196 protein-coding genes, 3 tRNA genes, 1 pseudogene and 1 other annotated feature (1 of these 201 cut by a window edge) are annotated in these 230,686 nt (G+C 51.1%); of the genes and pseudogenes, 44 read left to right on the plus strand and 156 right to left on the minus strand.

Going from position 1 to position 230,686, the window contains the following annotated elements; all coding sequences use genetic code 11:
- Nucleotides 1-111: 111 nt before the first annotated feature.
- Genes R70331_RS21680 through R70331_RS21690 form a run of 3 tightly spaced genes read left to right on the plus strand, consistent with a single transcriptional unit; the run spans nt 112 to nt 3,962 of the window.
- A complete protein-coding gene (locus R70331_RS21680) occupies nt 112-1,620 on the plus strand; it encodes a spore germination protein (protein ID WP_042178997.1) in 1,509 nt (502 codons plus the stop codon).
- Nucleotides 1,621-1,652: 32 nt separating this feature from the next.
- Complete coding sequence (locus R70331_RS21685; RefSeq protein WP_269322356.1) at nt 1,653-2,807, plus strand: Ger(x)C family spore germination protein; 1,155 nt, start codon at nt 1,653-1,655, stop codon at nt 2,805-2,807.
- Nucleotides 2,808-2,837: 30 nt separating this feature from the next.
- Nucleotides 2,838-3,962: a GerAB/ArcD/ProY family transporter gene (locus tag R70331_RS21690; protein ID WP_042179001.1), complete on the plus strand. Its 1,125-nt coding sequence runs from the start codon at nt 2,838-2,840 to the stop codon at nt 3,960-3,962.
- Between the two features lie 21 nt (nt 3,963-3,983).
- Here the strand turns inward: R70331_RS21690 and R70331_RS21695 are convergent, their stop codons facing one another.
- Genes R70331_RS21695 through R70331_RS21710 form a run of 4 tightly spaced genes read right to left on the minus strand, consistent with a single transcriptional unit; the run spans nt 3,984 to nt 8,610 of the window.
- Nucleotides 3,984-4,652 carry a metallophosphoesterase gene (locus R70331_RS21695; RefSeq protein ID WP_052419155.1) on the minus strand — a complete coding sequence of 223 codons (669 nt, stop codon included), beginning with the start codon at nt 4,650-4,652 and terminating at the stop codon, nt 3,984-3,986.
- A 47-nt stretch (nt 4,653-4,699) separates the two neighbouring features.
- Nucleotides 4,700-5,824, minus strand: coding sequence for an ABC transporter ATP-binding protein (locus tag R70331_RS21700; RefSeq protein WP_042179004.1), 1,125 nt, complete (start codon nt 5,822-5,824; stop codon nt 4,700-4,702).
- The gene (locus R70331_RS21705; protein WP_042179006.1) at nt 5,821-7,506 is read right to left on the minus strand and encodes an ABC transporter permease; all 1,686 of its coding nucleotides are present in this window, start codon (nt 7,504-7,506) and stop codon (nt 5,821-5,823) included. Before R70331_RS21705 ends, R70331_RS21700 begins: the two co-directional genes overlap by 4 nt.
- A gap of 9 nt (nt 7,507-7,515) precedes the next feature.
- A complete protein-coding gene (locus R70331_RS21710) occupies nt 7,516-8,610 on the minus strand; it encodes an extracellular solute-binding protein (protein WP_042179009.1) in 1,095 nt (364 codons plus the stop codon).
- Between the two features lie 174 nt (nt 8,611-8,784).
- Here R70331_RS21710 and R70331_RS21715 point away from each other — a divergent pair, with 174 nt between their 5' ends.
- A complete protein-coding gene (locus tag R70331_RS21715; RefSeq protein ID WP_042179012.1) occupies nt 8,785-9,687 on the plus strand; it encodes a LysR family transcriptional regulator in 903 nt (300 codons plus the stop codon).
- A gap of 407 nt (nt 9,688-10,094) precedes the next feature.
- Here the strand turns inward: R70331_RS21715 and R70331_RS21720 are convergent, their stop codons facing one another.
- From R70331_RS21720 to isdC, 9 genes are all read right to left on the minus strand, one after another.
- Nucleotides 10,095-10,973, minus strand: a complete 879-nt coding sequence (locus R70331_RS21720; RefSeq protein WP_042179015.1) for a cysteine ABC transporter substrate-binding protein — start codon at nt 10,971-10,973, stop codon at nt 10,095-10,097.
- Nucleotides 10,974-10,991: 18 nt separating this feature from the next.
- Nucleotides 10,992-11,780 (minus strand): amino acid ABC transporter ATP-binding protein, encoded by a 789-nt coding sequence (locus tag R70331_RS21725; RefSeq protein WP_442950557.1) that lies wholly within the window; start codon nt 11,778-11,780, stop codon nt 10,992-10,994.
- Nucleotides 11,768-12,445 carry an amino acid ABC transporter permease gene (locus R70331_RS21730; RefSeq protein WP_039875592.1) on the minus strand — a complete coding sequence of 226 codons (678 nt, stop codon included), beginning with the start codon at nt 12,443-12,445 and terminating at the stop codon, nt 11,768-11,770. The genes R70331_RS21725 and R70331_RS21730 overlap by 13 nt, the downstream gene beginning before the upstream one ends.
- Nucleotides 12,426-13,091: an amino acid ABC transporter permease gene (locus tag R70331_RS21735; protein ID WP_042179018.1), complete on the minus strand. Its 666-nt coding sequence runs from the start codon at nt 13,089-13,091 to the stop codon at nt 12,426-12,428. The genes R70331_RS21730 and R70331_RS21735 overlap by 20 nt, the downstream gene beginning before the upstream one ends.
- Before the next feature lie 656 nt (nt 13,092-13,747).
- Complete coding sequence (locus R70331_RS21740) at nt 13,748-14,536, minus strand: ABC transporter ATP-binding protein (RefSeq protein ID WP_042179020.1); 789 nt, start codon at nt 14,534-14,536, stop codon at nt 13,748-13,750.
- Entirely contained in the window at nt 14,526-15,509 is a 984-nt protein-coding gene (locus R70331_RS21745) for a FecCD family ABC transporter permease (protein ID WP_042179022.1), read from the minus strand. Before R70331_RS21745 ends, R70331_RS21740 begins: the two co-directional genes overlap by 11 nt.
- A 39-nt stretch (nt 15,510-15,548) precedes the next feature.
- On the minus strand, nt 15,549-16,490 hold the full coding sequence (gene isdE, locus R70331_RS21750; RefSeq protein WP_042179025.1) for a heme ABC transporter substrate-binding protein IsdE: 942 nt from the start codon (nt 16,488-16,490) through the stop codon (nt 15,549-15,551).
- 104 nt (nt 16,491-16,594) lie between these two features.
- Nucleotides 16,595-19,003 carry an NEAT domain-containing protein gene (locus tag R70331_RS21755; RefSeq protein ID WP_042179027.1) on the minus strand — a complete coding sequence of 803 codons (2,409 nt, stop codon included), beginning with the start codon at nt 19,001-19,003 and terminating at the stop codon, nt 16,595-16,597.
- Nucleotides 19,004-19,008: 5 nt separating this feature from the next.
- Nucleotides 19,009-20,034 carry a heme uptake protein IsdC gene (gene isdC / locus R70331_RS30645; RefSeq protein WP_052419156.1) on the minus strand — a complete coding sequence of 342 codons (1,026 nt, stop codon included), beginning with the start codon at nt 20,032-20,034 and terminating at the stop codon, nt 19,009-19,011.
- Nucleotides 20,035-20,451: 417 nt separating this feature from the next.
- On the opposite strand from isdC, the gene R70331_RS21765 reads away from it, so the two are divergent.
- Genes R70331_RS21765 through isdG form a run of 4 tightly spaced genes read left to right on the plus strand, consistent with a single transcriptional unit; the run spans nt 20,452 to nt 23,544 of the window.
- A complete protein-coding gene (locus tag R70331_RS21765; protein ID WP_052419157.1) occupies nt 20,452-21,414 on the plus strand; it encodes an ABC transporter substrate-binding protein in 963 nt (320 codons plus the stop codon).
- Nucleotides 21,411-22,409: a FecCD family ABC transporter permease gene (locus R70331_RS21770; protein ID WP_042179030.1), complete on the plus strand. Its 999-nt coding sequence runs from the start codon at nt 21,411-21,413 to the stop codon at nt 22,407-22,409. The genes R70331_RS21765 and R70331_RS21770 overlap by 4 nt, the downstream gene beginning before the upstream one ends.
- On the plus strand, nt 22,406-23,233 hold the full coding sequence (locus tag R70331_RS21775) for an ABC transporter ATP-binding protein (protein ID WP_042179032.1): 828 nt from the start codon (nt 22,406-22,408) through the stop codon (nt 23,231-23,233). Before R70331_RS21770 ends, R70331_RS21775 begins: the two co-directional genes overlap by 4 nt.
- Nucleotides 23,230-23,544 carry a heme oxygenase gene (gene isdG, locus R70331_RS21780; protein WP_042179034.1) on the plus strand — a complete coding sequence of 105 codons (315 nt, stop codon included), beginning with the start codon at nt 23,230-23,232 and terminating at the stop codon, nt 23,542-23,544. Before R70331_RS21775 ends, isdG begins: the two co-directional genes overlap by 4 nt.
- Nucleotides 23,545-23,610: 66 nt before the next feature.
- Here the strand turns inward: isdG and R70331_RS21785 are convergent, their stop codons facing one another.
- The 11 genes from R70331_RS21785 to R70331_RS21835 form a co-directional block, all read right to left on the minus strand.
- Nucleotides 23,611-24,033, minus strand: coding sequence for an HIT family protein (locus R70331_RS21785; RefSeq protein WP_042179037.1), 423 nt, complete (start codon nt 24,031-24,033; stop codon nt 23,611-23,613).
- 558 nt (nt 24,034-24,591) lie between these two features.
- Nucleotides 24,592-25,530 (minus strand): glycoside hydrolase family protein, encoded by a 939-nt coding sequence (locus tag R70331_RS21790; RefSeq protein WP_042183042.1) that lies wholly within the window; start codon nt 25,528-25,530, stop codon nt 24,592-24,594.
- Between the two features lie 37 nt (nt 25,531-25,567).
- Nucleotides 25,568-26,995, minus strand: coding sequence for a family 43 glycosylhydrolase (locus tag R70331_RS21795; protein ID WP_042179040.1), 1,428 nt, complete (start codon nt 26,993-26,995; stop codon nt 25,568-25,570).
- 108 nt (nt 26,996-27,103) lie between these two features.
- Nucleotides 27,104-32,491, minus strand: a complete 5,388-nt coding sequence (locus R70331_RS21800; RefSeq protein WP_042179043.1) for a LamG-like jellyroll fold domain-containing protein — start codon at nt 32,489-32,491, stop codon at nt 27,104-27,106.
- A gap of 89 nt (nt 32,492-32,580) precedes the next feature.
- Nucleotides 32,581-33,516, minus strand: a complete 936-nt coding sequence (locus tag R70331_RS21805) for a glycoside hydrolase family 43 protein (RefSeq protein WP_042179046.1) — start codon at nt 33,514-33,516, stop codon at nt 32,581-32,583.
- 21 nt (nt 33,517-33,537) lie between these two features.
- Nucleotides 33,538-34,977 carry a glycosyl hydrolase family 28 protein gene (locus R70331_RS21810; RefSeq protein ID WP_042179049.1) on the minus strand — a complete coding sequence of 480 codons (1,440 nt, stop codon included), beginning with the start codon at nt 34,975-34,977 and terminating at the stop codon, nt 33,538-33,540.
- Between the two features lie 59 nt (nt 34,978-35,036).
- The gene (locus tag R70331_RS21815) at nt 35,037-36,611 is read right to left on the minus strand and encodes a DUF3502 domain-containing protein (RefSeq protein ID WP_052419158.1); all 1,575 of its coding nucleotides are present in this window, start codon (nt 36,609-36,611) and stop codon (nt 35,037-35,039) included.
- Nucleotides 36,612-36,718: 107 nt separating this feature from the next.
- Nucleotides 36,719-37,636 (minus strand): carbohydrate ABC transporter permease, encoded by a 918-nt coding sequence (locus R70331_RS21820; protein WP_231576330.1) that lies wholly within the window; start codon nt 37,634-37,636, stop codon nt 36,719-36,721.
- Nucleotides 37,637-37,654: 18 nt separating this feature from the next.
- Nucleotides 37,655-38,632: an ABC transporter permease gene (locus tag R70331_RS21825; protein WP_081947703.1), complete on the minus strand. Its 978-nt coding sequence runs from the start codon at nt 38,630-38,632 to the stop codon at nt 37,655-37,657.
- A 311-nt stretch (nt 38,633-38,943) separates the two neighbouring features.
- A complete protein-coding gene (locus R70331_RS21830; protein ID WP_231576331.1) occupies nt 38,944-39,918 on the minus strand; it encodes an NADP-dependent oxidoreductase in 975 nt (324 codons plus the stop codon).
- A 10-nt stretch (nt 39,919-39,928) separates the two neighbouring features.
- On the minus strand, nt 39,929-40,405 hold the full coding sequence (locus R70331_RS21835) for a MarR family winged helix-turn-helix transcriptional regulator (RefSeq protein WP_231576332.1): 477 nt from the start codon (nt 40,403-40,405) through the stop codon (nt 39,929-39,931).
- A gap of 433 nt (nt 40,406-40,838) precedes the next feature.
- On the opposite strand from R70331_RS21835, the gene R70331_RS21840 reads away from it, so the two are divergent.
- Both R70331_RS21840 and R70331_RS21845 read left to right on the plus strand, forming a co-directional pair.
- Entirely contained in the window at nt 40,839-41,807 is a 969-nt protein-coding gene (locus R70331_RS21840) for a helix-turn-helix transcriptional regulator (protein ID WP_042179054.1), read from the plus strand.
- Between the two features lie 199 nt (nt 41,808-42,006).
- Complete coding sequence (locus R70331_RS21845; protein ID WP_052419160.1) at nt 42,007-43,572, plus strand: stalk domain-containing protein; 1,566 nt, start codon at nt 42,007-42,009, stop codon at nt 43,570-43,572.
- 98 nt (nt 43,573-43,670) lie between these two features.
- Here R70331_RS21845 and R70331_RS21850 read toward each other — a convergent pair whose 3' ends face one another.
- Nucleotides 43,671-44,315, minus strand: coding sequence for a sensor histidine kinase (locus R70331_RS21850; RefSeq protein ID WP_052419161.1), 645 nt, complete (start codon nt 44,313-44,315; stop codon nt 43,671-43,673).
- Between the two features lie 225 nt (nt 44,316-44,540).
- Between R70331_RS21850 and R70331_RS21855 the strand changes: the two genes are divergently transcribed.
- The 3 genes from R70331_RS21855 to R70331_RS21865 are packed head-to-tail and all read left to right on the plus strand — an operon-like array spanning nt 44,541 to nt 46,347.
- Entirely contained in the window at nt 44,541-45,101 is a 561-nt protein-coding gene (locus R70331_RS21855; protein WP_042179057.1) for a zinc-dependent metalloprotease family protein, read from the plus strand.
- Nucleotides 45,102-45,103: 2 nt separating this feature from the next.
- Nucleotides 45,104-45,829, plus strand: coding sequence for a hypothetical protein (locus tag R70331_RS21860; protein ID WP_042179059.1), 726 nt, complete (start codon nt 45,104-45,106; stop codon nt 45,827-45,829).
- A gap of 50 nt (nt 45,830-45,879) precedes the next feature.
- Nucleotides 45,880-46,347, plus strand: a complete 468-nt coding sequence (locus R70331_RS21865) for a YhfM domain-containing protein (protein WP_042179062.1) — start codon at nt 45,880-45,882, stop codon at nt 46,345-46,347.
- Nucleotides 46,348-46,459: 112 nt separating this feature from the next.
- On the opposite strand, the gene R70331_RS21870 is transcribed toward R70331_RS21865, so the two are convergent.
- The 6 genes from R70331_RS21870 to R70331_RS21895 all read right to left on the minus strand — a co-directional run bounded on the left by R70331_RS21870 (nt 46,460) and on the right by R70331_RS21895 (nt 55,275).
- Entirely contained in the window at nt 46,460-48,205 is a 1,746-nt protein-coding gene (locus R70331_RS21870) for a sensor histidine kinase (RefSeq protein WP_042179065.1), read from the minus strand.
- Nucleotides 48,202-49,716 (minus strand): response regulator, encoded by a 1,515-nt coding sequence (locus R70331_RS21875; protein WP_042179067.1) that lies wholly within the window; start codon nt 49,714-49,716, stop codon nt 48,202-48,204. Before R70331_RS21875 ends, R70331_RS21870 begins: the two co-directional genes overlap by 4 nt.
- A 236-nt stretch (nt 49,717-49,952) precedes the next feature.
- Nucleotides 49,953-51,815, minus strand: a complete 1,863-nt coding sequence (locus R70331_RS21880) for an ABC transporter ATP-binding protein (protein WP_081947705.1) — start codon at nt 51,813-51,815, stop codon at nt 49,953-49,955.
- On the minus strand, nt 51,784-53,550 hold the full coding sequence (locus R70331_RS21885) for an ABC transporter ATP-binding protein (RefSeq protein WP_042179069.1): 1,767 nt from the start codon (nt 53,548-53,550) through the stop codon (nt 51,784-51,786). Before R70331_RS21885 ends, R70331_RS21880 begins: the two co-directional genes overlap by 32 nt.
- Nucleotides 53,551-53,552: 2 nt before the next feature.
- On the minus strand, nt 53,553-53,852 hold the full coding sequence (locus R70331_RS21890; RefSeq protein WP_042179071.1) for a hypothetical protein: 300 nt from the start codon (nt 53,850-53,852) through the stop codon (nt 53,553-53,555).
- Between the two features lie 442 nt (nt 53,853-54,294).
- Nucleotides 54,295-55,275, minus strand: a complete 981-nt coding sequence (locus tag R70331_RS21895) for a zinc-binding dehydrogenase (RefSeq protein WP_042179073.1) — start codon at nt 55,273-55,275, stop codon at nt 54,295-54,297.
- Between the two features lie 156 nt (nt 55,276-55,431).
- On the opposite strand from R70331_RS21895, the gene R70331_RS21900 reads away from it, so the two are divergent.
- The 3 genes from R70331_RS21900 (at nt 55,432) to R70331_RS21910 (ending at nt 58,861) form a co-directional block, all read left to right on the plus strand.
- Entirely contained in the window at nt 55,432-55,677 is a 246-nt protein-coding gene (locus R70331_RS21900) for a hypothetical protein (protein ID WP_042179075.1), read from the plus strand.
- A 168-nt stretch (nt 55,678-55,845) separates the two neighbouring features.
- Nucleotides 55,846-56,466 carry a TetR/AcrR family transcriptional regulator gene (locus R70331_RS21905; protein WP_231576333.1) on the plus strand — a complete coding sequence of 207 codons (621 nt, stop codon included), beginning with the start codon at nt 55,846-55,848 and terminating at the stop codon, nt 56,464-56,466.
- Nucleotides 56,467-56,494: 28 nt separating this feature from the next.
- Nucleotides 56,495-58,861, plus strand: a complete 2,367-nt coding sequence (locus R70331_RS21910; RefSeq protein WP_042179080.1) for an MMPL family transporter — start codon at nt 56,495-56,497, stop codon at nt 58,859-58,861.
- 111 nt (nt 58,862-58,972) lie between these two features.
- On the opposite strand, the gene R70331_RS21915 is transcribed toward R70331_RS21910, so the two are convergent.
- From R70331_RS21915 to R70331_RS21960, 10 genes are all read right to left on the minus strand, one after another.
- Nucleotides 58,973-61,072: a serine hydrolase domain-containing protein gene (locus R70331_RS21915; protein WP_081947706.1), complete on the minus strand. Its 2,100-nt coding sequence runs from the start codon at nt 61,070-61,072 to the stop codon at nt 58,973-58,975.
- Between the two features lie 26 nt (nt 61,073-61,098).
- On the minus strand, nt 61,099-62,175 hold the full coding sequence (locus R70331_RS21920) for a DUF5808 domain-containing protein (RefSeq protein WP_042179083.1): 1,077 nt from the start codon (nt 62,173-62,175) through the stop codon (nt 61,099-61,101).
- Nucleotide 62,176: 1 nt separating this feature from the next.
- Nucleotides 62,177-62,572, minus strand: a complete 396-nt coding sequence (locus R70331_RS21925; RefSeq protein ID WP_042179085.1) for a GntR family transcriptional regulator — start codon at nt 62,570-62,572, stop codon at nt 62,177-62,179.
- A 167-nt stretch (nt 62,573-62,739) separates the two neighbouring features.
- Nucleotides 62,740-63,210 carry an NUDIX hydrolase gene (locus tag R70331_RS21930; RefSeq protein WP_042179087.1) on the minus strand — a complete coding sequence of 157 codons (471 nt, stop codon included), beginning with the start codon at nt 63,208-63,210 and terminating at the stop codon, nt 62,740-62,742.
- Between the two features lie 41 nt (nt 63,211-63,251).
- Nucleotides 63,252-67,757: an S-layer homology domain-containing protein gene (locus R70331_RS30650; protein ID WP_052419162.1), complete on the minus strand. Its 4,506-nt coding sequence runs from the start codon at nt 67,755-67,757 to the stop codon at nt 63,252-63,254.
- A 218-nt stretch (nt 67,758-67,975) separates the two neighbouring features.
- Nucleotides 67,976-68,695, minus strand: a complete 720-nt coding sequence (gene treR / locus R70331_RS21940) for a trehalose operon repressor (RefSeq protein ID WP_042179091.1) — start codon at nt 68,693-68,695, stop codon at nt 67,976-67,978.
- Between the two features lie 129 nt (nt 68,696-68,824).
- Nucleotides 68,825-70,801 carry a PTS system trehalose-specific EIIBC component gene (gene treP / locus R70331_RS21945; RefSeq protein WP_042179093.1) on the minus strand — a complete coding sequence of 659 codons (1,977 nt, stop codon included), beginning with the start codon at nt 70,799-70,801 and terminating at the stop codon, nt 68,825-68,827.
- A gap of 39 nt (nt 70,802-70,840) precedes the next feature.
- Nucleotides 70,841-72,547, minus strand: coding sequence for an alpha,alpha-phosphotrehalase (gene treC, locus R70331_RS21950; RefSeq protein WP_042179095.1), 1,707 nt, complete (start codon nt 72,545-72,547; stop codon nt 70,841-70,843).
- 857 nt (nt 72,548-73,404) lie between these two features.
- A complete protein-coding gene (locus R70331_RS21955) occupies nt 73,405-74,310 on the minus strand; it encodes a dihydrodipicolinate synthase family protein (protein WP_042179097.1) in 906 nt (301 codons plus the stop codon).
- A gap of 233 nt (nt 74,311-74,543) precedes the next feature.
- Entirely contained in the window at nt 74,544-75,491 is a 948-nt protein-coding gene (locus R70331_RS21960; RefSeq protein ID WP_042179099.1) for an aldo/keto reductase, read from the minus strand.
- Nucleotides 75,492-75,648: 157 nt separating this feature from the next.
- Here R70331_RS21960 and R70331_RS21965 point away from each other — a divergent pair, with 157 nt between their 5' ends.
- A complete protein-coding gene (locus R70331_RS21965; RefSeq protein WP_042179102.1) occupies nt 75,649-76,323 on the plus strand; it encodes a TetR/AcrR family transcriptional regulator in 675 nt (224 codons plus the stop codon).
- Nucleotides 76,324-76,386: 63 nt separating this feature from the next.
- Here R70331_RS21965 and R70331_RS21970 read toward each other — a convergent pair whose 3' ends face one another.
- Nucleotides 76,387-78,438 carry an alpha-L-rhamnosidase-related protein gene (locus R70331_RS21970; protein WP_081947707.1) on the minus strand — a complete coding sequence of 684 codons (2,052 nt, stop codon included), beginning with the start codon at nt 78,436-78,438 and terminating at the stop codon, nt 76,387-76,389.
- A 55-nt stretch (nt 78,439-78,493) separates the two neighbouring features.
- Between R70331_RS21970 and R70331_RS21975 the strand changes: the two genes are divergently transcribed.
- Nucleotides 78,494-79,480, plus strand: a complete 987-nt coding sequence (locus R70331_RS21975; protein ID WP_231576334.1) for an AraC family transcriptional regulator — start codon at nt 78,494-78,496, stop codon at nt 79,478-79,480.
- Nucleotides 79,481-79,542: 62 nt separating this feature from the next.
- On the opposite strand, the gene R70331_RS21980 is transcribed toward R70331_RS21975, so the two are convergent.
- From R70331_RS21980 to R70331_RS22025, 11 genes are all read right to left on the minus strand, one after another.
- A complete protein-coding gene (locus R70331_RS21980; RefSeq protein ID WP_042179107.1) occupies nt 79,543-79,923 on the minus strand; it encodes a YbaN family protein in 381 nt (126 codons plus the stop codon).
- A gap of 351 nt (nt 79,924-80,274) precedes the next feature.
- Nucleotides 80,275-80,490 carry a hypothetical protein gene (locus tag R70331_RS21985; RefSeq protein WP_042179110.1) on the minus strand — a complete coding sequence of 72 codons (216 nt, stop codon included), beginning with the start codon at nt 80,488-80,490 and terminating at the stop codon, nt 80,275-80,277.
- 107 nt (nt 80,491-80,597) lie between these two features.
- The gene (locus R70331_RS32170; RefSeq protein ID WP_231576335.1) at nt 80,598-80,768 is read right to left on the minus strand and encodes a VOC family protein; all 171 of its coding nucleotides are present in this window, start codon (nt 80,766-80,768) and stop codon (nt 80,598-80,600) included.
- Between the two features lie 124 nt (nt 80,769-80,892).
- On the minus strand, nt 80,893-84,348 hold the full coding sequence (locus R70331_RS21990; RefSeq protein WP_231576336.1) for a 3-keto-alpha-glucoside-1,2-lyase-like domain-containing protein: 3,456 nt from the start codon (nt 84,346-84,348) through the stop codon (nt 80,893-80,895).
- A 144-nt stretch (nt 84,349-84,492) separates the two neighbouring features.
- Entirely contained in the window at nt 84,493-85,491 is a 999-nt protein-coding gene (locus tag R70331_RS21995) for an SGNH/GDSL hydrolase family protein (protein ID WP_042179112.1), read from the minus strand.
- Nucleotides 85,488-86,867 carry an FAD-dependent oxidoreductase gene (locus R70331_RS22000; RefSeq protein WP_042179115.1) on the minus strand — a complete coding sequence of 460 codons (1,380 nt, stop codon included), beginning with the start codon at nt 86,865-86,867 and terminating at the stop codon, nt 85,488-85,490. The genes R70331_RS21995 and R70331_RS22000 overlap by 4 nt, the downstream gene beginning before the upstream one ends.
- A 47-nt stretch (nt 86,868-86,914) precedes the next feature.
- The gene (locus R70331_RS22005) at nt 86,915-87,925 is read right to left on the minus strand and encodes a glycoside hydrolase family 130 protein (protein WP_156131170.1); all 1,011 of its coding nucleotides are present in this window, start codon (nt 87,923-87,925) and stop codon (nt 86,915-86,917) included.
- A gap of 31 nt (nt 87,926-87,956) precedes the next feature.
- Complete coding sequence (locus R70331_RS22010) at nt 87,957-88,859, minus strand: carbohydrate ABC transporter permease (RefSeq protein ID WP_039875702.1); 903 nt, start codon at nt 88,857-88,859, stop codon at nt 87,957-87,959.
- Nucleotides 88,860-88,878: 19 nt separating this feature from the next.
- Complete coding sequence (locus R70331_RS22015; protein WP_039875704.1) at nt 88,879-89,778, minus strand: carbohydrate ABC transporter permease; 900 nt, start codon at nt 89,776-89,778, stop codon at nt 88,879-88,881.
- 71 nt (nt 89,779-89,849) lie between these two features.
- Nucleotides 89,850-91,262 carry an ABC transporter substrate-binding protein gene (locus tag R70331_RS22020; RefSeq protein ID WP_042179120.1) on the minus strand — a complete coding sequence of 471 codons (1,413 nt, stop codon included), beginning with the start codon at nt 91,260-91,262 and terminating at the stop codon, nt 89,850-89,852.
- Nucleotides 91,263-91,367: 105 nt separating this feature from the next.
- Nucleotides 91,368-92,600 carry a glycoside hydrolase family 130 protein gene (locus R70331_RS22025; RefSeq protein WP_042179122.1) on the minus strand — a complete coding sequence of 411 codons (1,233 nt, stop codon included), beginning with the start codon at nt 92,598-92,600 and terminating at the stop codon, nt 91,368-91,370.
- A 230-nt stretch (nt 92,601-92,830) separates the two neighbouring features.
- Between R70331_RS22025 and R70331_RS22030 the strand changes: the two genes are divergently transcribed.
- Complete coding sequence (locus R70331_RS22030) at nt 92,831-94,327, plus strand: FAD-dependent oxidoreductase (RefSeq protein ID WP_052419163.1); 1,497 nt, start codon at nt 92,831-92,833, stop codon at nt 94,325-94,327.
- A 9-nt stretch (nt 94,328-94,336) separates the two neighbouring features.
- Here R70331_RS22030 and R70331_RS22035 read toward each other — a convergent pair whose 3' ends face one another.
- The 3 genes from R70331_RS22035 to R70331_RS22045 all read right to left on the minus strand — a co-directional run bounded on the left by R70331_RS22035 (nt 94,337) and on the right by R70331_RS22045 (nt 98,709).
- A complete protein-coding gene (locus tag R70331_RS22035) occupies nt 94,337-95,167 on the minus strand; it encodes a helix-turn-helix domain-containing protein (RefSeq protein ID WP_042179124.1) in 831 nt (276 codons plus the stop codon).
- Between the two features lie 169 nt (nt 95,168-95,336).
- Complete coding sequence (locus tag R70331_RS22040; protein WP_042179126.1) at nt 95,337-96,968, minus strand: response regulator; 1,632 nt, start codon at nt 96,966-96,968, stop codon at nt 95,337-95,339.
- On the minus strand, nt 96,955-98,709 hold the full coding sequence (locus tag R70331_RS22045; RefSeq protein ID WP_042179128.1) for a sensor histidine kinase: 1,755 nt from the start codon (nt 98,707-98,709) through the stop codon (nt 96,955-96,957). The genes R70331_RS22040 and R70331_RS22045 overlap by 14 nt, the downstream gene beginning before the upstream one ends.
- Nucleotides 98,710-98,932: 223 nt before the next feature.
- Between R70331_RS22045 and R70331_RS22050 the strand changes: the two genes are divergently transcribed.
- Entirely contained in the window at nt 98,933-99,418 is a 486-nt protein-coding gene (locus tag R70331_RS22050) for an NUDIX hydrolase (protein ID WP_042179129.1), read from the plus strand.
- A gap of 1,603 nt (nt 99,419-101,021) precedes the next feature.
- Nucleotides 101,022-101,375 (plus strand): hypothetical protein, encoded by a 354-nt coding sequence (locus R70331_RS22065; RefSeq protein ID WP_042179135.1) that lies wholly within the window; start codon nt 101,022-101,024, stop codon nt 101,373-101,375.
- A 149-nt stretch (nt 101,376-101,524) separates the two neighbouring features.
- Here R70331_RS22065 and R70331_RS22070 read toward each other — a convergent pair whose 3' ends face one another.
- Both R70331_RS22070 and R70331_RS22075 read right to left on the minus strand, forming a co-directional pair.
- Nucleotides 101,525-102,337: an inositol monophosphatase family protein gene (locus R70331_RS22070; RefSeq protein ID WP_042179137.1), complete on the minus strand. Its 813-nt coding sequence runs from the start codon at nt 102,335-102,337 to the stop codon at nt 101,525-101,527.
- On the minus strand, nt 102,334-102,804 hold the full coding sequence (locus tag R70331_RS22075) for an NUDIX hydrolase (RefSeq protein WP_081947708.1): 471 nt from the start codon (nt 102,802-102,804) through the stop codon (nt 102,334-102,336). Before R70331_RS22075 ends, R70331_RS22070 begins: the two co-directional genes overlap by 4 nt.
- A 52-nt stretch (nt 102,805-102,856) precedes the next feature.
- Between R70331_RS22075 and R70331_RS31210 the strand changes: the two are divergent.
- Nucleotides 102,857-102,946: pseudogene (locus tag R70331_RS31210) on the plus strand (CatA-like O-acetyltransferase); the annotation flags it as partial.
- A gap of 445 nt (nt 102,947-103,391) precedes the next feature.
- On the opposite strand, the gene R70331_RS22080 reads toward R70331_RS31210, so the two are convergent.
- The 4 genes from R70331_RS22080 to R70331_RS32175 all read right to left on the minus strand — a co-directional run bounded on the left by R70331_RS22080 (nt 103,392) and on the right by R70331_RS32175 (nt 107,523).
- Entirely contained in the window at nt 103,392-105,218 is a 1,827-nt protein-coding gene (locus tag R70331_RS22080) for an APC family permease (RefSeq protein ID WP_042179139.1), read from the minus strand.
- A gap of 148 nt (nt 105,219-105,366) precedes the next feature.
- Nucleotides 105,367-106,242, minus strand: a complete 876-nt coding sequence (locus R70331_RS22085) for a cation diffusion facilitator family transporter (RefSeq protein ID WP_042179142.1) — start codon at nt 106,240-106,242, stop codon at nt 105,367-105,369.
- 185 nt (nt 106,243-106,427) lie between these two features.
- A complete protein-coding gene (locus R70331_RS22090) occupies nt 106,428-107,249 on the minus strand; it encodes an MFS transporter (protein WP_231576337.1) in 822 nt (273 codons plus the stop codon).
- Complete coding sequence (locus R70331_RS32175; RefSeq protein ID WP_231576338.1) at nt 107,194-107,523, minus strand: MFS transporter; 330 nt, start codon at nt 107,521-107,523, stop codon at nt 107,194-107,196. The genes R70331_RS22090 and R70331_RS32175 overlap by 56 nt, the downstream gene beginning before the upstream one ends.
- Nucleotides 107,524-107,630: 107 nt before the next feature.
- On the opposite strand from R70331_RS32175, the gene R70331_RS30655 reads away from it, so the two are divergent.
- Together R70331_RS30655 and R70331_RS22100 are read left to right on the plus strand one after the other, a co-directional pair.
- Entirely contained in the window at nt 107,631-108,245 is a 615-nt protein-coding gene (locus R70331_RS30655) for a MerR family transcriptional regulator (RefSeq protein WP_052419164.1), read from the plus strand.
- On the plus strand, nt 108,245-108,451 hold the full coding sequence (locus tag R70331_RS22100) for a GyrI-like domain-containing protein (RefSeq protein ID WP_052419165.1): 207 nt from the start codon (nt 108,245-108,247) through the stop codon (nt 108,449-108,451). The genes R70331_RS30655 and R70331_RS22100 overlap by 1 nt, the downstream gene beginning before the upstream one ends.
- Before the next feature lie 73 nt (nt 108,452-108,524).
- On the opposite strand, the gene R70331_RS22105 is transcribed toward R70331_RS22100, so the two are convergent.
- The 4 genes from R70331_RS22105 to R70331_RS22120 all read right to left on the minus strand — a co-directional run bounded on the left by R70331_RS22105 (nt 108,525) and on the right by R70331_RS22120 (nt 112,664).
- Nucleotides 108,525-109,232 carry a Crp/Fnr family transcriptional regulator gene (locus R70331_RS22105; protein ID WP_081947709.1) on the minus strand — a complete coding sequence of 236 codons (708 nt, stop codon included), beginning with the start codon at nt 109,230-109,232 and terminating at the stop codon, nt 108,525-108,527.
- 98 nt (nt 109,233-109,330) lie between these two features.
- Nucleotides 109,331-109,510, minus strand: coding sequence for a rubredoxin (gene rd, locus R70331_RS22110; protein ID WP_042179145.1), 180 nt, complete (start codon nt 109,508-109,510; stop codon nt 109,331-109,333).
- A 683-nt stretch (nt 109,511-110,193) separates the two neighbouring features.
- A complete protein-coding gene (locus R70331_RS22115; protein WP_042179148.1) occupies nt 110,194-111,411 on the minus strand; it encodes an NAD(P)/FAD-dependent oxidoreductase in 1,218 nt (405 codons plus the stop codon).
- 14 nt (nt 111,412-111,425) lie between these two features.
- Nucleotides 111,426-112,664 (minus strand): FprA family A-type flavoprotein, encoded by a 1,239-nt coding sequence (locus R70331_RS22120; protein WP_042179151.1) that lies wholly within the window; start codon nt 112,662-112,664, stop codon nt 111,426-111,428.
- 257 nt (nt 112,665-112,921) lie between these two features.
- On the opposite strand from R70331_RS22120, the gene R70331_RS22125 reads away from it, so the two are divergent.
- Nucleotides 112,922-113,812, plus strand: a complete 891-nt coding sequence (locus R70331_RS22125) for a DMT family transporter (protein WP_042179154.1) — start codon at nt 112,922-112,924, stop codon at nt 113,810-113,812.
- A 54-nt stretch (nt 113,813-113,866) separates the two neighbouring features.
- On the opposite strand, the gene R70331_RS22130 is transcribed toward R70331_RS22125, so the two are convergent.
- Entirely contained in the window at nt 113,867-115,375 is a 1,509-nt protein-coding gene (locus R70331_RS22130) for a glycoside hydrolase family 30 protein (RefSeq protein ID WP_042179157.1), read from the minus strand.
- A gap of 143 nt (nt 115,376-115,518) precedes the next feature.
- Here R70331_RS22130 and R70331_RS22135 point away from each other — a divergent pair, with 143 nt between their 5' ends.
- Both R70331_RS22135 and R70331_RS22140 read left to right on the plus strand, forming a co-directional pair.
- The gene (locus tag R70331_RS22135) at nt 115,519-116,394 is read left to right on the plus strand and encodes a M12 family metallo-peptidase (RefSeq protein ID WP_052419166.1); all 876 of its coding nucleotides are present in this window, start codon (nt 115,519-115,521) and stop codon (nt 116,392-116,394) included.
- 63 nt (nt 116,395-116,457) lie between these two features.
- Nucleotides 116,458-116,793, plus strand: a complete 336-nt coding sequence (locus tag R70331_RS22140; protein ID WP_042179159.1) for a hypothetical protein — start codon at nt 116,458-116,460, stop codon at nt 116,791-116,793.
- Between the two features lie 258 nt (nt 116,794-117,051).
- Here R70331_RS22140 and R70331_RS22145 read toward each other — a convergent pair whose 3' ends face one another.
- The 10 genes from R70331_RS22145 to R70331_RS22190 all read right to left on the minus strand — a co-directional run bounded on the left by R70331_RS22145 (nt 117,052) and on the right by R70331_RS22190 (nt 128,709).
- Nucleotides 117,052-119,694, minus strand: a complete 2,643-nt coding sequence (locus R70331_RS22145) for a beta-glucosidase (RefSeq protein ID WP_042179161.1) — start codon at nt 119,692-119,694, stop codon at nt 117,052-117,054.
- 652 nt (nt 119,695-120,346) lie between these two features.
- On the minus strand, nt 120,347-120,814 hold the full coding sequence (locus R70331_RS22150) for a nucleoside deaminase (protein ID WP_042179163.1): 468 nt from the start codon (nt 120,812-120,814) through the stop codon (nt 120,347-120,349).
- Nucleotides 120,815-120,868: 54 nt separating this feature from the next.
- Nucleotides 120,869-121,606 (minus strand): SDR family oxidoreductase, encoded by a 738-nt coding sequence (locus R70331_RS22155; RefSeq protein ID WP_042179165.1) that lies wholly within the window; start codon nt 121,604-121,606, stop codon nt 120,869-120,871.
- 28 nt (nt 121,607-121,634) lie between these two features.
- The gene (locus R70331_RS22160; RefSeq protein ID WP_042179167.1) at nt 121,635-122,645 is read right to left on the minus strand and encodes a hypothetical protein; all 1,011 of its coding nucleotides are present in this window, start codon (nt 122,643-122,645) and stop codon (nt 121,635-121,637) included.
- A 201-nt stretch (nt 122,646-122,846) separates the two neighbouring features.
- A complete protein-coding gene (locus R70331_RS22165) occupies nt 122,847-123,029 on the minus strand; it encodes a FeoB-associated Cys-rich membrane protein (RefSeq protein ID WP_042179170.1) in 183 nt (60 codons plus the stop codon).
- The gene (gene feoB / locus R70331_RS22170) at nt 123,026-125,038 is read right to left on the minus strand and encodes a ferrous iron transporter B (protein ID WP_042179172.1); all 2,013 of its coding nucleotides are present in this window, start codon (nt 125,036-125,038) and stop codon (nt 123,026-123,028) included. Before feoB ends, R70331_RS22165 begins: the two co-directional genes overlap by 4 nt.
- Nucleotides 125,039-125,062: 24 nt before the next feature.
- Entirely contained in the window at nt 125,063-125,320 is a 258-nt protein-coding gene (locus R70331_RS22175; protein ID WP_042179175.1) for a FeoA family protein, read from the minus strand.
- Nucleotides 125,321-125,536: 216 nt separating this feature from the next.
- Complete coding sequence (locus R70331_RS22180) at nt 125,537-126,604, minus strand: hypothetical protein (RefSeq protein ID WP_231576339.1); 1,068 nt, start codon at nt 126,602-126,604, stop codon at nt 125,537-125,539.
- Nucleotides 126,605-126,664: 60 nt separating this feature from the next.
- Nucleotides 126,665-128,047 (minus strand): HAMP domain-containing sensor histidine kinase, encoded by a 1,383-nt coding sequence (locus tag R70331_RS22185; protein ID WP_042179180.1) that lies wholly within the window; start codon nt 128,045-128,047, stop codon nt 126,665-126,667.
- A 2-nt stretch (nt 128,048-128,049) separates the two neighbouring features.
- A complete protein-coding gene (locus tag R70331_RS22190; protein ID WP_042179183.1) occupies nt 128,050-128,709 on the minus strand; it encodes a response regulator transcription factor in 660 nt (219 codons plus the stop codon).
- A 175-nt stretch (nt 128,710-128,884) separates the two neighbouring features.
- Between R70331_RS22190 and R70331_RS22195 the strand changes: the two genes are divergently transcribed.
- The 3 genes from R70331_RS22195 (at nt 128,885) to R70331_RS22205 (ending at nt 132,079) form a co-directional block, all read left to right on the plus strand.
- Entirely contained in the window at nt 128,885-129,724 is an 840-nt protein-coding gene (locus tag R70331_RS22195; RefSeq protein WP_052419167.1) for a hypothetical protein, read from the plus strand.
- 306 nt (nt 129,725-130,030) lie between these two features.
- Nucleotides 130,031-130,516 (plus strand): MarR family transcriptional regulator, encoded by a 486-nt coding sequence (locus R70331_RS22200; protein ID WP_042183075.1) that lies wholly within the window; start codon nt 130,031-130,033, stop codon nt 130,514-130,516.
- 153 nt (nt 130,517-130,669) lie between these two features.
- Nucleotides 130,670-132,079: an MDR family MFS transporter gene (locus tag R70331_RS22205; RefSeq protein WP_042179186.1), complete on the plus strand. Its 1,410-nt coding sequence runs from the start codon at nt 130,670-130,672 to the stop codon at nt 132,077-132,079.
- Between the two features lie 319 nt (nt 132,080-132,398).
- On the opposite strand, the gene R70331_RS31915 is transcribed toward R70331_RS22205, so the two are convergent.
- The 7 genes from R70331_RS31915 to R70331_RS22240 all read right to left on the minus strand — a co-directional run bounded on the left by R70331_RS31915 (nt 132,399) and on the right by R70331_RS22240 (nt 147,753).
- A complete protein-coding gene (locus tag R70331_RS31915) occupies nt 132,399-138,128 on the minus strand; it encodes an S-layer homology domain-containing protein (protein ID WP_081947711.1) in 5,730 nt (1,909 codons plus the stop codon).
- Nucleotides 138,129-138,247: 119 nt separating this feature from the next.
- The gene (locus R70331_RS22215) at nt 138,248-140,524 is read right to left on the minus strand and encodes a GH32 C-terminal domain-containing protein (RefSeq protein WP_042179188.1); all 2,277 of its coding nucleotides are present in this window, start codon (nt 140,522-140,524) and stop codon (nt 138,248-138,250) included.
- Nucleotides 140,521-142,992: a PfkB family carbohydrate kinase gene (locus R70331_RS31220; RefSeq protein ID WP_081947712.1), complete on the minus strand. Its 2,472-nt coding sequence runs from the start codon at nt 142,990-142,992 to the stop codon at nt 140,521-140,523. Before R70331_RS31220 ends, R70331_RS22215 begins: the two co-directional genes overlap by 4 nt.
- Before the next feature lie 33 nt (nt 142,993-143,025).
- A complete protein-coding gene (locus tag R70331_RS22225; RefSeq protein WP_042179191.1) occupies nt 143,026-144,651 on the minus strand; it encodes an ABC transporter substrate-binding protein in 1,626 nt (541 codons plus the stop codon).
- Between the two features lie 111 nt (nt 144,652-144,762).
- Nucleotides 144,763-145,659, minus strand: coding sequence for a carbohydrate ABC transporter permease (locus R70331_RS22230; protein ID WP_042179193.1), 897 nt, complete (start codon nt 145,657-145,659; stop codon nt 144,763-144,765).
- Nucleotides 145,660-145,672: 13 nt separating this feature from the next.
- Nucleotides 145,673-146,590, minus strand: coding sequence for an ABC transporter permease (locus R70331_RS22235; RefSeq protein WP_197071357.1), 918 nt, complete (start codon nt 146,588-146,590; stop codon nt 145,673-145,675).
- A gap of 194 nt (nt 146,591-146,784) precedes the next feature.
- Complete coding sequence (locus tag R70331_RS22240; protein ID WP_042179197.1) at nt 146,785-147,753, minus strand: LacI family DNA-binding transcriptional regulator; 969 nt, start codon at nt 147,751-147,753, stop codon at nt 146,785-146,787.
- A gap of 184 nt (nt 147,754-147,937) precedes the next feature.
- On the opposite strand from R70331_RS22240, the gene R70331_RS31650 reads away from it, so the two are divergent.
- The 3 genes from R70331_RS31650 to R70331_RS22250 all read left to right on the plus strand — a co-directional run bounded on the left by R70331_RS31650 (nt 147,938) and on the right by R70331_RS22250 (nt 150,055).
- Nucleotides 147,938-148,090 (plus strand): hypothetical protein, encoded by a 153-nt coding sequence (locus R70331_RS31650; protein WP_156131171.1) that lies wholly within the window; start codon nt 147,938-147,940, stop codon nt 148,088-148,090.
- Between the two features lie 33 nt (nt 148,091-148,123).
- Nucleotides 148,124-148,579 carry a hypothetical protein gene (locus R70331_RS31655; RefSeq protein WP_156131172.1) on the plus strand — a complete coding sequence of 152 codons (456 nt, stop codon included), beginning with the start codon at nt 148,124-148,126 and terminating at the stop codon, nt 148,577-148,579.
- A 171-nt stretch (nt 148,580-148,750) separates the two neighbouring features.
- Nucleotides 148,751-150,055, plus strand: coding sequence for a class III lanthionine synthetase LanKC N-terminal domain-containing protein (locus R70331_RS22250; protein ID WP_442950592.1), 1,305 nt, complete (start codon nt 148,751-148,753; stop codon nt 150,053-150,055).
- A gap of 266 nt (nt 150,056-150,321) precedes the next feature.
- Here R70331_RS22250 and R70331_RS22255 read toward each other — a convergent pair.
- The 3 genes from R70331_RS22255 to R70331_RS22265 form a co-directional block, all read right to left on the minus strand.
- Nucleotides 150,322-150,407 (minus strand) — tRNA-Leu (locus R70331_RS22255).
- Between the two features lie 459 nt (nt 150,408-150,866).
- Nucleotides 150,867-151,400: a WGxxGxxG family protein gene (locus R70331_RS32180; RefSeq protein ID WP_052419169.1), complete on the minus strand. Its 534-nt coding sequence runs from the start codon at nt 151,398-151,400 to the stop codon at nt 150,867-150,869.
- 77 nt (nt 151,401-151,477) lie between these two features.
- Nucleotides 151,478-152,158, minus strand: a complete 681-nt coding sequence (locus tag R70331_RS22265) for a M15 family metallopeptidase (protein WP_042179204.1) — start codon at nt 152,156-152,158, stop codon at nt 151,478-151,480.
- Nucleotides 152,159-152,523: 365 nt separating this feature from the next.
- On the opposite strand from R70331_RS22265, the gene R70331_RS31925 reads away from it, so the two are divergent.
- Nucleotides 152,524-152,685 (plus strand): hypothetical protein, encoded by a 162-nt coding sequence (locus tag R70331_RS31925; RefSeq protein ID WP_197071358.1) that lies wholly within the window; start codon nt 152,524-152,526, stop codon nt 152,683-152,685.
- Between the two features lie 39 nt (nt 152,686-152,724).
- On the opposite strand, the gene R70331_RS22270 is transcribed toward R70331_RS31925, so the two are convergent.
- The 4 genes from R70331_RS22270 to R70331_RS22285 form a co-directional block, all read right to left on the minus strand.
- Nucleotides 152,725-153,054 carry a YolD-like family protein gene (locus tag R70331_RS22270; protein WP_042179207.1) on the minus strand — a complete coding sequence of 110 codons (330 nt, stop codon included), beginning with the start codon at nt 153,052-153,054 and terminating at the stop codon, nt 152,725-152,727.
- Between the two features lie 227 nt (nt 153,055-153,281).
- On the minus strand, nt 153,282-153,923 hold the full coding sequence (locus R70331_RS22275; protein WP_042179210.1) for a hypothetical protein: 642 nt from the start codon (nt 153,921-153,923) through the stop codon (nt 153,282-153,284).
- 160 nt (nt 153,924-154,083) lie between these two features.
- On the minus strand, nt 154,084-155,547 hold the full coding sequence (locus R70331_RS22280) for a glycosyl hydrolase (protein ID WP_042179212.1): 1,464 nt from the start codon (nt 155,545-155,547) through the stop codon (nt 154,084-154,086).
- A gap of 168 nt (nt 155,548-155,715) precedes the next feature.
- Nucleotides 155,716-156,132: a cytidine deaminase gene (locus R70331_RS22285; protein WP_042179215.1), complete on the minus strand. Its 417-nt coding sequence runs from the start codon at nt 156,130-156,132 to the stop codon at nt 155,716-155,718.
- A 119-nt stretch (nt 156,133-156,251) separates the two neighbouring features.
- On the opposite strand from R70331_RS22285, the gene R70331_RS22290 reads away from it, so the two are divergent.
- Nucleotides 156,252-156,689 carry a NucA/NucB deoxyribonuclease domain-containing protein gene (locus R70331_RS22290; protein WP_081947714.1) on the plus strand — a complete coding sequence of 146 codons (438 nt, stop codon included), beginning with the start codon at nt 156,252-156,254 and terminating at the stop codon, nt 156,687-156,689.
- A gap of 63 nt (nt 156,690-156,752) precedes the next feature.
- Here R70331_RS22290 and R70331_RS31660 read toward each other — a convergent pair whose 3' ends face one another.
- Nucleotides 156,753-156,911: a hypothetical protein gene (locus R70331_RS31660; protein WP_156131174.1), complete on the minus strand. Its 159-nt coding sequence runs from the start codon at nt 156,909-156,911 to the stop codon at nt 156,753-156,755.
- 219 nt (nt 156,912-157,130) lie between these two features.
- Between R70331_RS31660 and R70331_RS31225 the strand changes: the two genes are divergently transcribed.
- The 3 genes from R70331_RS31225 to R70331_RS31665 all read left to right on the plus strand — a co-directional run bounded on the left by R70331_RS31225 (nt 157,131) and on the right by R70331_RS31665 (nt 158,175).
- Entirely contained in the window at nt 157,131-157,307 is a 177-nt protein-coding gene (locus tag R70331_RS31225; protein ID WP_081947715.1) for a YjfB family protein, read from the plus strand.
- Nucleotides 157,308-157,427: 120 nt separating this feature from the next.
- Nucleotides 157,428-157,970, plus strand: coding sequence for an ImmA/IrrE family metallo-endopeptidase (locus R70331_RS22295; RefSeq protein WP_042179221.1), 543 nt, complete (start codon nt 157,428-157,430; stop codon nt 157,968-157,970).
- Nucleotides 157,971-158,016: 46 nt separating this feature from the next.
- Nucleotides 158,017-158,175, plus strand: a complete 159-nt coding sequence (locus R70331_RS31665; RefSeq protein ID WP_156131175.1) for a hypothetical protein — start codon at nt 158,017-158,019, stop codon at nt 158,173-158,175.
- Between the two features lie 133 nt (nt 158,176-158,308).
- On the opposite strand, the gene R70331_RS22300 is transcribed toward R70331_RS31665, so the two are convergent.
- From R70331_RS22300 to R70331_RS22340, 10 genes are all read right to left on the minus strand, one after another.
- Nucleotides 158,309-159,118 (minus strand): 2-phosphosulfolactate phosphatase, encoded by an 810-nt coding sequence (locus R70331_RS22300; RefSeq protein WP_042179223.1) that lies wholly within the window; start codon nt 159,116-159,118, stop codon nt 158,309-158,311.
- A gap of 185 nt (nt 159,119-159,303) precedes the next feature.
- Nucleotides 159,304-159,438 (minus strand): hypothetical protein, encoded by a 135-nt coding sequence (locus tag R70331_RS32355; protein WP_139172006.1) that lies wholly within the window; start codon nt 159,436-159,438, stop codon nt 159,304-159,306.
- Between the two features lie 95 nt (nt 159,439-159,533).
- Nucleotides 159,534-160,370, minus strand: a complete 837-nt coding sequence (locus R70331_RS22305; RefSeq protein WP_042179225.1) for a YitT family protein — start codon at nt 160,368-160,370, stop codon at nt 159,534-159,536.
- A 149-nt stretch (nt 160,371-160,519) separates the two neighbouring features.
- Nucleotides 160,520-160,927: a hypothetical protein gene (locus R70331_RS22310; protein WP_042179227.1), complete on the minus strand. Its 408-nt coding sequence runs from the start codon at nt 160,925-160,927 to the stop codon at nt 160,520-160,522.
- Between the two features lie 122 nt (nt 160,928-161,049).
- Nucleotides 161,050-162,063 carry an alpha/beta hydrolase family protein gene (locus R70331_RS22315; protein WP_042179230.1) on the minus strand — a complete coding sequence of 338 codons (1,014 nt, stop codon included), beginning with the start codon at nt 162,061-162,063 and terminating at the stop codon, nt 161,050-161,052.
- Nucleotides 162,060-162,722 (minus strand): GNAT family N-acetyltransferase, encoded by a 663-nt coding sequence (locus tag R70331_RS22320; protein ID WP_042179233.1) that lies wholly within the window; start codon nt 162,720-162,722, stop codon nt 162,060-162,062. Before R70331_RS22320 ends, R70331_RS22315 begins: the two co-directional genes overlap by 4 nt.
- A complete protein-coding gene (locus R70331_RS22325; RefSeq protein ID WP_042179235.1) occupies nt 162,719-163,516 on the minus strand; it encodes a MerR family transcriptional regulator in 798 nt (265 codons plus the stop codon). The genes R70331_RS22320 and R70331_RS22325 overlap by 4 nt, the downstream gene beginning before the upstream one ends.
- 160 nt (nt 163,517-163,676) lie before the next feature.
- A complete protein-coding gene (locus tag R70331_RS22330) occupies nt 163,677-163,883 on the minus strand; it encodes a hypothetical protein (RefSeq protein WP_042179238.1) in 207 nt (68 codons plus the stop codon).
- Between the two features lie 66 nt (nt 163,884-163,949).
- Entirely contained in the window at nt 163,950-164,738 is a 789-nt protein-coding gene (locus R70331_RS22335) for a class I SAM-dependent methyltransferase (protein WP_042179240.1), read from the minus strand.
- A gap of 186 nt (nt 164,739-164,924) precedes the next feature.
- Nucleotides 164,925-165,470, minus strand: a complete 546-nt coding sequence (locus tag R70331_RS22340; protein WP_042179241.1) for a hypothetical protein — start codon at nt 165,468-165,470, stop codon at nt 164,925-164,927.
- Nucleotides 165,471-165,671: 201 nt separating this feature from the next.
- Between R70331_RS22340 and R70331_RS22345 the strand changes: the two genes are divergently transcribed.
- Complete coding sequence (locus tag R70331_RS22345) at nt 165,672-166,166, plus strand: RNA polymerase sigma factor (protein WP_042179243.1); 495 nt, start codon at nt 165,672-165,674, stop codon at nt 166,164-166,166.
- 44 nt (nt 166,167-166,210) lie between these two features.
- The gene (locus tag R70331_RS22350) at nt 166,211-167,119 is read left to right on the plus strand and encodes a hypothetical protein (RefSeq protein WP_231576340.1); all 909 of its coding nucleotides are present in this window, start codon (nt 166,211-166,213) and stop codon (nt 167,117-167,119) included.
- Nucleotides 167,120-167,338: 219 nt separating this feature from the next.
- On the opposite strand, the gene R70331_RS22355 is transcribed toward R70331_RS22350, so the two are convergent.
- Nucleotides 167,339-168,397 carry a leucine-rich repeat domain-containing protein gene (locus tag R70331_RS22355; protein WP_042179245.1) on the minus strand — a complete coding sequence of 353 codons (1,059 nt, stop codon included), beginning with the start codon at nt 168,395-168,397 and terminating at the stop codon, nt 167,339-167,341.
- Nucleotides 168,398-168,771: 374 nt separating this feature from the next.
- Here R70331_RS22355 and R70331_RS30665 point away from each other — a divergent pair, with 374 nt between their 5' ends.
- The gene (locus tag R70331_RS30665; RefSeq protein WP_052419170.1) at nt 168,772-169,350 is read left to right on the plus strand and encodes a YdgH/BhsA/McbA family protein; all 579 of its coding nucleotides are present in this window, start codon (nt 168,772-168,774) and stop codon (nt 169,348-169,350) included.
- Nucleotides 169,351-169,360: 10 nt separating this feature from the next.
- On the opposite strand, the gene R70331_RS22370 is transcribed toward R70331_RS30665, so the two are convergent.
- A complete protein-coding gene (locus R70331_RS22370; protein ID WP_042179248.1) occupies nt 169,361-169,555 on the minus strand; it encodes a hypothetical protein in 195 nt (64 codons plus the stop codon).
- Between the two features lie 452 nt (nt 169,556-170,007).
- Between R70331_RS22370 and R70331_RS22375 the strand changes: the two genes are divergently transcribed.
- Complete coding sequence (locus R70331_RS22375; protein WP_052419171.1) at nt 170,008-171,279, plus strand: Kelch repeat-containing protein; 1,272 nt, start codon at nt 170,008-170,010, stop codon at nt 171,277-171,279.
- Between the two features lie 44 nt (nt 171,280-171,323).
- On the opposite strand, the gene R70331_RS32185 is transcribed toward R70331_RS22375, so the two are convergent.
- The 15 genes from R70331_RS32185 to R70331_RS22445 form a co-directional block, all read right to left on the minus strand.
- Complete coding sequence (locus R70331_RS32185) at nt 171,324-172,211, minus strand: hypothetical protein (RefSeq protein WP_231576341.1); 888 nt, start codon at nt 172,209-172,211, stop codon at nt 171,324-171,326.
- A 504-nt stretch (nt 172,212-172,715) separates the two neighbouring features.
- Nucleotides 172,716-172,789, minus strand: a tRNA-Ile gene (locus R70331_RS22385).
- Between the two features lie 43 nt (nt 172,790-172,832).
- Nucleotides 172,833-172,909 (minus strand) — tRNA-Met (locus R70331_RS22390).
- Nucleotides 172,910-172,990: 81 nt separating this feature from the next.
- Entirely contained in the window at nt 172,991-173,155 is a 165-nt protein-coding gene (locus tag R70331_RS31930; RefSeq protein WP_167336667.1) for a hypothetical protein, read from the minus strand.
- A gap of 138 nt (nt 173,156-173,293) precedes the next feature.
- Nucleotides 173,294-173,935 (minus strand): orotate phosphoribosyltransferase, encoded by a 642-nt coding sequence (pyrE, locus tag R70331_RS22395; RefSeq protein WP_042179249.1) that lies wholly within the window; start codon nt 173,933-173,935, stop codon nt 173,294-173,296.
- On the minus strand, nt 173,932-174,648 hold the full coding sequence (gene pyrF, locus R70331_RS22400) for an orotidine-5'-phosphate decarboxylase (protein WP_042183090.1): 717 nt from the start codon (nt 174,646-174,648) through the stop codon (nt 173,932-173,934). The genes pyrE and pyrF overlap by 4 nt, the downstream gene beginning before the upstream one ends.
- Before the next feature lie 186 nt (nt 174,649-174,834).
- Nucleotides 174,835-178,056, minus strand: coding sequence for a carbamoyl-phosphate synthase large subunit (gene carB, locus R70331_RS22405; protein WP_042179253.1), 3,222 nt, complete (start codon nt 178,054-178,056; stop codon nt 174,835-174,837).
- A 2-nt stretch (nt 178,057-178,058) separates the two neighbouring features.
- The gene (gene carA, locus R70331_RS22410; RefSeq protein WP_042179255.1) at nt 178,059-179,237 is read right to left on the minus strand and encodes a glutamine-hydrolyzing carbamoyl-phosphate synthase small subunit; all 1,179 of its coding nucleotides are present in this window, start codon (nt 179,235-179,237) and stop codon (nt 178,059-178,061) included.
- 67 nt (nt 179,238-179,304) lie between these two features.
- Nucleotides 179,305-180,585, minus strand: coding sequence for a dihydroorotase (locus R70331_RS22415; RefSeq protein WP_042183092.1), 1,281 nt, complete (start codon nt 180,583-180,585; stop codon nt 179,305-179,307).
- 118 nt (nt 180,586-180,703) lie between these two features.
- Nucleotides 180,704-181,612 carry an aspartate carbamoyltransferase catalytic subunit gene (locus R70331_RS22420; protein ID WP_042179258.1) on the minus strand — a complete coding sequence of 303 codons (909 nt, stop codon included), beginning with the start codon at nt 181,610-181,612 and terminating at the stop codon, nt 180,704-180,706.
- Between the two features lie 2 nt (nt 181,613-181,614).
- Nucleotides 181,615-182,193, minus strand: a complete 579-nt coding sequence (gene pyrR / locus R70331_RS22425; RefSeq protein ID WP_042179260.1) for a bifunctional pyr operon transcriptional regulator/uracil phosphoribosyltransferase PyrR — start codon at nt 182,191-182,193, stop codon at nt 181,615-181,617.
- 544 nt (nt 182,194-182,737) lie between these two features.
- Nucleotides 182,738-183,781: an IS630 family transposase gene (locus R70331_RS22430; protein WP_156131059.1), complete on the minus strand. Its 1,044-nt coding sequence runs from the start codon at nt 183,779-183,781 to the stop codon at nt 182,738-182,740.
- Between the two features lie 592 nt (nt 183,782-184,373).
- A complete protein-coding gene (locus tag R70331_RS22435) occupies nt 184,374-184,577 on the minus strand; it encodes a hypothetical protein (RefSeq protein WP_042179262.1) in 204 nt (67 codons plus the stop codon).
- Nucleotides 184,578-184,605: 28 nt separating this feature from the next.
- Nucleotides 184,606-184,866: a hypothetical protein gene (locus R70331_RS22440; protein ID WP_042179264.1), complete on the minus strand. Its 261-nt coding sequence runs from the start codon at nt 184,864-184,866 to the stop codon at nt 184,606-184,608.
- Between the two features lie 97 nt (nt 184,867-184,963).
- Nucleotides 184,964-185,605, minus strand: coding sequence for a GyrI-like domain-containing protein (locus R70331_RS22445; RefSeq protein ID WP_042179266.1), 642 nt, complete (start codon nt 185,603-185,605; stop codon nt 184,964-184,966).
- 184 nt (nt 185,606-185,789) lie between these two features.
- Here R70331_RS22445 and R70331_RS22450 point away from each other — a divergent pair, with 184 nt between their 5' ends.
- Complete coding sequence (locus R70331_RS22450; protein ID WP_052419172.1) at nt 185,790-186,356, plus strand: GNAT family N-acetyltransferase; 567 nt, start codon at nt 185,790-185,792, stop codon at nt 186,354-186,356.
- Between the two features lie 90 nt (nt 186,357-186,446).
- Here R70331_RS22450 and R70331_RS22455 read toward each other — a convergent pair whose 3' ends face one another.
- The 3 genes from R70331_RS22455 to lspA form a co-directional block, all read right to left on the minus strand.
- Nucleotides 186,447-187,700, minus strand: coding sequence for an LL-diaminopimelate aminotransferase (locus R70331_RS22455; RefSeq protein ID WP_042179269.1), 1,254 nt, complete (start codon nt 187,698-187,700; stop codon nt 186,447-186,449).
- 129 nt (nt 187,701-187,829) lie between these two features.
- Nucleotides 187,830-188,804 (minus strand): RluA family pseudouridine synthase, encoded by a 975-nt coding sequence (locus tag R70331_RS22460; RefSeq protein WP_042179271.1) that lies wholly within the window; start codon nt 188,802-188,804, stop codon nt 187,830-187,832.
- Nucleotides 188,797-189,300 (minus strand): signal peptidase II, encoded by a 504-nt coding sequence (lspA, locus tag R70331_RS22465; protein WP_042179274.1) that lies wholly within the window; start codon nt 189,298-189,300, stop codon nt 188,797-188,799. The genes R70331_RS22460 and lspA overlap by 8 nt, the downstream gene beginning before the upstream one ends.
- Nucleotides 189,301-189,519: 219 nt before the next feature.
- Here lspA and R70331_RS22470 point away from each other — a divergent pair, with 219 nt between their 5' ends.
- Nucleotides 189,520-190,251: a TraR/DksA C4-type zinc finger protein gene (locus R70331_RS22470; RefSeq protein ID WP_042179277.1), complete on the plus strand. Its 732-nt coding sequence runs from the start codon at nt 189,520-189,522 to the stop codon at nt 190,249-190,251.
- 33 nt (nt 190,252-190,284) lie between these two features.
- On the opposite strand, the gene R70331_RS22475 is transcribed toward R70331_RS22470, so the two are convergent.
- The 34 genes from R70331_RS22475 to R70331_RS22640 all read right to left on the minus strand — a co-directional run.
- Entirely contained in the window at nt 190,285-190,626 is a 342-nt protein-coding gene (locus R70331_RS22475; protein ID WP_042183095.1) for a DUF5665 domain-containing protein, read from the minus strand.
- A 317-nt stretch (nt 190,627-190,943) separates the two neighbouring features.
- Complete coding sequence (ileS, locus tag R70331_RS22480) at nt 190,944-194,036, minus strand: isoleucine--tRNA ligase (protein ID WP_042179279.1); 3,093 nt, start codon at nt 194,034-194,036, stop codon at nt 190,944-190,946.
- Nucleotides 194,037-194,922: 886 nt separating this feature from the next.
- Nucleotides 194,923-195,200: a binding site (T-box leader), on the minus strand.
- Nucleotides 195,201-195,322: 122 nt separating this feature from the next.
- Nucleotides 195,323-195,808 (minus strand): DivIVA domain-containing protein, encoded by a 486-nt coding sequence (locus R70331_RS22485; protein WP_039875924.1) that lies wholly within the window; start codon nt 195,806-195,808, stop codon nt 195,323-195,325.
- Between the two features lie 151 nt (nt 195,809-195,959).
- Nucleotides 195,960-196,742, minus strand: coding sequence for a YlmH family RNA-binding protein (locus tag R70331_RS22490; protein ID WP_042179281.1), 783 nt, complete (start codon nt 196,740-196,742; stop codon nt 195,960-195,962).
- Between the two features lie 4 nt (nt 196,743-196,746).
- Nucleotides 196,747-197,016, minus strand: coding sequence for a YggT family protein (locus R70331_RS22495; protein ID WP_081947718.1), 270 nt, complete (start codon nt 197,014-197,016; stop codon nt 196,747-196,749).
- Nucleotides 197,017-197,023: 7 nt separating this feature from the next.
- The gene (locus R70331_RS22500) at nt 197,024-197,467 is read right to left on the minus strand and encodes a cell division protein SepF (RefSeq protein ID WP_042179283.1); all 444 of its coding nucleotides are present in this window, start codon (nt 197,465-197,467) and stop codon (nt 197,024-197,026) included.
- A complete protein-coding gene (locus R70331_RS22505; RefSeq protein WP_042183099.1) occupies nt 197,467-198,159 on the minus strand; it encodes a YggS family pyridoxal phosphate-dependent enzyme in 693 nt (230 codons plus the stop codon). Before R70331_RS22505 ends, R70331_RS22500 begins: the two co-directional genes overlap by 1 nt.
- 8 nt (nt 198,160-198,167) lie before the next feature.
- Complete coding sequence (gene pgeF / locus R70331_RS22510) at nt 198,168-199,022, minus strand: peptidoglycan editing factor PgeF (RefSeq protein ID WP_042179285.1); 855 nt, start codon at nt 199,020-199,022, stop codon at nt 198,168-198,170.
- Nucleotides 199,023-199,146: 124 nt separating this feature from the next.
- Nucleotides 199,147-199,491 (minus strand): YlmC/YmxH family sporulation protein, encoded by a 345-nt coding sequence (locus tag R70331_RS22515; protein WP_042179287.1) that lies wholly within the window; start codon nt 199,489-199,491, stop codon nt 199,147-199,149.
- Nucleotides 199,492-199,653: 162 nt separating this feature from the next.
- Nucleotides 199,654-200,436: an RNA polymerase sporulation sigma factor SigG gene (gene sigG, locus R70331_RS22520; RefSeq protein WP_039875939.1), complete on the minus strand. Its 783-nt coding sequence runs from the start codon at nt 200,434-200,436 to the stop codon at nt 199,654-199,656.
- A 76-nt stretch (nt 200,437-200,512) separates the two neighbouring features.
- Entirely contained in the window at nt 200,513-201,235 is a 723-nt protein-coding gene (sigE, locus tag R70331_RS22525) for an RNA polymerase sporulation sigma factor SigE (protein WP_042183101.1), read from the minus strand.
- Nucleotides 201,236-201,299: 64 nt separating this feature from the next.
- Complete coding sequence (gene spoIIGA, locus R70331_RS22530) at nt 201,300-202,247, minus strand: sigma-E processing peptidase SpoIIGA (RefSeq protein ID WP_042183103.1); 948 nt, start codon at nt 202,245-202,247, stop codon at nt 201,300-201,302.
- 216 nt (nt 202,248-202,463) lie between these two features.
- Nucleotides 202,464-203,372, minus strand: coding sequence for an Rpn family recombination-promoting nuclease/putative transposase (locus tag R70331_RS22535; RefSeq protein WP_042179289.1), 909 nt, complete (start codon nt 203,370-203,372; stop codon nt 202,464-202,466).
- Nucleotides 203,373-203,487: 115 nt separating this feature from the next.
- Nucleotides 203,488-204,609 (minus strand): cell division protein FtsZ, encoded by a 1,122-nt coding sequence (gene ftsZ / locus R70331_RS22540; protein ID WP_042179291.1) that lies wholly within the window; start codon nt 204,607-204,609, stop codon nt 203,488-203,490.
- A gap of 64 nt (nt 204,610-204,673) precedes the next feature.
- Nucleotides 204,674-205,939, minus strand: coding sequence for a cell division protein FtsA (gene ftsA, locus R70331_RS22545; protein ID WP_042179293.1), 1,266 nt, complete (start codon nt 205,937-205,939; stop codon nt 204,674-204,676).
- Nucleotides 205,940-206,241: 302 nt separating this feature from the next.
- A complete protein-coding gene (locus tag R70331_RS22550) occupies nt 206,242-206,997 on the minus strand; it encodes a cell division protein FtsQ/DivIB (RefSeq protein ID WP_042179296.1) in 756 nt (251 codons plus the stop codon).
- Between the two features lie 65 nt (nt 206,998-207,062).
- On the minus strand, nt 207,063-208,346 hold the full coding sequence (murA, locus tag R70331_RS22555) for a UDP-N-acetylglucosamine 1-carboxyvinyltransferase (protein WP_042179299.1): 1,284 nt from the start codon (nt 208,344-208,346) through the stop codon (nt 207,063-207,065).
- 238 nt (nt 208,347-208,584) lie between these two features.
- Nucleotides 208,585-209,700, minus strand: a complete 1,116-nt coding sequence (gene murG, locus R70331_RS22560; protein ID WP_042179301.1) for an undecaprenyldiphospho-muramoylpentapeptide beta-N-acetylglucosaminyltransferase — start codon at nt 209,698-209,700, stop codon at nt 208,585-208,587.
- Nucleotides 209,701-209,705: 5 nt separating this feature from the next.
- A complete protein-coding gene (gene spoVE / locus R70331_RS22565; protein WP_042179303.1) occupies nt 209,706-210,803 on the minus strand; it encodes a stage V sporulation protein E in 1,098 nt (365 codons plus the stop codon).
- Between the two features lie 49 nt (nt 210,804-210,852).
- Nucleotides 210,853-212,271: a UDP-N-acetylmuramoyl-L-alanine--D-glutamate ligase gene (murD, locus tag R70331_RS22570; protein WP_042179305.1), complete on the minus strand. Its 1,419-nt coding sequence runs from the start codon at nt 212,269-212,271 to the stop codon at nt 210,853-210,855.
- Between the two features lie 3 nt (nt 212,272-212,274).
- Nucleotides 212,275-213,240 carry a phospho-N-acetylmuramoyl-pentapeptide-transferase gene (gene mraY, locus R70331_RS22575; protein ID WP_042179308.1) on the minus strand — a complete coding sequence of 322 codons (966 nt, stop codon included), beginning with the start codon at nt 213,238-213,240 and terminating at the stop codon, nt 212,275-212,277.
- Between the two features lie 21 nt (nt 213,241-213,261).
- On the minus strand, nt 213,262-214,668 hold the full coding sequence (locus R70331_RS22580; protein WP_042179311.1) for a UDP-N-acetylmuramoyl-tripeptide--D-alanyl-D-alanine ligase: 1,407 nt from the start codon (nt 214,666-214,668) through the stop codon (nt 213,262-213,264).
- Nucleotides 214,665-216,152 (minus strand): UDP-N-acetylmuramoyl-L-alanyl-D-glutamate--2,6-diaminopimelate ligase, encoded by a 1,488-nt coding sequence (locus R70331_RS22585; RefSeq protein ID WP_042179314.1) that lies wholly within the window; start codon nt 216,150-216,152, stop codon nt 214,665-214,667. Before R70331_RS22585 ends, R70331_RS22580 begins: the two co-directional genes overlap by 4 nt.
- Nucleotides 216,153-216,203: 51 nt before the next feature.
- A complete protein-coding gene (locus tag R70331_RS22590) occupies nt 216,204-218,129 on the minus strand; it encodes a stage V sporulation protein D (protein ID WP_042179316.1) in 1,926 nt (641 codons plus the stop codon).
- A gap of 142 nt (nt 218,130-218,271) precedes the next feature.
- Nucleotides 218,272-220,509, minus strand: a complete 2,238-nt coding sequence (locus tag R70331_RS22595) for a penicillin-binding transpeptidase domain-containing protein (RefSeq protein WP_042179319.1) — start codon at nt 220,507-220,509, stop codon at nt 218,272-218,274.
- Nucleotides 220,510-220,550: 41 nt separating this feature from the next.
- Complete coding sequence (locus tag R70331_RS22600; RefSeq protein WP_042179321.1) at nt 220,551-220,946, minus strand: hypothetical protein; 396 nt, start codon at nt 220,944-220,946, stop codon at nt 220,551-220,553.
- A gap of 28 nt (nt 220,947-220,974) precedes the next feature.
- Nucleotides 220,975-221,928, minus strand: a complete 954-nt coding sequence (gene rsmH, locus R70331_RS22605; protein ID WP_042179324.1) for a 16S rRNA (cytosine(1402)-N(4))-methyltransferase RsmH — start codon at nt 221,926-221,928, stop codon at nt 220,975-220,977.
- Between the two features lie 40 nt (nt 221,929-221,968).
- A complete protein-coding gene (gene mraZ / locus R70331_RS22610; protein WP_038595376.1) occupies nt 221,969-222,406 on the minus strand; it encodes a division/cell wall cluster transcriptional repressor MraZ in 438 nt (145 codons plus the stop codon).
- Between the two features lie 421 nt (nt 222,407-222,827).
- Complete coding sequence (locus R70331_RS22615; RefSeq protein ID WP_042179327.1) at nt 222,828-224,099, minus strand: adenosylhomocysteinase; 1,272 nt, start codon at nt 224,097-224,099, stop codon at nt 222,828-222,830.
- Between the two features lie 37 nt (nt 224,100-224,136).
- The gene (bshC, locus tag R70331_RS22620) at nt 224,137-225,768 is read right to left on the minus strand and encodes a bacillithiol biosynthesis cysteine-adding enzyme BshC (protein WP_042179330.1); all 1,632 of its coding nucleotides are present in this window, start codon (nt 225,766-225,768) and stop codon (nt 224,137-224,139) included.
- 161 nt (nt 225,769-225,929) lie between these two features.
- Nucleotides 225,930-226,850: an ABC transporter ATP-binding protein gene (locus R70331_RS22625; protein ID WP_042179332.1), complete on the minus strand. Its 921-nt coding sequence runs from the start codon at nt 226,848-226,850 to the stop codon at nt 225,930-225,932.
- 517 nt (nt 226,851-227,367) lie between these two features.
- On the minus strand, nt 227,368-228,312 hold the full coding sequence (locus tag R70331_RS22630) for an ABC transporter permease (protein WP_042179334.1): 945 nt from the start codon (nt 228,310-228,312) through the stop codon (nt 227,368-227,370).
- Entirely contained in the window at nt 228,313-229,245 is a 933-nt protein-coding gene (locus R70331_RS22635) for an ABC transporter permease (protein ID WP_042179336.1), read from the minus strand.
- A gap of 219 nt (nt 229,246-229,464) precedes the next feature.
- Nucleotides 229,465-230,686 carry the 3' portion of a peptide ABC transporter substrate-binding protein gene (locus R70331_RS22640; protein ID WP_042179338.1) on the minus strand. The gene runs 494 nt beyond the window's last position, so only the last 1,222 of its 1,716 coding nucleotides appear in the window; its start codon lies beyond the right edge, outside the window; it ends in the stop codon at nt 229,465-229,467.

Consider the following 230,686-nt stretch of genomic DNA (forward strand, 5'->3'; position numbering starts at 1 on the left):
ACAAGGCTATTCCTGGAGGCTGATACAGCTCTGCGAATGGCTTTTTTCCAATTTTAATGGATAACGAGGTAATTGATGGTGAATATTAAAGGCTCTGGAGGTGGCAGGCTGATGAGAGTAAACAAACGGGCAACCGATCCTTTTGCAACAAAAATAAAGGCGCTTGATGCTGAAATTGATATACCTATTTCTGAAAAACTGGATGATAACAAAGAGTGTATGAATCAGGTATTTGCAAATTGCTCTGATCTGATCGTGCGGAAGGTGCTGATCTTCGGCTCTATGCCAGCCTTGCTGGTTTATCTGGATGTTCTGACCGACAAGCAGACATGGGATGATGGCTTTCTGGAGCCTTTAATGCAGGAGGCAGCCACCCCGATCACCAGTATTCCCCAGCTCCATGAGCAGCTTAGATTTGGATTCTCTTCCATTGTGCAGCCTGCAGTCATCTTAACCATGACAGAAATCGCTAAATGTATTGTTACCGGGGACACTATTTTATTTATTGAAGGCTCTGCTCAAGCCTTTGCCTTCTCACTCAAAGATAAGCTGCACCGTGCGCTGGATGAGCCTTCAACAGAAGCCGTTATCCGTGGACCGCGCTATGGATTTATTGAGAAAATGGACATTAATCTTGCTCTTATCCGGCACCGGCTTCGTACCCCCCGGCTCAAAACCGAAAAACTCAGTGCCGGCAGCCTCTCCCGTACTGACATTACGATTGTCTACATTGAGGGTATTGCCGAGAAAAGTGTGGTTGAGGAAGTTAAAAGACGTATATCAGGCATCGACATGGATAGCATCCTCGAATCCGGTTATATTGAAGAGCTGATCTGCGATCATCCCTATTCCCCCTTCCCCGTTATTCAGGCAACCCAGCGTCCGGATATGACTACTGGATCATTAATTGAAGGGAAGGTAGCCGTTATCACTGACGGATCACCAATGGTGCTCATCTTACCGGTTACCTTCTGGTTCGGCTTTCAATCGGCAGAGGACTATTATATGAAATTCATGTTTGCTACCATGCTGCGCTGGCTGAGGTATCTGTTTGCCTTCCTTGCTATGGCGCTGCCTTCGATCTTTATTGCCATTACAACATTTCATCAGGAAATGATCCCGACGAGCTTAACGCTAAGTCTTGCGGCCGCCCGTGAGGTTGTACCCTTCCCGGCCATTGTGGAGGCGCTGATCATGGAAATTACTTTTGAAGCCCTGCGCGAGGCAGGAGTCCGCCTTCCCCGTCCCGTTGGCCAGACGATCAGCATAGTAGGTGCTCTTGTAATAGGACAAGCAGCCGTTCAAGCCGGCATTATTTCGGCTACGATCATCATTGTTGTATCCATAACCGGAATTTCTTCCTTTCTGATTCCGAATCCGGGGATGAGCCAGGCGATCAGCATTATCCGTTTTCCGCTCATGCTGCTTGCGGCAACATTCGGCCTATACGGGCTTGGTATCGGTTTACTCGTTATACTGGTGCATCTGGTAAATTTAAATTCCTTCGGTGTAGCTTATATGTCTCCGCTTGCACCTATATCCTTCACCGGACTGGCTGACACATTATTGAGGGCCCCGTGGCAAACCTTGAAGAAACGCCATAAACATACGAGGCATTAATTGGAGTGGGATTGAATATGAACCGAATGGTAATGGCATGCAGATATTTGCTTCTCCTGATCATCCTCTGTATGACGACCAGCTGCTGGGATCGCAGGGAAATGGATGATCTCGCCTTAATCATGGGCAGCGGGATCGATCTTACGGATACTGGACTGGTTGAGGTGTCTTATCAAATTGCGCTGCCTACAGGGATACCCAGTGCGGTGTCATCAGGTGGAGGCAAGAAGCAAGTAGTCATCATCTCAGCTAAAGGAAACGATATACAAGAAGCGCTGGGGCGGGTACAGCAGCAAATGTCGAGGTCTATTTATTTTGGGCACAGGGAAGTATTCCTGATTGGTGAAAATTATGCACGCCAAGGACTCAATCAGCTTCAAGACCTATTTACACGTTTTCCCGAGACCCGTTACAACAGTTTCGTATTAACAGCCTATGGGACAACAGCCAAAGAAATTCTCAGCGCCTCCTATCCAATGGAGCTTATTCCGGCGCTCGCCATTAGCAAAATTCAAAGCAGCAGACAGAGCTTCTCCGTAAAGTTCGATAAATTTCTGGAGGCCTTCTCCTCGCCTGGAACATCTCCGGTAACAGCAGCAATACGGATTATCCATAAAGGCACAGATAGAGAATCGGTTGCTATCGACAGGGCGGCAGTCTACCTCGACAATCATTTGAGCGGGTTTATTCCGCCCGAAGAGCTCGAACTGCTGCGCTGGTGGATCGGTGACCCCTACCGACTGGGATTCACTATTCAAGCGGAGCCTGAAGACAAAGAATACAAAGGAACCATCAGCGTAAAGTCTTCAGAGAGCAGTGTACATGTTCGTACGAAGATAATAGATGACCAGCCCGAGGCTGAAGTCACATTCCATGCAGTGGTTAAAGTGGTCTCTAACAACACAAGGCTGAATTTAATCGATGACAAAATCAGAAAAACCGTCGAGCAACAATTCTCCAATAAATTGAAGCTACGGATCGAGGGCCTGTTGAAACTTGTTCAGAAAGAAATGAAGTCGGACATCTTTGGCCTTGGAGAAGAAATCCATATCGAACATCCTGCTTTTTGGAAAAGAACAAAGAACTCATGGAGCGAAAATTTCCCTGAAATGACAGTAAATATAAAAGTCGATTTCCAAATCGAACAATTAGGAAAAACACAAGGCCGTACGTATCTGAAACAATAGCAATCCCAAAAAATGAAGAGGAAGCTCACAATGAATCTGAAACTCTCGGGCAAGCAGGTATTCTGGCTCATCTTCAGCATGAATCTTGGCATGACACTGGTCATGACACTTACCCCAAGCCTGCAGGCTGCTAAGCAGGATGCGTGGATTTCGATTATTGCTGCAGGCTGCATAGCACTGCTCGTTGCCTTACTGGTAACGCAAGCCGCCAAGCAATTTCCCGGCCAGAGTCTAATCCAATATGCTCCAGTCGTTCTTGGACAGTGGCCAGGCAAGCTGGTAATTGTCATCTATCTTGTTCAATGGTACACCATCCTTCCGATCGTACTGCGCCAATTTTCCGACCTTGTTAATGTTATGCTGCTTCCGGAGACGCCCAAGGAATCCATTATTCTGCTGATGGTCTTGTTGATAGCCTATGCTGCCTATGCCGGAGGCATCGAAGGCATTGGCCGCTGCAGCGAGCTTCTAGGCCCCATTATTATGGTCATGGTTCTGCTTGTCCTGCTTGCCAACATCAACAACATTAACTTGAAGCATATATTCCCGATTTATGTGGATACCGGTGTAAAGGATATTCTCCGCGGCTCACTGGCTCCTGCTTCCTATCTTGGGCATTCTGTTGAGTACCTGATGTTTGCTTCATTTATATCCCAGTCACGCAAGGGAGGAACGTCTGCAATCCGGGCGGTTTTGGCTGCGAACCTGCTCGTTCTGCTGACGATCATCATGACCATCGCTGTACTTGGAGTCAATCTCAGCCCGAATATGTGGTATCCGTTTTTTGAAATGACTCAAAAAATATCACTGTTTGGCTTCATCGATAACTTCGATGCCGTTCCGGTTGTGATCTGGATTTCCAGTGTATTCGTTAAGCTCGCCGTTTATTTCTTCTTAATCAGCTATGGAACTGCACAATTTCTGAAGATTAAACGCTGGAGAATGTTGATCTGGGTCAATGCACCGGTTATGTTTGTCTTTGCCCTGATTCCGCAAAATGTGATTGAAGCTACAACCAATTATCTGCAGCGCTACTGGGTGCCCTTCGCTCTGCCGGTGAATATGCTGGGGCTGCCTTTACTGCTGTTAGTAATAGGAACCTTGAAGAAAGGAACCGGGACTGCCGCTGCGGCAGGCGGTAATAGCAAACAGTAGCGGAGCCTTCGGTGATAAGCATCACCTGTCCTCCAGTACCTCCATTTTAAAGTCCTTATAATGCTGTCTGGTGGCCTCGGTTGAGCAGGAATAGGCAAGAGCGTTGTGAACATCCAGCAGCGTCAGCCGGCAGTTGTGCTTCGCTCCTGTATCTATGCCGGTTAACCCGGGCTTTCTCCAGACCTCACCTGCCTTGGCTCCCATTTTGAAGGTTGGCGTATGTCCGAAAATGATACCTTTACCGGCGTACGACGGCGGCTGCACTCTCCAGAATTCCTCACGGATTTCCGTCATGTCCTGCAGCGTCTGCTCTACAAGCGTCACACCCGGACGGAAGCCGGCGTGGACGAACAGGTAACCGTCCGCTTCGATGTACGGGGGCAGTCCCCGCAGCCATTCGCGGAGGGATGTGCCGCCGGAAGCTCCGGAAGCAATGTCTGCAAGTTGCCCCGGCAGCCGCAGTTCCATATTTCCCGGAACAGCCAGCGCACCTTCCTCTGTCAGCCTCCGGATCAGATGCAGCGTCTCCCAGCTTGGCGGATCTTCGTCTATGTAATCCCCCACCAGAATCAGGCGGTCTGAAGCAGGATTATATTCAGCGGTATCAAGCAGCTGCAGCAGCCCTCCGGCATGTCCGTGGATGTCTGAAACCGCCAGCAGTCTGCCTGTATTCAGTGATGTGTGCAGCACAATATCAGCGGCCTTTCCAAAGTGATCTTTAGGTTCTTCTCTTGCTCTCAGGTTGCATAAATATAGGCGGATTCGCGGGGAAGCTCGGCATGGATAATACTCCCGCCATCCCGCTGTTCTTCGCTGAACAGGTATAAGCGTTCTCCTGCTGCCGACTCTGCCATCGTCCGCCACTTGGTCCCTTCAAAGGTCGAGTGAATGACGGTCGCTTCAATCCGGTTAAAGTCTCCACTTTCATTAGAAGCTTCTGCTCCGGCGGGCAGTACCTTGACTGCTTCCGGCCGGAAACGCAGCTCCGCACGGCCTTCCGCCCGCAGGCTTCCGTCCGGCCCGCAGACGATCCCGCACAGCAGGCCTGCCGAACCTTGCAGGGCAGCATCTCCCGGCGTGCCGGCAAAGGTGCCGCTCAGCACATTGATTGCCCCCAGCAGCGAGGCTGCCTGCCTGCTGGCAGGCTTATTGTAGCAGGCCATCGGCGTGTCGAGCTGGTCAATAGCCCCGCTGCGCATCAGCAGCAGCTTGTCGGCCATCGCGAAGGCTTCCTCCGGATCGTGGGTCACATGGAACACGCTCATTTTCAGCCTGCGGAATAAGACAGACATTTCGGTCCGCATCTCCACGCGCAGCCGCATGTCCAGATTGGAGAGCGGCTCATCCAGCAGCATCAGCCGCGGCTCTGTCACCAGGGCGCGGGCAATCGCCACCCGCTGCTGCTGGCCGCCCGACAGCTGCGGCGGCAGCCGCCGCTCGAAGCCTTCGAGCTGGAGCAGGGTCAGAGCCTCCTCCACCTTTTGTTTAATGGCTTGCGCGGACAGGCGCTTTTGTCTGAGCCCGTAAGCGACATTGTCATACACATTCATGTGGGGCCACAGCGCATAGTCTTGAAACACCATATTGATGCCGCGTTTTTCGGGCGGTGTCATCCGGGAAGCAGTGGCAATCGCCTTGCCGTGCAGCAAGATTTCTCCCCCGTCCGGCTGGCTTAATCCGGCAACAAGCTGGAGCAGCGTCGACTTACCGCAGCCCGAGGGACCCAGCACACTGATAATTTCACCCTCCTGCAGCTCCAGGTTGATACCGCCCAGCGCCTGGAAACCGCCGTAGCTTTTCTGCAGATTTCTGATTTCAAGCAGCGGGACACCCGGAGCGTGTACGGTCTGTGGTTGGCTCATGCTCTAGCCCCTCTCTTCTTAAAGATAGTTTCAATTACAATCAGGATTAATACGATAATGCCGCCTCCGGTCACCGTGGCCGCTGAAGCGTAGCCGAACCGCATATCTTCAAAGGCATCATCAATGACAATCGGCAGGGTTACAAAATTCGGCGGGAACAGAATGGAATTGACCGCCAGATCAAAGATACAGGATCCAAAGGCCGCAAGTGCACCCGAAACCAGTGCGCCGCGGATCAGCGGGATCAGGATCGTACGTACCCGGGTAACCAGAGAAGCCCCCTGAATCTGAGCGGCATCCAGCAGATGCCCCGGAACCTTGGCCATCGAGCCGGTAATCACCCGGGTAATGACCGGGATGGCTCCGGCGATGGCAGCAAGCACCAGAATCGGCGGCTTGCTGTACAATCTAAGCCCAAGCGGCTCAAGCCATTTCTGGTTCCAGACAAAAATATACCCGATGCCGAGCACAACGCCCGGAACTGCGAAGGAGATCAGCGTAGCGGTCTCAATGAGCTTTTTAAATTTGAACCGGGAATATGACAGCACAAACGCCGCTCCAAGGCCGATGATCAGCCCGAATACAGAGGCTGCGGCCGCAATCGCCAGTGATCTGCCGATGCCGGGGAATAGATCCGCCCCGTGACGGAACAGCTCGCTGTAATGCTCAAGCGTCAGATTGCCTCTCACCAGTCCTCCTGACTGTACCTGTAGAATGGACATGACCAGGCTGGAGCCGATCGGGATGCCGATGACAATGATGAGCAGCAGACCCACCGCGCAGCTGATCAGCCAGCTGTATTTGCCGGCAGAGCCGGGGGCCGAGCGGACCGCTCTCCCTGACAGAATGTCATACCTGGCTCTGCGCAGCACATAGAACTGGACGGCAATTGCCATCGCGATCAGCAGCACCAGATACAGGGACAGCACACCAGCCATGTCGAAGCGGATCGGCGAGGTGTAAATTGCCGAGTAGATAGAATATGGCAGTGTCGGGAAGCGGTAGACTACCGCTATTGCCGAAGGAAGACCAAAGTCTCCGATTGTATCCATAAAGACCAGCAATGCCCCTGAAAAAATAGACGGCAGCAGCAGCGGAACCTCTACCGTCCGCCATACACGCCATGAGCTGGCGCCGCACAGCCGTGCAGCCTGTGACAGCATATCCATTTTCCACTCCATGGCCGCACGTACGGTCAGATATGCCAGCGGGAACTTACTAAAGGTCATCACTGCAACCAGACCGGCCGGTGAGAATACAGCAGAGCTTACCCATTTCCAGCCGAACAGGGACGCTGCCAGCCCGTTGCCGGCAGAGAACATAATCCAGCCCTGGGCCAGGATAAAGGAAGGCATGATGAACAGGATCCAGGCGGCAGCATCCAGCAGCGCAGCCCCCCGGAAAGACCAGCGGGAACGGGCCATAGCCAGCACCGTCCCCAGAATGGTTCCAAACAGCGTAGTGCCGATGCCCAGCAGCAGCGAGTTTTCGAGCGATTTTCTCCAGAGCGGGCGGTTGAATACATCAAGCAGGAGCGACAGATCACCAAAATTCAGCTCTCCGAAAAAAACACCCGGCAGCAGCACCTGAACGATGACAGCTGCCAGAGGAAACAGGACAAGAATGGCGAGCAGGATGCTGACGATCCAGCCCAGCCGGTTTACATTAAGCGCTTTTAGCATATTACCGGCTTACTGCACAGCCTGATCGGCAAACCATTGCTTGATCTCAGCTTCATGCCCGCTCGCCCATGCGGCCTCTGTAAAGTTCAGCTTGGCATCAGCGGCACGGTCAGCTTTCGGTTCTGCGCCCTCTGCCGACGGTTCAAAGTAAGCCTCGTCCCCGGTATCAACCAGCTCCCGCTGCACTTCCGGCTTCAGCAGGAAGCTCACGAACTGCTTCGCTGCGTCAGCTTTTGCCGTATCCTTCTGGATTGCAGCCACACGTACGGATGCCGGTGCTCCCTCTTCAGGCCATACCAGCTCCACCGGTTCTCCGGCAGCCACCATGGAATACGCATTCGATTCCTGCAGCGCAGCAATATCAATCTCCCCGGCGGTCAGAGCCTGTACCACCTGCGGATTCTTCGGATACACGCGCAGCCCCTGCTCCATCAGTGTGTTGAAGTAGGCCTTCCCCCCGTCCATTCCCTTATCCTCGAAAAAGCTGGAGACAAACGGATATGCCGGTGCCGCAATGGCCGGATCAGCCATACCCAGTCTGCCCTTGTAGGCTGCGCGGCTCAAATCTTCCCAGGAGGCAGGAATATCTGCACCGGTGATGTTGTTTTTATTGTAGACGATGATTCCAGCTGCATGGGCCCCGGTCGGATAATACGAGCCGTCTTCGGGAATCAGCGATTCATAGTTATCTTTCAGTCCGGCCACATTATCCGGCGTCCAGCCGGTGAGCAGTTGGCCTTTGGCATCCAGCCCGTTAATGGAAGGCATTGCGTCGATCCACACGACATCCCACTGCGGATTGCCCTGCTCGGCTTCAATACGGGACATAATTTCGGCACCGTTACCGGAGACGATGTTCAGCTTAATGCCGGTCTCTTTTTCAAACATTTCACCGATGACCGCATCAAAATCGTTCAGGTAAACTGTCAGCGTCTGGTCACCGGCAGGTGCTGCTGTTGCCGCTGCTTCAGCTGTAGCCGCCGCATTTCCGTCAGCTGCTGCAGCAGTTGTATTACCCTGATTTTGTCCTCCGCAAGCTGTTACCGCGAGTAGTGAGAGCGCACCTGCTGCAATACCTGCTGTTTTGAGCCAATTCCGTTTCACGATTGATTAATCCCCCTTGAGCTACTTGTTTCGCCTTAGCGTTACTTCAAACTTTAACAACCTTGTGTAAGAGCAACGTTAAGCCTGAATGTTAGTTTTATTAAATATATCTATGTATATTGAATGTTTAATAGATAACGTCTATATTTCAAATATAGAGGGAGCGTGAAGGCATTGAATGTACAGCAATTAAAAGTATTCGTAGAGGTTATGCGCAGGGAGACATTGCAGGAGGCAGCAGAGACGCTGGAGCTGACCCAGCCGACCGTCAGCTTTCATCTGCGTAAGCTGGAGGAGAGCCTCGGCACCCCGCTGTTCCGCAAGCAATCGCGGAAGCTGATCCGCACGGAGGCGGCGGAGGAACTGCTGCCGTATGCACGGCGCGTTGTTTCGCTGATGGAGGAAGCTGCTGAACGCATGCGGATAAGGGCTCTGCATACACACAGCAGACTGAAGCTTGGTGCGAGCTATACACCGGCCACTTATTATCTGCCTCCTTTCTTAGCGGATTACAAGCACCGGCATCCTGATACAGACCTGCTCTTGACGGTAAAAAAAGCCGAAACCGTACTTTCACTGTTAAGGCATCACGAGATTGATGCAGCGGTCATCTCCCTGCCGGACGAACCGCTGAAGGGCCTGCAGGTTCTGCCGCTTATTGAGGATGAGCTGCAGCTGGTAATGAAGCCCGGCCATCTGCTTAGTAAAGCTGAGCCGCTAACTGCGGAGCAGCTGCAGGGCGAGACCTTTCTGCTCCATGAGCAGGGCTCTACCTCCCGGCAGCTGGCTGAGGAGTGGGCAGCTTATGCAGGCGTCCAGTTCCAGTCCGTCATGGAGCTGGGAGCGATCGAGACGATCAAGGAGACGCTGAAATTCAACTCCGGTATCGGAGTGCTGCCGCTGCGCAGCATCCTTAAGGAAACTGCAGCCGGCGAGCTGATCCGGCGCCCCCTGCCGGGAGACGGCTACGTCAACCGCCGGCACATTTGCCTCGTCTACCGGGACGAGCCGATCTATGCGCGGCATATCCGGGATTTTATCGAGTATATCCGGGGGATCGCCGGCGCCGGCTCATAGGCGATTTTAAGAACAAACTAACTCTGAGGGGGCAACACGCAGGCCCCCTCAGACCTGTTCTCGCGCCCCCGCCTACTTTCCGGCCCAATAACGGGACTTTTACCGTTATTTCCGCGTTCACGCCTACTTTCCGGCCCAATAACGGGACTTTTACCGTTATTTCCGCGTCCACGCCTACTTTCCGGCCCAATAACGGGACTTTTACCGTTATTTTCGCGTCCCCGCCTACTTTCCGGCCCAACAACGGGACTTTTACCGTTATTTCCGCGTCCACGCCTACTTTCCGGCCCAACAACGGGACTTTTACCGTTATTTCCGCGCCCCCGCCTATTACAAAAAGCTGCCCCATGCGGATTATCCGCACGGCGCAGCTTCATTTGGCTCCTGTATTCTTTTACAACTTATAACTACTCGATCTTACCGCCCTCAACCACCAGCTCATCGGTATAGCCTTCTCCGTAAACCTCATTCAGGGTTGCATTATAAGCCTCATGGATGAACTTTTCCTTGCCCAGCGTCTCCAGCTCGGTGTTGATCCAGTTCAGCAGCTCGGTGTTGCCTTTGGCTACTGCCGGGGCAATGGTGTCCTGGCCGCCGAAGGCCGGGATGCTTACGGTGAAGCCGGGGTTGGACTTGGCCCAGGCGATCAGCTCAGTGTTGTCATTGGCAATCGCGGCACCGCGGCCGTCCTTAAGTGCGGAGAAAATCTCGGTATACTGGTCGAATTTCAGCAGCTCAATGTCCGGATATTCTTTGGTGAAGTAGGTTTCAGCCGTAGTCCCCTTGGCAACGATCAGCCTCTGGCCTTTCTCCTTCAGCTGGTCGATGGAGGTAACCGGCGCACTGTCCGGGGAGACAATCCCGAAGGACAGCTTCATGTACGGGCTGGCAAAATCGACCTTTTCCTTCCGCTCATCCGTAACCGTAAAGTTAGCCATAATGATGTCCACTTTATTGGATTCAAGGTAGGCTACACGGCTGGCCGCATCCACCAGGATAAATTCAGCCTTCGATTCATCGCCGAGCAGATCCTTGGCAAATCTTTTGGCAATATAGACGTCAAAGCCCTGATTCTTCCCTTCGGAGTCCACATAGCCAAACGGCGGCTTGTCGGCAAATACCCCGATCCGGATCTTATCGTTCTTCTTCAGCTGTTCAATCGAATCAAATTTAGAAGAAGACGAATTTGATCCGGCGTTGTTATCCGAATTACCGCAAGCAGTCAGTCCTACCAGCAGCATACTTGCCGCAATAATACCCGTTATTAACTTTTTGCCTTTACCCATCTCTCTCATCCCCTGTTTCTATAGTTTGTTGTACTCAAAAATATTAAGAAAGTGCTGTGCACGTTCTGTCGCAGGACTGGTGAAGAACTGCTCCGGCGGAGCAACCTCACATACGGTGCCTTGATCCATAAAGACGATACGGTCGCCAACCGATTTGGCGAATCCCATTTCATGCGTCACAATAATCATCGTCATACCCTGCTTAGCCAGGCCCTGGATGACGTCAAGCACCTCGCGCACCATCTCGGGATCAAGCGAAGCCGTCACCTCATCGAATAAAATAATATCCGGATTCATGCACAACGCCCGCACAATCGCGATCCGCTGCTTCTGCCCCCCCGACAGCTGCCGGGGATAATCGCCCGCCCGGTCGGCCAGGCCGACCCGCTCCAGCAGCTCCTGCGCCTGCTGCTGCGCTTCCGTACGCTCTCTCCGCTGCACCTTCAGCGGGCCGAGCAGAATATTCTCCATCACCGTCATATGGGGAAACAGCTCATAATTCTGAAATACCATCCCGATATGCTGGCGCAGCTCGCGCCAATTGACATCCCCTCCGGCCAGATCCTGGCCGCGGTACACAATATGTCCGCCCTGCACCGGCTCAAGTCCGTTCAGACAGCGCAGTAAGGTGCTTTTGCCGCAGCCGGAAGGCCCGAGAATGACAATGACCTCCCCGCGCTCCACCTGCAGATCAATTCCTTTCAGCACCTGACGGTCACCGAATGTCTTATGGACACCCTGTACCTCCAGCAGCAGCTCACCTGTCTTCGTCATATCTGAGTTTCCTTCCTCCGCTAATTTTGCCATTTATGCTCGAATCTCCTGGATAGTCTGGACAGCGGGTAACAGACAAGGAAATACAGGATAAAGATGAACCCGTACACCCAGAACGAGGCATTCGGCGCTTTGATCACACCCAGCTCAATAATCTGCTGTCCGATCTTCACCACCTCAATCACTCCGATCAACACAACCAGAGACGTTGTCTTCACCATCCGGGTAGCCAGATTGATCGAGCCCGGCAGCATCCGCCGCACCGCCTGCGGGATCAGAATGTGCCGGTACAGCTGACCTCTGCTTAAGCCCAGCGCCTGCCCCGACTCCACCTGATGCTTCGGCATCGATTCCAGCGCGCCGCGCACGATATCACCGATCTCCGCCGCCCCCCAGAGACTGAAGACCAGAATAGCTGTCGCCTCTCCGCTGATGTCAATATGCAGCATAGGCGAGAAGCTGAAATGCACCACGTACAGCCAGACCAGAATCGGAATAATCCGGAAGGCTTCCAGATACAGCCGCAGAACAAGCCGCAAAGGCCGGGAATTCACCGTCCGCAGCAGGCCCATCAGTACCCCCAGCACAGTCCCTATAACAATAGAAACAAAAGAAATTTCAATCGTAACCAGCAGTCCCCCGAGCAGCCGCTCGAAGTTCGAGCCCTCGAACAGCACCTCAATTCCCGAATTCGGCATGCCGCACCTTCCTTTCCACCCAGCTGAGCAGGAGCGACAATGGCAGCACCAGAATCAGATAGGCCAGCACCAGCAGCAGCAGGGACTCCGCGGTTTTGTAATGCATGCCGATCAGATCCTTGGCGACATTCATCAGATCCATCAGGGCGATCGCCCCGACAATGGACGTCTCCTTCAGCAGAAAAATCGCGTTCGCGCCCAAAGAAGGAATGCTGATGGACAGCGCCTGCGGAAGAATGACGTACCTTGCCAGCTGCACCTTGCTTAGTCCGATGCTGAGACCCGATTCCAGCTGAGTCCGGCCGACCGCCTCAATTCCGCTTCTAAACGCTTCTGTCATGTAGCTGCCTCCGAGAAAAGTCATCCCGACCACCGCACACTGGAACTCGCTCATGTGAATACCCACCTTCGGCAAGCCGTAATACAGGAAGAACAGCTGCACCAGCAGCGGGGTGTTTCTCGACAATTCGATGTAAGCCAGAATAATGCTTCTAAGCCCTTTAACCTTATAAAATAGCACCAGACTAAACACAAGCCCGAGCACGAGCGACAGCGCAATCGCGATTAACGCCAGCTTCACCGTCAGCCACATGGCATCCCCGTACAAGGGCAGACTTTCCATGATAAACTCCCAGTCTAAATTCATCTGCACAACCTTCCGTCCGCCAAAATAAAGCCCTCAATCTGACAACTAATTAACAACCAATGTGATCGGTTTACTAGGGTGATTTTATCCCGAAGCTGACATAAGGTGATATGATTAATTTCACACTATTCCAAGTCATTAACTAAGAATAAATACTATGCCTGTCTAGATAGCAGCTCCTTCTGGTACTCTCCGCAAAAGAACCAATTCAGCCGGTCTGGTGAACATTCAGACTTTCAATTTCAATTGATATAGTTGGATTTTCTCCACCACATTCCATCTTTTTGTACACTTCTTCTATCATTAATTGGAAAATCTCCACCTAAACCAGCCCTGAAGTCCCTCTATAGAGTATTTCAGCAAAATTAAGTGGAGTTTTTCCTAATAATCTTTAATTACCGTTGTTTAAAGAATAATTAGGTGGAGAAATTCCATTTAGTCTGATTAAGGTAAGCGCCATAAAGCGGTTTTCTATAAAACAAGCTGATAAAAAAGCCGCCAATGCCCTGCGTACGCAGGCAATGACAGCTTTCCTCCAGTATGAATGATAAGACGCTCCTGCTTGGAAGCACTTCAGGCGGCTTGACACAGATAATTGTGCCGGCGGAAGAATCCGAAGACGTTAATCTGATCGTTATGATCTGCTCTGCCCCGGTTTAACGGGGTCCTTTATAGCCTCTTCTGACCGGTACGATGTACATCCCTGTATCAGGGTCGTTTTTCACAACGACATCCACCCCGTACACCGCTTTAACTGATTCTGCGGTTATCACTTCCTCCGGGGCTCCCTGCAGCACTGCCTGTCCGGCCTTCATTGCGATCAGATGATCGCTGTAATGGACTGCCTGGTTCATGTCATGCAGTACCATGACCACAGTCAGCCCGTGCTCCTTGCCCAGCCGGCGGATCAGCTCGAGCATTTCATACTGGTAGTAGATGTCCAGGTAGGTTGTCGGCTCATCCAGAAAAAGCACCGGCGTCCGCTGGGCCAGCGCCAGCGCCAGCCATACCCGCTGGCGTTCGCCGCCGGACAGCTCGGCCAGCGGCTTCTTCCGCTTATCCTGCATGTCCGTGCAGGACAAGGCCCATTCTACTGCTTCCCGGTCCGCTTCGCGCTCCGGCGACAGCAGCGAACGGTGCGGAAGACGGCCGAAGGCGGCCAGCTTCTCCACCGTCAGATCATCCGGCGCCGTATTCTGCTGATGCACCACCGCAAGCTTGCGGGCAATCTCGCGCGGCCGGTATTCAGCCAGCGTCCTGCCGCCCAAAATAACCGAGCCGGCATCCGGCTTGTAATTGGCCGCGAGCACGCCGAGCAGCGTTGACTTTCCGCTGCCGTTGGGTCCGATAATTGCAGTAGTCCGGCCCATTGGAATGTCCAGATTCAGCCCGGTAAGCAGGCTTTTGCCCCGCCGGTAGGAGAAGGAAAGGCCTTTAATCTCCATGGTTCATCTCTCCTTTGCGCAGCAGGAATATCAGGAACGGTCCGCCGATTACCGTCATTATGATGGAGGCCGGGATTTCGACCGGGGCCAGCACCGTCCGCCCGAGTGTGTCGGCCAGCAGGATGAGCAGGGCACCGGCCAGCGCCGTGAACGGAATCAGCACCTTATGATCGGAGCCGACCAGCTGCCGGGCAATGTGCGGAACCAGCAGGCCGACAAAAGCAATCAGGCCGCCGATCGCCGTCGCCGTCGCCGCAAGCAGAACCGCTACTGCCGACACGAGTATCCGCACACGGCTGACATTCATCCCGAGGTTGCGGGCGGTTTTATCCTGCAGCACCAGCACGTTGCACCAGGGGCTGATCAGCAGCGCCAGAACCAGGCCGATCGTGCCGTACAGCACAATAATTTGTACATCCTGCCAGGTTTTCAGGTTAAAAATCGACGTTGTCGCCATATTGACCATCGTTACTGCATAGCTGCCCCGGTAGTTAAAGGATTGTCCAAGCCCGGTAAAAGTAGCATTAACCGCAATACCAACCAGAATCAGCCGCAGCGGCTGCAGCCCGGATTTCCATGACAGCGAAAAGACCAGCAGGCAGGCAACTGCTCCGCCCAGAAAAGCGAACAGCGGCATCCAGAAGAACATCGCCGGAAAGATCGTCACCATCGTCAGCGAAATAAAGCCCGCCCCTGAGGAGATCCCGATTACCCCGGCATCGGCCAGCGGACTGCGCATAACTGATTGCAGGAGCACACCCGAGACAGCCAGCGCCGCTCCGCAAAATAAGGCAATAATGACCCGCGGCAGACGCAGATCGCGGATAATCGCTACATTTTCATTCGTGCCTGTCCATAAGCCCTTCACCAGCTCGGGCAGAGTAACCTGAAGGCTGCCGCTAAGGACAGACCAGATCATAGTAGCCAGCAGCAGGATCAGGACAGCAGCAAAGCTCCAAATTATTTTTTTCATTTCCTCATCCCCTGTTGTTGAAAAAGTTCTGCTCCCGCTCTACGGTGTAAGCTCCGGATACAGCATCGGCAGCAGATCATCCAGCGCCTGGTCAGCAGCAAGGTTCGCCGTGGTACCGAACAGTTCTTCAGGCAAATCGTAGACGCGGCTGTTTTTGACTGCATTGAAATGCTTCCAGATATCATTTTTCACGAAATCCTCGTTAAACATCTTGATCACTTCCTCCGGCATCCCGTGCGCCGCACGCAGAATCACATCCGGATTGCCCTGCTGCAGATACTCCGTATTAGAAGCCAGGTATTCCACCTCTTCCCCTTGCACAATGTTCACACCTCCGGCTATACGCACCAGGTCACCGATATACGAATGCTCTGTAGCAACCAGATAGCTGCCGGGAACCCCGAGCAGAATCAGCACCTTGGGTGCAGGTTTACCGGCAGTCGCCGCCTCTACTTCGGCAATTTTATCTGTGTAACGGGCAACTCCCCGGTCCGCCTGTTCCTTGCGGTCATATTTCTCCCCCAGCAGTGCTATAGACTCCTCAAGCTTATTAAGGCTGGTCAAGTCAAGGAATAAGGCATTGATTCCGGCATTTTTGAACAGGGGCTCCAATTCATACTTCAGGGTGGTTACCGACAGTACCTCGCTCGGCTGCAGTGACTTTACCTTCTCCAGATCCGGGCTCATCGGACTGCCTACCTTCTCCACATCCGCATAGCGCTCCGGCAGTACCTTGGCACTGGCCGGAATGCCTGTCAGGTCAAGGTCCAGCAGATTCATGATTTCAGTCGCAGCAACCGTGGTCGCTACGATGCGCGGAGCAGCGGTGGCCGCCGGTTCCGCCTCCTCTGCACCTTCCTGCCGTGCTTCTGCTGTAGCCGCAGGGGCCGTCTGCTGCGCAGCACTGTCTGTATTTACACTGTTCCCGGCACAGCCTGCCAGCAGCATTACCCAGCAGGCAGCCGCAAGGCAGCTTAACATTTTTCTTCTCACTGAAATATTAACTCCCCTCTCACAGCAAAACTGCGAAGGACACCGGATATCCGGCATCCTTCGCTGGTCATGTGGTTATATGCCGGAATGTATTATTGCTCCAGCAGCTTCACAAGCAGGGATACAGCTTCTGCCCGTGTGGCATAATCGCCTGCTGCATAACGGTTGCCGCCTTTACCGCTGACCAATCCGGCCTGCTCGGCTGCCGCCACATACGGGCGGGCCCAGGCCGGAATGTCAGCCAGATCACTGAAGGTTGGCACTGCGGCCGGATCAATCGTCAAGCCCTTGGCACGGGCTACGATCACGGCCAGCTCTGCGCGGTTGATCTGGCGGCTTGGGCGGAAGCTGCCATCCTCATACCCGCCGATAATCTGCATAGCGGCGATCTGGGCGACACCTTCACTTGCCCAGGCCGGAATGCTGCTCTGGTCGCTGAATACAGTTCCTTCCCCTGCTCCGCTAAGCTTCAATGCACGGCTGATCAGTACTGCGAACTCCGCACGGCTGACCGGGTTATTCGGACGGAAGCTGTTATCGTCATACCCGTTAACCAGTCCGGCATGGACAGCTTTTTCAATCGCTGCCTGTGCCCAGTGGCCGTTCAAATCTGTAAGGGTAACAGCAGTAGTATTCCCGCCGTTAGCTGTTCCGGTATTACCGGCTGCAGGAGCCTGTGTTGGTGCAGGCGTAGCTGAAGCAGAAGGTGCTGGTGTTGCCGATGCTGCTGGCGTTCCTGCGTCAATGGTACCGGCAGGATCGCTGACTTGTCCGCCAACGGTGCTGCCAACCAGGATATCAACATCATAGCTGCTGTCGTAGTTGAATTCAGGCCACACGATTTTGACCCAGGCATTCAGCTTGGCTCCTGTACCGCTGACCGGGAAACGGACGGTACGGGTATTTGCAGCTGCATTGGAAGCTATAACCGAAACTGCTCCCTGATCTACGGTGAAGCCTGTGATTTCTTTGCTTTGCTTCAGCGTAATCGCCAGATATTTCTGGCCGCCGGACACAATCAGTGTCCCCGGATGCAGAGTGTACGTGTCCATCATGGAAGGCTCACTTGACCCGTCTTTCAGGATCGTATAATCAATGCTGTAGAAGCCGTCTGCCAGAGTAGCAGGCGTTGGTGCTGTACCGCCTCCGGTATCTGTACCCGTTCCCGGCGTCGGAGTAGGCGTTGGTGTCGGATCAGGTGTAACTACCGGCGGTGTTTCATCTTTTACTGCAGTAATGGAATCCGCATTAAATTTGTAGCGTACGGAATGCGTCATGTCATAGGTCGTAGGCGTACCTCCCATGTTCACTACGGTCACGATGTGCACGGTTCCGTTCAGCACAGGCTGCAGCTTTTCTACAGGGAATGAAATAACACGCGTGTTGGCCTCTGTATTCTCGCTTACTGTCGAAGCCGTCTGTCCGTCAACGGTTACTTCCTTGATGGTGGAGCTGTCTTTAATGACATTGAGCGAGACGCTCTTCTGTCCGTCCTTCACCGTAAGGGTAGCAGGCGTTCCAAAATAGCTTTTCATCGAAGAATCCTTATCCTGCGTTGCATGCAATACGGAATACTCAATCGTATATTTGCCGTCGCTCAGCACCGGCTCTGCAGGTAACTCCGGCTGAACCGCCTGGATTGAATCAGCATTGAATTTATAACGTACAGAGTGCGTCATATCATAGGTCGTCGGTGTCCCGCCCATGTTCACCTCAGTAACAATATGTACTGTTCCGGTCAGCACAGGCTGCAGCTTTTCTACAGGGAAGGAGATAACACGCGTGTTATCTTCTGCATTCTCGCTTACAGTCGAAGCAGTCTGTCCGTCAATTGTAACCTCCTTGATGGTCGAGCTGTCTTTGATGACATTGAGCGATACGCTCTTCTGTCCGTCCTTTACCGTAAGGGTAGCCGGTGTTCCAAAATAGCTTTTCATCGAGGAATCCTTATCCTGCGTTGCATGCAGTACGGAATACTCAATCGTATAGTTACCGTCGCTCAGTACAGGCTCTGCAGGCAGTACAGGAGCTGCCGGAATCAGGCTGGTGTCGAACTTGAAATCAACATTATATTCATTGTTATAAAAGAGCTCCGGCCATTCGATTTTGACCCAGCCGTCACTCACAGCAGTCAAATCCCCCAGCTCAAACTGTACAGTTCTTTCGTTGTTATCCGTATTATTGCTGGAAATATTGCCTTCTGAAAGAACGCCGTCTGCTGTTGTCAGCTTCAGCCCGGTGATCTCTTTGCTCTGTTTAACCGTGAACGACACATAGTTTTTGCCGTCCTTAACTTCCAGCTTGGCCGGTTTAACTACATACGTTTCCATTACGGAATTATCGCTTGTGCCATCCTTCAGAATGGAATACGGGAGCTCGTATACCCCGTCCTTATACTTCACGCTTTCAGCTGATGCTGAACCCAGCGGCTGAAGCACTGAGCTTATGAACAATACAACCGCCAACATTCTGAACAGTAAACCGAATTTCGTTTTATTCAACTGGATCATTCCCCTTTTGGTTTATTTTTTCTGGCTCTGAAAATGGTGTAACCGGCTGCTGCTGCAAGTAATACTACTCCGCCGCCCAGCAGTATTGTATTGGAGGCCGGAGGTGCCTCCTGCTGCTGAAGCTCGTCAGCCGCTGTTTCACCGGCATCTGCCGGTCCGGCTGACGGCACGACGGTTGGCTCTGCTGCTGTAACTGCTGCTGCAGCTGGCTCATCCGTTGCCGCTGCTTGTGTAGCTGCAGGCTCGGCCGCTGCTGAGGCTGCCGGAGCAGCCGCCGCTCCCGCTGTTGCTGCAGGTACAGCCGTTGCCTCCGCTGCTGCAGCCGTTGCTGCGGCTTGCGGGGCATCTTGCTCCCCAGCAGTGACCTTCGGGTCATTCGTGGCCGCAGGCTTGCCCGTCTCTGCTGCGGCTGAAGCCGCTGGCTTGCTTGTCGCTGCAGCTGTGACAGCTGGCTTGTTTGCCGCCGCCGAAGCCGCGGGCTTACTTGTCGCCGTCACCGCCGGCTTGCTTGTTGCGGCAGGTTGACTCGTTGCTGCGGGCTTGCTTGCTGCAGGTTTGCTTGTTGCGGCAGGCACAGCCTGCTGTGCAACTTGCCCGGCTTCAAACACAAAACGGATCGTGTAATCATGATCGTATTCAATGGACGGTACCGTGACATGGATTTTGGCAATCACCGGTTCGTCCACATTGTTCACTTCAAATTCCACGATTCGTGTATCGGCTGCCTTGTCGCTGCTGATGACCTTTGCACCGCCGCCCGGCACCTGAAATTCAGTAATCCACTCGCTGTGGTTTAACTGCAGCCGGATAACGGCTGTTCCTCCCGATATGGTTACCTTCGCCGGCTTCTCAAAGTAATCATTGGCCATGGAAACGGATTCATCCTCGGCCTTCTTAACTACATACTCAACACTGTAGGTTCCGTCAGCCGGAGCAGCGGAAGCAATTAGGTCAGGCTGGAGTATACCTGCAAATGTAAGCAGAAGGATAACTGCCAGCCCTAATCTTCTGGAAATAGACACGGTAACCCCTTTGCCTCCTTTCTAAATTCTGCTGATTATCAGAATTTTATCATTGATAATCATTATTAATATCTCCGCAAAAAAAAAAGCAACTCTGCTTCTTTTTTGGCTCCAACATTAGCTTACTCTACTTGTGCCCTGCCGGTAACAAATAGATAGTGGCTGCTGAACTGATAATAAAGTGCTATTTTATAGTTTGTCAATCCTTTTTAGCTTATTTATTTTCTACCTCCTCCATATTCCTTGCCTGATCAAACCTAATATTTCAGCGATATTCTTTACATGCAGCCCCGTTTATCAACGGATTTTGTCCGCAATCCTGGCATAATTGTGAATTTTGTTTGACAATGATAATGAGAGTCATTATCATTCAAATTGCGAAGTCTTCCGCACATTCATTCACACAGGAGGTTAACCATGATTCATAAATGGTACAGGTCTCTCCTCCTTCTGGCGTTGTGTCCCCTTCTGCTTACTGCCTGCGGATCAGCTGCAGGGACAGAGGCTGCTAGTGCGGATGCAGCAGAGCCTGCAGTGAGCTTAACTGATTTTGCCGGAAGGCAGGTCAGCTTTCCTGCTGTTCCGCAGCATATTGTAGCACTCGGGAACGGGGAGGCCGACATTATTACCGCTCTGGGCGGAACCTTGGCAGGCAAGCCCGCATCTGTCGGAGCAGAGCCGGTCCAGGGGACCGGAGAGGTAATGCAGGTCGGATCTGCCCACGAAGTAGATCTCGAGAAGATTGCATACCTTAAAGCTGATGCCGTGCTTGGCAATGCTCAGATCAATGCCAAGGATGTCCCGGCTATTGAGAGCATCGGCGCCAAAATGGTACTGACCGAGGCCAACTCGGTAGAGGACATAACGAAGCAGATTCTGCTCTTCGGCGAGATGCTGGATAAAGTGCCTGAAGCACAGAAGCTGAGTGCGGAGATTGAAGCGGGGATACAGGCAGCTGCTGTCATCCCCAATGTGGAGAAGCCGAGGGTACTGCTGGTTTACGGCGCTCCCGGAACCTATATGGCGGCGCTGCCGAATTCGCTTGGCGGGAACATCCTGGAGCTTGCAGGCGGTGCTAATATTGCCGCCGGTTTCCCTGTTTTGCAGAGCTACCCGCAATATGCCACGCTCAGTACGGAACGGATTATGGAGGCTAATCCGCAGATCATTCTGATTATGACCCACGGCAGCGGCGAGGCGGTCCAAAAGGGCTTCGAGCAGGAAATGCAGCAGAATGCAGCCTGGAATTCCATCGATGCAGTTGTACATAACCACGTTCATGTATTGCCTTCCGATCTGTTCGGCACAAATCCCGGAACACGGGTGACCGAAGCGCTGCAGCTGATGGTCTCGCTGTTTGCAGAAACGGTGCAGCAATGAACAAGCAGCAGCGCAATACCCGTAGAACACTGGCTTTGATCCTTGCCCCGGTACTGCTTCTTCTGGCCTGTCTCTACGGATTGACTTATGGTTCTGTCTCCATCTCTCCCGGTGAGGTCTGGTCGATCCTGCTCGGCAGCCGTCCGGAAACGTCCGGACTGATCATTATGGATCTCCGGCTGCCCAGAGTGCTGCTCGGTCTGCTGGTCGGCGCCTGTCTTGCCGTCTCCGGCGCCCTGCTGCAGGGAGTCATGTCCAATCCCCTGGCCGATCCGGGCATCATCGGCGTCTCTGCCGGCGGAGGGCTGGCCGCTGTCATTACGATGGTGGTGCTGCCGCAGTACAGCTATCTGCTGCCTGCCTCGGCTTTTGCCGGCTCCTTCATCGCCGCAGCACTGATCTACCTGCTGGCCTGGGATAACGGAGCCTCCCCCGTCAAGATCGTGCTGGCGGGCGTGGCGATAAATGCCCTGATCGGCGCAGTCATGAACGGCTTCATGGTCGTCTTTAGCGACCGTGTCCAGGCCGTGCTCCCATGGCTGTCCGGCGGACTCAGCGGACGCAGCTGGCATCATCTCGGCTTTGCTGCCCCGTATGCGCTGGTTGGTCTCGCCCTGTCCCTGCTGGCCATCAAGCCGGCGAACCTGCTGCTGCTTGGCGATGATCCCGCGCGGCTGCTCGGGCTGCGGGCCGAAGTGTCCCGCTTCCTGATCATTCTGCTGGCCGCGCTGCTCGCAGGAACAGCTGTCAGTGTCGCCGGCTTAGTCGGCTTCGTCGGCCTTGTTGTCCCTCATGCTGTCCGGCTCCTGATCGGCGGGGATTACCGGTTCCTGCTCCCGGTATCCATGCTCGGCGGCGGAGCGCTGGTCGTCTTCACAGACACAGCTGCCCGTACGTGGTTCGATCCGGTGGAGCTGCCTGCAGGGATTCTGCTGGCCGGTGTCGGCGCCCCCTTCTTCCTCTACCTGCTGCGCAGAAGGAGGCTGACCGGATGACCTACGGTAATGATCCTGAGGTTCCGGCTCTTGAATGCCGCGGGCTCCATTATCAGCATGGTGGATTCAGGCTGAACAACATAGAGCTTAAGGTTCCGCGGGGACAGATAACAACGATAGTAGGTCCTAACGGCTCCGGCAAATCCACGCTGCTCCGGCTTCTTTCCGGGCTTAGCGTCCCCGAATCGGGCAAGGTTCTGATTGACGGCGGAGAGCTGCGCAGTATTCCGCGCCGCAAGCTCGCGAAGCTTCTTGCCATGCTGCCGCAGTCGAAGCAGGTGCCGGAGAATCTGACCGTACGGGAGCTGGCGGCTTACGGCCGCTCTCCCTACCAGAGTCCCTGGAAGCACAGGGCCAGTACTGAGGATGACACGTGGATTGACCGGGCGCTGGAGCTTACCGGCACTGCCGTTTATGCGGACCGCATGTTTCATACTTTATCCGGAGGTGAACAGCAAAGAGCCAGAATCGCGATGACGCTGGCCCAAAATACCGATATTCTGCTGCTCGACGAACCGACAACCTTTCTGGATATCACCCACCAGTTTGATCTGCTCGGCATGCTGGCGTCAATTAACCGCGAAACCGGTATGACCATTGTAATGGTGCTGCATGATCTCCCGCAGGCCGCCGCTTTCAGCCATCATATGATTGCCCTAAGACAAGGTACGCTTGCGGCGGCCGGAAATCCGCGGCAGCTGCTGGACACCGCTTTTTTACAGAAGGTATATGCCCTTGATGCTTCAGTAACTTATGTTGAGAACTACCCCGTCATTATTCCGCTTCAGACCAATCTATTAACCACTTGGAGGAATGAACTATGATTATCGTTAATAACACTTCACAAATTGCCAAAGGCCAATCTTCGCTGCTGATTAACCGTTTCGACAAAGTAGGCAAGGTTGAGGAAATGGAAGGCTTCCTGGGCCTTGAGGTGCTGCTGAATGAAAAGCCGGCTGAGTATGATGAGGTGACCATCAGTACACGCTGGGAGTCTAAAGAAGCCTTTCAGGGGTGGACCCGCAGCGATGCTTTCCGTGAGTCCCATTCCCACCGCCAGACACCGGAATATATCCTGTCCAACGCCATTTCTTATCACGAGGTCAAAATCGTCCGCAATCCCATCAGCGCCTGATAAGTCACAAAAAACAGCGTATACCGGAGCTTAACCGGTAGACGCTGTTTTTGTTATGCAGGCATTCTACAGAAACTTTTGCAGCAGCGCGATCCGTTCCGCATACTCCTCATCTGGTAAATATGTCTGCCCCGGATTCATCTCAAAGGTTGAACCCCAGTCCTTCCCGCCTTCATACTTAGGTACAATATGCATATGCAGGTGGTGCAGCTTATCCCCGTAAGCCCCGTAGTTGAGCTTGTCCGGCCCAAAGGCCTGGTCGATCGCGGCAGCCGCCTTTTGCACATCACCCATAAAGGCCGCCAATTCCTCCGGAGACAGCTGGAACAGCTCTTTTACATGATCCTTGTATACGACATTGCATCTGCCCTTATGCGTCTGCTCCTTGAACAGGAATACCGTCGATACCGCAAGCTGTGCCACCTCAAGCATCAGATTATCGCGGCGTTCATCCTCCATACAATACATGCACTCGTTATTCTTTTCCATGTTGAAGACATCCCTTCAGGTACGATTATGTACAGCTCTATCCCTTCTATCCTGCACTTATAATCTGCTGCCAGCAGTTACAATAGTTACAGGCTCCGTCAGAAAAAAACGGCTCCCTCCTTCCTAAAAAGAGGGGAGCCGTTCATAAAGTCAGTTTGTTGTCAGGGGCCTGCCTTCTCCTTTACCGCTCTTCTCCGCCGGATGTGATTAAGTGCCGGTGCCAGTCCTATGACTCTTTTTTGCTGCGCTGCAGGGTTCCGTTGCCGTAATTATCCTGATCTACGCAGGTTAACGCGTACCGGTTGCTCATTTCCTGTATGTAACGGACCGGGCAGCCCTTATTTCTGCTTTCAGTCCGTTTTTGCAGGCTAACGGACCCCAGAGCCCCTATGGCAGCACATACATCCCCATATTCGCAGCTGGGCAGGTGATAAAGTCATCGTGGTCCGTTAGCCGGCTGAAAGAGTTACTTTCCGGTAAATAAGGGCTCTGCAGTCCGTTAGCACTGCAAGATCCGGATGGATTCTAGAGCAGGAACAAAACAAACAAATCCGCCCATTAATTCTGCTCCGGCAGCAGCTTGAGCTCAAACACCTCATTACGGTCGCAGACTAGCACACCGTCAACCACATCCAGCCGGGCAGCCTGAACCGAGGAACGGCGGCTCTGGTATCTGCCTTCAGGGCTGTCTTCACGCTCGCTGCCGTCTCTTCCGGGATGCGTGAAGTAGAAAATATAAGCCTCGTCTCCCTGCACGACGACATCTGCATGCAGCCCGATAGTACCGTCATCCTCGCGGGTTCCCGGCTGGTCCAGGATCAGCCCGCTGCGTTCCCATGTGTCCAGGTCACCGGAACGGAAGACACCCTGCCCGCGCCATTCGTCTACAATCATCCAGTAATGGTCTTTGAACCGGAAGACGTTGGCCCCTTCATGCGGCCGTCCGGTAATGACAGGTCCGGTAACCTCCCAGCGGTACAGGTCCATGCTGTCCGCCGCATAGGTATGCGATCCGTTCGCTTCGTCCTTGTACCACATGCGGAATCCGCCGCCGGGCAGCTCATGGATGCAGGCGTCGATTACCCGGTCCGAGCTCAGCTCAAGCCGGGAACGGAAGGTCCAGTCCAGCAGGTTAGGACTGGTATAGTGGAGCATATCGCGCCGGTGGCCGGCCCAGCCGGACGGAATACCCTGAATGTAGCTGACGTACATATGGTAAAGCCCTTCATGCCAGATAATCTCAGGTGCCCAGAACGTGTTGCGGCCCCATTCAATATCGAGCCCCTGCAGGGTGCCGCGGTACAGCCAGCTTGTCCCGCCGTCGCGCGAGGAAGCAACACCGAGGTCTGTGCCGTGCACCCAGGCCACACCTTCCCCCTCTGCCGTCACTCTGCGGTTCGTATAAATCATCCACCATTCCTGGGCTTCCCGGTTCCAAGTGATGACCGGATCAGCCGCCCCGTCGTATACCGGGTCCCTGAATAAAGGTGCCTTCATTGTGTTATCCTCTCCCGCTGCAATTTGGTTGCTGTTCTTATAATCCCGCCCGGTACTTAAAGCCGCTGAACCGTACCTCACCAGCACCTGAAGCATTCAGCGCAATACGCAGGCTCAGGAAGCCTCCGAGCACATTATGGTGGAAGCCGGACATTTCAAACCCGTGATCCAGCTTGCTCCACTCCCCTTCGGCATCCATGAAATACAGGCTTACTTCGTGCTCGTCATTAATAAGCCTTAAGGTTACTGAGCCTCCGGACGCTGCCGAGCGTTCGCTCGTATTGCCGTTGCGGTATGCAAACGCCTCTCTCCCGTCAAAGCCGATGCCGTAGTGGAAGCCCGGCTTGTAGAACAGGCCGAGCGTCCCGTACGCTCCGTCTTCAACAGCTACAGTAACCTCGGCGGTATACGTATGATGTACCGGAATGCACAGCAGCGGCCCGGGCTGCTCCCCGGGAACAGCTATTAATACTACACTATTCTCATCTATCAGATAATTTCCCGGACGTACTCCTCCCCAAAAATGCCAGTGCAGCCCCAGACCGCCGGATTCCTCAGACACCAGCGCCCGGTCCGGCGGCCCTTCGGCTGCTGAAGTCGCGGAAGCCGGAGCAGCCTCCGTCCCCGCCTCCTGAACACCTGCGATGAACCAGCCGTCCGCCGTCCAGGTTACCGGTTCAAGCAGCGTCTGCCTGCCGAGCGGATAGTAGTCTTTTTCATAAGCATGATAGACAAGGTACCAGTCTCCCTCCGGCGTATCCACCAGCGTGCCGTGCCCTTTCGACCACCACTGCTCACTGCGGTGCTGTGTGCGTATAACCGGATTATGCGGGGAGTTAGCCCACGGTCCGTCTAGTGATGCCGCGCGTGCGGAGACGATCATATGACTGGTAGCCGGTCCGGCCGTCCCGCCTTGTGCACTGGTCATATAATAGTTACCGTCCTTGTAAGTCAGCTTGGGGGATTCCAGATAGAACCCCTCCGTCAGCCATTCCTTCGGATAGCGCCAGCCCGCATATACCTGCTCCAATTCGCCTGCTGTAGACAAGCCGTCTTTGGACAAACGTATTCTGTAGCCTTCCGACAGAAACAGATAGCGGTTGCCCTGCTGATCTGCTGCATGACCTGGATCAATATACCCGACCTTCAGATCCGCCGGCCTGCTCCACTGACCTGCCGGATTCTCTGCTGTCACAACCCAATTCGTTCCCCCTGCAGGAAAATAGATATAGAAAAGTCCCTCATGATAAATGAAATCCGGCGCCATAATTGAACCGCCTACATGCTCTAGTACGGCATGGCAGACCGGCTCCCAGTCCGTCAGATTCAGGGAATGCCATATAAGCAGCCCCGGTGTGTAGTGGAAAGAAGAATGCGTCATATAATAGTGATCCCCGGCTCTTACTATAGACGGATCGGGATAATCTCCTGCAAGAATGGCGTTAATGCCTTGAATACGTGTCATGATTAGCCTCCACTAATAGAATTGATAACAGCTTGCCAGGAACTGCTGAACAGAAAAGATGCAGTCTGCCCCCAGGGCAGCTGCACCTTTTTTCCGCCATCCTGTACCTTACTTTACAACTACAGTTAGCGTCACGCTCTCTGATTCACCTGCCGGATTAACCAGAACAGCACGATACTCATACACTCCTGCAGTTTTTCCTGATAGCACCGTTGCTGCTGTCTGGGCAGCCGGTGTAGCTTCGCTCAGCTTTTGTGAATCTATCATTCTGCCGTTCTCATACAGGCGGTATTCAGAAGCATTTGTACCCCACCAGAGGTTCATGGTAATGCTGTAACTGCCATCGCCATCCCAGTTGTCATGGGATAACACCGGTTTGCCGGGAGCTGCATCCGTCACGGTGACAGTCAACGGATCACTTTTCACCGTTCCGTAGCTGTTGATCAGCTCACCGACATACGTATAGGTTCCGTTCGTTCTGCCGGATATTTCTGCCTTGGCGGTCTGGGCCTGCGGTGAGCTGTTCTTCAGCTCCTGAGTAGAGATCAGCCTGCCGTTTTCATACAGCTTGAACACAGTCCCGTTCTCTCCCCACCATAGGTTCATAGTGACGGTGTAGCTGCCGTCTTTGAGCCCCGTATCATGCCCGTTGTTGTCGGACAGAACCGGCTTGCCGGGTGCAGCTGTTGCGTCTGAGGGTCCGGTTCCTCCGGTCTTGCGGAACACAGCCTGCAGATTCCAGTCGCGCGTCACATTGTAGGATTTAACCCCGCCAAGGTAGCCGCCGGCATACGTTGTCAGATTAAACAGCGGGTATTCTGTCCACAGATAACCCGCAGACAATCCATAAAAGCTTACCGGCTCAACCCATTTCACAAATTCATAGCCGGGCGCGGGAACCGCAAGAACGGTAACGGCTGTAAGGTCGCCATGCACCGTCAACACGCTTCCTTCATTGCCTGAAGGCTGCGGGGCAGGCGGCAGGCCGTTCGGATTCACATACACTATCGTTGTCCCGGCCGCAGGATCATTGGCTGTTGTGGTGATTGTGTAGACAGGATCGTAGCTTGCGAGACCCGTGCCTGTCTGCCCGAAGAGCCGCAGCTCCGAGATATTGCCGTACCAGTTGCCGCCGTTAATCCGCAAATAACGGAACCCGGCGTCCTTGTACCGGTCCAGCACTCTGACCGGCTGCCATGTGTCATAGCTGTAATTTTTGGAGCCCTCGGAGACCGTTATCCAGGTCACTCCGTCTGCCGACGCGCTTACGTTCACGCCTGAAGCTCTGGCCGGGAATCCGTTGCGGTTCAGTATTTCAATACGTTCAAGCTGAACCCTTTTGCTGCTGTCCTCTGCGCCAAAATCTAGAGTGTAATGTCCGTATCCGCCGCCCCCGGCTCTTACATCCGGGAAGGTAGACATTTTACCGTCAAACAATAAGGGGATCTCTCCCGCATCGAGAGTATTGTCCGAACCGGTAATATGCGCCTCGGCTGCCGCATTAATCTCGTTAGCTGTATCCGAAACAAGAATTTTGCGGGACACCAGTGTATTGTTTGCACCTGTGGTATAGCTGTCAGGGTAGCTGTATACGGTATCTGCCGGAGTACCGTCTGCCAAAGTGTAATCGAGCGAAATAGCGGCATAGCCCGGCTTCGTTCCGGCACGGACGGTGTACTCGGCCGTATAGCTGCCGTTCTGGTGATCTGTAACCTGTACAGCCTCCTCTTGAATTGCAGCCCGGATATTGGTGATCGGCTCATCTGCTGTAAAGGAAAGAATCACTTTATCCCCGATAACCGCTCTTGGCGGAACTGGCAACGTATCCTGCACCGGCACGGCGTTCAGCACCTTGAGGCTGATGTCCCTGACCACACCGGCCGTCTCGTAGCGTTCCCCGAATATATGCAGATCCGCAACAGTAAACGGCTGATCCTCGGTGTAGTCGTCCTTGTTTAATACACCGGCCGTGATATCCTTCATGCGGAAGTAGCGGAAGCCGGTATCCTTGAATTCATTCTTCACCGTATAGCTGAACCAGCTGGTGGTATATTCTGAGATATCATCAGAGATCCGCACCCAGTTCGCATAATCATTGGAGGCCAGTATGACAGCCCCCTCGGAGCGGGCAGGGAACCCGGCGTCCGGCAGCAGCCTGAACGAATCCGGCTTCACCTTGAAGCCTGCGCCGAAATCAATCGTGAACTGCTTATCATCCGCAATCCAGCGGATTGGAATGCCGGAAGCATACAGGTCTACCAGCGAAGCCATATTGATGCTTGCGCTGTCCGGGGCCCCGACGGCTATGCCGTTCAGATCAAGCGCTCCGTCATCAAGCAGCGGATTTAACAGCCGCAGCCCTCTTTCAGCATCCTTAAGCTCCAGCAGCGCCGTATTCCGCGCCACTTCATCACCGGAGCTGATGAGCGCAAGCGCAGCATCATATTTGCTGCGGAATAGGCTATAGCCGGCTGTCTCATACGTTTTGGCCGGATCATAGGCGCTAACCGCATTCGCAATTGCATCACTATAATGGCCGGCCACCGTCACGGTGACTTCCAGCAGCTTGATGGCGGTTCCGTTGGATACCGTCACATAGAAGGAATAATCGCCGGGCGGCTGCGATGCCGGTAGCTTCCCGGTCAGTACGCCCGCACTGCTGACGGATATTTCTGCATCCGCCAGGAAGCCGGTATCATCGCCGGAGATGCCATACGTCAAGCTCTGTCCGGCATTGGCCGCTGCGTTGGAGACATCATACAGCAGCTGTGCTGACGGATAGGCATCCAGTCCGAGCGTACTGGCATTTCCTTTGAAGCTCGGCGATTTCACTGTAGAGCTGTTGACGAGCACATGATCGAGTTCGATAGAATCGCCAGGCTCCCCGGATATTCTGAAATAAAGGATTGAATCTGCCTGAAATGCTGTAGCAGGCAGAGCAGAGAGGTTGATAACCGCATATTTCCATTCCCCTCCGGTATCAGGCAGCCTGAACGAAGTAAACGGCTCCTTGTCTGTATCGCCTTGCAGAGCCAGCGTTGTAATGGCGTTGCTCCTGATCCTGACAGCCAGGTCGCCGCTACGCCAGATGCCCATCCCGTAGACGGCGAATAAAGAGTCTTCTGTTGATAACTCTACGCGTACTGCATCTGCTGTCCTGACCGTACCGCTGTCAAACGGGGTGAACCGGGTCTCCAGCTGGTAAGGTACTGTCCCCCCATTCTCCTGGGCAAGTACAGAAGGGACGGGTGTTCCTGCAGCCGCCTCCGGAATATAGAGCCAGGAGTCGTTGACGGTCAGCCCATACACTTCCCACGTCCGGTACATAGCTTCGGCCACATACTGAAAGTCAGGATTATTGTCCGTATAGCCTTTTCCGTATTTATAGATATAATAGTAATCCTCACGGCCGCCGAGCCGTCCCCGTCTGTCCGGACTTACCGGGGCATTCAAGCCGTCATTAAAGGACACATCATATCCCAGATTATATTTGTAGAAAAAATTCACACCTTTGATCAGCCTGTCGTTCATAAAAGAATATACGTCTACTCCCTGATCCGCTGCTGTTCCTGTGACCGGATCAAGCAATGTACCTTGAGCGGAAATAATTGCGGCCAGAACGGCCAGACCTTCAATATTATCAAAGGAATGCGGCTGGTCGCGGACCATCTCTTTAACGGCTATAACCGGCTCAGGAAGCTCGTTACCGCTGCTGTCTACCGTAAATTCATACATGGCATTGGCGATAGCGCCGTTCTGATACGGCATTGTCGTGCCGGCATTCACAGTCGCCCACTCCAGGATGCGTTCATAGTCGGCCTTACTGTCCATGAACACGTAAGAGGATAACGTAGCCATGACTGAGGTCTGGTGCTGGTTCAGCCAGTTGGTATTGCGTTCCATCCACAGCCTGAGCGCCGGCTTCTGGAAATTATCACTGTACTGCTGCGAATATTCTTCCTTCCACTCCAGCTCCTCACGCCCTGTGCTTGTATAACGCAGCAGCTCCGCTGCGGCATTCATCATGTACATGGGCGGTCCCTGCTGAATATGCGCATCTGTCACATATTTTGCCAGCGACGGGTCGAGGCTCCCCCATAACAGAACGATACGCATGGCTTTTTCCCGGTAATCGGCATCCCCGGTCATGAAGTACATAACAGCCTGATAATAAGCCGCTGTCGCATCCTGGGTCATCTGATTGTTGAACAGACTGGTGCTATAGTTGTTATAGGAATAATTCGGTACAAGCTGGCCGAAATCTGCCGCCGGATCTTTATCATTTTTAATGGCATACGATTTGGAGGCAAAGCTGCTGGCGGCAAAAGCTGTATAATACCCGTACCACGGCTGCTCTTTGTTCAGAATGTGCTCCCTCACCCGCAGCAGCTCCTGCGGGGCAACACTGACAGCCGGATGAACCAGCTCTGTCCCCGTATTGTTGATGAATACCGGCAGCGGCTCAGCAAGATTCTGCATCGCAGTTACCAGCTCTGCCGCAGCCGCCAGAAGAGCGGCTTGCTCCGCAGCCGGATCGGCCCTAAGTACCTCAGCCTGCTCCAGAACCTCAAGCAGCCTGCCCCAGGTTTCCGCTGAATAGTACCGCTGTCCTTCTGTGATGATTTTCCGGGCCTGTGCTATGGCTGAGTCCACGCTTGAGGACAGATAAAGAGCCTGAAGCTCAGCTGCATTCAAGGCATAATGATAGATCCGGAATTCATCCAGCGAGCCATTGAACAGCGGATCAGCAAACTGGCTCTTCCCGAGGTAATTAAGCGATGGTTTTATCTGGCTTGGTTTAATCGACACATTGGCTTCGGCCTGCTGCTCCCCGTTCACATACAGGCGCGCCTTGCCGCCGCCCAGCGTCACAGCCACATGCGTCCACTGGCCTGCGGCAAGCTGGGCGGTCTGGACGGATTGCTCGCTCCCGCCGTTCTTGACGGCAAACCGCATATAATTGCCTGTCTTGGGCGTCAGGAACATATATTGGGTTGTGCCGTTCCCGAAGTCGAAGATTCGCTGCCAGTCCTTTCCTCCCTTCCAGTTCACCCAGGCGGATACCGTGATTTCGTCGGCGGCCGCTGAGGGTAGATTGGCCGGCAGGGTCACATAGCTGTCGCTGCCGTTCAGGCTGATCGCCTGGCCCACCCGGCCCTCTGCATAGACCGGGGTTCCGGATACCGCTGCGTCAGCTAGGCCATCCTCACTGCCGGCGTTGCCGTCAAACGGGTAGCGCACTACATTCCCGTAAGCAGACGCTGTAACGGTAACTGCAGCTTCAGCCGGCACTTCTGTTACCGGGGCTTCAATATAAGTGGAGTCCGTAACCCCGGCACGTATTCCATCGTCTGACACAGAAGAGGTTAGGACGGTTCCGGCAGACAGCCGAGTTGTACCGCCTGCAGCCTCTGCGGGAAATACCGGCGTAGCTGCCAAGATAACCGAAACTGCCGCAATTGCACATTTGTACATCCAGCTTTTTAGCGTTTTCATTTTTTCCTCCCGGGTTCATTTTGTTGAACAATCCCAGTACTTTTAATGAAGGCCCTCTCCTTATCCCGGTAAAGCTCTTTTTCTGGTTGCTAGCTAAAATGACGCCGGATACGCTCGTATTCGTCAACCGTAATGGCCAGCACCGTCCCGTGCTTGAAGCGGTAAGGAAAGCTGAACTGCTCATCGGAGCGGACAAACCGCCCGTCCTGCAGCGTGTCGGCGATGAACGGAACATAGCCCTGACCCTCGCCGCGTATGCCGTAAAAATCAAGCATCAGGCACCATTTTCCGCCCGGAAGCTTGAATGCGGTAGGACCTTCGTACGCGCCAGGCGTAATTTTAGCCATTTCTGCGGCAAAACTCATATTCTCTGTATAAGCTCCGGTAAGCGTCTCTCCATGCTGCAGCATAATGCCGGCCGGATCAGCCTCGCTTTTCAGGAACCGGTAATACCGGCCTCCCTCCTCATACAGCGCGGAATCAATGATGCCGCTCCCGTCCTTCCTGCACAGCAGCTTCGGCTTGTCAAAGCTTATGAAATCCCTGGTCCGTGTGTAAAAGATCGCCTTGTCACCAAACTGATTGGAGGCATGGGCTGCGCTAAAATGAATGACGTACTCATCCCGCCCCGCATCATGGAATACTTCCGGTGCCCACAGGCAGCCGAAGTATTCATCGCCCAGTTCTACCATCCGCTGCTCCGACCAGTTCACAAATTCCTCTGATTCCCAGAGCGCCAGATGCTTACTCCCGCTGCGGGCGATATTCGCCCATTTTCCTTCATACTTGCTATTAAAGCTGTTAGCCAGGCTAAGATCGGTGGAGAGAATATAAAAGGTTCCGGATGCTGTACGGACGATAGTGTGATCCCGCACGCCCTTCTCTCCTTTATTGCTCCACAGCACCGGTTCACCGCCGTTCACCTGCTCCCAGTTGAATCCGTCCCTGCTGAGACCGAAGTAGACCTGCTCCCCGTCCGGTGTCTCCTTCTCCCGGAAATGTACAAATAAATAAGCGCTGTTCATGTGCTGTTCCTCCTAATACCCCTATGTCTCAAACGAAATCCCCTTCGCATACTCATTCACCTCAAGCACGCCCTGCTCCGGCTGCAGAATCGTCTGCCCGTTTACCTTGAGGCTCTTGAAGGTCACATGACGGATAGTCCGTTCGCCATCATAACCGAAGATCTGGATCGGCCGCGCATTATCTCCGTTATACGAAATATCCTCAAAGCGGATCTGCTCGATCCGGTGTCCGGGGACAGGGTTATAGTCCTTGTTCCATACCACTCTAAGGTCGATTAGACGTCCAAGCTCGAAGGGCTCGACCCGGATATTCCGGTAGAGCACATTCCTGATTGTATTTTTATCACCGGCATTGATGGCCATGGCTCCCATATAATTTGCCTGCGGCTCATGATGCTCCAGAATATCGATGTTCTCGAACACGATGTCTTCAATAATGTCGCCGTTCCCGTGATGGTCACCGTGGATACCGATCATCAGCGGATGGGCGACGTCGGCCCAGAGGATGGAATTACGCACCCGGATGCCGCTGCTGTTCCCGTAATAGTCCCAGCGTGAGCCGTAGATCGCGATGCAGTCATCCGAGGTGCGCAGAAAAACATCATCAATCTCAATATCAGTGCAGGCCATCATATCAATGCCGTCCGACCACCCCCGGGTGCTGAAGGATTTGAAATTACGGATGGACACCTGCCGCGACTTGCCCAGATAAATGCTGTAATGAGGCGGGTCCAGCGTAATAATGCCTTCAACCGAGATATGCTCCGAGAACATAATCCGGATGCCGCGGAAGGCCGAGAAGCGGTGAAAGTCAGACAAGCGGATAATCCCTCTGCCGCGTATGGACACATCGTGAACGTGATCGCAGACCATAGAGCCTGCCACAACGGCGCCGCCGGCAATATAGACGGTTATCCCGGATGGAATTCTTAGCAGTGTCTCCTCGATATAATGCATTCCCGGTGCAAAATAAAGCGTATCCCGCACCCGCCCGTCTGTTCCCTCAGCTGCTGCCAGCAGACGGAAGATATCCTCTGTCCGGTGAATGGCCGGCTCCAGCAGGAGAACGTTCTCCTGCCGCGGGTCCGGTGCATCACTCTCACAGGGGTTCGCGAACAGGTGCAGATTACTGAACCGTTCCCCGTTAATTTCGATGGACAGCTTCTGCGGACGGTCCAGCATAAAGGTCAATTCCCGGTCTGTCTGCTCAAACGGGAGGCCCGCTGACAGCGGACGGATTACGGCGTCATGAATCGGCCTGCCCAGACTTTCTACCCTTACCTCCACTTTCCCGCTCATATCAAAATAGGCCATAGAAGCACTACGCACATTGTGCATATCCACCTTGACCTCATACACAAACAGCTGCTGCCAGGCTTCCCCGGGAATCCGCACATATACTGCAAAATCCTCCTTGCCGGGTACGTCCGGCGGAGCTGTGTAAACCACAAGTTTATCCATAGGTCCTCCATAGAAAAGCCGCCCGAGAAAATAAATCATGCTCTAGGCGGCTCTTATCTTTATTTTCCTGCTTTGTAGGCATCCACTTGCTTCTGCAGTTCAGCCAGATAAGTATCGAAGCCGGCATCCTTCAGCTGCTTTTGTACCTTTGCCAAATCGCCGTCGATGTCATTGGTCATTCCTACACTGAGCGGCTGGATATATTGGGTTTTTACCGTCTCCAGATTGGACAGCTCGGTAGGCAGCGAGCTGGTATCGAAGCTGAAGCCTTCATAAGGGTCGGTACCGCCGGCTTCTGCACGCTTAGCGCCCTCTATCTGGATGCTATCGAATATAGCCTTCCACTCTCCAGGATAATTGACCTGAAGCGCCTGATAACCGTCATACAGCCCTGTCCATGCAGGCTTGATATTATCGGTTGGAATGCCCTCATACAGAATATATCCGTCCGAATCAACCTTGTAATTTTCGCCTTCTACACCATAAGCCAGTAAATTGTAGTAGGTCTGGTCGGTATGGCCTTTTTCAATAAATTTGAGTGCTTCCAGCGCATGCTGAGTATTAGCGCCTACAGAAATCATGGTAATCGTGCTTGGCGACATTTTAGGCAGGAAGGCCGGGGCATTGTTATCCATAAAGAAGTCATACCAGCCATAGGTTGAATCCGGCAGCGCCTCTTTTAGCTGATTGATATAGTTGTTGCTGATTGCACCAAGGTGGTTATTGAATTCAAGCGGCTTCTGGTCCACCTTCATCAGCTCCAGCGTTTCGGCAGTCGCATTGCCCTGTGCAGCGAGCACGTCATGATCAACAATGCCGTCGTCATACCATTGCTTGGCCTTGGCTACGGCCTCTTCATACTCAGGCGTATCGTAGATGCTGATGATCTTGTAAGGATCATCAAAGGAAGCAACGGCATAATCAGCTGCAACCGTATAGTATTTGCTGGCAATCAGCTGGGAGTAAATATTAGTGCCAAACCGCTTGTCATTCAGCATCGGGGTAGACGGATATTCCTCTTTGGCTTTGTAGAGATATTGCTCGGCTGTTTCCAGACTGCTGATCTCCGGAAGCCCCCACTTCTGGCGCAGGTCCTCACGGTACAGCATGCCTTCCCCGCCGCCGCCCGGCTTGTTGTATTGCGGAATGCCGAATACCTTGCCGTCGATTTTTACGCGGTCGAGCGAGCCTTTGTAGTGCTCTACCAGATCGGGCGTTTCTTCCAGAAGCGGCGTCAGATCGGCAAAAGCGTTCTTGGTGGCAAAGTTGGCAAAATCAGACCAGGCACCGCCGACATAAAGATCATATTCCTTGGCGGCGATAGCGCGGCTAATCTGGTTTTTCTCATCGCCCCATGGGATATAGTCGAACCGGACCCGGATACCGAGATCCTTTTCAGTCAAAGCGTCCAGCTCTTTATAAAATTTATCCAGCCCGCTTTTCGGTTCGTTCCCCATCGTAATCGCTTTCAATTCAATGATTTCTTTCGGTGCATCCGTTGCTGCCGAATTACCGGTCTTAGCAGGCTCACTTCCGCTGTTGCCGCTGCCCGAATTCGAGCAGGCTGTAGACAGGCCCAGCAATAAGGCCATGGATGTGACGAACATTGTCTTTGTGATTTGCTTTCTTTTCAAGCTTAACCCCTCCATTATTAGAACAAGTATATGTTCAGCGGAGAAAACAGTAAATATGTCTTCTCCGCTTCAAACCAGATGCTTCAGCCGCTTTGGACTGCCGCCCCTTAACCCTTCACACTGCCGACAACCAGCCCGCTGACAAAATAGCGCTGCACAAACGGATAGAACAGCAGGACCGGACCGGTGACCAGCATCGCCGTAGCCAGCTTCATTGTTTCGCTGGGCAGCTGCTGGGTAATCAGGACATCTGAGCCCTTGACAGCATCTGTTACTCTGGACAGCATCCGGTAGAGCAGGTACTGCAGCCCCCATTTATCCTTATCCGTGATCAGATAGAGGCTGTAGGTAAACCAGTTGTTCCAGTAGCCCAGTGCGGTGAACAGGCCGATAGTCGCCATGGCCGGCTTGGTAAGCGGAATGATAATCTGCCAGTAGATCCGGAAATCTCCGGCCCCGTCGATTCTCGCTGATTCCATCAGCGCATCGGGAATCCCCTTGATGAAGTTCCGGAACAGGAATACGTTGAACGCAGACATCAGACCGCCGAGAATAACAGACCAGAGCGAGTGATTCAGATGCAGCACATTGGCTACTACGAGATACGTAGGGATCAGCCCGCCGCTGAACAGCGTCGTGAAGTAGACGAAGAAGGATACCTTGTCCCTATGCCTAAAATCCGGGCGGGAAAGCACATATCCCCCCATAGAGGTACAGAGCAGGCCAAGAAAGGTCCCTACCGCTGTTACATAGATCGTAACCATATAGGCTCTGCCGATCGTGTTGCCCAGAGAAGTGAAGACAACCCGGTAGGCCTCCAGTGTGAAGCCCTTGGGTATAATTGAATATCCGCTCCGCACTACCTCCGACTCTGTACTCAAGGAGCCGGAGAGCATAATAATAAATGGAATTACGCAGAGCAGAGCGCCGATAGAAACCACCGTCACAGCGATAACATCGAATATCCTTGTCCCCGCATCCTTGCGGATTTTACTGCCGTGTTTATCAACAGCCACAGAACTCACGTACAATCACAGCCCTTTCTAGAATAAAGAATTTTCCCGGTCTACCTTCCTGACAATGGCATTCACGGTCAGAATGAGCAGCAGGCCGAATACGGATTGATACAAGCCCGCAGCCGTTCCCAGATTGATGCTAAAGTTAACGGTCAATGAACGGTACACATAAGTGTCAATGATGTCCGTCGCGTTCAGCAGCAGCCCGTTATTGCCGACGATGTTCCAGAAAAGGTCGAATTGTCCCTTCAGTATGCCGCCAACCGCGAACAGCAGCAGAATAATGACCGTCGGCTTGAGCAGCGGAAGGGTAACATACCGGATGCGCTGCCATTTGGAAGCTCCGTCCACGTAAGCGGCCTCATAAATGCTCTCGTCGATCCCCATAATGGAAGCCAGATAAATGACCGTTCCATAGCCCAGGCTCTTCCAGATCTCAACGACAACAATGATGATCGGCCAGACCCAGGGGGTGCGGTAGAAATCGAATTTCTCCATGCCCAGCGAAGTGAACATATTGTTGAGTACGCCGTAGTTAAAATTGAACAGGTTATAGATAATGGAGCCGATAATAACCATCGAGACAAAATAAGGCATAAACATCAGTGTCTGCGAGGTTTTGACGAACCGTTTGAACGCAATCTCCTTGAGCAGCACAGCCATCCCGATCTGGCACACATTACTCAGAATAATAAAAGCCACGTTGTAGAGGATGGTATTGCGTGTCAGCTTCCAGATGATCGAGTCCGCCCCGCCCTTGAACAGAAACTCGAAATTCTGCAGGCCGACGAACGGGCTCAGTAGTCCTTTGCTGAAATCATAATTGGTAAAAGCATTGTACAGCCCCGCAAGCGGCAGATAGTTAAAGGCTATAAAATAGGCGAACAGCGGGAGGAGCATAAAATAATAGGTTTTATGTGCTCTAAAGTCCGCGAATGGCTTAGCTTTCCGTTTAAGCGCTTTCTTATTAAGCGCTTTCGAAGCGGCCGGTGATACCTGGTTCATGCAATCACTTCTCCTTTCATCCCTAATTCTACCGCCGTGCCTGCACGGGAAATATCACAAATAACCAAGATTCCTTGCAAAAAAGGATGCTGTTCGCCCCGGCACCAATCTACGCAGGCACAAAAAAAGAAGGCTGTTGGCCCTCTTTTTGGATATTGAAAGATTATTAGGTAGAATATTCGGCATTTAAGAAATTACGTAAACGAGATGTTAGTGTTTCCTGAATGGCGAATTCGGATGACACCATATAGGGAATGAGACAAGAAAACAACATCCAGCGCATCAGCACCCGTGTTGTTTCGCTGTTAGAACTAGTTTGCATTCATCAGCAAAATTCTTCCCCGTCCATGTCTTGCTTCGCTTTTCTCCAGTGCTTTTTCCGCTTGATTTAACGGGAATATGGAATCAACCTCTGCTTTAATCGTGCCTTCGGCCAGTAACTCCGTTATACGCTGTAAGTCCTCTCGGGTAGGGAATCTGGTATTGAATTTCGCTGTAACACCATGCTTTTGAGCGTTCTCCTGGGAGGGGTCTTGAGTCAAGGAAACAAAGATTCCGCCTTTCTTCAGGACGGCCCAGGATCTGGTCTCCGTCTCGCCTCCAACAGAATCAACTACCAGGTCGACTTCGCCCGCCGCTTCCTCGAAATTTGTTGTGGTATAATCGATGACCTGATCGGCACCCAATGACTTAACGAAGTCCAGGTTAGAGGCTGAAGCTGTGGCAATTACGATTGCTCCCTTCCACTTGGCCAGCTGAACAGCAAATTGTCCAACGCCGCCCGCTGCGGCATGAATAAGAACGGTTTGCCCGGCTTGAAGTTCACCTTCAGTGAACAGCGCTTTCCAGGCGGCTTCGGCTCCTGCTTTAATTGTTGCCGCATCTTCAAAGGTAAGACCTTCAGGCATTTTCATCAGCTCTTGGGCTTTAGCAACTCCATACTCCGCATAAGCGCCTCTGATCATACCGAAAATGCGATCACCGGGTGTGAACTCTGTTACGCTTTGTCCTGCCTCTTCGACAACGCCTGAAGCATAAAAACCAGGGGTGTAGGGCATGGTTACAGGAAAAACATTTTGCAGCCAACCGTTCCGAATCTTATAGTCGAGTGGAATAACCGCAGCATATACGATGCGAACAAGAACTTCATCCGCTTCCGGTAAAGGACGCTCAACCGTGTCTACCTTTAGAACCTCTGGACCGCCATATTCATTGACCACAACAGCTTGCATATACTTTTCTGACATGTCTATCTCTCCTCCGATATTCATCATCATCTTGTTCATTCCGTTCGGTTCAATCCTCTAGTACAGCGGTAATTTTTTTGGCCAAAGCTGCGAACTGCACTTTTTCTTCAGCAGTAAGATTTTGAGTTGTAATCTCTTCCATTCTGTTCCAGACTTTAGTGACGCTAGATTCCATTTCACGCCCTGCCAGGGTGAGGGAGACGAGGGTTACCCGTCTATCTTCTTCAGAGCGGCTGCAGGTGACAAGCCCCGCGTCTTCCAGCCGGCGAACGGATTTCGCAATTGTAGAGTGATCAAGGCGCAACGCTCTCGAGAGACTATTCTGTGACTGGCTGTCTCTTTGCCAGAGCTGCATCAGTACGAGTTCCTGCCCGGGATATAAACCTGCTTCCCGAAGCAGGTGTCCTGCAACCCGATGATGGGAACGGGCCAGACTGAAGATTGAGAAGCTTACTGGAAATTGGGTGACAGCATTCATTTCGTTCTCTATGCTTCCTTTGTTGTCGCTGTTCTTCAATTTTGTCATCCCTCCTTTTATGTGGTCGTCAACATATTTCATGAACTTAAGATAACATTTAAATATGTTGCCGTCAACATATTTAAAATTAAATTGTTATCGGCGAATCTGCAGTCAGCATACTGGCTGATGCTGAATTTGTTCTTCGGGTCTGTCGTACTCTATTTGCAAATTAATCATGAAGTTCTCAGTCTTGGGACAAAATCAAGCATATGCATAGTGACGTATTTTACTCACCTGCATTTCATAAAGCGCAAGATGTTACTGGAGGTTAGAAGTAAACCTTGAGATATTGTCCACCTGGCAGTTTGGATGATAAAATATGAGCTGCCTGGCGAGTAAAGGAAAAATATCCTCTCTTTTTCCGCAAGTAGAATCAAGCAATGCAATTTCCATTACTCTACAATGGCTATAGAGTGGTTGAAACGAGGTGAACAGTCGAATGTACGAGTGGCACAAGCAAATCCAAATCATCGTTAATGAAATTGACGAATGTATTAAGAAACGTAACAGTGAAGCAATAACGCTACGATTTCTTTCCCGCAAGTTAGGTTATTCCAAATTTCATACTACGAGAAAATTTAAAGAAGTATCGGGTATGCAATTTAGGGATTATCTGCGGCACAGAAAATTAGCTTTTGCACTAAAAGAGGTTCGGGATAATGAGAGAAGCATTTTGGATATTGCTTTTGATTATGGTTTTTCATCACATGAAGCTTTTACCAGGGCTTTCAAGGGAACATATGGTGTAACTCCAAGTGAATACCGGAAAAAGCCTATGCCTGTCGCCCTTCGTACAAAAATAAACGCTTTCGACCGCTACTTTTTCGGATTTGGAGAGATTGGTATGATCAAATCTGCAGATGATGTTAACATTTATTTTGTAACCATTCCCGCACATAAATTTTTGCACATTAAAAACTATGAGAGTAACGGGTATTGGGATTTTTGGCAAAAGCAAAGTCTTATTCCGGGACAGGACTGCGAAACCATCTCCGGCTTACTCGATAGTATCAAGGACAAATTGGATGACGATGGCGGGAGTGAATCTAACGGCGGCAGCGGTCAGATTATGGCTTACATTAATGACCGGGATGGCAGACTCTGTGATTGGGGTATTCCGCGTACAGAGTGTTTTGGTGTACGTCTTCCTTTTGATTATAGAGGTGAAGTACCGCCACACATGCTTATGATTGATGTTCCCGAAGCCGAGTATATTGTTTTTGAACATGGGCCATTCCATTATGAGCAGGAAAATCGTAGCGTAGAGGGAAAGATGGAAAGTGCAATGGCAGCATTTGATTTTGCAGACACTGGGTACTGCTTTGATACTTCCCCTGGGAGAATCATTTACGTTTATCACGATCCGGAGCGGTTTTTGAAGTATATCAGGCCAGTACGGAAGTTATAATCAATACAAACTGCTGACTACAGGTTCATCAGGTATGCACCTGTAGTCCATTTGGTGTATTGTTATTTTTAGATAGCGTATGCTAGCCTATTGCGACAAGGTATACCGGATGGAAGACGGGAAATTGTCGTTGTCATAAAGGGAATGGTTAACAATTGTCGAATCTAGTCACTATGACAATTCGAGGAGTGTATCCATTTTGCGTAACCCGATCAAACTTCAACTAATCACGTTTCTAGCTTTCTTGCTAAGCCTCGTTGCTATTCCATCCGCGTTTGCAGAGGCTTCTCTTATCTCAGACAAAAACTTGGAACAAGCGATTCGAGTCGAGCTAGAGAAACCGGCTGGCGCCATTACCAAAGAAGATCTACAGACTATTACATCTCTCTATCCCGCTGACTCTGAGCAGAAAATTACCAGTTTAAGCGGACTAGAGCATGCTGTTAATTTAGAGAGCTTGATGCTCCCGGGACTTGGCATTACCAATATTGAGCCGCTTAAAAATCTGCATAAAATCACCTTCCTGGCTCTGAATGACAATCAGCTCACTCAAATGGAGCCGCTGCAGGAGCTGACTCAACTGAAGCAGCTTATTGTCGACTCAAACAACATAGAGAAGCTTGATGCACTAGCGGGATTAACCAATCTAACGGACTTGTTAATCGGCCATAATCAGCTAAAGGACCTGTCGCCTATTCAATCTTTAGTCAAACTGAACTGGCTGAGCATAAACGATAACCAAATCCAGTCTCTTGAACCGCTAAGAGATCACCCGGAGCTAGAACATTTATACTTCGAGAATAATAAGGTCCAGGATATTAGCGTCTTAACAAGTCTTCCGAAGCTTAAGGAGGTCTCACTCGGCAATAACCCTTTGAATGCGAAAGCAGAGAAAATCCTGACTGAACTCGCTGCCAAAGGCGTCAAAGTGCTTGAAGAAGAGGATGATAAGGATGAAGAACCAGCACCACCTTCAGATCCTGACGCAATCATGGTGCTGTTGAATGGGGAGATCGTTAATTTTCAAGTCCCGCCCATCCAGCAAAATGGATCTGTACTTGTCCCGTTCCGCGCTATTTTCGAAGCATTGGGACTGAAGGTGGACTGGGATCCAAAAACGCAAACGATCAAGGGAAGTAAACCAGGTACACTTATCAAGCTTAAAGTAGGTTCAACTACTGCGGAGATCAATGGCAATCAGAAAAAACTGACAGTAGCCCCTTCAATCATCAAGGGCAGCACCTACGTTCCATTACGTTTTATCGGCGAAGCAGTGGATGCGAAGGTGGACTGGCTGGCGGACATTCAAGCAGCCCTCATTTATACGAAGCAGCCATTTGCGACCAAAGATAAAAAAATCCAAGTCACAGGCTACGGCAATTGGAGGGACGTAACCTCTTCTATTGAGAACACAGGAGATCACCAGCTTTTGTTAAGCTTACCAGAGCAAAACACGATACTTATTCAGCATTATAGTAAGAGCGATTTAGATATGAATTTCGAAGAATATGTTAGCTTCGTCAAAAAAGATATAACGGACGAATATGCGGTGGAAATCACTGAGAAGTCTGTTAAGGTCGGGACAATCGATGCGAAGCAGTTGACCTATCGCTTAAGCGAGAACAATGAAATGATCGAAGTTCAAATGATTCTATGCGAGCAAAATAACGAAATCTATACCCTATTGTCTGTTTTTCCATCGCAGGCCAGCAAAAAAGCCAACGCTGAATTCAAGGAACTCGTGAAGAGTATACAATTAAACTAGCATTATAAGCGAACAACAACAGCGGCAGCCCAAGACTTTATTTAATAAGTCTTGGGCTGCCGCTGCTTCGTTAAATGAATAACTCTAATACTAGACTTTCACAAAACACGCATAACAGGAACGTCTATAATGACACTGGTCCCTTTGCCCGCTGCACTTATGAACGTTATCTCTCTGGCTTCACCGCCAAAAAACAGGCTCAGGCGCTTGCTGATATTCTCAACCCCGTAGCCGCTTCCCTGGTAGCCCGAATGCCGCTCCTCCCGTTCGCTTATACCTGCGCCGTCGTCTTCAACGGTAATCCGCAGCCTGTCCTGTTCAATCCGCCCTGTAATCCGGATCGTTCCCCTGCGCTCCTCCGTCTCCATAATGCCGTGCACAATCGCATTTTCCACCAGCGGCTGCAGGGTGATCTTGGGCAGCATGCAGCTAAGCGCATCGTCCTCTACGCTGATCTCCAGTCTGATCCTGTCTTTATACCGGTTCTGCTGGATGTCCATATAGATGCTGCACAGCCTGACCTCGTCACCCACGGTAACGAAATCCTTGCCTTTATTCAGCACCAGCTTGTAATAATCCGACAGGGCGTGAATCACCCGCTGGATATTGTCCACCTCATCCTTCTGGGCCATCCAGTTCACCATATCCAGCGTGTTATACAAAAAATGCGGATTGATCTGGGACTGCAGCGCCTTCAGCTCCGCCCCCTTCTTCTCCTGCCCCAGCCTGAACTGCTCCTCCATCAGCTCCTGCACACTATTGATCTACAGGAAGGAAAGTCGGCACAATGAAGCAGACAGAGCGAACAGAATGAGGTTTAGGATGTAAACTGCTAGTCCGTAAAATGAAATATTCTCAATATTCTCAAATGTAATTTTATAACATAAAAAAACATACTATTCTTTCATTGGTAAAAAATGATAGAATACTAGAGGATCTAAATCAGGATTTTTTTAGGAGGTATACATTTGAAAGTATCAAAGTACATTTTAGCTGGTTCACTGCTGTCCGCTGCATTATTATTAACCTCCCCCTCAGTAAAAGCTAATTATTACACAGGTGGGTTTGCGACAGGTTTTCTGACTTATGGAGTCGGCTCCGGCGGCTCATCCTCAATTGCAAGCACAGCAGCGCAGCAATGGAACGGAGTAAGTTCCAAGGTCAGTCTAAGTTACTCCAGTGCTTCAAACCAATATGGTTCTACTGCTAATATTGTTACCTACTTCAATTCAGATCCAGCACCAACAACTGATGATTACGGAATTACTTATGCTTACAGCAGTTATACAGGAACTTCTGCTACCCCCGCGTATTATGACGGTTTATGGGTTAAAGCGATTTGTTTTCAATATACCAATTCCGCTCTTAATACGACTACAAGAAAAACCGGGACTGCAACACATGAGTTGGGACATGCTCTAAGCCTAGACCACGCATACGAAGTTGCAGTGATGCAGCAGGGCGTTAAGGATTTTTACACTTTAAAATCCTATGATATTAATAATCTAAAATGGAAATGGGGAAATTAAAAATGAGAAAATCTACATTCCTCAGCACAATTCTATTCAGCCTGATAATAGGATTTGTTACTTTCGATCATATTAGTGAAAGGAACAAACCGGCGGATGTCGTTGTCTATGGCAGTCATGCAGAATATGATTACGATGATATAGTTAATAGAGCGGATGTCGTTGCATTGATTAAAGTTAATGATGAGTTAACCAAAGACAATAGTACGATTGTTTATTTAGAAAATTCACCTCTTATTAAATATCATTATGCCAGTAGAGAAGCAGAAGTCCTGGAGTATTATAAAAATGATTTAGGTTTAAAGGATAATATTAAATTTAACGAACCTGTTGCCATAACTCCCAATAATGAATATATCCACAGTGAAGAATACATTGCCTTTGAAAAAGATCAAAAGTATATCGTATTTTTATCCAAAGACAATGGCTTAAATGAATTGAGTATTATTGCGTCTAACAATGGTAAAGTTGACTTGCAGGATTTCTCCAATAACGAATACCAGGATGTTGCTATTAGAAGTGTGCTGCATGCTAACGGCATAGAGATTCCGCAAGACAGTATAATAAACTATGACCTCCCACAAAAAAAGGCAGCCTCGGGTTCAGGTGAGCAGATTAATAACAATAAGTATTTCGAACTGCCGATTAATCATTATGTCGATCAGAATTCACAAATCGAATATTTCAATATCCAAGGTATACCATTTTCTATCGAAAAAAACGAATAGTAGCTTACTTAACAATAAGAATGCCATCCTGATGAAGGGAGATGGTACTATTGAAAATAATATCTCGGATACTTGTGATCATTGGTTGTGTTCTTATTTTTGCCGGATGTTCAGACCGAAAACCTGAAGGAGCCCCTCTAGGAGGTGCTGATCCAAAGCTGACTCTTGAACAAATTGTTGAAGAAATACAAAATCAGGAAATAACTGAAATTAACATTTTCAAGTCCGAGAGTCACGGCTCCGTCGGCAGTACATTACTCAAAAAGCTGTCCGACGCCGAAGAATTCTCTGTTGTGCTGAATTCTCTGTCCACGGCAAGCCAGATGCTGGGGATACGGGATACAAGCGTTCCCGATTATGATTTCGTTATTGTGCTGGATAATAATGAAACGATCACATTTCATTATTGGCTCAATTTGGATGATATACAGGGTATGCTCGCAGACATAAACGATACAGGGACCGTCTACTCGCTACCGCAGGATTCTGTCCAGAATCTGCTTCAGCTGATAGAGTGAGTTAAGATCTCATAAGATTAGTTACACAACAACAGCGGCAGCCCAAGACTTCATTTACTGAGTCTTGTTCTGCCGCTGCTTCGTTAAATGAATAAACTTTAGTATTATATTTTTACAAAACACGCATAACAGGAACGTCTATAATGACGCTGGTCCCTTTGCCCGCTGCACTTATGAACGTTATCTCCCTGGCTTCACCGCCAAATACCAGACTCAGCCGCTTGTTAATATTCTCAACCCCGTAGCCGCTTCCCTGGTAGCCCGAATGCCGCTCCTCCCGTTCGCTTATGCCGGCGCCGTCGTCTTCAACGGTAATCCGCAGCCTGTCCTGTTCAATCCGGCCTGTAATCCGGACCGTGCCCCTGCGCTCCTCTGTTTCCATAATGCCGTGAACAATTGCATTCTCTACCAGCGGCTGCAGGGTAATCTTGGGCAGCATGCAGCTAAGCGCATCGTCCTCTACGCTGATCTCCAGCTTGATCCTGTCTTTATACCGGTTCTTCTGGATGTCCATATAGATGCTGCACAGCCTGACCTCTTCACCTACGCTCACAAAATCCTTCCCTTTATTCAGCACCAGCTTGTAATAATCCGACAGGGCATGAATTACCCGCTGGATATTATCTACCTCATCCTTCTGGGCCATCCAGTTCACCATATCCAGCGTGTTATACAAAAAATGCGGATTGATCTGGGACTGCAGCGCCTTCAGCTCCGCCCCCTTCTTCTCCTGCCCCAGCCTGAATTGCTCCTCCATCAGCTCCTGCACACTGTTAATCATATAATTGTAGCTGGAGATCAGATGGCCCAGCTCATCCGTGCGCGGCTCCAGATCCAGTGTATTCAGCCTGCCCTGCCGCACCTGGCTCATCTTATTCATCAGCAGGAAGATACGCTGTGTAATCGACCTTGTAATCGGGAAAATAAACACAAAGATCAGCAGCCCGATCACGGCATAAATGCCCAGCATCTGGACACGGATCTTCTGAATAATCGACATGGCGGCACTGGACGGAATCACCGATATCAGGTACAGGCCGGTCGAATCAATCTGATTGCCGCGGGCCAGATAGGTGCCGCTCTCCAGATGAATCTCCGAATAGCTGGGCCCGCTGTTCAGCTTGCCCGGCAGCCGCATCTTCGCCAGCTCCTCTTCAGTCCCGCTGCTGGCAACCAGCTCGCCGTCTGCCGTTTCGACGTAGACCAGCTGCCCGGGTACCGACTGCCGCAGCGCTCCGGTAATCTCCTCCAGGTCAATGTTGATCATTACGAAGCCGACGGATTCCATATAATTATTCTCGTTCCATAACGCCCGGCCCAGTGTCAGATACTTCTTCGGGGTCAGAAAATTAAATTTGTCCTCGAAGATCAGCCAGGCAGACCTTCCCTTTGCGGCCAGAAACGACTCCGTCCACTTTTGCCCCTGCACCTGTGTGAGCGGCCGGTACAGCGAGGTTTTGCCGGCGGTTACGAAGCCGTCGTTGATGAAATACATGATGTTGTTAAACTGCGAGTCCGACTCCAGAATTTGCGTATAGGAGGTAATCTCCTCGAACATCGAGAGCTGCTGCCAGATTTCAAGCCGCTCAGGCTTCAGCGAGAAGATGGACGTGATATTTTTATTGACCACAATCATGGAGGAAATCTCTTCAATATGCGACATCCGGCTGGTCAGTACAGACAGGGTCTGCTCATACGTCTGATTGTTGGCATAGCTCTGCCGGTCCAGCGCGTATTTGCGGATTTCATGCTGGGATACAAAAAAAGTAATGATCAGCGGGATAATCCCGACCATTATGAACAGCAGGATCAGCTTTTTGCGGATGGACAGATTGCGGAACGGGACAGAGATCCTCATCGCAGCTTGAGCTTTCTATATTCAACCGGCGTGACGGAGGTACAGAGCCTGAATACCTTGGCAAAATAGCTCGGACTGGCAAATCCGCACAGCTCGGAGATTGCGTTCATTTTATAATGCTCATTCATAATCAGCTTCTTGGCCAGCTCAATCCGGTAATCCCTGATGTGTTGGGTAATCGTCATCCCTGTCTCCTGCTTGAACAGCACGTTCAGATGGGCGGAGGACATAAACATATGCTGTCCGATTTCGGGCAGATCCAGCTCCGCTTTGCTGACATGGGCAGCTACATAATCCATCACGCTGATTACTGTATGCGAATACTCGGCTTCCTTGGCTTTTTCGGCACAATAGCTGCTGCAGATTGCCAACATATACTCTTTGAGCTCCGTTATTGTATAGAACGCGGACAGCCGGGTATCGATGTCCTTCATCTCATAGACACCGTCCAGACCGGCAAGCAGCGCCCCTTTCTCCTGCAGCATCGCCTTGCCCATGGAGGCAAATAACGAATAGACCTGCTCGCGGGGAGGACGTTCCTCTGAGACAAGACGGTCACATAACGCTTCAATCCATCCGTTCAGCTCCCGCGGCTGGCTTTTCATCAGCATATAGAAGTCCACAAACAGCTGCGGGCTGATTCCGGCTGACGTACCCTCGAATTCCGCATAAGAACTGAAACGGGCCTTCGGTTCATAGAAAAAGCAGTTCAGCGCTGTACGGGCATGCATATAGCTCTGGCTTACCTCAAACAGATCCGCCACCCTGCTGCCCGTTGCGATGCAGAGGCTGTCATGGCTTATGAGCAGCTGCTTCGCCAGCGCATGGGTCCGCTCCAGCTTCACCCGGTTCAGCGGAAGCACGAATCCAAGCTCTCCTTTGCCGGTAACGTTACCAACGGCCTGCACCCCCTGCCTGTGCCAGAAGTCATGCAGCTCCTCCAGCAGCTCCGGCTCACCGCCTGACAGCCCGCTGCCAGACACAATCACACATACATATCCGGCGTTCACCGGGAAACCGGCCTCCTCACATTGCTTCAGAACCGCTTCGCGGCCGGCTGTGCCTTCTATAAGAACCTGTGCCAGCTTTTGCTGCTGCAGGTTTTTTTTGATGCTCAGCTCATCGGTCAGCCGTCTGCTCTTCTGCACAGACTTCACTGTTTTGGAGATAGCCTCCTTCAGGTCAGGAATTTTGATCGGCTTCTCTATATAATCGACTGCGGCCAGCCGGATGGCGCTTTTCAGATATTCCACATCCAGATACCCGCTCATGAACAGCAGCTTGCAGTCCGGACACTGCTCCCCCAGCTTTTCGGCAAAAGCAATTCCGTTCAGCTTCGGCATCCGGATATCCGTCAGCACGATTTCCGGCTTGTGCTGTGCTGCCAGCCGCAGCGCCTGTGCCCCGTCTCTCGCTTCAATAATCTGCTCAATGCCGTACCGGCTCCATTCCACCGCATCAATCAGGCCTTCTCTTGTATAATCATCATCATCTGCAATTAGCATCCGCATCGGAATGTTCTCCTTAATCGAGGATTTCAAGTGATTCATGTAAGCGCTTGTATAGTAATTCTAGTGTACTACAATTTAATTATGCATAAGCACATTAATTACCGCCGGTCTGTAACGGCCTGCAAATTTACCAGAAATCTTGTTTTTTTGCTAGGCCGCTTGGGATCGGGTTTATTATATAAAAAAGAGCAGCCCTCCTCCCTGAAGAAGAATGGCTGCTCTCTATAGAGCTGTCTCTAGCTTGCCGTCCCCGACACAAACTGGTTCTGGTACATCTCGTAATAGAAGCCCTGGCGGTCCATCAGCTCCTCATGGGTTCCGCGCTCGCTGATCTGTCCGTCCTGGATCACCAGAATGGCGTCGGCCTCACGGATCGTGCTCAGCCGGTGGGCAATGACAAAGCTGGTCCGGCCCTGCATCAGCTTCCGCATCGCCTCCTGAATGTGCAGCTCCGTCCGCGTATCCACGTTGCTGGTTGCCTCATCGAGAATCAGAATCGACGGATTGGACAGCACGGCACGGGCGATGGTCAGCAGCTGCCGCTGCCCCTGGCTCAGGTTGCCGCCTTCGGCATTGAGATACGTATCGTAGCCGTTCGACAGCTTCCGGATGAAGACATCGGCATTGGCGAGCTTAGCCGCTTCCTCAACCTCCTGATCCGTAGCTTCCATCCGCCCATACCGGATGTTGTCCCGGATCGTCCCCGAGAAAACGTAGGCATCCTGCAGCACAAGGCCGATCTGTGACCGGAGCGTCTGCTTATCCAGATCACGGATATTCTCACCGTCTATCAGAATACGGCCGGACTGGATTTCATAGAAGCGGGTCAGCAGGTTGATAATCGTTGTTTTGCCTGCCCCGGTCGGGCCGACAAGCGCCAGCATCTGGCCGGGCTCGGCGTGCAGGGACAGGTTTTTCAGCACCGGTACCTCCGGCTTATAGCTGAAGCCCACCTGCTCGAATACCACCTCGCCCCTGATCCGCCAGGTTGCCGTGTCTTCCTGCTCCCCGGCCATTTCCGGCTCCAGGTCCAGCACCTCGAACACGCGCTCCGCCCCGGCAACCGCTGACTGGAACAGATTGTACTGGTTAGCGAGCTGATTGAGCGGCTGGCTGAACTGGTTGGAATAATTGAGGAAGCTGACAATAATACCGATTGTGATCATTTCATGGTAAGCAAAGATGCCGCCTGACACCGCGATCACAAGGAAGGTCAGGTTACGCATCGAGTTCATCATCGGGCCCATGGAGCCGGAGAGGGTCTGCGCCTTCACTCCGACAGCCCGCAGCCGTTCATTAATCTCCCGGAATTGGCGGACTGCCTCTTCCTCACGGCCGAATACCTTGACGACCTTCAGGCCGGAGATATTCTCCTGGACGAAGCCGTTCACCTCGCCGAGATGCTGCTGCTGCTCCGAGAAGTAGCGGCGGGTATGGACGGAGATTTTTTTAATAATAAATGTAATCAGCGGAACAGTCAGTATGGTAATCAGCGTCATCCATACGCTCAGACTGAGCATCATAACCAGACAGCCTGCCAGCATCAGCACGCTGGCAATCAGCTGGACAACCGTCTGATTCAGCGTATTGGAGACGTTGGCAATGTCGTTGACGGCCCGGCTCATCAGCTCCCCGTGGGTGCGCTGGTCGAAGAACGATACAGGCAGCCGCTGATACTGTTCGAACAGATCCTGCCGCATATTGCGGACCGTATTCTGGGACAGGCTGGAGGCCGTATATTGCTGAACCCAGGTGAAGAACGCGCCAAGGGCATATACACCAAGGAGAATCATGCCCATCCGGAACATCCCCTCAAACCGGCCTGGCACGATATAGTTATCGAACAGCTTGCCGATCAGATAGGGACCTGCAAGCGAAAGAGCAGTAATCAATACGGTACACACAATAACCCAGGTGAGCGCACGGCGCTCCTGCTTCAGGTAACCCCATATCCGCCGGAGTGTGCCGAAGGTATCCTTGGATCTTACTTTGGGTACGCCGCCGTGCATATGTCCCGGACCCTGACGGAAGCCCATCTGGTCGAATTTTTGCGGCGTTTTGCCCTGATTAGACGGACTGGATGGCTGGTTCGCTGACATAAGACACCTCCTCTGAGCCGAACTGGGACCGGTAGATCTCCTGATATACCTTGCAGCTCTGCATTAATTCCTCATGGGAGCCGCTGCCTGCGATCTCCCCGTCATCAAGTACGATGATTAGGTCCGCTTCCGTAACGGAAGATATTTTCTGGGCGATCAGGAAGGTCACGGCCTCTGCCGTAATCTCCTTGAGCGCACCCCGCAGCTGCCGCTCCGTCCGGGCATCCAGCGCGCTCATGCTGTCGTCCATAATCAGCACCGGCGGCTTCACGAGCAGCGCCCGGGCAATGGACAGCCGCTGCTTTTGCCCGCCGGACAGGTTGACGCCCTTCTGCCCGAGCTTCGTATCATAGCCTTCCGGCAGCCTGCTAATGAAATCATGCGCCTGGGCAATTCTTGCCGCCGCTTCCACCTCGGCCTGCGCTGCACCGGGCTTGCCAAAGGCGATATTGTCGCGGATCGTGCCGGTGAACAGGAACGATTCCTGCAGGATCATCCCGATCTGCCGCCGCAGCTCCAGCAGCGGAAGCTCACGGATATCCTGTCCGTCAAGCTGAATAGAGCCTGACGTAACGTCATACAGCCGGGGAATCAGCTGGACGAGCGTGGTTTTGCCGGAGCCGGTTGCCCCGATTATGGCCACAGTCTCGCCGCGTTCAGCTTCAATGTTAATATCCCGCAGCACCAGATCCTTCGGATCGGATGAGCCGTTATAGGAGAAGGATACGTTCTCCAGCTTGACCTTGCGGCCGGGAAGAGACACTACGCCTTCTGCTTCAGCATCCCGGATATGCGGCTGCGCAGCCAGTACCTCCTGAATCCGGTCGGCCGATACCTTGGCCTGCGACACGTTCATCAGCAGACTACTGACCATAAGCAGCGAGGATAATACCTGGACTACATAGTTTACAAAAGCGACCAGATCGCCTGCCTTAACCGAGCCGAACGATACCTGGTTACCGCCGTACAGCAGCACGGTTACAAGACATGCGTTCATAATCAGCGTCACGATCGGTGAATTCAGCGCAATAAAGCGGGCGGCCCGGATCGAGACCCTGGTGTACTCTCCGTTGACCTCGCGGAACCGCCCTGTTTCATAGCCGGTCCGGACAAACGCCTTGACGACCCGGATTCCGGCGAGATTTTCCTGAATCCGCGTATTCACAGCATCCAGCTTTCCCTGTACCGCAGAAAATATCGGAGTCGAAAAACGGATCAGCAGCGCGACTACAGCAATCAGGACAATCAGCGTACCCAGCAGAATAAGCCCGAGCTGGCGGTTGATAATCAGCGCCATAACCACACTGCCGACCAGCAGGCTGGGCGCACGGACAAGGCCCTGCAGACCCATCTGCACCAGATTCTGCACCTGCACGACATCGCTGGTCATCCGGGTCATCAGTGAGCCGGACTTAAAGGTATCGACATTTTCAAACGAAAAGGTCTGTACCTTCGTGAATAGCGCTTCACGGATGTCAGCGCCAAAATTCTGCGAGGCCCGGCTTGCAAAAAAGTTGCACAGCACCCCGGTAATCAGCGACATCAGCGCAACTCCGAGCATCAGAAACCCGGTCTGCTCAATAACGCTGAAGCTGCGGCTTACAATGCCATTGTCAACGATATGCGCAGCCAGTGTGGGCTGAAGCAGGTCAAAAAAGACCTCCATCATCATGAACATCGGGGCCAAAATCATAAATTTTACATACGGCTTCAGATAACGTCGTAATTCCCACATCATTAATCCCCTTCTGGCGTCTGAGGCTCTTCCGCTTCCTTGCGGCGCAGCTCAAAATGCCGGGTATACTCGTCAATCACCATTTCAATGGCCTTAAGCTCACCGAGCAGCACCTGCTTAATCTCCTGATACTCCGGCGCTTCCACCTGCTGCCTCAGCGTTGCCCTTTTGACCTCAAGCACATTCAAAAATTCCAGCGCCCGCCCGCGGCGGAACGTCTTGGCTCCGTCATGATGTCTGCCTTTATGCCTGCCTTCACAATTACGGTCACCATGCCCGCCGTGTTCCCAATGTTCTTTCATATTTAAGTCACTCCTTTTACAATTGCTTATGTATACAAATGTATACATTTTGTTGCGAATTGTCAATCAAGATGACAAAAAAGGCTGCTCCTCCATAGGTGGAGAACGCAGCCGTGTTTATCTTACTCTTTTCCAAGCGAAAAATCGTTGATCAGTTCCTCGGGTTCAATCCATTTAGTTGGATTTTCGCAATTTAATTTCAGTATATTTGGTCATTTACGACTATTAGTTGGAAAATAGTCACTTGTTTCGGACGTTTTTTTGCTTACGAGGTATTTAGGATGAATTTAGGTGACTTTTTTCCAATTAGTTTCCTTATAGGCGCGTTTGTCCTAATATTAGGTGGCTTATTTCCATTTAATTCAGTTTACAACTGCGATGCTATCGCGCATGGGTAGCTGTGACTGAAAAGAAATCCCCGAATGACCGGACACCAGCCAGCTTATTTCAGCTTCGCCACGATTTTGCCCCGGATATGCCGCTCAGACAAACGTACCAAGGCAGCCGGAACCTGCTCCAGCGGGATGACTTCCTCCAGCAATGAGGAGATTTGCCCTGCAGCCAGCAGCGAGAGCATCTCGTCTCCGATTACAGACAATTGCCTAAGCGCCTCCGGATCGCCTGACTGATGTGCAGCGCCAAGGGCAACCTCGTGGACCGAAAAAGCTTTGGTGAACGGCTTCACCGACGCATAATCCGGCGCTCCGGCAATATGCACCACGTGTCCGAAAAAGGCAATCAGCTCCAGCCCCTGTGTTGCGCTCTGTCTGCTGATACAATCAATCACCGCATCCACGCCTCTTCCGTCTGTCAGGCGGAGCACCTCGGCAGCTATATCTGCCTCGCGGTAATCAATAACATGATCCGCTCCCAGGCTTTTTACATACTCATGGTTGTGGCTCGATGCGGTGGAGATAACCCGCTTACCCGCCAGCTTCGCGAGCTGGACCGCAAACCCGCCGACACCTCCCGCACCTCCGTGGATCAGCAGCGTGTTCAGCTGCGTGAGCGGCAGCTTTCCGTGCACTGCCTGGTAGGCCGTATAACCCGCGGTTGGGAGGGCAGATGCATCCTCAAAATCTACTGTATCCGGTATCCGCGAAAGCGTGCTGGCCTTTGCCAGGGCAAATTCCGCAAACCCGCCAGTACGGGTAAGATCCCCGTGATACAAGACATGGTCACCGGCCTTCCACTGCTCCACACCTTCGCCCACTGCGGCAATTACGCCTGCTACATCCAGACCCAGCACATGCGGATAGGACCACTTGGGGTTGCCGCCGGTGGCAATTTTATAGTCAACCGGGTTTAGCCCCGCTGCATGTACCTCTACCAGCACTTCACCGGAACCCGGCTCAGGTGCGCTGATTTCACTAACCTTCATTTCGTTCCATTTTCCTTTTTCCTGCAGTAATAGAGCCTTCATCTGTATATCCTCCTTCGGATTGTATTCCAATGAACACATTGTAGCAGAATTTTCCGGCGGTATCCCGTAGCCGTGCTGACCTGCAGTGAAGTGTATGGGTGGGCTGTATGATGGCAACAACGTTCCGGTAAAGGCACAGGTAAGGGGAGGTCTGGAATGAAAAGCCGTGCCCGGATCGGGCCGGCCAGTCCGGCCGGATTCAAGGACAATCCTGCCTTTCATTTCAGCAATTTGGCAGGCTCAGCCGGAATCAAGGGCATTCGTGCCTTTCATTCCGCACATTTGGCCAGGCTTGCCGGGTCACCCCGCTATCATTCTGTACCGCGCACACGTCCCAGCGGATTAAATATCCGCAGCACATCAATATTCGCCCAAAGTATAACATCACGCTTTGCGTCCTAGCTTCATTGCTCTCTTTACTTAGAATCCCACTTCCTCTAACAGGGATGTGAAGACACTTCCTCGCCCTCACACTATTTGCCCATTGAGCATTTTTGCACTTTGGGCAAAAATATGCTTTAATAAACTTTAGAATTTAAAGTATTATTCTTTCCGAGAAAGGAGGAGAACGTGTTGAACCCCAAGCTGACGCTGCGTGACCAGAAAAAGGAAGCAACCGCTTATGCTTTGTCTGTAGCGGCTTTTGAGCTTGCCCTGGTACATGGCATGGACGGCTTCATAGTTGACGATGTGGTGAGGCAGGCGGGTGTCTCCCGGCGGACCTTTGCCAATTATTTTTCCTGCAAAGAAGAAGCGGTGGCAGAGTATTTCATGCGCAGGGCGACCAGTGAGGACGAAAACGACCTGTTAGCACATCTGGCGCCGGATGCGACTCCGCTGGATGCCTTGTACAGCCTGCTCAAGCTGCAGTTCACTTCAGAATTCCTGCGCAGATTGCGGCAGTTCGCATCGCTCGCCAATCAGTATCCGTCACTGGAGCCGTATATTCTCAGCGTGTTCCGCCGGCTGCAGATGGCTGCCCAGGAAGTGCTCGAACGGTTTACCCATGGCCGTTATACCGACGGATATACGCATCTGCTCGCCGGTGCAGTCTACGGAGCATTTGTACCTATACTCGACGGACGGCTCAATGTACTGCTGCCGGGTGAATCGCAGGAGGACCGGCCCGGCTCTGTATCCTTTGATCAATATTTGAATTCCATGTTCGATTACTTACGCAACGGCTTCTAAACCAGAGATAAAAAGGAGAAACCATTACATGTCTACATTTCTGTACCGATTGGGGAAATCGGCTTATTCCAAGCCCTGGTACTTCCTCGGAACCTGGATTGTCATTCTCGGTGTAATCGGCGCCCTGCTCGGCGTCAACGGCATTCAGTCCAGCTCCGAAATGAAAATTGAAGGCACCGAATCGCAAAAGGTGCTGGATATGCTGGCCGAAGAGCTTCCGGCTGCCGCCGGCGGCCAGGCCAGCGTCGCCTTTACCGCGCCGGAAGGCGAAAGACTCGATACGCCAGAGCGGGCTGCTCTGCTCGTGAAGGCAATTAATGATGTCTACAGCATGGAATACATCATTAATCCTGCTGAGCTGGCAGCTCAAGCTGCTGCAGCTGCCGCACAGGCAGCAAGCGCTGATCCCTCTGCTGCTGCAGGCCAAGGCGCTGCTCCTGACGCGTCTGCCGCTGACGCCCAGGACGATGCTGCTGCTCAAGCTGCATCAGCAGCTCCATACGGCCCGCTGATCGTTGACGGCGCTATGGTTCCCGGCGTTATGCTGTCCTCTGACGGCAGCATTGCCCTGTTCCAGTTCCAGTTCACTGTGCAGCAGACCTCACTGCCATCCGATGTGCCGGATAAGGTGATCTCGGCTGTAACGGAAGTCGAGCAGGCCGGCTCCGGCATTACAGCAATTCCAAGTGACTCGCTGAAGAGTACACCTTCCATCGGCTCCACTGAAGCCATTGGGGTTGCCGTAGCTGCAGTCGTCCTGTTCATTACCCTTGGTTCTGTCGTAGCTGCCGGGCTGCCGCTGCTTACTGCACTCCTTGGTGTAGGTATCAGTGTCGGCGGTGCGTTTGCCCTCGGCAGTGTAATCCAGATGAATGACATTACGCCGATTCTCGCCGTAATGATCGGTCTGGCTGTCGGGATCGACTACTCCCTGTTCATCGTTAACCGCCAGCGCCGCCTGATTCTCGATGAGAAGCTGAGTGCGCGCGAAGCCGCCAGCCGGGCTGTCGGGACTGCCGGCAGCGCCGTATTTTTTGCCGGCTTGACTGTCATTATCGCCCTGTGCGGGATGCTCGTTATCGGTATGGAATTCCTGTCCACTATGGCGCTCGTTGCTGCGGTCAGCGTACTGATCAACGTCCTGCTGGCACTGACCCTGCTGCCTGCACTGCTCGGTCTGGTCGGAGAAAAAATCTGCACAGCCAAGGCCCGCGAGAAGAGCAAGACTTCCAAAGGCAAACAAAACCACGGCTTCTCGCACCGCTGGGCTAACGCCACAGTGAAATTCCGCTGGCCGATCATTGTTCTGGTCGTTCTGGTGCTCGGAACAGCCGCAATTCCCGCAAGCAAAATGGAGCTGGGTATTCCTTCCGGTGCTTCGGCAAACCTGGATACTCCGGCCCGCCAGAGTTATGACATCATCTCCAAAGGCTTCGGTGAGGGCTTTAACGGACCGCTGCTGCTGGTTGCCCAGCCGAATAACCCGTCTGATAAAATCTCGATGGAGACACTGGGCAAGCTGACCCAGGAGCTGCAGATGCATGACAACGTAACCCTGGTATCGCCGATGGGCGTTAATGAAACGGGTGACATCGCAATTATCAGCCTGATTCCAAAGACCGGACCGACGGACACAGAAACGAGAGATCTGGTACAGGATCTGCGCGATCCATCCTACAGTCTAGCAACCGATAACGATATTATCCTTGGTGTAACCGGCTTTACAGCCATTAATATCGATATGTCATCTAAGCTGTCTGATGCATTCCCTATTTACATCGGTATCATTGTTGTTCTTTCCCTGATTATTCTGCTGCTCGTGTTCCGGTCGGTTATTGTGCCGATCAAAGCCACAGTCGGCTTCATTCTCAGTATTCTGGCTACCTTCGGCGTAACCACTGCTGTGTATCAGTGGGGCTGGCTGCACTCCCTGTTCGGCTTTGATACCGGCGGGCCGCTGCTTAGCTTCATGCCGATTCTGGTCACCGGTATCCTGTACGGTCTGGCGATGGATTACCAGGTCTTCCTGGTCAGCTCCATGCGTGAGGCATACGTTCACGGACGCCGCGGCAATGACAGCATCGTACACGGCTACGATCTGGCCAGCCGCGTCGTGCTTGCCGCAGGTATAATCATGGTTTCCGTCTTCGCCGGCTTTATCTTCGCGCCTGATGCGATGATCAAGCAGATCGGCTTTGCCCTGGCCTTCGGTATCCTGATCGACGCCTTCATCATCCGGATGACGCTTGTTCCGGCCGTTATGGCCGTATTCGGCGACAAGGCCTGGTGGCTGCCAAAATGGCTTGACCGCCTGCTGCCGAACCTCGACGTCGAGGGCGATAAGCTGATCGCTAAGCTGAGCGCCGAGAATGACGTGCACGGACACAAGAAATAACAAACAGGACGGCATGACCGCCGTCCCCACATAAGAGCAGAGCCTGCGGACCACGTCTGCAGGCTCTGCTCTTATTACTCCACTAAAAGGTACGAACTGCCTCTTGCGGGGTCAATGCGCAGAAATCCCGAACTCCGTGCCCGCATCTCCGGCGAAAACAATGGCTCCTCCCAAGGGCAGCACGACCTCCTCTTTGCCTCCGATTACGCTGAAATAGAGGCATTTTCCCTTCTCATCATAAACGGCGAAGGAAGCGTTCGCGGGCATGCTTACCTTAATGATCTTTCCCCCGTCTTTGTCGCTTATCGTATACCACCGGGCATATCCGCTGGACGGGATTGTCACGGTTGACTGTTTGGCAAAGTTAAACGGCTTCAAGACATCCTCGCTCACCAAAATGAATCCTCCCATCTTCAAGTACTCAACGCCGTCTTGTGTAAAGAACGTAAGATCATAGAGATCCCGCCCGTTCGCCCCCGGAATTTGCAATTCGGAAACGGCCGTATCCGGGCCGGTTATCCGCTTATCCAACATGTATCCCGGCAATCGCTCTGAAACATTCAATGGGATGGACGGTGACACCAGATACATCAGCGACGTATACTTCTGATTCAACAGATAATATGTTCCTTCACGTTTAATCCATGCTTCTTTGGTTTCTGCCGGAAGATTCTGAGGCTGGAGCTTCTCAGCATTGTATAAGGACAGTGCTGTCTGCCCAAGACCCGGCACTAATATGTATTGACGATTCCATAGGTAGGTACGGCCGTTATCCTCACTCACGAAGCTGATCATCGTATTCCCGTCTGTACTCCGGAATGTACCGTCTGCCGAATACTCGAAGATTTGAGCTGGGGTATCAGGCATTTGCTCCGTAGTAACAGACATAACACCGCCTTCGGATATATTGATGTCCATCGTTGCATTGCTTGCGCCATAGATTCCCGAATACTGCAGCACAGACTCCGGCATATCAGCCTTTACCGGTGCACCGTATGACTTCTCAGGCTTGAATTCAGCTATTGCCCCTTTCTCCTTCAGCGCCTGAAGCAGGATTTCGTTCGCCAGAAGCTGATCGTACGTGCTGCTCCCCCCGGAAGAGACTACAGCTGCCGCCATGTCCTGTTCTGGAAGCACAACAAGTGACGAGTGATAGAGAGTCGTATCCCCGCCTTTGGTTAACGCTTTCATCCCGTATTCGCTGAACGGATACAGGTTAACACTATCCCAGCCGAGACCGTAGTCTATTGAGTTGTCAGCATCGTCAGGCCACAAAGGAGTCTTGTACTCGTCTTGCGCAGTGGCTGCAGCCGATTTGCCAGCCAATACTTTTTCTTTTCCCCCCGTAAAGATAGTTGAGAACCGGACCAAATCCTCCGCTGTGGAATAAATACCTCCCGTTCCGATCACGTTAACCGTCTCATTTGGAAGCTGGCCTGTATATTCAGAATAATAGAGTCCGGCCATCTTCGCGGTGTCTGGATAATCGAGCGGAGTCTTGGTATTGCCCATATGCAGAGGTTCTGTAATATAGCGTTGGATATAGGAGGTGAAGCCTAAACCGCTGATCTGTTCGACCATAAGCTCAGCCAGCGTAAATCCGTCATTACAGTAAACCGAATAAGTGCCAGGGTCTGCTTTCAAAGTTTGACCGGACAGTTGTTTCAGCAATATGTCGTGGGCATAAGTATCGCTATCTTCAAATAAAAAGACGTCCGTAAATGAGGAGCCCATCAGCCCGGAAGAATGATTCAGCAGCATACGCGGCGTAATCTGCTTATAACGTTCATCCTTCATCTTAAAACCGGGGACATATTCGATGACCGGCGTATCGAGCTCGATTTTCCCCTGATCGGCCAGCTGCATAACGGCAACCGTGGTGAACATTTTACTCGTCGAACCGATTCCGTACAGGGTATCTTTGGTGAGCGGCCTCTGTCCCTGTTCATCATTCCTGCCGGATTGGCCGGATATGACGATGCGGCCATGATCGATAAGAGCGTATTGCACGCTGTTCGTGTTGTACGTATTCGTGAGGAGATCAGCTTTCTCCCCGGCAGCTTCCCGGGTAATTTCGTAAGAGATTACCTCTGATGAATGAAGTGCCCCGGCTATATTCTCCATTGCTTCCAGTGTGGTATTGTCATCACAGCCTGTTAGCAGCAGACACAAAATAAACAAAACTAACATTATCCGCCGGCCTTTTATCATTTGAAGCTTCCCTCCAGACTTTCGCCTTATTTATTAATAACGGGCACAATCAAAACAAATTCGATTAGCGGGATGGCTGCCGTAGCGGCTACTATAATCTTACCGCGGGGATTGGCCATATTGATCGTCCAGCCGAAGCCGTGAATGCTCGGGACGAGCAATGCCGGATCTTCAGGGTTCACATAGATGCTGCCGAGCCACTTCCAGTGTCTTTCCTCCATTGACGGAACATCCTTTAGCTGATCAATACCTTTGATGCGCAGATACAGCATGACGCCGGTCAGTGCCAGGAAGAGCGCTGCCAAGAGCGACATACCGGAGAGGAAGAGCAGATTTCCCTTCCAGCCGTACAATCCTATGGCCTGCACCACTCCTACAAATACAATCATCAGCAGCGAAGCGGCCCATGCCAAGATCGAATGAATTCTCTTGTGCGCCAGTTGCTTCTGCAGTGAGCCTTCCCGGTCCAAGGGATCGAGCGATGTCCTTGCACGGCTGATCAGTCGATTATAGCAGAGAAAAACAGTGATATTTAGCGCCTGCACCATGTTCAGCACGAACACGATCCACACGGATTTGTTAAAAATATAATTCCCGAGAATCAGCACTTGCGGTATCGTATCCCACTTCGCAGCCGCGATGAAGATGCACAGCGCCATCACTGCGGCATTCATCGAATACCACCATGAGCTTAGCACCGGTCTATGCCTCTGTCCGGGCGTAAGACTTGCAGCACGCTTGCTCTGCACAGCAATCTCCCAGCCTCTGGCTGCCTTCAAGCGCTCTGCAGACATCCGGCTGATCCAAACAGCGAAGCCTGACGCAATAATTATAAGCAGGATGGCTGTCATTAAAATCAGGAGACCCCGCGCCGGCTGATGACGCAACCACAAAAAGCAGATTCCCCCGATAACGGCCGCAAAACCGCCGGTAAGCAGAGCGTAATTCCGACGGACGGTACGGACAGCAGGGTCCTGCCGAGCCTCCGCAGGCAGCATAATGCCAAACAGCACGTTACGCAAGCCGATATAACCCTGCAAAACGAGCATTAGAACTATCATCACATAAAGGCTGGTTATCAAAATCACCGGTTCTAGCGCCACGTTATTCCCCTCCGCGATTCGTAATTATATCCTGGTACACCGATCTGCTTTCCTGTGCAAATACCTCTTCCGCCATACCTCTTACCGCAGCTGCTGCCGCTAGAGACCTCAGCTGCCGCCGGAGCTTCTCCTCAAAAGCCTCCGTCACGCCGGGCATCCCGCCCGGCTGAACGATAACGCCTGTCTTCCGGTGTACTTGAAGCAAGCCCTCCTGCTTTAGCAAATTGTAGGCTTTGTTAACGGTATGAAGATTGATCCCGAGGTCCTCCGCCAAGCTTCGGATCGACGGAAGCTGCTCCCCCGGCTGCAAGGCACCGCAAGCGATCCCTTCGACAATCTGGTCAACCAGTTGTGTGTAAATCGGGGTTTCCGATTGCAGATCAAGCTCGATGAACAAAAACAGCCCTCCTTTACTTATTTGTTATATTACATATATAACATTTACAATAACACTACTCAAGATCAAATTGCAAATAATTCCATAAAACCAAATAAAAAGGCAGCTTGTCTGGTCAGCTGCCGTGGTATTTAAGCTATCCTGTTCATAACTAATTCCCGGAGGACCTAACGACATACCCCGGACTTCCCTGATAGCCAATCCTTATACGCATCCTGATGTTGTTGTACAAATAACCGTGGTAACTCTTCTTTGGAAAAGAACTTTAGCTCTAACGTTTCATTACCATCAATGGTAAGTTCCCCTCTGACAGGTTTGCATTGAAAAAAGAAAGTAATAGTCTGAGCCTTATCTCCACCAGAATAATGGTGAGAATACTTTGTATAAACTCCAATTAGATGTTCTATTTTGACAACCAGCCCTGTTTCCTCGTAAATCTCACGAATGGCTGTTTCTTCGGCAGACTCCCCTAATTCCATCGCACCGCCAGGGAATCCCCAAGCATCGCTGTCACCTCTTCTTTGTAGTAAGACCTCATCATGTTCATTACATACAATACCTCCGGCGAAATTGAGGAAAATAAGCTCAGGCCCAACCCTCTGCCTAATCCAGGAAATATAATTCGGTTTATTTGTCATCTATCCATTCACCTCACCGGTTCTTATTCGACGTTGTGCGCTCATATTCCCTCCGCCCCCCACGCCCGGATCAGCAGGGCGAAGATCACGGCCGCTTCTGCCCGGTTCGCTTCTCCCTGCGGATCAGCGTAATCACCCGGCTTGCCGCTCAGAATACCCGCCGCCGCAAAAGCCTCTACCGCTTCCTTCGCCCACGCACTCACGCTGCCGGCATCGGTGAAGTCCGGCGCCATAACCGCACGCGGCTTATAGCCTTTCCATGCTGTATAGTTATACAGCATCACCGCCATCTGCTCACGTGTAATGACGGCATCCGGGCTGAACAGGCCCTGTCCCGTTCCGTTAACAATGCCGCTTTGGGCAGCCCAAGCTACAGCAGATGCATACCATTGCCCGGCAGGTGCATCAGTAAATTCCGTCCCTGTATAGCTGCCAAGGTCCACTCCCTCCAGATTGGCCAGCACCCGGGTGAACATCGCCCGGGTCATCGGCTTCTGCGGATCGAACAGCTCCTTGCCTGTACCTCCAAACAACCCGCGTGCCGCCACAAAAGCTATATCCTGCGCCGCCCAATGGGCCGAAGGCACGTCATGGAATACGTGTCTGTTATACGCAACATCGTAAGTACCCGTAGCCGCGGCGGCGAAGGTCACGCTGTTGCCGGCTGCTGCAGCCAGCGGCAGGATAACGTCTCTTCCGGTTTCTTTTGCAACTACGACATACTCGTTAATATTATGGCCTTCGGTTACCTCAACAGCCAGCGTAATGATCAGCGGATAACCGGGCTCCGCATACACTGCCGGCTTGCCGTCCTTCAGCAGCTCCACGGTATAGCTGCCTTTGCGAATGCGGAGCAGCAGCGTGTCGCCGTGCTTCATTTTCATCATCTGCAAGGTAGCGTTTGGAAGGGTTACGCTGCCGTATCCGCTTTTAATAGTAAGTTTTGCTGTCCCCATCGCCGCTGCGGAGAACTGAACAGTCAGGTTATCAATGCCGTCTCCATTAATAACCAGCTCGCTGCTGCCGCCCAGAGCCGTTCCGATTTGTCCGTCGCTTAGAAGCAGGCTGTAGCCGCCATGTTCATTTTTGCTCAGCGTACCGCTGATCCCGTTCAGGGAAATCTGCGGGTTATTAGCAGCTTCTTCTGCCTGCACTCCACCAGGGGTTGCCGGGTTCTCAGGCTGGCTAGGGACGGGCTTGCCGTCCGGCAGCGCTATGTCCTCTGTATTAAACATGAAGAGTAGCCGCTCGCTGGTGGTGATGTCCGGAATATCTGTGATCTGTGAGAGTGTTTTATTTCCCAGGCGAAGCGTTAGAACGGCATTGCTGCCTGCTCCAGCTGCCTCCTGATAGACAATCCGGTTATCGTATTTGGGAGAAGCCAGGAAGAACGGGCCAACCCCGCTGGAGGGCAGGATGAACCTTTCATTGTCACCAATCTCTGCGGCATCCGCCTTGATGAGGTTGTAATCCCCTGACTTCTCTTCTTTTACCGATAGATACTTATTGGTCTCAGGCAGCAGGATCGAATAGGTACCGTCATCGCCTGCTACCAGTTGGAAGAACGGTGCATCCTTTTTCATCAAGCTTGTAGTAAGCTCACCGTCGGCGTTGACCGCATAATACGAGTTCAGAGTCTCGGCGGTTTTTTGACCGTTAACGGTACTCCAGTTCCGCTGATACAAAGGCTCCCAGCGCGTCCGCATCTGAAAATACGGCCCAGCCACCGCAGTCTGCGGTTCCCCGTTGTAATAGGTCAGCGTGCCAAAGTTCAGGTTGTCAAAATGCACCATGCCCTGGGGACGCATCGCCGCCGCCGCCCGGGCCGTCCAGGTCATATCCACACCTTCTGTCTTGCTGTAAAGCGCCAGTCCCTGCTCAAAAACAGGTCTAAGCTCTCCCCGGTTCAGCCCGTTATTCTCCATGTCAAACCCTGTCCCGTAATACCCTCTCCCCGTATCCCCGAACACATTCGGCATTGCTGTAAAAGGAACCTCTACCCCGGACAATTCCTGCGAATACAGATTGTATTTGGCCGAATACTCAAAAGCCTTCGCCAGCCTGTTATCATACAGGGAAGCCAAATCCTCATTCTGGTTACCGGCAATCAGGCAGATTTCCGCCATATAACCAAGCGCCAGCAGGGCATGGGCCTGATCACGGCCGGTCTCCATCGTCTGCCCCGAATCGTTCACGTAAGCGAAGATAGAGCCGTTCGTATGAATATCCTGATAAAAGCCCATCGCGCGCTCAAAAATCCCCGGATTGTCACACAGCACACCGATCGCCATCATACTGACAATAGCAGCCGCGTCCCAGTTGCCGTTAGCCAGCATCGGAACCGCCGCATCCTGGAGGACAGGATAGACCACATTCAGCATCATAGCCTGCAGCGCTGCAAAGTCCTCATCACTATACCCGCTGTAACCGCCGCCGTAATACCGGATAATCTCCGCAGCACTCGCATACTTGTAGGCATTGATGCCCGCTCCCAGAATTCTGTCCCTGCCGTCAATCACCTTAAGCGTTTTTGCCCACTCATTCAGCAGGCCTGCGGCCATTTCCGCATATTGGTCGTCTCCCGTAATGACCCACTGCAGGGCGTTGAAGTAGGCGGCATTGCCTCCCTTTTCAAAATAGCCGATGTTGCCGGAATCCGAAGGAGCCCCTCCGCGCCCGACCTTTGAGAATACTTTAGTTTGGTAACCGGAGCTGGCTACTCCATAAGGAACACTGTCCATCATTCTGCGGTAATCGGAGTACCAGGGTTCCTGTTTGGCCTGCACATGCGCCTTCATATCCTCCAGGTCCTGCATGCTTAGCAGAATCCCCGGATGGCTGAAGATACGGACATTTATATCCGCCTTCTCGCTATACCCGCCTCCGTTATATTCAACTGTATACGCATGAGTGCCGGCGCTCAAACCCTGCAGCTTCACCTGCATGAGGCCATCCGAATAAACAGCGTCTGTTACCGTACCGTTAATTTTGTATCCGGCAGGGTCCGTATCCCCGTTCACGGGCTTCCACAATAAATTTGCAGTATCTCCGGATACCTTCCGGCGGATTTCCAGCGGGTCTTTTCCCGTAACCTGTTCAAAATAAAACCGGTATTCCCTGTTCTCAGCGGCTCTTCCGCTGCTCTGCATGGCATTGGCGGTCATTGTCACATTAAAGCGGCTGAAGTTGCTGTCATCCCTCATGGTGGACAGATGAGAGAAGATCCTGTAGAAGCCCGACTCTGTGTATTGATCCACATAAAAACGCTCATTCCACCCCGCTACTGCTGCCGATGCTGTAATCTCAAACGTCCTGTCCGTACTGACGCCGCTCGTGGCTCCGCTGATAATATTGAAATAACGGTGGGTATTATCCAGGAACTCTTTTTCCGTAAAATAGTTCTGGATGGTCAGATATTTCCCGGTATCCAGCGACTTGATGGAATAAGCCGTTCTGGTCGCCCCGGCCTCTGGTTCCTCGTGATCTACCGTCGCAAAATAATCAAGCACATACAGGGCAAACGCAGAGGACTCGGCGGGATCGGCGGTGAGCGACAGCTTTTCCGTAACCGGGTCTGCTTTTACATACTGCCCATCTCCGTTCCTCAGCTTAAGGATCATCGCCGCAGTCCGGCTGTTACTGTAGTAATCCCCCAGGTCAGGACCGGTAATTTGGGACGGCAGCTCCATAACCGCCAGATTATCTGTCGCTGTCTGCAGCGTTAACAAGGCTTCGTCAACCTCTGCCTGCATTGCAGTGTTTATACTTAATGCTCTGGCCTGATGAAGCGCTGCCATAAATATCGCCCAGCTTTCCCGTGTGTATACGGTTTCAATTAATTGTTCAGCTTGTGTAATCAGCGTATTCAGTGCGGTTCTGTCGCTTCCATCGTTCACAACCGGGTCACCCAGCGTTACGTTCAACGAAGGTCCAGGGAAACCCGAGGTGTTTCTGGAGGAGAACAGCTCACTGGCGCTAACGGTATTATCATCCGCTTTTGCCGTCGTAAGATGAATGCTCACCACTTTTCTTCCGTTGTTTAGCGCATTTTGGAAGATGGGAGACAGATCAACGGTAAGGTTCTCTTCACTCGCCGATGTGACTGCTCTGGTGACCGCCGGAGAGCCGGCGATATCATACGGACGGGTGTTATACGTAACATTGGTGACGGTCCATTCATGATCCGTCTCACGCAGGACTGATTCACTTTCCGTAAAGACCAGCTCGTTCGGCGCATGTGATTTTCTGAAGCTAAGCTCCATCGTCATCTCGTTCGGATTATACCGGCCCGTATCAATGGAGGACAAATCAAACTTCAGATAAGCATGACGCGACTTTCCATAGATTAACTTGGCTGCACTCAGGCTGGTTCCCAGGGCATTGCCCTGACCGTTAAAATTGGACACAAAAGCATCCTGTGCCGCCGGAAAAGATAACGCTGTCCCCGCCGCAGACGCAGCATTAACTCCCGGGCCCGTAAACAAGGAAGTCACCGGCAGACAGATACACAGCAGCATGGATAAGAACGGCTTCAAGTAATGTTTCATGATCGCTCTCCTTTTATATTAAAATGCAAGGCTGTTATTTATGAATACGCTTGCAATAGTAACACAGATAGCAGACGCTCCATATGCGGCTTTTTTAAGCAAGATGCGGGGTTTTTTAAGAAGCTTTGCGGAATGCAGCCTTGTTGCCCGGTTGTGAAAATAAAACAAAAAAAGCATCCCGGCCTGTCGGCTCTAAGGATACTTTTTAAATTGCACCTTTACCGCCGCACACGTCTCGCAAAATCCACGAACTGGAACTTGTCCAGCCGGTGCCTGGATTCGGTGTACTGGAACAGCACGGTGTTCTCCAGATAGACGTAGTTCCGCACAACAACGATATGCGTATATTTCTTGAGATCAAGCAGCCGGTGGTCCTCCCCGGTCGAGGGCTCCACGGAAATCAGCTTTTTGGCGTAGCTGATCTTCAGCCCAAGCTCCCCTTCCAGATATTCATAGATGGAGCCTGCGGCAATGTCCATGCTAAGAAAAGGCACAATATCCGCACGGAAATAGTCCTTGTCCAGAATGATCCGTTCCCCTTCAATCTCCCTGGCCCGGGTGACTTTCCAGATCAGGGCATCCTCCGGAATCTGCAGCTGTCTGGCCAGCATAAAGCCGGCAGGCTCCTGCACGGTCTCTTCCACCAGAGTCCGTGACGGGCCGCCCAGCGTGTCAGACATCTCTTTAAAGGAAATGAGGCCGGTCACGGGAAAATCCATCCGGGTCATATCCAGCACAAACGAGCCGCGGCCCTTGATTTTGTGAATGTAGCCTTCCCGGAACAGCAGATTAAGCGCTTTGCGCACCGTCTCCCGTGAGGTGCCGTAGCTCTCGGCAAGCTCACTCTCGGACGGCAGCTTGGCTCCGGGCAGAAGCTGGCCGGAATGAATCCGGCTGCTATAGTCATTATAAATTTGCAGAAAAATATTTTCTCTCATGTTGATCACCGTCCTATATTGTATCATGCAATGCCCCGGGAAGCACCGATTCAATTGTGGATACGGCGTAACAGAAAAACAGCCCCGGAGGGCTGTCCAGCTGTAATCTTTTTACCGGTGCGGGCTGGTTCAGCCCTTAAGATGAATAGTCAGGATGCCAGTCTGCTTGGCCGTAGCCGCTCCTGTCTTCTCCTCAATCCGTTCTACCATCTCCTGTCCGGCAGGAATAATGATCGGCGTAATGACCGGTAGACCGGCAGCGCGGATTGCATCCATATCGAACTCCAGCAGCAGCTCTCCGGCCTGTACCTTGTCCCCGATATTCCGGTGCTGGGTAAACCCGTTGCCTTTTAGAGATACCGTATTGATTCCCACATGAATGAGCACCTGGACGCCGCTCGCATGTTCCAGAATCAGCGCATGCTTGCTCTTGATAACATGGGCGACGGTCGCATCAAACGGTGCATAGACCTTACCGTCAGACGGCTCGATGGCAATCCCTTCACCCATCTGCTTCTCGGCAAAAGCGGGATCAGGAACCTGCTCCAGCGGCACTGCCTTTCCGCTTATCGGTGCAGCCAGCTCGAGAATATTCACCGGCTCCTGCGATGCCTGAACGGAGCTGCGGCTGCTGAGCTCACTTGCTCCGCTCACTGCGCCCGTTGGTGCAGCTTCAGCCTGCTCATTCTTTTTAGCGCGCTGAACGGCTATACGGCCATACAGCATAGTAGCAGCAAACGGCACTATGAGTACAATCGCCATCCCGATGAAGAACACGCCCCACTGGTTCGGAAAAATCGACAGGAAGCCGGGAATCCCGCCTACCCCGATGGATGAGGCACGCACGTCGTTCAGTGTCAGCAGCATACCGGCCAGACCGGAGCCGATCAGACCGAAGAAAAACGGATAACGGTAGCGGATATTAACCCCGAAGATTGCAGGCTCCGTAACGCCGAGGAAGGCGGATACAGAGGAGGTTGCGGCAAGCCCCTTGGCCTTTTGCTCCCGGACGATGAAGAACATCGCGAGTGCCGCAGCACCCTGGGCAATGTTGGACAGCGCCAGCATCGGCCAGAGGAAGGTGCCGCCCTCACTGCCGATCAGCTGAACATCGACGGCAAGGAACGTATGATGCATCCCGGTGATGACGAGCGCGGAATACAAGCCGCCATAGATCAGGCCTCCGAGCAGTGCAAAGTGATCAAAGATATAGACCAGACCGTCCGTAATCGCGTTACCGATGGCAAACGTAAGCGGCCCGATGAGAGTAAACGCCAGAAACCCTGTAATTAGCAGCGCTACCGGTGCAACAACCAGCAGTTTAATCGAATCATGAACCCGCTTATTCAGGAACTTCTCAATGACGGCCAGAATATAAGCCGAGACCAGTACCGGCAGCACCTGCCCCTGATAACCGATCTTCTCAATATGCCAGCCGAACAAATTCCAGGTAGGCACCGTTCCTTCCAGCGAAGCATCAGCATAGCCGTAGGCACTCAGCAGATCCGGATGTACCAGGATCAGACCCAGTACAATCCCGAGCAGCGGACTGCCCCCGAAGCGTTTGACTGCGGACCAGCCGATCAGCGCCGGCAGGAAGGTGAAGGCTGTGCTGGCAATGGTATTGATGATAGAAGCAATATCACTCCATTGCGGATAGGCCTCAACCAGTGACTTCTCATACAGGAAAATCCCCGATCCGGTCAGGATATTATTAATCCCGAGCAGCAGACCTGCGGTAACGATGGCCGGAAGAATCGGAATAAAAATATCAGCCAGCGTCTTGATTGCCCGCTGCAGCGGATTCTGCTTGCGGGCAGCTGCGGATTTCACCTCATCCTTGGAAGAGCGGGAACCGCCGGTAATCTTGATCATTTCTTCGTAGACGGTATCGACTGTTCCCGGTCCGATTACAATCTGGAACTGCCCTTGGGTCGAGAATTGCCCTTTCACGAGATCATTGCGGTCCAGCGCTTCCTTGTCTACCTTGCTCTCGTCATAGAGCGAGAATCTCAGCCGGGTTACACAATGCGTCGCAACCTCGATATTCTCCTTGCCCCCGACAGCCCGGACGATATCCTCGACATTTTTGCGGTCTATAGCCATGTGATCACTCCTTACCTGATTTATTTATAATAATGCCTTTCATTTACGGATCAGCCACATGTAGGAGGCGTACGGACTAAGCGGAAGCTCCTGTGCTAAGGCCGGAGCTTCTGCCGTATTGCCAATCAGCAGCTCTTGTTCACTGCTGTCACCCAGCTCTGCCCATTGCCTGACGCCGAAGCAGAAGGTGATTTCTTTTCTGCTGAAATTCGAGACAACCACCAGTGTTGCGCCTTCTGCCTGTCTGGCATAAGCGAATACTTCAGGATGGGCTTCATCCAGTCTGCTGAAGCTTCCTTCCACAAATACATCATGCTCCTTGCGCAGTGCGATCAGCCTGCGGTAGTGATGGAGGATGGACCCGGGATCGGCGAGCTCTTTGCGCACATTGATATCAGGATACCGCTCGTCGACCTTGATCCACGGCGTTCCGCTAGTAAAACCCGCATTCGGGCTGTCATCCCACTGCATCGGCGTGCGGGAATTATCACGTGAACGCTCCTGTAGGATGCTGAGCGCTGTGCCCGGCTTTTTACCCTGCTCCTGTAGAATCCGGTACATATTCAGCGACTCGATATCGCGGAATTCCTCAATGCCCTTCCAGATCGGGTTCGGCATGCCGATTTCTTCCCCCTGGTAGACATAAGGCGTGCCCTGCATGCCATGCAGCGTTGTCGCCAGCAGCTTCGCGCTTTCCACGCGGTAGGCTTTATCGTCGGCAAATCTGGAAATGGCCCGCGGCTGATCATGGTTGTTGAAGAACAAGGCATTCCAGCCCCCGCCCTGCTGCATTCCGGTCTGCCACTGCGTGAACAGCCGCTTCATCGCCTCAAAATCATACGGCATCAGCTCCCACTTCTGCCCGTTCGGATAATCCACCTTCAGATGATGGAAGTTGAACGTCATGGAGAACTCCCGCTCCCCGGGACTCGAATAACGGATACAATGCTCCAGCGTCGTCGAGGACATTTCCCCCACCGTGATCATCTCATAAGGCCCGAACACCTCATCGTACATCGCCTTAATGAATTCATGAACACGCGGACCGTCAGTGTAGAACTTGCGCCCGTCCCCCGGCGGTACACTGCCGTCATCATCAGGGAAGCGCTGATCCTTGGAGATCACGTTAATGACATCCATCCGGAAGCCATCGACACCCTTTTTGGCCCAGAACAGCATCATATCGTTTACCGCCCGGCGTACCTTCTCATTCTCCCAGTTGAGGTCTGCTTGCGTTTTGTCATACAAGGTAAGAAAATATTGCCCCGACGCTTCGTCAAACTGCCAGGCCGGACCGCCGAACTTCGACTGCCAGTTGTTCGGCAGCCCGCCATCCGGGCCCGGGTCCTTCCAGATATAATAATCACGGTACGGGTTGTCCTTGCCGGAAGACGCCTGCTTGAACCACTCGTGTTCAACCGAGGTATGATTGACCACAATATCGGTCATCAGCTTCATACCGCGCCGGTGCAGCTCCTGCACAAGCTCGTCGAAGTCCTCCATCGTGCCGAAGTCCGGATTAATCGCCTCATAATCGGCCACGTCGTAACCGTTATCATACTGCGGCGAGACATAGACCGGCTGCAGCCAGACAATATCAATGCCAAGCTCCTGCAGGTAATCCAGCTTCTCTGTAAGCCCTCTTATATCTCCTGTTCCGTTGCCTGTCGTATCCTTAAAGCTCTTAGGGTATACCTGATACACCGTGGACCGGCGCCACCATTCCGAATACCGGGTCTGTGTCAAATGAAGCACCTCCAGAATTTGGTTCTCTCCCAATCATTAAACTTGTATATACAAGGTCAAACACATCACAAAGTTTAAACCTGTATATACAGGTTGTCAATATGTTTGGGGGTGGAGGGCCAAAATGGGCTCTTTAGATAAGGTAGTTGGGGCGGTTCAAGGGGAGTTTTCCTCTTAATGGGGCTCGTTTGCGGGTGGAGGAGGCGATTTAATGGGATTTTTCCCCTTAGTGAGGCTCGTTTGCGGGTGGATTGGCCCGATTAAGGGGATTTTTCCCCTTAATCGGGCTCTTTTGCAGGTGGGTGGAGCGATTTAGTGGGATTTTTCCCTCTAATGGGGCTCGTCCGCTGGCGGTTGAGGCGATTTAACGGGATTTTTCCCCTTAATGAGGCTCGTTTGCGGATGGATGAGCTGATTTAGTGGGATTTTTCCCCTTAGTGAGGCTCGTTTGCGGGTGGATTGGCCCGATTAACGGGATTTTTCCCCTTAATGAGGCTCGTTTGCGGATGGATGAGCTGATTTAGTGGGATTTTTCCCCTTAATGGGGCTCGTTTGCAGGTGGGTGGAGCGGTTTAGTGGGATTTTTCCCTCTAATGGAGTTCGCATGCCGGTGATTGGGCCCGTTTAGTGGGATTTATCCCTCTAATGGGGCTCGTTGGCGGGTGGTTGAGGCGATTCTATGGGATTTTTCCCCTTGGTGGGGCTCGTTGGCGGGTAGTTGGGACGGATTAGTGGGATCTCCCCCCTTTAGCCCGGAGTATAGTTTATACATACGTCCACATAAAACAAAAGCCGCCTCCTCATGGAAGCGACTGTTTGTGTGCGAACTGCGAACAGTGACCAACTATTTTTTCCTTCTAACACTGTAAACCTTCTAATACTGTAATCTCCCGTAATGCTGCCGCCAGCTGATCATTCACAGCTGAGCTCAAGGGTAACAGCGGCAGCAGAAGGGCCGGACTGGAAATAAAGCCTAATTGCTGTGCAATAGCCGAGGCAACACGGAGACTGCCGTATTGGCGGAATACGCTCCATAGAGGTTCGAGCAATAATGAGATTTGCTCCGCTTCCTCCTCCCGTCCGGCCTGTGCCAAACGGGTCAGCTGCAGGCAAGTTTTGGGAAGCAGGCCACCCAGCACGGAAAACCATACCTCACAGCCTGCCTTAAAGCCAGCTGCAGCAGTCGGATCTCCGCTAATTCCAAGCGCCACGCGGGATGGAACGAGTTCACGCAGATTCCCTATACGCAGACCGGCTGCTTCAGCCCCGGCAGGAACTCCGGGAATCTTGATGGCCCCGACATTGGGAAGCTGCGCAATCCTGCCGTGCAGCTCATCGCTGAAACGAAAATGTGTGGTATTGGGATTATCATACACGCAGAGCGGCACAGACAGGTTGCTGCTTACCTGTTCATACAGATGAAATACCTCTTCATCGGTTAAGGGCTGATATGATACCGGAGCCAACAGGACAGCACCTGCTCCTGCCCGCTGTGCATCCTCTGCCAAGTGCAGCACATCAAGTGTCCGCAGCGCACTTATGCTTGTCATTACAGGCGTATCTCCAGCCGCCTGGACAGCAAGCTGTAACACCCGTTCACGCTGTGCCCGGGTAAGATACGCATAATTCCCGGTTGAACCTAACACACCGATTGAGTCAACACCTGCTGAAACCAGGCGTTCTATCAAAGGGATGAACTCTTGTTCGTTAACACCCGTTTCATCTAACGGGGTAAGCGGAAACGCAGATAAGCCTTGAAACATCAGTCTGCACTCCTTCAGTAATAGACTAGTAATATTGAGCCATTATATGAATGGACTGGCTCTATTATAAGAGCCAATAACTAAATAAATAACTGGTCCACTCCTGCCATCATACAAATTACGCAGACTACACTTCAGGCAGCTTGTAGAATCCCCCTTACAACATAAAAACAGCCGCTAACCCGAACGGGAAGCAGCTGTTTATCGTTGCTGTATATCGTTACTCTATATTGTTACTCCGCACCCGGGTAACGTCCCCCGAATGCACTAGGGCTGACTGCATCAATCCGCGCAAGGTCGTCAGCAGTAAGCTGAATTTCGATAGCTCCGGCATTTTCCTCCAGATATTTCCGGCGTTTGGTGCCGGGAATCGGTACCGTACCTTTGGCGATCGTCCAGGCAATGGCGAGCTGGGCGACCGAGCAGTTCTTTTCTCCGGCAAGTTCTCTAAGCTTGTCTACAATGTCCACATTCTTCTGGAAGTTGTCGCCCTGGAAACGCGGCATGATTCTGCGCAAATCATCGGCTTTGAAATCCTCATATTTTCGCAGCTCTCCGGTGATGAATCCTCTGCTTAACGGACTGTAGGCAACAAAAGTAATTCCCAGTTCATTGACTACAGGTATAATTTCGTCCTCAACATCACGGCTCCATAAGGAGTATTCTGTTTGCAGCGCTGAGATCGGATGCACGGCATGTGCACGGCGGATGTTAGCTGCATCTGCTTCAGAAAGACCCAGATAACGGACCTTTCCTGCTTTTACCAGATCAGCCATAGCCCCTACAGTCTCCTCAATCGGCACATTAGGATCTACCCTGTGCTGATAATACAGGTCAATATAATCGAGGCCGAGACGGCGCAGACTCTCATCGATGGCTTTCTTCACGTAATCAGGATGTCCTCCGATAAACTCCCAGTTCGGCCCGAACGTAAACTTGGTAGCCACTACAGCCTGCTCTCTCCGGCCCTTCAAGGCTTTGCCCAGCAGCTCCTCATTATGTCCATTCCCGTAGGTATCGGCGGTATCCAGCAGCGTAACTCCCAGCTCCAGAGCACGGTGTACGGTTTTTACGGATTCTTCATCATCTACAGAGCCGTATATGCCCGGGGACATTCCCATCATGCCCAATCCCATAGAAGAAATGACTAGCTCACTATTTCCGAGTCTCTGTGTTTTCATATCCGATTTCCCTCTCTTTTATGGATTAGCTTCGACAGTTAGCTTAGCACACGAACAATACAAAGTAAACACTTTTTATGTTTTTTGTCTATTTTGTATGTGACCGATCTATTTGATGAAATTTCAGGTTATAATACAGCATGAGGGGGTTTTGATTTTGAACAATGTTATAAGCAACTCGGATAAAATAAAAGAAACACGCTCCAGGCTGATTACCAAGCTGCTGCCCTATTTGCGGAAAAACGGGCTGCAAGCCGTACGGATGGATGAAATCGCCAGAGTCACGGAGGTCAGCAGGGCTACTTTATATAAATATTTTTCAACGAAAGAGGAGATTATCGGCTACATTGTCGATGGCTTTGTTGTGTACATGAATGAACAGCTGGCTTCATCCCCTCTGGAATCTGAGGAGAGCTTCGGCATCCGGTTTCAGCAAATGTTCGAGCAGTCCGTCTCGCTGATTATCTATTTTACAGATATCTTCCTGAAGGACCTCGAAACCAGCTATCCCGACTGGTACAGCCGGTTCACTGAAGGCATGCAGCAGCGGGAGGAGCAGATCCTGGCCTACTATAAAGAAGGCATCCGCAGAGGCCTTTTTCATGATCTGAACGGAAAAATTCTCATTATGCAGGATGAACTTCTGCGGGGAATGTTGAATGTTAAATATCTGATGACCAATCAGTTAACGGTCGAGCAGGTACTGGCGGACTATTATCAGCTCAAAAAAATCCAGCTGTTTAAGCCGGACAAGCTGTCCGCCATTGACGATGCCCTGATGAGGCCGAGAATTGAGCATTTGACGCATAAGGTTACGGGCAGTCTATTTTAAAATAAGCTGCTCCCGATTCTTGGCGGGAAGCAGCTTTTTGTTTTTTTCGGCTTTCGATTTACCCTAAATCAAACCAACCTCAACCCACGAGCCGTCACCCGGGATCGCAGCTTCCAGAGTCTGCCCCCCGCGGGTATACTTCAGCACACCCTGCCCGTGCGTGCCCCGCACTCTGATCTTTTCCTGATCCATGTAGACTTCAATGTCTCCCGGGCCGGCCGGCACAGTACCTTCCATCCACGTAAGGCCGCCAAGCTGCGGCTCTACTGTGTAAGTGGCATAACCCGGCGTCAGCGGCTGGACGCCCAGAAAATATTTTCCAAGCAAATAGACAGGGCCTGCACCCCAGGCATGGCAGAGGCTTTTGCCGAACGGCATTCCGTACATTCCGTAGTGATCATCCGTAGCAAGCGAAGGATCATATTCCTCCCAGAAGGAGGTTGCTCCGAGATCCATCATCCCGCCCCAGTAAGACTGCAGCTCCTTGTAGACAACCTCATGCCCCCCGCTCTCGCAGAGCACCGCCAGCTCATGGAACCGCATATACGGCGTTCTAATACTTGGAACCTCCGGGTTCAGCATCACATTTTGGACAACTCTCGCCTTCTGCTCAGGTGACAGATAACCGTAGGTCATCGCGAACATGTTGGCATGCTTGGTCAACACCGGCTGTGTCTCCCCGTCTACCCGGTGGTGCAGAAGCCCACCCCTCGAATCATCCCAAAAGACCGACAGTGTCTTGACCTTAACCTCTTCAGCCACTGTCCCATATCGTGCGGAAGCCTCCTCATCCTCCATAAGCAACGCGAAAATACTCATTGCCTCCAGGGCCCTCACGAATAGAATCTGCTCCGTACTGACCGCACCCGTATTGCTGAAATCTGCCCAATCCACGAAAACCCAGTCCTGCTCTCTCCCCTGCACAAAACCCTCCGGATTCCGCTGCTGCAGACAAAAGTCCATCAGCGATACTGCCCGGTCATAATACTGGCGGATGAATCCGAAATCCCCGGTGTAGAGATAGTAATCATACAGGGAGATAAACCAGTAGAAGGAGTAATCCTGGATCGTGTTGATGTGCATCGTCACGGGATCTTTTCCCCTCAGGGCAATCAGGGTCCGGCGGGTCACATCCAGATCAAAAAAGCTGTAATAGTTCATCAGGAACGCCTGATAAGCATCCCCCGACCACACCCAGCGGTCCCGCTTGATGCCGTCCAGGAAAAATTCGCGGGTGTTCAGGTGCAGCGTATACAGCGACATATTATAAATCTCATCCAGCCGGGAGTCCGAGCTCCGGAAAGAGCTGCGGTACGTTACCGGTACATACTCATACAACAGAGAGACACGCTCCCACTGTACATCCCCGTCCACATGAATCCATACGTACCGCAAGGCTCTGGCTTCTTCTACAGTATATGTCCCGTCCTCACTCTGACCGGCAGCAGTCCCGCCACCGACATTGAATGCATCCAGGTTAACGCATTCCTCCGGCGACAGCGCCTCCGCTTCTGACTCCCCATAATACAGCCGGACGGTCCCGTTCCCGGTCAGATTATGAAACCGCAGATAGCCGAACGTTTCCCGCCCGAAATCAGCCAGCGGATAGCCATTTTTTAGCTCCATAGAGACTGCATCCAGCGGTGACACATCAAGCTTATACTCCGATGGAGGACTGTCCGGCTGATCAAAAATCCACGAGCCTGCACTTAGCCAATCATTCTGGTAAGAGGTCACTTCCCAAGACGGTCCGGTCCGGAGGTTGTTCCCGTTAATATATAGGGCCGGCGTCTCCTGATCATTGTACACACTGACCTCAAGCTGATGCCGTCCTGCCGGAAGCGTGATAGAGGACTTGTTCGAGCGGTAATTGTCCTTGCCGTCCAGATAGAGCGAGAGCTTTCCTTCTGCCAAAACAGTAATGTGCTCCTCCTCCGGCAGGTCATACGTATAGCGGAATTTGATGTTGCTGTAATGACGGTCAAGCCGCCAAAAGGCGGGATAAGTGACGCCCCGTGCTCTGCGCGCTACAGACATTTTTTCGTGCAGCCGGATTTCAAAATCTCCCGGATACCAGATCCAGGCGGCAGCCTGCTCTATTGGATGTGTCTCCATATTTGTTACCCCTTTCATTTCTGATAGGCCTAAGTGTATACTAGGTGGACAGAAGATGATGCAGGGAGAAGTGACATTAGACATGGACAATAGTGACTTATTCTTGAAGAACGTTATGCGAAAAGCGGCAACGGCGCCTGTCCATCAATCCAGTGTATCCGAGTATTTTAAGGACGGGTTTCCGCTGTTTCTTAACCGCTGGCCGGAGGGCTTTGAGCTGCGGGCGCACAGCCATGATTATATTGAGATCGTCTACGTAACATCGGGAGAGGGCTATCATTACATCGGTGACCGGGTTGAAAAAACAGGCAAGGGCTGCCTGTATCTCCTGCCCGTAGGCACCTCGCATATTCTCCGGCCTGCCAGCACCTCCGCCCGGAATCCGCTGATTGTGTACAATCTGTGCGTACTGCCGGAATTTGCCGCTGAGCTGGGCGCCTGGATGGGGAATTACGGGAGCGGCGGCGAACCGCTGTTTATTTTTACCGGGGAGCCGGGCAGCTATATTGCCGTTGAAGACAGGGGGCTTGAGCTTGGCGAAGCCTTCGAGAGCATGTACCGGGAGTATACCGGGCAGCCCTGGGGGTTTGAGGCCAGCCTGTTCGCCGGGCTGCTGAAGCTCTCGGTACGGATTGCACGGCTGGTCAAGCAGCAGACGGGGGAGCTGAACGAAACGGGGCATTCCCCGCAAGTGAATTCAGGCGAGTGGTCAGAGCTGCTGCAGTATATCAGTCTTCACATCGCCGAGCCGCTGACCCTCTCGCAGCTGGCCGCTGAGGCCGGCATAAGCAATCGGCATTTTATCCGCCTGTTCAGGCAGCAGGCCGGCATGAGCTTCTCTGATTATCTGCAGCATAAACGGATCGAGCTGGCCTGCCACCTTTTAATCGAAACAGGCCGCAAAATGCCAGACATCGCCAAAAGCATCGGCTACCAGAACACCGCCCATTTCCGGGAGATTTTCCGCAAGCTGATGGGGGTTAGCCCGAGCGAGTACCGGAAGGCTCCGGGTATATCCGGGCCTACAAGCCATACAGAATAGCAGTAATAGTACAGAGCAGTCCAATCCAATTGCCAGAGCGGGCAGCCTGCCGTTCATCATCTTTAATGGCTTTTTAGGCGGTCGACACGGATGGTTGTAATATGTCTGGCAAAATAATAATATTTCCCGATGGCTACAGTAATCAGCAGAATCCGGAATGCCGTACTGTCAGTAACAATAAAAGCAATAAGCAGCATAGTCGAAGCAAAGCCCTGGATAAGCACCTTATCTTTCAGTGTCATGGAGCGTGATTCGGCAAAGCTCTTCAAGTGCTTTTTATATAGTCCGGTAGATAAAAACCACCCGTGAAACCGCTCTGAGCCGCGGGAAAAGCAAAAGGCAGCCAGCAGCAATAATGGCGTTGTAGGTAATACTGGCAAAAACACCCCTGCAGCACCGAGGCCCACACACACAAATCCAACAAATATATAGATGTATTTCAATCTTTCCGCCTCCGTACGATATAGAGTTGAACGCTCCAGTAAATTAGCTATACCATGCATATCACTATTGAGAATATTTCTCAATGATGATTGTAACAAAGTATCCGCTATCCCTCTGTTGCCATGGCAACAAAACGGAGAAGAAGTATGGAGAATATGAGAATAAGGCGGTAAACAGCATTGCGGAGGTAAATTGTACGCGCTTGGCGGGCGGCGGCATTTGGGGAGTCGGTTTAACAGCTAAGTTATAAAGCAACGGCAGTCAAAGACTTGATAAACTAAGTCATTGACTGCCGCTGGTATTCGACTATCGTTATCCGTTTGTTCAAAGAACCGTTCATCAACAAATGATCACTTCACTCTTCCGGAAATATTTTCACTTATTTCTTCAGGATTTTTAACACCAATGATCAACTTTGATATTTTGAACTTACCAACTTTAAAGCTATCCAAATCTAAATGAAGAGTTTCAAGCTCATTTTCAAAAAAGTGCAGTTGATAACTACCATTTAATCTAAATAATCCATTTCTCATTCCCCGCAGGTTTCCATACTCATTTAAGTTCATGACAAAACCTCCCTTTAGAAACTATTAAATCTAGTTTGCTTCTAAAGGGAGGTTTTAATCGCCTGCTGTATTAAGCTATCGTGTCCCGTTAGTGGAAAGATATGTTATTAATGTTTCATAATTTGAATCTCCATGCCCCACGGAGTTGTTATATAAAAGAAACCAAGAGGGCTGAGTTCTCTAACCACGACATCGGATGGTTCTTCAAAATACTCCAAAGCAGCAGCCAAATCGGTAACTGTTATAGCCAGATGAGAAGCCCCGGTATCGCTTGGCATCAGTTGGACATTCTGTTGATCTGGAGCCGACCATTGTACAAGCTCGATTTTTCGATCTCCCTATTGCAAAAAGGCGGCTCCTTCTACCACTGAATTTTCGTGAACACCAAAATATCTTTTTAAACTATCTTCTCCACACGGCCGGATAATACCCTTCTTCGCCGATGACGGTCGGTTCACTGTTCTGATTGCAGCCTTCCGCCATCAATATCGCCGTCTGCCCTGCCACCGCAGCGCTTGGATTTACGTTGAGGCTTTTGCCCTCCGCGTTGGCCGTCGCATAGACATTGAGGGTCACCGTCAAGGGTCCGCTGGCCGTTTTGATGCCTGCAGTGAGTACATCATCAAAAGCCGCATCAACAGAGGTGGTTCTAAAACCGATTTTTCCGGCTGTTAATTCGGTTACCGGATTGGTCCACTCCACTTTACGCTCCCCGTCGGCATACCCTTTTATTGTGTTCCCCTGAACAATGACCTTCAGCGTATACCATTGCTTCGCAACCGCCGCGAACGGCGTGCTGGATACATTGGTCAAAACGCCGTCCACCGCTTTGAACAGCTCCAGCCTCTGGTTCGCTCCATTCACGCGGTACATATAGTAATTTAGGGAGTCCTTCAGCCTGAATACTAGGCCGGCATTGGCATTGGTAATCGGAATTCTGACCTTGGCTTCATACGCATAATCCTCCCATGCATCATCGCCGGCTGTAATGAGGCCTGTCGTGTTCGCCTTCTGGACCAGCGGTTTCGTTTCTTCAGCCGTTGCTGCCGACCATGTGCCGGAGGAGACGGCCCATAACGCTGTAACTCCGCCTTCAAAATCCTCGCTGAACAGGACGGCATCCCGATCCGCATCTACCGGAGTGTCGTCCTTGTCGATGACATCAATCGTAAAGCTTTTTTCCACATAGAGACCGCCCGAGTCCGTGGCCCTTACGCGGATGCTATAGCTGTTCTTGGTTTCGTAGTCCGGGGAAGTACGAAGGAACAGCGTATTCCCCAGCACCGCGATGGAAAAGCTGCCGTTGTCGGTATCACCTGCTCCCGGAACCAGCGCATAGGAAAAGGTTTCTCCGGCATCCGGATCAGCTGCGCTTAGCGTTCCCACCATGCTTCCCGCTGTCGTATTTTCCGCTATGCTGTCCTGCGAGAGCACAATGTCTGTCGGCGCTTCATTGACTGCAGAAACAACGGCATCGTCGAACAGAATTTTGGCCGAGGTTGTCCGGAAGCCAATGCCCCCCGAAGTTAACTCGTTTACGCTATTTGTCCATTCCGTCTTTAATTGGCCGTCCACAAATCCTTTAACCGCGTTCCCCTTCACAACCACCTTCACAGTGTACCACTGCTTGGCAGGGGTGAAATCAACACTGTTCAGAACAGAGGACAATGTCCCGTCTACGGATTTGAACAGCTCCAGCTTTTTGCTCTTGGCATTGATCCGGTACATATAGAAATTATTGTTGTCCTTCACCCTGAAGAGAAGCCCTGCGTTCTCCTCTCCGTTGATAAATGGAAGGTACAGCTTCGCCTCATAGGTATAATCCGTCCATGGGGCACTGTCATTCGCCGTAATGAGATAAGTCGTAGTCTGGCTTCCGGTGGCCAGCACCTGGTTTCCGGCTTCTTCCTTAACCGACCAGGTACCCGCCGCCGCTGTCCAGCCCGTGTGATTGCCGTCTTCAAAATGATCGCTGAAAAGAGAAGGGCTGGAATTGGCAATGACCACGCCGCTCACATTTTCATTTTTCACTGCCGCCTTCAGATCACTCAGGCTTGTTGCCAGCTTGCCCTTCACATAAACATCCGTGAACGTCACTCCGTTCACCATTCCGCCCCGGACGACATTCCCCTGGATCGGAGACTCGCCTCCCGTTTCGCGGACATTGATGTTTTTGAGCAGGACATTGCTTACATCGCCGGCTGTGCTGGTGGAAATCCGGAGCCAGTAATTCCCGAACTGGTTGATGCCGACCCGCTCGATATCAATATTTTCAAATGTAACGTCCTTGGCCCAGCCTTCCACTGGAAGCGGGTTTTCCGTATAAGCATGATCTACCAGCAGCGCCCGGGCACTCTGATACACATATGAATTGCGGATGGTGACGCCGACCTGCGGCGTGCATATGCCCATCCCCAGCTTGAAGGCCGCACATCGGGTCCAGGCCAGACAGTCGTCAAAGACCACGTTGCTCAGGCTCTCAATGGCTCCCGGCCAGTCTTTGGACATCCCCTTCTGCGGCCACGTTTTGGTGGAAAACGTATCGTCGTCCGAGATGGCAATGGCATGCTTCACCAGCACGTTCTGGCTCTCGTTGATATCAATGGCGTCATCCTCAAGTACATGCAAGTCCTGGAAGCCCTTGTAATTCGTAATCCTCACATTGTCGGAACGTACCACCAGGAACGCCCAGAATCCGCCATCCCGCAAGGTCAAGCCGTCAAACGTAAAATGGCTGGTTGCGATGGGAACGACCAGATTATTGATAAAGCCTTCCCCTTTTTTGTGGGTTGGCGGCGGATTGGTCATTTTCCGCTTCCGCATCTCGATCCCTTTCCCGTCGATGGTTCCGCGTCCGCGCATGGTGATATTCTCGGAGTTCACGGCCGTGCGGATAAAATAGGTTCCGTCCGAGATAGAATCCTTCCGGAAGTCATTCCGGTAATCCTCCCCCCTGCCTGTGCCGACAATGACGGCGCCTCCCGCCAGGTAGAAGGTGACATTGCTTTTCAAGGTCAGGTTGCTGCTCTTGTAGACGCCGGCCGGGATATACACGATGCCGCCTCCGGCTTGATTGGCAGCGTCAATGGCTTGCTGAATTGCATTCGACGTGATGGTCTCCCCGGAGCTGTCCGCGTTGTACGGCGCAGCGGTTACATTGTAAATTCCGGGACCTGAAGAGGCGGGAATATCCGTTTCGAGCGGGTCGGCGGCGATGACAAGCCGTTTTCTCCGTTTTTCCGGGTCAGGTTCATCCGCCTTTTCATTGGGGGCTTGATTGATATCCACGATCACATAGGTTGAGGCAGAAAGGGTAAAGGTCAGTTTGTTTCCGTTGACTGTCCCCTGGATATTCTTGGCGAGCGGACTGATCGAATAATTGGTGATCGGCTGGTTCGCCGTAACCTCAAGGGTGACGGTTCCTGAAAATGAAAACTGCGCGTAATCATAGTCAGGCAAATATTTGATTACGGGGACTTCATTTGTATCCGCTTTCAACGAAAAAACGGCGGATGCTTCATAAATGTCGGGCTTCGGATAGTTCTGAATGACCGCCGGCCCCTGTGCATTTTGCGGAGAAGCCGGGGATTCGGCTGCGCCTGCAGAATCTGTTGCCGTTAGCGAGTAGCTTGGATCGGCTTCGGCCGCCCCCGCTGTCTGCGGAATAAATCCGGTAAGCATGACGGCGAACGCTAATAAAAGAACCATTGCTTTTTTAATACGCATATTGGCCTCCTCAAAATAAATAATCTGACCCTTACGCACGAGCACACCCGGTAGAACCTGCCCCTTCCGGTACATCAGCTCCTTTCCTTCCTGCTTCTCCTTTTGGGCTCCGGGGATAGTAATCGCTTTCATTTCCCTTTGCACGGAGTATTCATTTACTATAATGCTTGTCCAAAAAGAAAAGAGCGGGGTAAGCCCACTCTCCAGGGATAAAAATGTACTGTTCTGAAATTCTGCGGATCGTTCGGGACGCAAAGTAACCAGCGGCGCTCCCCGTTACTTATCTGCTGTACGGTACACACCCTCCAAGAGGCCGGGGAAGCGCCGGCCCATCAGCTCGTACCCTTCGGCTCCGGGATGCAGCCCGTCCGTCAGAAAGGCCTGCTCCTGCGGTCCGAGCCAATCCAGGCCGTCCCGGCAGTAAAGGTAGCGGTCGCCCCGCTCCCGCAGCAGCTTCACTGTCTCGCGGATGGCTTCGCGCATCATCGGCAGAGTGAAGCCCAGTGGATTGAGCTCTGTTTCACGGATGGTGCCATAGATCGGAGTAATGACAAGCAGCGGAGTTTCCTTATGTCCGTCGCGGATGGTCTCCAGCAGTCCGATCAGCAGCGGCTTGAACATACGCGGGCTTAAGGTGGCTGCGCCGTAGATGTTCACCCCCGCACAAATGGAGATGAAATCAGCCGGCAGATCGCGGATCATCCGTCCGATCATCGGCTCCATATGGCAGTTGCCGGAGAAGCCGAGGCTGGTCAGGTTGAAGCCGCAGGCCTCGGCTGCAATGGCAGGCCAGGTACGCGAAGGGCTGGATGCCGCGACGCATTGCGTAATGGAGCTACCGTAGGTGACCCAGCGGGGCCGGTCGTCCGGCAGCGGCACACCGAATGCTCCGGCACTAATCCGCAGAGCGGTGACAGTCATGCCCGTATTCTGCGGGAGCCAGATTTCTAAATCCTTGGTCCCGCCGGGCAATCCGCCGAAATGCGCTTCCGTCGCGCCGGCCGGCAGATGGAGCGTCCAGAGGAGCGCTCCGCCAGCCACGCAATCCATCGCGGCATCATCTGCAAGCGGCGCGAACGAAACCGCAACCTCCGCGGAATCCGTGCGCAGCCGCAGGCGGACACCGGCGCAGATTTCCGCTTTCCCCTCGATCCCCCCGGGCGGATACAGCCCGTAATCCGGGTAAGGGATCCGCCAAGGCTTAATTCCGCCTTCAAGGTGCTCCAGCGAAACGGCGCCGTGAAACCATGCGTCCGTTAGAGAAAGCAGCCTCACGGCGTGTTCCCTTCCTTCTCCTTCTCGGCGGGTACCCGATCTTCACCCAGCCACACATCCTGCTCCAGCAGCCGCCGCTGAAGCTCAGCAACGGATATCCCGCGTGAGCCGGTGCTGCCTTGCAGCGCAAGCACAGCCGCCGTGCCGGCGGCCTGGCCCATAGAGAAGCAGTTCGGCATAACCCGCAGGGAGCCCTGAACCGCCCGGTCCGAGGATACGGAACGTCCGGCCACCCACAGATTATCGATGCCGACCGGCAGCATGATCCGGTAGGGCACACCGTGCGAGACTCCCGGAGGCAGGTGGTTAAAGGTCATATCGCTTTTGCTGTTGGCGAGATGGATGTCAATATAATAGGCATTGCGGGCAATGTCGTCGGGAAAAGAACGGGCTGTAATGAAATCATCCACTGTCAGGATATAATCCCCTTCAATGCGGCGGGTCTCCCGGATACCGAGCTGCTCTCCGCTCGCCACCATATGGGCGTTCTCAAAGCCCGGCACATACCGGCGGAAGAACTGCAGCTGGCGCTCCGCCGTGCGGCGCCCTTCAATCGCCCCGCGCGTCAGATCCTCGGCAAGGGTTCCGTCGATACCAAACACATGGCCGAAGTTGACCCCTACGAGATAGTCGCTCACCCAGGCAAGACCGGAAATCGACTTGCGGCCCTCCGGCAGCGCTCCTTCGGCGATCGCCAGCTCCACTGTTGTGTGCAGCTGGCCCGTATCTCCGCTCTCCTCCAGGAAACGGCTGAACTTCGGGCGGTCAACATTTGCCAGCAGGTAGCACATGCTGCCGGGCTGAAGCTCGCCCTCCTCTCCGCCCTTCTGGAAAGGAACGCCTGCCAGCGCGGCGATGTCTCCATCTCCGGTACAATCAATAATATACCGGCAGGAGATGAAGGAGCGTCCGGTTTTGTTGACGACAATGACGCCCTCAACCGTCTTGCGGTCCGGGGACAGCACCACATCGTAGACAAAAGTATGGTATAGCGGCGTCACGCCGCTTTCCAGAACGGCATCGTCATAGACCCGTTTCAGTACCTCCGGATCAATCGGTACCCAATCCAGCATATCCTGATATTCCTTGCGGAAAGCAGGGTCGCAGGCCTCTTTCATCTGCTCCATCAGCTGAAGACCAAGGCCGCGGACAATCGGCTTCTGTTTATCCGTAAAGGGGCAGAAGGCAGGGACGAGCGCAACCGTGCCCATGCCGCCGAGGAAGCCCCTCTGCTCCACCAGCATGGTTGTGGCGCCCCCCCGCGCAGCGGCTATAGCCGCTGCAATGCCGGAAGCCCCCCCGCCGATGACCAGTACATCCACCTCACGGGTAACCGGAATGATGGCGGAAGGCAGCGTTATATGTCTGTAATCCATAGAAACCTCCTCCAAATCTATATAAGCTTGCCGTTTAATCCGGCTAATTACTTGACCGCGCCTTCAATACAAAGGCGTAGCAGATCGTCCACATGCGCTGTAGCCAGGCATTCCACCGTATCTGCGGCGCCGTAGTAGATTTTGACTTCCCCGGAATCCTCCAGAATCATGCCTCCGGGAAAAATAACGTCATTGCGGAAGCCGCCTGCGGTCTCATAATCGGCCTCCGGGGCAAGCAGCGGCGCCGCTGCCCGGCCGATAATCCGGCTGGGATCCTCAAGGTCCAGCAGCATAATGCCGGTGGTATAGCGCTTCTTCCAGCTGTCCTCCCAGCCGTTTTTGCCGCGGCTGCGGTCCAGGTCCACGGCGTGGAATAAGGTCAGCCAGCCTTTGTCCGTCTTGACGGGCGGGGCACCCGGGCCTACCTTGTCATTGGCATAGGCCACATCCTCCACCGCCAGCAGCAGCCTGGAGTTCCCCCAATATTTCAGGTCGGGGGAGTCGCTCATCCACATGTCGAAGCGGTCCCTGCCGCCCCGGCTGTATACAGGCATGGGACGCTCCAGACGCACATAACGGCCTCCGATTGTCTCCGGGAACAGGACCATATTACGGTTGTCCGGCAGCGACAGGCTCAGCACCTCGAAGGAGCGGAAATCCTCCGTTACGGCAATGCCGCCGCGCAGTCCGTGCTTCGTATCGACCGCAAAGCACATGTAGCATTGCTCGCCGATTACCGTCAGCCGCGGGTCATACACGCGGATAACCTCCTCGTCATGCCAGGACCAGCAGGGCTGCGGCTGAACCTCCCACTTGATTCCATCTTCACTGAAGGCCAGCCCGAGATTGGTTGTATGGTGAGGGGCAACAATCCCCTTGCGTTCATCGCCATAGTCATTGCGGAAAACCATCACATACTTGCCTTTAAATTTGGCGACCCCGGCGTTGAAGACCATTGCGGGACCGTAAGGCACATTGCCCGGCGACAGAATCGGGTTCGCAGGATGCCGGGTGATTACCGGACTGGAGAATAAAGGTCCAACTGTATAATCGCTCATTTCATAATGCTCCTTGTATATGGAATTGAATCTAACCTTTGACTGAGCCTGCCGTTACTTGGATAAACGTCTTGTTGGCCAAAATATAAGCGAGCAGCATCGGCAGGATCGACAGGCAGGCCCCTGCCATCATCAGATGGATCTGCATGGCCGCAGAAGAGCCGTAGCGGAGGTTGGCCAGACCGACGGTCAGCGTCTGCAGCTGCGGATTGGTCATTGTGAACACCAGCGGCAGGATATATTCGTTCCACGCATGGCGGAAGGCGAACAATCCAGCCACGCCCAGTCCCGGCGTCAAGAGCGGCAAAATAATGCGGAAGAACGTACGGATAAAGCCGGAGCCGTCCACCATAGCTGCTTCGTCCAGCTCCCTGGGAATAGCCTTGAAAAAGCCCTGCAGCATGAAAAATGTGCTGGAATGGGCGCTGATCAGAATCAGGATGACACCCCATAGCGAGGTGTTCAGATGCAGCGCGACCATCAGGTCAAACTGCGGGCGCAGCACGATGGCGCCGACGGAAATGAACATCATGGAAGCCTGGACCGTCACGTATAGGGATTTGCCGGGAAAATCGCGCCGGTCGACCACATAAGCCGCCATAGCCGCGACCAGCAGGGTGCCTGCCGTAACCATAATGCTGACAAAAGCGCTGTTCCAGGTATAGCGCGCGAAGTTGGCCTGCTTCCAGGCTTCCGCGTAGTTGGAGAATTGCAGCTTGGCCGGCAGCAGACTGCCGCCGGTCATCATTTCGGCGCCGGTCTTGAGGGAGCCGGATAGCGTCATAAAAAGGGGGAACAGGGTCAGTACCGCCGTCGCCAATAAAAACAGCCACATGAGCGTACGGGCCACAATCCTGCCTGCATGGCCCGGAACCGGGCGGGCCGTGATGTTCCCGCGCCTGTCCGGCTGTTGGGATAACACTTGCTCGTTCATTGCTGGACCTCCCATGCGTTTAATATACCTTGCTCATTTTACGGCTCAGGAAGAAGTACAGGCCGGTGATGCCGCCGACGATAATGGCGCTTGCGAAGCCCACAGCACTGCCGTATCCAAGCTGCTGCACAACTGGCGATCCCGTGGATACCGGGAACAGAAGCTTGTATAGATAGAGGTACATGACCTCGGTTTTGCCAATCGGTCCGCCTTCCGTGATGACCATGATGCTCTCATAGCCCTTCAAGGAAGCGATAATCGCCAGCATAATGACCATCTGGGCTACCGGAGCCAGCATGGGAAGCGTGATATTCCAGAACCGCCTTCCGGCGTTCGCGCCGTCGATGGCCGCGCTCTCGTACAGATCCTGCGGAATGCTCTGCAGTCCGGCCAGGAACAGCAGCATATAGTTGCCGACCGCCCCCCATACAGCGACCAGAATGACGGTGAGCATCGCATGCTTCGGCCCGAGCCAGTCAATCGGCTGGGAGACCAGATGCAGCTTCATCAAAAGTGTGTTAACCATCCCGTTATAGGAATTGAAGATGTTATAAAAAACAACCGATATGACTGCGGTACTGATGACCGTCGGCATGAAATAGATCCCCCGCAGCAGATTTCCGCCGCGCAGCCGGCCGTTCAGGATGACTGCCAGCAGCAGGGACAAGGGCAGCGTCAGTAGCAGCTTCCCGCCGGCAAAGATAAAGGTGTTACCTACCGACTCCCAGAACAATTCATCGCGCAGCAGACGGCTGAAGTTGTCCAGGCCAACGAACAGCGCCTCGCCGTAGCCGGCATAATCATAGAACATATAGCGCAGCATCCAGATCAGGGGATAGATGCCCAGGGTTGCCGTTAAAATGATGCTTGGGATCAAAAAAAGGGTATTCTCCCCCAGCCGTTTCCACTTAAATTCCATCTTTTGTTCCTCCTTCGGGGAAAGAAAAGGGGCGGCCGCCAGAAAGTGCGCGGCAGTCCCATCTTTGCCTGTTATTCTCCCTGAGGTTTGCTCGGGTCAAAGGCGGCATCCGGTGTTACGGTTACTTCGCCTTTCTCCACAGCCTTGGACAATGCGTCATTGTATCTGGTGTTCAAATCCGTCGTGATGGCTTGTGCATCCCCGCCGCTAAGCATGTACTTGAAGAATGCGTCGGCATAATTAGTGCCCTCCGGAGTAACGGTCGGCGAAGCCGGCCAGAGCGAGTCGTGTTCACCAACCAGGAAGCCTTCCATACCCTTGATGTCCGGGTTTTGGGCTTGCTCCACAATATGCGGCACTACGGCGATGCCGAAGCCTTTTTCATGGTAGGTCTTCAGAACATCGTCGCCGTACATATACTCCATGAACTTCCAGGCTGCATCCTGATGAGCCGATTTGGCGCTGATACCGAGCCAGGTACCGGCGGATACAATTTCGGAGGTTCCTTTGATTTGACCGTCTAGCGTAGGGGCCAGTGCGCCCGCCCAGTTGATTTCCGTCGGAAATTGGTCCTTGTACACACCCGGTTCCGTCGAGAAGGAAAGGTACATGCCGATTTTGCCGGCCGCAAATTGGGCGCGCAGCGGATCAATGTCGAGCGTCTCCGCACCGGGAAGAATACTGCGGTCCTCATACATTTGCTTGAAATATTCAATAACCTGCGAGTATGGCGCAAAGTCGAATTGTCCGGTCTTCATGTCAAAACCAAGTCCCTGATAGCCGCTCAGGGAGAGAATCTCCCGGATGGAACGGTCAAATGCCGATTTCGGGCTCTTGAAGTTCAATGCAAAGCCGTAAATGCCCTCGGATTTGCCGGCTTCGGTAATTTTTTTGGCGTCATCAACCATTTCCTGCAGGGATGCGGGAGGGCTCTCAATGCCCGCTTTGGCGAAGAGGTCCTTGTTGTAAACCAGACGCAGTGTCAGGCCGGTATTGGCCAGCGAGTACAGCTTGCCGTCAAAACGGTTCACATTGTCAAGCTGTAGACTGCCGAATTTTGTTTTTATATCCTCGCTAAGATAACCATCGATCGGAGCAAGGTAGCCTTTTTTGACAAATTCGGAGGCGTTGCCGCTCTTCAGGCGAAGCACATCAGGCGCCTGGTTGCTGGAAAATGCAATATCAACGCTCTGCGCATAGTTCTCGGACATGACCGTCAGCTCTACCTGGATGTTTTCGCCGTTGGTTTCATTGAACTTATTAATCAGTTCCTTGATATACTCCTGGTCATGACGGTCATCAGTCCAATATTTAAGCTGTACAGGCTCGCCTGTCGCTGTGTTGCCGCCCGCATCGGCCGATGGAGCTGCTGTGCCCGGCGCTTCTGTTGCCGCACTGCTGTTGCCGTTGTTGTTGCCGCCGCAGCCTGCGATTCCCGCTGCCAGTATGATGCTCAGCCCGAGACCCAACCATTTTTTTTGCATACCTTCTACCCCTTTGATTAACGTTTGTATTGTGAGCTCGTTTTTATTATAGGCCCTGGTCCCCGGAAAAGGAGTGCGGCAGACTCACTGTTCAGGGACAGAATTCTATGGTCTGCCGGCCCGTCTTCCATCCTCGCCATATTCCCGGACATAAGCCACCAGTTCGTTAAAATGGACCCGGGCAATACCAACCCTCTGGTCCGCGGCTCCATACGACATAATCAGCTCCTCGCCTAAAACGATTCCTCCGGTGGTAAACAGGCAGGGTGTAGGGTAGTCCTGCGGCATTTCCCACTCCCGCTCCGCGAACATCAGACGTTCAGAGCAGCGGTGAACAACCGACGGGAAGTCGTCTTCCCGCTCCCGGACGATCATAAAGGATTGCGTGTATCCAACCTGTGCATCTTTCTTTGCATGGTACGATACGAGCCATTCCCTGTTCCCGAGGGAGATCGGCGGCCAGCTCGCGCCTATGCGGTTCTCCTCCCAATCAAATACCGGATGGGCCAGCAGCTTATGGGTGGCTTTGGATGAGGCGAAAGCCTCCAGCGATTCGGCCGCCGCCAAATAAATGGAAGGCTTCCCAGCCTTCTCTCCCCCTTCAAAGGGCAGGACATTCATCGGGCGGTGCAGCATGAGATACTGCTGTTTGCCTGCAATCGTCATTTTTTCGGGAAAGAAGAACACATCACGGTTGTCGCTGACATGTCCTTCGGTAAGCGGGCCTACATACTGGAATGCGCTTTCATACTCCCTTTGCTTCAATTTGTTCAAATCCAGCCTGTAGAGAACGCTGACCGTATCGTTGGACCGGGCTGTCTTAATGAACGGGTCCTCGCCGTCGCCTTCAAATATCCAATCCGGTACATATTCAAAGCGTGTCTGAACGGGGGGATGCTGGCTGCTGAGCCAATAGGGGCCCGGGGGGAATGCGCGGCAGGCTACCGTTACATACAATTCGTCCTCCAGATAAAAAATACGAGGGTCCTCCACGCAGCCGTTGGCGTAATTCCGCACTTTTTTTCCATGGATATCCGTAATGTACAGCTCGTGCTCTTCATACCCCAGGGCAGGAGCCAGGGCGGGCCGTGAAAAGTCTGCATCCCAGGTTTCCCCCCCGTCGGTGCTTTTGGCGTAACCCAGAAAAATCGGATAGGGATCATGGCAGCCTTCTCTTCGTTTTTGCGGCCACGGGCCCGTCGCCCGGAAAAGCATATGGATGTCGCCGGAGTCTGGGTCTTTGACAATTGCCGGGTTCAACACCATCTTGTCGGCCCAGTCACAGCCCGGGACAGGCTCAAGGGCCGGCTTGCTCAAATAGCGGAATTGGGGTTTCATAGTTCCTCCTAATTTAGATCGTGGTATGGGATTAACGCGCTTGTCGGCGTCGTTCGGAAATCACCTTATCATAAGCCGATTCTGATTTCAAAAGCCTTTTCCCATAAAAACGGCATTCCAGAAAAACAGTAAGATTCATCAATTGAAAAAGGAAGATGCATCATTCTATAAGCACCGCTGAACGGTTTATAATCGTTTTTGCAGATGTAATGCGAATGGAGGAGAACAGTGTGAATCAGGATAAAACGTATGACATTGTTATTTACGGAGGTACGGCCGCCGGTATCGCCGCAGCGGTTCAAGCCCGGAAAATGGGCAAAAGCGCGGTGGTGATTGAACCGGGCCGGCGGATCGGAGGGCTGACCAGCGGCGGGCTGGGCGATACGGATGTGGGGATGAAGGAAGCCGTTGGCGGCTTGTCCATGGAGTTCTACCGGCGGGTGGCCCGGAAATATACACAGGAAGAGGCCTGCTGGCTTTTTGAGCCCAAGGTTGCGCTGGAAGTGCTGCAGGACTGGGTGACGGAGTATGGCATCGAAGTTGTTTACGGAGAGCGGCTGGACCTGGCGGACGGTGTGACCAAGCAGGGGGATACCATCGTTTCCATCCGCATGGAATCCGGCAGCATTTTCAAGGGCAGCATGTTCATCGATGCCGGCTACGAAGGCGATCTAATGGGCAAAGCCGGCGTCTCCTATTTCGTTGGCCGGGAATCAAATGCGCAGTACGGGGAGACCTTGAACGGTATCCGTCCCGGCAATGAGCTGCCCGGCGGAATCGATCCTTATGTGGTGAAGGGTGTGCCCTCCAGCGGCCTGCTTGACCGTGTTCTGCCGCACCGCGGCGGAGACATCGGCGATGGGGACGACAAGCTCCAGGCCTACAATTTCCGCATGTGCCTGACCAATAATCCGGACAACCGCGTAGACATTGAAAAGCCGGAAGGCTATAACGAAGCCGATTACGAGATTCTGTTCAGGGCCATCGAACAAGGACAGGACTCGCGTTTCTTTAAGCTGAACCGGGTGACCCCGGACAAGACGGATTCCAACAACAACAGCGGCATATCCACTGACTACAACGGGATGAACCATGGCTATGCGGAGGCGGATTACCAGATGCGGGAACAAATGTGGGAAGCTCACCGCATCTACCAGCAGGGCTATGTGTGGACTATCCAAAACCATCCGCGGGTGCCGGAGGAAATCCGGGCGGTATACCGGCCGTGGGGCCTGCCGCTCGATGAATTCACCGAAAGCGGCCATTGGACGGCCCAGCTGTATATCCGGGAATCCCGCCGCATGATTGGCGATTATGTGGTGACGGAGCATGACGTCAGACTGGAGAATCCGGTACCAGATTCCGTGGGTATGGGCTCCTTTGCCATGGATTCGCACCATACCCAGTACTATGTGAATGAAGACGGGCATGTCAGCACGGAGGGAGGTTTTTATATCCGTCTGGCTGCCCCTTATCCGATAAGCTACCGGGCGCTTGTACCGAAGCGGAAGGAATGCGCCAACCTGCTCGTGCCGGTGTGTGTCTCCGCTACCCACGCGGCATACGGCTCCATCCGGATGGAGCCGGTCTTTATGATCCTGGGACAGTCAGCTGCGGCTGCGGCTGTATTGGCGCTTGAGGCGGACGGCGTTGTTCAAAATGTAAAGGCTGACGAGCTGCAGGCTATCCTCGTTCAGGAGCATCAGGTTTTATATACGGATATCTGATCGTTGCCTTTAATCAGGAGTAAAACCAAAGCCATACCTGCGGCGGTATTCTCCTGGAGGATGTCCGAACCGTTCACGGAACACCCGGCAGAAATGGGCGTAGCTCTGGAACCCCGTGTTTTCGGCAACCTGCTCCAGCGCCAGATTGCTGTAAAGCACCTGCTGCTCGGCAAGCTTTAACCGGACATCGATGCAGTAGGCGAACAGTGATTGGCCAAAGGCTGCCTTGAACAGATAAGAGCAGCGGGAGACGCTTAATTCCGCTGAGGCTGCTATTTTTTCCAGACTGAGCGGCTCATGGGCATGATTTTCAATGAATCGTTTGAGCTGGTGTGCGGTATCCGATCCCTTGGTGCGGTGCCCGGAACTTATCGCTTGCTCCAGCGTCAGACACAGCGCCCTCAGGAGGTAATCCATCATTTCGTCCTGATTCTGCATCACCTTTTTCTTTTCGCCGATAATATGCTTCCACAAGGTAATGACCGTATCATCGAAGCCGATATTTGTTTTGGCCGGCAGGCTTCTGTCGTTCCACCAGGCATCCAGCCACTCCCCCCTGCCGGCCAAAAAATAATCTGCAACAGGCTGCACTATTTCCGATTGCGGCAGCCTCCTGGGCTGCACGATCAGCTCATAGGGCTGGTCGGGCGGGTAAAGCAGCAGGTCCCCCGGGATGATCGTCTCGTATTTCCCCTCCACCAGCGCACGGCAGCTTCCCTCCGCCTGCAGACGGAACAGGTAGAAGGTCAGTCCGTCCCTAAACCGGGCGGAGTGGGGCTTCAGATGTGTGGAATAATTGGCATAAATCACGCAGGCTCCTTGCGGAGCAGAATGGTTCATTTGCAAGGCTCCTCCCGAGAATAGCGGTTGTGCACCGATTATAGCTTTTTCTTCGTAATGACGGGCAGTGGAAAGAGATCCGGACCGGCGGCGGCGGATCTCTTTTACTAGTCTGCAGCACGGCTGATTTAGAGCACCATCCGGCTATACAGTCTGCACAGCGTTAGCGTTAGCCCCATCCCTCCGGCCGGTCCGGGTGGTAGCCCGCCCTGAACTCCGATGGTGTCTGGCCGGTGATCTTCTTGAACATCTCGCTGAAATACCGGCGCTCCTCATAGCCTACAGCTGAAGCCACCTCCTGCACCTGTACCCCCTCCACCAGCAGCAGCTTTGCCTTGTGGATCCGCTCCGCAGTCGTAAACTGGGTAACCGTCATACCCGTCACCCGTTTGAAGAGGCTGGAGAAATAGCTGGCGCTCAGATGCACATGTGCAGCGCATTCCCCGACCGTGATATCCTCGGACAAGCGGCTCCTGATATAATCAATAGCTTCATAGATCACCTTCTGCCCTTCGGACAGGCTATTGCGGCGCACCATCTCGGCCCCATCCGTGCACAGGGCAAGCAGCTGGCGCTGCAGAGAAGCCAGCGGCAGCCCGGCGGTTCCCTGCACGGCCCGGAAACGCTGGATCAGCGGGTGAATATCCGGATAGGGCACCATTTCGTAAAAGGCGCGGATCGCTGAAGCGGCCAGCTCATCGTACAGGCTAAGGAGATAATCGGGATTGTGCCGGGAAATCCCCTTCTGCAGCGTTTGCGATATGGCGGACAAAATAGCCTCCGTCCGCCCGGCATTCCCGGAGCGCAGGGCCAGCAGCAGCTCATCCTTATACTCGAGCGCCAGCGGCTCCTGGCTTCCTTCCTGCTGGATATCCTCGTACTTGATTGCCGCATTCCCTTCGGTGAACAGATGATGGGAGAGCGCACGCTGAGCCTGGCGGTAGGAATCGGGCAGCTCGCTGATTTCCTCCACCGGGCCGCCGACTCCGACTGAAACCGTAAATTTCGTATACTGCTCAATATTCCGGCAGCACTGCTCGGCTATTTCTATGGGACTGCTCGTTCCTGTTACATTCATTACAGCCAGGAAACGGTCATGGCGGGCCCGGAAAACCACGCTCTGTGCATGGTCTGCCAGCGTCTCCTGCATAATGTTCAGCAGGGAGAAGCGGATCAGCTCCATCTCGCGGATGGACCGCTCGGCAAGCTGCTCCCGGAAGCGGTCGATCTCAATCAGCATCACCACAAAGCCCCTCGGTTCAAGCCTGATATTTAAAAAATCCCACCGCCCTGCAGCTTCCTCCCATGTAGTACGGTGGCTGACAAGCAGCGCAAAATATTCCTGCCGCAGCACCGGCATGCTCTCTCGCAGCTTATTCTCCATTTCCCGCAGGCTTAAGCGCTTGGAGCGCTCCTCCATAATCTCCGCCTTGGCCCGCAGCACCGCCGACATGATGTCCTCCTGCGAAAACGGCTTTACCACAAAATCGAATGCCCCCAGCTGCACCGCCTGCTGTGCATACTCGAAATCGGCATAGCCGCTAATCAGAATCACCTTGCAGCCCCGGTTCTCTTCCAGCACCGCCCGCAGCATGCTCAGCCCGTCCATTCTCGGCATGCGGATGTCGGTAATGACGAGATCCGGCCGCTGCGCCTGAATGAGCCGGAGCCCCTCTTCCCCGTTGCTTGAAACGCCCGCGACGTGAATTCCCTGCTCCTCCCAGTTCATCGCGGTCAGCCCGTCCACCACGCTTTTGATATCGTCGATAATGCAGAGACTGACCGGCTCATGCTGGCTCATCCGAATGCTCCCCTTTCTTCGGTAAAGAAATCCGTATTTCCGTTCCGCGCTCGGGTGCGCTGTCGACCTGAAACTCCGCATTGCCCCCGTAATACAGCTGGAGCCGCCGGATCATATTAGACACGGCATATCCCTGATCCGACTCCAGCCAAAAGAGGGCGCGCACCTGGTCCTCTTCCATACCGCTTCCGTTATCGCGTACGCAAATCGTCCATCGTTCCCCATCCCCGGCAATTTCGATCCCGATGATTCCGCCGCTCTCCCGGTCCCGGAAGCCGTGAAGAATACTGTTCTCCACCAGCGGCTGGAGAATAATGCGCGGAATCGAAAGCCCGGACAGCTCCGGCCCCTGCACCTGGATTTCATAAGTAAACAAGCCTTCGTAACAGCTGGATTGCAGCTCCAGATACTGGCGCACATGCTCCAGCTCTTTGGACAGGGTTGTAATCTCCCGGCCGTTGTTCAGCCCAAGCTGGAAGAGGCGGGAGAGCGAAAGGACCATTTTCTGCGACGGTTCGACCTGCTTTAAATTCAGCTTCCAGTAGATGGTATTAAGGGTATTGTACAAAAAATGCGGGTCCATCTGCGCCGACAGCGCCTTAATCTCCGCGGCCCGCTTATGCGACTGCGCCTCTGTAACCTCGCCGATCAGCACTACAATCTGCTCCAGCATCCGGTTGAACCGGAAGCCCACCTGTCCAAGCTCATCTCCGCTGGCACTCTCAAAGCGGGCGGACAGATCATTGTTCTCCACCCGCTTCATCACCTTCAGCAGCCCTTGAAGCGGTTTCAGCAGATAGCGTGTAAAGGCGCCGGATATCAGCGTGGTCACGGTAAACGCCGCCAGCGCAATCCCGGCGATGAGCCATTTGACATACACCATATCCTTAAGCACCCCGGCCTGAGACTGGATGGTCGTCATCGTCCAATCCGCAATCCCAAGCTTGGCATAGTTGAGCAAATACGCCTTGCCGTCCAGATCAAAGGATTGGCTGCCCTCCGGCCGGCTCATGATTTCCCGTAAATTCCCGGCGTCCACCGCCTGCCGGACCAGCGGGTCCTTCGTACGATAGACCGTCTCTCCCGCCGTATTCAGCAAAAAGCTGGATGCCCCTTGTCCGGTGTCTCCCTGCACCAGCTTGCGGAAGCCGTCCTCGCGGATGTTCACTACGATGTAAACATCGTTGACCGGTGTGTCAAAGATCGGCTCCAGAATCAGCGAAATGACGCGGTCCTTGCCGGAGAAGAGCATATCCTCGTGGCCTTCCACCCAGATGTTCTTTTTTTCCTGCTCAATCCGGTCGTAAAGAAAAGTATCCTTAAACGCATTAAGCCGGTTGCGGTTCATGGACGACGGGTAGAACTCCCCGATCGGGGTCGTCACATAAATGGACTGGATCAGCGGCTCGGCGATCCGCGCCTGCGAGAACACATTGTCCAGATCGTTCAAATGCGTGTAATATTCCTGTGTGTCCCCGGAGGCTGCATCCTTCAGCATATCGTAAAAGGGCTGGCTGATCATAAAAGTCATCATAATGAGCATCAGCTTGTTCAGCTTCTCATCCACAATCTGCGCAGACCGCACTACCGTATCCTGTGTAAGCTTCAGCGCGTTCTTCTCCAGGGTAGCGGCCGAAATATAGTAAGACAGCCCTCCGGTCATCAGCACCGAAAGGAGGATAACGGCCAGAAATGCGACTTTGAGCTTATTGCGGAACGATTGCCTGCGCAGGTACTCCAAGCTTTATCACGCCTTTCCTTCTAACAATCTATGTCTTTCAATTATGTCCTTCCGGTCACGATTCTACAAGAAGCACCGCCGAAGACAGTGGACTCACCGTACACCGACCGTCGATTCACCGCAGGTCGCCAGTTCCAATATGTGGTATGTGGTGGTATTATTTTTTTATAAGTCTATCAGTCCTTATCTATCTTTTGTTCAAGCAACAGGGGGATTAAGCTCAATGAAGGAACAGTTCCATCGCCACATAGGGGTTTACGGAATATGTATGGTTAACGAGAAAATCTTAGTTATTCGAAAAAGCTTAGGCCCTTACACGGGTCAATTTGACTTGCCTGGTGGACGGCTGGAAGGATCAGAGTCCTTAGAGCAAGGCTTAAGAAGGGAATTTAGCGAAGAAACAGGATACTCGGTTAAAGAACTCTACAATATTGGCGTTTGTGATTTTTCTGTGCTATGGACTCTATCGGATGACTCGACTGAATTCTTGCATCATATTGCAATTTTGTATGAAGTTATTGGCGCCGAAAAAATTGGAGGTTCCGTAGTTCAATTCGAGGGACAAGACTCTGATGGTTATGATTGGATTTCAATCGATAAGGTTACACCCTTAAATTCTTCACCGCTGGTGCAGCAAGCGGCCGAATGGTTCCGTACGAAGACCCTCCCGGTTAGACGAAGTTTATATGACTACAGGTCTTCAAGCTAACGGGAAAGGTTAGTTTAACCACAAAGGGGGCAGGCTACCGCGGCGCTGCTCCCTATTCCATTCCATTGAAGTAACAAAGGGTTTTTAATAAACGACTTGAAAGTAGTGATTTAGTGAAACTAACTGCACTTGAATTCAAAATAGATCAGAGGCACATATTTTTGTCTCATGAACACAGTACTTTTATGACTGAATTTTTCATTGAAACAGCAGACCTCACTTTTCCGACTAGAAATTACAATGGTCTTCCAATTACAACTTTGAGATTTATGTTGAAAGAATTGAGGTTACTAATTTCAAAAAGTAATACAATATCAGAACGTCATGTATATTTTTATCCTGATACAAATAACTTCATAACATTTCAATTAGTTGACAATGAAGTTTTATCAATAAAATTAGTCCAAAGGAATGTTAAGAGTCACAAGAACATAATTCATTCAATATTTTCAAAGCAAGGAAAACTAATATCCAAGAATGTTTACTGCACGTTCAATCAAGTTTTTACAAGTATATATAAATTATCCGAAACACTCATTTTGGATTTGAAGGATCGTGAAGAAGTCGGGGGAGATTTATTCGTCTTGGAGGAACAACTCAGACTTTCTAAGACTTTATTTAATAAATTAACTAAGAATTAGTATCAACTTTGAGGGCAACTCAAGAAGTGGCGGACTTAATATAACTATTCAAGCTTCGAGCAATTCGGCCCTTGGCTCAAACCGAACATCATAAAACTAACCGGAAACGATAATTCAATAAACCAACGATCAAAACGATTAGCTGCTTTTGTTCAACTAATGAGCAGAATAACGTGATGCCTACAGAATAACTAAACGAAATGGGGTTAATAATGCGAGGGAAATACAACTTTAAGGTTGATTGGTGCAACGCTTGTGATCAAGGCTGGATCGAGATAAGAAAGTATGTCAATCATCATAATCAGTTTATATTTAAATGCTCTGAATGCTTCGTGGAATTCAAAGTATATGAAGATATAAATAAAAAGACAATAAGCAGGGAAATAAGTTTTAATTCAATCGAGCCTACAGATGATGAAGTTCATGGTAATGGGCTATGGGGCTACATTATCAAGGAGTGGGAAAAAAAGATGATTATTCGTAATGACGGAGTCCTTTGGAAAGTCTGGTCTGAAGAGAAGAAAATGTTTGTAAAACCATAGATACAAGCTTGTGGATACATTCTGAGTAATGATACAGTGTTAAGATAACGGGAAACGATAACCCAATGAATCACGAAAGCAGCCGATCACGTCGATCGGTTGTTTTGTTCATCTAACAGGTAGTTTAGCATAGTAAAGTAAATGATAATCGACATTGTATTGGAAAGAGCTTTTTTGGTAGTATAAAACAAATGTAAAAATCTACAAGTAGGACGTTAAATAGAATTAGCATTAGAACCATTTCATGATTTTCCACTCCTTACATACTAGTCAGGTGAGTAACGAGAGGCACACTTTAATGATTTTTTTAAACAGTTGTGATATTCATTAATTTGTTGTTAAGCTAACGTGCCAAAGTCCGCAACTTAAAGAATTTATTTGTTAAACGCACTGCTAAAATACAACAAAAGAGTTGATTTAATGTACACGATTACTGTAGAGATTACTCAAGATCGAAAAAGCCAATTACTTGAATGGTTAGCTTCATATGAGAATGCGACGGGCGAATACGAGAAGGGGCTCCTGACAGGGTTAAGATGGATGATAGAGAAAATTGGAGTTAAGGAGCATCTATATTCTAAAGTGGCAGAAGTATCTTCAATCTTAATCAATCAAGATTTTGTTAACGATTGTACGCAGAAATTTGAAGAAAATTGGATAGATGAGGTATGGAACAGTGGTTTCGCGTTGTCTATAATTGCGGTTTTGGATTTATTTAAAATTCAAATTGTGGAATTTCCAACTCCAAAAAGGACTAATAAGCCGTTCTACTAACGGGAAACGTTAGTTCAATAATCCAATTTTCACTTATCTCGTTCAACTAAACTGCCTGTTAGATGAAAAAAAGCAACCGATCGACGTGATCAGCTGCTTACGTAATTTCATTGGGTTATCGCGTCGCGTTAGTTCAAAACTTGGCAGTATTATTCAGATTCCATCCGCAATAATGTCAAGAGATCATCGAAGATCCCAGGTGTTGTGAATACGACCTCTTCACCATAGAGTTCATTAGGGATGCCGTCTGGCACCGCATGTACATGGCAACTCATGGCTCCCGCCTCACGTGCAATCAAGCCTGCAGCGGCTACATCCCACGGTGAGAGACTTTCCGTATGGGCATCCAATTTTCCGGATGCCACATAACAAATGTCTACTGTTGGTGCGGCAAAACGCCTAATGTCACGGCAGCTTCTTCGGAGCCGGTTCACTCTTTCAATTGCCGGCTGGACTTTTGCTGGATCATGCGGAAAACCTGTGCCGATGACGGCATCTAATAGTGAAGTACATTTACGGATTTGTAAACGTTCCCCATTGCAATAAGAGCCTTCCCCTTTAATTCCAACATAAGTACAGTTCAAATCCGGCGCATACACGGCTCCTGCGAGCACTACACCATCAAGGGCAAACGCCAATGAAACACCGTAATGCGGCAGATTCCGGGAAAAATTAACGGTTCCATCTAAGGGATCCATTACCCAAACTGGACCGTCGAACTTGAACTGATCCCAGCTATGTACTCCATCTTCCTCCGAAAGAATTCGATGACCTTGAAATGTCCCCATTATGGCTTCTTGAAGGATTCTTTCCGACAGCAAGTCAGCAGATGTGACCAGCTCACCCGCATCCTTGTAATTCAATTCAACTTTTTCCTGGCTGCGCAGTTCGGAAATCCTGTTACCCGCTTTTGTTACAGTCTGTTCTGCAAACAACGCTAATTCACGAAGATCGAACTTCATTTCGTTCCCATTCCTCCTTTTATTTGCTTTACTATACCTTCTTTGTACTCGAATAGATGATCACTTTCTTTTTCTAATAGAACAGGTAAGTACTGAACGACCATTTCAGCAATCCCTAAGTTACCTGGATTCATGATCCAATCGATTTTCTTCCAATCGAGAATTCCTTCTCTAGTTTTTTTTAGTGGTGTATTCCCTAATTTCGAGTCTACTTCGAATAAGTACACATATAATCCATCCTTTTCTCCGCCATCCTTATTCCACGTAATTATAGCTTTTGAGTAATACTTGTTTACTTTGATACCCGTTTCTTCAAACACTTCACGAATCGCACCCTCATCCGGAGTTTCACCCGCTTCATATTTACCACCGACGCCGTTCCACACTCCCATAATTGGGGGTTTTTCACGATTCAACATTAAGATCCGGTCATAACTTTTCAAAAAACATACATTATACTTGAACACTAAATCATCTCCGCATAAATTATAGTCATATCCTATTTATATGATTCCTTAGACTTCTTTTACTGGTTTTAACTTAAATATCAATAATAATAGCCATTATCTTTTGCCTATTGTTACAGCAGGAAAATTCATCAACAAAGGCTAACCTCAGTCAGTGGGTTCAGAGTCATATCGGGTTAAGTGTACTTTGTACAATTAAAATAGAGGAAATGAATCATTTTAAGTAAATAATTGTATTCTGTACATCTATTGCCCTCGAAAAAGCCGGTTTCGGGCGTTTTTACCAAATATAAGTGTACAGAGTGCAGTTAAAACCTGCAGTGGAGTAAGTTAGTCAGGTATAGTTGCAGAAAGTACAGTTATTCCGGCTCGACTCATTCATTATTTGGTGCCATTACCCTACTTATCTACGAACTTCGCAAACGCTCCATACCTGAAGTATTCGCGAAGTGAATAAACTATCCTGCCTGTTAACTCAGTCATTCCTAAACATGCTCTGAATATTCTCATTTCATCCAACCTTCCCCACGCAAAAAAAAGCCGCCCCAAGCCACTTACATGACTTTGGGACAGCCTCTCAAGCTCAGCTATTTTTTCAAATGATAAGGCACCGTAGTAACAATCACATCGCTGCGGAACAGCAGACGGGCGCGGATCAGCAGGCTCGACTGGTTGTGCAGGATGTTATGCCAGCCTTTTTTCGGAATAAACTGAGGGATAATGACTGTGACTCTATGATTGAGCTCTGCCGCTTTCCAGTTGATCGTATCAATGAACTTGGTCAACGGCTGGATGATGCTTCTGTATGGAGTGTAGAGGGTCACCAGGCGAACGTCCGGCTGCCACTTTTTCCACTTCTCCTCGAATGCCGCTTCGTCTTCCCGTTCAAAAGGAACATATACGGCGATAATCTGCTGCGGTGACAGCGATTTGGCGTATTCCAGCGAGTTCTCCACGACATGGGTGATTCCGGCCACCGGTACGATGATGACATTGCCTTCGATTTTAACCGTTGCTTCACAGGTTGTAATTCTAAGCTGGTCGGCGACCGCCTCATAATGCTTATGAATTCTATGAAAGACGAACAACAGAATCGGCAGGAAGACAAACACAGGCCATACCTGAGTGAACTTGGTCAGGAAGAACATCATGGTGACGATGAAGCTGATCAGCGCGCCAACGGTGTTAATCACGAACTTCGGCATCCAGCCCGCAGGCTTTTGACGGAGCCATTTCACCATCATCCCTGTCTGGGATAACGTAAAGGGAATGAACACTCCCACTGCATACAGAGGAATTAACTGCTCCGTCTCCCCTTCAAATACATAAATGAGCAGCATCGAGAGCACGCCCAGGATAATAATCCCGTTGGAATACCCGAGTCTGTCCCCTCGCATGGTAAACATCCGCGGAATGAATTTGTCCTTAGCCAGATTCACTGCCAGCAGCGGGAACGCTGAATATCCGGTATTGGCCGCCAGAATCAGAATTAATGCCGTTGTCCCCTGGATGAAAAAGTACATCGCATTCCGCCCGAAGGTCTGTTCGGCAATCTGCGAGACGACAGTAACGTCAGCACGGGGCGCAACTCCGTAGTAATAGGCCAGCGTAACAATTCCGGAGAACAGGACCGCTAATAAAATCCCCATTGCCGCGAGCGTTTTAGCCGCATTGGAGGCCTCCGGGCTTTTAAAATTCGGAATCGCATTGGAGATCGCTTCAACCCCGGTTAACGCCGAGCTTCCCGAAGAAAAGGCGCGCAGCAGCAGGAACAGACTGATCCCGGCCACCGGAGTACCAAGTGAGGTATGCAGCTCCGCCGGAACATTCCCCGTTAAGATGTTATAAAGACCGGTGCCGATCAGAATGAACAGGGCCAGCACGAACAGGTAAACCGGATAGGCTAGAACGGATGCGGATTCCGTCACCCCTCTTAGATTCAATATTGTAATGAGGAAGACAAAGATAATGGCAATCAGCACCTTATGATCATGCAGGCCCGGAAAAGCCGATGTAATGGCATCTGTCCCGGCCGATACACTTACCGCCACCGTCAGAATATAGTCCACCAGCAGCGAACCGCCGGCGATCAGCCCGGGGTATCTGCCCAGATTTTCCTTGGAGACCACATAGGCTCCACCGCCATGCGAATAGGCAAAAATGATCTGCCGGTAGGACAGGATGAGTGCAGTCAGCAGCACCAATACCCCGATCGCAATCGGTATGGAATACCAGAAAGCCATCGTACCCACTGTAACCAGTACTATCAATATTTGCTCAGGACCATAGGCAACTGAAGATAAGGCATCTGATGATAAAATCGCCAGTGCTTTCTTTTTATTTAACTTTTGCTCCCCCAGCTCAGTCGACTTCAAGGGCCTGCCAATCAAAAACCTTTTTAAAAAGGAAATCACGGGTTTCACGCTCGCTTTGCACGTAGTCTTATTGTCCTGAAAGCATATCACCTGCCGGATTAAGCTAGTGTTAGGATTTCGCCTTCAGTATTAAGATTGCATTAAGATCGGCCCGTTTTTTTTCATTAAAAAAAGCCCCTTCCGGGGCTTACTTCGATGGCTCATAATGTACATGAACCTCAATGACTTCGTCGGATTTCTTCAGCTCATTCTCCACATTGGTCGCAACGTTATGGGCTTCCTGAAAGCCAAGGCTGCCTTTGATCGACAAGACAACGTCCACTACAGCATTGCTGCCGTAATTTCTGGCCCGCAGCTCCTTGACCTCTTCAACACCTTCAACCTGCTCGACAGTCTCCCTGAACGTATGAATAATGGTTTCATCAAACCCGTCCGATAGGTGGTGGGAGGCATCACGGAAGATGTCCCACGCTGTTTTGCAGATGATGAAGCCGACCAGTACCGCCGTTACAGGATCAAGCCACGGAAGGTTAAACTGGGAGCCGACGATCCCGATTACCGCACCGATACTGACCAGGGCATCCGAATAGTTATCCTTGGCGGCGGCCATTACAGCCTGGCTTTTGATTGCAAGCGCAAGCCGCTTATTATACCGGTAGACAAAATACATCACGACTGCACAGAACAGCCCTGTCCACACTGAGATCAGATCCGGCGGCTCTCCTCTGCCCTTAAAGACAGATGCAATGGCCGTAATCAGGACCTGCAGTCCGACCGCCATCATAATAAAGGAAGCTATTAATGAAGCTATTGTTTCCGACTTCCAATGGCCGTAGGGATGGTCTGCGTCAGCCGGCCGCTGTGCCAGCTTCAGTCCGATCAGTACCGCGATGGAAGCTACAATATCCGTTGCATTATTTAATCCGTCTGCCTTGAGGGCTTCCGAGCCCGACAGATTGCCGATGATCAGTTTAAGTGCGGATAAACAAATATAAGCAATAATACTTATAACGGCCCCGCGTTCGCCCATTTTCAAGTTCTCATAGCGCTGCTGCTGCTCCATACTTCCAAATCTCCCCTCATCCCGCACTGCATTATTTTATACTAGCAGACGCAATTTGAGTGGGTCTAGAGAAACGTTTTGTTACGCGGGACCAATAATGTCACCGGGCAAAAAAGCTTGCCCTGGTGCAAAAGGGTTGCGGCGGAGCAGGAATCAATTATAGGAAATAGAATAAGAAGCATACTTCAACCAAACTTCAACCGCGATGTAAAAACAACACAGCCCAGCGTAAGAGCCGCCGCTATAAAGTAGGCTCCCATCAGATCGATCTGAGTCACGATAAAACCGGAGGAAGCGCTGCCCAGCAGCATCCCTCCCATCATAAGCGGAATGATGATCCCGTTAGTCCTGCCGATATACTCCTCTCTGATCTCCTGAATCATCATGGCGCTGAAGGAGACCTGGAAGCAGGCTGTGGCTATGCCGGACAGCACTCTCGCGCTTCCTGTCAGCATAGGCCAAACCGACAGCACTTCTATGACGGTAATTGCTGCCCATATAATCATGATTATTGTAATGACGCCCCGTCTATAGCGGGTTATTTGTGCTGTAAGCATGGCGGCCAAAAGACCGCCTGCAAGCATCCCCACACCCTCGGCGGCTGCGAACCACTGCACGCTTTCCTTTGGCAGGCCCAGCCGGTTCATCGTAACAAAGACATCCAGAGGCTGGGTCACTCCCATCGCCAGACCCGAGATGAGAAACATAACCGCAATCAGCTTCAAGTTCGCATGGCCCAGCACATAACGGAAGCCTTCCTTAATATCTTTGAGCGGTGAAGTCTTCTCTGCCCGTTGCTCTCTGCCCGATGACGGCAGGAACAGCTGGATTCCCGCGGCCAGCGTGAAGATCAGGAACAAGGCAATAATCGAAGACTGTATTCCGAGCTGGGTATAGACTAGGGTTCCGAGCATCGGTCCAAAGATCGTGAATAAGGCCATCAGACTCTGGTTAATCCCGACGGCTGTTCCAACCTCCTCTGCAGGGATATGCTTTTTGAACAGCACCGCGGAGGACGGCTGGGAAAACTGGCTGACGATCGCCGAGGATGACTGTTTTTTTCGGATTCCAGCGGTCGGCAAAGGTGCCTCCGATAAGAGAGAACACAAAGATAGGCAGATACTCTAACGCAGTAAGCATGGATACAGCAGTTGGATTATTCCCGGTCTGATCCATAATATAGAACAGCAAAGCCATATTCCGGATCCATATTCCTGTCTGCTGCAGCAGATCGGCTGTGGCGACAATAAGAAATACTTTATTTCTGATAAGTTTGTTCATGAGGCACCCCTGGCTGGTTTTTGACATTTGCTTTGTCAGTATAACGACTTTAAACTATAGGGTAACCCGATAGTCAAGACCATTAAACCAGGAAAGGGAGCACTGCTATGTCCGGTATGCTGTCCAAACTTTTTACAACGAGCGAAATGGCCAGAACCTGCGGGGTGACCAAGCATACGCTTTTTCACTATGATGAAATCGGTCTGCTGAAGCCGGAATTTGTTAACGCAAAGGGGTACCGCTACTACTCGCTCCAGCAGTGCTACACACTCGAAATGATCAGCGTGCTCAAGAAGGCCGGCAGTTCGCTGAAGGAGATCAAGGATTTCCTCGACAATCAGAATACTGACCGGTTTGTCAGCCTCATCCGCCAGAAGCAGCGCGAGCTTGAACTGGAGCTGAACCGGATGCAGCGGATACAGAGCTTTCTTGACGGTGCCCTGCAAATGACCGAAAACGCACAGAAGGCGCCACGGAATACACCGGCTATTGAAGAGCAGCAGACAGCTTATTTTATAACGACCCCTGTCGGCCCCGGCATCAGCGATCATGAATACGCCCGCAAATACAGCGAACACCGAATGTATTGTGAAGAGCATCTGATTATGCATGAGCTGCCCTACTGGTCTATCGTTGATCAGCAGCAGCTTCAGTCTGAAATGTATCATCCAAGCCTATTGCCAGCAGGCTGTCAGCCCCTGCCAAGGGCGACAATATCCTAATGAAGCCGCATGGGCTATACGCGGTCATGGATCATAAGGGATCATACGAGACTTTAGAACACACCTATGTAGCTTTAAAAGCGTTCATCCAGAGCGAAGGGCTGGCCGTATGCGGCGCAGCTTACGAGATGGATCTGTACAATTATTTCACCGAGAATAATCCGGAGCAGTTCGTGATCCGGATTTCCATTCATGTGTGTCCTTGATTCCTCAAGGTTGCACCGCCGCTTTCTTCCTGCACTCCAGATGATCGTTTGGCTGGGAGCAAAGCTAGTAAAGCTAATCTGTATATTTCTCTAACGACGGCCGGTCCTTCACGATCAGCTGCTTGTTGCCGACCAGCTCTATCAGGCCCAGGTCCTCGAAGCGGGCGAATTTGCGGCTGATCGTCTCCCGGGTGACGCCCACATAGCTTGCCAGCTCCTCACGGGAGAGCGGGAGCTTGATGGCAAGACCGCTGCTGCGCGGCTTGCCGTACTTATCGCCCAGCTCCAGAATCATATGGGCGATGCGGATTTCCGGGTCTTTGGTTGCCAGACTCTGCGCCAGATTCTCGGTATGGGCCAGCCGCTTGGCGACGGTCTTCAGCAGCTTGATTGTGATGTCCGGATTCTCCGCCATCAGCTGCTCCATATCCGTGCGGGTCAGCAGGCAGATCGCCGTCTCGGTCAGCGCGTAGGCGCTGAAGTTGCTCAGCTCCTCACTGCTCAGGATATTCAGCTCGCCGAAAAATTCCCCGCTGCTCAGCACATGCAGAATCTGCTCTTTGCCCTGCGGCGTCATTTTGGACAGCTTCACCTGTCCCTGCTGGATTATGAAAAGCGTGTCTGTCGGCTGCTCCTCCAGAATCAGCACCTGGCCTTTGGCGTATTTGCGGTGCCTGATCATCGCGCTGATCCGCGAGAGCTCGCCGCCGCTGAGCGAGGCGAAGATCGGCACCTTGCGGGTACACGGCTCCGCAGCGTTCTTACAGGAATGTTCCGGCATTCCGTATCCCTCCTTGGTAATGTTGGTCTGCCTAGTCAAGAGTCTGCTTGACCGGGAGTCTGCTTGGTCGAGAATAAGCTTGTTCGAATCTCTGCTTCTTAGGAAACAATACGTTTCTGTGCCACCGGCTCAAAATGAGTGGTGTCTTCACCGCATACGGGGCAGACCCAATCTTCCGGCAGGTCCTCAAACGCTGTACCCGGCTCTACATCCTCATCCGGATCTCCGAGCGCCGGATCGTAAATATAGCCGCATGGCTTGCAAATGTATTTGGTCATTGTCTATTCCTCCTGTGAATTTAATTAGTTGGATTTATGTCACTTAATTCTATTATTTCTCATCTTTTACTATAATTAGTTGGAAAATCACCACTTATTTCGAGCTAAAAACCCCGTTCTAGCCAAAACAGTGTAATTAGCTGGCATTTTTCCACCTAAATTCCTAATACCGGTAGTTAGCCCTGAATTAGGTGGCGAATTTCCACTTAGTGTGCTCAGCAGCCGCTCGTAGGGGCATTCCCGCACACTAGATAATCGACATAGCTGCACTCTGTACACTTAAATCTCCTATTTTTGGCTTGAGAAGACACTTAGTTGTATTCGGTACACTTAAATCTCCTGAAAAAGTCCGATTCACGCGAAAAGTCCCATTATAGTTGCACGGAATACATCTAAAGTTTGGAAAGGTATGATATGGCCCATTATAGTTGCACGAAATACACTTAAAGTTTGGACAGGTGCGGTAACGCTGGGTATAGCTGTATAAACTATTCCGACACTCCAACACACCGCGACCACACAGCTTCGAAATTCCGTGACACTACGCATCCGTTATTTCGATATTCCGCTTCTCCACTACTTAACTACTCCACTGCTCACTCAGAACTACTCATTTCCGCACTACTCACTCAGTACTACTCACTCAGTGCTACTCACTTCCGTACTACCAACTTTCCTACTCACTACTCCACCAGCGCCGCAATCCCGGCAACAACCGCCTCAAGCTTGCCGTCCGCCACATCCAGTCCCTCCAGACTCACGCCCCGCTCAACTGCTGCTTTATACAGCAGCGACGCTGCCGCACCGTCCCAGGCAAGCGCCCCGGCCAGCCGGTTGTCCTTGACGTAGATCCGCGTATAGACGCCATCTACTTCGCCTGCCGCTGACAGGTCACACTGCCGCTCATCCGTGTTCCCGATTGAGAACAGTGAGCTGCCAAAAGCGTTAAACAGCGTCACCGGAACCGGCCGGCGGTAATCCGCCGGGTCTACCGCTGCCATATTCAAACCGGCTACTTTGCCCTGCTCAATCGCCCCGCCCCACAAGCCTTCAACTAATCCATCCAGCTCGGCAATATCGCCGGCAGCATAGATATGGGGAGCACTCGTCTCCAGATGACGGTTCACCAGCACACCGGACCGGACATGTATCCCGGTCTCCTGCACAAGCTCCGTATTCGGTACGATGCCGATGGAGTACACGACATGCCCGCAAGGAATCTCCGTCCCATCGTCCAGGGTCACTCCCGAGACTGTCACGTGTCCCGTAATGGCAGTGACTCCGGCATGCAGCTTAACCTCCACACCGGCCTGTTCAAGAATCTGGCGTAGCCGCTCCGACGAAGCTTCATCGAGCTGCCGGGCCATCAGCCGCGGAGCGGCCTCAACAATCGTCACCGGATAACCGGCTTCATGCAGCGCCCAGGCTGTCTCCAGCCCCTGCACCCCGCCGCCGATGACAACGGTGCGCTGCCCGGCGGTCAGCTCTGCCTTTAAACGGTCGGCATCGCCCAGATCCCGGATCGTATGCACGTTCTGCAGTCCGGCACCGCCTACAGCCAGCGCCCGGTTCCGGGCACCCATACAGAGCAGCAGCTTATGGTACGTTACCCGCTGTCCGTCTGCCGTCTCTACCTCCTGCGCCTCCGGGTGGATTGCAGCAATCCGGCTGGAAGTATGCAATGTGATTCGGTTATCGCGGTACCACTTCTCCTTCTTGATCAGCACCTTATCGCTGTGCAGGTCGCTGAACAAGCCCTTGGTCAGCTTAATCCGGTTATAGGGCAGGTGATCCTCCTCACCAAAAATCGTAATCTCCGAGTCCGCATCCTGATCCCGGATCGCCTTAGCGGCATGAACCGCCGCTACACCGCTGCCCACAATAACATAATGTTTGTTCATCCCGGTCCGCCCCCTTAAATTGCGCTCAGCAGCAGGTCGGAGACGAATTCAGCGGCATTCTTGATCTTCTGCGTCTTCTCGGCCTCTTTCGGAGAGAAACGGACGCGTATCGGGAATTCCACATGCGTCATGCCGGTGGACTTGATTACGTCCGACGTGCTTTGTACGGTCATATTGGTTCCGTTCAAGTAATCCTGGATAACCTCGATCGCTTCACCGCTCCAGCCGTAGGAGCCGAAGGCCGCTGCCAGCTTACCTTCCAGATTCATAAGCTGCAGCTCCTTGAGCAGCGGCTCCAGATTGCCGATCATATCGGCGTAACGGGTCGAGCTGCCGATGAAGACAGCGTCCGCCGCGTCGATGCTATCAAGAATCGCAGCCATATCGCTTTTATCCGCATCCCATACCGTTGCTTCGATTCCGTTCTCCTGCAGCGTAGCCTGCAGAATGCCGGCCATTTTCTTCGTATTGTTCTTGATGGTGGTGTAGACGATTGCCGCTTTTTTCCCCTGGGTCGTTTCCCGGCTCAGCTCAGCATACAGGTCAATATACTTGCGGACATCCTCGCGGATCAGGAACCCGTGCGAAGGGGCGATCATCTCAATTTCCAGATCCTTCACGGCTTCCATCAGCGTTCTTACATATCTTCTGTGCGGATGGATAATGGCGCTGTAGTAACCTTTGAAATCCTCAGTGATATCAAAACCGGCTTCATCGCTGAACAGCTTCTCCACAGCAACATGGGTGCTGAAAATGTCGCACGGGTACAATATTTTATCCTCTATACAATAAGTAATCATCGTTTCAGCGGTATGCAGGTAAGGGGTCTCCTTGAACAGCAGCGTTTTGCCGCCGATATCCAGCGTATCCCCGTCCCGTACCACCAGATAATTACGGCTGTGCAGCTTGTACATTTCCTGAATTTCCGGCACCGCGATCTCTGTGCATACGATAGTAGCGTTAGTCGCCCGCATAGCCAGCGCAGCCAGCCCGCCGGAGTGATCCGGCTCGGTATGATTGATTACGATGTAGGCAATATCCAGCGGATCAATCAGCTCCGCCATCCGGTCGGCATATTCACGGCCAAACTCCATATCCACGGTATCAATAACCGTCGGCTTGCCGGTTTTCAGCAAATAGGAATTGTAGGTCGTGCCCTTCGCCAGAATCAGCCGGTGGAACGGCACCTCGCGGTTGTCGATTTTTCCTACCCAGTAAGTATCCTTGGCAATCTTTATATCTGAAATATTCATCTCTCTTCGCCCTCCAAATGATCTTGTTTATCTATCAGCACCCTCATTCTATAACGGGCACCGGGGTCAAAAGGAGGACTGAAATCAAATTTTGAAAAGTTTAAAAAAGAGAAGATTATAAATTTGAATATACACGGTTTGCGGGCAGGCGTTGTGTCTTGGGTCACGCTGGAGTATACTGATTGAGGAAAATGGGTCATGCGCATTCCTGCACACTGAAATTCCCTATCTACTATATAAAAAGGAAGCGTGTTAAGTTGAACAAGTATAAGGCCAATCTTCTCGTTTTGCTCATTACTCTGGGCTGGGGCTCCTCCTATCTGTTTATGAAAATGGGCCTGGATTCCATGGAAGAATTCAATCTGCTTGCACTGCGCTTTGGGATCGCTTTTCTGGTGACCGGACTGGTGTTCTGGAAGCGGCTGCGCAAAATGGATAAAACTACAATCGGGTATGGTGCAGTGCTCGGAGCCATATTGCTCTGGGTGTGCGTATCTATTCTATTTGGCCTCAAAACAACAAGCACCTCAAACGCCGGATTTCTCGTAGGGCTTACCGTTGTTTTTGTACCTATATTAAGCGTCTTTCTTTTCCGTAAAAAGCTTGCGCTGAGCCACATCGCCGGTGCTCTGATTGCAATGACCGGCATTGGAATGCTGACCCTGAACAGCAAGCTGCAGATGCATCCTGGCGACATTCTCTGTATTTCCAGCGGGATCAGCAATGCATTATTCATCCTGATCTCCGGCGCGGCAGTCAAAAAGACCGATTCCATAAACGTCGGCATTGTGTCCCTGGGCTTCACCGCGGTGTTTGCCCTGATCTTCTCCTTACTCTTCGAGTCACCGGTTCTTCCCGGAACCTTCAGCGGATGGACTTCGATACTGGCGCTTAGCCTGGTCTGCAGTGCCTTCTGCTTTATCGCCCAGTCAGTGTCCTTGAAATATATCCCGCCTGTACAGCTTGGCTTAATGTATGCACTGGAGCCGATCTTCGCCGCAGTAATCGCGTTTATGTTTGCCGGTGAGCGTCTGACCATGCAAGGATACATCGGGGCGATGCTGGTGGTAGGCGGCATTCTGGTATCCCAGTGGCTGGAGCAGCGGAAAAAGCTTCTTACCGGCGCAGCGCAGCCTGTTTCACATTAGAGTACCTGACTATACGCCAAGAGACGGGATATCCCGTCTCTTTTTATGTTCGTCCTATGGCTGCCACTTGAAAGTCACCGCCGAACGCGCCTTTAAAGTAAAGGTAAAAGCACTCTCCCCCCACTGCACACTGAACGTCCGGCCCTCATCCGCCGGATTGAGCGCGATCAGCACAAGCGAGCCGCCCGGATTACGGTAGGCGACATTTTCGATTCCGCCGGCCTGCGGCGAGTCGATACGGACCGCTCCGGGGTCAACGAAACGGCTGGCATGTCCCAGGGCATAATACTCCACATTCCGTGAATAGCCTGACTCCCCTTGGCCGTCTACAGTTACAACACCACGGCAATTCGTGCAGCCTCCGTTCGTTGGCCCTCCATCAGAATCGAGCGCCAGGTTCCACAGCAGCACGGTCTTGGCCCAGTTGCGCGGCCCGCCAATGATCAGCTTCGACATCATCCAGGTCAGGTTTTCGCCGAAATCCTCACTCCAAGCACCTCCGCTGCACTCCGTTAGATGGATCTCTTTTTCAGGATGGGCTTCGTGTATCTTGCTCATCACCTCCGGCGAACCCGCGTAACAATGATAGGCTGTGCCGTCGGTGTAGGCGTTCGCTTTTGCATCACCCAGCACGGTTTGTGTATAGCTCTCCGCGGTGTCCCAGTTATGATCGAACGCCACAATTTTGGACGTAATGCCTTGCTTGCTGAACTCCGGTCCCAGATAATCCCCGATAAAAAGTGCCTGCTCTTCCGCACCCATGCTCATACTCGGATAATCCGCAGTCGTGAATTCAGGCTCGTTCTGTATAGTCAGTGCATAGATAGGGATACCCAGCTTCTCATATTCCTTAATATACCGTGCCAAATACTGCGCATAGGCAGCATATACACGCGGCTCTGCATAGTTTAAATACCAGCCGTTATGAATCTGCTCTCCGAATTTCATCCAGGGCGGAGCCGTCCAGGGTGTTCCCATCACCTTAATAGAGCTGTTGACGTCCAGAATACGCTGGAGCAGCCCCGTCACGTCCCCGTCTTTAGCGATGGAGAACTGCTCCAGCCCGTAATCCTCACCAGACTCCGTGTCATCATAGGTATAGCTTGCCGGATTGCCATCTGCATCGACCGAGAAGTCGGACGCGCCGACAGAATGGCGGACAAAGCTCAGGCGTATCCCTTCTGGCGAGAACAAATCCTTCATCAATACATCCCGCTGATCCCCAGACATCCGTTTATTGATTAGAAAAGCGGATGAGCCGGTAACGGAAGCGCCGAAGCCGTCCATGGTCTGATATTCCTGGTCCGGATTTACTGTGATAATAGGCAGCCCGGCAGCTGGCTGTGCCGCTTCGTCATCCGTATCAGCCGAATCCCGGAAAAATAACGGCTCCTGCGGAGCAAGCAGGCTGGACTGATCTCCCGTAGTCACCCAGGCATTTACCTCTACCTTGGACAACTGCGGCGTCTGTTCCAGCTTGTCATCGTATAGTTTAACTGCAGCCCAGGCTCCCAGTACGACTGTTGCAGCGGCAATCGTCAGTAACCGTTTGCGTTTGCGCATATGCAGACCTCTTTTTCTGATAAAAAGTATATTTCACTAGAGTATGGGTTTAAAATATACACTTAATATCCTTTTATTTACATTCTACTTTCTATATGCTAGTATTTCATCGTTACATAAATATCCCATTAAAGGATGAAATTATGAATATCAAGAAAAAGTACTCGGTTCTTGCGGCAGCATTTTTGATGTGTTCTATGGCTTTGTCAACTTCTGGATTTGCAAGTGAGGTCAGTAAAGATATTCCAATAACATCTTCAATTGCAGATGAAGTAAAAGTATTCTACCAAAATGATGTTAAATTATCTGGAGGTTCACCATTAGACACATCAGTACAGGCAAAATCTTTGATTCAAACAACTCCTAAGGTTGAACGTTCCTCAGTTGCTACAGTCTATGACGAAGTAGGTAATGTTATCGATAACGTAACTATTAAACAGAACGTAACTAGCAATGAGAATTCTAAACTTGCTGCATCCGGTAAATTATGTACCGTGCTAGTTGCAGTTGATGAAGAATATCGTGCAAAGCATAGCGACTGGCAGACACTGACGGCCAATGCTGTCGAAGCTGCAGACGATGCATTTAACGCACAATTCGGTATAGACTTAACTGTGACAGCATATCGCTATTGGTTTTCCTCTGGTAACAATGCCAGTGAACTTTTAGCTAATTTAACGGGGAGTGCAACAGATAATTATGATTTTGTAGTTGGATTTACTGCTGAACCAGATTTTACCCACGAAGGCAAGGTAGTTGGAGGACTTGCTTATGAATATCCTTCTGCACCAACCTATGCCGCATACAGTACTGTTTTGGATCAAACATCTCCTTCATCTAACTGGCATGCATTACAGCATGAACTTTCTCATAACTATGGTTTATCACACGATCCCGAGGCCTCAACGCCAATTTGTATTATGAATTATGGTACGATGTACAATACATCAGCCTGGCACAGCGATCACTGGACACAATTGAACGCTAGAAAAATATGGTACGGAAGTAATACTAACTAATCTATTCAATTTTTTTGCGCCATGAGATTAAGGTTTTGTGGCGCAAAAAAAGAGGAGGTTTAAATGAGAAAAAACTTCAAACAATTAATTGCTACTATTGGATTATTTTCATTACTATTAACTGGGTGTAGTTCAAATAATAATTTTAGCAACAATAATCTATTGCCGAATGAGCCAGATCCAGTTGCGTGGATAAACAAAGACGGAATTAAGTATTATTATTTCATATCAGAATTAGATATTGATGAAAATTCTCTCTATTACACAGGTGAAAAAACAGATTCTGATGATGCAATAGAGGTGGGAAAAAAGATCTACAAAAATGAAATTGACGATGATAGTTTATACATCGAATTTGATGGACAGTGGGCACAATATAAAACGCGGGAATCAGAATAACACCTATTTGACTATCATATGATTTTATTTCTAAGTATTATTGAAATTTTTTCTTCACTCTCACTATAAATTAAACTTATTATTTTGCTAATTAGGTTTTGAAAAAAAGAAGCCAGAGGCTTCATCCCCCGGCCCAATCCATGAATCTGCATTATTATCCGTTACACAGCTATGCTACCCGTCACATACTTGGCCAGCTATGCTTTACCTTGCCCGGAAATCTTTGCTTCATCGTTCGATCTTTTTATTGAAATGAATTTATTTAACCGTCAGGCTGGTCTTCAGGCGGATATCATCCGAGGCGCTGCCGACATAAACCGGCACCTTACCGGATGGCATTACCCACTTGTCCGCTTGTTCATCCCAATAGGATAGCACTGAAGGGTCCAGCTCGATTTGAACGCGCTGTTGCTTGCCCGGCTTCAGTTCTACCTTAGCCCAACCAGCCAGCTGCTTCGGTGCAGTCTCAACCTTGGCCGGCAATTGTCCGACATACACCTGAACCACCTCAGAGCCTGTAACTTTACCGGTATTCCGCAGATTTAGGGATACCGTCATTTTGCGGTTAGCATCTTTGCCGCTTACGTTCGCATGAACATTGCGGTAGTCGAAGGTTGTGTAAGACAAGCCGTGGCCGAACGCGAACGCCGGCTTGATTCCGGAATTCTCGTAACCGCGGTAGCCAACCATAACGCCTTCGCTGTACTCACCCTTGCCGTTTACCCCAGGGAATTGCGCAACAGTCGATACCGGCGTACTGTCCTCATTGACCGGGAACGTAACCGGCAGCTTGCCGGACGGATTCACGTCTCCGAACAGGACTCTGGCAATGGCGTCACCCTGCTCCTGTCCGGTGAACCAGGCCTGGACGATTGACTTGACTTTGTTCTGCCAGCCATCCATCTCAATTGCTCTGCCGCTCATGGATACCACGACTGTATTTGGATTAGCAGCAGCCACCTCGGAGATCAGCCGGTCCTGGTTATTCGGCAGATCGAGATCCGAACGGTCGTAATAGCCTTCACTTTCATAGGTGCGGACAACTACAACAGCAACATCGGATTTTTGAGCCAGATTAACGGCTTCCTGCATTTTGCTGTCTACAGCACCTGCCGGCGGCTCCCAGCCAAGCCGGACGGTACCGCCGAAGTCGGTGGAGGCACCTTCCTTGTAGTATGTTTTATATTCAATTTTGATTTCATGACGTTCGCCCTTGGTGAGGGTTACTGCGGCCTTTTCTGTCTTCAGTGTGGTTCCGTCGCTGTCGATCAGCAGCTTACCGTCCAGATACAGCTTCCCGGTACCGGCACTGGTCAGGCTAAGATTGTACTCGCCTGTCTTAGGAGCAGTCAAGTAACCATTCCAGCGTGCGGACATCATGCTGTTCAGATTGCCCGGTGTCTGCGGCAGCTTAGAGGATTGGCCGTTCAAGCCGTCAAAGTTATAAAAACCAAGATTCAGATTGATCTGGCCGTCAGTCCGGGTAAGCGTAGGCTCGCCTTCCATTTTGTTGTTAGGCCAGTACTCCCCGCTAAGACCGGCGCCTTCCCCGTCTCCCGCAGGAGTCAGAACCGAGGATGGGATCGCGGATGGACCGTTAACGATATCCCCGGTCGAAACCGGATCTGTGCCCGGTGCATAGCTGACTTTAACGCCGCTGCCGGCACGGTCGCGGATGGCATCCAGCGGAGTGACTGTGTACGTCGGAGTAACCAGAGAGCTTCCCCCGACGGTAGCATAGGTGTCGGCGTCCGGGCCGATGACAGCAATCGACTTCAGCTTGTCCTCATCCAGCGGCAGCGCCTTATTCTTATTCTGTAGCAGCACCAGACTGTCCTCAGCAATGTCCAGCGCGGCCTTACCGTGCTCCTCTGCCGGAATCTGGATATTCACCGGCTTGCTGTCAAACAGGCCCTTGTCGAACATCTGTGTCAGCGTTCTTCCGGCCATAAGGTCGAGCTGCTCCTCACTGACCTCTCCGTTCTGAACGGCTGTCAGCAGCTGATTTCCCCACTTGCCATACGGCTCGCCCGGTGTCTCAAGATCAAGCCCGGCCAGCGCCGATTTGGCGGTGCTGAGATTCGCGCCGTAGTCGCTCATGACAAAGCCGTCGAAGTTCAGCTTGTCTCTCAGGATATCGGTCAGCGCATATTCGCTTTCACAAGCGGGAGTGCCGTTAATTTTATTGAACGAGCACATTACTGAGGCAAGGCCTGCGTCCTTGATAGCCGCTGCAAACGGCTTGGCATAAATCTCCATAATCGCCCGTTCGCTGGCTACAGAATCAACTGTGAACCGGTCTGTCTCCTGGTTATTAAGCAGGTAATGCTTGGCTGTTGCCATCACCGGATGGCTCTGCACAGCATTAACATAAGCCACGCCCAGCTTGGACTGCAGCAGCGGGTCTTCTCCGAGAGACTCGAAGTTACGTGAGCCCCATGGCAGCCGGGCAATGTCGAGGCCAGGTCCCAGCAGCACATTATGCGTTGTATTGAACGCTTCTTCACCAACCAGATCGCCGTAAAGAGCTGCGGCCTTGGTATCCCAGGTTGCAGCAAGCGCGATCGGCGCCGGGAAAGCGGTAGATTTCTTGTTCTGAATGTCAGGGTTGGCTATCCGCACACCTGTCGGGCCGTCAGCCATCGTTAATGCGGGAATGCCCAGCCGCTCCAGCGGATTGTTATAAAAGCCATAATAGTTATTCACATTCCCTGTGACAAAATCAACCTTTTCCTTCTCGGTCATTTGCTGAAGCAGCAGCTTCGTACGGTCTTCCGGCGAACGCGAGGCGTCCATCCATGGCCTGGAGGTATATGCACCCGCCATCTGCAGAGGTGCGAGTATAGATATGCTCAATGCTGCGGCGGCAATAACCGCATGTACTTTTAAAGATACTTTCATGTTGTGTCGTTCCTCCTGATGTCTCTGTCTAATGACCCGTCCGCACATTCCAGTCTGTCCAGCTGCCGGACAGTCCTTGTTAATCGGCAATCCGAGTTATGCACTCCCCTCCTTCTGTCTTTTATTTCTGGAATATGTATAGGCTTCGCGCTTAAATGTGCCTATGACTTTCGTGAGCACAGGCAGCTTTGAATCGCCGGGTCTAACCATAGCTCAGTTTTTCGTGTTACGCATCCGTCATTTTCTGGTAATAGGAAGCCGCCTGCATCCTATTTTACTGAAAATTACCTGAAAATTTCCTGAAAGACAGCTGAAAACATACAAAAACCAGGACTATATTCCCTTGCATTCCCGTAACCTTTTTGTAACCTTTTTGTAACTTTTAAGACTGAAGTATTAGAAAAATAGGACTGGATTAAATATCCAATTAAGGATTATAACGCATTAAATTCTAAATCCAATCCAACATAATTCCATATATTCACACTTAAAAAAGGTATATTAGTTCATCCGCTCTCCGGCATGTACTATCATAACCAAATTAAAGTACCCTTTAGCTTAACAAAGAAACAGCCGGTCACATTGACCGGCTGTTTCTTTGTTCTTCTTACACTGTCGTTTCCCGTTAAATACATACACACGGCTTGACTACTCAGCCTTTTTGGTTGTGAGAGAAATAGTTGGACAATATCTTCAGGCTTTCTTCACGCAATATGCCGCCTGTAACTTGAGGTTTATGGTAAGAGTTGTCAAATACAATCTTAGAAGCATTACTTCCCTGCTCATCCAAAAGCTCACATAGATCGATATCGCTGGCAGCATAAACGAGTCGCCCAAGCCGGGTCCAGACCATCGCACCAGAGCACATAAAACACGGCTCGCAGCTTGAATATAACGTGTACTCTTGTAAATCAGTAATGTGTGTTTCTGCACAGAAGTTCCGTAGCAAGCCTGCTTCTGCATGAAACGTTGGATCAGCCGCTGAATAAATCTGGTTCTCGTTACTATAGACTATTTCACTGTCTTTAACCAATACAGCACCGAAAGGTTCGTTACCATGCTCAACAGCAAGTCGAGAAAGTCTAATGGCTTCTTTCATGAATAATTCGTCTTGATTCATTAGTTCTCCCCGTCCTTAATTCTCTTATCATTCATTATTATCTCATTCATGCTTCTACCAGGGCAGCGTTTCCCCCGCATAATCCATCAGCGTAAGCCCTTCTCCGGCATATCCCGGATCAAGACGTTTCCCGATAAGCTCCAGGATACATCCGGCGGATTCGTCCGGGGTCAGCTTACCCGCTGTATCCAGCTTGCCCTGCATATAGGTCTGGACATGCCCGGGATGAACAACCATCACCTTGCCTCCCTTGGGCGCAATCTGGTTGTGGATCAGCTGAGACTGCATATTGAGTGCGGCCTTGGACATGCAATAGGCATACCACGCGTTCCGCCAGCAGCTGCCGATGCTGCCTGCCTCAGAGGAGATATTCACGATGAGCTTATGTTCACTCCGTAAAAGAGGCTGGATCAATCCGTTTGACATGCGCAGCGCCCCTAGTGCATTCACGCGGAACACCCGGTCCATCTCCTCAAAATCCAGCTCGTCCTCAACAGTCGCCTGCATGTCGCCCAAGACAGCCCCGTTATTGATCAGGATGTCCAGCCGGCCGGTAACCGCCGCCACTGCTTCCAGTGCCTTACGGACACTGTCCGCATCGCTGATATCCAGTGTAATGCACTTTAGACTGCCTTTACAAGCCGTTTCCAGCAGCTCCAGCTCACTTCCGGCTTCGGCTCCGGCATATTGTCCGGCAAATACATGATAGCCTTTCTCCAGTAAACCCTTGACCAGACTCAGTCCGACTCCCCGGTCAGCTCCTGTAACGAATGCCCATTGTATCAACGTCATTGCCCTCCCTTGGCGTAATGGATCTCTGTCAGATAAAAGGACGCCGGTCCAGCACTTTGTTCAGCGTTCGATCCGCCTGTACCTGCTCCGGCAGCACAGATTGCACAATTGCCAGGGCGCACACACTGCCGCATAAAGTATGCAGGTCTTCATACACCTCATCTGCCGGTCCTTCAGCGCACACTGCAATATACTCCAGCAGATGTCCGCCGATAGCCTGAACCATAACCCGCACTTCCTCAGCCCTGTGGCTGGTCTGCCCCATTACGCTGACTATGAGATAGAGTACATCCAGCTCCACAAAAGAGAAACCACCCGCTGACAGCGGAATCTGCCCGGATTGGAACAGCTTCAGGCAGGTATCCGCCAGCTGCTCAGGATAACGGAGCCTGCGCTTGCGGTAATTCTGGTTGAACAGGTAATGAAAGGAGCCGGCCAGATGATGGAACAGCGGCGCTCCGTCAACAGAAGCTTCCTCCCCCCGGCCCGTTATTGCTCCTTGCCGCCACAGCCCCGTCGCTGGATCTGCCTCATTCCAGAGCCAGTCAAAATACCAGTCCTCCCACTCTTTATCCGTTTCCTCAGCCAGCACCAGCGCAGCGTAGACTCCTGCGCCCTTGGTTGACTCGCCCCATGGCTCATGCTTCCAGTCCAGACCGTCCAGAAATACAGTCAGGCCGGCGCGCTCCTTCAGCGGGTGCAGCGCTTTCAACGGATGCAGCGGCTTGGCATCCAGCAGCTCCAGCGCCGAGACGGCAAACGCCGTGCTGTGAATAGCGTGATGGCCTGCCCCGGGGAACAGCCCATCCTCCGCCTGCTGGAAACTTTGCAGCGTCCGGGCCAGCCCCGCGCGTTCTGCACTTCCAGTGGCCGGCAGCTCCCCGAGTGTATACAGCAGAATTGCCGTATCCGCTGTTCCATACAGCTCGGCCATATCCGGCCGGTCTGTCAGCATTCTCCGGTATCCGCCGTGCTCTCCCGAACGGTGGGCATCAATGGTACGAAGTACCTTTTGTATAAACGGCTCTATATTAATCATGTCTGATTATGCCTCCTTGTATTAGCTTCATCTATTCCATTGTAGATGATTGAACAGGAGGCAGACATAATCTAATGGCAGTTGTTTATGGCATAATGACAGATTACGAGGTAGGCTTGCATACCAAAAAGACCTTGATTGCTCAAGGTCTTCCGGGCTTGTTCCTATATATAGCCTGCGGCCGGCGCAAGCTCTGAAGGCTTATCTCTTTCTTTTGTTGGCAGCCTTGCCCATAACCGTATTCTGGGCGTCGGCAGGACACAGATTGCATTCGCTGCACCCGGTGCATTTGACACCGTTCTTCTTATCCCTAACGATTTTATAGACTGCCAGCGAGACGATTGCTGCAATTACGGCAATGACAACAATATCAACGGTACTCATAGCTTCACCGACTGCAATCCGCCGTGAATTCGGGCATCTCTGGTTCCTTTTCGCATCAGGTACACAACATACCCTACTATAATCGCCACAGCAATCAGTCCTCCTACAAATCCCTTACCTAATGTGCCTTCAGTTACCAGTGTACCAATCTGATAGACCAGGAATGCGGCCGTATATCCCATGCCCATCTGAAAGCCGATAGCGCCCCACAGCCACTTGCGCGACTCCAGCTCGGAGTTCATAGCGCCGATCGCTGCAAAGCAAGGCGGTGTGAACAGATTAAATATCAGGTAAGACAGCCCGGCAACCGCACCGATACCGAATACTGAGCTGACATCCGTACTGCTTCCGACAAGCGCCAATTCATCCGTATCGATAAAGTTGGTAATTCCGAAGCAGACCGCCAGGGTTCCGACAACGTTCTCTTTGGCGATGAAGCCCGTTATTGCCGCTGCCGCAAACTGCCACAGTCCGAAGCCCAGCGGGATAAACAGGAAGGCAACCGGCGATGCCAGGCTTGCCAGAATACTGCTATCCGGCGCCCCCTCGGCAACCACACGGAAATGCCAGTCAAAGGTCTGCAGAATTTGCACGACTGCGTTACAGATTAGAATAATGGTCCCTGCTTTAATAATAAACGCCTTAGCTCTCGTCAGCATCGATATTGCTGCACGCTTGAGGCTCGGGAATCTGTATTCAGGCAGCTCCATAATGAAGAAGGATCTGGAATAGTCACCGGTGATCCGTCTGACAATCAGTGCTCCGATAATGATTATGAAGATACCAAGGAAATACATGGAGGTTCCTACCCAGCTGTTATCACCGAAGAAAACGCCGGCAAACAGGGCAATGATAGGGAGCTTAGCTCCGCACGGCATAAAGGTGGTCAGCATAGCCGTGGTGCGTCTTTGTCTTTCTACTTTGATTGTTCTTGTAGCCATGACACCCGGTATTCCGCAGCCGGTTCCGACAATCATCGGGATAATCGATCTGCCGGACAAACCGACCAATTTGAAGAACCTGTCCATAATAACCGCTACACGGGCCATATAGCCGCAGTCTTCCAGCAAAGCCATACAGAAGAACAAGACCATAATCAGCGGCAAAAATCCGATTACAGCACCCACGCCGCCGATAATCCCGTCCAGCAGCAAGGTACCCAGCACCGGGTTCACATTGTCACCGAGCAGGGTTGACACCTGTGCGTACAGCAGATCAATCCAGCCGACAAAGGTATCGGCAATCCAAGGACCGACCCAGCTCTGGGAAATCGAAAAGATAACATAGACGATGACTGCAAAAATCGGAATGCCCAGCCATTTGTGCGCAACCACCCGGTCCACCCTATCTTGTACCGTCTGCTTATCCGAGCTGACCTTCCTTCTCTCTACTTCTGCAACCACTTCATTTACAAATGCATAACGCTTCTTATCATTCCGTTCATATTCATCCTTGGTAGAGATCTTCCGGGCTCTGCCAAGGGCCGGAGCAAGCTGCTTCTTACCGGATTTACCGGCCGTTACTACAGCTTCGATCAGCTCGGGCAGGCCGTTGTTGGAGGATTTTGTGGATACAGTAGATATAACCGGACACTTCAGCGCATCGCTCAAGGCTGTAATATCGATGGTGTTTCCTTTTTTCTCAAGCAGATCACATTTGTTCAGTGCAACAATGACAGGTATGCCCAGCTCCAATAGCTGGGTAGTGAAATACAAGCCTCTGCTTAGATTAGTAGAGTCCACAATGTTGATAATGACATCGGGATGTTCATTCTGGACAAAATCCTTCGTAATGGATTCTTCACTGGTATACGGCGACATGGAATACGCACCGGGCAAATCCGCCACAATCAGATTTTCATTCCTTGGGTTAAGATTCGCCTTCACACGCGCTTCCTTTTTCTCTACTGTGACGCCGGCCCAGTTCCCGACCTGTTCAATCTTCCCTGTAATTGCGTTAAACAAGGTGGTCTTCCCGCTATTGGGATTACCAGCTAATGCAATTTTCATAATCGCCCCGCCCCCGTCAATCTATTAGAATCTGCCCAGCTTTTTAGCCGAAGCTTCCATCCGGTCCGCTATAATAATCGAGTTTGCCAAATCCGAATCTATGCTGTATCTGGCATCTTTGATACTGATGATGTAGTTGGAGCCGAGCTTGGAAATAATCATGATTTTCTCACCGGGATAACAGCCCAGCGTAAACAGAAATTTGCGGATATCCTCCTGATCTGTTGCTACAGCATCCACAATGTAGGGCGTATTTAGCTTACCTTTTGCTAATGATGTCATCCCTTACTCCCCTAACAATAGGATTAGGCCAGATAATGAGAATCATTATCGTCCTGATACACAGTAGAATACTTGTATTGGTAATGAAAGTCAGTGACTTTACGCATATCTTCACTGCATTCTCATCTATAAGCAGAAAAATAATCGGCCCCCCCTTTCATTAAGGAACGGCCGATTATTCTCCCCTATGTTTGTTTAACTGTAGCTCCAAAATAATTAAGGTTCATAAACCAAGCAGCGCAGGGTCTGGTCCGGATACCGGAGCTCTGCTGTATAATGGCTTCCGTCTTCCAGGACCAGCTTAACAGCTACCATCCCGCGCTTGTTGTTAACCTCAGTATCGGTCAAATCCGCTTTGACGATGGTGCGCTTGTCCCCCTGCTTGTTCATAACAATCTGGGTGGCTTTGTGAATCCAGCTGGCGTCCTTTTGAATGCTGCCGGCAGCGGCGGCATCAATGGGGGTTCTTTTGAGTGCCCCGTTTACAACGGTTGTATCCAGCACATCGCCGGTCCTGGCATCAATGATTACATGATACTCCCGGAATTCCTTCCCCTGCCCGCGCAGGGTGCCGGCTTTGTATGGAGCCGAATGAACAGTCCAGGACGGCTGCTTGTCCGGCCCAAGCTGAGCCAGCATAGCCTTGGTCTCCAGCTTGGACACATCGGCGTCGAACAGCTTGTTCACACTTTCTGCAGCCAGCGACTTCGCTTCAGCCTCGCTGATGTCCTGCGCCAGAGGCGGGGCAGTTACATTATGCCGGGCAGCGATGTAATTCAGCCTGTAGGACCAGTCGATTAGCTGCAGCAGCTCTTCGTCGGTCATCGTCCGCTCCGGGTAAGCGTACGTATGAGTTACCAAATCCACATACACTTCCGCTTGTCCGGCCTTAAGCGGCAGCGGCTGCTCCGGGCGTAACCCCTCGTATACATATTTATCTTCCAGCACCAGTCTGCGGTTCACCTCTGCTTCGGTTATTTCCCGGCCGGAGATGCCGGGTTCAAGCCCTGGCTGATTCACGTAATCATAAATCTGCTGAATCTGCGCTTCGCTCATATCTTTAAGCAGGTCAGCTGACACTGTAGATACCGGGGCCGGCGCCTCAACCTTCAACACAGGAATTGCGTTTCCGGCCGCAGCAGGCTGAACATTAGCCTGAGCAGCCGGACCGTTGCCCGCAATGACCTCTGAATTAACAATACCAGGAACGAGAAAAGCGCTTAGCGTGAGCACGCCTCCTGAGAATAAAACAACAGCTCCGGTATACCATTTCTTTTTGTTCAATTGAATGACCTCCATCGGGATCTGGGATGTTAAATCTGTCTTCAGCTTAATCCCGGGATGTTATAGAGTAAGAGGCCAGTTGTTAGGAAGTTGTAAAATAAGACGGATACCCGTCCCCTGTCCAGGCACTGATTCCAGTTCCACTCTCGCCTGATGCGCCTCAGCAATCTGCCTGCACAGGGACAAGCCGAGGCCGGCATTGCCATAGAGGTGCGATCGTGCCGGGTCTGCGCGGTAGAACGGCTCGAAGGCACGTTTACTTTGCTCCGCCGTCATTCCCCTGCCGCTGTCCCGTACCTCAAGTACAGCCTCCCCATTCTGCTCATAGGCCAGCAAATGTACCGGGCTTCCCGGCTTGGAGGCATGAATTGCATTCTCAATCAGGTTCACCAGAAAAGCTGCCAGCAGATCAGCATCTCCCCGTACTGCAGGAATAGAGCTGTCCATCTCCAGCGGGATTCCGCTTTCTATTAACTGATGCTCCTCTGTCTGCCTTACTGCCTCAAACAGGCCGGCTACCCCTACCTCTGACAGCGCCATAGGCTGATGCCTAAGAACAGACAAATCCAGCAGCTTAAAGGCCAGATTCTTCAGCCGGACCGTTTCGCTCCAGATGTAACGGCCCGCCTTAATCTGCTCTTCCCGGCCGATGTTGGCCGAGGTAAGAAACTCTGCAAAGCCCTGCATGCTGGTCAGCGGTGTGCGCAGCTCATGGGCCAGATTATCGACCATCCGCTGCTTCTCCTCCGCCATATCAGAGAGCTCAGTCATCCGCTGCTCCACCGCAGCAGCCATCCGGTTAAAGTGAACCGCGAGCTCCCCGAATTCATCCCTGCTGCGCAGCTCTACCCGGTTGGAATAATCCCCTCCGGCGATAGTCCGGGTAGTCTCCGACAGCTGCTTGAGCGGCTTCGTCAGCCGGCGGATCAGCAGATAGAGCAGCAGTGCCAGCACCGGTCCGGCAATCCAGTTAATCATCACAAAGAAGCGGTTAAGCTCCTGCTGCTGGGCATACAGCCCGCTGATATCCCGGCTATAGGTTAGCTCCATATCCTGATACGGGGCAGGCAGCGGCATCGATAGCATGATGGTCTGCCCGTCTTGCCTATCCTGTACCTCAGCCTGTCCCCCTCCTGTATTGGGATAGACTAACCGTCCGTTCTCGCGCAGCTCAAGGCCGATTCCCTGGCTGAGGTAATAATCCCCGTACGACTGGGCCACACTGGCCAGAAGGACTGGAGTAAGCGTGCTGCCACGTGCACGGATCGAATCTAGATTCTCGAATATATTGTTTACGATTAACATCTGTTCACTGGCGGCCCGTCTGGTTTCACTGTCCATATTCAGCTGCCAGCTTTTTTTCATCACCATAATGACACTTATATCAAGTGCGGCAATGAAAAGGATCAGCACGGCAAGCAGATTCTTATGCCAGAAGCGCATGGTCAGACCTCAACCTCCAGGCGGTAGCCAAGCTTGAATACGGTTCTGATCCGTTCTTCCCAGCCGAGCTTTTTGCGTAATTGGCGGATATGGACATCTACAGTACGGGTATCACCGGCAAAATCATAGCCCCAGGCCAGCTCCAGCAGCTTTTCCCTGGAAAGGGCAATATTCCGGTTACGGATCAGCACTTCGAGCAGCTCAAACTCTCTGGCGGTCAAATCCACCGGCTGCCGGTCCACCATAACCTTCCGCTCCGCGAAGCGCACCTCCACCTCATCGCAGATAAAAGCCGGGGCGGACTGTTCATTCCTGCGCAATACGACATTAATGCGGGCAAGCAGCTCCAGCATTTCAAAGGGCTTAATGATATAATCCTCCGCGCCCAGCTCGAACCCTTTGATCCGGTCAGCCAGCGCATTTTTGGCCGTAATCAGAATAACCGGAATCCGCAAGTGGGCAATCTGCTGCATCACCGTAAAACCGTCCAGTCCCGGAAGCATCACATCAAGCAGGATCAGATCGGTATGCCCGTGTTCCAGCATCTCCGCCGCTTCCAGACCGGTATATGCTTTGGCATAGGTGTGCCCGACCAATTTAAGGTTCATTGTGATCAGATCGCTGATCGGCTGTTCATCTTCGACTACTAATATATGGGCCATCTAGTACAATTCCTCCCGGGCAAATCATATTATCAGCGATAAAAAAATACGGCAATCTTACTCTAGCATACCAAATACAATATTTTACGGAAAGAAGGTATGAAATCTAATTGACCATTGGAAAGAATGAGAGTATGTTTGTAATATAATGTAATTTTAAGGAGTGAATTAGGAGTTGCTGGAGCTTGATGATATGAGCGCTGATGCACTAACAGATATGTTAAAGGCTTCATTCTCATTAGATAACTGGACAGCAATGATAGAAATTGCAGACAAGCTTTTTGGAACCATTGCAGTGATCCATGCGACCAAATCACATGGCTTCGATGCCTGCAGGCCAAGGCGGTCATCCGCTTATTATTTCGGATTCAGCCTTTGCGCCAAAGGTATAGCGCTGCAAAAACTGGGGTATTACCTCGAAGCCAAAGAATGTATCCAGCGGTATGCGGATTTAAGCTGGCTTAAGCTTGAGGATGAAGATGCCCTGGCGGAAATGGAATATTACCAGAATACCGCGGCTGCAAACAGTTTTGTTATCGAGCTTCTTTTGGGGAATAGAACGGTGCTGCCGGAGTATGTATGGTTCATTAAGAAGAACGGTAAAGAGGAGCTGCTTGCCGGTTTAATTACAATTCTGGAGTCCGCGCTGAATCATAACTATTCAGTAGATTGGGCATTGGAAGAGCTGCAGAGTGACGTAGAGCTAATCAAAGACAATGAATCGAGAGAAAATATCCGCTACTACATAGATTATATCCTTCTATTATCCATTTACATGTTCAAACGCGGAAAATCTAGTGATGCAGTAAATTTAACATTGGAAAATATCGTATTAAGTGGTAATCTTAGAGATGAGACAGGCTTTAAAAAGGCCACTGCCTTTTACGAGCTTATCCGCGCCGATGCCGATGCTTCCCAGCAACAAGAGTATCACTACATAATGAAAAAAATCATAGAGAGGGAGTTCAATGATGAAAAAGAAGCTTTTGTTATTGACCACCGTATTGCTGATTAGTTCATTTGCCGTACTTACTGCTGCAAGCGCTGATGAAGTGTCCGTTAATAAAGTTTCCTCAGGAGGCTCATTTACAATCAACAACCACGGGATGGGTCATTAATCCGCGAATAACCAAGATTCATGCAGCCCTACCCTGAGGTAGGGCTTTTTATTATGTCCGGCAGCGTATGTACAAGCTACATTATTCTGGCTAAAGGATAACGCCAACAGCAAAACTTTTCCTGCGGAAGCCTATTAGGTATACTAATGAAGTGTATCTTTCGGCTCAAATATATCTTATACCGCATACGGGGGCGACTAGCCATTAATAAACAGGATCAGGTCATGCTGCAGTTCAGGGACTTATTTAACAAGCTGGCTTGGATTAACAAAGGAAAGATGGAAGAAGGACTTAAAGGCTGTAAGCCGTCTGAGGTTCACTGTATTGAATGCATCGAAAAAAATGCAGATTCCAATGTGACAAAGCTCGCGGAATCCCTGTATATGACCAAGGGTGCCATAAGCAAATTAACTAAAAAGCTTACAGACAGAGGTCTAATCGAAAGCTATCAGAAGCCGGAGAACAAGAAAGAGGTTTATTTCCGGCTGACGGAGCAGGGCAGAACCATATTTCATATTCACGAGGAGCTGCACAACGGGTTCCGCATGCGGGATCAAGCCGTATTTGAACAGGTAACCGGGGAGCAATACGACAGTATGCTCAGCTTCATTGAGAAGTACAGCCGGCATCTGGATGGAGAAATAAAGAAACAGGGTCTGGATATTCATACATCGGACAGCTCCGGGTGATAATAATCAAAACCTCATGCAGCATACATAAAGGCAGCCCAATTCTATTGAACGGGCTGTTTTTTATTCGTCTTTTTTGTTGACAAGGAAACTATTTAGGTTTATTGTTTTGTTGACAAGGAAACTAAAAGCTTTTAAAGGAGCACACATATCATGGCAAAAGAAAACGTACCGATAACAGCCTTACCCAAAGAAATCCTTATGGCAGCCTGGGCCATTGCCCTTGGAGCGATCGCCCCGATGCTTGACTCCACGATGGTGAACATCGCTATAGATCAGCTAACCAAAGATTTCAACACATCCCTCCATATCATTCAGTGGGCGATTACAGGTTATGTTCTAGCCCTGGCGGTTGCAGTCCCCGTGTCCGGCTGGCTGATGAATCAATTTAACGGTAAAAGAGTATTCATCGGCGCTGTTACCGCCTTTGGCATCATCTCTGTTCTGGTCGGATTCAGCTGGGACATTTCCAGCTTCATCTGCTTCCGTCTGCTGCAGGGCTTTAGCGCCGGAGTGATCACTACCCTAATGTTCACCCTGCTTGTTAAAACCGCCGGTCAGGAGAACCTTGGCCGGGTCATGGCTATTGTCAGCACCCCGATGATCTTCGGCCCCATCCTGGGACCGGTAATCGGCGGCTTCATCATTCAAGGAGCGTCCTGGCACTGGATTTTCTTCATCAACGTGTTCATTGTTGCGATCACTGCACCGCTGATGATGAAAAAGATCCCTGAATTCGAGCCCTTCAACAAAGAAAGTAAGCTCGATCTGTTCGGGATCCTTGTTTTGTCTTCTATGAGTGCGGCGTTGATATACGGCATTACCCAAGCAGCTGACCATGCTTCATTTAACAATGGTGAGACCATACTCTGGACCGGGATTGGCCTTGCTTTGGCTGTCATCTATCTGGCGTACAACCGGATCAGAAAGAATCAGACTGTACTGCCCCTGAACTTATTTGCACATAAAAGCTTCACTGCCTCCAGCATCGGCCTGTTCCTGGCCAACATTGCCATCATGGGGCCCATGCTGATTCTGCCCCTGTTCTTTCAGAACTTCCGTCATTTTACGGCTATCCAAACAGCAGTTGCCCTGATTCCGCAGGGAGCCGGAATGCTCATTACCCGGCCCTTCCTCGGCAAAATGATCGATACAATCGGTGCCAAATACGTTGTCCTTGTCAGCATCGCTCTGTCCCTGATCGGATCGGTACCACTGATCTTTATTACCGGCACAACAAGCATGATCTGGATCTCCATCGTGCTGTTCGTCCGCGGTGCCAGCATCGGGGGCATCAGTCTTCCGCTAACAAGTGAGGCCTATACCGGACTTGAAGGCAAGCAGCTGCCGGAGGCAGGTGTCGGGATTAACATTATCGAGAATCTCGGCGCAAGCTTCGGCTCAGCCGTAATCGCCACTGTTGTCGCGACAGTCATCCAAGGCCTGCAGCCGACCATCGCGAACGGGTTACAAGGGTACCACGCCGGGTTCCTTGTCTCTGCTGTTGTGCTTGCAGTTATCTTTATTCCGGGATTGTTTCTGACGGATAAGAGGAGGGCTTGATGAATGCCCCTTTCGCCGCTTTCTCCATTCTTAATTTGAATCTGCCGGAAGCTCCCGAATGGTAACGTCTCTATTGCCGCCTCCGGCAAAAACAACCGCTAACTAAAGAGAATCAGGCCCTATCTAATAATAGATCAATAACCAGTGAGGATAGGTCATTGTTCGCTGTTCTCCTGGCTCCCCATGATCTTTGCCATATTTCTGACCGAAATCAAGTGAAAAGATCCTAACAATTCTAATCTAATCTGTCATCAATCAGAAAAAGCCGGAGTCATCGCGAAGGCAGACTGCACCTTGCTTCTCCGGCTTTCCTTATCTGTTACTTATCTGATACATCCAGCAGCAGTGAGATGATATGCGCGCTTTCCGCACGATTCACCGTTTCATGAGGCATGAATACCTGATTGCCGCGCCCGTCAACTAACCCAAGCTCCTGTAAGGCAGCGACTGCATCTGCAGCCCATACGCTTATCCTGCTGGCATCCTTGAAATGGCTTTGACGATTACCAGCAGCATTCTGTCCTGTATGAAACAGATATGCTTTGTAAATCATGGACGCCATTTCTTCCCGGCTTATGGTGTCCTCCGGCGCAAAGGTATCTTTGCTTCTTCCAGTAACAAGTCCCGCTTCATATGCTGCTGCAATGGAAGGGGCATACCACTTCGCGGGTGCTACATCCTTGAATGTAGTTGGGTTCGTTCCTGTTATTGCTAGTGCACGAGTGATCAAGGAAACGAACTCAGCTCTGCTTACCTTTTGCTTTGGTGCGAATACTGTTTCACTCACTCCCAGGACAATTTGCTTGGCAGCCAACCTTTTTATAGCATCATATGCCCAATAAGAGTCGTTCACATCCTCAAATGATTTATCATAAGTAAGGACAGCATACTTGCTGAAATGGGTTACCTCAGTCGTCCATTTACCGTCTGCAAAGGTTCCACCTATATATTCCAGTCTGCCGTCATCTGCAATATAATAAATGCCGGTTAAATCCTGGCGGGAATTCTCCTGTGCGCTTAATCTGACAGTGATAGGTTGGGTAAACCTATCAAGCGTCAGTATCGTTCCATCCGGTTTTATAATAGACAATTTGAATTCGTAGATCTCTCCGGCAGCTGAAATGGCTGCCTGATTTCTTTGCCCGGCTTGCCCAGCCAGCTCTTTGCTCTGCTCTGAAGTTAACATGTCCATTTCAAAAGAAATCTTAGCCTGCCCAAGCTCGCTGCCTGTAACCATTGCCTGTAAATCCTGCAATACGTCTGCTGGAACTTCAATCTCAACATCTGTATGCTTGATCTTCAGCATATTCTTACCGTTATTTGCCGGCAATGTCGCAGGGAACAGGACCTGCCGCTCTCCTTCGGCCAGCTCGAAATTCAAGCTGTTCAGACTGCTTTGGCTCTCCGTCATACTTCCTGGGATCACAGGCTGACTCGGAGGATTCGTTGGATTGCTCGGACTGGTCGGGTCAGTCGGGTCAGTCGGGTCAGTCGGGTCAGTCGGGTCAGTCGGGTCAATACCATTCTGCACCTTAACCGGTACATTGAAGTCATCGACGTTAATATGTCCGAAACCACCGCTGGATTGGTCAACTACCTTAATGTACAGCTCCTCCCCGATATAAGCTGACGCATCCCAGATCTTCCGCTGATATTCCTCGTAATTCGTTGCTGTCTCTTTAAAGAGCTCCTTGTCGTCCGATGCCCGGACCAGCGCTACATACAGCTTGTCGATATCACGCCCGCCACTGACCAGGAAATTGATTTTGCCGTTGCCGCCAAGGACGAAAGTCTGCGACTTCAGCGTTCCCGTCAAGCTGTCACCGCCGGCTGCCTCGTTGAAGCCCCATAAATGATAGCCGCCCGGAATTTTATGTGAAGGATTGAAGTAGATCGTGTCCCAGAAGAACTTGGCATCACTCACATGGACATCCTGGAACGCATCTCCTTCAGTAATCCAGCCTGTTAAGTCTCCTGTAGCAAAATCATGATTAGGCAGGTCCGTGATATCGGTGTATACGGAGTTGTCCCAGTTGTCAGGTACATCGACCGGAGCTGCAGATTCACCTGTCAGTGCATTCATATTCCATACTTCCATGGACTTGACTGTAATATCGTTGTCGGCCCAGACCTGCAAGCCCAGGGAGTCATATCTGCCTACGTAGACGCGGGTTGTCAGCTTTTTCTTGTAGTTGGCAAAGGCTTCTACAACCGAGCGGTCGAGGAAGATATGCAGCTTTAAATTCTCTCCGTCAAGATCAACGTATCCGCCTTGAATCCCGTCCACGCGGACATCGGGGTCAATGCTGCTCTTGGTCCGGTCCACATTGAATGTATTGTCGGTCTTATCGTAGTAAATCAGCGTTTCCTCCTGGCCGTTATCGGATCGCCGTACTTTAAGACCGAATTTCTGGGCTTCGCCCGGATCGATCTCCATCACGATCTCCAGCATGTCGCCTTTGACATTGTGAATCAATTGATTGGCGGCAGCCACATTTTTGTCCGAGAAATCAACAATCTTATCTCCTCGCAGACTCTGCAATTCCTCGATGGGCTCAATGCGCAATTCATCATGCTCATCCAGGCTCAGGGAAACCGGCAGCGCCAAGTTATGCGCCCATCCGGCCTGATATTCCGCTTGCGGTGTTCTAACATTCTGCACCATGGAGAACACAACCGTTCTTCCGTCAGGGGTGACCATCCCGCTCTCTGCGGTTAAATAGCCGTCGCCCACATCCATTTTGGACGGTGCCTCCTGGTCAGGAATGAATTTCAAGTGGTCCCGGTCCCAAGTTCCGATCCAGTAAAAGACCTCAACATCCCGTTTCACATCATTCGCCGGCGGAACGTGCTCCGGTTTCTCATGCGGATTGATCATGAAGATATACTTTTGCTTGCCCGTACTATCCTTGCCTAACGGAAGTAGAACTGGCAGTTCCCATACCGTGCCCAGCTCTGGATACAAGCTTCTGTCACTGACATAAAGCGGTCCTTTATACTCCCAATTGTACATATCATCGGATACGTATACCAAAGCGGTGCCGCTGCTAAAGTCTTTTAGACCGGAGGTTACCAGCTGATACCACTTATCCGTCTCTTGGTCATACCATACAAAGGGGTCTCTGAATTCGTTATGAATGCCGTTTCCGTTCTGCTCTGTTACCGGTTCAGGATATTTCACCCATTGCTCCAAATTAGGGTCCGACAGATCAGCGGGAGTCGCCAGGCCTGTTCTTTGATTGGGTGACAAAGAGTCATTGCCGGCAGTATAGAACAGTACAGGATTGCCATCACGGTCATACGCTGCGCTGCCTGACCAAGCACCATCCGGATCAAGGATGCCTGCCTCAGGTGCAAGTGCAGGCCTCACATTGTCCCAGTGCACCATATCGTCACTCACCCAATGTCCCCAGTGAATTTGATGCCAGAACGGGCCTTGCGGATTATGCTGATAGAATAAATGATATTTGCCGTTATAATAAATCGGTGCGTGTGCTTCGTTCATCCAGTTCTGCGGCGGCATTGCATGGTACTGCGGACGGTGCTGATCCCCGTCGAACACACCCGGGTCTTCATCAATATCGCCGGCTGGAATTTCCGGAACCGCTCCGCCGTGGAGTGCCTTCACATTCTCATACTCAGCAAGAATTTCTTGACCCGTGAGCGCCTTGTTCTGCAGCTTCACTTCATCGATAAGTCCGCTGAACATATTGTAGGAGAACAGGCCTGCGAGCTCTACGGGATTATTATTTTTACCGATCAGCAGGCTTGCTGTTGATGATGTGATTGGAACATTAATGGGGGTTGACCTGGAGGCAACTTGCTCCCCGTTGAGGTACAGCCTGATTTCACCAGTTCCCTTATCAAAAGTGGCGGCAATATAATTCCACTTGTATTTCTCAAGCGGATGATCAGTAACCCATACCTGAATCCACTGTCCGCCAATTCCGGCCTGAAAGGACCATGTGCCATGCCGGTACATGCCAAGCGCGAAACCTTCGGCCTTATCCTGATTGGACTGATTCACAATCGCAGACAGCTTATTGCCGTCTCCCCATTCATAGCTGCGCGGAGCCACCCATGCTTCGACCGTCAGTTCGTCGCTTACCGGAATAGTGTCACTCGCGTTTACTTCAATATCATTTGAGTATCCGTCAAACAGCAAGGCCCCGCCCTTTACTCCACGCGGAGTCCATCTCGGATCTTTGGAATCCATGTATCTGGCGCTATTAAACACATAGTTTACCTCGTGCTCAAGCTTGCTTACCTGCTCAAGCGCCTTCTTGCCCGTTCCTTCATCGAAATTCATATAGAAGATGCTGCCCCTATGATTCACCTGAAAAGCATCAACGGAAATACGGGACTGATCCGACTGATCGGCTACCTTGATATAAAGACTCTTGTTGTAGTGTTCATATACATTCCAGGTAATCTTCTCATTTGCACTGACATTGCCGGTTTGTTTAAGCAATTCATTTGTGCTTGCATCATATAGTGCGACATAGGCATCCGCAGGTTGAACAATATCCACAATGGAAAAGGTAATCGTCCCGTTCCCCTGAAGGGTAAAGGCGCTGGAAGTAATTGAGCCTTCTCCTTCCAAGGTTGATTTGGCATAAAAGCTGCCCTCTTTACCTGCGTGAGCTTCATCCGTTACTTGAAAAGCCTCACCAGTGGCCGTCCAGCCCTCAAAGTTACCTGTCTCAAAACCACTGTTTGCGATTTCTGTTGGAATGATATTTTCAGCCATAACCCCCTCTTCCGGAACCTGTTCATTGAAGGTGTTAACGGCGTCCGCGAACATTACACCCCAATCCGAGACTGCATGATCAACAATCTCCAGATACAGTTTTTTGCCGGTATATTTGGACAGGTCCGCTTTGTACTGCTCCATATTGGCAAGTCTCATGCCCTGCGCCGGGTCCGGGAAGCCGGAATCGTTAAACCCGCTGTTACCGTATCGGGCAATCTGCGTTCCCGTATCCGCATCGACAACGCTCACATAGGCTTGATCCGTATGCTTGCCTCCGCCCAGCCTAAAGGTAATCCAGCCCGTTCCTCCCAGCTCAAAGGTGCTGGAACGAAGGACTCCTGTTGCAGATTCAGGATATTTCCAGCCGTTTAAATGATAGGCGCCTTCCTGGTTATACGGGATTTGTTCCGCCCACCAGGCAGTTTCATCTGATATGCTGTCCGGCCCGAACGCTTCACCTTCCACTACGGTCCATCCGGTCAAATCACCAGTTTCAAAACTCGGATTCTGGATTTGATACCGCTGGAAATCCGGCTTAATATCTTTAGCAACAGTGCCACCGGCAGGCTCTGATTCATGGTACATGTTAAAGGCATCTGCAAAAATCAAACCCCAATCCGCAGTTGCATTATCGACGATCTCTACATACAGCTTCTCTCCCAAATGTCCGGAAAGATCGGCTTTATACTGCTCCATATTGGCAAGCCGCATGCCCTGGGCGGGGTTCGGGAAGCCCGCGTCGGCGAATGCGCTGTTGCCGTATCTGGCAACCACCTGTCCCGTATCCGCCTCTACAATATTTACATAGACCTTATCCGGATTTTTGCCGCCGCCAAGCTTAAAGCTGATCCACCCGCTGCCGCCCAGCTTGAAGCTGCCGGACCGCAGCACGCCTGTAGCAGCCTCGTCATATTTCCAGCCGTTTAGATGATAAGTGCCCTCCTGGTTATACGGGATTTGTTCCGCCCACCAGGTGGACTCCCCGGATACACTATCCGGGCCAAACGCGTTACCTTTGGTAACAGTCCATCCCGTCAAGTCTCCCGTTTCAAAGCCCGGATTCACAATTTCATAAACCGCAGCCGCAACGGACAGGCTCCCGTCCGGCTTGGGCACCTGATAGACTGCATTGGTAACAGACAGTTCCAGACCCGAGCTCGATGCAGCAGCCTCCCCGCCTTCCTTCTCAATCCCTGCTGCGGCTGTACCTTGAATTCCTGGAGCCGCCAGCTGAAGAAGCAACACCCCTGCTACCATGATGGAAATCCATGAGGTATTTCCTTTAGCTTTTCTCATTAACAAGCCTCCTTTGTTATTTTCTTATCCGGATCAATTAGTGAAGCGCTTACAAATAGACGTTCACCTGTTTACGTCATTCTGTATCCATAAGGGATGGAGCGCCTTGGCGCTCCGCATTACCATATAGACTTCATATCCCAAATCTCCATCGACTTCACCAGAGACTCCCCGTCTCCCCAGAGCTTAAGCCCCAAGGCATCCTTACGGCCCGGGTATACCCGGGTAGTCAGGCTTTTAAGCCCGTTGGCATAGGCCTCCACCATGGAGCGGTCCAGATAGATGTGCAGCTTCAGATTCTCGCCGCATAGATCCAGCTTACCGCCCTGAATTCCGCTGCATTTTTCTTCCGGATGCTGCGAAGTTTTCGTCCGGTCGGCCAAAAGAGCAGATTCCTTCCAGTCATAATACAGCAGCGTCTCTTCATCTCCATCCGTTGTACACCGGACCTTGATTCCAAGCTGGGCAGCACTTCCCTGTTCCATTTCCAGCTGAATCTCCAGCATATCGCCCTGAATATCCTTCAGCAGGTCATTGGTTTCTGTTAATGACTTGTCATGAAGCGATAATCGCTTCTCACCCCGTAGTGACTGCAGCTCATGTATCGGTCCGATTCCAAGCCTGCCGTCCTCCCGCAAATACACGCTTACCGGCAAACCGCCGTTATGAGCCCAGCCGGACTGGTATTCCAGCACGGATGTCCGGTCACCCTGCGCGATGGTAAAGACGATATTTCTGCCGGTCTTCGGATCAACCATCCCGCTCGGCCCGGTAAAATGGAAATCTCCGACATCCATTAGTTCAGGTTCCTCCTGATCGGGTATGAAAGACAGATTGTGCTTGTCCAGCTGTCCGATCCAGTAGAACACTTCAACATCGGCGCCAGCTCCTACAGGACTGACCAGCAGAAGATGCTTACTCACACCTTGCTTGTCAATGCCCAGAGGGAGGAATACAGGGAGCTCCCAGATGGGTCCAAGATAAGGGAACTTCTGAATATCCGCTTCAAAAAATGCTCCTTTGTACGTCCAGTTCAGCATATCTGCTGACGCAAAAGCCAGCGCGGCTCCGCCACCGCCTTCCATCCCCGATCCGACCAGGGCATACCAGCCGTCCTCATCCTTCCACACGAACGGGTCCCGGAAATCTCCGAATGCCCCCATACCCTGCTGCTGTACAATAAGCGGCTCCGGATGTTTGATCCACTTGACCAGATCAGAATCCCCGTCTGCAGAATAAGTGCTTCTGGCCAGCGCTACGCTCTGATTCGGTGACGCACTGTCATTGCCCGCTGTAAAGAACAGGACAGGCAGGCCGTCGGCATCATAAGTCGCGCTTCCAGACCAGATTCCGTCCGGTGCAAGCTCATCCTTCTCAGGGGCCAGGGCTACAGGAAGATCACGCCAATGCACCAGATCTTCACTTACCCAATGCCCCCAATGAATATGATGGAAGTAAGGCCCTTGCGGATTATGCTGATAGAACAAATGATATTTCCCGTCAAAATAGACCGGTGCATGCGGCTCGTTCATCCAGTGTGCCGGTGGACTGACATGATATTGCGGTCTATGCCGGTCCGCAAGCAGGGGAGTACGGTCCAGCTTGATGTCGTCATATGCCACTTGCGGCCGGACGCCTCCATGTGCGGCGAGCACCTCCTGATATGAAGAGGCCACTTCCTCATTACTCAGGGTGTGGCTATACAACTTCAGCTCATCCATAAGCCCGCTGAACATATGCAGGCTGAACACCTCTGCAAGCTTACTGCTGTGATTGTTCCTGCCAATGAGCAGATCTGTATCGTCCGCTTCCGCCAGCCGGGAACCGGCAGGTACGACCGCCGAAGCAATCTCGCTGCCATTCAAATACAGCCTAAGCTCACCTTCATCCCCATTGAACACGGCATTTACATACGACCATTCATTCTTGGGCAGTTCACAACCGTCAGGTGACCAAATTTCCGTCCATTCTCCGTCTGCGAGCCCGATTTGGAAGGACCAGGAGCCGTGACGGAACATGCCAAGCATATACCCCTGCCCGGTATCCTTATTGTGCCGGTTAACAATAGCGGCCAGCTTGCCTTCATGTCCCCATTCATAGGTTCGCGGAGCAACCCAAACCCCGATGCTGAGGGCCGCGAGAAGCTCAGGCTCTCCATTATGCTTGTCCTTGTGGACAGAATGGGTAATATAGGTTGAATAACCATCGAAGAGAAGACTGCTTCCTGTTACACCCGGTCTCCACGGCGGAGTACAAGGGTCCGTAAACTCCGCATTATTGAATACGTAATGGATTTCATCCACCGTCTGAGTGACCCTCTCCAGAGCACTAGCTCCGGCTCCTTCATCAAAAGCCCAATGCATCGTTAGTCCGCGGTCTCCCGCTGAGCTGCTCATGCCTCATTCCTCCTTGATGGCTGCACAGTACTGACATATGGAATCTGAACAGCGTCCAGCGTGTGAATCTGCAGGGAGTTCACAACCACCTGCCCTGTCTTCGTACTAATTCCTATACTCTCAATCGGAGATTCAGGGAAAATCTGATCGGTCAGCACAACTAAGCCATTATCCGCATACACTTCAACCGCATTACGGTCCAGCCAGATCTGCAGTCTGAGCTGTCCATTCCCCGCAGCCAGGCTGGCACCATGCCGGTTTGCGAACGCCGGATGGAAATCGGTCACACCCGAATGGGAGCGGTCGGTGAACAGCCACTTATCAGCAGGGTCATAACCGATAATGATCTCACTTTGTCCAGAGGATTTCAGATGAATATAGACTTCATCCCCGGAGCGGACATCGAGATCTGCTGCAATCTCCAGCAGATTATGATGGGTCTGCTGTATGAAAGGAGCTTCTGGCGTAACAGTGACGTCCTTCCAGCTGACGGATTCTTTGCGCAGCTGCTCTATTTCCCGGACAGGCATTTGGGTCAGCACGACACTCCCGTCCTTGCTGGTCAGCGACAAGGCGCGGGGTAATGTCATTGCACCTCTCCAGGAACCGGTAGGTGTCTCGTTGGCATATTTCCAGTTGCTCATCCACCCGACGAGGACGCGGCGGCCGTCTTGCTCCGGAATATCCGACCAGGTAACGCCTGCATAGTTGTCTCTGCCATGATCCAGCCACAGGATATGATCGGCCGGATTGTCATTAATGAATGTCTTTCCGTCAAATTCACCAATGAAATATTGCGTACGTGAGCCTTCGGGACAACCGGGATTGTCCCCGATGCTGATAATAAGCACCCATTTCGAACGACCGCTGTCATCCACCGGCAGCTGAAACAGATCAGGGCATTCCCAGACGCCGTCATGGGAGCCTTCTTCTTTGCCGAATTCACCGGTCAGCGACCAGTCGCGCAAATTATCTGAGGTATAGAACCGGGCATGGTCCCCTGCAACAATTGCCATAATCCACTGCCCGCTTTGCACATGCCAGAACACCTTGGGGTCACGGAAGTCTATCAACTCCTCCTCGGCAAGCACTGGATTACCATCATACTTCTGCCAGGTTTGACCTTCATCGCTGCTGTAAGCCAGACTCTGACGCTGACGCGGCTGGCCTGTCTCCGGATGGGTATCCGCATGCGTAAAGACCGCAACGAGTCCTCCGTGGGAACCTTCGAATATACCGCTGCTATTATTCCAGTCCACTACACAGCAGCCCGAAAAGATAGCTCCGTGTTCATCCGGGAATAGCGCAACAGGCGCGTGCTCCCAGTGAACCAGGTCTTCACTTACTGCATGGCCCCAGTGCATCGGCCCCCACTTATTACCATATGGATGATATTGATAGAATAGATGATAGCTTCCCTTGTAGTAGACTAATCCGTTGGGATCATTCGCCCAGTTGTCGGGAGGTGAAAAGTGGAATCCGGGTCTGAACCGGTCGTCACTATGTTGTTTGCTGGAATCTATCATCTTATTAATCTCCTCTGTCGTCGGCATGGACCCGAGAGCCCCCTTTCGTGTTGTTACTAATGCTCCGCCGGCATTGGCAAAAGTTAGCATGCTGGTGATTTGCTGAGCGGTCAGCTCCTTCAGGGAGCCCCCGTTATCCAGAATCTTATATAACAGGCAGCCCAGAAAAGCATCTCCGGCTCCAGTCGTATCAATGGCCTTGACCTTAAAGCCCGGCACATATCCATCCTGGCCCGCCAGACGGTAATAGCAGCCTTTTTCCGCTAAAGTAACGACAATGAGTGCAATATCAAATTGCTGCTGAAGCGCAAGTGAACCTTTTCCAATATCGTTTGTTCCCGTAATAAAAGAAAGCTCTTCTTCCGAGACCTTCAGGATATCGGCATAATTCAAACCCCAAAGAATGTGCTGTCTCGCTTCTTCCTTGCTCTCCCACAACGCAAACCGGATATTCGGATCAAACGACAGCAGCACTCCTGCTTCCTTAGCCTTAAGAACTGCCTTCCTGGTTGCTGTACGGGCAGGTTCATGAGTCATAGACAATGAGCCAAAATGCAGTGCCTGACAGGCTTCGATCTGCTCGAATGGGATATCCTCCGTATGCAGGAAGGTATCTGCACCCGGCTTCCGGAAGAAGCTGAAGGACCGGTCTCCCTGCTCATCCAGATGAACAAAAGCCAAGGTCGTACTTGCTTCGTCCGTTACCGATACGCCTGCTACATCCACACCGCTGCTCACCAGTGTATTGTGCAGCAAGGAGCCGAAGGAATCTCCTCCAACCTTGCTGACGAGTGCCGATCTTGCGCCCAGACGGGACAGCGCAGCCGCCACATTGGCCGGAGCCCCTCCAGGATTGCATTCAAACTGCTCATTCCCAGCGGCTGAACGGCCTGCTGGAGTAAAGTCTATTAATACCTCTCCAATCGCGATAACATCTGGCACAGCTTCTCCCCACCTAACCATCTATTTATTTATTTATTGTTTTAGATTTGCATTGTAGCGGTCCAGCCCGGTCTGATAGATTTCCAATAATTCATTCAGGCCCATCTTTTCCAGTGTTTTGATATAGCTGTCCCATGCCTCATCTGCACCGCCGTCTACAATGAACTTCCCTCTTTGTGTATTGACATACTTGATCAGTTCCGGCTCAATCTTGTTGATGGTATCCAGCTCCTCCGGCTCAAAGAAGATGCCCGGATAGTTTTCTTTTTCCATATACGGATTGTAGTATTTCGCCAGGTCTTCAGCGCGCTGCTGGGCGCGGGGTTCCATATCTACCACTTTTCCGAAGTCATCGAAGGTAATGACGCCAGGCGCGCCAGATCCCGGAGCAACCTTTTGACGGAATTCACCTGCAGACGCTCCCTCAGGCAGCGGCAGATTCACGAGCTTACCGTTGTCATCCTTCTTGTATACGATATCCAGCGGGCCCCAGTGGATCTGAGCAGCCATGTAAGGCTCATACTGCTGGTCGATCCAGCGCATGGTGATTTCCGGGTTGCTGTTCTCTTTGGTAATAACGAAGGAACCGCGTCCCGGTCCGCCGCCATTGGCGCGTCCAATCGTCTGCTCCCCATTCGTGCCTTTAAGCGGGGACAGCAGAACATAATCCTTGGCACGCTCGGTACCGACAACCTCTTCCACTTCCCACCAGACATAGGAGCCCAGCGTCTCATCTGTTGTTTTGCCTTTGGCCAGATACTGTGCTGCATCCTGAGTGAAGGATTCCGGATCAATCAGACCCTGCTTATACCATTTTTCATGAAAATAATTCAGAGCTTCCTTATATTCAGGCTGAGTTGCCGTAAAAATAACTTTTCCGTCACGGACGACACGGTGCTCCAGGTTATCCGGAAGTCCAAAGGCTCCGAAAAGTCCGGCGATATCCATACACCACTGCATGTGCATAAAGCTAAGCGGAATCTCATCCTGCTTGCCGTTGCCGTTCGGGTCCTGTGTTTTGAAGGCCAGCAGTGCTTCTGTGTATTCATCCAGCGTTTCCGGTACTTTCAGGCCCAGCTTATCCAGCCAGCTTTTATTGATAACGTGAAAGAAAGGGTTCGTTCCCAGGTTATTCTCTTCCCAGGACGGCAGACCGTAGATGTGCCCGTCAGGTGCGGTAATAGATGATTTGATATCAGGACGGCGGTCCAGAAGCGCTTTCAAATTAGGCGCATATTGCTCAATTAAATCCTCCAGCGGAATCAGGGTTCCGTCTTCGCCATAATTGATCAGCTCATAGTCGGTAAATCCGGCCGCATAAAAGGCATCCGGCAAGTCGCCGCTCGCCAGCAGCAGGTTTTTCTTCTCTGTATAGTCGGTATCGGGGATGTTCTCCCAGTTAATCTGCACGTTGGTATCCTTCTCCAGCCGTTTGAAGATTTCCATCTCCGTGAACTCCGGCGCCAAAGCAGCCTTCGGGGCTACCATTCTTAAGGACACAGCTTCATTTACGATAGGAAGACCGGTTGCATTGAAATTCGCTTCCTGATCCGGATTCTCTGCCTGATTCTTTGACCCGTTTCCGTTACCTGAACACCCGCTCAGCACAAACGCTCCGGCCAACACCACAATCCCCGCATTTTTGAATAAAGACTTCATTATCCATAACCTCCCTTTTGTTCATCCCATCCGTTAACTGCTTGTGTTGCTCTGCTATTGTCGGCCCGAATACGGCGGTACATCCCCCCTCTCAAGTGCCGGATATGAGAATCAGCCTTTAATCGAGCCGATCATTACGCCTTTGACAAAATACTTCTGCAGGAAAGGATACAAAATCAGCAGCGGCAGACTGGATACCATGATGACCCCGTATTTGATCAGTTCGGTCACGCGCATCTTGGCTGCATAGGATTCCACATCAATCATCATGCCGGAGTTAACCTGGTTCTGGACAAGAATATTGCGGAGCACCAATTGCAGCGGGTACTTGCTCTCATCATTCAGGTAGATCAAGGCGTCGAAGAAACCGTTCCAGAAGCCGACCACATGATACAGCACCATTACCGCCAGAATGGACTTGGACAAGGGAAGCACAATGCTCCAGAAGAATCTGGTGTTCGAACATCCGTCAATTGAGGCAGCCTCCCACATCTCATCCGGGATAGAAGACTGGAAAAAGGTTCTGACAATGATGACATTAAATACACCGCCTGCCCCGGGAATGACCAGAGCCCACATCGTGTTCAGCATGTGCAGATCTTTAATCAGCAGGTAGGTGGGAATCAGCCCGCCGCTGAAGAACATCGTAACCAGCAAAAACCACATAATTACCGACTTCCCGGCCAGATCCTTACGGGCCAGCGGATACGCTGCAAATACCGTCACGGCAACTCCAATTAAGGTCCCCAGCGTCGCGTATAGAATGGAATTTCCATATCCGATCCAGATGGAGGAGTCACTGAATATCCGCTCATAGCCGTCCAGCGTGAAGCCTTTCGGAAACAGCCAGACCTCACCGGAGTAGATATAATTGGGATCGCTAAATGAGGCAGCCAGCACAAAGTACAGCGGGTATAACACGAGCAGCATAATGAGGGTCAGCAAAATATAGTTAATGATGTCAAACCAGGCGTCCCCTCTGCTCTTTCGCTTCAATAATTGGTTCATGATTGCTTCCTCCTTACCACAGGCTGGTTTCTGTCATTTTTTTGGCGATCCGGTTTACGGTGAAAATCAGGATGATATTGATCAGGGAGTTGAACAGGCCGACTGCCGTGGAAAAGCTGTACTGGGCCTTCTGAATCCCCATTTCATATACATAGGTAGGAATAATATTGGAGGTGGCATAGTTGAGATCACTTTGCATCAGAAATGCTTTTTCAAAACCAATGCTCATCATATTGCCCAGTGCGAGAATCAGCAGAATAACAATCGTCGGCAAAATACTCGGAATATCCACGTACCACACACGCTTCCATTTGCTCGCCCCGTCCATGATAGCCGCTTCGTGCAGCTCGGGATTGACTCCCGCAAGTGCAGCAAGATAGATAATTGTGGCGAAGCCTGTCTCCTGCCAGATCCCTGAGAGGATATACAGCGGACGAAACCAGCCCTCATCGGCCATGAAGAGAATGGGCTGTCCGCCAAACGCGGTAATTAGGTGGTTAACAAGACCGCTGTTGGGCGATAAAAACACATTAAGCATCCCCACAAGCACAACGGTTGAAATAAAGTGCGGCGCATAAATCACGGTCTGGACAAATTTCTTATAGGACTTGCCCAGCATCTGATTGAGCATAATAGCGATAATGATGGGCGCCGGGAAGCCGAACAGCAGCGAAAGGAAACTGAGGGAAAGCGTATTTGTGATGATGGTCCAGAAATTATAAGCATTGAAAAAATCCTTAAAGTGCTGGAACCCTACCCATTCACTCCCCCAGATCCCCTGGCTCGGCGAGAAATCCTTAAACGCAATTTGCACCCCGTACATCGGATAGTATTTGAATACGAGATACAGAATAATGATCGGCAGTAAAAACAGGTACAGCTCATAGTCGCGCTTGAACCGGCTCCATCTTTTACGATTAGGTTTGATCATTAAATGATCTGCCGTACTGGTTCTTGAATTCACTCTTATACTCCCTTTCAATGTAAAATACAGTCGTTTTGAAACGTTTCCAACTTAGGATAAAAAATATATTCTCCAACTTGAAACGTTTCCAATTTAGAAAAGAAAAACGCCAGTCGGTGCATCCTTTCGGATAAGCTGATGTTTCTCTGCTCTGCACGAGATCATGTAGTCTCGCCTTGCCTGAATACAACGGGTATACGGTACACCTGCTTCTCCAGCGGAATGCCTTCGATCTTGTCATACAGCAGTCTGATCGTCGTGCGTGCCATTTCTTCCACCGGCTGCCTGATGGTAGACAGTATAGGGTGAAAATAGGGACTGTCCTGAATGCCGTCATAACCGATGACCTTCACATCCTCAGGAACCCGGATCCCCTGCTTGCTGGCCTGATCTATATAACTGGCGGCAAGCATATCAGTAATGGCAAAAATGCCGTCTGCATCGCCGTGTTTCTGCAGGAATTCGTTAATAAAGGCATGGTTGTCCACGATGGGGTCCGGCTTCTCGTAGATTACATAATCTACGCCCAACACCTGCGCTTCATGGATAAAACCCTCTCTCCGGTTCATGGTCTCACTGAACACAGAGGTGACACTCCCCATAAAAGCCGGCTTCCTGGCTCCCGCTTTCACAAGCTCTCTTAAGGCCAGACGGCCTCCCTCATAATTATCCGAAGTGACGCAGGTGATCTTCTTATTAAAATGCCGGTCAATGCTTACAATCGGAATGTCATTGCTCACATTATTCTCGATATCGTTGTAAGTTATGCCAACAATTCCAGCCACCTTGTTCTGCCGCAGCATATCGAGATAATACAGCTCCTTTTCCGGTTTGCCGCCGCTGTTGCACAGCATCAGCTTATAGCCTTCCCGGTCCAGCTCATCCTCAATGTAATACGCCAGCTCAGAAAAGAAGGGATTCCAGATACTTGGCAGCAATAAGGCGACCATCTTGGATTTCTGCATTTTAAAATTCCGGGCCACTTCATTCGGGAAATAATTCAGTTCCTGAATGGCTTCTTCTACCTTTTGGCGTGTCTTGGGTTTGACGGCGCCAGAGTTGTTAATGACTCTGGACACGGTACCTACAGCAACGCCGGCTAAGTTGGCTACATCTTTAATGCTTGTCATTTAACACCTCCGACCTCTTCTGAAAATTATAATAGCACCAAAGTGGAAACGTTTCAATAGTTAATTTGGAAACGTTTCATAAAAGAATACGGAAAGAACCAAGATATTATTTAGAGAGAAAAATTGAGAACATCTACTCCTATCATTGACAATAGTTTGCAGCACACCACAGGGGAAGTTTATTATGGCCAATACAACCATCATCATTATTGCCTATCAAAAAGACAGAACTGGCAAATCTACTACAACCTGCAATTGGTTTGCGCTTTATCCAATAAAAATAAAAAATAATGTTGAATTAACTTTCGAACATGTATTTTTTTGTAATTTAAGATGAATTATATAAACATTAAAAGGAGGAGACTTACATATGGAATTAAAAGAAATAATTAGCAAGTGCTTAACCGATAAAGAATTTGGCGAGAGTTTATTAAGACAATTGGAATTTCTTGAATCTTTAGCAACTAATGCTACTGAATTAGCGAACCTACAACCAAAGTCCCCTGGTGGGACTTATACAGTTCCTGCTCTTGCTGGTTTCGCCGGTAATTATGCAGTTCCTGCTCCTGCTGGTTTCGCCGGTGCTTATACTTATACAGTTCCTGTTCCTGCTGGTTTCGCCGGTAATTATGCAGTTCTTGCTCCTGCTGGTTTTGCAGGTGCTTATACAGTTCCTGCTCCTGCTGGTTTTGCAGGTGCTTATACAGTTCCTGCTCCTGCTGCTGCTGCTGGTTTCGCTGGTGCTTATACAGTTCCTGCTCCTGCTGCTGGTTTCGCTGGTGCTTATACAGGTTTAATTCCCACCTTGTCAACCCCTTGTCCTTGAGTAAAAAGTTTAATTTCGCCACCACTGCTCTAATAAGAGCTAGTGATAAGGGGAATCTATTCCCCTTATCTCATTCAAAATAAAATCATGGAGGATACTATGAAGAACAATTCGTTGCCAGTAAGGCTTCTACACCAATGGGAATATGATTGCATGAAATTCTTGCCTATTATGCATCCAAATTCTATTTGGAGGAGTAATCGTTATATGAACTCTGATGATCCAGAACAAGGATGGAAAGTTCATATCTCTTCGACTATAATTAACGCTTCGCAAGTACTTAAGTGTGTTGCTCCTTTCTTATCAAAGTTAGAAGTGCTCTATAAAGCTCCTATTTCATTATATGAATTAGGCAAAATTAATAGCGGACTTTATTATGGATTTAGTCAAATTGGAAAATTCATAACAGTTTATCCACGATCTAATGAAGAGGCTTTATATATTACTGAAATGTTACATAATATGACTACTAACTTAAATGCACCAATAATCCCTTTTGACTTAAGATTTAAAGAAAATAGTTGCGTTTATTATAGATATGGCGCCTTTAAATTAATTAATATGAACTACAGAGGGACAGTTACTCCAGCTGTTCGTGATCTATTTGGCAACCTAGTTCCTGATCTTCGATCATCAGGTTCTGCTGCTCCAAGTTGGCTTAACAATCCCTTTTCAAATATAAGTCATGCAAATACTACTCAATCATCGGGAGAAGATATGCCTCTTGGAAAAACCATTTTTGCTTATGAGGCTATCACTCAAAGAGGTAAAGGAGGGGTTTATTCTTCAATTGATCTCAGTGTTAAACCTACTAGACGTTGTATTCTAAAAGAAGGTAGAAGTAATGGTGAGACGAACTGGGATTCCTCAGATGGATATTCTAGATTAAAACATGAAGAAATGATCATAAAGTGTTTAAATGAAAATGGAATAGATGTACCAAAAATATTCTCATCTTTTATCTACCAGAATAATTATTATGTTGTAATGGAATACATCGAGGGTGAAAATTTAAACTCATTAATAAATAAAGGGATTTCTTTCAAGAACGCTTTAAACTATGGATTACAGCTAACATCAATAATCGATAAAATTCATAGCTGTGGATGGGTCTGGAGAGATTGTAAGCCAATGAATCTAATTATAGATTATAATGATTTATTAAGGCCTTTAGATTTTGAAGGCGCATGTAATATAGATAATCCTGATGAAACACCTTGGGGATCACCAGGTTTTGCACCCCCAGAATGGAGGGAATACCCTTTAAACAAATCAAGACTTCCAGAAGACCTATATGCACTTGGTGTAACCTTACACCAAATATTCAGCAAATGTTTACAACAAGAAGACATCTCAGTTCAATTAACCACACCAATCTTAGAAATGATTATTACGCTTCTTCATCTAGATCCAAACAAAAGACCCCAAGCAAAGCAAGTTTATGAGATCCTGGCAAAAGTATATAGAAATATTTAAAACATTGTTCTATATCACTCCATCACCAAGTCAATTTTAAAATAAAGCAAGTCCAGATTATCTCCATACTTCAAGTTAATCCCGGTAATCTCCATATCTTTATTCCCTTATAAATTAATCTTTCACTTTATTTCTATGCATTCAAAATTAGTTTACAATACACTTTCATTACCTTATATGCTCCCAAAAAATCCGACTTTCTGTTTGTCAAATTTTCATGCAAAAAAAGAGAGCTCATCCTTTAAGATGAGCTCTCTTTTTTGTAGTGCCGAGGACGGGGGTCGAACCCGTACGAAGGTCACCCTTCGCAGGATTTTAAGTCCTGTGCGTCTGCCTGTTCCGCCACCCCGGCATATAATGTGCGTTGTAACGCGACAAGAAATATCATATCACGTATCTATTGGATACGCAATCAAAATCACAAATATTTTTTAGTTACATAAGACAAGACTATATGCCAGTCCAAATAGGCTGAGCTTGTCCTAGAGCGTAACATTTTCCACTATACAGATTCAGTGATGTCGTAACTCTAAACGAACAGCACACTAAAGAGCAAAGTTACTTTTAATCCCCGCATCTGCACAATACGAGCTAATTCAAAGGCAGTTGGAATGGAGTCCCCATCGGGAGTTGGAAGCGAAAATCAAAGGCACCCAACAAACAAAAGTCAGGGGCATCACTACCCCTGACCCACCCTTATACCCGCCCGAAGGGCGGAACACCCCTAACATCCTTAACTCCGTAACACCCGTCGTCCAGCGACATGTCATTCACAAGCACCCCAACTGCCTCAACGGCAGCAGGTTACCTGCTAGTGGCGTTCCCGCTCTCCGCTGCGGCTGCGCATACCCGCCAGACCCAGCAGGCCGAGCAGACCGAGCCAGCCCCAGTTGGAGCCTCTGTCGTTGTCAGTGGCGCTGGTAGTTGTGCTGGTGGCGCGGTATCTGCCGGTTTCGGTGCTGGTGGACAGCGGGGAGACGGAGCTGTTGTCATTGCCCCGGACCGCGTTGTTCACCATGTTACCGCCTTTACGCATAGTGCCGGTGGCGTTGTTCATCATTTTATCACCGCTCTGCTCTACTCTGTTCATCAGCGTATCGCCATTGCGGTTCATCGTGTTGCCGGTCTGGTTCATCATCCGGTTACCCGTTCCATTCAGCATATGAGTGCCTGTGGTACCGTTGGTTTCACGGATACGTTCAGTCTGCATTCCGGTTCTGCCGGTGTCCGGGATGGACGCTCCCATTCCTCCACCGGTGCCAGCAGCGTTGGCTGCATAACCGGATCCCATAAGACTCATGGATAACAATGTACCGCAGGCAAGGCTCGTGACCAGCTTATTCAAGTGATGTGCCCCCTTTGAGGATAATTGTCTTTCGCTGATAATTTCCCCATGAGGCGCATCATCTATACAGGTGGTTCTTATTCCCTGACAAGCTTCACTGTCCTGCTCGCAGCATCATAAGTGACACTTGCACCAAGCGCTTCAGCAACCGCACGCACCGGCGCATAGGTTGTGCCGTTCTCCAGCATACCGCTGGTAATCTGGACACCATTCAGTGTGACCATGACCGCCTGGTGCGCTCCGGGAGCCGTACCGTTAATGACAGCCAGCGCATCCTTTACCTGCTGTACTGTCGGCTGCCGGCCTGCCCGCAGCTGCTCGGTGGTCAGCCCGAAGGTCATCTCCAGATGGGAATAATCCTTGAAGGAGGTCCAGTCCCCGCCCCAGGCAAAACCGAGCTTCTTGGCCTCCTGTGCCACCTGCTGCCAGTCAGCAATTTTATCTTTATTCCCGTCCCGGGAGATGTCCCAGGAGACATTTTTGCCGTCCGGCAGCAGCAGGGCAAAATCAATCGCCAGACCATAGTTGTGATAACTGGTGCCTCCCCTTGCGTTCGTTACGATATTTCCCGGCTTCGTGCGGCCTTGCGCATAGAGAGCATTTTGCTCGGCAATCGTCCGCATGCCCTGGGTGATGACGATCGGGATACCCTTGGCATAGCTGCGCTGGATCAGAGCACTGGCTCCGGCCAATATAACCGGATGAAGATTTCCCAGCCAGCCTGCCGACTTACTCTTCACCTGATCTAATGTCAGCATTTTCCTCACCCCCTGATACAGTAGATGCCTGCTCCATCTGCTTTGCTTGTACGGTTTGCCTAACAAGAGTATGCGTAACGCCCGTAAGCCTCATTAGAAGACAAAAGACCCCGGATACCAGGGCCCTCTCCACTCCTATACTAAACAGCTATGCCAGGCCAGCCATCCCCATACAACAATCAGCAGGATGATGATCCCGCGCACAATCAGTAAATCAATTGCCTCCGAAAAGCCCCGAGACAATCTGTTCTTCCCGCTCCTTGGCCCTAAGCTTCGCTGCATCTACATCAGAACCGGATGCTTTTCTGCAAAATAGGCCACATTAGATAACACGAACTGACTTGAGCGAAAGGTGGTATGTATCCATGGAAATTCACAGTGATCTTTATAAGGTAGCCGCACTAAGCGGCCAAGAGGACGCAGTCGAGATCATCCGGCAGGCCGAGGCAGACCTCGCCCGGATCACAGGCAAGGGCGCAGTCACACTGATTGCGTATGAGAAGACGGAAGAACCGGCAGCTAATTAACCTGCTGCGCTGATCCGGGCCGTATTGTTACGCTGCTGCTTATAGAATGTAGGCATCCTCAATGTCATCCACCTGAATCCATTTCCATTCCTCTGCCCACTGCAGCTTAATTTCACGCGAGTGGGTATGAATGGAGGTGACAAATCCGCTGATCTGTCTAACCTCAGCCGGACCGTGCAGCACCACAGTTACCCGCTTATGATTCCTTAGTGACACAGCCAGCGTCTGCTCAATCTCCTTCAGCTTATGCTGCGCAGCCTGTACGCCTATGCCCGGCATATCACGCTCATCCCTGCGGGGTTCCTGTACCTGATCCTTCAGCATTATCCGGCTGCCTTCCTGCGATCCTTCCTCCAGCTGTTTGCCCATAGCCGCTCCTCCTCAAGTTATAGTCGCACATCAACATCCCAATCACACGAACATATGTTTGTATTCGTATTATATTAGCAGACTCTCCCGTAAGCAAGAAGAAAAAAATAACAGCAGCCGGCTTCAGTCAACCGGACATCAATTGATGTGCAGACAGACCGCAAGCAAAAGGCGCGCACAGCCAGGCTGTACAGCGCCTCAAATAATAACCTTGAGCAAAGCTAATCTCAGTCTGCGGAATTGCCGGATTCGGTTCCGCTATTTACAGGAGTTTTGGCTGCATTCCCGCCAATCTCATCTGCTTCTGTACTGACCACAGTTCCGGGAACGCTCCCCAGCTCTGTCTCAGCCGCGCTGTCTTCTTCCAGCAGCCCTACAGCCACTCTTGCCTGATTTACCTTGGAAATACCGTACAGCATCGCCACATCTGCCTGCTGGTTCATAGCATTGAATTCGTCAGCAGTCACCTCAGGGGAAGCCGCACTCTGCGAAGCCTTCTCTTTAATGGAATAAGCGCTCTGGAAAGCAATCACTGCATCTCTCAGCAATGTCTCGACGTCTTCCGGCAGGCTCTTGGATATCTTCACATCATTAACCCGGCCGGCAATATCGGATGCGGTATCCTGGAACGAATCAAGGGCTTGCTCAAGCTCTTTATCTGTAGCCGCTCCCGTAGAATACGAAGTGAGGGTCGTATTGAAATTCTCAAGCGAGGATCTGCCCATTTCGTCAAACTTCGACATCTCGTTATAGAAGTTCAGTACGGTCTCCTGCACCTCCTCTTCTGAGGCTGGCGCAGAGCTGTTATTGCTGCAGGCGCTGAGGATCATTACCATCATTAGTACAATTGTGTATAAGGTTTTTTTCATCTGTTCAAATCCCTCCACTTAACAGAATAATGGCGGGTTTTGTAAAGCGCAAATGAAATTAATGTAAAAAAAGCTCGAAACACCCATATTTCAAATTTTAAGCGCCTTCATTGCAAAAAAGATCCCCAAAAATTTGGAGATCTCCTGCAAATATCGCCGGCTAAGCCAGCACGTATGCTCCGGGTGGTATAACCTCTCTAGGCCGGCTGTGGCTCTCCCACATCAGGATAGCCTTGGCATCCCCCTGGTTCTCATAATACTCTACCTTCAGCTCATGCAGCTTGCCTTGAATCAGCTGTATACTGCCCTTGCGCTCTGTACCGCTCTGCTTAACCCAGCTGTCGATTACCAGTACCCCGTCAACCCACACCCGTATGCCGTCGTCCGAATAAGTGTAGAAATTATAGGTCTCGCTGAATTCAGCCTTAAGCCTGCCGCTCCAGCGTACCGAGAATAGATCAGCATTAATTAACGGGTCAGGACTGCCCTGTCTCCACGTAAAGTCAATCATGGAATCTGTCCGGACCAGTGCCGGAGCTCCGCTCAGCGCCATATTGTTGAAATATTCACCCTTGATTCCCGGAGGATGCGCCTGCTCCCCTTCGGCGGCCAAGGCTTTATACTCATCCCTTGTAATAACAAAGCTGTCATTCATAAAAGCCTTAATCACCGGCTCCGTGTTCTGCTCATACAGCAGCTTCGCCCAGGTGAGCTGGTAGGACCATTTATTTTGTGATTTGGCCAGTACCGCTGCAGAAGGCAGCTTCGCGTTCTCACCGATGGCGATCAGCTTGCCGCGCCCCAGATCCCATAGCCCGTCATGATGGCTGTCCTTGAAATCACCGTCATAAATATCGAGCGCCAGCACATCGACCCTGCCGGCTCCGGGATAATACCTGGCCGGCTCCTGGCTCCACTGGTTCTGCGCATTCGGACTCCACACCCAGAGCAGGTTATGCAGCCCGTGGTACACGGTGTAGCGATCGAACATGAGGTTCCACAGCTCGGTGAAGCGGCTCTTCTGCCCCCACCAGAACCAGCCTCCGTTCATCTCATGATACGGTCTCCAGAGTACAGGGACACCTGCGTCATTCAGCTTTTTGAGAGAAATAGCCGTCTTGTCGAGATCCGCCAGCAGTGCTGCATACTGTGGTGTTCCTGGTGTAATGTATTTGGCAAAATCAGCCTCGCTGAGATTCATGGAGACGTTCGACCAGGCCGGAGCAGTCCCCGGCAGACTGGCGTGATAGCTCATTGTGACAATCCCGCCGGCTTTATGCCAGCGGATGGCGCTGTCCGTTACCCACTGCCGCTGATTGGCTATAAGCGACTCCGTCTGGCTGCCGATCGCCCCCAGCTCATAGCCGTGAAGCCCGGCATATTGGCCGCTTGTATTTTTAAGCTTGTTGCTGAATTCATCTGCACTTTCCAGATAGTCATGTATCCCGCTGATGATCCCTTTACCCTGAAGGGTATACAGCCTGTTAAGCAGATTAAGCGCCGGAAGCGCCAGCTTATCGTCCGCAGGAGTCCTCAGCAGGGCGCGGAAGCCGGTCTGCCAGGCAGCATCGTTAACCAGCCGCGATGCCCAATCGAGCATATCCCGGAGTATACGCTGTTCCATTTGTTCCACCATCCCTTTTTTGTACCATTGTATGGGGACAACTGGTACGGGGAAGCGGCGGATGGCGGGATACCAAATATATTATTTAAATTTTAAATAAAATCTTCTCAACATGGCCAGCTGTACTCTTGTGAGCTTATGTATAGCAATCTGAATTCATTATCCCGGTTATCTAACATAACGCATAGGCAGCAGATCCAGTATATCCGTTTTGGCCAGACCCTCATTCTCAGGGATAATGACCTTGCAATCCTTGGCATAATCAGCAATCAGCTCCCGGCACATCCCGCAGGGCGATACTACCCTAATCTCATTGTCCTCACTGTCCGGGTCCGGGTGTCTTACTGCAACAATGGTGTCAAATTCCTTGTAGCCTTCCGAAATGGCTTTTCCGATGACCATCGCCTCCGCACATACCGTCACCCTGGACAGGCTGGCTTCCAGATGAACCGCTGTAAAAATCTCCCCGGTCCTTGTGCGCAGTGCCGCACTTACATGATGCCGTTCCCACTCGTAGCGCTTTTTGATAATCTCCTGTGCAGCAGCAACCAGTGTCTCGTCTTCAATCGAAATTTCAGATTTCATCTGCTGTTCCTCCTGATCATTCCGGACTTTTTCTTTATCTAGTATACTAAAATCTGCTAATTATAAGCTATACTGATTAGGCCGAAGCATCAAGAATACAACATAATCAGGAGGAGCTTGTGAAAAAAAAGAAATTATTCCCCAGTCTTATCATCATCATCCTGCTTGCCCTGGCAGCCTACTTGTTCGAAGAGACCAGCCCGTCTGTCACCACAACGCCAGCCGGCAGCGGTGAGGTAGTACAGCTTGTCTTTCCTTCAGACCGCTATCCTGAAACGGCCGGACATATCCAGGAGGCAATCAGAAACGGCGAGTCCGCCATCTGCACGATCAGCCGGGAGGATGCGGAAGAGAACCGTAAGGAATCCCTCAAAGGGGTCCCGACCAAAAAAGGCTATGACCGTGATGAGTGGCCGATGGCGATGTGTGCCGAGGGCGGTGCCGGGGCCGACATTGAGTACATAACACCCGGTGATAACCGCGGCGCCGGCAGCTGGGTAGGCAACCAGCTCGAAGGCTACGCCGACGGAACACGGGTGGAGTTCATGTTCAAATAAGCAGAAGAGGCAGCAGCTCCGCCGGGGCTTATACCGGAGGAGCTGCTGTTTAATGAAGCAATGTTAGAATAGACAGGCTTTTGTAATAATAACCAGCAGAATGAACAGAACCAGAATCGCATTGGTCGATGTCATCCACGGGCTTACAACCGGCATAACCGGAGGACCCTGATTCACTCCTCCAACATTGTTTCCGCATCCGCAACCGTAATCTGCACCCATTTGTAATTCCTCCTCTGAATAATTGATACTCACAGCACAGAATATGTGGCAGCTATCCCGGCAGTTTGGGCCAATCGGCAAACATATGTGTTCCCCTGCAGATTAATAATACGGCTCCATGGTGTCGATATATTGTAGGAATGCAGATAAACCTGGAATGAAGCGGCAGATCATATCCGGATACATTATCAGCTATCGAAATCCCTCAGGAGGTGCATAGTGGACATAGCCGCATTATCTGTTGTGATGGGCCAGGCATCACTTAAGCAGGCTGTAGGCCTGCAGGTTATGAGCATTGCCAAGAATGCCGCTGAAATTCAGGCGCAGAATATCGCCCAGATGCTTCAGCAGAGCCCGCATCCGAATCTTGGAAAAACACTTGATATTCAGGTTTAATTGTTTTATTCTTAGATACATAAGAACACAAGTTCTGGTATGATGCCGGTTCTCCTCAGCCCTTCGGGCTTTTCTTTTACTCATAAATACGAACATACGATCTTATCTAGAGGTGATAATATGCAATCCTATTACCAGATGACTGCTCTTGAGAGCTGGACCGAGGATTTATATCAGCGTCTGCAGGTAAAACGCCCGTCCGATATTTCCATTGCTTACATAGCCGAACGCCTCAATATCTGGATTCATTATCTGGATGTGCGCAGCAAAAGCGTAGAGGCCTCAGCGGGCATGTATACCATGTTCCTGGACAACCGGCTGCCGCCCGAGCTGCAGCGCCTTGAATTTCTTCATGAGCTCTGCCATCTGCTCCGCCATGCCGACAGCCGTATTCTAATGCCCGGACATTTCACTCAGGCGCAGCAGGACGAATCCGAACGCTTTATTCTCTACGCTGCTATGCCCTACTCCATGATCTCCGCCAGACCCTTGCCTGAACTGCGGGAAGATGCCGTATATCATATCGCCTCTACGTTCCAGGTACCTGAGGAGCTGGCCGTGCAGCGAATCGATCAGATTCAGAGGCGGATCTTCCAGGGTCAGCTGATGGCTGTGATGGAGCGGAGCGAAGAGAGAAAATTCATCCAGAGACATATTCGTTAACTTCCGCGGGGACAATACCCTCATAAGTCCTTAGAGGGGGAGCGATATGGAAGCTATTCAAGTTATCCGCTTATTACTATCTCATCCGGAATACAGCGTAGATGCGGTGCATCCTGAAATTCCCGATTTCGTCGGCATCGCGGCCATTGAAGTGGACCACGAGACCGAAACCTTTTCGATTCTGCTGCAGGAGCCTGAGGTATGAATACTTTGTTGAACAAAAAATGACCCCGCCGGCGTCCGGCAGGGTCCAAATCTATGAATAAGGGGGGTATGTCATTACTATACCTGCCTTAGCTTAATGCATTATGAAATTCTGCTGAAGTCCGGCTGAAATTTTAATTTTTTTTTGGAGCCGCAGCTTGTCCGTTTAATTCTGCTGTTAAGCCAGGCAGTATATTAATGAACCGGTTATGCTGCATTACCGGAACAGCATAGCTGATATCCACCTGACAGCAATAGGTTACATCTGCTTCGAATCCGCGGCCGCGCAGCTCGCGGGCGCTGGTACACTCCCAGATCAGCTCCCGGATTCGCTGCCCCGAAGACCGCAGAGCACCGATGCAGACCTCCGCCTCCGCAGATTTACTACCTGTCAGCTTAGAGAGGATGAGTCCTGCGCCCAGGTAATCCTCAATGCCGGGACGAAGATTATTCTCGGAACCGATCACATCAGGCCATTTCTCACCGCAGGGAACTACCGTAATCGCCGCCCTCAGCTCAAGCCTAAGCCGGTTGGCCGTTTCGGCGACAGCTGATGCATTCAGCAGACAGCCGACCAGCAGCGCAGGCGCCTGTGCTGCAATCCATGTGCAGGCCGCACCGTTCATGGAGCACAGGACAAAGTCGCGTTCATAATCAGCAGAGCTGAAGGTCAGCGGAGACAACGAATGGCCCCCTGTTCTTACAGCTTCCGCCCGTCCGCGGATTATCTCTGCACCCAGCTCCTTAGCGTAGGCTTTTGCCTGTTCATTGGCCGGCGGCGGATACGGATAAATGTTAGCCTTGTGCTGGACTGCCGTTACAACAGTGGACGAGAAGCTCAGTACATCAACGATAATAATGATGTCTCCGCGCTCCGCTGCAGCCCTCGCCCCTCTTTGGCCCCAGTCCAGTTTAATGTCATAGGGCGCTTGGTCAAAAAACACAGGGTCGCCCTCCTCTCTTGTCCGGATTCATCTCAGACCTACAAAGAGGGAGTTACCCATAGAAGGCTGCCGCCGAACCGCTAATCCTAATAATTCTTTAATTTTGTGGTAAATCTCCTGTTTGTCCCGTCAATCTGCCACAAAAAAAGCCCTGCCGTCGGCAGGGCCACATTCTATCCGTACAACTATACCCAGAAAGCCTTAGTGATGATAACCAGCAGAATGAACAATACCAGAATTGCAGCAGTAGAAGTAAAAGGACTGCCGTATCCGCAGTTCGCTCCGCCAACTGGACCTACATTTTCACCATAACAACCCATTTCCAATTCCTCCTTCATGATTGAGTACACCATAGCATATGTGATTTGCCTGCTGCTGACTGGGTGAAACGGCAATGTCTTTTGGCCCGGATTTTTTATTTGGAAATATCAATAAAGCCTTCACCGAACACATCGCGCACATCATGGATCGTAACAAAGGCATTTTTGTCTTCAGCGCGCACAATTTTTTTGAGCATGGATACTTCCTGTTTGCTGATGGCAATATACAGTACATTTTTGTCCTCGCCGGTGTAGTAACCGTAACCCCGCAGCACCGTTACGCCGCGGTCCATTAGCTCAGTAACCTTGGCTGCAATACGCTCATGCTCTGCCGAAATGATGGTAACTGCTTTTTTGGGATTCACCCCTTCAATAATGAACTCCATCGCCTTCGTTCCGATAAAGAGGATGACGAAAGTGAACATCACCTTCTCGATTCCGATAACAAAAACAGACAGTCCGGCAACAATCAGATCAAAGAACAGCAGCGCGTAGCTGATATTCCAGTCCCAGTACTTATTGGCCAGCCGGGCCAGAATCGTCGTTCCTGCAGTTGTACCGCCAACCCGGATGATTAATCCGATCCCGCCGCCGGCGAGCAGACCGGCAAAGATAGCATTAATTACCGGCTCACTGGAATTAATACTCCAGCTCTCGGTCAGATACAGGAACAGCGAATTAAAAGCTACAGTAATGACGGTATAAATAATCGTTTTCTTATCCAGCAGCTTGTAGCCGATAATTAGCAGGATTCCATTGAGTGTGAAGCCCACAAGAGCAGGTGACCATTGCAGCAGATAAAAAAGAATGATCGATACTCCGGTCACCCCTCCCTCGCCAAAATCATTAGGGATAATAAATACGTTGACTGCGAGCGCAAACAAAAACGCCCCAACAAGCAGCATGAACAGCTCATACACTCTTTTTTTCATAACATACGCCTCCAGTTACATTACAAAGCCCACAAACAAAAAAGCGACTAAAGGAGTCATGCATCCTTTAATCGCTTTGGGTAAGCTCTTTTGATACCTCTGATCATAACAAGCATCTGCCGGAATGTAAATACACGGGCTGTGTATTATTAGCCTATGGATACACCCGAATACGTTACCGGCCCAGTCACACTAGCCGCATTCAGCAGAATGTTCAAACTGTTGTTAGCCACCCCTAAAGAGTACGCATGATAACCTGCCGGTACGCTTCTGTCCAGAAATGACATCGCTATAGGCTGAATTGCCAGCAGAGCAAGTCCGCTTGCTCCCACATTATAAATAGGCTGGCCGTCCCGGTACAGGGTGAATACGACACTCGGTATACCCAAAGTAGTCTGGAACCCGATGCTGGCGTTTAACAGAACCGATCCGCCGGTAACCGTTGACAGCCCGAACTCTGCCAGGATCAGATTGGCTCCCGGTGCAAGAATCGGAATCGATATCGTCTGGCTGCCTGTTGAGGCTGTACTGCTTCCTACATCAATAATTGTTGCCATAATAACCTCACACATCCTCTCATCTATTCTACTTTCAGGATATGCGGGGAATGACTGATCAGCTTGTACGGATGAACAGTGGTATTCTCCTATTTATAGCGGAAGAGAGACAAGCATCCCTTTTAACGGCCCACGGTATGCTTCAGGAATACTTCTATCTGCTCCATATAACCTTCGACTGTGATTCTCCGCGGTGCGAACAGGCTGATCGCCAGTGCCCTCAGGCTGGAATCTGCCGTTGCTGTCCTCAGCATCGAGTGCTCGGTGTCCGGAAATACCCTAACGGTGAGCAATGAGGCCGGGCTGATCTGCCTGCGGTAAATATCCTCTGTCTCTTTTACATCTACATTCAGATCCTCTTCCCCTAACAGCAGAAGCACCGGAGATTGGAAGCTTTGCAGGTCGTTCTCAGCATCTGCCCGAAAGTTCTGGCTGACAAAAGACCAGCGCGCTTCAGACATTCTATCCTCCGGTCCATCAAGCTGCACATAGTCTTCATACGGTGCCCCTTGCTGCAAAAGCTCATTGACCCGCTGCTCGTAAGCCGCCTGCCCGCTAATCTCCTCTTGAGTATAGCCGTCCTTCAACATTTGCTGTTCTGTATTAAAAGCTCCCTGCCTTAGCCAGTTGATCGCCGGTGAGACGAGAATGCTGAATGCCAGCGGTTCTGCGGCTGCCAGCTCTGGTATAACCCAGCCGGCCTGGCTGGCTCCCCAAACCCCAATCCTGCTGCTGTCTATGGAAGGCTGCTCTCTGGCCCAGGCCAGGACATGGCGGGCTTCCTCTACCCGGTCACCGATGCTCTGATTCAGCCAGTTTCCCTCTGAGCCCCCGATTCCTCTTTTGTCCAGAGAGAGTGAAGCATAACCCAATGAGGCCATCCGTTCCCATAACGGCTTATATCCGTCATCATGAGAGGCATTTATCGGCCCGTCACCGTGAATGAACAGCACCAGGCCAGATTTGCCGGAGGAATGCTTGGGCAGCACCAGCGTACCGGTCAATTGTCCCTGCGGAGTCGTAATTTCAACAGGCTGTTCCACCATATCGAATGTATTCTGACGCACAATATATAGAGCTGCGCCAAGCAGAATAAGACTAACGACAATTATTGCAGCTATAATTTTCTTTTTCATATGAGCCCCCTGCATATCATATACGTCCATTTCGTTTCCCGGAAAAGAAGGCTGCGCACCAGGCTGTGCTCCTCCGAGCACACACTGAATGCGAGCCGTTCATACAGGCGTCTGGCCTGCTCGTTGCTGCCGGAGACATGCAGCCCCAGATAATGCAGCAGCGGCTGATCCTGCATATATTGCTGTGCCCGGCGCAGCAGTATTCCGCCAGTCCCCTTTCCCTGATGCTCCGGATGAACAGCAAGATCAGCTATGTAGCATTCTCCCGGCGACGGCTCGTGGTTCAGGAAATAGAGTGCGGTCAGGAGACGCAGTGTACTCTTGGTTCCAAGCTGCTTCAGCTCCTTCCATTGGGGCAACTTGGTATAAGGAGCAGAATGCGTGGATTGGGCGGCTGCCGCCGCAGACGGGTCATGGCTTTTGTGCCATTTTAGAGAAAGTGTACCTATGACCTGATCTCCCTGAAGTGCCACCATTCGCTTCGTTAACGGCCCGTCCGGAAACAGCTTCATCAGCTGCTCAAAAAACACAGCCAGTGAACCCGCATCCAGCTTCGTCAGCGCATTAAATTTCCCCTGAAACCCGTGTGCCAGCATAAAGCTGACATCGCGGTTGTACTCGGGCTGCATGGGTTCAATCATAATCGGCAGGCTTGTCATGCTTCCGCTGTGCCTCCCTCAGAAACGGCAGGGTCTACGCACAGCAACAGCTCATAATGAAGCTTATCCCGGCCGAAGAGGGAGAGGTATGATTTTTCAACGACGATTAACGGGCATGTCTCTGCTTGAAATTCCCGCTCAGCGTGCCGGCAGAACTGCCTGATATGCAGCTCAAGCTCAGCCTCACCGGCAGCCTGCAGCGAATAAGACAGATACTTTCCGGCCGGAAGGATGCGATCGCTGTTCTCCAGTAGCTTCCCGGCAGTATACAGGGTAACCACACCCGTTCCGTCATAGATATAGTGGACATCGGCTTCAAACAGATCCTCCATCCGCCCTTTCTGTTCAGCCAGCATTCCCGCACTAAGCACTGCTTCGGCATCGAGCTCGAACCACTTTTGCAAAGCCAGCGCTTCACGCCGTTTTACACTATAGGCCTGATGCTCCTTTTGAAACTCCCGGTGCTCCTGCAGCACCTTGCCGATAAACTGCTGCAGCTGCTGTAGCCGTACGATTTCCCTGCTGATCTCCGTCTGCGAATGCGTAATCCGCTGTTCCACCTGTTCAGGGTTATCCTCCGTCATGCATTCTTTTATAGATTGAACTGGCATCCACAGCTTCCGCAGCAGCAGAATCTGTGACAGCCGGTAGATCTGGTCGATGCTGTATTTGCGGTATTGGTTGGTATCGGTAAAGGCAGGCAGCAGAACCCCTTTTTCCTCAAAATAACGGATCTGATGAACTGACACCTGCATGAGCCCGGCCAGCTCGCTGATTGTAATATCTGCCTTCAACAGTCATCCCTCACTTCCATTCATTTAATCCTATGATAAACCTTAGGTCTGACCTAAGGTCAAGTCCATGTAATCGGAAAACGCCAAACTCCGCTTCTGTCCGCAATTATTTCATACAAAAGACCATCCCTATAAGGATGGCCCGCCCTGGTGTTTGTGTTTATTTTGCCAATACATCCTTCAGCATAACCAGCCGCTTAATGCCCTCCGTCCCGGCCCAGCCGCCCGCACTTGCCAATATCACATTATGAAACAGCTTCATCGCAATCGAGTAGGTCATCGTTCCAAGTACGATCTCTATTGCTATAAACCGCAGGATATCCCCCTTGGTAATAACATAGACTCTGAACTCCCGGTTACGCAGCACTGGCTCACCACCCTAATTGTGTTTTATGTAGCCATATGCTGGCGTCTGGTTGTCTAATGCCTCGAATCAGGGCTTTAGCGGGGAGAGCTGTGCTTCTACTTTGTCGGCAACCAGAGTATAGAACTCGGGAAAGCTCGGGTCTACGGCACTGGGAATCTCTTCAAATGTCCGGATATACAGCCTGTTAGCAGCCACAGCAGCCAGTATGCCCTCCACCGTCCAGGCCTTGGTCAGCACTTTATTCAGCTCCGGACGCTCTGCTTCCGGCAGCAGCCTGGCAAAGGCAACCTCCCCTTCCATGATTGTGTTGTCAAAATAATCGCCTGTCGGCTGCCGGAGCGTCTCTGTCGTCTTCCATGTCCTGGCAAACGGATGAAAATCCGTCAGCAGCAGCCGGCCGCCTGCACCCAACCGCCGGTGTACGAGTGAGAATAAAGGCAACAGATCGGTAAAATAATGCAACACCCCAAACTCCATCAGCACATAATCGAATTGTCCCAGCGAATCCTCATCCGGAATGTGCAGCACATCCGAGCAAATATAGCTCAGCTCCACACCGGCCGCTGCCGCTACCTCATTAGCATACCTGCGATTCTCCGCCGAAATATCCACTACCGTCACCTCTGCACCAAGCAGCGCTAAAGGAATTGCTTTGCGGCCGTGGGAGCCGAGCAGGTTAAGCACTTTTTTGCCGGATGGATCTCCTATGTACTTTAACCAGTAACGCAGCGGGTGCCGGGGGTCCTGCTTCAATACCTCGGCAAGTGCCTCCGGTGCCCCGTGATGCTGCACCCAAGCCTGATAAGCCTTCGTTTCCCATGCTGCTTTGTTGGCACGTGACAGCTGCTCCTGCATGCATCCAGCCCCCTTAATCATTATGTAATTAATTCCAGGGTTATCAGTTTACTACAAAAGAAGAAGGATGAATAGCAGCAGATGGCCGAAAGATTATCACTGAGGTTAGTGCTCTTGTGAGCATTGCCGCAGTTCGCAAAAAACCAGCCTGCATCAGGCTGGTTCTATATTTCCACACTCCGAATCTCAGAGCTCCGACCAGGTAATATTAAGCTCAACTACACCGGGTTCAGCCGTCAGCTCGCCTCCGATTACGGACCAGATTTGCGTATTGTCCGGTGAGTTGCCCTGGATAATCAGATTCTTCTCATCTATTGTCTGTACAGCATTACTTCCCAGCCTGTCAGCGAAATAATCCTTGTACCGCTTAGTCACAGACTCCATCCCTTCATTAGTCCTGAAAATGAGCAGCGCCGCTTTCTTCCCCTCATTGTCTTCCGAGTGTGACACGCTGATTACCGCATCCTCCGGGAGCGGGAAGTCCTCAGGCAAATTATCCGGCACTCCTTCTGAGGCAGCTCCCGAAGCCGGCTGGGCAGAAGCCTGTTCAGTAGCCGCCGGCGCGGCCGATGCAGACGGCTGAACCGTTGCTGCCGCAGCCTCTGCCGTAGCTAATGCAGACGGCTGTACCGGCTCTCCAGCTGTATTGTTAGTATCATTGCTGCTGCAGGCACTCAGGGTAATGGCAGCCAGTACCAGACCTGCTCCCGTTATCTTTTTTCGGTTAAACATATTCTCGCCCCTTCATTATTTGATTTAATACATTCCTTTTCCAGATTAAGGTATGCAGAACTTACCGGATTTTACCCCGTATCCACTCGGCTTAATCAGAATGAAGTGACATTGCCGCGTGATATTTAAAATTTCCGGAAACAAAATGTGACCAAATGCCGTTCTTAATGGTGTTATAGGTATAAAGGAGGTCATTGCATCATGCAGCGATCCATGACCCGGCCGGGAAATCATGTGATAAAGAGTTACGAAGCCTATTCAGAGATGTTGTTCCGGATAGCGATGGTCCATCTGGGCCGCCGCCAGGATGCTGAAGAGGCCGTTCAGGATACGTTCATCAAGCTCATGGAAAAAGCGCCTGAATTCAGCGACTCCGAGCATCAAAAAGCATGGCTGATCCGTGTGCTTACCAACACCTGCAAAACGATGCTGGGCAGAGGCTGGCGCAAACGTGAGGTTAAGCTGGACGGCGCTGAAGCGCTGGCAGCAGACACTCCTATGGATCTGGCGCTGCTGCAGCTTGTAATGGCACTGCCTGCGAAGGTCAAAACAGTGATCCATCTCTACTACTACGAGGATTATTCGGTACAGGAAATCAGCAGAATTCTGCAGATCAGCGACTCTGCTGTGAAAATGCGGCTTCAGCGGGGACGGCAGCAGTTAAAACTGGAGCTGGAAGGAGCGGAATCAGAGTGAACGAAGATCAGTTTCGCCAACAATATAAGAAAGCGGTGGATACTATGAAACCAAGTGAAAATACGAAAAACGGATTGATCAGTAAAATGGAACAGCAGCAGCAGGAACGGAAACGTCCGCGCAAAACGATGTACATCGCGGCAAGCCTCGTAATCGCCGCCGGCATTGGTATCGCCGGACCGAATATCTGGCAGCAGATCAATGGCCCGGCGGCACCTGCGCAGGTTGCCCAGGTAGACCCGGGAACGGGCATTACCATTCCTAAGGTAGAGCTCCCGGATCCGAACGCCCAGGTTCAGGCAAGCATGATCCCTCTGGTTGTATATGAAGGGAATGTGTATACACAAACCCTAACGCGGATGGAAGCTGCCGATCTCGCTGCCCTGCGCGGCGATAAGCTCGGAACAACTACAGGCGGTATTGACGAATGGACCGGCAAGGATGGCTACACTGAACTGTCCTCCAACATCGGCGTGGCTGATATCTATACTGTAAAAGGCTACGGTTCCGGTTTCCTGATCATGTCCTACATGGAAATCGACGGCCAGGTATTCGCAGATCTATATGAGCATACCAACGGCATTACCGTTAACAGCGGCGCCGACCTGCTCGGTGAGCTGAATCTCGAGGGCCGGATTGCCTCCGCCCGGTGGGAAAGCTTCGACAGCTGGAACAACGGCCAGCAGCAGTATGCACCGCTTGCAGGCGGTGAGGCCCTTGACGGCTTCCTGAGTGCACTTGAGGCTGCCAAACCATTAGCCGCTGAGCCGCTGATAGAGCAAGGCATCTACGAGAGTGAAGACCGCAAGATTGTCTATCTGGAGCTGGAAGACAAGGTACAGGTTCAGCTGGTACTCTTCGGCCAGGGGCTTGTACGCTACGGCAATGCACCGGTATTCTTTGAATTGGAGTCTGGCGCGTTCCAGGCGCTATGGGACAGCATGACACCATAAGGATGGCGAGAGCCCGCGGCAACGGGCGAAGCCGGATAATATAAAGCAGCCCTGCCTTATTGGCGGGCTGCTTTGCTGTGTTACGGTTTTTCATGATGCTTCTTTCTGCTTTTCTGTCTTTTTCTTTCTGCGGTTTTCCCAAAACGTATCTGCGATACATTCAAATATAAACTCTAATATTGAAAAAATCCCCCTCACCCTCTCTCACTCGGCTCAAACTCACCATAAAGAATCCTGAGACAGATTAATATACTTCAGCTGCTGCATCTCCTGCAAAAAGTCCGGCTTCTCAGGAACCATGCACATCCCGAGATCCAGAACCTGCAGCTTCTTCAGCTTCGTCAGTTCGGCCGGCAGCCCGCGGATCGCGTTGTACTGTATGGTGAGCCGCTCCAGCTGCTCCAGCTCTCCGATCTCCGGCGGTATACGGTTTAGGCTAATCTGTTCTTTAGGATTGGCTTGGTATCCGGGCACCGGACGGTCTGAGCTGGCACATTGGATGGTTAACTCCTTCAGGTTTTTCAGCCTGCCAATGGACGCCGGAATTTCTTGCAGATCAGCCGTCATGATTATTAAGCGCTCCAGTTTTTCCAGTTCAAACAGCCCGTCCGGCAGACGATACAGATCCTGCTCAAAAATCTCCAGCTCCCGCAGCCCGCCAAGCTCCCTTATCCGCTCAGGCAGCTCCGTCAGCCGGTGTCCGCTGATGTACAGCTTGTCTGTTCTATGCCTGATGGCATCCTCCAGCAGACAGTCCAGCTCACTGTGCGCCGCAAGCTCCATGAAGAGCCCCGTAATGCGCCCCATCAGCCCCGCTGCCTCCTCCTCCGTCACTTCCATGCCATAGATGCGTTCGTGCACGACTGAGTAGAGATAATCCCCGCCTTCTTTTTTGAGAAAACACAAATCCTCCGGCAGCCTGGGATACATCCAGTCCGCCAAACGGTTGGCTGCTTGCTTCAGCACGTTTCCGCTCTCTTCACAGCAACGGTAAAAATAGTACGTGCCCGAGCCGTAAAAGGCGTGACTATCGTATGTATTTTTGAGCTTCGCAAGTTCCTTCATGATTTCTTTCGTATCCTTGTCCTGAATGACAATGGTCTTCACGAGGTAAGGCTTCAAGTTATTTAAGACTGGTGCGTATCGCTCTCTTGCTGATGTATCCACCCCGGGTTCAGTCGAAAACTTCTCCCCCAGCACAAACCATTCAGCATTCTGTATCCCTAAGTCGATGACCTGCCTGTACGCTTCCCCGCGGGGGTCTGTATGCATTTTCATCCTGTTGGAGTCCCTCTCTATATTTCATTCGAATCAAATAGTTCTCCAGCTTCACGCCTTCATGAAACTTAATTACTAAACTCAGCGTATACAATTAGAAATACGTACTGTGGGGTGGATAAGATGAACCAAGCACAGCCAGCCTGTAAAGCATGCGGAAGAACGGAATTCGTCAAAGGTAAGCTAAATAATGGGTATGCCAGGGTGATGCCAATCAATAAGGCCTTTTCCTTAGGCTCGGGAGTGATCTACACGTTCTGTAAAAGATGCGGCGAAATTGCCTCGATGAAAATTGAGAATCCTGAGAAGTTTTGAGCCCCCGGCGGGCTTTTTTTAGTACATAGTTACGTTACAGTATCAGAGGAGGTTCCGGAATGAAGCTTAAGTATTTTATAGTCGTAGCTCTATCTTTATTGTTAGCAGGCTGCAGTATTCATATTGAAGGAAGCAATCTTGAGTCTCCTCCCCCTCCAACCATGCCACTGGAGATTGCAGTGGTGGGTGACAATCCGTTTGATACCATCCGAAATGTTACTTTTATTACAGATAACCTGGAAAACATAGCTTCAGCCGGTCCTGGGGCATTTGACGGATTACTTATCATGCATGAGCATTTTGAGAAGGCCGCAGGCGCAGAATATAAAAGCTTTTTTAAGACTACTGAGTACCCTGTATTTTTTGTGGGTGCCGAAAATCTGCTGACCGCAGTTTTTCATGATGAGCGGCTTACACTTGAGGATGGAGCAATCGACGGTTTCGGCGCTTATGTGTCCGGTTTTGTAGTTACTGAAACTAAAATTCAGCAGTGGGGCTTCCATATACCTGATAATGCTACAGCACGTGAAAAAAATGGTGATTTGATTACAAGGATCGCTAAGGTATTGGAGGACTATGCCCGGGTAAAAGAGCACCCCGGTAATGAAAAAGTAATGATACAAGATTTTAATTTCTAATTTATTTCTTTTAGTATGCTCTGCCCGCCTCCGCTGCAATTAACCAAGCAGGAATAAAAATCATCAGGTAGAGTGCTACTGAAGCGAAAATAATGTTACGGATGGACAGGTTCTTGCCCTCATGGATCTTTTTGAACAAGGCAAAACAGTTATAAAGGAACAGCACACAGGACAGCGGAAGAATAAAAAACAGCCCCATAAGCAAACCCTCACCTCCTCTAATCAAAATCAAATCCATTACAAGACCGAATACTAGCCAAGAAACAAAGCGTCTCCTTATTTACAAAATATTACTATACATGAAGGGTTAATACCACAAACAACCCCAAACAAAGCAACCCCCCCCCTTGCCTAGCAAGGGGGTTAGTGAGGTTATATTGTTATATTGAACTTAATTAATAGAGGTTGTCTGTGTATGGACTTGTTTGCAAATCTGTTAGGAAGATCTAACACTGTCCTAGTATTAAAATTATCTTAAACTAACAAGACACTCCGAGAGTCTTACATTAGACATCAGGGGTGCATGTTCCACAATGCCCATTTTATGTACAAATTTTGTCTTGATTCTACATATTACATATTTAGGAAAAAATGTTTAGACATTACTCATCTTAAAAGATAAACTCAAATTCATCATTAGTAAGGGGTTGTTATATTTTGTTAAAAAACAAAAAGATTTTTATGTTTATTATTCTATTAGTTATCTCAGGCGTTACATCAATTAAGTTTGTGTTTGCTTCAGAAACGGACGTTTGGACAAAAGTCACGGACTTGCCTGATGCCAGAGCTGCCAATGCAGTTGTCGAAGTTAATGGAATTATATATTCAATAGGTGGATCAGCAGGAGCGATGCCATACAAAGATGTTCAAGCATACAATCCAGCAACTAATACATGGACAAAAAAAGCAGATATGCCCACAGCTCGTTCATCTGCATCAGTAGTTGTTGCAGAGGGAAAAATATATGTTTTGGGAGGATATACAGGGAATTTCTATTCATGGACAGGTGGGAGCGCGGTTAATACTGTTGAAATGTATGATCCGTTAACTGATTCTTGGACAACTAAATCTCCCATGCTCTTTCCAGCAGGAAGTACTTCTGCCGTGAATTACAATAATAAGATTTATGTTTTTGGAGGATTAACAACTAATGTGACGTCAATTGCAAAAGTTCAGGTCTATGATACTCAAAATGACTCTTGGTCCGAGAAAAGAAGCATACCACAAGCGATACATGGTACAGGAGCTGTCACATACAATGATAAAATATATCTTGTAGGTGGCAGATACATAGGTAATAACGTAGCTGTAGATTTTTTTCAAGAGTATGATCCTCTTAATGATTCATGGATGATGAAAACAAGCCTGCCAACACAGAGAAACGCACCTTCTGTAGTAGTTTACAAGAATAATATTATAGCGATTGGCGGAAGCACGCCTAATGTAGAAACAGCATCAGTAGTAGTATACGATTTTACAACAAACTCATGGTCAGCGTTCCCTAGTCTAAATGATGCAAGGGCAGGTTCATCAGCTGTTGTTTACAAAGACAGAATATTTGTGTTTGGTGGAAGCAAGCAAACAACTTCAAATTCTCCTGTTGGAAGTGTTGAAGTTTACGGTACAGAAACGCCTGAACCAACTACGACACCAACACCAACGCCATCACCATCTCCTGAACAATCAATTGGAAATCGAGCAATTCTTGTTGTAACCATGATTACAGGTCTCGAAAAAGAATTCGATCTCAGTTTAGAAGAAGTAAATAATTTTATTACATGGTATGAAAACAAACAATCGGGGAGTGGAACAGCCTCTTACGCAATTAATAAACATGACAACAACAAAGGACCTTTCACAAACCGAAAAGATTATATAATCTTCGATAAGATACTCACCTTCGAAGTAAACGAGTATACATTGAAGTGAACACTAACCCGTCAGGCATGAGCCCGGCGGGTTAGCTATTATTGTTATTGAACAGAATATTCATCTACACTGAAAGTCAGAATTTTTTCAAAAATAACATAGTCTTTTCTGCTGGTGAATGGGCCCTTATTATTTTCATGTTTGTCAATGGCAAAGGATGCTGTCCCTGTACCCGCCTGCTTAATTTCATACCAAGCAATGAAGTCATTGACTTCAGACATACTTAGGTCAAACTCCTTTTCAAGACCGGTATTCATGGTGACAACCAAAATAGCTCGGTCGCTTGTTGGCTGCTCTGGAGCCGGTGACGCTGTTACCATTGGCGTTGAAGTTGGCTCAATGGTAGGTTGTGGTGTTGTCGTTGGTGTTGGTGAAGGCTCTGCTGTTGGTGGTGTTAGAGAGCCTATTGTGATCTCACTAATAGCGATCCAAGTACTACTTTCAGCACACTCTATTCTAATACCGCTATATTTTCCTGGAGTCACTGCAAAAGGATCTAAAATCGTGTAAAATTTATTTGCGTGGTTTTCCACTTCTCTATTTATTTTTCCGGATATTTCAACCCAACTGCCGGACTGAAAACCATACAACTTATAGGAAACATTAGTTTTTGGACTAGCAGAAGCTGCTAATTGTACAAAATCTAAATAAATCTCTTCAGGAAATTTCATTTCTAATGAGCCGTTATAACCTCCACTATTCCAGAAGGTTTCAAAATTCAAATCTATTACATTGCTAGGAGCCATCCCACTGTATGATTTATCAGCAGACACTATAGTTCCATCTGGGGGCACAGTTCCAAGCATTTCAATAACATCTCCACCTTCTGCATGTGAAACCTCACCTTTAATTATTGGTTGAAGTAAAATAACAGATACTATTATACTCATCACTAAAAACAATTTATATCTCACCTTAATTCCTCTTTTCACAAACATCCATCTCCTTATAATATGTATGCAACAAGCCTACACTAAAAAAAGGCGAACAAACAGTCTGTTATTCGACATTTATTTACAATAAACTTAAGGGTTATAAGGAAAAATGTGGATAGAAGAAAGAAAATCCGTCATCGGTCGACGGGTTATTAGATGTACGCTCTAAATTCAAACCATTTCCGGACAAACTGAGCATCGGATATCTTAATTGATTTTAGATTTACCCCTTCACTATGCCGCCAGAATTGCTTTAGGAGGTCTACCTCCATTTGAAGCTTCTACTCACACCTGCTCCCGATTATGCAGGAAGAAGCCTTGACAAAATCGAAGCAGAATTAAATAAATTCCTGGAAAATAGATTAATCCTGTAGATAAATAGGCTCCGTTAGCAAATCGGTTAGCAAGACAGTTTCTTCTGTATATATTTGCTTCTCCTCAGAACCACAAACAACCCCAAACAAAGCAAAAACCCCTTGCTAGGCAAGGGGTTTAGTGAAGTGGGCCCTACAGGACTCGAACCTGTGACCAATCGGTTATGAGCCGACCGCTCTGACCAACTGAGCTAAGGGCCCGGATCTAATGTATCCGAATGTACAAGGGCTGTAAAAGAATAATTGGTTGCGGGGGCAGGATTTGAACCTGCGGCCTTCGGGTTATGAGCCCGACGAGCTACCGGGCTGCTCCACCCCGCGTCAGTAAACTTATTCAAACAGCGACAATAGATAATATACATTAAATAAGGCCATAAAGTCAAGGATGAATTTGTTAATTACTCAGGGTAAAAATCGAACCCCATAACGGCCCTTCCGCGAACGGTAAATTTCTACAAACTGCGGGTCATGGTAGCCGTAGATCCAGCCGTCCTGCTCCAGCCTTTTGGCCAGACAGCCCGCCTGAAATCTCGTCCTGAACAGCTTGGCAAAATAGATCCAGTTCATGATGGATGTCTCCTTTGAAGTCGGGTATTCAGCGCTGCAGGTATAGCATACCCCATCATGACAGATAAATATGCGGGACCTGCTGCTCTCATAACCTGAAAGCCGCAAGTCCCGCATATAAAATATTTTAAACTAGGCCTATACTCCGAACGACGCCGGATCCTTCCGCCACGATTGCAGCAGCGCTACATCGCTCTCAGCGATCTTCCCCTTGCTCAGGGCTACATCAATCAGGGTCGTGTAGTTAGACAGGCTCTGCAGCGGCACACCGGCTGCTGCGAACGCCTCAGTCGCGCGGTCCAGCTCATAGCTGAAGATCGCCAGAACAGCCAGCACCTCTCCGCCCGCTTCTTCCACAGCCTGCGCTGCTTTGATCGAGCTGCCGCCGGTGGAGATAAGGTCCTCGATAACGATAACCTTCTGGCCTGGAGTGATAGTGCCTTCGATCTGGTTCTGCTTGCCGTGGCCTTTGGCCTTGTCGCGGATGTAAGCCATCGGCAGATTCAGCTTGTCGGATACCCAGGCTGCATGCGGGATACCGGCGGTTGCTGTGCCTGCAATAACCTGCGCTTCGGGATAGCTGGCTGTAATCAGCTCTGCGAAGCCGCCTGCAATATAGTTACGCACTTCCGGGAAGGACATCGTAAGACGGTTATCACAATAGATCGGCGATTTGATGCCGGAGGTCCAGGTGAACGGGTCCTGCGGGCGCAGGGCAACTGCCCCGATCTCCAGCAGATAGGCTGCAACTTGCTTACTTGTATTAGACAATGTACTCATGCTTGTGTCATCTCCTCAATAATGGATAGTGCAGCTGCGCGCGGATCGGCTGCTGCGGTAATCGGCCGGCCAATCACCAGGAAGTGGCTGCCCTGACGGATAGCTTGTCCAGGTGTCATTACCCGGGACTGGTCATCCAGAGACGAGCCTGCCGGACGGATACCCGGTGTTACAGTAACAAATTCCGGACCACAGGCTGCTGCGATCGCTGCGGACTCCTGGGGGGAAGCAACCACGCCATGCAGTCCCGCTTCAGCAGCCAGCTTGGCATAACGCACTACGGTATCCTCTACGTTCCCGGCTATGCCGATTTCGTCGTTCATGACCTCTTGGCTGGTACTTGTAAGCTGGGTAACCGCGATAATCAGCGGAATATGCAGCGAAGGGTTCAGACTGACCGCCTTGGCGGCTCCCTCCAGCGCTGCGGCCATCATCGTCTTGCCGCCGGAGGCATGCACGTTGAACATATCCACGCCGAGTCTGGTGATGCTCTCAGCACCGCCACGGACGGTGTTTGGGATATCATGCATTTTGACATCCAAAAAGACGGAATAGCCGCGTTCCTTAAGCTCGCTAATAAAATCCGGCCCTGCTGCATAGAACAGCTGCATGCCTACCTTCAGGTAACACGGAATGCCTTCCAGCTTATCAATCAGGACCCGCGCCGATTCTGCATCCGGATAGTCGAGCGGAATCATCAGCCTGCCGGCCATTTCATCCCGTCTGGCAATCTGGCCAATCGTCTCATGCTCTGTCTGCTCTGGGGTTTGCTGTTCCATAGGTTGTTCTCCCTCTCCTTCATTCATCATCTGCTTGCCCGGGCACAGTTGAACGGTCTGCGCTAACGCAAACCGTCCCCTGTGTGGAACCGCCCGCAGGCGGTTCCTGGTATTCATATGTTATTGTCCGACAAAAGCGGGCATCGACTGTGACGAGAAGTTGATCGTCTGCAGCATTTTCAGCAGCGCTGCTACGGTATCGAGCGAGGTCATACATACCACGCCGTTCTCAACCGCTTCGCGGCGGATGCGGAAGCCGTCACGCTCTGGTGTTTTACCCTTGGTCAGAGTATTGAACACGAAGTTTGCTTGGCCGCTGCGGATCAGGTCGAGGATCGTAGGCTCGCCTTCATCCAGCTTGTTGACATTCATCACGTTCAGGCCGGACTGCTCCAGCGCCTGCGCTGTGCCGCCGGTAGCGATGATTTTGTAGCCCATAGCATGGAAGCCCTTCATCAGCTCAACCGCTTCAGCTTTGTCTTTATCCGCTACTGTAACGATGATCGCGCCGGTTGCCGGGATTTTCATGCCTGCACCAATCAGACCTTTGTACAGCGCCTTGGCATACAGCTTGTCGCGGCCCATAACCTCACCGGTCGATTTCATCTCAGGTCCCAGGGTCGGCTCAACTCTGCGCAGCTTGGCAAAAGAGAACACCGGTACTTTAACTGATACGTAGTCGCTCTCCGGCCACAGGCCTTCTGTGTACCCCTCTTCCTTCAGCTTGCCACCGAGGATGATTTTGGTCGCCAGATTCGCCATTGGAATGCCGGTTACCTTGCTCAGGAACGGAACCGTACGCGAGGAGCGCGGATTCACTTCGATGACATACACTTCGTTCTGGTAGATGACGAACTGGATGTTGACCAGACCGATCGTCTTCAGCTCTTTAGCAATTTTGATCGTGATATCGGAAATCTTCTGCTTCAGGCCTTCATCCAGGTACTGCGGAGGATATACGGCGATGGAGTCGCCGGAGTGGACGCCTGCGCGCTCCACATGCTCCATGATGCCCGGAATAACAACCGTTTCACCGTCGCAGATCGCGTCAACCTCAACCTCTTTGCCGAGCATGTAACGGTCAATCAGCACCGGATGCTCCGGATTGATTTTTACCGCTTCAACCATGTAGGTCATCAGTTCATTGTCGTTATACACGATCTCCATCGCACGTCCGCCCAGTACGTAAGAAGGACGCACCAGCACCGGATAGCCAAGGGATTGGGCTGTTTCTACTGCCTGGCTTGCATCGGTTACTGTCTTGCCTTTCGGCTGTGCGATATCCAGACGGGCCAGCAGCGCTTCGAACCGCTTGCGGTCCTCAGCTTCGTCGATGCTCGACAGGCTGGTTCCGAGGATGTTCACACCGGCTGCCGCCAGCGGCGCAGCAAGGTTGATGGCCGTCTGGCCGCCGAACTGCACGATAACCCCGATCGGATTCTCCTGGGCAATGACGTTCATTACATCTTCAAAGAACAGCGGTTCAAAATACAGCCGGTCCGACGTATTGAAATCCGTAGACACCGTCTCCGGGTTGTTGTTGATAATAACGGCCTCATAGCCGGCGTTCTGGATCGCCCATACCGCGTGAACAGTGGAGTAGTCGAACTCAATCCCCTGGCCGATACGGATCGGGCCCGAGCCGAGTACTACAACCTTCTGCTTGTCGGAATGAATAACTTCGTTTTCTGTTTCATAAGTCGAGTAGTAGTACGGTGTCGATGCTTCGAATTCAGCGGCGCAGGTATCTACCATCTTGAAGACCGGTGTCAGGCCCTGGGCAAGACGCAGGCTGCGGACATCCGCTTCCTTCGTCTGAGCACCGCCTGGACGCCCTTCGGCGCGGATCTCGGCGATTGCACGGTCAGTGAAGCCTTTGCGCTTCGCTTGATACAGCGTTTCAGCACTCAGTGTCTCTTCGCTGCGCAGCACATCCTCGAATTGCACCAGTCCTTCAATCTTGGACAGGAACCACCAGTCTACATTCGTAATATCCTGGATCTCCTGCAGCTGATAGCCGCGGCGGTAAGCTTCGGCGATCAGGAACAGGCGCTCATCGTCCGCTTTAGCCAGACGGTTACGCAGCACACTGTCTTCCAGCAGCTCGGCGCCCGGCAGACGGAAGCGGTGAACTCCGATCTCCAGGGAACGGACTGCCTTATGGATCGACTCTTCAAAGGTACGGCCAATCGCCATTACTTCGCCGGTCGCTTTCATCTGTGTACCCAGCTTACGGTTCGCCGAGGTGAACTTGTCGAACGGCCAGCGCGGGATTTTGCTGACGATATAATCCAGCGTCGGCTCGAAGCAGGCATACGTCTGTCCGGTAACCGGGTTAACGATTTCGTCGAGCGTGTAGCCGAGGGCGATTTTGGCTGCCATCTTAGCGATTGGATAGCCGGTTGCCTTGGAAGCAAGCGCCGAAGAGCGGCTGACACGCGGATTCACTTCGATTACATAATATTGATAGCTTTGCGGATCAAGCGCGAACTGTACGTTACAGCCGCCTTCGATATTCAGCGCACGGATGATCTTCAGTGAAGCGCTGCGCAGCATCTGGTATTCACGGTCGGAGAGCGTCTGGCTCGGTGCTACAACGATACTGTCGCCAGTATGTACACCTACAGGGTCAAAGTTCTCCATGTTGCAGACAACGATACAGTTGTCATTTGCGTCACGCATAACTTCGTATTCTACTTCCTTCATGCCCGCGATGCTCTTCTCGACCAGACACTGGCCGATCGGGCTGTAGCGGATACCCGCTTTGACCGTCTCACGCAGCTCTTCCGCATTATCACAGATACCGCCGCCTGTTCCGCCGAGCGTATAAGCCGGACGTACGATCAGCGGGAAGCCGATTTCTTCGGCGAAGCCCATCGCTTCATCTACAGTAGTAATAATAATGCTTTCCGGAACCGGCTGATCCAGCTCGCGCATCAATTCGCGGAACAGATCACGGTCTTCTGCCTTCTCGATCGAGTGCAGCTGAGTACCGAGCAGCTTCACGTTCTCTGCTTCCAGTACGCCGGCACGCGCCAGCTCAACCGCCATATTCAGACCTGTCTGGCCGCCGAGTGTCGGCAGCAGTCCGTCGGGACGCTCCTGGCGGATAATACCTGTTACGAACTCAAGGGTGATTGGCTCAATGTAGACCTTATCAGCCATGTTGGTATCAGTCATAATGGTGGCCGGGTTGCTGTTGATCAGCACAACCTCCACGCCTTCTTCTTTCAGCGCCTGGCAGGCCTGTGTACCTGCATAGTCGAACTCGGCGGCCTGGCCAATGACGATTGGACCGGAGCCGATCACGAGGATTTTTTTGAGTTTATCATTCTTAGGCATAATTATAGAGCTCCTTTCACGGCTTCAAGCTTCGGCGTCTGTTTAGGTGCCGTGATTCTGGCATTGGCAGCAAGCTGTGCCTGGCGCGAGCCGGCAGGCGTCTTCGCTTTGTGGTCAGCAATCATCTGCAGGAAACGGTCGAACAGATAGCTGCTGTCATGCGGTCCCGGCGCTGCTTCCGGATGGTATTGCACGGAAAATGCAGGGTAACGGGTATGTTTTAAACCTTCTATAGTCTTGTCATTGTTATTGATGTGCGTCACTTCAAGCTCGGTGCTCTGCACAGATTCTTCATTAACGGTGTAGCCATGGTTCTGCGAGGTGATGAAGCAGCGTCCGCTCTCCAATTCCTTAACCGGGTGGTTACCGCCGCGGTGGCCGAACTTCAGCTTCTCGGTGTCTGCGCCGCAGGCCAGTGCGAATAGCTGGTGGCCCAGGCAGATGCCGAAGATCGGGTATTCTCCGAGCAGCTCAGAAATGGTGTTGACAGCGTAAGGTACATCCTTAGGGTCCCCAGGGCCGTTGGACAGCTGGATTCCATCAGGGTTCAGGCGGCGGATTTCGTCCGCAGTTACATCATGAGGCACAACCACTACGTCACAGCCGCGGTTGTTCAGCTCACGTAGGATACCGGTCTTCGCGCCGTAGTCAACCAGCACGATCCGTTCCTTTGTTCCAGGGCTGCTGTAGCTTGTAGTAGTCGAGGTGCGGGCAACCTGGTTGCGCAGCTCCTCAATGGTTGTGTCACCCATCATTTCCATCAGCTCTTCCACACGCTTGTTAGAGGTGGTCAGGATGGCTTTCATCGTTCCGTAGTGGCGGATAATGCGGGTCAGCATCCGGGTGTCAATTTCGCTGATCCCGGGAATGCCGTATTCCTTCAGCAGGTCGTCCACACTGTATTCAGCACGCCAGTTGCTCGGCACTTCTTCATGGCGGCGCACAACAAAGCCGTGTACGAAAGGACGTACGGATTCAAAATCATCACGCGTAATGCCGTAGTTCCCGATCAGCGGATACGTCATAGTCACAATCTGCCCGCAGTAAGAAGGGTCCGACAGCACCTCCTGATAACCTGTAATCCCTGTGTTAAAAACAACCTCGCCTGTCATTTCGCCCTCAGCGCCAAATGCGGTACCTGTAAACAGCGTTCCGTCCTGAAGCAGCAATCTTGCCTGCATTTCCTTCCACTCCTTCTTGTATCTGTAGTCTGATTCTATTGTCTCTATCCTGACTCAGTCAGGCTTGTTAGTTGTTTTGCGTCCAGACGGCCTTGCCGTCTACCCAGGTTGCTACCGGCCAGCCCTTCAGCTTCCATCCGGTGAACGGTGTATTGCGTCCTTTCGTGGCAAAAGCGGCCGGGTCTACCGCCTGCTCTTCATTCAGGTCAATCAGTGTCAGATCAGCCGGTGCCCCAATAGTTAGGCTGCCTGTGTTAAGCCGGAATACGCGGGCCGGGTCAGCGGTCATCCGCTGTACCAGCAAGCTCAGGTCCCATTTGCCTGTAGCTACAAAAGCGGTATACAGCAGCGGAAAGGCTGTCTCGAAGCCGACGATGCCAAACGGTGCAAGCTGCATGCCCTTGGCTTTTTCTTCTTCGCTGTGCGGTGCATGGTCAGTTACGATGATATCGATCGTACCGTCCAGCAGCCCCTCGATGCAGGCTTCCACATCACGGCGGGAGCGCAGCGGAGGGTTCATTTTCCAGTTGGCGTCCATTCCTGGAATATCCTCTTCAGAGAGCAGCAGATGATGCGGGCATACCTCAGCAGTTACTTTAATGCCGATTTGCTTCGCCTGGCGGATCAGCCGTACCGATTGCTCTGTGCTGACATGACATACATGGTAATGTACATTGGTAGCTTCAGCGAGCAGAATGTCGCGCCCTACGTGAATGGCTTCCGACTCGTTCGGAATCCCCTTCAGGCCATGCTTGGTCGCAAAAGTTCCTTCGTTAACCGCACAGCCTTCGACCAGTGAATCATCTTCACAGTGTGCAATAACCGGCATATCGAGGCTTGCAGCCAGCTTCATGGCGTCCTTCATCATTTGAGCCGTCTGTACGCCAACCCCGTCGTCTGTAAAGCCGATCGCTCCGGCTTCCTTCAGGGCGGCAAAGTCCGTCAGCTCGCGGCCAAGCTCATTTTTGGTGATTGCCGCATATGGCAGCACTTTAACAAGTCCGGCTTCACGTGCTTTTTCTTTTACTAGCTCGACGATTTCGGGAGTATCAGTCACCGGCCGGGTGTTCGGCATGCAGGCGATGGTGGTGAATCCGCCCTTGGCTGCCGATCGTGCGCCCGTTTCAATCGTTTCTTTATGCTCAAAGCCAGGCTCGCGCAGATGCACATGCATGTCAATCAGGCCCGGAACCAGCAGCTTGCCTTCCGCATCGACAATTTCGCCGGATTCTTCCGCCGGAAGCTCACTTTCAACCGCTGTAATGATTCCGTCCTGAACTACGATATGCTTGACTTCCAGTTCGCCGTCTTTGTTCAATACGCTGGCGTTTCTAATGATCACGGTGATGATTCTCCTTTTGCCTGCAAGCCGCAGCTCCAAGCTCTGTTTGTATTATATAATAAAAATTCATCTTTGTGTATATTTATTAATCCATTTATGTCAGGTTTTTTTGAGCCTGTCTCTTCTATTGAAGTGCACGCTCCATGACTGCCATTCTTACCGGTACACCGTTCGCCATCTGCGGGAAAATCCGCGACTGGCTGCTTTCAACCACCGCATCGTCGATCTCCACATTGCGGTTGACCGGCGCCGGATGCATAATGATCGTGTTCTTATCCAGCTTGGCCGCCCGTTCTTCTGTAAGTCCATACTGCTTGCGGTACTCTTCGGCTGACTGCAGTATGCCTGTTGCGTGGCGCTCCAGCTGCACTCTCAGCATCATAACCACGTCCGCCTTCAGTGCTTCCTCAATACTAACGTAGGGTGCATACTGTGCCAGCTCAGGCGCCTTCATGCTGTCCGGGGCGCAGAACTGCACGCTTGCTCCCATCTTCGTCAGTCCCCAGAGGTTAGAGCGTGCCACCCGGCTATGCATAATGTCCCCGATAATCGATACTTTCAGGCCCTTCAGCTCGCCAAAATTTTTGGTCATCGTATACATGTCCAGCAGCGCCTGGGTCGGATGCTCGTTGTTTCCGTCTCCGGCATTGATCAGCGGGATGGATACCTTCTCCGCCAGCTGCTGCAGCACGCCTGCAGGCTTCAAACGCACAACTCCGGCGTCGATCCCCATCGATTCCAGTGTGCGCACTGTATCGTAGATCGACTCGCCTTTTTCTACACTGGAAGCTGCCGCCGTAAAATTCAGCACTTGCACCCCAAGGCGTTTCTCAGCCATTTCGAAGGAAAAACGGGTCCGTGTGCTGTTCTCAAAAAACATGTTAGCCACAAACTGCGATCTCAGCACCGGTGTCAGCTTCTCAGCCTGATTATCCCAATGTGCCGTTCTGTTCAAAAGCTGCAGAAGCTCTGTCCGGTCCAGCTCTTTAATCCCCAGCAGACTGCGTTCCTTCACCTTGGTTGCTGTCATCATCGTTATCGTTCCTCCCGGTTGGAAATAATATAAACCTCGTCTTTGCCGTCGTATTCCGTCAGCGCCACTTCAATCTGCTCATGCCTGGAGGTCGGCACGTTCTTGCCGATATAGTCCGGCCGGATCGGCAGCTCGCGGTGTCCGCGGTCGGCCAGCACTGCCAGCTGGATCATCCGCGGCCGTCCGCAGTCCATCAGGGCATCCATCGCTGCGCGGATCGTCCGTCCGGTGTACAGCACATCGTCGAACAAAATCACTTTCTTGTCACGGACGCCCCCGCTGCCTGCCGGCAGGTTCAGCATGCTCTCGGCCGCTGCCTGATCCATTGCCTCCCGGTTATCTCCGCCTTCGCGGTCATCCCGGTAGTGCGTGATGTCTAGCTCGCCCCAGGCAATCTCTACACCCTCAATTTCTTTGATCCGCTCTGCGATCCGCTTGGCCAGATACACCCCTCGGGTACGGATGCCGACCAGCAGACAATTCTCGATACCTTTGTTTTTCTCCAAAATCTCGTGCGCAATGCGCGACAGCGCCCGGCGGATTGCCGTTTCATCCATAATTACGTTTTTCTCGGTAGCCATTTATCCAGCCATCCTTTCGCTTGTACGCCCGTTCAAGCCCCCGGAAATCAAAAAACTCCTTGCCCAAAGCAGGCAAGGAGTGAAATCCGCAGATTAAAAAAGATGGCGTGTCCGCGCGCATAAAGAGGCTATCCGTACTCATACGGATCCCATCCATTTGTCGCGAACCTCGATTCACGTTACCTTGCCAGCCTCACGGGACTGAATTAAAGGCGCATATTCAACTAAAGGGAATTATGACAGAAGTTTGGACGGGTGTCAAACTGGGAAAGTTTTCTTGGAGGTGGGGGCGAACGGGCGGCGCGTAAATGTAGTGCTTAAACGTAGGGCGTAAACATAGGGCGTAAACCATAGGGCGTAAACCATAGGGCGTAAACATAGTCGTAAACATAGTGAGTGTACTGGTTTGGGTGCCGGGCGCTGCTGCGGGGTTTTTGGACTTCCGGCCGCTGTTGTCTCCAGATTTATTTGAATTTAATTGATCCGCGCTGCGGATTAAATCTGGAGACAAAGGCGGACGCTATATAGATTGAACTAAAAATCTTTACGCCCGAACCAGTAGCCGATCAATCAATTCAAGAGGACTCTCATTGACTCGTTTCATGAAAGCTGCGACATGAGTACGGATGACGTAAAACTTATGAAAAAAGACATTGTTTACGACATCTTGTTTTAGCCATTTCCACAATCCTTCGACAGGATTAAGTTCAGGGCTGTACTTGGGTAGAAAAACAAGCTGAAGTCTTGGATTTTCTCGCAGGAACGGCTGAATTGCATCCGCATGATGAGTGCGGGCATTGTCTAACACCATGACAAGTTTGCCTTTCGAGTAGTTCTCTAGAATATCTACTAAAAATCGCTGGAAGGCGGCTGTATCAAACTTTTCCTCTTCTCGATGGGTCACGTGGCCCGTCTCGTAGTCGATAGCAGCAAACAGTTTTGCTCCTTTATGCTCGCCATGAGTTAGAATTTTGCGTTGTTGTCCTTTGGGAAACCAGTTGTACTGCAAAGCCAAATAGGCTCTTATCATGGATTCATCTTCAAATAAAAGATGGTCGATTTCTCCTTGGTTTAATTGCTCTTTGAGCTCCGGTAAAGTGACCTCGCGAAATTGTTTCTGTTCCTCTTTGTTGGCTCGTACCAGAGTGTAGGTAGCTTTTGTGTAGCTAAAGCCAAGCCGATTTAGCATTTTAGAGATCCCTTTTAGGGTATAGTTCTCACCGAACTCGCGAAGAATCCATGCACGTATGATTCTTAACGTCCAAGTGTATTTCGCTTCAAATCCAACATCTACCGGTCTTTGCTTGGCAATGGTTTCTTTCAACCGCTCTTCTTGTTTGTCAGAAAGTTTTCGGATACCTCCGGGATACTCACCAAATTCAAGACCTTCTAGTCCCTGCTTGCGATAAGCGTTGCAATACCCGCTAATAGCAGGAAATGACCTACCCAAAATGTTTGCAATTTCGGTTAAAGTCCGGCCTTCCAAATGCAGCCGGACAGCCAAATATCTTTCGTACATGCGTGTGCTTTCCGTTTCTTTCATCGCCATTGTCAGCTTTTCGATCTCTTCTTCATGTGTCACTTTGATCCCCGCCCTTTTCGGTTCATTACTATCTTTTACCCAATTAGGCGGTTCTCAATTTTATGAGTTCAATCTATATAGCGCTCCTACAGTTCCAAAATCCCCTCCGCGCTTCCACCTGAACAGAAAACTTTCCCAGTTCGGGGGAGGAAGAGCAGCAAAGGGATGACTGCCGGGCTTCGCGCCCAGTGTCACCAGCAAAAAATCTTAACTAGGCACCTTATAAGGTGCCTTGTAAGAAGACTAGACTGTTGTCGCTTACCAGGCAAGGTGTAAAGCTTAAATAAGTGGAAATTCGCCATCTAATTCCCCGATAAATCCACTGTCATGGGCATTAGATGGAAAAAGTCAATCTAAATAGTCTATTTTTCCCTTTGAAGGCCATTTCGGTAAAATTAGATGACCTTTTTCCAGCTAATAAACCTAAACACAGGAAAACGCTGGAATTAAGTGGCGAATATCAAACTAATTGTAGAGTAGCTGACTTACTTCTGGTTGAACCCTTGTTACATAAGAGGCGCACCTATTAGTAATCTAATATTTTTAAATCCAACTTATAAATGGCAAAGGCAAACAGCTAAAAACTAATAGCTAATAATCAAAAGCCAAGTACAAAAGCAAATACAAAAGCAAGTACAAAAGCAAATACAAAAGCAAATACAGAAGCAAGGGCAAAAGCAAGTACAAAAGCAAGGGCAAAAGCAAGGGCAAAAGCAAGGGCAAAAGCAAGGGCAAAAGCAAGGGCAAAAGCAAGGGCAAAAGCAAGGGCAAAAGCAAGGGCAAAAGCAAGGGCAAAAAGCACAAAGGCATCAGCGGCAAAAAACGCCAGCTTATTTTAAAGGGCTAAGAGTTAGAGCTACGTCGATCAGGGGGATGCCGTAGACAACAGTATAGCCGATGTAGCGGATTGGAGCCGGGTAGCTGCTTAAGCTCATCCGCTGCGGCGGGCCGCCGGCCTCAATCTGCTGCTGGGGCAGCAGCTGTTCATCGATGTATGCTTCCATATGATGCTTCATAACAGGAAGAGAGGCGAGCTGCCAGGCGGGTACAGCCTCATCATTCCCGGACTGCTTAAGATCTGAACGATTCATAGTCACCACTCCTCCGTTTATACACACAAGCCTCACTTTGTTCTTACCCAATCCCTCTCCCATCCCATTACCTGATAAAGCTCTATACCTACCAGCGTTAATCAGCCTTCCGTACCGGATGCCTTACGATCGTCTTCAGCTTCGCTATATCCGATTTGCGCGGATCGGACAGATAAATCTCATGATGCTTCCGGACATCTGACAAATCACACAGCAGGCCCTGCTCTGCTATATACCTGTTCATTTTATCAACAGTCGCCGGTTCATCATCATAGCTGCCGATATGCATACACTGGACACACAGTCCCTCTATGAAGGTAACAAGCCTCGCCGCTGAAATATCAATCTGCGGTTTCTTACGGGTAACCGTCTCCACTGCAGCAGCGTACACCTGCGAATCCACGAACTCCGGCTGACGAATCATTGCTGTCCAGGAGAACTTGTCCTTTCTGGTGTAATCTACCCCGTGAATGCCCTCCTGCCACCACAGACCCTCCAGCGGAGGCACGACGTACTCGAAGTATCCCTCAGGCGCAGGACCGCTTTTAGGAGCCATTTTGATCGCATAAGACAGCGCGCACAGTGTCTCCACTGCTCTCTGGTATTCACCCTCCGGCTCATTCGGGTCACCTTGCCCGTCCACCTGGATAAAAATCATCTCCGGCACATCAACAACCCCGGGTTCTGTCTTGGGCTGATATAACGCTTTGTCCGCTTTTTTAAAATCCTTCTTTTCCATATGTACACCTCTTTATTTGGGCTAATACTGTCATTCTATCTCATTGAAATAGACAGCTATATGTCATATTACTGATCCGCCGGTAAAATAATATTCTGTCTGAACAGCCTTTCTCTCCTCTGCTCCTCGTGTTTTTACTATGCCCCTGCCGGTCTGTTATGATCATTATGGAGGCGACTTGAGGATGAACATGGAGCTAATAACAATTGCTGAGTGGAACGATGAGCTGTGGAGGTCCGTTGAGCCGGTGTACCGCGAAGCTTTTCCCAGCGGAGCCAAGCCGGAAAAAATCCTGCGAAGTATGCTGGACCTCGGAATCGGTTATCTGCATGCCGGAACCATAAATGGACATACAGCCGCTATGGCTGTTACAGGTATTATTGACGGACAAGAAGGCCGGCGGCTCATCATTGATTACCTGGCGGTCAGCAGGGAACTGCGCGGACAAGGGGCCGGAACGCTGATGCTGAATAAGATCGTGGAATGGGCACAGAAGGAACATCGCGCGCAGGGAGTCATTATCGAGGCGGAATCCGGCACGTCAGAGGAGCATAAAGAGCGGATTCATTTCTGGGAAAAGAACGGCTTCCTGCTTACTCCTTATGTGCATCAGTACATCTGGGTGCCGGAGCCGTACCAGGCAATGCTGAAGCCAATCGCGGCTGGAGTTGCAGTAACGGATAACGGGGAGTCCCTGTTCAAGTACATCAATGCTTTTCATAAAAAAGCGTACCGCCCGCCGGCGGAATAATCCCGCAGTTTTCCTGCTTCCCTCTTAACCTTACACTCCCCCAGTCAAAAAAAGCCGCCGCAGTCTGTGAAGACCGCAGCGGCTTTATGATTAGAATTCGAATTCAACGTCGGAGAGACGTCTTTGAATTTCGGAGATTACGCGTTTTTCTTCTTCCTCACCTTTGGCTACAAAGGTTACGGAGAAACGGACGAACGGGCCGGCATCATCCCAAGGCACAGTGGAGATCAGCTTTTCGCGGATCAGGAACTGGGAGAAATCCTCACCGGATTCGAAGCGGCGTCCGCCTTTGACACCCTTAGGTGCGGCTACATACAGGAAGAACGATCCCTTCGGTTTCTCGGCTTTGAAGCCCAGGCTGTTCAGCGCATCCACCAGCATGTTATGGCGGCGGGAGTACTTGGCAGCAATCGCTTCGGTAATTTCAGGATGCTCCAGACCGTAAGCAGCAGCCTTCTGAATGGCGATGAACTGGCCGGAGTCATTGTTGTCCTTAACGTCGCTGAATGCTTTTACGATCAGCGGGTTACCGGCAACAAAGCCGATTCTCCAGCCGGTCATGTTATAGGACTTGGACAGGGAGTGCAGCTCTACGCCGACATCCTTGGCACCAGGTACGGACAGGAAGCTCAGCGGCTTCACACCGTCATAAGTCAATGCCGCGTATGGAGCATCGTGGATGACTACGACATCATATTTTTTGGCCCAAACCACAACATCTGCGAAGAACTCAGGAGTTGCACTTGCGCCGGTAGGGTTGTTCGGGTAGTTCAGGTAGAGCAGCTTCGCCTTGCGGGCGATATCCTCAGGAATGGAGTTCAGGTCAGGCAGGAAATTATTCTCCTTCTTAAGCTCCACAGTGTAGACTTGTCCGCCCAGATACTTGGTGTGTGTGCCCAGTACAGGATAACCCGGAATCGTCATGATCGTAATGTCGCCCGGATTGATGAAGGCGGACGGCAGCATCGCCAGAGCAGGCTTCGAACCAATCGAGTGAACGACCTCATTCACAGGGTCAATGCCTTCTACCTGGAATACTTCCTTCAGATAAGCAGCCGCTGCTGCTTTGAATTCAGGAATTCCGTTATCGGAGTAACCGCGGTTTTCTTCCTTGGCAGCTTCGATAGCCAGCTTGGCAACGATGCCTTCGTCAGCCATTTCGTCCGGCTCGCCTACGCCCATGTCGATCAGCTCAATATCAGGAAAATCCTGCTTCGCCGATGCTTTGGCCCGTTTGATTTTTTCAAATTTATAGATGTTGGTATCCTTGCCGTAGTTAGCGCCGCCGATGCGGTCAGCAAAATTAGTCTGAATAAAAGTGTTCTGGTATTGTTCGATACTCATATTCTTGTTCTCATCTCCTGGCATTATTTATATCCTTGGCACTTATGCAGGACGATTCTACATCCTATAGTCTAAATATGAAGCAAAAGCGCCTGCATCACCATGGATTTATCATCACTTCATTTGTACTTATCTGCTCCGCAGCTGCAGCAGCAAATCTTCCATATCTGCAGGGATCGGCCGGCTGTACTCCATATATTCCCCGGTGGACGGATGCACGAAGCCGAGTATGGCGGCATGCAATGCCTGTCCGTCCATGGTGATGCCCTTGCTGCGCCCGTATACCGGATCTCCGACGAGCGGATGGCCGATGAACTTCATATGTACACGGATCTGGTGCGTACGGCCTGTCTCCAGCTGCAGCTCAAGCAGGGTACAATCCCCCAAGCGCTCCAGCACGGTAAAATGGGTCACAGACTTCTTGCTGTTCTTCTCGGTTACGGTATACAGCTTACGGTCATGCGGATCGCGGCCGATTGGCGCGTCTACCGTTCCCTTGTCATGCGATACATTTCCGTGGACAACAGCGATATAACGCCGGGTTACGCTATGCTCCTTCAGTTGGGCTGCGAGCGAGGCGTGGCTGGCGTCATTTTTGGCGGACATAATCAGTCCGGAAGTGTCCTTGTCGATGCGGTGCACAATCCCCGGGCGGATCTCGCCGTTAATGCCGGACAGATCCTTGCAGTGATGCATGAGCGCATTGACCAGTGTGCCTGACGGATGGCCGACGGCCGGATGCACAACCATGCCGCGCGGCTTGTTAATCACGATAACATCGCTGTCCTCATAGACCACATCAAGCGGGATATCCTCAGGCACAAGATCTGTTACTTCAGGTTCCGGTACAGATACAGCAACAACATCACCTGCCGACAGCTTATAATTTGCTTTTACAGGAGCGCCGTTTACCGTTACATGCCCGTTTGAAATCAATAGCTGTACCTGCGAGCGGGAAATCTCCTCTTCCCAGGCTTCGGTGATATATTTATCAATCCGTTCCTTGGCGTTTTCTGCTGCAACCGTCCATGCGGTGACGTCCTTGTCCTCTTCAGAGGCTCCTTCAGCCGCCAATTCGCCAAAGTCCTTATTCAAATCATTCATTCCCTTCTCTTACTTCCTTTGACTCTTTCACTTCGGTAATTTCCTCTCCGCCCTTCACATCACGCAGCGTATCCAGAATAATCAGCGCTACCCCGATGACAATGCAGGAGTCAGCCACATTAAAGATCGGGAAGGTATAGCTGCCGAAATTGAACATCAGGAAGTCTACAACCTCGCCGTTCAGCAGGCGGTCCAAAAAGTTCCCTACTGCTCCGCCGAGTACCAGCGCCAGTGCTGTAGGCAGCAGCTTGCGGGTCTTCCGGGCTTTGTTCAGGTACCAGATGATACCGATCACAACGACAGTCGTAATCAAAATGAAGAACCACTGCTGTCCCTGAAGGATGCCGAAAGCGGCTCCACGATTGCGGTGGGAGGTAATAATGAAGAAATCATTAATAACCGGAATCTGCTCTCCGAGCTCCAGCCGGGTAGCAATCACATATTTGGTACCCTGGTCAATCAAAAACACAATTAGCGCAATCAGAAAGTACACCACAGAAGTTGTCACTCCGTTCTTATTTTTCCCGCGGCAGCGGTACGAATACTGAATAAAGACTTGTATATTGTAGCACAGGCCTCAAGAACCCGTCTATTGAAGGCTTAAGCAAACTGCTGCAGTCTAAAAACATTTTCCAGCGGTAAAAGTACGCCTCTCCGGTCAAGCTATCCTTGAAGGAAGGGTTTCGATAAAAGCAACCGAGAGGAGCATACTCCTATGAGTCACCTGACATCACAGCAGCTTGCACAGCTGCACACAGCGCTGCTTCAGCAGCAGGCGGACATCCGCCACCGCCTCCATAACAATGAGCACTACGGACTGCAGGAATCCCTGCGCGACAGCACCGGCGAGCTCTCCACCATCGACAATCATCCCGGTGATGCGGCTACAGAGCTGTATAACCGCTCGATGGACATCTCCCTGGTAGAACGTGATGAGCATGAGCTGGATGATATCGCTGCTGCTCTGCAGGCAATGGATAAAGGCAGCTATGGCAGCTGTACCGTCTGCGGCGGGGATATTCCGTTTGAACGGTTGTCCGTTGTTCCCTCAACCCGGTACTGCAAGGAGCATAATCCCGGCCAGCATGCACCTTTTACACGGCCGGCGGAGGAAGAGTTCCTGTCCCCGCCATTCGGGCGGACAAGCCTGGATGAACGTGAGGACCAGAACGGGTTCGACGGCGAAGACGCCTGGCAGATTGTTGAAAGCTGGGGCAGCTCGAACTCACCGGCCATGGCGGAAGACAATGAAATCCGTTCCTATAATGATATGGAGATTGAGGCGGACGAAACCGAGGGCTTCGTGGAGCCGTGGGAGAATTTCGTCGCGACCGATATTGCCGGCAATCATCTTACCATTATCAAAGGCAACAGCTACCGTCATTACATGGATACCGAGGAAGGCGATTATTCTCTGGACCCGAATGGGAAAAGATCAAGGGAGTAGCTCCGGCTGCTCCTTTTTTTGTTGAAAAGCTTGCTAAAAGGTCTTCAGCTCCAGCTGATGCTGCACGATCCGCACAATGTCAGCGATGTAATCCCCGATGATCGGCAGATTAAGCGCCCCCAGCACCTGCAGAACATAAATAATCGTTGCTGCAAAAAAGGTAAAGCCGAGCGCAATCCCAACCCCGCGTGCCGCTCCTGACAGAATGTTCAGCCAGATCAGCCGGAAGGGGCTATGCAGAAGCTCCGTATACTCGGCAATCCGCGCCTTTTCCATCTGCTGGGCCAGTCCGGTTGTCAGCCGGTAGACGGCATTCAGCTTTTCCTCCTGGCTAATCGGCTGTTCCTGCCCTACTCCAGCCTCTTCCTGCTTCAGACCCGCTTTCTGCGGTCTCTGCCCAAAAGTCCCGTCGCTATCCCCGGATGTCTTAACTGTAATTCTTCCGCCCTGTACAGACTGCCCGCTCTCCTCATGCCTGTCCGTCAACCTTATCAGCCCCTTCACCCTGCATAACTGAATCCCTGCACATAAAAAGCCCGCTCCCCGGAGAAAAGCTCTCCAGGGACACGGACTGCTCATGCGGCGCATACCCAAGAAAGTACATGCCCTGCAATCAGGGCCATCTGGACGTTTCTTCTTATGCCGCTAGTATATGCCAATTCGGGACAGGTAATGCAACTGCCGCCGGGGGCTTAGCCTTTGATAAAGATACCGATTGATTTGCCGCTGACATCCACCGCTTCATAGCTGTGGTCACCGTCATATGCAAGCTCAGCAACCAGAACGTTGTCACGCAGCACATGCTCAAAAGCAGTTACTGCCGCTTTCAGCTCCTCATCCAGCTGCAGGGTCAGGTCGATGCGCTTCTCGATCGCCAGATCCAGGCGTTTACGGTAATCCTGCACCGCACGGATGATCTCACGCACCCAGCCCTCCTGCTCCAGCTCAGGGGTGATTTCGGTGTTCAGCGCCACGGTCAGCCCGTAGCCGGAAGCTGCGGCAAAGCCGGACTTGGCCTGCTTCTCGACCAGCAGCTCCTCTGCCGTAATCTGCAGCTCCTCGCCTTCCGGTGACACAACAGCTACAACACCATCAGTAACCGCCTTACGGGTAGCCTCGCTGTCCATGCCTTTCAGGAAGCCTTGGATGAAGCCGACGTTTTTGCCGTATTTTTTACCGGCTACTTTGAGATTAAGCTTCAGGGTGAAGTCTACAAAGCCGCTGTCGCTGTTCTCCAGGACAATTGATTTTACATTGATCTCATCCTTGATGATCTCTTCATAGTCGGCAATATCGAAGTCACGGTCCAGTGACACGATCAGCTCGGACAGCGGCTGGCGGTTCTTGATGCCGGTCTCGTTACGCACGTTGCGGGCCAGCTCGACAATGCCTCTCGCGCTTTCCATATCGCGTTCCAGCTCAAGGTCGATCAGGCTATCATCCGCCTTAGGATAATCCGCCAGATGCACGCTTTCGCCGCCGCCCAGGTTGGTGAAGATATCCTCGGACAGCATCGGTGTGAACGGAGCCATCAGCGTAGCCGTCTTAAGCAGTACATGGGTCAAAGTGCGGTAAGCATCCAGCTTCTCTTCGCCAAGCCCGCTGCCCCAGAAACGGTCACGGGAACGGCGGATATACCAGTTGCTCAGCTCATCAACAAAGTTCTCAACCGCTTTGGAGGTGTTAACGAAGTCGTTAACGGCCAGGCCTTTATCCACCAGCAGGATTAGGCTGTTCAGACGGGACAGAATCCAGCGGTCCAGCTTGTGCTCCGACACCTTGAACGGATGCTCGGCAGGATCATAGCCGTCGATGCCGGCATACAGCGTCAGGAACGCATGCGTATTAACGAGCGTATCCACTACCTTCGATTTGGTCTCACCGACCAGGCCGCGCGAAAAGCGTTTGTTATTCCAGGGCGCACTGTCAGACAGGATCGCCCAGCGGAACGCATCGGTACCGTATTCGTTCATGATTTCCCAAGGGTCGATTACGTTGCCTTTGGATTTGGACATTTTTTGGCCGTTCTCATCGAAGATGTGGCCGTGGGCGATAACCGCCTTGTAAGGCGCCTTGCCCTTGAACAGCGTCGATACCGCCAGCAGGCTGTAGAACCAGCCGCGGGTCTGGTCGATTCCTTCACAGATCATATCCGCCGGATACTGGTCTTCAAAGGTCTCATTGTTCTCGAATGGATAATGGCTCTGTGCGAACGGCATCGAGCCGCTGTCGAACCATACGTCGATTACTTCCGGTGTGCGTACCATTACGCCGCCTTCGCTGAACGGGCTGCGCAGCTGGATGTTATCCACATACGGCTTATGCAGCTCGATGTCCTCAGGCACATCGCCGATGGCCATCGAACGCAGCTCAGCGATGCTGTGCGGTGCAAATTCCTTGCCCGTATCCTGGCAGACCCAGACGTTCAGCGGAGTTCCCCAGTAGCGGTTACGGCTGATATTCCAGTCCACCAGCTCTTCCAGGAACTTGCCGAAGCGGCCTTCACGCACATGGTCCGGGTACCAGTCCACTGTATTATTGTTGGCGATCAGCTGATCCTTAATCGCAGTTGTCTGGATGAACCAGCTGTCTGTTGCATAATAGAGCAGCGGAGTATCGCAGCGCCAGCAGAACGGGTAGCTGTGCTCATATTTCTCTTTGTTGTAGAGCAGTCCTTTTTCGGACAGCACCTTGATGATATCCAGATCGACATCCTTCACGAACCGTCCGGCAAAATCGCTCACTACCGCAGTATACTTACCGGAAGTATCCACTACATTCACGAAGCTGATGCCATTCTCGCGGCAGCTCTTGTAGTCATCCTCACCATGTGCCGGAGCCATGTGTACGATCCCTGTACCGCTGGAATCCGTAACAAAGGACGCGCCCACGATTACATTGTGCTTCTCAGCCTGGATATAGCTGAATGGCGGAGCATAGCTCTGGCCGATAAAGTCCGCACCCGTATGAGTGGACAGGATCGTGTATTCGCCCTTAAGCACCTCATCCACGAGGTTCTTCGCCAAGATGTACACGCCGTCTTCCTGCTGAACACGCACATATTCCATTTCCGGGTTCATCGCGAGTGCCATATGCGCCGGAAGCGTCCAAGGGGTAGTCGTCCAGGCCAGCACATAATCTCCGCTGCCTTCGAGCTTGAACTTGGCTGTAGCACTCAGATCCTTAACGGTCTTGTAGCCCTGCGCCACTTCATGGGAGCTCAGCGTCGTCTGACAGCTAGGGCAATACGGGCTGACGCGGTGTCCGCGGTACATCAGGCCTTTGTCATGCACAGTCGCCAGGATGTTCCACACGCTTTCGATATACGTGTTATCCAGCGTTACATACGGATTATCCAGGTCAGTCCAGTACCCGATTGCTTCCGTGAATTCACGCCACTGCTTCTCGTAGCCGAAGACACTGTCCTTGCATTCCTTGATGAATTTCTCGATGCCGTACTCCTCGATCTCCTGCTTGCCTGAGATGCCGAGCTTCTTCTGTACGCCGAGCTCAACCGGCAGGCCGTGGGTATCCCAGCCGGCTTTACGCACGACGCGGAAGCCCTTCATCGTCTGGTAGCGGCCGATAAAGTCCTTGATTACGCGGCCCAGCACGTGCCCGATGTGCGGCACGCCGTTCGCTGTCGGCGGTCCTTCATAGAACACATAGTTCGGGCGGCCCGCCCGGTTCTCCATTGATTTGCGGAACGTATCCTCGTCGCTCCATTTCTTCAGGATGCGGACATCTCTTGCCCGCGCCTTTTCCTTGACATCTACCTTTTGCATTTGAGGGTCAATCCTTTCAATGATGTAATCTTGAAACCAAGCTTCAAAAGCTTTTCGATCCCCCTAAATTCCCCTTAGCCAAGGGGGACTTAGGGGGCCCCGGCCCTCTGGACACCCGGAAAGTTGTCTAGCTCCGGGATAGAGGGGGTATGGTTGTTAATTTGGTTGTAATCCGCGCTTACCGCCGCAAGCGGCCCGCTTTACCTCAGGCACGCTAGTCGCGCCTTGCGCCACATGCTCTTGCCCTTGTGCCCTTTGCTCTTTGTGGGGCACCCGCCCCGCGATCCCGTTAGGGCAGCGCTGGGCGGGACGCCTTGCTCTTGTTCGGGCACCCGCCCCGCGATCCCGCAGGGCAGCACTGGGCGGGGCGCCTGAAGGCGGCGGGGTGCAGCCGCCGCTTGCCTGTAGGCTCTTGTGGGGCACCCGCCCCGCGATCCCGTTAGGGCAGCGCTGGGCGGGACGCCTGAAGGCGGCGGGGCGCAGCCGCCGCATGCCTGTAGGCTCTTGTGGGGCACCCGCCCCGCGATCCCGTTAGGGCAGCGCTGGGCGGGACGCCTGAAGGCGGCGGGGCGCAGCCGCCGCTTGCCCGTAGGCTCTTGTGGGGCACCCGCCCCGCGATCCCGTTAGGGCAGCGCTGGGCGGGACGCCTGAAGGCGGCGGGGCGCAGCCGCCGCTTGCCTTAAAGGCAAGGCCCCGCAGGCGTCCCCGCCAGGGGAGCCTAAGAAGGGCCACTCCCCCGCCGCAGTAATCCTTCCCCGTCCGCCACCGTAAACTCCCTCCGCGGAGCCCTTGTTGCGGGTGTCCAGAGGGCGGCCAGCCCTTGGGGTCCCCCTTTGCAAGGGGGATTTAGGGGGATAGAAAACGCCAATAAGCGTCATCCCGCCCCCAAAGGGGCGAGACGACGCTCGCGATACCACCCTAATTCGTGCTGGACGCACATCCTTAAGGGGAGTGAATACAGCACAATCTCAGTTCCGCACAAAATCCTGCTATGCGGGTCCGGGATAACGTCCGGCAGACGGCATAAACCTACTCACGAATGAATCGCTTCGGCTCAGCTTCTAGGGGAAGATCTTCCGGTAAGGGTTGAACAATCGGCTCGCAGCACCGCCGACTCTCTGGAGAACACAACCTTATCGTACTTTGTCCCGTCATCGAATACATATAAACATCACACAGATATGCTTTAGTTATAGACGTTTTACGAAAAAATGTCAACACCGCGGCCGCCTAACCTGCTTACAGCTCCAATTTCTGCTGTCCGGTTAACTTTTGTCCGCTACAACTCAGAGCAGATTGTCACTGGTCTCGCGGCTTTCGAGTGCGCTCCAGTCATCCTGGGAGAGCAGCTCCAGCTGCGCTTCCACCAGTGTCCGGAACCGGGTGCGGTAGATAGAGGCCTGCTTACGCAGCTCTTCGGTTTCAATCGCAATTTTGCGGGATTTGGACAAGGCCTCGTTAATAATCCGGTCGGCATTCTTCTCCGCTTCCTTGATAATCAGCTGTGATTCCTTCTTGGAATTGTTCTTTACATCATCAGCCGCTTCCTGGGCGACAATGATGGTCTTGGATAAACTTTCCTCGATGTTCACAAAATGATCCAGACGCTCTTGAATGGACAGAAGCTGGTTTTGCAGTTCTTTATTCTCGCGAATGACGCTCTCATAATCCTTAATGACCTGATCAAGAAATTCGTTAACCTCATCCTCATCATAACCACGGATTCTCCGGGAGAATTCCTTGTTATGTATATCGAGCGGCGTTAATGGCATGCTGTGCACCTCCTGGAAATTTCGGACCTTGTACGCCTCTGGACTTTATTATGCCCACACGACGCATAAGAATAAAACAATACTACACTTAAGAATCGAATCCCTAGAGATAATGAATTTCGACAAGCACCTGCAGATTCCTGCCGGGGCTTTAGACAAATTTACCGACCCTGACCCGGTAACGGTCTTTTTTCGTCAGGCCGCCTATCTCCAGTACCTTAAACCGGCCAAATCCTTGAATGGAGACCATGTCTCCATCCTTAAGCGCACAGGAAGGATCCTCTTCCACTTTCCAGTTGACCCGGACGCGCCCTGCTTTAATCGGAACCAGTATTTTGCTCCGGCTAAGCCGGGTCACATCCGCTGCAATTCCATCGAGCCGTAAGGAGGCTACTGTAATGTCCATTGTTTCAAGCTTGACTCCGCTGCTTCGCAGCTCAGATAGAGGGAGAACCTCAGTACTGACATTAACCCGGTGCACACCGGTCAGATTCATAGACAGATAATCGGCAATATCTGATGCCACGACAACATGGCAGCCGTCCTCCAGCACATGAATATCGCCGATCTTCCCTCTTTTAACACCAAGTCCAAGAATAGCTCCCATATAGTCGCCATGCTCAAGGGTGAGAAATTTCTGCTCCCCGGAGGAGATACCCAGAACCTTAAGCTCCATATCTTCTTCCGAAAGGTCACGGTAATCGGGTGCAACGAGCGCCCGCTTCCGTTCAGCGCTTTCTGAGCCGCCCTCCCAGCGTATCGTTACGTCAGGATGGCGGTTCACCAGCGTCTGCAGAATATGCCCTTGTCTGGGATCGAGGAATTCGGTCAGCTTCACTTCATGATAGTCCCCGGCATGGCTGACCCATTCCCAGGCCTTATCCACAAATTGCCGCTCCTCCGGATGGAAGTGCCCGTAAATTTCATTTCTCATCGTTTTAGCCGAAAATCATCGCCACGATAGAATGAAGCCCCACTACTGCAAAGCGAAGGACAAACAATGCAACGATCGGGGAAATATCGAGTGTTCCAAACAGCGGGGGAATAATCCGCCGGAACGGGCTCAGATAAGGTTCAACTAGCTTGCCCAGCAGCTCACCGATGAAATTTTCACGCAGGTTAGGTAACCAGGACATGAGAATGTATATAATGATCATGTAATAGTAAATCTGAAATAGGATGTTAATAATGGAAGATATTTCGTTCAAAACCTGTTCACCTCATTCTGTTGTAATCTTGGTCGTCTCCCAGGATTTCCGTAATCGAGCCTTGAATCTCAACGGTATCCGGTGTGCACATAAATATATTGCCCCCAATCTTGGAGATTCCTCCACCCAGGGCATAAACAGTTCCGCTGAGAAAATCGATAATCCGCATTGCCTGGTCATTGCGCACACGCTGCAGGTTAATAACAACGGTGCGGTGGGAACGCAGGTGATCGGCAATTTCCTGAGCTTCCTCATAGGAGCGCGGCTCGTACAGCACAACCTTCACATTTTTTTGCGAATGGATACTGACGACGTTTGCCCGCTGATTTTTGCGGGTTTCTACAGGGGCCGGCTCATACTCCTCATCATCACGGGTAATTTGTTCCCGTTCAACAACTTCCTCTTCTTCCTGCAAACCCAAAAAATTCATAAACCGGTTCATCACGCGCATCAAGCTCCCTCCTCGTGACCTACTAATACCGTCCCCAGGCGAACCCGGGTGGCTCCTTCCTCTATCGCCACTTCAAAATCATTCGACATTCCCATCGACAGCTCTTGTATAGGCTCAGGTGTCAAGGCCAGCAGATTCAGTTCATCACGCAGCTCCCGGAGTCCGCGGAACACAGGACGGGTAAGCTCCGGATCTTCTTCATGAGGCGCCATAGTCATCAGACCGATGACCTTTACCCGGTCGAGCGGAGCAATTTCCCGCAGAAACTCAGGCACAGCTTCAGGGGGCAGACCAAACTTTGTATCTTCACCGGAAATATTCACCTGAAGAAATACCTTCACTTCTATTCCGGCAGCACCCGCCTTTTTCTGCAATTCACGCGCCAGCGATAACCGGTCTAATGAGTGTATATATTCAAATTTCCCGATAACGTCCTTTACCTTATTGGTCTGCAGATGACCGATAAAATGCCAGGTTCCTTTGTCTCCAAGTGCATTCCACTTATGCTCGGCATCCTGCCAGCGGCTTTCAGCGATCTCCTCGAGGCCTGCCTCAAATACCTCAGCCACTGTGTTCAGCGATACATATTTCGTCACTGCGATAACCTTGACGTCGTTTACATCCCGGCCGCTTGCCGCACAGGCGCGTGCTACACGTTCCTCTACAGCGGCTTTTCTTTCCTGCAGTGTCAAACCCAACTTCAGCTCTCCTTTATTCCGATCCAGCTCGTCATTCTTCCTGTTACTCCCTGTTCCTTGCGGTAAGAAAAGAACAGATCCGGATTACAGCTTGTACACCATGTTGTACATTCGATATGAGTCGGCAAAATTCCTGCTTTAATCATAATGCGTCGGTTCATTTCTTTCAAGTTCAGCATACTTTTATCCTTATCACTCTGCGAAACGTTGTATAACGGCGGTGCAGCCTCCAAGGAGGCCTGCCCGGTCAGCGTCTGCTCCAGCACACGGACATGCTTCATCACATACTCATCAACCTCATAGCAGCATTCTCCGATTGACGGGCCTATGGCTGCTGTAATATCACCCGGACGGCTTCCGTAGGCTTCCGCCATTCTACTGACCATTGCTCCGGCAATTTCTGCAACAGTACCTTTCCATCCGGCATGGGCCAGTCCTGCCGCACGGTTCACCGGATCATAGAAATACAGCGGTACACAATCCGCATAAAAGGAAGTAAGCAGCACTCCCGGCACGTTAGTCAGCAGCCCGTCCGTAGACTGAAAGGCCGATGCCCTGTCCCTGCTGCCTCGCCCGCGCTCTGCTGAAGTTACAACTGCTATATGTGTTCCGTGAGTCTGCTCCCCGCAGGTCCAGTCCTCCAGACTAAAGCCCAGACTGTCTGCAAGCCTGCTGCGGTTAGCAAGCACAGCCTCCGGATCATCGCCGACATGAAAAGCACAGTTGAAGCTGTCATATGGCGGCTTGCCTGTTCCGCCCTGTCTGCCCGTAAATCCGGCAGTTATTCCGGAATGCTTCAGCCACGGACTCAGCTGCAGCCGCACAGGCAGCTCCTTAACTTGAATAAACGGTTCCATCCTCTCACCTCCGCTTAAGTGTACCCTACAACACGAGGCCAGGTCTACGAGGCTTGCTCAAGCTTTGTACAGATACAGCCTTCCCAAGCTCTTTACCACAAACGGTAAAAAAAGACGCACCGAATTAATAAGTGCGTCGTTCACTGCGGTCCCCCCGCTCCAGATACATCGTTTCACGCTCTTCCTGACCCTGAGGCAGCCTGGCCTCTTCTATTTTGACAAGTACAACATCCGCACCGATCTTGACGATATTACGCCATGGGATAATAAGATCCGTGCCGCCGCCGAACAGTCCCATAAAGCGGGTAAAGCCGGGAATGATGATTGCATCAATTACTCCGCGGCGCAGGTCCAGCTCGAGATCGCTAATCTGCCCCAGCCGCTTTCCATCTACGATATTAATAACATCCTTGGTCTGGAAATCCGAGATTTTCATTTTTTTTCCTGCATTAAAAGACTCTTCGTTCATCTTGTCACCCCTGTACAATCCGGCCTATAGCTGAGTATATGTCCCTCAGGCTTGGCAACATGCAGAAATAATTACAGAACCGGGAGCGTGCATTATAAAAGGGTATCCCTCCGGCCGCCGAAGCAAGCCAGTTTGCGGATACCCTTCTTCTCATTGTCAGCTTTAGGACTTCACATGCTTCTGCATCTGCTGGATGGCCGATTTTTCAAGCCGTGACACCTGGGCCTGGGAAATGCCGATTTCATCTGCTACCTCCATCTGGGTTTTACCTTCGAAGAATCGCATCGACAGAATCCGCTTCTCACGCTGTCCCAGCTTCCGCATCGCTTCACGCAGGGCAATTTCTTCAATCCACGAGACATCTTTGTTTTTGTCATCGCTGATCTGGTCCATTACATAAATCGGGTCCCCTCCGTCATGATAGATCGGTTCGAATAAAGAGACCGGGTCCTGGATTGCATCCAGGGCGAACACTACATCCTCTTTCGGAACACCAAGCGCCTGGGAGATTTCGAAGATCGTCGGCTCCCGCGAATTCTGGTTAGTCAGGCTGTCACGGACCTGAAGCGCCTTGTAGGCGATGTCCCGCAGCGAACGCGACACTCTGATCGGATTGTTGTCTCTCAGGTACCTCCGGATCTCGCCGATAATCATCGGTACCGCGTAGGTGGAGAACTTCACGTTTTGCGATAAATCAAAATTATCGATGGCTTTCATCAGACCGATGCAGCCAACCTGGAACAGATCGTCTACGAACTCTCCCCGATTATTGAACCTTTGAATAACGCTAAGAACGAGTCTGAGGTTACCGTTAACCAATTTCTCTCTGGCGGAACGCTCGCCCTGCTGCTGCAGCGAAGTGAACAGCTCCCGCATTTCCACGTTCGTCAGAACGGGCAGCTTGGAAGTATCCACACCGCAAATCTCGACTTTGTTTCGGGTCATGATGATTTACCTCCCAAGGAGAAACATTACTGTACATTATCTCCCCGGTCCGGCATTTTATTCCTTGCTTTTTAAGTCACACCATCTTGTTGAATTCCTTGCGCAGCCGCTTGATAATTCTCTTTTCCAGACGTGAGATGTAAGATTGCGAGATTCCCAGCAGATCAGCAACATCCTTCTGGGTTTTCTCTTCTCCGCCCCGCAGCCCGAATCTCAGCTCCATGATCAGCCGCTCCCGCTCACTGAGCTTCTCCAGCGCCTTCTGCAGCAGCTTGCGGTCCACCTGCTCCTCAATATTACGGTAAATGGTGTCATTTTCAGTCCCCAGCACATCGGAGAGCAGCAGTTCGTTGCCGTCCCAGTCAATGTTCAGCGGTTCATCAAAGGAAACCTCGCTGCGCGTCTTGCTGTTGCGCCGCAGATACATCAGGATTTCATTTTCAATACAGCGCGAGGCGTAGGTAGCCAGCTTGATTTTCTTATCGGGATCAAATGTATTTACCGCCTTAATCAGCCCTATGGCGCCGATAGAGACAAGATCCTCAATATTGATGCCTGTGTTCTCGAATTTACGGGCGATGTATACAACCAGCCGCAGATTGCGTTCAATCAGCATAGCTCTTACTGCCGCATCTCCTGTAGAGAGCCGCTGAAGCAGATATTCCTCTTCTTCCCTTGTTAAAGGCGGAGGCAGCGCCTCGCTTCCCCCGATATAATAGATTTCCTGGCTTTTCAGCCCCAGCAGAAAAAGCATCCGATAGTACTGCAGCTGCAGCGTAAGCTTCCATTTGACCATTATCGTTTCCTCCTCCAAGAAGTGCACAATTCCCCCGGATGCCCTTGACCATCCTCTTGGGGCGATTTCAACAAGTCACTGCAGCTTCAGCCGCGTGCTCTCTTTGGGCCAGGTCAGGGTGTATGACCGCCCGGTACGCACCGTCTCCCGACAGTGTTCCGCCATCCAGCCCGATGAGCACTCTTTTACTACAGAAGCTCTCCTCACCAAGCTTTATCTTCACCAGATCCGGCTTCAGTGCAAGCATAAAGGCTGCCCCGCGGTTAACGCCCCGGTAAGGGACAAGCCGCAACCTGTCCTGCCAGGCAAAAGACTGCCCGTCCGTCTCCAGCAGAAGCTGGTCTGCGCTCATCTGTGTCAGCTTACCTTTCCACGTATCCGGCAGGTGCCCTTCCCAGAGCGAAGCCTCCATCACCATAACCGGAATCCGTGTAAGCGGATCATTCAGCCGGTTCCCTGTATCCAGCAGCCCCGGACAGACAACGCTTACGCCTTCAATCTCCACCGTCACCTCACCGATATAGGATTCCAGCTGTTCTCTGCGAACCCGTGAAGAATGGATTAGCTTAAAGAGCAGCAGAACGACAGGAAGCACTGCAAGCACAAACCAGAATCCGATTTTCAGCCGGTGGGCTTGGCCCCCTGTACTGGTAAACAGGATACCGTTCCAGATGTCCCCGGTGCTCTGCAGCAAGTAGTGGATGCCCAATATACCGCCGGCCGCTGCAAAATTAATGACATAAAAGGCTCCCAGAGCACGCAGATAGCCCTGCAGGCTCCTGTACCCGAAGGCGATCAGCAGCAGCAGCACTGACAATCCGAATTTAATCATGAAGGTATAAAGAAATGAAAGCTCCGGAACGAACATCATCACCACATACAACGCGCCAACCAGCGCGGAGAGAAACAGCCTCCACCAGGCGATCTTTTCTTTGACCAGCCAGCCTGTCAGCCATATGAGCACTCCGTCGATCAGCAGATTGGCGGCGAAAATCAAGTCGATGTAAACTACCAGTATTTTCACCTGCCTAAGAGCCGCTATCCCGCCGGAAGACCGGAGCAGGCTCTCTTTTTAAGACGATAAGATTAGTATAGAAACTCCCGCTTTCAAAGTCTGTCTAAACATGGGGGGCGTTCAGCAGGTTTTTTTGTCGAGATATAGCCGTGCATGGCCCTGTATTCATATAAAAGAAAAACCAACCCGGAAGGGCTGGTTCGCATGTGTATTATTTTAATTCAACATTTTTATATCTTCTTCCGTAAGTCCGGTAGCAGCTTGAATTGCCTGGTGACTCATCCCCATCCGGAGTAAATTCTTAGCAATCTCCTGCTTGGCTTCTCTCATGCCTTCTCTCATACCTTCTCTCATACCTTCTCTCATACCTTCTCTGATGCCTTCTTGGAGGCCTTCTTCCAGGCCCTTTGCGAATCCTTCTCTCTGCGCGCCGTCTCTTTGCGAGGCTTCATCGTGCAGAAACTTCTGGCGGTCTTCATATCTGCGCCGGGCTTCAGGATTCTGGCTCAGATATTCCAGCGTTTCCATCGCTTTTTGCAGTGCAGGTTCATTCATCTTCAGTACCTCCCAGTTCTCATTGTCTTTTCCTTTAAGGAACAGCAGCCAATTTACCAGACCTTCTTCACCGGGTATAGCCGGCTTTTTCAGCTTTGGCAATTCGAGAAAATGAATTTCTATATCATCGGTAAGCGGCGCGCCGCTGCTGTCCTCCCGAAGATGAAACACACTATGGGTGTGTTCATTCGGCAGCACATTATAATTTAATATATTGATCGTTATACATTTTTTAAGCTCTATATACCGTCCGCCGGTCTGCATCTGACTCGAATAACGCTTACTCCAGTAGTAGAGAGTCCGCTTTTCCATATCATATTGGTTAAACAGCTGCATTTCAATATTAATCAGCCTGCCGTCAACCGTCTTTGCCCAGATATCAAAAATAGACTGCTTGTCTCCCGGATCCTCTTTATCCGTATAGGGGTTGAGCAGCACTACTTCATCCAGCGGGGCAGTCCCGGCATCCAGCAGAATCCGGTTCAAAAAAGCCAGCAGAACATCCTTATTAGCCTCACTAGCAAAAATTCTCTTGAAAACAAAATCCACCCGGGGGTCAAGCAATTCCATACTATTCACCACTCCCGTTATCTGTATTATATCAGCTGAAAAGCAAAAAAACACCGCATCTTCCCAGTCTGCGACTGAGAGATACGGTGCTTCCGTAGAAAACTATTTACGTGTATTAATCATTGTTGCCGCGTGTGCGGTTGCGCAGGAAGGTCGGAATATCAAGCTGATCAGAGGTTGTCTGATTACCGAACGGTCGCAGATTATTGCTGTTGTTCTTGTCAGCAGCAGGAGCAGGTTCACTGCTGGCAGCCGGACGGCGGGTCTGTGCAACCGGGGAAGGCTTGTGTTCGAACCCGGTAGCGATAACCGTAACCTTGATTTCGTCCTTCATACTTTCCTCAATGATGGCACCAAAAATCATATTAACTTCTGGATCGGACGCAGCTGTAACGATCTCAGCCGCTTCATTCACCTCATACAATGAAAGGTTGGAGCCGCCTGTAATATTCATAATTACCCCGCGCGCACCTTCGATTGAGGTCTCAAGCAGCGGACTCATAATCGCTTTGCGGGCTGCTTCAGAAGCACGGTTCTCGCCGGTGGCAATACCGATCCCCATAAGCGCTGAGCCGCGCTCAGTCATAATCGTCTTCACATCAGCAAAGTCAAGGTTAATCAGGCCGGGAACCTGAATAAGATCAGATATCCCTTGTACAGCCTGGCGGAGCACATTATCCGCTTCACGGAATGCCTCCAGCATCGGAGTTTTCTTGTCTACAATTTCCAGGAGCCGATCATTCGGAATAACGATCAGTGTATCAACCTTTTCCTTAAGTGCTTCGATTCCGAGTTCTGCCTGATTAGCACGCTTTCTGCCTTCAAAAGTGAACGGGCGGGTCACGACGCCTACGGTCAATGCTCCGCATTCTCTGGCGATTTCAGCAATGACTGGAGCTGCGCCTGTACCTGTACCGCCGCCCATTCCAGCAGTTACGAAAACCATGTCTGCACCTTTAAGCGTATTAGATATCAGATCGCGGGACTCTTCGGCTGCTTTCTTCCCTACTTCAGGGTTGGCACCTGCGCCCAGCCCCCGGGTAAGCTTGTCCCCGATTTGCAGTTTATGCTCCGATTTGGCCATATGCAGCGCTTGGGCATCTGTATTAACTGTGATGAACTCAACACCCTGAACGCCGTTTTCAATCATACGGTTGACAGCATTGCTTCCGCCGCCGCCTACGCCGATGACCTTAATTTGCGCCAAGCTCTCCATTTCAAAATCAAATTCCAACATATTGATTCCATCTCCCCCTTGAATAGTGCTTGGATGGCCAGTCCAAGTATATCTGGACTTACGCTTATATGAACTCGCTAAACATATTTTTTATACGCTCCATCAGACCCGGCTTCTTGTCAATCTCCTGGCTGGGAGCAGCGCTTTGCTTACTTCGGTTGACCGTCTTCTTATTTGCGCTTACACCGTTATTGCCGCGTACACGGAAACGGCGGACGACGTTATGCAGAATACCTACACCGCCGGTGAAGCCCGGATCGCGGACTCCGATATAGTCAGGTACAGCGATGCGCACAGAAGCTGACAATTCAGTTTGTGCCGCCTTTAGAACCCCCGGCATGGATACAGTACCACCCGTAAGTATATAACCTCCGGGAAGGTCATTGTAACCGAGACGCTTTACTTCCTGACGGATCAGGTGAAAGATTTCCTGGATTCTCGGCTCGATGATGGCTGCCAGATCCTCCTGGTTAAATTCCTTTTCCACATTGCTGCCGATACGCAGCACTTTAAATACGACATCCGAGGCGGCATCATCGATCCAGGCACAGCCGTACTTCAGCTTTACCTTCTCCGCCTGGTCCGTAAGCGTACGGAGCCCGTATGCAATATCATTGGTTACAAACTCTCCGCCGATCGGGATCGTGGAAGTAGCACTAAGGGAACCCTCTTCATAAACGGCTATCGTCGTTGAGCCTGCACCGATATCAACCAGCACAGCCCCCATCGACTTCTCGTCTTTGGACAGCGCCAATCCGCCGGCTCCAAGAGACATCAGCACAAGATCTTTTACCTTCAGCCCTGATTTCTCTACACAACGAAGCAGATTATGTATTGGCGTCTTCGCCCCGGTTATAATCGTCGCCTCAACCTCCAGACGCACTCCGATCATGCCGCGGGGATCCTGGATTCCTTCCAGGCCGTCAACGATATATTGCTTGGCAACAACGTCGATGACTTCCCGTTCAGGCGGCATAGCAATGACTTCTGCCGCTTTGATCACCCGGTCGATGTCCTCTTCGCCGATCTCCCGGTCCTCATTCTGGACGGCAACGACGCCATGGCTGGATTGCAGACCGATATGATTGCCGGAAATCCCGACATAGACCTCAGATATTTGAATACCGACCATCTGCTCCGCATACTCCACAGCGCTTCTGATCGATTGCACAGTCTGATCGATATCTACAATCGCACCCTTGCGAATCCCTTCTGAATCAGCAGATCCAACGCCAATAATATTAAAGGTTCCATTAGTAACTTCCCCGATAATTGCCCGCACTTTGGATGTACCGATGTCCAAACTAACAATGATGTCATTGTTGCTCAAGCCCTATGGCACCTCCTGTTATGATCATAATAAAAGATGATGCTGAAGAATCACACGATTCCCGTTGCCAGGAAGCTTCTTTGTACATATTCAACATCACGATTCCTTTCCCTCTTTTTTCTACAATTTTTTTGAATGGGATAATATGGAGTTCCGGGTAAAAAAGAAATATAAGGATAAAAAGAAAAATACGGCCATAGCCCGGTCTTCTTTTTCAAAAAATCCGCAGAAAAAAGAGGGATTCACCTTATTGCCCGTAAAATCGATTGTAGCATTTTTTCCGCATTATTAGTAGGGACTATTTACTCTTGTATGTCCTCATTATCCTCATTTTCCGCCGCAAAAGGCACATACGTATCAGCCTCAAGCATCTTTATAAGGCCGGGCTCTTCCGTCTCTATCACCTGGTTCAGGTACTCAACCTTGTCCTTCAGAAGCGAGATGGCTGTGATAACCTCAAAACGTGAACGTGTATACAGCTTAATCCGGTCCGGAAAGGATAAGGTCGGTGAAGGAACAATCTCGGAAATATCGCTGGTCAATTCATTGGAGATAACAGCTAAAGCCTGGCACAGCTTGGCTTTGTAAGGATCATCTTCCTTCCAGCCGGTCAGTATCGGCTTCTCCACGGCAATTCCGGTCTCATTCACCTTTACAGCAGTGCCGCTGGACAGAATAGCTTCAAGGACCCCCTGCTGATCCAGCTCATAGGCTACAGCCGGAAACTCTTCGATTGTAATATTCACAATCCCGGGGAATTTCTTAGTCACTGTCGCCTCCTGCACCGTTCTAAGCTGCTTCAGTGCAGCTTCTACGGACTCAGCAGAGGCGGCAAAAAACTGTCCGCCGATCACAAGGCCGCTGCCTTCCAGCAGCTCCTCACGGGTCGCGTATTTGTTGCCCTGAAAATTAATTTCCGTAATACGGCTCACAGACGAGCGGAAAAAGATAACCGCCAGCAGCGCAACAAACAGCAGCAGCAGGATAATAGTGATTTTACGGCTCATTTTTTTTACAGGCTTGTCCTCTTTCAGTCGAGGCAATCGGGTTTTAGGCATTCTCATATCTCCGTAATAAGGCCCTGTCTCCTTCCATGGCTGAAAGCCGAAGGAGACAGGGAGCTTTAATTGGCCAAATCAAAAGGACCCGGTACAGGCACTTTACGGCTGATGCGGGCACCCAGCTTCTGGAACAGCAGCTCGATACCGTCGTAACCGCGGTCAATGTGATGCGCCTGCTCTACTACTGTAGTCCCATGGGCTGCGAGTCCGGCAATAACCAGAGCAGCTCCCGCCCTCAGGTCCGTTGCTTCCACCGTTGCCCCGTACAGCCGCTGCACACCGCGGATAAACGCGCGGTTCAGGTCTGTGGAAATATCAGCCCCCATCCGGGCCATCTCCTCCACATGCTTAAAGCGTCCCTCGAATACCGTCTCTTTAATAACGCTGAAACCGTCGGCAAGCGACAGCAGCACCATTACCTGAGATTGCAGATCCGTTGGAAAAGAGGGGTAGGGTGAGGTCACAATCCGCTCTACCGCACGCGGACGCCCCATGCAGCTGACATTAATTATATCATTGCAGACCGTGATTTGAACACCTGCCCGCCTCAGCACGTGGATGAGCGAGGTTAAATGTCCCGCATTGGTATGGGTCAGCGTAACACTTCCGCGTGTAGCGGCAGCTGCAATCATAACCGTCCCGGCGACAATCCGGTCCGGAATGACCTCATACGTACACGGATGGAGCTTTGTGACTCCGCGGATTGTAATTGTATCAGTACCTGCGCCGATAATCTGGGCCCCCATCTCATTCAGGAAATTCTGCAGATCCTGAATTTCCGGCTCCCTGGCTGCCCCTGATATGGTAGTTGTACCCTCAGCCGTTGCCGCAGCCATCATAATATTCTCTGTGGCTCCGACGCTGGGATAATCCAGATGAATGTCGCTCCCTGTCAGTCTCGCAGCCCGGCAGGATATCCTGCCGTTGCTCTCCTCAATCTCTGCCCCGAGGAGCTTCAGGCCCTGAAGGTGAAGGTCAATCTTGCGTTCTCCGATCGCACAGCCTCCCGGCTGATAGATCGTCACTTCGCCAAACCTGGATAGTAACGGCCCCATCAAAAAAATGGAAGACCGCATCTGGCGCATCAAATCCTCCGGAACATGGGAAGTGCTTAAGGTTGACGTATCCATTGTCACAGTTTCCCCTTCATGCACAGCCCTGCAGCCCAGCCGCCCCAAAATATTCAGCATTGTCTCGATGTCCAGCAGCTTCGGCACATTATGCAGTGAGTGAACTCCTTCGGCCAGCAGGCTTGCCGCCAGGATCGGCAGTGCCGCATTTTTTGCTCCATGGATACGTATGGTGCCTGACAGGGGACTTCCACCCTCAATCACCAATTTGTCCAATGTATCACCTCCGAGATTACCGCTCACCCGCCACCGGAAACTTCCTGTAAAGCGGTCTTGAACCGCCCTGGAAAAACGCCTGTTACAGCAGTTCACCTGACAGGAAGAACCATGGGTGATTGTCACGATTATAGGATTATCCTATGTTCATAACCCCGGGTGTGTGACAGCAGGAGGATAACATGAGACCACGTATAGGGACAAAGCGTTCAAAGTCACTGAGAACGGGACTAACGTCTTATTGTTTCCGTGTGGCGGCAAGCCGCCGCAGCTCGCTGACGACCAGCGCAGCGGAATCCCGTTTGCCCAGACGTCTGGACGATTCCGCCATGCTGCTCCGCAGTGATTCTGCCCCGATTATCCGCTGCACTGACTCATGCAGAGCCTTACCGGTCAAATCCTTTTCCAGCAGTACAACTGCCGCACCTTCACGTTCCAGCTGCCTTGCATTCGCTTCCTGATGATTGTTCGTCACATTAGGGGACGGAATGAGGACGGAGGGGATACCCAGAGCCGTAATCTCGGCCAGAAAAGATGCGCCTGCCCGGTTCACAATCAGTGAGGTACAGGCCAGCACCTCAGGCATATTGTGCACATAAGGGAGCACATGGAGCCAGCCTGGCTCTCCCCCGAGCTTTTGACGCAGCGCCTTGCGGGTCTCTTCAAAGTAGGATTCGCCTGTAACATAAACATAATGAGCTCCATTACCCTTACCCACAAACGGTACCATTTCAATCATCGCCTGGTTGATTGCCTTCGCTCCGCCGCTTCCTCCGACTACAAGCACCACCGTACTGCCTTCCGGAATACCCAGCGAGGCATAGCCGCGCTGCGGGCTTGCAGCTGTGACCGTAGTAGCCCGGGGATTACCGGTGTAGATCACATTTTTGCCGCCCGGAAAAGCAGACTCTGTGCCCTCGAAGCTGACGGCTACCGTATCGGCGTAACGGCTGAGAAACTTGTTGGTCAGGCCGGGAATGGCATTCTGCTCATGAATCAGTGTGGGGATGCCCAGACGGGAGGCGGCATATACCACAGGTCCGCATACATACCCTCCTGTGCCGATAACAACATCAGGCTTGAACTCTCTCAGCATTTCCTTTGAAGCCTTGACCCCTCTGAGAAAACGCATAACGGTCTTTACATTGTCCATGGAAATCTTCCGGCGGAATCCGGTAATATCAATAGCTTTGAAGGGAAGCTTCTCCTGGGGAACCAGTCTGCTCTCCAGACCGCGTTTGCCGCCGATATAGAGAAAGGCTGATCCGCTCTCTTCCGCTTCCAGCTGCCTGGCGACAGCAACGGCGGGATAAATATGCCCGCCGGTGCCTCCGCCGCTTAATACGATACGCATGTCTCTCACCTCGCATAACGGGATAAATTCAATAAAATGCCGAGTGCTGTAAGCATCAGGGTTAATGAAGAGCCCCCGTAGCTGATCAGCGGGAGTGTAATGCCTGTCACAGGCATCAGGCCGATAACCACGCCGATATTGATAATGACCTGTACAGCCACCATACTAACGATTCCTACCGCCAGATAACTGCCGAACCGGTCAGGCAGGCTCATCGCCACCTTCATTCCCCGCCAGATCAGAATCAGGAACAGGACCAGCACTGCAATCCCCCCGATGAAACCAAGCTCCTCAGCGAGTATGGAAAAAATAAAATCAGTCTGCGGCTCCGGCACATAGCTGTATTTCTGCCGGCTCATTCCGAGGCCAAGGCCGCCGAGACCGCCGGGACCAATCGCATAAAGCGACTGGATAATCTGGTAGCCGGCGCCAAGCGGATCGGACCAGGGATCCAGAAAAGCGGTTATCCGCTTCAGCCGGTAAGGCGCGGCGGCTATAAGACCGGCAAAACCCAGCACGCCAAGCGCCCCCAGCGAGAGCAGATGCTTCATCCGGGCTCCGGCTGTAAAAACCATCATCAGCGCCGCTCCGAACATGACAGTGCCAGTGCCGAGGTCCGGCTGGAGCATAATCAGCGCAAACGCTGAGCCAATCAGGGCGAGCGGCGGCAGCAGCCCGCGTGTGAAGGTAGAGATATCGTATTCATCCTTGCCCAGCCAGTTGGCCAGGAACAGAATCATCCCCATCTTCATGAACTCTGAGGGCTGGATGCCGAAGCTGCTGATCCCCAGCCAGCTCCGTGCACCGCCGCGGACTACCCCGATACCCGGAATTAATACCAGGACAAGCAGAATGAAGCATAGAATCAGTGCAGGCCGTGCGAACCTTTTCAGCACCAGATAATCCGTGTTGGCTGTTACGAACATAGCGCCAAGGCCGAGCCCGGCGAACAGCAGCTGTCTTTTGACAAAATAAAACGAATCGCCATAATTGCGGAAGCCCAGCACAGAACCGGCGCTGTAAACCATCACCATGCCGATGACCAGCAGGGCAAGTATGGGAATCAGCAGCCAGATGTCAGGCGCATGACGCGGTTTGTTCATCAGGAGCACACCTCTTGCATCCGTAGTAGGGGCTTATCCACCCCCCTACTTAAAGGTTATGCACCGCCTCTTTAAAAATACGCCCGCGCTCTTCATAGGATGTAAACATATCCCAGCTGGCGCATGCAGGAGACAGGAGCACAACGTCTCCAGCTTCTGCAAGTGCAGAAGCCTCCCGCACAGCCTTCTGCAGCACGGCGGCGGCGCTATCCCCATTATCGACGGAGATGATGTGCTTTACTCCTGCCATAGCGGCAACTTTGGCCAGCTTGTCCCGGGTCTCGCCCATAACTACAATACCTTTAAGCCCGTCCAGGACAGGCAGCAGCTCCATATAGTCCGAGCCGCGGTCAAGGCCCCCGGCAATCAGCACCAGCGGCTGCTTAAAGGAGCCCAGCGCCATCGTAGTCGCTTTGGAATTGGTAGCTTTAGAGTTGTTATAGTAGGCAGTACCCGCCTTTTCTGCCACATACTCCAGCCTGTGCTCGACGCCGCGGAACGAAGCCAGCACCTCAGCCAGCACAGCAGGATCAGCACCGGCAGCGATGGCAATTCCGCAGGCTGCCAGTGCATTCTCCACATTGAAGCGGCCCGGCAGACCGATAGAGCTGACCTTTGCAATCTCAGTTTCGCTCTCGCTGTAATCGCGGTAGACAATTACCCGCTCCAGATCATCTTCAGTGTCCGGTACGTAGGAGGGCCGGACAAAGATGCCCTGAACCAGCTCCTCTGTCATAGAGAATGGTAATATACCTGCTTTGATGTAAGGTACAAGCTCACGGCAGACCGGATCATCCCAGTTCAGTACCGCTGTATCTTCAGGCTCCTGGTTAGCGAACAGTCTGGCCTTAGAGGCCACATAGTCCTCCATGCCCCCGTGATAGTCGAGATGAGTCTCCGCTACATTCAGCAGGGCGCCAACCTTCGGGCGGAAGGTCTCTGTTCCCTTGAGCTGGAAGCTGCTCAGCTCAACAACCATCCAGTTATCCCCGCCCGCTTCCTGGGCTGCCTGGCATAACGGCGTACCGATATTGCCGGCTACTATCGGATTCATCCCGGCGGCGTCCAGCATTTTCCCCACCCAGGTAGTGGTTGTAGTCTTGCCGTTGGAGCCGGTAATGCCAATCATAGGGGCTGCGCAGATACGGTAAGCCACCTCCACCTCGGTTACAATTTCAATGCCGAGCTCAAGTGCTTTTTGTACAGGAGGCACAGAATACGGGATTCCCGGATTCTTCACCACCAGGCTTACACCTTCATGGATCAGATCGTCCGGATGCCCGCCGCATATAACAGAAATTCCCAAAGATTCCAGTTCGGAAGCTTCGGGACTTTGATCTCTTTCCTTTTTATCGTTGACCGTAACAACCGCGCCGCGTTCATGCAGCACCTTGGCCACCTGGACGCCGCTTTTCGCGAGCCCCAGGACGACCACCTGCCTGCCTTGGTATTCATCTGGATGCTTCATTCCTTACAACCCCTTGCTCAATATTAGTCCTGCCGCCGCAAGCAGCAGGCTCACCGCCCAGAAAGTTGTGACAACGCGCCACTCCGACCAGCCGCCCAGCTCAAAGTGATGATGAATCGGGCTCATGCGGAAGATACGTTTGCCGCGTGTTTTAAAGGAAGCCACCTGCAATACAACGGACAGCATTTCAATGACGAATACACCGCCGATGACTACAAAGAGCAGCTCGCTTTTGGTAACAATGGCAATCGCCCCGATGGCACCGCCGATCCCGAAGGAACCGAAGTCGCCCATGAATACTTTGGCAGGGTGGGCATTGAATACCAGAAAGCCGAGTACAGCCCCGATCATCGCAGCAGCGCAGACTCCGGCGGCAATCGAGGTTGCCTGCATGGCTACAACTGCAAAAGCGGCAAGTGCAATAGCACTGACGCCGGAGAGCAGTCCGTCTACACCGTCTGTGAAGTTCACCGCATTCGTTACTGCCATCATCATGATGACGATAAACGGATAGTAGAACCAGGCGCCCCAGTCAAAGCTGATATCTGTGCCCGGAATGCTGATTCCGGTATTGTGGCCGGCATTGATCAGCAGAATGCTCAGCACGATGCCAATCAGAAGCTGTCCGGCCAGCTTCTGGCGCGCCGTAAGTCCCAATGAGCGTTTAAAGGCAATTTTGATATAGTCATCCAGGAACCCGATCAGCCCGTAGCCGAGCGTAGCCACCAGAAGGACATAAAAATCCGAGTTCACTACAGAAAATTTCAAAAAGGATAACGTGAACGCCACCATAATAATAATGCCGCCCATCGTAGGCGTTCCCGCCTTTTTCAGGTGGGATTGCGGTCCGTCGTCCCTTACTTGCTGTCCGAATTTCATCCTGCGCAGCAGCGGAATGATCAGCGGAGCGGCAATGACCGCAAGGATAAAGGATACAGCAATTGTCAGCAGCAGAAGTTGATAATCCATGGGTACACCCCCTCCAATGGTTTAGGTCTGTTTAAAATGTTCATTCAAGCTGTACAGCGCCTCTTCCAGACGCATGCCTCTGGAGGCTTTGAACAGCACAATATCCTTGGAGCTGCATGTACTGTTCAGGACAGCGGACAGCTCCTCCTTGTCAGTAAAGGCAAAAACCCGCTCCGGACCGAAGCTCTTGACTGCCTCCTCGGCCAGTAACGCCGAAAGCGGACCATAGGTCAGAACCATATCCGTGAGTTCAGGGTCGAGGTACTCGCCGATTTCCCGGTGAAATTCTGCTTCATGCGGCCCCAGTTCCAGCATGTCCCCCAGCACGGCAATCCGTTTGCCGCCGGTTTTCATGGACTGGAGCACATCTATCGCCGCCTTCATGGAAGTAGGGCTGGCATTATAGGCATCATTCAGCAGCGTCAGCCCTGAGGCAGTCATCATCACTTCGATCCGCATACCGGTCAGCTTGAGCCGTTTCAGCCCTTCTTCAATATTCGTCTCGGTAATGCCGAAATGCCGGGCAACTGCCAGTGCAGCCAATGCATTACTGACGTTGTGGCGGCCCGGAAGCGGCAGGGAAAAAGCCCGCTCCTCAGTCAGATAGACGGTTGTAAACGTCATTCCGTTTGTATGTGTCATCATCCCGGTCGGGTACGCGTCATTATCCTCGGCGAAGCCAAAACGCAGCGTCTTCAGCCCTGCAGGTGCATGGAAGGACGGTTCAGCCATCACTTCAGCGAGCAGCGGCTCATCCCCGTTGTAAATGAGGAGTCCGCCCGGCTTCAGCCCTTCAGCAATCTCAAGCTTGGCTCTGGCAATTTCCTTGCGCGAGCCGAGCTGAAGCAGGTGGGATTCGCCTATATTTGTGATGACAGCAATATCAGGAGATGCCAGCGAAGCAAGCAGGGCAATTTCTCCCCGTGAGCTCATGCCCATCTCCAGTATGGCAATCTCTGTATCCTCATTCATAGAGAGGACGGTTAGCGGCAGCCCGATATGGTTATTGAAGTTCCCCTGGGTTTTGTGGACCTTATACTGCCCTTCCAGCAGGGCGGCAACCATATCCTTGGTAGTCGTTTTACCGTTGCTGCCTGTAATGCCAACAACCTGCGAGGCTGTTTCACTCAAATAAGCAGCCGCCAGCCGCTGCAGCGCAGCCAGCGTATCTTCAACCAGAATAACGGCACCTTCCGGTGCTGCGCCTTTATCCTTTTGCCACAGGGTGGCAGCAGCTCCCGATGCGAGTGCCGCCGCACTGTAGTTATGTCCGTCAAACTGGTCGCCGGCAAGCGGCACAAACAGGCAGCCAGCCGTTATTTTACGGGAATCGGTAACGACTCCGGAAAGTACAATTTCAGTATCTGCAGCAGAGCCCGGTTCTCCTCCGCACATGACAGCAATTTGTTGCAATGTTCTTATAATCAATAGCTTCGGCCCCTTATAACTTCTTTGGCGACAAGGCGGTCATCGAAATCATGAACCACTCCGCCGATCAGCTGGTAGGTCTCATGACCTTTCCCCGCAATCAATACTACATCGCCGGGGCTTGCCATTTCAATAGCATTTCTGATAGCTTCCCGGCGGTCCGGAACGGTCTCATAACGCTCCTGCGGAACGCCGTCTTCCCTGAGTCCGGCTTCGATATCCTGCAGGATCAAAAGCGGGTCCTCTGTCCGCGGGTTATCCGAAGTAACAAAGACATGGTCGCTGTATTTAGCGGCAATTTTACCCATGAGCGGACGTTTCGTCTTATCCCGGTCCCCTCCGCAGCCGAACACAGTCAGTACCTTGCCTCCGGCAAACTCACAAACGGCTCTCAGCACATTTTCCAGTCCGTCCGGCGTATGGGCATAGTCAACAACGACTGCAAAGTCCTGGCCTTCATCCACCGACTCCACACGTCCGGCTACGCCGGCTACTGACTCAAGGCTTGCTTTGATCTCATCCAGCGGTATATCTTCAAGGAGTGCGGCGGTTATAGCAGCGAGCGCATTGTACACATTGAACTTGCCGACCATCCGCAGCGAAATATCTGCCTCTCCCTTAAACGTATCCACATGGAAAAATGTTCCTTTTGCTGTGATGGAAATTTGTGATGCCCGGACATTAGCTTTGCTGTCAATACCGTATGTAATCACTTCCGCTGCGGTCTGGGCGGCAAAATAAGCACTGGCCTCATCATCTGCATTTAGTACAGCATATTTGCGTTCTTCTTTCCATGGCGAAATAACATTGCCCAGACGAGAGAAGAACAGCCCTTTAGCCGCACGGTATTCCTCCATCGTATGATGGTAATCGAGATGATCCTGGGTCAGATTTGTAAAAATAGCTGTGCGGTAATCCGTTCCCTTTACCCGTCCCTGCTCAAGCGCGTGTGAGGATACTTCCATTACACAGCATTCCACGCCTTTAAGAGCCATGTCGTTCAGGGTCCGCTGCAATTCCAGCGACTCCTGTGTAGTACCTGACGCAGGATAGACCTGACCATCATACTGCAGCTGGATTGTGCCGATCAGACCGGTTTTGAGTCCGTGGTCAGACATAATCCGTTCGATCAGGTACGTGGTCGTCGTTTTGCCGTTCGTCCCTGTAACGCCGATCATTTTCATCCGGCTGCTCGGCGAGCTGAAGAAGGCATTACCGAGCACGGACATTGCAAACCGGCAGTCATCGACAATCAGCTGCGGCAAATCGATATCCAGCTTACGTTCCACAACAAGTGCCGAAGCGCCTCCGGCTGCTGCCTGCGGTGCGTAATCATGGCCGTCCACCGTGAAGCCCGGCAGACAGATAAACAAATCGCCAGGCTGAACCTTTCGGGAATCCGCCTGAAGATTGATAATCTCGGTTTCTCCGTCACCCAGCAGGCTTGAAGCCGCAAGACAAGCAGATAATTCATTCAATTTCATAACTAATCCCTCACTCTGCAAATTCGGATAAGAAGACTGGCCTTACCTCTATCATTGACTGGAAGTACCCATATAAATCCTGATTGTCGAACCTTGTTCAACTCTGGCTCCCGCTTTTGGAGCCTGATTAATCACTGTATTGCCGGTGCCTGAACGGGCAAGAGTAAAGTTCATATTCAGATCCTCATAAATATCCTGAACTGTAGCGCCGGTAAGATCCGGAACCGTAACAATAGGCGTTTCCCCGTATTTATAGGTTTTGGGAAGCTGGTCTTTACGCTCCGGCACCTTCAGATAATGGAGGGAATCCTCCAGAATGTTCTGGACAATCGGAGCAGCCACAACGCCCCCGAACTGCAGGCCTTTTGGATTGTCAACTGCGGTGTACACTACAATCTGCGGGTCATCTGCAGGAGCAAAGCCGATAAAGGATACAATATGCTCTGTCGGAGAATAGCGGCCGTTCACAACTTTTTGTGCTGTCCCTGTCTTGCCACCCACCCGGTAGCCGTCAATAAAAGCCGGCCGGCCAGTGCCTTTGGCAACCACGCTCTCAAGGGCAGCCCGCACCTTCTTAGAGGTCTCCTCCGAAATAACCTGCCGGACCTCCTTGGGCTGTACCTCTGATACCGTCTCGCCGGTCTCCGGATTAATCCATGCCTTGGCCACATGAGGGGTATACAGCTTGCCGCCGTTAATAGCAGCCGACACTGCAGCAATCTGCTGAATCGGGGTCACGGATACACCTTGGCCGAAAGCTGTCGTTGCCAGCTCTACCGGCCCGACCTGAGAGAGCTTGAACAGGATACCGCTGGCCTCCCCGTTCAGATCAATCCCGGTCTTTGTACCGAAGCCAAAGTCACGGATATATTGGAACAGTGTCTCTTTGCCTAGACGCTGCCCCAGCGCAACGAATCCGGGGTTACAGGAGTTCTCAACCACCTCAAGAAAGGTCTGGCTGCCGTGGCCGCCTTTTTTCCAGCAGCGCAGTTTTGCGCCGCCGACCTCTACAAACCCGGGATCAAAAAAACGCTCATTCTGCAGATCCACCTTTTTTTCCTCAAGCGCAGCCGCAAGTGTAATGATTTTGAAGGTGGAACCCGGCTCATAGGTCATCCAGATAGGCAGATTGCGGTTATAGACCTCGGCATCATATTCTTTGTAGGAGCCCGGCTCATAGCCCGGCCGGCTGGCCATCGCCAATATCTCCCCATTCTTCGGATTCATGGCAATCGACCATGCGCCCTGGGCCTGATATTTTACCATCGCCTGATCCAGCTCACGTTCCATAATGGACTGAATCTGCTTATCGATGGTCAGCTGCAGGCTAAGACCTTCCTGCGGCTCGGAGTATTTCTCAGCGGAGCCCGGCATCAGCCGCCCGCCCGCATCAGACAGATAGGAGATATTACCGCCGATTCCCTGAAGCAGCTTATCGTATATACTCTCTATTCCGGTAATGCCCTGGTTATCAATTCCGGTGAAACCGAGAATATGTGCTGCCAGATCACCGTAGGGATAATAACGTTTGTTATCCTCAGCCACAACGATGCCCGGCAGCTGCAAATCACGGATGCTCGCGGCAAGCTCCATCGTAATTTTGCGGCCGCCGGGCTGTAGCTTGACCGATGACTCACGTTTGGACATCAAAGTGACCAGCTTCTCCTCAGTCATACCGAGAAGCGGAGCCAGCTGCTGAGCGGTCTTTTGCTTATCCTTCACCTGCACGGGGACGGCATAAACGGTAGGAGAGCTGACATTGTAGGCCAGAGACACGCCTTCGCGGTCGAGTATTTCACCGCGTTTGGCAGTATAAGGAATATTACGGCGCCAAGACTCTTCCGCCTTGGCACTAAGCTTTTCGCCTTGATAAAGCTGCACATAGGCAAGACGTACAGCCAGTGAACCGAACAACACAGCCAGTCCCAGCAGTGTCCACAGCATTCTCCGCCGGGTTACAACCTTTGAAACCTTCATTTCGCGTTCCCCGCTTTCCCTCGTAATAGACATGATCTCTTATCTTCATGACTATTCGGGACAAACAGGGGTTAGAACAAGCCCGGCTCAACGGTAAAGGCAGATATCAGCAGACTCAGAAAACAAACAGCCAAACGGCCGGCTATCCGCCGCTTCCCGCGGCATCCTCTGCTTCATCTTCTGCTGCTGATACCGGAATATTCTCGCCGTAGGCATTGAGCGGACTCAGCTTGAGCTGCACCAGCTTTTTACCGTTTGAAGTGGATTCCGTCTGTTCGGTAACATATCCTTCACCCTCCACAGAAATGGCCACCCTAAGCAGATTGAGTACCTCCAGTGCATCGCGCAGCGATTGTCCTTTGAGGTCAGGTATGGATGCCTGATCGCTCTGCTGGCTTAACAGATAGATTCTCTGCCCCGAAGCTAGCAGAGTCTTCGCCTCCGGATACTGGCTGACTACGCTGCTGCCGCTGCCGACCGTTTCGAAATCGAAGCCCTGCTCAATCAGCAATTTTCTGGCTTCCTGCATCGTTTTTCCAGTCAGGTCAGGTGCGGAGCGCTGCGCGGCAGGTGTAGCTTTGCCAGTGACAGTAGCATTGCTTCCAACAGCCGCTGTAACCTTAGGAACTCCCATATAAGGCAATGCCTCGGATACGATTTCTTTGAACACCGGACCTGCCGCAGCGCCGCCGCCGACAGCATCAGCAGGCTCGTCAATGACAACATAGATTGCAATCTTCGGGTTATTAGCAGGTGCGTATCCAAGGAAGGAAGAGCGTACCTTGTCACGGTCATACCCGCCCTTACCGTCAGGCTTTATTGCCGTCCCCGTCTTGCCTGCCACCCGGTAGCCTTCAATGTAGGCATGGCGCCCGGTTCCATGGTCGAGGTCAGCAACCACCTGCTCCAGATAGCTGCCGGTTTCCCTGGCGCTTTCCTCGGAAATAACCTGACGCACCACCTGCGGCTGGGTTACGGTAGTCTGGCCCGTATTGGGATCAGAGGTCTCCTTGATCACATGCGGCACCATCAGCTTGCCGCCGTTGGCGATGGCCGATATGGCGGTAAGCTGCTGAATCGGAGTAACAAGCACTTTACCGTGCCCGTATGCGATCGTCGCGTTCTCCGAAGCATTGTTCGGTGTCGGGTTAACAATACCGCTGATTTCACCCGGCAGGTCAATGCCGGTAAGATCGTTAAATCCGAAATCCTCCACGTACTGCAGCAGCCGCTCCGGACCGAGCATTTCATAGCCAAGCTTGACAAAGGCCACGTTACTTGAGCGCTTCACGCCTTCCAGGAAGGTGATTTGACCATAACCGCTTCGATTCTGGTCATACAGCGGCTTGCCGTATCCTTTGATACGGATAGAACCGGACATAAAGGTTGCATCAGGATCGAACAAATTCTCCTCCACCGCTCCAGCAAGCGGGACAATCTTGAACGTGGAGCCCGGCTCAAATCTCGTTTTGATAGCATGGTTGAAAAACACCCCGGGATCGGAGGCATACTTCCAGAATTCATTAGGGTTAAAGGTCGGCATATTAGCCAGACCCAGAATTTCCATCGTATTCGGATCAGCAGCAATAACCGTTATACTCTTCGGCTTGTACTGTTCGTAAGCCTTCTGCATCGCTTCCTCAATATAACGCTGAATCGTGCTGTCTATGGTCAGCTTGATATTGGTGCCGTTGACGGCGGGCTGATAAGTATCCTGGGAATCCGGCAGCTTGATTCCTTTGCCGTCACTCTGGTAGTAGAGCTTGCCGTTCGTCCCCTGAAGCTGCTTGTTAAAATAACTCTCCAGCCCCATGATGGCTTCGCCGTCACGGTTCGTATAGCCTAAAATATGCGCAGCAAGAGTACCCTTGGGGTAATAACGCTTCTGCTCCGTAATCAGTCCGACTCCGGTCTCCAGCGTATTATGCTTCTCCTCCAGCCCTTTATAGAATTCCCTCACTTTATCCGCAAGCTCTTTATCAATCTTCCAGCCCTCGTTGCGGATTTCACGGTTCTTCAGGTAATTGCCTTTATCATCCTTGGCTTCTACCAGTTTCTTCAGTTCAGCCTCCGGTTTGCCCAGCAGCTCGTGGAGCCCCTTAATCACCTCTTCACCAATGCCCTTTTCAGCGATAACCTCAGGGTTCACAACCACCGTATATGCCGGCACATCACTGGCAAGAACACTGCCGTTACGGTCCTCGATACTTCCCCGCTTCGCTTTGATAACTGAGGTATGGGCCCACTGGGTAACTGCCTTCTCATGCCAGAAGTCATTCTGCATCACCTGAATCCAGAAGACCCGGACGACTAAAACAAGAAAAAAGAGGGTAATACACCCTCCTATAAACAGCGTGCGAAGTTTAATTCTCTTTACCATAAGGAAACCTCACAAACTCTATTATTGCAGCCTGTCCGCCGCTAATTATTGTTTTCGTCAGCTGCCTTACCGTTCGCAGACACATAAATCGCGGAATCTTCAGGCGGCTGGACATATCCAAGCTTCTTGGCCTTGTCGGCTACCTGCTGCTCCAGCGTCTGCTTCTCCATCTGATAAGTGGCAATTTGCTTTTGTGTCTCAGCAATGCTGCTATCCAGCTTCTGAGCCTGCAGGTTCAAATCATAAATGTGGACGTAACGCCAAATCAGGGCGACAGCCACCAGCACAAATGCCGCCAGTGTCAGCATATAGATCAGCTTCTCCTGGGTCGGCAGTACCATCCGTCTGGTGACAACTTTTGTCTTCTCGCGGTAAAGCGGGTTTACCTCTTGTTTTCTCTTAGGTTGAACTGCTAAATTGCCGCGGGTATAGGCCATCTCTCTGACTCTCCTTTATCGTCGTTTTCTATAATTTCTCTGCAACGCGCAGCTTTGCGGAACGTGCGCGCGGGTTGTGCTCGAGTTCTTCCTCGGAAGGCACCCGCGGCTTACGGTTCACCAGCTTCAGCTTGCCTTCAGCGCCGCACACGCAAAACGGAAAGTCAGGCGGGCAAGTGCATCTGCTCAAATAACTGCTGAATATCTGCTTGCAGATCCGGTCTTCCAGTGAATGAAACGTAATAACCGAGACTCTTCCTTCAGGCGCCAGACAGCGCACAGCTCCGTGCAGCCCTTCCTCGAAAGCGCCCAGCTCATCATTCACAGCAATTCTAAGCGCCTGAAAGCTGCGTTTGGCCGGATGGCCTCCTGTTCTTCGCGCAGCTGCAGGAATCCCTTCCTTGATCAGCTCTACCAGCTCACCGGTATTTGTAACCGGCTGCTCTTCACGCCTCTCGATAATTTTGCGGGCAATCCGCCGTGAGAACTTCTCTTCCCCGTACTGGAAAAGCACACGGGCAATTTCCTGTTCAGGCCAAGTGTTGATAATGTCGGCTGCGGTCAGCTCTGCAGACTGGTCCATCCGCATATCAAGCGGGGCATCGTGATTATAGCTGAATCCCCGTTCCCCTTCATCGAATTGGGGTGAAGATACGCCGAGATCAAACAGTATGCCATCCACCTGCGGAACCCCGTCTTTTTGCGGTACGAACGGCAGTGTCTTCAGTACCTGCTCCAGATCCCGGAAGTTGGTCTTAACCGTCACTACCTTCTCCCCGTATTCAGCCAGACGCTCCTTAGCATTATCCAGAGCCCAGTCATCCTGATCCAGACAGATCAGCCGGCCGTTACCGCTAAGCTTGGACGCAATCAGTGAACTGTGTCCGGCTCCTCCAAGTGTACAGTCGACATATATGCCATCCTCTTTGATGTGCAGCCCCTCTGTCGCTTCTTCCTTAAGCACCGTGATGTGGTGAAACAAGCTGCATCCCTCCAGGGCAGTATTCGAATTGTATTGTGTATTATAGGTCAAAGTTGAAATCCACCAGCTTCTCGGCAATTTCGTTGAACGATTCTTCTGACTGTTCGAAGTACTGCTCCCATAGCTCTTTGTTCCAGATTTCCACCCGGTTCGAAACGCCCAGAATAACACAGTCCTTGTCCAGCTTGGCATATTGCCGCAAATTCCCCGGCAGATTAACCCTGCCCTGCTTGTCCCATACACATTCCGTCGCTCCTGAGAAAAAGAAGCGGCTGAAGGCACGGGCATCCGATTTCATCAGCGAAAGGCTTTTGAGCTTTTGCTCCATGATTCCCCATTCTTCCATGGGATAAACAAACAGGCAGGAATCAAGGCCGCGGGTTGCAACGAAAGAGGTTCCGAGCAATTCACGGAATTTAGCCGGGATAATGATCCGGCCCTTGTCGTCAATGCTATGCTGGAACTCCCCCATAAACATCGATTTACCCACTCCCCGTTACTGATTCCCCACTTTACCCCACTTTACACCACCTAAGCATAATAGATTCGCCATTAAAAATCAAAAACCTTTTTCACACCAAAGGTAATTTTTTCTTGTTTGTCAAGTCATCATTTCAACGATCCTTCCAGCCTTCCCATTCCTTTGCAGACTCAGATCCGGAGAAAAACAGACAGCAAAGCGTGAAACAGCAGAAAAAGGGGTATATACTATCTTGAATCCTATTTAAGTCCAGACTTTAGTCGGATATATCCAGGAGGGAGAGTATGGGAAAATATAACGAAGTTGAAAATCAGGTTAAGTTTTACGTAGATGCATCAGTGAATAAAGCCCATAAACAGCAAAATACCCGGGCCACTGTATGGCTTCCGGGCATTTTGCTAATCCATACACACTCTAATTAATCATTCAGATTCCAGCTATCGAGATATTCGACCTGCGCCGGAGTCAGACTGTCAATTGAAATCCCCAAGCTTTCCAGCTTATAACGGGCTACCTGCTCATCCAGCTCGTACGGGACGTTTTCTACCTTGACACCGATATTTTTGTAATTGTCATTTACATATTTAAGCGATAGAGCCTGCAGTGCAAAAGTAGTATCCATAATTTCCGCCGGATGGCCGTCAGCGGCTCCGAGGTTAACCAGCCTGCCTTCAGCCAGCAGGTACAGCTTGCGTCCGTCCTTTAGCTGATATTCCTCAATGTTTTTGCGGACAACGCGCTGGGATACAGAACGTTCAGCCAGTTCAGGCTTATTCACTTCCACATCAAAATGTCCGGCGTTGCAGAGGATTGCCCCGTCCTTCATTACATCGTAATGCTCACCGCGGATAACATAACGGTTACCGGTTACTGTAACGAAGAAGTTACCGTGCTTCGCCGCTTCCTCCATCTTCATAACCTGGAAGCCGTCCATATGCGCTTCAACTGCTTTGATCGCATCTACTTCAGTTACGATTACGTTTGCTCCAAGGCCTTTGGCACGCATTGCCACACCTTTGCCGCACCAGCCGTAACCGACGACAACAACTGTTTTACCGGCTACAATCAGGTTAGTTGTGCGGACGATGCCGTCCCAGGCCGACTGCCCTGTCCCATAACGGTTGTCGAACAAATATTTGCAATAAGCATCATTGACCGCTACCATCGGGAACTTCAGGATGCCCTGCTTCTGCAGCGCCTTAAGCCGGATAATTCCAGTCGTAGTCTCTTCTGCACCGCCGCGGATATTCTCCATCAGGTCAGGCCGCTCAGAATGCAGCAAGGTAGCAAAATCGCCCCCGTCATCAATAATCAAGTCAGGCTTGCTCTCCAGCGCTTTAATGTTCAGCGACTTGAATTCCTCCGGTGTCGGATTATATTTGGCGAATACTGTAATTCCGTCTTCGACAAGTGCTGCGCAAACATCATCCTGTGTAGAGAGGGGATTCGAGCCTGTAATTGTAACTTCGGCGCCACCAGCCTGGACAACCTTAGCAAGATAGGCCGTTTTGGCTTCCAGATGCAGAGTAATCGACACCTTAAGCCCTTTGAACGGCTGCTCGGCTTCGAATTGCTCGCGGATGCGGTTCAGCACCGGCATATGCTGGCGGACCCAGTCGATTTTGAGATGGCCTTCCGGGGCAAGCGACATATCTGCAACGATACTGTTTTGTTTCGACAATGAACTCATGAAAATACCTCCTAAGATTATGGATTAAATCGTGTTCCTACATATATATAATGCGATGAGTTCCGCTGAAGTCGGCAGGCATTTCCATCAGCTCATCGAGCCAGGCCAGACCGTAACGGTTCAAGTAATACATAACGTTATAGGCTCTCTCCTGCAGCTTGCCTGCAGGCATAAGCGAGAGTTCTATCCGCTCCCACTGACGAAGCGCGGCTTCATTCTGCTTCTCCATTGCATCCTGGGCTTTGGCCGCCAGGAATGAGATTTGATCCAGAATCTTCTCCTTGTTGTTCTGGCCCAGCTTGAGCAGTCCGGCTTGAATGCTGCCGAGCTGTTCAATCAGCGGCTCATACAACGCCGTGAAGGACTCCTTAACCTCAAGGAAACGGCGGTCCAGCTCAAGTTCATCCTGGGCAGCAAGCCACTCTTTGCGTTTGCTGTCAAGTCCGGAGCGGACATCATTGAACGCAAGGCCGTATTTCTCCATATGCTTGTGAAGCGTACCTTCAATTATTGTAAAAGACATCCGCGGCATAATGAGCGGCATCTGATCATCTACCACGGCGAAGGCATTGCGCGGTATTGCCCAGTAGGCAATTTCTCCCTGTCCCAGCACGGTAGCCAGCACCGGCAGGACATAATTCTGCATCAGCGGACGGGTCAGAACATTGTTGCTGAACCGCTCTGGATGTGCCTCCAGCATGGACAGGAGCTCATCCCGGGTAAAGGCTACCGTCCCCTTACGGTCGGTGAACTTATCCCCGGCCTTATGCAGCAGAAGCCGCGCACCTTCATGTATATAGAAGAGATTCGCGTTGCCCGGGGTCACCTCAGCCTGCAGCTCATATCCGGCAGCTGTAATCTCGTCGGCCGCCTGCTTGTAAGCCGACTCGAGCTCATCGTTCCGTTCGATCAGAGCGGCGAAGAACGGACGCTCCAGGCTGCGCAGTGCAGGATCGGCAGAATCCAGCAAAACAAGTCCGAATTTGCCGAACAGGGATCCCAGCAGCTTGGCGAATGCCTCACTCATACTGCAGGCTCTCTCTGTTGATTTGCGGATAAACTCCATAATCTGCGGTTTAAATTCACTTTCCTGCAGCATGCCATCCAGCAGCTCCGTTACCTGCTGCCAGCTTTCCGGCTGCACTGTAATTCCGCTGACTGAAGCCCGCGGTCCTTCAGGCTTGTCCAGCTTGATCTTGGTTAATTCGCCGCCCCGGTTTAATACATACGTATGATTAACCTCGTCCCAGTCATGATCCTCACCCGCAATCCAGAACAGCGGAATGACAGGCCGGCCAAGCTGGGCAGCAGCTTCTTTTGCCGCCAGAATCGCTGTTGCCGCCTTATAGACCACAAAGAGAGGTCCTGTAAACAGGCCGCTTTGCTGTCCGCCGGTAATCACCAGTGTTCCAGACTGCTCCAGCAGGTCTAGTGACGCCATCACTTCAGAATGATTGTTGTGCTGCTGATTGTAACATCGCAGGACTTCAGCTACCCCGGCACGCCCGGCACGCTGATGCTCCGTACGATCCAGCCAGTCCGCCCGTGCAGCCCGGCTGTCTTCATTTCTGAAATCCCCGCCATACAGCTTGTCTACCGTTTCATACTGACCTATATAATCACGCGCGAGCTTAGAGCCGCCCGGTATCGGTTCCGGCACTGCCTTCATAATTTATTGCCTCCTGTTCAGTAGTCCTGCTATATGTAAACATCTAGTCCATAAACTCTATATGATTGTATCCAAAGTGAGGGCGCGCGTCAAAGAAATCCGGCTTACGCATAACAGGCGGGAGCTGAACGCTCCCGCCTGCATCTGTAACACTGTCTGTTCTAAGCAAACTTCTTAGCGACAAAATGACCTTTGGAAACTTCCACAAGCTCAAAGTCACTGTCGTTAGATTTATCGTCAGCCGAGTAGATCGGGCTGCCAAGCTCATCATTTAAAAGAATCCGCTTTTTGTTTGCTTCCGCTTCCGGATCCGGCTCCGGAATCGCCGATAGCAGCGATCTGGTGTACGGATGAAGCGGGTTGGCATACAGCTCTTCACTCTCTGCGAGCTCCACCATTCTGCCCAGGTACATTACCGCTACGCGGTCACTGATGTGCTTAACCATAGACAGGTCATGTGCGATAAAGAGATACGTCAGACCCAGACGGTCCTGCAGCTCTTTAAGCAGGTTGACAACCTGCGCCTGGATTGACACGTCCAGTGCGGAAATCGGCTCATCGCAAACGATGAATTTAGGGTTTACCGCAAGTGCACGGGCAATACCGATACGCTGGCGTTGACCACCGGAGAATTCATGCGGATAACGGGTAGCATGGTCATGGTTGAGACCAACCATATCCAGCAGCTCTTCAATCCGTTTTTTACGTTCAGCACGGCTTCCGGCCATGCCGTGAATATCAAGTGCCTCGCCGATGATATCAGAGACCGTAAAACGCGGATTAAGCGATGCGTACGGATCCTGGAAGATCATCTGCATATCGCGGCGCATAGCTTTCATTTTACTTGGGGACAGACTGTAAATATCCGTTCCATTGTACTTTACACTTCCGGCAGTAGGTTCATATAGGCGGAGAACCGTACGGCCAGCAGTAGTTTTACCACAACCTGATTCACCAACCATTCCAAGGGTTTCACCTTCACGAATGGAGAAATTGATATTATCAACTGCCTTAAGGATTTTGCCTTTTCCAACATTAAAATATTTTTTAAGTCCTTCTACTTCAATAAGGTTCTTACTCAAACGTACTGCACCTCCTTGGCCATCGAATAAAAATTCCAACAAAGCGCTATATGCGTTTTGCTGAATTTTGTAGCGCCGGGGCCAAGCTGTCCGTACACATGCATACTTCAATTCAATGCACAGAGTCCATAAGCCAGCCGACGTCTTAATCAAATCCGGGAGAGTACTGTTGATCTTAATCAGTAGCCCGCCCTATTTGCTGTTTAGACAGAATCTCCACATAGCAATCCTATATCTCCACTTTACAGCAGAGTAGATTCCGTTGAAAAGTCCGTGGAATATTGGTTAAAGCGAGCCTCAGCATTCGGATGCTGGCTATTTCAAGAATCTTAAAAACTTGCTTTTCGCTTTGGCCGCTGACATTTTCTGATGTTAGATCAAAACTTCGGTTAAATGTTTGTCCACTTTGATCGTCAGGTTCATAGAAGTCATCGGGTCTTGAAATATCATACCAATATCTTCCTGCGAAAATATTCCATTTATTCAGAATCCACTTTAAAACAGCCGTTATAGTCAGCTATTTCTTAAGCTTTGGATCTAATGCATCGCGTAGTCCGTCTCCAAATATGTTAAAGGAAAGCATGGTTAAGCTGATAACCAGAGCCGGGAAAATCATACGCCAAGGATAGTACATCCAGCCTGTGAGTGAGTCATTAATCATCGAACCCAGGGATGCAACCGGTGCTTGTACACCCAGACCAAGGAAACTCAGAAACGCCTCAGAGAAAATCGCACTTGGTACAGAAAGTGTAACGGTAACAATGATAGGTCCCATTGCATTAGGCAGAAGGTGTTTAAACAACAGGCGTTTCCAGTCCGCCCCCATTGAGCGGGAGGCAAGAATAAATTCACGGCTCTTAAGCTGCATAATTTCGCCGCGTACTATCCAGGACATGTTAATCCAGCCTGTAATGGTTAAGGCAAGTATAATTGTTCCTAAACTTGGTTCAAAGACAACCAACAGCATAATTACTACAAGCAGGTAAGGAATGGAGTACAGAATTTCGGAGAACTTGTTCATAATGTTATCGATACGTCCGCCGAAGAAACCCATAATACCACCATAAATAACTCCGAAAATCAAGTCAATACATGCGGCCGCAAGTCCAACAATAAGGGAGATGCGGGCTCCCATCCAGGTGCGGACAAATACGTCACGGCCAAAATCATCTGTGCCGAATAAGTGATCCCATGAAGGAGGCTTATTCGTATTCATCAAATCATTCGAGTCATACGTATAGGGAACCAAGTGTGGCGCCACAATGGCTAAAATAGCAATTAAAATCATGATAATCAATGCTGTCATAGCCATCTTATTTTGACGCAGACGCTCCCACGCATCCTGCCAGGCGGAAAGGCTCTCACGCTGTATTACTTCTGCTTCTTTATGGTTATTCCCAATTGTCTGAAAGTCCTCAGGCTTTAATTCAACCTGTTTAACCGTATTATTAGCAGCCAACATTTAATCCCCCTTTCTGCCCGCAAGTTTGATACGCGGATCAACAGCAACATAAGCGACATCCGTAAGGAAACGTGCAACCATCAAAATAACGCCATAGAAAATTGTAATTCCCATAATGATCGGATAATCACGGGTATTAATGGCTTGAACGAATTGTTTACCAATACCACCTATACCGAAGATTTGTTCTATAACGACCGAACCGGTAATAATATTAGCGGTCATAGGTCCAACATAGGTAATGACCGGCAAAATACCATTACGCAGTACATGACGGGACACAATCTCAAACCAGCTTAAACCCTTGGCTTTAGCAGTCTTAATATACTCAGAATGCAGTACTTCCAGCATGCTGGAGCGGGTTAGACGAGCTATTACGGCTATCGGAGATGCGGTAAGCGCCATAACCGGCAGGAAATAGTTCATAGGTCCCTTGAAGCCCATTACAGGGAATATCTTCCAGTGATAAGCCAGCAAATATTGCAGCAGTGAAGCCACAACAAAGCTCGGTACCGCAATACCGAGAACAGCCATTACCATTGCGACATTATCAATCAGCTTACGATGATATAAAGCCGCAAGCATCCCCAACGCTACACCTACGATAACCGCTACAATAATAGCGACAACCCCAAGCTTGAGTGATGAGGAGAATGTCTGTGAGATAATATTGGTTACTTCCTGGTTGAGCATTTTCATTGAAATGCCCAGGTCACCCTTTAAAATGTTCTTCAGATAAAGCAGATACTGCTCAAAGACGGGCTTGTCCAGATTATACTGCGCATATAGACGCTGCAAAATTTGTTCTGGAATTTTTTTCTCAGCTGTAAACGGATCGCCCGGAATTGCTTTCATTAGGAAAAAGGTCGCAGAAATCAATACAAACAGCGAAACTACCATGTGGAGAAATCTGTTAAAAACATAACGAATCATGCCCGCCATCACCTCCTTCGACAATAATTTTACTTACCTATTGTAAGGAAAAAACAATCATTTGTCTAACAGATCAAATTTCTATTTTTCCCAAATAATCACATTTATTAGCCGATACAAAAAAAAAGGGATATATATGGAGTTCCACATATATATCCCGAAGTAATATAAAAACTTCAGACTATTATATTACTGTATTAGATTTTTTTTTGTTAGATCCTAGTGCTCAAGCAGGTAAGCACGGGACAGGTCGATTGCACCGCTGAAGTCAAGAGTTACACCTTTGAGGTACTCTTTAGTCAGGGAGTTGTTAGTGTAGTAGTAGAGTGGAATAACAACCATGTCATCCATCAGGATTTTTTCAGCAGCTACGAATTTCTCTTGACGAACAGCATTGTCAGCAGAAGATTTAGCTTCCTGAATCAGCTTGTCATATTCAGGGTTAGCATAACCACTATCGTTGTTACCGCCGCCAGTTACCCACATATCCAGGAATGTCATTGGATCATTGTAATCCGCAGACCAGCCGGCACGTGCTACCTGGTAGTTCAGGTTGTGTCTATCTTCGATGAACACGCCCCACTCTTTGTTTTCCAGCTTAACTTCAACGCCAAGGGCTTTTTTCCATTGGTCAGCAATAGCTACAGCAATTTTCTGGTGACCTTCACTTGTGTTGTAAGTTACTGTGAAGCTCAGTTTGTCCAGACCTTCTTCTTTCAGACCTTCATCAAGCAATGTTTTAGCTGCGGCAAGATCTTCACTGAAGTACTGGGAATCAGCTACTGCAGTACGGAATTCTTGTTCGTTGCTCTGGATACCAGTTGGTACAAAGCCGAATGCTGGCAATTGTCCACCCAGTGTGATGTTATCGATGATTGGCTGACGTTCAATCGCCATTGCCAGGGCTTTACGGATTTTTGCGTTAGTGAATGGTTTTTCAGTTACATTGAACTGGTAGTAGTAAACGCTCGCGATACCTTTTCTTGAGAACTCGTTAGGAAGTTCTTTTTCAACGATTGGCAGCTGTTCAGTTGGAATTTCACCAATTGGAGCGCCTGCACGGTCAAGTTCGCCGTTTTTGTAGCTCAGCAGCTCAGTTGCACCACTGTTTACGATGGAGAAGTTGATTTGTTGTGCTTTGATATCATCAGCAGCGTAGTAAGAAGGGTTCTTAGTTACTGCCAGGGATTGACCAGTAGTCCATTCAGTCAATGTGAAAGGACCGTTAGTAATTTGAGTATCTACTGTAGTTGCCCATTTTGCATTGTCCTTAACAGAGCTGTGTACTGGGTAGTACGTATAGAAAGACAGCAGACCCAAGAAATAAGGTGTTGGGTTAGCCAATGTTACTTCAAGTGTTTTTTCATCAGTTACTTTGATACCAACTTGGCTGAAATCAGTGATTTTGCCAGTGTTGAAATCCTCAGCACCTTTGATGTAG

The organism is Paenibacillus sp. FSL R7-0331 (genome assembly GCF_000758645.1).
GTDB classification, from domain to species: Bacteria; Bacillota; Bacilli; order Paenibacillales; family Paenibacillaceae; genus Paenibacillus_AQ; species Paenibacillus_AQ camerounensis.

Coding starts and splice junctions, on each gene's coding strand:
- R70331_RS21680 (WP_042178997.1), top strand. CDS start 112: ATGAGAGTAAACAAACGGGCAACCGATCCTTTTGCAACAAAAATAAAG.
- R70331_RS21685 (WP_269322356.1), top strand. CDS start 1,653: ATGGCATGCAGATATTTGCTTCTCCTGATCATCCTCTGTATGACGACC.
- R70331_RS21690 (WP_042179001.1), top strand. CDS start 2,838: ATGAATCTGAAACTCTCGGGCAAGCAGGTATTCTGGCTCATCTTCAGC.
- R70331_RS21700 (WP_042179004.1), bottom strand. CDS start 5,824: ATGAGCCAACCACAGACCGTACACGCTCCGGGTGTCCCGCTGCTTGAA.
- R70331_RS21705 (WP_042179006.1), bottom strand. CDS start 7,506: ATGCTAAAAGCGCTTAATGTAAACCGGCTGGGCTGGATCGTCAGCATC.
- R70331_RS21720 (WP_042179015.1), bottom strand. CDS start 10,973: ATGGGTAAAGGCAAAAAGTTAATAACGGGTATTATTGCGGCAAGTATG.
- R70331_RS21725 (WP_442950557.1), bottom strand. CDS start 11,780: ATGGCAAAATTAGCGGAGGAAGGAAACTCAGATATGACGAAGACAGGT.
- R70331_RS21730 (WP_039875592.1), bottom strand. CDS start 12,445: ATGCCGAATTCGGGAATTGAGGTGCTGTTCGAGGGCTCGAACTTCGAG.
- R70331_RS21735 (WP_042179018.1), bottom strand. CDS start 13,091: ATGAATTTAGACTGGGAGTTTATCATGGAAAGTCTGCCCTTGTACGGG.
- R70331_RS21740 (WP_042179020.1), bottom strand. CDS start 14,536: ATGGAGATTAAAGGCCTTTCCTTCTCCTACCGGCGGGGCAAAAGCCTG.
- R70331_RS21745 (WP_042179022.1), bottom strand. CDS start 15,509: ATGAAAAAAATAATTTGGAGCTTTGCTGCTGTCCTGATCCTGCTGCTG.
- isdE (WP_042179025.1), bottom strand. CDS start 16,490: ATGTTAAGCTGCCTTGCGGCTGCCTGCTGGGTAATGCTGCTGGCAGGC.
- R70331_RS21765 (WP_052419157.1), top strand. CDS start 20,452: ATGATTCATAAATGGTACAGGTCTCTCCTCCTTCTGGCGTTGTGTCCC.
- R70331_RS21770 (WP_042179030.1), top strand. CDS start 21,411: ATGAACAAGCAGCAGCGCAATACCCGTAGAACACTGGCTTTGATCCTT.
- R70331_RS21775 (WP_042179032.1), top strand. CDS start 22,406: ATGACCTACGGTAATGATCCTGAGGTTCCGGCTCTTGAATGCCGCGGG.
- isdG (WP_042179034.1), top strand. CDS start 23,230: ATGATTATCGTTAATAACACTTCACAAATTGCCAAAGGCCAATCTTCG.
- R70331_RS21785 (WP_042179037.1), bottom strand. CDS start 24,033: ATGGAAAAGAATAACGAGTGCATGTATTGTATGGAGGATGAACGCCGC.
- R70331_RS21790 (WP_042183042.1), bottom strand. CDS start 25,530: ATGAAGGCACCTTTATTCAGGGACCCGGTATACGACGGGGCGGCTGAT.
- R70331_RS21795 (WP_042179040.1), bottom strand. CDS start 26,995: ATGACACGTATTCAAGGCATTAACGCCATTCTTGCAGGAGATTATCCC.
- R70331_RS21800 (WP_042179043.1), bottom strand. CDS start 32,491: ATGAAAACGCTAAAAAGCTGGATGTACAAATGTGCAATTGCGGCAGTT.
- R70331_RS21805 (WP_042179046.1), bottom strand. CDS start 33,516: ATGAACAGCGCTTATTTATTTGTACATTTCCGGGAGAAGGAGACACCG.
- R70331_RS21810 (WP_042179049.1), bottom strand. CDS start 34,977: ATGGATAAACTTGTGGTTTACACAGCTCCGCCGGACGTACCCGGCAAG.
- R70331_RS21825 (WP_081947703.1), bottom strand. CDS start 38,632: ATGAACCAGGTATCACCGGCCGCTTCGAAAGCGCTTAATAAGAAAGCG.
- R70331_RS21830 (WP_231576331.1), bottom strand. CDS start 39,918: ATGAACAAGATGATGATGAATATCGGAGGAGAGATAGACATGTCAGAA.
- R70331_RS21835 (WP_231576332.1), bottom strand. CDS start 40,405: ATGACAAAATTGAAGAACAGCGACAACAAAGGAAGCATAGAGAACGAA.
- R70331_RS21840 (WP_042179054.1), top strand. CDS start 40,839: ATGTACGAGTGGCACAAGCAAATCCAAATCATCGTTAATGAAATTGAC.
- R70331_RS21850 (WP_052419161.1), bottom strand. CDS start 44,315: ATGGAGGAGCAGTTCAGGCTGGGGCAGGAGAAGAAGGGGGCGGAGCTG.
- R70331_RS21860 (WP_042179059.1), top strand. CDS start 45,104: ATGAGAAAATCTACATTCCTCAGCACAATTCTATTCAGCCTGATAATA.
- R70331_RS21870 (WP_042179065.1), bottom strand. CDS start 48,205: ATGAGGATCTCTGTCCCGTTCCGCAATCTGTCCATCCGCAAAAAGCTG.
- R70331_RS21875 (WP_042179067.1), bottom strand. CDS start 49,716: ATGCGGATGCTAATTGCAGATGATGATGATTATACAAGAGAAGGCCTG.
- R70331_RS21880 (WP_081947705.1), bottom strand. CDS start 51,815: ATGTCAGCGAACCAGCCATCCAGTCCGTCTAATCAGGGCAAAACGCCG.
- R70331_RS21885 (WP_042179069.1), bottom strand. CDS start 53,550: ATGTGGGAATTACGACGTTATCTGAAGCCGTATGTAAAATTTATGATT.
- R70331_RS21890 (WP_042179071.1), bottom strand. CDS start 53,852: ATGAAAGAACATTGGGAACACGGCGGGCATGGTGACCGTAATTGTGAA.
- R70331_RS21895 (WP_042179073.1), bottom strand. CDS start 55,275: ATGAAGGCTCTATTACTGCAGGAAAAAGGAAAATGGAACGAAATGAAG.
- R70331_RS21900 (WP_042179075.1), top strand. CDS start 55,432: ATGAAAAGCCGTGCCCGGATCGGGCCGGCCAGTCCGGCCGGATTCAAG.
- R70331_RS21910 (WP_042179080.1), top strand. CDS start 56,495: ATGTCTACATTTCTGTACCGATTGGGGAAATCGGCTTATTCCAAGCCC.
- R70331_RS21915 (WP_081947706.1), bottom strand. CDS start 61,072: ATGATAAAAGGCCGGCGGATAATGTTAGTTTTGTTTATTTTGTGTCTG.
- R70331_RS21930 (WP_042179087.1), bottom strand. CDS start 63,210: ATGACAAATAAACCGAATTATATTTCCTGGATTAGGCAGAGGGTTGGG.
- R70331_RS30650 (WP_052419162.1), bottom strand. CDS start 67,757: ATGAAACATTACTTGAAGCCGTTCTTATCCATGCTGCTGTGTATCTGT.
- treR (WP_042179091.1), bottom strand. CDS start 68,695: ATGAGAGAAAATATTTTTCTGCAAATTTATAATGACTATAGCAGCCGG.
- treP (WP_042179093.1), bottom strand. CDS start 70,801: ATGGCTATAGACCGCAAAAATGTCGAGGATATCGTCCGGGCTGTCGGG.
- R70331_RS21955 (WP_042179097.1), bottom strand. CDS start 74,310: ATGTTTCAAGGCTTATCTGCGTTTCCGCTTACCCCGTTAGATGAAACG.
- R70331_RS21960 (WP_042179099.1), bottom strand. CDS start 75,491: ATGAAAACACAGAGACTCGGAAATAGTGAGCTAGTCATTTCTTCTATG.
- R70331_RS21970 (WP_081947707.1), bottom strand. CDS start 78,438: ATGGAGACACATCCAATAGAGCAGGCTGCCGCCTGGATCTGGTATCCG.
- R70331_RS21975 (WP_231576334.1), top strand. CDS start 78,494: ATGATGCAGGGAGAAGTGACATTAGACATGGACAATAGTGACTTATTC.
- R70331_RS21985 (WP_042179110.1), bottom strand. CDS start 80,490: ATGAACTTAAATGAGTATGGAAACCTGCGGGGAATGAGAAATGGATTA.
- R70331_RS32170 (WP_231576335.1), bottom strand. CDS start 80,768: ATGCCAAGCGATACCGGGGCTTCTCATCTGGCTATAACAGTTACCGAT.
- R70331_RS21990 (WP_231576336.1), bottom strand. CDS start 84,348: ATGAAAGCGATTACTATCCCCGGAGCCCAAAAGGAGAAGCAGGAAGGA.
- R70331_RS22000 (WP_042179115.1), bottom strand. CDS start 86,867: ATGGATTACAGACATATAACGCTGCCTTCCGCCATCATTCCGGTTACC.
- R70331_RS22005 (WP_156131170.1), bottom strand. CDS start 87,925: ATGAGCGATTATACAGTTGGACCTTTATTCTCCAGTCCGGTAATCACC.
- R70331_RS22010 (WP_039875702.1), bottom strand. CDS start 88,859: ATGAACGAGCAAGTGTTATCCCAACAGCCGGACAGGCGCGGGAACATC.
- R70331_RS22015 (WP_039875704.1), bottom strand. CDS start 89,778: ATGGAATTTAAGTGGAAACGGCTGGGGGAGAATACCCTTTTTTTGATC.
- R70331_RS22020 (WP_042179120.1), bottom strand. CDS start 91,262: ATGCAAAAAAAATGGTTGGGTCTCGGGCTGAGCATCATACTGGCAGCG.
- R70331_RS22025 (WP_042179122.1), bottom strand. CDS start 92,600: ATGAAACCCCAATTCCGCTATTTGAGCAAGCCGGCCCTTGAGCCTGTC.
- R70331_RS22035 (WP_042179124.1), bottom strand. CDS start 95,167: ATGAACCATTCTGCTCCGCAAGGAGCCTGCGTGATTTATGCCAATTAT.
- R70331_RS22040 (WP_042179126.1), bottom strand. CDS start 96,968: ATGAGCCAGCATGAGCCGGTCAGTCTCTGCATTATCGACGATATCAAA.
- R70331_RS22050 (WP_042179129.1), top strand. CDS start 98,933: ATGAAGGAACAGTTCCATCGCCACATAGGGGTTTACGGAATATGTATG.
- R70331_RS22065 (WP_042179135.1), top strand. CDS start 101,022: ATGTACACGATTACTGTAGAGATTACTCAAGATCGAAAAAGCCAATTA.
- R70331_RS22070 (WP_042179137.1), bottom strand. CDS start 102,337: ATGAAGTTCGATCTTCGTGAATTAGCGTTGTTTGCAGAACAGACTGTA.
- R70331_RS22085 (WP_042179142.1), bottom strand. CDS start 106,242: ATGGAGCAGCAGCAGCGCTATGAGAACTTGAAAATGGGCGAACGCGGG.
- R70331_RS32175 (WP_231576338.1), bottom strand. CDS start 107,523: ATGAACAAACTTATCAGAAATAAAGTATTTCTTATTGTCGCCACAGCC.
- R70331_RS30655 (WP_052419164.1), top strand. CDS start 107,631: ATGTCCGGTATGCTGTCCAAACTTTTTACAACGAGCGAAATGGCCAGA.
- R70331_RS22100 (WP_052419165.1), top strand. CDS start 108,245: ATGAAGCCGCATGGGCTATACGCGGTCATGGATCATAAGGGATCATAC.
- R70331_RS22105 (WP_081947709.1), bottom strand. CDS start 109,232: ATGCCGGAACATTCCTGTAAGAACGCTGCGGAGCCGTGTACCCGCAAG.
- rd (WP_042179145.1), bottom strand. CDS start 109,510: ATGACCAAATACATTTGCAAGCCATGCGGCTATATTTACGATCCGGCG.
- R70331_RS22115 (WP_042179148.1), bottom strand. CDS start 111,411: ATGAACAAACATTATGTTATTGTGGGCAGCGGTGTAGCGGCGGTTCAT.
- R70331_RS22120 (WP_042179151.1), bottom strand. CDS start 112,664: ATGAATATTTCAGATATAAAGATTGCCAAGGATACTTACTGGGTAGGA.
- R70331_RS22130 (WP_042179157.1), bottom strand. CDS start 115,375: ATGCGCAAACGCAAACGGTTACTGACGATTGCCGCTGCAACAGTCGTA.
- R70331_RS22135 (WP_052419166.1), top strand. CDS start 115,519: ATGAATATCAAGAAAAAGTACTCGGTTCTTGCGGCAGCATTTTTGATG.
- R70331_RS22140 (WP_042179159.1), top strand. CDS start 116,458: ATGAGAAAAAACTTCAAACAATTAATTGCTACTATTGGATTATTTTCA.
- R70331_RS22145 (WP_042179161.1), bottom strand. CDS start 119,694: ATGAAAGTATCTTTAAAAGTACATGCGGTTATTGCCGCCGCAGCATTG.
- R70331_RS22150 (WP_042179163.1), bottom strand. CDS start 120,814: ATGAATCAAGACGAATTATTCATGAAAGAAGCCATTAGACTTTCTCGA.
- R70331_RS22155 (WP_042179165.1), bottom strand. CDS start 121,606: ATGACGTTGATACAATGGGCATTCGTTACAGGAGCTGACCGGGGAGTC.
- R70331_RS22160 (WP_042179167.1), bottom strand. CDS start 122,645: ATGATTAATATAGAGCCGTTTATACAAAAGGTACTTCGTACCATTGAT.
- R70331_RS22165 (WP_042179170.1), bottom strand. CDS start 123,029: ATGAGTACCGTTGATATTGTTGTCATTGCCGTAATTGCAGCAATCGTC.
- feoB (WP_042179172.1), bottom strand. CDS start 125,038: ATGAAAATTGCATTAGCTGGTAATCCCAATAGCGGGAAGACCACCTTG.
- R70331_RS22175 (WP_042179175.1), bottom strand. CDS start 125,320: ATGACATCATTAGCAAAAGGTAAGCTAAATACGCCCTACATTGTGGAT.
- R70331_RS22185 (WP_042179180.1), bottom strand. CDS start 128,047: ATGCGCTTCTGGCATAAGAATCTGCTTGCCGTGCTGATCCTTTTCATT.
- R70331_RS22190 (WP_042179183.1), bottom strand. CDS start 128,709: ATGGCCCATATATTAGTAGTCGAAGATGAACAGCCGATCAGCGATCTG.
- R70331_RS22205 (WP_042179186.1), top strand. CDS start 130,670: ATGGCAAAAGAAAACGTACCGATAACAGCCTTACCCAAAGAAATCCTT.
- R70331_RS31915 (WP_081947711.1), bottom strand. CDS start 138,128: ATGAGAAAAGCTAAAGGAAATACCTCATGGATTTCCATCATGGTAGCA.
- R70331_RS22215 (WP_042179188.1), bottom strand. CDS start 140,524: ATGAGCAGCTCAGCGGGAGACCGCGGACTAACGATGCATTGGGCTTTT.
- R70331_RS22225 (WP_042179191.1), bottom strand. CDS start 144,651: ATGAAGTCTTTATTCAAAAATGCGGGGATTGTGGTGTTGGCCGGAGCG.
- R70331_RS22230 (WP_042179193.1), bottom strand. CDS start 145,659: ATGAACCAATTATTGAAGCGAAAGAGCAGAGGGGACGCCTGGTTTGAC.
- R70331_RS22235 (WP_197071357.1), bottom strand. CDS start 146,590: ATGATCAAACCTAATCGTAAAAGATGGAGCCGGTTCAAGCGCGACTAT.
- R70331_RS22240 (WP_042179197.1), bottom strand. CDS start 147,753: ATGACAAGCATTAAAGATGTAGCCAACTTAGCCGGCGTTGCTGTAGGT.
- R70331_RS31650 (WP_156131171.1), top strand. CDS start 147,938: ATGGCCAATACAACCATCATCATTATTGCCTATCAAAAAGACAGAACT.
- R70331_RS31655 (WP_156131172.1), top strand. CDS start 148,124: ATGGAATTAAAAGAAATAATTAGCAAGTGCTTAACCGATAAAGAATTT.
- R70331_RS22250 (WP_442950592.1), top strand. CDS start 148,751: ATGCATCCAAATTCTATTTGGAGGAGTAATCGTTATATGAACTCTGAT.
- R70331_RS22265 (WP_042179204.1), bottom strand. CDS start 152,158: ATGCTGACATTAGATCAGGTGAAGAGTAAGTCGGCAGGCTGGCTGGGA.
- R70331_RS31925 (WP_197071358.1), top strand. CDS start 152,524: ATGGAAATTCACAGTGATCTTTATAAGGTAGCCGCACTAAGCGGCCAA.
- R70331_RS22270 (WP_042179207.1), bottom strand. CDS start 153,054: ATGGGCAAACAGCTGGAGGAAGGATCGCAGGAAGGCAGCCGGATAATG.
- R70331_RS22275 (WP_042179210.1), bottom strand. CDS start 153,923: ATGAAAAAAACCTTATACACAATTGTACTAATGATGGTAATGATCCTC.
- R70331_RS22280 (WP_042179212.1), bottom strand. CDS start 155,547: ATGGAACAGCGTATACTCCGGGATATGCTCGATTGGGCATCGCGGCTG.
- R70331_RS22285 (WP_042179215.1), bottom strand. CDS start 156,132: ATGAAATCTGAAATTTCGATTGAAGACGAGACACTGGTTGCTGCTGCA.
- R70331_RS31660 (WP_156131174.1), bottom strand. CDS start 156,911: ATGGGTGCAGATTACGGTTGCGGATGCGGAAACAATGTTGGAGGAGTG.
- R70331_RS22295 (WP_042179221.1), top strand. CDS start 157,428: ATGCAATCCTATTACCAGATGACTGCTCTTGAGAGCTGGACCGAGGAT.
- R70331_RS31665 (WP_156131175.1), top strand. CDS start 158,017: ATGGAAGCTATTCAAGTTATCCGCTTATTACTATCTCATCCGGAATAC.
- R70331_RS32355 (WP_139172006.1), bottom strand. CDS start 159,438: ATGGGTTGTTATGGTGAAAATGTAGGTCCAGTTGGCGGAGCGAACTGC.
- R70331_RS22305 (WP_042179225.1), bottom strand. CDS start 160,370: ATGAAAAAAAGAGTGTATGAGCTGTTCATGCTGCTTGTTGGGGCGTTT.
- R70331_RS22310 (WP_042179227.1), bottom strand. CDS start 160,927: ATGGCAACAATTATTGATGTAGGAAGCAGTACAGCCTCAACAGGCAGC.
- R70331_RS22315 (WP_042179230.1), bottom strand. CDS start 162,063: ATGAAAAAGAAAATTATAGCTGCAATAATTGTCGTTAGTCTTATTCTG.
- R70331_RS22320 (WP_042179233.1), bottom strand. CDS start 162,722: ATGACAAGCCTGCCGATTATGATTGAACCCATGCAGCCCGAGTACAAC.
- R70331_RS22335 (WP_042179240.1), bottom strand. CDS start 164,738: ATGCAGGAGCAGCTGTCACGTGCCAACAAAGCAGCATGGGAAACGAAG.
- R70331_RS22340 (WP_042179241.1), bottom strand. CDS start 165,470: ATGTTTAACCGAAAAAAGATAACGGGAGCAGGTCTGGTACTGGCTGCC.
- R70331_RS22345 (WP_042179243.1), top strand. CDS start 165,672: ATGCAGCGATCCATGACCCGGCCGGGAAATCATGTGATAAAGAGTTAC.
- R70331_RS22350 (WP_231576340.1), top strand. CDS start 166,211: ATGAAACCAAGTGAAAATACGAAAAACGGATTGATCAGTAAAATGGAA.
- R70331_RS22355 (WP_042179245.1), bottom strand. CDS start 168,397: ATGAAAATGCATACAGACCCCCGCGGGGAAGCGTACAGGCAGGTCATC.
- R70331_RS30665 (WP_052419170.1), top strand. CDS start 168,772: ATGAAGCTTAAGTATTTTATAGTCGTAGCTCTATCTTTATTGTTAGCA.
- R70331_RS31930 (WP_167336667.1), bottom strand. CDS start 173,155: ATGAACTGGATCTATTTTGCCAAGCTGTTCAGGACGAGATTTCAGGCG.
- pyrE (WP_042179249.1), bottom strand. CDS start 173,935: ATGAGTACATTGTCTAATACAAGTAAGCAAGTTGCAGCCTATCTGCTG.
- pyrF (WP_042183090.1), bottom strand. CDS start 174,648: ATGGCCGGCAGGCTGATGATTCCGCTCGACTATCCGGATGCAGAATCG.
- carB (WP_042179253.1), bottom strand. CDS start 178,056: ATGCCTAAGAATGATAAACTCAAAAAAATCCTCGTGATCGGCTCCGGT.
- carA (WP_042179255.1), bottom strand. CDS start 179,237: ATGCAGGCAAGATTGCTGCTTCAGGACGGAACGCTGTTTACAGGTACC.
- R70331_RS22420 (WP_042179258.1), bottom strand. CDS start 181,612: ATGATGACAGCAACCAAGGTGAAGGAACGCAGTCTGCTGGGGATTAAA.
- pyrR (WP_042179260.1), bottom strand. CDS start 182,193: ATGGCTACCGAGAAAAACGTAATTATGGATGAAACGGCAATCCGCCGG.
- R70331_RS22440 (WP_042179264.1), bottom strand. CDS start 184,866: ATGAATCGTTCAGATCTTAAGCAGTCCGGGAATGATGAGGCTGTACCC.
- R70331_RS22445 (WP_042179266.1), bottom strand. CDS start 185,605: ATGGAAAAGAAGGATTTTAAAAAAGCGGACAAAGCGTTATATCAGCCC.
- R70331_RS22450 (WP_052419172.1), top strand. CDS start 185,790: ATGAACATGGAGCTAATAACAATTGCTGAGTGGAACGATGAGCTGTGG.
- R70331_RS22455 (WP_042179269.1), bottom strand. CDS start 187,700: ATGAGTATCGAACAATACCAGAACACTTTTATTCAGACTAATTTTGCT.
- R70331_RS22460 (WP_042179271.1), bottom strand. CDS start 188,804: ATGAATGATTTGAATAAGGACTTTGGCGAATTGGCGGCTGAAGGAGCC.
- R70331_RS22470 (WP_042179277.1), top strand. CDS start 189,520: ATGAGTCACCTGACATCACAGCAGCTTGCACAGCTGCACACAGCGCTG.
- ileS (WP_042179279.1), bottom strand. CDS start 194,036: ATGCAAAAGGTAGATGTCAAGGAAAAGGCGCGGGCAAGAGATGTCCGC.
- R70331_RS22485 (WP_039875924.1), bottom strand. CDS start 195,808: ATGCCATTAACGCCGCTCGATATACATAACAAGGAATTCTCCCGGAGA.
- R70331_RS22490 (WP_042179281.1), bottom strand. CDS start 196,742: ATGAGAAATGAAATTTACGGGCACTTCCATCCGGAGGAGCGGCAATTT.
- R70331_RS22500 (WP_042179283.1), bottom strand. CDS start 197,467: ATGCGCGTGATGAACCGGTTTATGAATTTTTTGGGTTTGCAGGAAGAA.
- pgeF (WP_042179285.1), bottom strand. CDS start 199,022: ATGGAACCGTTTATTCAAGTTAAGGAGCTGCCTGTGCGGCTGCAGCTG.
- R70331_RS22515 (WP_042179287.1), bottom strand. CDS start 199,491: ATGAACGAAGAGTCTTTTAATGCAGGAAAAAAAATGAAAATCTCGGAT.
- sigG (WP_039875939.1), bottom strand. CDS start 200,436: ATGACCCGAAACAAAGTCGAGATTTGCGGTGTGGATACTTCCAAGCTG.
- R70331_RS22535 (WP_042179289.1), bottom strand. CDS start 203,372: ATGGAATTGCTTGACCCCCGGGTGGATTTTGTTTTCAAGAGAATTTTT.
- ftsZ (WP_042179291.1), bottom strand. CDS start 204,609: ATGTTGGAATTTGATTTTGAAATGGAGAGCTTGGCGCAAATTAAGGTC.
- R70331_RS22550 (WP_042179296.1), bottom strand. CDS start 206,997: ATGCCTAAAACCCGATTGCCTCGACTGAAAGAGGACAAGCCTGTAAAA.
- murG (WP_042179301.1), bottom strand. CDS start 209,700: ATGCGTATCGTATTAAGCGGCGGAGGCACCGGCGGGCATATTTATCCC.
- spoVE (WP_042179303.1), bottom strand. CDS start 210,803: ATGAACAAACCGCGTCATGCGCCTGACATCTGGCTGCTGATTCCCATA.
- murD (WP_042179305.1), bottom strand. CDS start 212,271: ATGAAGCATCCAGATGAATACCAAGGCAGGCAGGTGGTCGTCCTGGGG.
- mraY (WP_042179308.1), bottom strand. CDS start 213,240: ATGGATTATCAACTTCTGCTGCTGACAATTGCTGTATCCTTTATCCTT.
- R70331_RS22585 (WP_042179314.1), bottom strand. CDS start 216,152: ATGAAATTGAATGAATTATCTGCTTGTCTTGCGGCTTCAAGCCTGCTG.
- R70331_RS22590 (WP_042179316.1), bottom strand. CDS start 218,129: ATGAAGGTTTCAAAGGTTGTAACCCGGCGGAGAATGCTGTGGACACTG.
- R70331_RS22595 (WP_042179319.1), bottom strand. CDS start 220,509: ATGGTAAAGAGAATTAAACTTCGCACGCTGTTTATAGGAGGGTGTATT.
- R70331_RS22600 (WP_042179321.1), bottom strand. CDS start 220,946: ATGGCCTATACCCGCGGCAATTTAGCAGTTCAACCTAAGAGAAAACAA.
- mraZ (WP_038595376.1), bottom strand. CDS start 222,406: ATGTTTATGGGGGAGTTCCAGCATAGCATTGACGACAAGGGCCGGATC.
- R70331_RS22615 (WP_042179327.1), bottom strand. CDS start 224,099: ATGAGTTCATTGTCGAAACAAAACAGTATCGTTGCAGATATGTCGCTT.
- bshC (WP_042179330.1), bottom strand. CDS start 225,768: ATGAAGGCAGTGCCGGAACCGATACCGGGCGGCTCTAAGCTCGCGCGT.
- R70331_RS22630 (WP_042179334.1), bottom strand. CDS start 228,312: ATGTTGGCTGCTAATAATACGGTTAAACAGGTTGAATTAAAGCCTGAG.
- R70331_RS22635 (WP_042179336.1), bottom strand. CDS start 229,245: ATGATTCGTTATGTTTTTAACAGATTTCTCCACATGGTAGTTTCGCTG.